This window comes from Streptomyces sp. NPDC040432 (assembly GCF_055595445.1).
In genome coordinates this window covers 619,577-824,353 of record NZ_JBVIVP010000001.1, presented here as the reverse complement: position 1 = coordinate 824,353, position 204,777 = coordinate 619,577, and the positions used below count along the sequence as shown (strand labels likewise).

Below are 204,777 nucleotides of genomic sequence, written 5' to 3'. Positions count from 1 at the left end.
CAGATGTGGAAGCCCGGTAACGGGTGGAGCTGACTGGTACTAATAGGCCGAGGGCTTGTCCTCAGTTGCTCGCGTCCACTGTGTTAGTTCTGAAGTAACGAACCGTGTCCATGCCGGTTGGTTCAACTTCATAGTGTTTCGGTGGTCATAGCGTTAGGGAAACGCCCGGTTACATTCCGAACCCGGAAGCTAAGCCTTTCAGCGCCGATGGTACTGCAGGGGGGACCCTGTGGGAGAGTAGGACGCCGCCGAACAATCATTGTGGAAAGCCCCGTACCGGGATACCGGTACGGGGCTTTTCTGCGTTCAGGGCCTGGTCAGGGACTCCTGTAGGGTCAGGGGGCATCGATTCGACATTTTCTACAGTCACAGTGGAGGCCCCCGGGTGGAGGTCCAGGAGACTCGGGTCCAGACTGACCGAATTTTCACCATTCCGAACATCCTGAGCATGGCTCGCCTCGCCGGCGTACCGCTGTTCCTCTGGCTGATCCTGGCCGAGCACGACGGGTGGGCACTCGCGGTCCTCATGCTCAGCGGGATCAGTGACTACCTCGACGGAAAACTCGCGCGCCGCTGGAATCAGATCAGCAAACTGGGTCGGCTGTTGGACCCGGCCGCGGACCGCCTCTACATCCTGACCACGCTGTTCGGCCTGACGTGGCGCGAGATCCTGCCCCTGTGGCTCACCGCCGCGCTCCTGGCCCGTGAGGCAATGCTGCTGGTCATGGTGTGGATCCTGCGCCGGCACGGCTATCCGCCGCCCCAGGTGAACTTCCTCGGCAAGGCCGCGACCTTCAACCTGATGTACGCGTTCCCCCTGCTGTTGCTCAGTGACGGCACCGGCTGGTTGGCCTGGATGGCGTCCGTTTTCGGATGGGCGTTCGCGGGATGGGGTACAACGCTCTATTGGTGGGCAGGAATCCTTTACGTGGTGCAAGTCCGTCGTCTCGTGAAGGCGGATGCCACGGCCGATTGAGCTCGCTCGGCGCCGGTAACTGACGCGGAGGAGTAGCGGAGTCACCGTCCGGGGCGGGTGAGGTCGGCCAGACCGTCATCTCTCTAGGAGGACTCTTCCGACATGAAGGCCGTCGTGATGGCCGGTGGCGAAGGTACGCGGCTTCGCCCCATGACCTCAAGCATGCCCAAGCCGCTCCTGCCGGTGGCGAACCGGCCGATCATGGAGCACGTGCTCAGGTTGCTCAAGCGGCATGGGCTCAGCGAGACCGTGGTCACCGTGCAGTTCCTGGCGTCGCTCGTCAAGAACTACTTCGGGGACGGCGAGGAGCTCGGAATGGAGCTCACCTATGCCAACGAGGAGAAGCCACTCGGCACCGCCGGCAGCGTGAAGAACGCCGAGGAGGCGCTGAAGGACGACACCTTCCTCGTCATCTCCGGCGACGCGCTCACCGACTTCGACCTCACGGACCTCATCAACTTCCACAAGGAGAAGGGCGCACTGGTCACGGTGTGCCTGACGAGGGTGCCGAATCCGCTGGAATTCGGCATCACCATCGTGGACGAGGAAGGGAAGGTCGAACGCTTCCTGGAGAAGCCCACGTGGGGCCAGGTGTTCTCGGACACCATCAACACCGGCATCTACGTGATGGAACCCGAGATCTTCGACTACGTCGACGCCGACGTCTCCGTCGACTGGTCCGGCGACGTCTTCCCCCAGCTCATGAAGGAAGGCCGGCCGATCTACGGCTACGTGGCCGAGGGCTACTGGGAGGACGTGGGCACCCACGAAAGCTACGTCAAGGCGCAGGCCGACGTGCTGGAGGGCAAGGTCCAGGTCGACATGGAGGGCTTCGAGATCTCCCCCGGAGTGTGGATCGCCGAAGGCGCCGAGGTCAGCCCCGACGCCGTCCTGCGCGGCCCCCTCTACATCGGGGACTACGCCAAGGTCGAAGCCGGGGTCGAGATCCGGGAACACACGGTCATCGGCTCGAACGTCGTCGTCAAGAGCGGCGCCTTCCTGCACAAGGCCGTCGTCCACGACAACGTGTACATCGGCCCCCACAGCAACCTGCGCGGCTGCGTCATCGGCAAGAACACCGACATCATGCGGGCCGCGCGCATCGAGGACGGCGCAGTCATCGGTGACGAGTGCCTCGTCGGCGAGGAATCCATCGTCCAGGGCAACGTCCGCGTCTACCCGTTCAAGACGATCGAGGCCGGCGCCTTCGTCAACACGTCGGTGATCTGGGAGTCGCGCGGGCAGGCACACCTGTTCGGTGCCCGCGGCGTCTCCGGGATCCTGAACGTGGAGATCACCCCCGAGCTGGTCGTCAAACTGGCGGGCGCCTACGCCACCACCCTGAAGAAGGGTGCGATCGTCACCACCGCCCGTGACCACTCCCGAGGCGCGCGAGCGCTCAAGCGGGCCGTGATCTCGGCGCTGCAGGCCAGTGCCATCAACGTGCGCGACCTGGAGAACGTACCGCTGCCGGTGGCCCGGCAGCAGACGGCCCGCGGCGCCGCCGGCGGCATCGTGATCAGAACCTCGCCCGGCGTACCGGACTCCGTGGACATCATGTTCCTGGACGAGCGCGGGGCGGACCTCTCACAGGCGGGCCAGCGCAAGCTGGACCGGGTCTACGCACGCCAGGAATACCGGCGTGCCTTCCCGGGCGAGATCGGTGACCTGCAGTTCCCGTCGAGCGTCTTCGACTCGTACACGGGCTCCCTGCTGCGGCGCGTCGACATCACCGGGATCGCCGACTCCGGCCTCAAGGTCGTCGTCGACGCTTCGAACGGAAGTGCCGGTCTGGTGCTCCCCAGCCTGCTGGGCAGGCTCGGGGTCGACGCGCTGACGATCAATCCCGGTCTGGACGAGTCCCGGCCGACGGAGACCGCCGAGTCCCGGCGGGCCGGGCTGGTACGGCTCGGGGAGATCGTGGCCTCGGCGCGGGCCGCGTTCGGCATCCGCTTCGACCCGGTGGGCGAGCGGATCTCGCTCGTCGACGAACGAGGACGGATCATCGAGGACGACCGGGCGCTGCTCGTGCTCCTCGACCTGGTCGCCGCGGAGAAGCGCAGCGGCAAGGTGGCACTGCCCGTGACCACCACCCGCGTCGCCGAGCAGGTGGCGGCCTACCACGGCACTCAGGTGGAATGGACGACGACCTCGCCCGACGACCTGACCCGGGTGGGACGCGCCGAGAGCACCATCTTCGGCGGCGACGGCCGGGGCGGCTTCATCATCCCCGAGTTCGGCAGTGTCTTCGACGGCTCGGCGGCGTTCGTGCAGCTCATCGGGTTGGTCGCGCGGACACAGCTCACGCTGAGCCAGATCGACGCCCGGATCCCGCGGGCGCACGTCCTCAAGCGGGACGTGCCGACGCCGTGGGCCGTCAAGGGCCTCGTCATGCGACGGGTCGTCGAGGTGGCCGGAGAGCGACAGGTGGACACCACCGACGGAGTGCGCGTGGTCGAGGCCGACGGGCGGTGGGCGCTCGTCCTGCCGGACCCGGCGGAAGCGGTCACCCACCTGTGGGCCGAAGGGCCCGACGACGCGTCCGCGCAGGCACTCCTCGACGAGTGGGCGGAGGTCGTGGAGGGCGCGGGACAGCACTGAGCGGCGTCGCGTAACCGCGAGTGGAGCGGGCCGGAACGGGCAATTGCCCGTCCCGGCCCGCCGTGCGACCGCATTCGGTCGGAGCGGGGGCGACATGCGACGATGTGGTGCATGTCGCAGCCGCCCAACAACCGGAGTTCGGCCACACCGCCCGCGCGCCCGGACGCCTCCATGTCGCTGCTGACCCACGTGATGGACCACAGCCTCGACGAGGGCTATGCGGAAGCGACGGCCCGGAACCGGGCCGACGGAACGGCAGGGCTGCCGCGGACCCTCAAGGCGAAGCTGGCGCTCGCGGCCGGGCTCGTCATCACCGCCATGGTCGTCACGCTCGGCGCCGCCCAGGCGCGCATAGCGGCGCCGGTGCTGGCCAAGGAGCGGCAGGAACTGATCGACCGCGTGGAGCGTGCCGACGCCGGGGCGGACGGCCTGGAACGAGACATCGAACGGCTGCGGACCGAAGTCGCCGACCGGCAGGGCGCGGCGCTCCAACAGCACGGCGGGGACCAGGGCCGGCTCGTCGCCCTGCTGTCGGGGGCGACCGAAGTCCGCGGTCCCGGCGTCAAGCTGGTGGTGGACGACGCCAAGGGCGCCGCGGCAGGAGGCGGCGGACCGCGCGAGAGCGCCGGTTTCTCCGATACCGGCCGGGTCCGTGACCGGGACATGCAGCGCATCGTGAACGGACTGTGGCAGGCCGGCGCGGAGGCCGTCTCGATCAACGGACAGCGGCTGACGGCGCTGTCGGCGATCAGGGCGGCCGGTGACGCGATACTGGTCGACAACAAGCCGCTGGTGCCGCCGTACGAGGTCCTCGCGGTCGGGGACAAGAAACGGCTCGGCACCAACTTCCAGGACTCCGTGGACGGCCAGTACCTGCGTGTGTTGCAGGAGAGCTACGGGATCCGCTACACCCTGTCCGCCGTGGACGAGGTGAAGGTGCCGGCCGCATCGAGCCTGACCGTGCGTACAGCCACGGCGGAAGAGCCGAAGAAGGGTGCATCGTGATCGCGGTACTTGGCCTGGTGGCCGGAGTGGTGGTCGGGCTGCTGGTCCGGCCCGAAGTGCCGGCCGTCGTCGAGCCGTATCTGCCGATCGCGGTGGTGGCCGCGCTGGACGCGGTGTTCGGTGGCCTGCGCGCGATGTTGGACGGCATCTTCGTCGACAAGGTCTTCGTGGTGTCGTTCCTGTCGAACGTGGTCGTGGCCGCCCTGATCGTCTTCCTCGGCGACAAGCTGGGCGTCGGCGCGCAGCTGTCGACGGGCGTGGTCGTCGTCCTCGGCATCCGGATCTTCTCCAACGCCGCGGCCATCCGTCGGCACGTCTTCCGGGCGTGAGGCCGATGAGCAGCGACAACACCCCGCTGGGGGAGCCCGGGGAGCCCGCGCGGCTCCGGAAGGAGGAACCGGCGGCGCAGGCGGTGCCAGAGCCCTCCGAGGGACCCTCCGGGGGCCCCGGGAGCGCCGAGGAGGAACAGACCGGCAGGCAGCGCCTCGCGGCCGGGCTGTGGCCGCCACGTGTGAGCCGGGCCCAACTGATCGTCGCGCTGCTGCTGTTCGTCCTCGGGCTGGGTCTGGCGATCCAGGTACGGTCGAACAGCGACTCCAGTGCCCCGCTGCGCGGTGCCCGTCAGGAGGACCTCGTTCGGATCCTCGACGAGCTCGACGGGCGGACCACGCGCCTGGAGGACGAGAAGCAGCGGCTCGACGACCAGCGCAAGGAGCTGGAGAGCAGCTCCAACCAGGCCGAGGAGGCCCGCCGGCAGACCGTGGAGAAGGAACGCCAACTGGGCATCCTGGCCGGTACGGTGGCTGCGCAGGGACCCGGCATCACCCTGAGGATCACCGATCCGCAGGGGCACGTGCAGTCCGACCAGCTCCTGGACACGTTGCAGGAGCTGCGGGCGGCCGGGGCCGAGGCGATCCAGATCAACGGTGTGCGCGTCGTCGCGAGCTCGTTCTTCTCGGACGAGGGCGGCGGTGTGGCGATCGACGGTAAGAAGATCACACAGCCCTACGAGTTCAAGGTGATCGGCAGGCCGCAGGATCTGGAGCCGGCGCTCAACATCCCCGGTGGTGTGGTGCAGACGCTGGAGAAAGAGCAGGCGACGGTCGCCGTCACGCGGTCGGCGAAGATCGTTGTGGATGCCTTGCGGGCTGCGAAGCAGCCTGACTACGCTCGGTCGTCATCGCCGTGATGTCGGGCGTGATGTGGACCGGCTCACGCGGGCGGACGCCTGCGGGGGGTCGACGCACCGAAGTCGCGGTGCGTGGTGGAAACTGTCTGGTGGTTACGGACGTTGTGAGAATGTCCGGGTCGGCAGGTGTGTGCATGCAGAGTTCGTCCTGCCCCACGGGCGGGTCTGTTTCGGTCAAGGGGAATCGCCCGTGAAGTTGTTTGAGAAGTTGTTCGGAAAGAAGAACCGCGAGGAGAGCGGCGCCGCGCGGCACCGCGCGGGGCACGGAGACGGGGAAGCGCAGGGCGACCGGCCGCTCTTCCGCGACGAGGTGGCCGGCCAGGGTGACAATTCGGGCGCGCAGGGCGCGTCGGGTGTTGACCCTGCCGGTTCCGGACGCATAGGTTTCGGTGAACCATCAACCTCAAGTGCGGGTGGAGGGTTTGCGCCCGACCCGTATGCCACCAATGCCTCCGCGGGGCAGCCGCGGCGCGAGGAGCCGTCCATGTCGGCCGAGCAGGTTTGCAGCAGGTGTGGGCACCGCAGTGATGCGGCCAGCCGCTTCTGCTCCAACTGCGGCGCGCCGCTGCGGGCGGGCCTGACGCCGGAGCGTGCCTCGGAGACCACGTCCACGATCTCGATCTCGGGCCTTGAGGCCTACGAGGCCGAGGTGTCGGGACAGCCGCACGCGTCGTCGTCGCTCTCTCCCGAGGCCCAGGCCGCGGTGGAGGCGCTGCCGCCGGGTTCCGCTCTGCTGATCGTCCGGCGCGGCCCCAACTCGGGCAGCCGCTTCCTCCTCGACGGTGAGCTGACCACGGCGGGCCGGCACCCGCAGAGCGACATCTTCCTGGACGACGTCACCGTCTCCCGGCGGCATGTCGAGTTCCGCAGGGGCCAGGAGGGCGGCTTCACCGTCTCCGACGTGGGCAGCCTCAACGGCACGTACGTGAACCGCGAGCCGATCGACGCGGTCGCCCTGCACAACGGCGACGAGGTGCAGATCGGCAAGTACCGGCTGGTCTTCTACGCGAGCCTGCGGGGCATCTGACCCTTCCCCCGGACCCGGTCCGGGGGAACCACAGGGAAGGTTCCATGCTGCGTACCCCCACCGGCGGTGCCCCCAAGAGCGGCACCGCCGGCACTGTCGGCCAGGCCGGGCGGCTGGTGAGCATCGGTACGGTGCTCACCACGTTGCGCGACGAGTTCCCCGAAGTCACGATCTCGAAGATCCGCTTCCTGGAGGCGGAGGGGCTCGTCGAGCCCCGGCGCACGCCTTCCGGATACCGCAAGTTCAGCACCGGCGACGTGGAACGGCTCGGGCACATCCTGCGCCTCCAGCGGGACCACTACCTGCCGCTGAAGGTCATCCGGGAGCAGCTCGACGCGCTCGACCGGGGTGAGCAGATCCGCATCCCCGGGCCGACCGCCCACGGTGAGTCCGTCGATCCCGCGAGCCCGTCCGCCGTGTACGGCGAGGTGGGCCGGGAACGGCCGACCGTGCCGCGGGTGGGCCGGGCCGAGTTGATCGCCGCCGCGGAGGCGGACGAGGAGCGGCTCGCGGAGTGGGAGTCGTACGGCCTCATCTGTGAGGCCCCGGGCGGCGGGTTCGACGCGGAGACGGTCACCGTCGCCCGTCTGATCGCCGATCTCGGCCGGTTCGGCCTGGAGCCGCGCCACCTGCGCGCCATGAAGGCGTCGGCGGACCGCGAGGCCGGTCTGGTGGAACAGGTCGTGGCGCCGCTGCGCAGACACCGCAACCCCCAGACCAGGGCGCACGCGGAGGCGACGCTGAAGGAGCTCGCGGGCCTGTCCGTGCGGCTCCACGAGGCCCTCGTGCAGACCGCTCTCGGCGTCCGGTTGCGCTGACGGCGCTGGTCGGCGTGGGGCCCCGACTACCCAAACCGGCCGGGCAGGTCCTAGGGTTGCTGTGTGAACGAGCTCGACGTTGTGGGTGTCCGGGTGGAAATGCCCTCCAACCAGCCGATCGTGCTCCTACGTGAAGTGGGAGGCGATCGGTACCTCCCCATCTGGATCGGTCCTGGGGAGGCTACCGCCATTGCCTTCGCCCAGCAGGGAATGGCCCCTGCCCGGCCGCTGACGCACGACCTGTTCAAGGACGTGTTGGAAGCGGTCGGTGAGGAACTCACCGAGGTCCGGATCACGGATCTGCGGGAGGGTGTCTTCTACGCGGAGCTGGTCTTCGCCAGCGGGGTCGAGGTGAGCGCGAGGCCTTCCGACGCGATAGCGCTGGCCCTGCGGACGGGGACGCCGATCTACGGCAGTGACGGTGTGCTCGATGACGCCGGAATCGCCATTCCCGACGAACAGGAGGACGAGGTGGAGAAGTTCCGCGAGTTCCTCGACCAGATCTCACCGGAGGACTTCGGCACCGGCCCACAGTGAGGCTCGCGGAGGAACGCGCCGTGAAACGCGGCCGCGTCATCCACCGGGAACCTCCAGCCCATTCGAGTAGCCTTTCCCCGCAACGGGGTACGGGAAACCACTCTCAGGGTGATTATCACTCGGCGTGCCGAGTGTGGCGATCGTTGACGCACCCCTGGTCACTGCCTACCTTCAAGGTGGGCAGGTCAAGGACGGAGGGTCGGCGTGAGGATCACGGGCGACGGTACGACCGGGGGCACCCCCGCACGGAGTGATGGTGGGCCGTACCCGCTGTACGGCGGCGCGGCCGGGCCCGCGCACCGTCAGCCGGCGTCCACGCCGGTCGGACCGGTGGGCGACGCCCCGGTGCCCGAGCAGGTCGGCTACCGCGGGCCCACGGCGTGTGCCGCGGCGGGCATCACGTACCGGCAGCTCGACTACTGGGCGCGGACGGGGCTGGTGGAGCCGAGCGTCCGACCCGCGTACGGATCCGGCACACAGCGGCTGTACAGCTTCCGCGACGTCGTGGTCCTCAAGATCGTCAAGCGTTTCCTGGACACCGGGGTGGCGTTGCAGAGCATCCGCACCGCCGTGCAGCACCTGCGGGACCGGGAATTCCAGGACCTGGAGAGCATGACGCTGATGAGCGACGGCGCGACCGTGTACGAGTGCACCTCGCCGGACCAGGTGGTGAGCCTGCTCCAGGGCGGGCAGGGAGTCTTCGGCATCGCGGTGGGTGTCGTCCGGCGCGACGTGGAGAACGCCCTGTCGCAGTTGCACGGGGAGCGCGTGGACACGGGCGAGACCCTCGTCGGCCACAACCCCACCGACGAGCTGGCCGCGCGCCGGAACCGGGCCGGCTGACCGGTCGTACCGGACGGCCGGCCCGAGGGGGCGGACGCCGCCCCGCACCGGTCGCGGGGACGGCCGGCGCCGCGTTGGCCACCGCGATGTCAGTGCCGTAGGGCAGCATCGGGCTGTGAGATCCGCGCCGACCATCCTGCACCTGGACATGGACGCCTTCTACGCCTCCGTGGAGCAGGCGTCGAAACCCAGCCTGCGCGGGAAGGCCGTGATCGTCGGGGGGCTCGGACCGCGCGGTGTGGTGGCCACCGCCTCCTACGAGGCCCGGCGGTTCGGCGTCCATTCGGCGATGCCGATGGCGCAGGCCCGCCGGCTCTGCCCTAACGGGGCCTGCCTCGTTCCCCGCTTCAGCCTCTACCGTGAGGTCAGCGAACTGGTCATGGGGCTGCTCAGGGAGCTGTCCCCGCTGGTCGAGCCGCTCAGCCTGGACGAGGCCTTCGTGGACCTGGAGGCGGGCTCCGCCGCCTTCGACGCGGCCGGGGCCAGGGCCGTGGGGGAGCGGCTGCGGGCCGAGATCACGGCCGCGACGGGCCTCAGCGGCTCCGTGGGGCTCGCGGGGTCGAAGATGCTCGCCAAGGTGGCCTCCGAGGAGGCGAAGCCGGACGGACTGCTGCTCATCGAACCCGGCACCGAACGGGAACTGCTCGCGCCGATGTCGGTGCGGACCCTGCCCGGGGTGGGGCCGGCGACCGGGGAGCACCTGCGCCGGGCCGGGATCACCACCGTCGGGGAGCTCGCCGAAGCCGGTGAGGACGAGCTGGTGCGGATGGTGGGCAAGGCGCACGGGGCGGGGCTGTACCGGATGGCGCTGGGGCTGGACGACCGGCCCGTGGTCGCGGAGCGCGACGCGAAGTCCGTATCGGTGGAGGACACCTTCGACGTGGACCTGCACGACCGGGTACGGATCCGGCACGAGGTGCAGCGGCTCGCGGACCGGTGCGTGGGCCGACTGCGGGCCTCCGGGCACTCGGGTCGCACCATCGTCCTCAAGGTACGGCGCTACGACTTCTCGACGCTGACCCGCTCCGAAACCCTGCGGGGCCCGACGGACGACCCCGCCGTGGTGCGGGAGGCCGCCGCGCGGCTGCTGGAGGGGGTGGACACCACGGGCGGCGTCCGGCTGCTCGGGGTCGGGGTGACGGGCCTCGCGGACTACACCCAGGAGGACCTCTTCGCCCAGGTGCGCGCCGCCGAGGCGGACGGGGAGCCGGACGGAGCGGAGGAGCACGGGGCCGTTGCGCCGGACGGGGCGGACGGGCCCTCCGGGGGCGCGGACGCCGGGGAGGACGGCGTGGCCGAAGGGGCCGGCGGAGTCACGGGTTCGGACGGTGCGAGCGGTGCGGGTGGCGCCGGCGGGGCCGTGGCGGCGTCCGCCGGCTCCGAGGGCGGCGCGGTGCGGCACTGGGCGGCAGGGAGTGACGTACGGCACGCCGTCCACGGGCCCGGCTGGGTCCAGGGGAGCGGTGTGGGGCGTGTGACCGTACGGTTCGAACAGCCCGGTGCCCCACCCGGCCGGGTCCGTACCTTCCGGGTGGACGACCCCGAACTGCAGCCGTCCGATCCGCTGCCGCTGGTGGGTACCGCCCGGGTGCGGTGACCGCGCGGGTCACTGCACCTGGCTCCCTCCGGTCCGTCGGCCGGTGTCGCGACGGCGCTTCTTGGCGGGCGGGGGCGGCTGGTGCCGGAACTCCGAGGGGAGGACCACGTCGAGCCCGTAGTGGTGGTAGAGCTGGAGCTCCTGCTCGGGGGAGAGGTGCCGGCCGACCCCGAAATCGGGGGCGTCCTTGATGAGGGAGCGTTCGAACGGCACGCGCAGGGCGTCGTCCACCACCTCGCTGGGCTCCAGCGGGACGAAGGCGTCCCGGCCGAAGAGGCCGGTCCGCACGGCGGCCCACTCCGGTACGCCCGTGGCGTCGTCGAGGTAGACCTCGTCCACGGTGCCGATCTTGGCGCCGTTGCGGTCGAATGCCTTGCGGCCGATCAGGCTGCGCGGATCGATGTCGGTCTGCACGGTCCCTCCACTTGGTCGCAACTCCATCCGTAATCACTACAAAAGTGCATAACCGCAGACGGGGCCACTCGACGGAGGCTCCAGATCCTCGCTGGTAGGCTGGGTGACGGCTGTTGACCCTGTGCGGGAGAGTCCTCTGAGTGAGTTGGACGGAGGCGCCGAAGGAGCAAATCCTCCCCGGAATCTCTCAGGCATACGTACCGCACGTGAAGAGGCCACTCTGGAAAGCAGGGGCGGTGCCGGGACGCAGTACCGGCTCCTCTCCTCACCGACGGTGAAAGCCGGACCCCGTGGGCGATCCCCGCGTGGCCCGGTGAAGCTCTCAGGTTGAGATGACAGAGGGGGAGGCCGTCCGGGTGCCCGCGCCGTGGTGCCCCTCGCAGGTCATACGACCAGGAGGCCTCCGTCATGACCGCCAACCGCATTCCGCTCTCCCAGCTGGAGCGAGGCATCCCCTTCGAGCAGCGCCACATCGGCCCGGACGCCGAGGCGCAGGCGAAGATGCTCGCCCACGTGGGCTACGGCTCCCTGGACGAACTCACCGCCGCCGCCGTACCGGATGTGATCAAGACCGCCGACGCGCTGAACCTGCCCGAGGCGCGGACCGAGGCGGAGGTGCTCGCCGAGCTCCGATCGCTCGCCGACCGCAACCAGGTCCTGTCCCCGATGATCGGCCTCGGTTACTACGGCACCTTCACCCCGCCGGTGATCCTGCGCAACGTCATGGAGAACCCGGCCTGGTACACGGCGTACACGCCCTACCAGCCGGAGATCTCGCAGGGTCGCCTGGAAGCCCTGCTGAACTTCCAGACCGTCGTCGCCGACCTGACCGGTCTGCCGACCTCCGGCGCCTCCCTCCTGGACGAGGGCACCGCCGCCGCCGAGGCCATGTCCCTCGCCCGTCGCGTCGGCAAGGTCAAGGGCGGCGTCTTCCTGATCGACGCCGACGCGCTCCCGCAGACCATCGCGGTGATCGAGACCCGCGCCGAGCCCACGGGCGTCGAGGTCGTCGTCGCCGACCTGTCGGACGGCATCCCCGCCGAGATCGCCGAGCGCGGCGTCTTCGGCGTGCTGCTCCAGTACCCCGGCGCCTCCGGCGCCGTGCGCGAGATCAAGCCGGTCATCGACCAGGCGCACGAGCTCGGTGCCGTCGTCACCGTCTCCGCCGACCTGCTCGCCCTGACCCTGCTGACCTCGCCGGGCGAGCTGGGTGCGGACATCGCCGTCGGCACCACCCAGCGCTTCGGCGTCCCGATGGGCTTCGGCGGACCGCACGCCGGCTACATGGCCGTCCAGGCCAAGCACGCCCGCTCCCTGCCGGGCCGCCTCGTCGGCGTCTCCGTGGACGCGGACGGCAACAAGGCGTACCGGCTGGCGCTGCAGACCCGTGAGCAGCACATCCGCCGTGAGAAGGCCACCAGCAACATCTGTACCGCGCAGGTGCTGCTCGCCGTCATGGCGGGCATGTACGCCGTCTACCACGGGCCGGACGGCCTGCGGACGATCGCCCGCCGCACCCACCGGTACGCCACGCTGCTCGCCGCGGGTCTGACGGCCGGCGGCGTCGAGGTCGTGCACGGCTCGTACTTCGACACGATCACCGCCCGGGTGCCCGGCAAGGCCGCCGAGGTCGTCGCCGCCGCCCGTGAGGCCGGCGTCAACCTCTTCCAGGTCGACGCCGACCTGGTCTCCGTCGCCTGCGACGAGACCACCCTGCGCGCCGACATCGAGGCCGTCTGGGGCGCCTTCGGGGTCGACGCCGACCTGGAGGCCCTGGACGGGACCACGGCCGAGACCCTCCCCGAGGGCCTGCTGCGCTCGGACGAGGTCCTGACCCACCCGGTCTTCCACCAGCACCGCTCCGAGACCGCGATGCTGCGCTACCTGCGCAAGCTCTCGGACAAGGACTACGCGCTGGACCGCGGCATGATCCCGCTGGGCTCCTGCACGATGAAGCTCAACGCGACCACCGAGATGGAGCCGGTGACCTGGCCCGAGTTCGGCCAGCTGCACCCGTTCGCCCCGGTCGAGCAGGCGGAGGGCTACCTCACGCTCATCACCGAGCTGGAGGAACGACTCTGCGAGGTCACCGGCTACGACAAGGTCTCCATCCAGCCGAACGCCGGCTCCCAGGGTGAGCTCGCCGGTCTGCTGGCCGTCCGCGCCTACCACCGGGCGAACGGCGACGAGCAGCGCACCATCTGCCTCATCCCGTCCTCGGCGCACGGCACCAACGCCGCGAGCGCCGTGATGGCCGGCATGAAGGTCGTCGTCGTCAGGACGGCGGACGACGGCGAGGTGGACGCGGCCGACCTGCGCGCCAAGATCGAGCAGTACCGCGACGAGCTCGCCGTGCTGATGATCACCTACCCGTCGACGCACGGTGTGTTCGAGGAGCACGTCGCCGACATCTGCGCCCAGGTCCACGAGGCCGGTGGTCAGGTGTACGTCGACGGCGCCAACCTGAACGCCCTGGTGGGCCTGGCCAAGCCGGGTCACTTCGGCGGCGACGTCTCGCACCTGAACCTGCACAAGACCTTCTGCATCCCGCACGGCGGCGGCGGCCCCGGCGTGGGCCCGGTCGGCGTCCGGGCGCACCTCGCCCCGTACCTGCCGAACCACCCGCTCCAGCCGACGGCCGGTCCCGAGACGGGCGTCGGCCCGATCTCGGCCGCTCCGTGGGGCTCGGCCGGCATCCTGCCGATCTCCTGGTCGTACGTACGCCTGATGGGTGGTGAGGGTCTCAAGCGAGCCACCCAGGTGGCGGTACTGGGCGCGAACTACATCGCCAAGCGTCTGGAGCCGCACTACCCGGTGCTGTACACCGGCCCGGGCAACCTGGTCGCGCACGAGTGCATCATCGACCTGCGTCCGCTGTCGAAGGCGACGGGTGTGAGCGTCGACGACATCGCCAAGCGTCTGATCGACTACGGCTTCCACGCGCCGACGATGTCCTTCCCGGTCGCCGGCACGCTGATGATCGAGCCGACGGAGTCCGAGGACCTCGCGGAGATCGACCGTTTCTGCGACGCGATGATCGCGATCCGCGGCGAGATCGACCGGGTCGCGGGCGGCGAGTGGCCGGCGGACGACAACCCCCTCGCCAACTCCCCGCACACCGCGGCGTCGCTGGGCGGCGAGTGGAACCACCCGTACACCCGCGACGAGGCCGTCTTCCCGGCCGGTGTCTCGCCCGCGGAGAAGTACTGGCCGCCGGTGCGCCGGATCGACGGCGCCTTCGGCGACCGGAACCTGGTGTGCTCCTGCCCGCCGCTGGACGAGTACGACAACTGATCCCGCGCGAGCGGTGACGGCCCGCCGAACCGTACGGTCGGCGCGCCGGAAGGGGCCGTTCCCGGAGCACATGCTCCGGGAACGGCCCCTTCTTCGTCGGGTCCGGTCAGGCCGCCGCGAGCGGGCGGTGTGGCGCGATGATCTGGCCGTCCGGCAGGAGTTCACCGGTGTCCTCGAAGAGGAGGACGCCGTTGCACAGCAGGCTCCAGCCCTGCTCCGGGTGGTTGGCCACCGGGCGCGCGGCCTCCCGGTCGGCGGATTCTGATGACGGGCAGGCAGGCTGGTGCTGGCACATGGATGCGTTCTTTCGCTGCGGTGTGGTCTGTTCGCTACGGCTCGATGCGTGATTCATGGCCGTCCCCCTGGGTCGTCCCCGCACCTGCGGGGAGGATGGGCTCAGTCTTCCCCCAGGACGGCTGCTTCGCAGGTATTTCCCGGCAGCTGTCCTCATGGATTGAGGACGCATCACCCGTGCGGGCGGTTCAGGCCAACTCCCCTGTCATTTCGGATGGTTCGCGAGTGGCCCGAGCGGACTAGGCCGAATGGGTCGTCCGGGTGGCTGTGGTCAGGCCGCCGGAGCGGCTACGGGAGGCGGCACGGGAGGGGCCTGGCGGGTCAGCCGGTGCGTCAGTACGGGCAGTAGTTCGGACACGGTGTGCGGCCTGAAGGCGGCGATGCCGGGAGGTGCCGGGGCGAGCGGAACCAGCAGGTCGGCGGCGGCGGGCAGGCCGGCCGCCGCGTCGGCGCCGACCGCGCCGTGCAGCCACAGGGTCAGCATGTACAGCTCCGGTACGGACAGTAGGCGCGGCTGGTAGCCCGTCGCCATCGACTCCGCCTGGCGCAGGGCGCGTTCGGTGGCGGTGACGTAGGGGCCCTCGAAGAAGTGGGAGAAGGCCCAGCCGTCCGCCGTGAGGCGGGTGTCGGCCGCGGCGACGAACCGGTCCCCGCTGCGGATCAGGAACCGCCACGCGGTGAGCCGGGTGCGCGGGGGCCTTCCGCCGGCAGCGAGGTTGGACGTGTGGAGCCGGTCGATCACGTGCACGGGAAGGGGAAGCTCGGCGGTCAACGGGCCCTGGACCGTGCGCAGGGCCGGAGTGTGCGCCTCGTGGACGGCGGTGGGGGAACCGAGTGCCGCGAGGACGCTGCGCAGGGCGGGCGCGGGAGCCGGAGGGACATGCAGCGGCATGGTGGGTCGCCTCTCACTTGGGAGACCTGTGGTGCGGGGGAAGGAACGGGACGGCGCTGTCGCATTCTGGGGTCAGAGGGGGGCTGAGGGGCAATGACCGCGCGCCAACTCTCTGCCTCGATTGCGGAGTTTATACGACACGTGTTCACGCAGTGTTTCGGCTAGCTGTCCCTGCTATTGCCGACAAGTCGCTTACCGGTCCCGCTGCGATGCCATTCGTGCCGCCTGAGCGCAGACCTGACGCGCTGACCTCGGAGGCTACCTGAAGGGGGCTCGGCTGGAAAGCATCGGTTATCCGAAACCGGCAAAGTCGACGCGGAATTTGCATAGGGCGAGTTGCCAGGTGAATGTGCCGAAGCGCCCATCCGGCCATACCGGCGCGCGCTGCTGTCCGAGGGGCGGTCACCCGCGTTATCGATCACGGCCCTTGGGCATCATCGACCGTACATGCGCGCCCGGGTGCACTCGGCCGGGCCTGGAGGAGGGACGCCTCGATGGGGGAGAAGGTCGTGGCAGGCGGATTCGACCTGTCCGATCGGCAACGGTATCGGAGGAAGCTTCACGAGTGCCTGGAGGGACTGGAGCGGCTTCTGGCGGAGAAGAGGTTCGATCGCCCCAAGAACATGATGGGGCTGGAGATCGAATTGAATCTCGCGGGTGCCGACGGTTTGCCGCGAATGGTGAATGCCCAGGTCTTGGAGCGGATTGCCAGCCCCGATTTCCAGACCGAACTCGGATTGTTCAACCTTGAGGTCAACGTACTTCCCCACCGGCTCGACGGCCGGGTATTCGACCAGCTCGCGGAGGAGCTGAGCGCGGGGCTCCACTACGCCCACCGGCAGGCCGCGGAGATCGACGCGGGGGTGGTGATGATCGGGATCCTGCCGACCCTCTCCCGCGCGGACCTGGCGCCGGCCAACCTCTCGGCGGTGGACCGCTACTCGCTGCTGAACGAGCAGATCCTGATGATGCGGGGTGAGGACTTCACCCTCGACATCGACGGTGTGGAGCGGCTGACCTGGAGCACCGGGTCGATCGTGCCGGAGGCCGCCTGCACCTCCGTACAGCTCCACCTCCAGGTGACTCCGGCGAGGTTCGCGGACGTGTGGAACGCGGCGCAGGCGGTGACCGCCGTACAGATAGCGGTCGGCGCCAACTCGCCCTTCCTGTTCGGGCGAGAGCTGTGGCGCGAGTCCCGGCCGCCGCTCTTCACGCAGGCCACCGACACCCGGCCGCCCGAGCTCCAGGCCCAGGGCGTACGGCCGCGGACCTGGTTCGGGGAGCGGTGGGTGGATTCGGCGTACGAGCTGTTCGCCGAGAACCTCCGCTACTTCCCCGCGCTGCTGCCGATCTGCGACGAGGAGGAGCCGCTGCGGGTCCTGGCCGACGGAGGCGTGCCGAACCTTCAGGAACTGGTCCTGCACAACGGCACGGTCTACCGCTGGAACCGGCCCGTCTACGGGGTCGCCGACGGGGTGCCGCACCTGCGCGTGGAGAACCGGGTGCTGCCGGCCGGGCCGACCGTCGCCGACGTCGTCGCCAACGCGGCCTTCTACTACGGGCTCGTACGCACCCTCGCCGACGAACCTCGCCCGGTGTGGACCCGGATGCCGTTCGCCGAGGCGGAGGCCAACTTCGACGCGGCCTGCCGGTACGGGATCGACGCCCGACTGCGCTGGCCCCGCCGCGGGCGGGCCGGCGGGCTGGTGAGCGTACCCGCGGTGAGGCTGGTGCTGGACGAGCTGCTGCCGATGGCCGCGGCCGGCCTGGACGCGTGGGGGATCGAGGCCGCGGACCGGGACCACTACCTGGGGATCATCGAGGAACGTTGCCGGCGGCGGGTGAACGGGGCGACCTGGCAGGTGGACACCTACCACCGGGCCCGCGCCGGCGGGCTCGACCGGGACGCGGCGCTCGCCGCGACCACCCGCCGGTACAGCGAGCTGATGCACCTGGGCGACCCCGTGCACACCTGGCCCGTCGGAATCGCGGAACGGGAGGTGGACGCCGCGACGGTGGCCGGCCGCTGACCGGACCGTCCTTCCGGGCGGGCCCCCGCGGTCCTCGTCCGTCGCTCCCGCACCCCCCGATTCCGCCGCGATCATCCCCTCCCGTCGCCGAGGAGGCAGTATGGGGTGATCGGAACAGGACGTCGCGGCGGGATGGCTCGCAGCGGGACGGCGGGACGGGAGTCGGGCGTGCGCGCGGAGCCGGTGGTGGTGGAGCTCGACGAGGACGAGCGGCGTCGGGGTGTCCTGCGCACCGAGACGCTGCTCGTGCTCGCGCTGTCGTTGGGCGCGAGCGGGGTCTCCGCGCTGATCAGTTTCATCGGCTCGCTCACCAAGCCGGGCGGCCTGAAGGACCAGGCCGCCACGCTCAACGGCTCGTACGCGCCCGGCCGGCCCTGGCTGGACCTGGCCTGGCAGCTGTTCGGCATCGCGTCGGCGCTCGTCCCCGTGCTGCTGGTGGCGCACCTGCTGACCCGCGAGGGGGCACCCGGGCTGCGGGTCCTGGGCTTCGACCTGACCCGGCCCTGGCAGGACCTGGGGCGCGGGGCGCTCGTGGCCGCCGGCATCGGGAGCGCCGGGCTCGCCTTCTACCTGGCCGCCCGCGCGACCGGCTTCAACCTGACGGTCGTGCCCGAGGCACTGCCCGACGTCTGGTGGAAGTTCCCCGTACTGATCCTCTCCGCGGTGCAGAACTCCGTGGTGGAGGAGGTCATCGTGCTGGCCTACCTGCTGCGCCGGCTCGACCAGCTCGGCTGGTCGCCGATGGCGGCGCTGCTGGCCAGCTCCGTGCTGCGGGGCTCGTACCACCTGTACCAGGGCATCGGCGGGTTCATCGGCAACATGGTGATGGGCGTGGTCTTCGTGCTGGCCTACCGTCGCTGGGGCCGGGTGGGGCCGCTCGTCGTCGCGCACGCGCTGCTCGACATCGTCGCCTTCGGCGGGTACGCGCTGCTCGCCGGCAAGGTGGGCTGGCTGCCCACCCCGTAGCCGGGGTCCGGGGGCGCTTCAGGGAGCCGTGAGCAGTTCGCCGTCGAGGACGGTGACGGCGTGCCCGGTCAGGAGGGTGCGCTCGCCGGCCAGCGTGACGCGGACCAGCCCGGTACGGGCTCCGCCCTGCAGGCCGGTCATCTCGGTGCGGCCCAGGCGCTCGCCCCAGAAGGGCGCGAGCGCGGTGTGCGCGCTCCCGGTGACCGGGTCCTCGTCGATGCCGACGGCGGGGAAGAAGCCGCGCGAGACGAAGTCGTAGCCGAGGGCCGGGTCCTCGGCGGCCGCGGTGACGATCACCCCGCGGCGGGAGTGGGCGCGCAGGGCCGCGTGGTCGGGGGTGAGCTCGCGCACGGCCCGCTCGTCGGCCAGCTCCACCACCAGGTCGCCGATGTGGGCGGACGTGTCGTGCACCGACTTGATCGCGGCGCCCAACGCGCGGGCCACCGCGGGGTCCGGGTCCACCGGCGTCAGCGACGACGTGGGGAAGTCCATCGTGATCGAGCCGTCGTCGGTGGCGCGGGCGGTGAGGACGCCGCAGCGCGCGTCGAAGCGGATCAGGCCCTCCGCGAGGCCGTTCGAGGCGAGGACGTGGGCGGTCGCGAGGGTGGCGTGCCCGCACATGTCGACCTCGGCGGCCGGGGTGAACCAACGCAGCGCCCAGTCGGCGTCCCCGCCGGGCGGCAGGGGGCGGGCGAAGGCGGTCTCGGAGAGGTTCACCTCGGCGGCGACCCGCTGGAGCCAGGCGTCCGGCGGGAAGGGGCCGTCGAGGAGTAGGACTCCGGCGGGGTTCCCGTGGAAGGGGCGGTCGGTGAAGGCGTCGACGATTCGGATGCGCATGCATCCGACGGTAGGACGGTGCGCCGGACCCGGACAAAGGCCAATCGGCGCCGACTGGCCTGGTCGCGGCCGGGGCCGTGGCGCGCCCCGGCGGCGACGCGGCCACGGCAGGTCGTTCACGTGGAGGAGTGCGTCCTGCGCGGCAGCAGCATCCCACCCGGCTCGAACACCCCGGCATCTCGTCCGGGCACCGAGCGGGCATGCCCGAGGAGACACCCGCTCGGGCCCACGAGGTCAGCGTGGGGATTCGACCAGGCCGGTCGCGACGAGTTCCTTGGTCCGGGCGATCGCTTCCGCAATCCCGGGATGCCGGCCCGCAGGCGGGAAGAAGTCGACCGCGCCGACCGCGCCGTGGTTCGCCCACAGGCAGGTGGTCATGGGGAAGGTCTGCCAGACGTTGTGCCGGCAGGTGATCGCGGTGGTCCTGGTGGTGACCGTCTCCGCGTCGCCGACCAGGGTGCGTTCGTCGTCCTCGGCCAAGGACTGCCTGTACACGGTCTTGACGGTCCTGAGCGGGTCCGGAACGGCTCCGTAGAGGTCGTACTCGGCCGCGATGTGCGGTACCGCCACCGTCCGTCCTTCGATGGCGAGACTGATCCGGTCCGGTCCGTGGCAGACGTAGTCCTTGGAGTCGGTCTCCCCCTCGTGCTCGGGCAGGGAATCGTCCGTGTGGGCATTGAGCCCGTACCGGACCGAGCCGCGCTTGCGGTCACAGGTCATGTCCTTGACCGTCGGCACCCGGGACGCGCCGTACCGGATCCCGGTGTCCTTGCCGAGCAGCTCCGACTCCGGCTCCGAAGCGTCGCTGCCACACCCCGCGAGCAGCAGAACGAGTCCTGCGGCCCCCGCGGCGCCCCTTGCTCCCCGCACGTTCGCGCCCCCTCGTTACTCATGCCGTCTGATGATCGACTTCGAATGATAGGTGAGCGACGCCGGTCGTCCGGCTTCCGGAAGAGGGAGTGGCCGGAGCGCCTGCTCGGGGTCGGGGCCGCCCGCACCCACACCGACCTGACGGCACGTGCTGAAGCATCGCCGCAGCTCATCGGCCGTTTCATCAAAAGGACCCGACTTCGATGGCCACCGGTTCACGGTCGGGGACGCAGGGCATGGCGCTTCCGTTCACGGGCGAGTGTCGGCGATAGTTTCCGATATATCGTTGACGTATCGCGATGGATCAACGATAGTGAAGGAGTCGGAAACGGCGACCGCAATGACAAGCGATGACGAAAGGAGCGCAGTGATGCGTTCACGTGGACAGCACGACCATGGACAAGGGCATGAGCACGGGCGGGGTCACGGCCACTGCGGGCCCGACCGTCGGGAGGAGTTCCGGGAGCGGCGCGCCGCGTTCGGGCCGTTCGGCCCGCCCTTCGGTGGCGGCCCCTTCGGGGGGCGCGGCGGCCGCGGTGGACCGCGGGGTCGGGCGAGGCGCGGCGACGTGCGCGCCTCGATCCTGGCGCTGCTCACCGACCGGCCGATGCACGGCTACGAGATGATCCAGGAGATCGGCGAGCGCAGCGGCGGGGCGTGGAAGCCGAGCCCCGGCTCGGTCTACCCGACCCTCCAGCTCCTGGAGGACGAGGGCCTCATCGTCAGTGAGAGCGAGGGCGGCAAGAAGCTGTTCACCCTCACCGACGGAGGTCGCGCCGAGGCCGCGTCCGGTCCGGACGCCCCCTGGGCGGACGCCGGGAGGGGCTTCGACTTCGAGGCCATGCACGAGGTCCGCACGGCCGGGGTCGGCCTGATGGAAGCCTTCGGGCAGGTCTTCAAGACCGGCTCGCCCGAGCAGCGGGAAAAGGCCCTCGCCGTGATCAACGACGCTCGCAAGAAGCTCTACCTGATCCTGGCGGACGAGCACTGAGCCGCCGGGCGGCCCTCGGACTCCGTCCGGCGGCCGCCCCCCGGTCGGAACGGCGGCGCGCCCCGCGAGAAGCCTCGCGGGGCGCGCCGTCACGTCGCCGTCCTGATGGATCGAACCGGACCCGTACGGATCGGGCCGGCTCCGGTGTTCGGGGTCAGACGACCAGGCCGGCCAGCTTGCGCAGCGACTCGTTCAGCGCCGCCGTGGCCGAGTCCTTGAGCTTGCCCGCCATCAGGGACACGGCCGCGCCCGTGAACTCGCCGTCGATGCGGACGGTGGTGGCGTCCCCGTCCTCGGTCAGCGTGTAGCGGGTCAGGACGGCCACGCCCATGGGGCCCTTGCCGGTGATGGCGAAGAGGCGTTCGTCCTCCAGTTCCGAAACGGTCCACAGGACCTCGGCGGGGAAGCCCATCATCTTCATGTTCTCGGCGAAGGTGGCGCCGAGCGCGAGGGTCTCGGGGCCGCCCTTCGGGAAGTTCGTGTGGGTCATGCTCCACTGCCCGTACGCGTCCCAGTCCGTCAGCTGGGCCCACAGCTGCGCGGCGGGCGCCTCGATGCGTGATTCCGCGGTGACTTCAGCCATGCGTCCACCCCTTCTCGTCGGGTACGTGCGGCGGAAGGTAGTCCCGGTACCCCCAACATTCAATACTGACGACCTGTCAGATCCGGAGGATCGCGGGAGCCCCGGTCTCGGCTACGTCTCAACAGGCGTCACCGGCGTGACGGTGCTGACCCGCCCTGCCATGATGGCCGGATGCAAGCGTCAGGGAAGAACGCCGGACTGGGCCTCGCCCTCGTCTCGGCGTGCGCGTTCGGTGGTTCGGGGGTCGCGGCGAAGCCGCTGATCGAGGCGGGACTGGACCCGCTCCACGTGGTGTGGCTCAGGGTGGCCGGGGCGGCGCTGGTGCTGTCCCCCCTCGCCTGGCGACACCGTGATCTCGCCCGGCGCAAGCCGCTGCTCCTCGCCGGCTTCGGGCTCATCGCCGTCGCCGGTGTCCAGGCGTTCTACTTCGCCTCCCTGTCCCGGATCCCGGTCGGCGTGGCCCTGCTCCTGGAGTACCTGGGGCCCGCCCTGCTGCTCGGGTGGATCCGCTTCGTCCAGCGCAAGCCCGTGACCCGCGCCGCCGCCGCCGGGGCCGCGGTGGCCGTCGTCGGCCTGGCCTGCGTGGTCGAGATCTGGGCGGGTCTGAGCCTGGATCCGCTCGGCGTGCTGCTCGGTCTCGCCGCGGCCTGTTGCCAGGCCTTCTACTTCGTCTTCGCGGACCAGGGGGCCGACGGGGACGACGTGCCCGACCCGATGGGCGTGATCGCGTACGGAATGATCATCGGTGCCCTGGTGATGACCGTGATCGCCCGGCCGTGGAACATGGACTGGCACGTACTGGGCGGGGACGCGGCCCTGGGCGACCTGGCGGTGCCCGCGCTCGCCCTGCTCGGCTGGGTGGTGCTGGTCGCCACCGTGTTCGCGTACGTCACCGGGGTGGTCTCGGTGCGCAAGCTCTCCCCGCAGGTGGCCGGCGTGGTGGCGTGCCTGGAGGCCGTCATCGCCACCGTCCTCGCGTGGATCCTGCTCGGCGAACACCTGTCCCTCCCGCAGATCGTCGGCGGGGCGCTGGTCCTGGGCGGTGCCTTCATCGCCCAGTCCGCCCGGCCGACGCCGCCGGCCGCGGTCGACCCCGCCGTGCTCGCCCCGGAGCACACCCGCGTGTGACGCGGACGCCGGGCGAGCGGCCTGGTCAGGTCGGTGGAGGAGCCCGTAGGGTACGGACCATGCCTTCGACCGTGCTTCCGCCTCCCGCCGCCTAGGTCCTGATCGGACGCCCCGCGGTGCCCGCCCGTCGTGCGGGTGCCCGCGGGGATTCCCGCGCAGGACCGGGCGCGGGTGGCTGATCCCTTGAGGACCCACCCGTCCCGGCCGCCCTCCGGCGGCCCGGGGCGGGTTCGTGCTGCCCGCGAAGTGATGACCCGCTTTCCTCATCCTTCACGCATGCGCGGAGAACCACGTGTCGAACCATTCGCCCGCCACCGGGCGCGATCTGCTGTACCTCGTCGTCGCCGGAGTCGCCTGGGGCACCGCCGGGGCCGCCGCCTCCCTCCTCTTCCTGGCCAGTGACCTCGGTCCGCTCGCCCTGTCCTTCTGGCGGTGCGCCGGTGGGCTCCTCGTACTGCTGGGGGTGCTCGCCGTACACCGCTCCCGAGCCCTGCGCCGCCCCGCGACCGTCCGTGGTCGGGGCCGGACGCACCGGCCCTCGGTCGCCTCGCTCATCGGGACGGGCCTGATGTTCACCGTGTTCCAGGCCGCGTACTTCGGCGCCGTGCGGGAGACCGGCCTGGCCGTCGGCACCGTCGTGACCCTGGGTGCGGGGCCGGTGCTGATCGCCGTCGGCGGCCGGTACTGGATGGGCGAGCGGCTGGGCCGGGGCGGAACGGCCGCCGTCTGCGGCGCCCTCGCCGGGCTCGCCGTGCTCGTCCTGGGTTCGGGCGGCGGGGAGGTCCGGCCGCTCGGGGTGTTCTGGGCGCTGCTCTCGGCCGCCGGCTACGCGGCGATGACCCTGCGGGCGCGCCGGCTCGGACGGCGCGGGGAAGGCGGTGATCCGCTCGTCACCACCGCGTGGTCGGTCGGGGTGGGCACGGTGTGCCTGCTGCCGCTCGCCGTGCTGGAGGGGCTGGTGCCGCACACCGCCGACACGGTGCGCGTGCTGTGGCTGCTGCTGTACGTCGCCACCGTGCCGACGGCGTTGGCGTACACGCTCTACTTCACGGGGGCCGCGTCCGTACGCGCCGCGACCGTGTCGGTGATCATGCTGATCGAACCGGTGAGCGCCGCGGCGATCGCGGTCGTGCTGCTCGGGGAGCAGCTGACGGGGGCCGTGGTGCTGGGCACCGTACTGCTCCTCGCGGCCGTCGGCGCGCTCATCGGTGCCGAGGCGCGCAGGCCCGCGGACGAGCCGGTGGGCGAGCCGGAGGGGGCCCGACCCGCCCCCGAGGTTCAGAGCGCGGCGATGTAGTCCGGAGTGGCGATGCCCGGGGCGAGGTCGGCGGCCGGGACCGGCGTTCCGTACGCCGGGGCCACCGGGACCACGCCCGACCAGAACGGCAGGTCCAGGTCCTCGGCGTCGTCGTTCGGCCCGCCGGTGCGCAGCTTCGCCGAGACCTCTTCCAGGTCCAGCCGGATCACGGCCGTCGCGGCGAGTTCCCGGGCGTTCGCGGGGCGGGAGTCGGCGGAGCGGCCGGGTACGACGTGGTCGACCAGGGCGTCCAGCGCCATCCGGCACTCCGCCTCGTCGGTGACCTGCCGGGCGACGCCGTGGACGACCACCGAGCGGTAGTTGAGGGAGTGGTGGAAGGCCGAGCGGGCCAGCACCAGGCCGTCGACGTGGGTCACGGTGAGGCAGACCGGCAGGCCCGGGTCGGTCCTGCCCGCGGCCAGCAGCGGGCGGGAGCCGGTGGAGCCGTGGACGTAGAGCGTGTCGCCGACGCGCCCGAAGAGGGTCGGGAGGACCACCGGCGCGCCGTCCCGGACGAAGCCGAGGTGGCACACGTAGGCCTGGTCGAGTATCGAGTACACGGTCTCCCGGTCGTAGCGCGCCCGGTCGCGGGAGCGGCTGGGGACGGTGCGGTCGGTGGGCTCGTAGGCGGCGGGCGTGGTGGCCATGGTGCGAACTCCGTTGTACTAGTGCATAATGTTGTTTGTGCTAGGAGAGTATCGGATCAGTGGGCGTCGCGCATCGGAAATCGCGGCCAGTGTCGAAGCGGGCGTCGGATCGGGCGCCCTGGAACCGGGAGCGCTGTTGCCGGCGATGCGGGAACTGGCCGGTGAGTTGGGGGTGAACCCCAACACGGTGGCCGCCGCGTACCGGACGCTGCGCGAGCGCGGAGTCATCGAAACGGACGGCCGGCGCGGCAGCCGGGTGCGGCACCGGCCCGCGACCGCACCGCGGAGCTCACTGCGGACGGGCGTGCCCGAGGGGGTGCGCGACGTCGCGCAGGGCAACCCGGACCTGTCCCTGCTGCCCTCCTTGGACGGGCCGCTCGCGGCGGCCGCCCGGAGGTACGCGCAGGCCCCGACCCTGTACGGGCAGGACCCCGTGGTCCCCGAACTCGCCGCCCTCGCCCGGGCCGGCTTCGCGGCGGACGGCGTTCCGGCAGGAGCCCTCGCCGTGACCTCGGGCGCGCTGGACGGCATCGAACGGGTGCTGGCCGCCCACCTGCGGCCCGGCGACGCGGTCGCCGTCGAGGACCCGGGCTGGGGCAGCGTGCTCGACCTCGCCCCCGCGCTGGGCCTGAGGGTGCTCCCGGTCGCCGTCGACGACGACGGCCCGCTGCCGGACGCGGTGGCCCGGGCGCTCGCCGAAGGGGCCAGGGCCCTGGTGGTGACGGCCCGCGCGCAGAACCCGACGGGCGCGGTGGTCGGCGCGGAGCGCGCCGAGCTCCTGCGGGGGCTGCTGGCGGCCCACCCCGATGTCCTGGTCATCGACGACGACCACGGTCACGGGATCGTGGACCTCCCGCTGTGCGCGCTCGGCGGCGCCACCCGGCACTGGGCGCTGATCCGCTCGACCGCGAAGGCGTACGGTCCTGACCTGCGACTGGCCGTACTGACCGGCGACGCGGTGACGATGGACCGGGTCCGCGGGCGGCAGGGGCTGGGCCCGGGGTGGGTGAGCCGGCTGCTCCAGTACGCGGTGGTGGAGCTGTGGACCACCGGCGCCGTCGACCCGGCGGCGGTGGCCCGCTCGTACGGGTCGCGGCGGGACGCGTTGGTCGCCGCGCTCGCCGAACGGGGGGTGCGGGCGCACGGGCGCAGCGGAATGAACGTGTGGGTGCCGGTGTCCGACGAGACGGCCGTGGTGACCCGGCTGTTGACGGCCGGCTGGGCGGTGACGGCGGGAGCCCGGTTCCGGGTGGACTCCGGGCCGGCGGTGCGGATCACCGTCTCCGGGCTCGCGGCGGCCGAGGTTCCCGTACTCGCCGACGCGGTGGCCTCGGCGGTGCGTCCCGTACTCGGCGGGCGCCGGGACTGAGACGAGGGGTCGGCCCCGTGCGGGGCCGACCCCTCAGCTCGCGTATTCGACCAGGGACACCAGGAGGAGGACGAAGCCCGCGGAGCCGATGACCCCGCCGAGGAACCGGTAGACCCCGGCGGACATGATCTGCCGGGGCGGGCCGAGGTCGCCGCGGGCGTGCGCCGTCAGCTCACCGGCGGCCGCCGCGCGTCGCTCCAGGACGTCGGCGGAACCGCACAGGTTGGTGGCCACCCAGGCCCCGCAGACGAGTGCGACGGAGCCGATGGCGAACAGGGCGAGGGCTGGGCTCAAGGTGTCCCCCCGAAGAGGCGTGCGGTGATCATCGCCGCCAGGGTAGGGCCGCCCGACGGACCCGCTCCGGGCGGGGGGTCCTCGGGGCGCGGGTCCTCGGGCGGGCCTGGGTGAGGGCGGCGCCGGCCAGGACGACGGCCGCGCCGACCGGGGTGTTCCAGTGGAGCTGTTCGCCGAGGACCAGGACGCCCGCCGTGGTCGCGATCACCGGGATGAAGTAGGTCACCATCTGGGCGGTGGTCGGGCCGACCTCCGTCACCAGCTGGTACTGCATCTGGAGGGCCATGCCCGTGCCCAGCGCGCCCAGGGCGATCACCGAGAGGGTCGGCCACAGCGGGAACGAGACGGGTACCGAGGTGAACGCCGCGCTCACGGCGCCCAATTGGAGGGTCGAGATCAGCAGCTGGGCCCCGGTGAGCGCCACCGGGGAACCGGGGGCGCCGGCCAGCGTCCGACGCACGTAGATCCAGCCGATCGGATAGCAGAGCGCGGCCAGCAGGGCGAGCGCGGTGCCCTTGGCGTCGACCCCGGCGAAGCCCTGCCAGGCGCCCAACACGGTCAGGACACCGAGGAAGCCCAACCCGAGCCCGGCGGAACGGCGCCGCGTCGGACGGTCCTCGGAGAGCGCCACCAGGGACAGGGCCATGCCCCACAGCGGGGAAGTGGCGTTGCAGATCCCGGCCAGGCTCGACGGGATGCTGAGCTCCGCGTAGGCGAAGAGCGAGAAGGGGGCGGAGTTGAGCAGCAGCGCCGCCACCGTCAGGTGGCCCCAGGTGCGCGCGGTGCGGGGCAGCGGCTCGCGGCGCACCAGCAGGACCGCGAGCAGGGCCAGCGCTCCGAAGAACACCCTGCCCAGGGCGACTTGGAACGGGGCGTACGCCTCGGTGCCCACCTTGATCAGGAGGAAGCTGAAGCCCCAGACCACCGAAAGGAGGGTGAAGCGCAGCCGCCAGTCCAACCGGGAGCCGGTGGTGCGGGTCCGGCCGGGAGGGGGTGCGGCCGGCGCTGCGGCGGGGGAGGGCTGCGGGGCGGGGCGGGAGGGGGCGGGTGCGCTCATGCGCTTTACTCTCCTGCGCGCAACCTCGTAGGACAAGCGAGACTTCTTGTGGGTGACGCCGTAGCATCGCTTACATGTTGAACCTGGAGCGCCTGCGCACCCTCGACGCCCTCGCCCGCCACGGTTCGGTCAGCGGGGCCGCCGGCGGTCTCCACGTGACCACCTCCGCCGTCTCCCAGCAAATGGCCAAACTGGAACGGGAGGTCGGGCAGCCCCTGCTGACCAAGAACGGGCGGGGGGTCCGGCTCACGGACGCGGGGCGGCTGCTCGCGGACCACGCGGCCCGGATCATCTCCCAGGTGGAGCTCGCCCAGGCCGACGTGGAAGCCCAAAGAGGTTGCGCTGTCGGAGAGTTGCGGGTCGGCGCCTTCCCGACGGCCATGCGCGGCCTGCTGCCGGGCGCCCTGACCTCACTGCGCGAGGGGCACCCCGAACTGCGGGTGCTCGTACGGGAGCGGGAACCCGAGGACAGCATGGCCGCCGTCGTGCGCGGTGACCTCGACATGGCCCTCGCCATCGACTGGCACAACAAGCGCATGCCGGTACCGGGCGAGCTGACCCGTACCCACCTCCTGGACGACGGCGTCGACATCGCGGTCCCCGCCGGACACCCGCTGGCCGGCCGCACCGGGATCTCCCTCGCCGACTTCGCCGACGACGACTGGATCTCCTGGAACGAAGGGCAGTTCTGCCACGAGTGGCTCGTCTTCACGCTGCGGGGTACCGGCATCGAGCCGCGCATCCGCCACATCGCCGAGGAGCACCACACGCAGCTGGCCTTCGTGGAAGCCGGCCTGGGCGTTTGCGTGACGCCCAGGCTGGGCCGGGGGCCCGTACCGCCCGGCGTTCGACTGCTCCCCGTCTGCGACACCGTACGTCGACACGTGTACGCCGTCTGGCGGGCCGACGCCGGCCGCAGGCCCTCGATCCGGGCCGCCGTCGAGGCACTGCGCGAGGCGGCCGCGCGGGTGCGGGAGGCGCCGCCGGGTCCGGGGCTGCCGGTGGGGGCCCGGCCCTGAGGGGCGCCGGCGGCCCCGGGCTTCCGAGCCCCCGAGCCCGGCCGGCGCCTTCGGTCGCGCTCGGGGGCTCGGGGCCGTGTGACGTACGACGTGTGCCGTGTTCCGCGTGCCGTCAGATCTTGCGGAAGTCCCAGGACACCACCGAGTCCGGGGTGAGCCGGATCCAGGCGTGCCGACCGTCGTGCGGCATCTCCTCGATCCCGAAGTTCTTCACCGGGAAGAGCCGCTCCACCTCGGACAGTTCCGGGCAGGGCTCCCCGGTCCGGGGCGCCTCGCCCACGAAGGCGACGCTGCCGGACAGCTCCACCCCGCGCAGTTCGTCGTACGCCTCCCCGGAATCGACGACCACCGAGATCCGGGGATCCGCGCGCAGGTCGGACCAGCGCCGGCTGCGCGTGATCGAGTACAGCCACAGCGACTTGCCGTCCCAGACGAACCACAGCGCGCCCACGTGCGGGCGCCCGTCGGGGGAGACCGTGGCCACCCGGCAGGTCCGCTGTTCGCGCAGGAAGGCGTCCACCTCCCCGTCGGTCATCATGATGCGGCGTCCCCGCCGTTGGGTGCCGTCCATCCGCCCACGTCCCTTCACATCTGACTATGTGTCAGGAATCATGGAGGCTCTTCCGTCGCCGCACCAGGGGGAGCCATGCCGGATCTCGATCCCGCCACCACCGCGCTGCTCACCGTCGAATGCCAGAACGGCGTCGTCGGCGAGGAGAGCGCCCTGCCCGAGCTGGCCAAGGAGGCCCGGGACTCCGGGATGCTGGGCCGGGTCGCCGCCCTGGCCGACGCCGCGCGCGCGGCCGGCGTGCAGGTGGTGCACGCCGTCGCCGAACGGCGGCCCGACGGGCGCGGGGCCAATGCCAACGCCCGACTGTTCCGGGCCGCCGGGAAACTCCCGGTGCGCCAGCTGACCGGAACCGGGGCGGTGGAGATCGCGGCCCCGATCGTCGTGGCGGAGCAGGACCTGGTGGTGCGCCGGCTCCACGGGCTCTCCCCGATGGCGGGCACCGACCTCGACGCGCTGCTGCGCAACCTCGGCGTTCGCACCCTCGTCGTCACCGGGGTCTCCTCGAACATCGCGATCCCGAACACCGTCTTCGACGCCGTGAACCTCGGCTACCGGGTGGTCGTGCCCGCCGACGCCATCGCCGGGGTGCCCGCCTCCTGCACCGCCGAGGTGATCCGCAACTCGCTCGTCCTGGTCGCCTCCGTCGTCACCACCGACGACCTGCTGGAGCGGTGGGCCGCGGACGCGCCCTGACCGCGCGCCCGCGACCGTCCTCGAACCGGCTGCCGCCGGCGCTGCCGCTGTGGCTCCGGCCGGTCGCTGCTCACGTGCGGCGGGCCGAGTCCCAGGAGTGCCACAGCGCGGCGTAGGCGCCGTCGGCCGACAGGAGTTCGTCGTGGCTGCCCAGCTCGACGATCCTTCCGCCGTCCATGACCGCGATGCGATCGGCGTCGCGCACGGATTCCAGTCGGTGCACGATCGAGATGACCGTACGTCCCTCGATCAGCGCGGCGAGCGAGCGCTCCACCCGACGCGACGCCGTGGAGTCCAGCAGCGCGGTGGCCTCATCGAGGACCAGGGCGTGCGGGTCCGACAACAACAGTCTGGCGAGCGCCAGTTGTTGGGCGTGGGACGGGGACACCAGGGCCGCGCCCGGCCCGATCTCGCTGTCCGGTCCGTCGGGGAGGGCGCGCACCCAGTCCGCGAGGAGGACGGCTTCCAGCGCCTGCCACAGCCGCGCGTCCGCAGCCCCGTCGCCGTCCCCGGCTCCGTCGTGGGCCAGCAGCAGGTTGTCCCGTACCGTCCCGGTGAACACGTGCTGTTCCTGGGTGACGAGGACGATCTCCCGCCGGAGCTGCTCCACCGGCAGGGTGGTGACGTCGGCGCCGCCGATCCGCACGGTCCCGCGCGTGGCGTGGTGCACGCCCGCGAGCACCTTGCCGAGGGTGGACTTCCCCGCCCCGGAAGCACCCACGACCACCAGACGCTCGCCGGCCGCGATGTCGAGGTCGATGCCGGTGAGGACCTGACGGCCCGAACCGTAGTCGAAGTCCACCCCCCGCAGACTGATGGTGTGGCCGTCGGTTGCCGCCGGCGGCCGCGCTGCCTCGCGGGGCAGCCGCTCGACCCCGAGGATGCGGCGGAGCGCGGCGTTGCCGATCTGGAGTTCGTCGGTCCAGGTCAGCAGGTCGTTCAGGGGCTCGCCGAGGGCCTGGACGTAGAGCACGACGGCCGTCAGCTCCGCCAGCCCCACCTCGCCCCGCTGGTAGGCGAGTCCGCCGATCAGGAGGGTGAGCGCCATCGGAACCATCGTGGCCAGGTCCAGGCTCGGGAACCAGATGGTCTGCAGCCAGGTGGTGCGCTGCCGGGTGCGCACCACCCGGTCCACGGCCGCGCCATGGCGCCGGATCTGTCGCCCGCCGAGCCCGAGGGCCTCGACGGTGGCGGCGCCGCGCGCGGTCTCGTGGGTGACGGCCAGGACGTCGGCCTCCTGCGCGAGGAGCCGCTCGTAGGCCCGGGTGGCGCGCGGCCGGTACCACCACGTCGACAGGGCGGCGAACGGTACGCCTGCCAACAGGCCCAGGGCGAGCAGCGGCGAGGTGAGCAGGATGGCCGCGAAGGTGAAGACCAGGGTCACCGCGGCGAGTGCGATGCGGGGGACGGCCTGCCGGATGCTCTCGTTCAGCCGATCGGCATCGGTGGTGGCCCGGCTGAGCAGGTCACCGGTTCCGACCGCCTCCACCTCGGACAGCGGCAGGCCGAGGATCCGGCGGACGAAGTTCTCGCGGGTGCGCGCGAGGACGCGTTCGCCGAGCAGGGTGGCCCGGGTACGGGCGGCGCGGGCGAGGAGGGCGTGCCCGACGAGGACGGCGACGAAGGCCAGCGCCAGCACGTCCACCCGGCCGGTGGTGGTGCCGTCCTTGACCGACTCGACCAGGTGCCCGAGGAGTCGGGGGCCGACCAGGCCGGCCACCAGGGCGGCGGCGAACAGCCCGAAGGTCAGGGCGAGTCGGCGGGCCTCCCCGCGGAGGAAGACGCCGACCCAGGCCCGGACGTCGGCCCGGTCGGCGAGCGGCAGCCGGCCGCCACCGGGCGCGCCGGTGGGTTCCGGGTCGGTGCCGGTACCCGGGGCGGGTGCCTGGACGGGGGTGGTGGTCATGAGGGCACTCCCGCGGAGCGGTCGGGGCCGTCGCCGGCGGGTTCGGCGTCGAGACGGAGCACGTGATCGGCGGCGCCGCGCCACAGCGGGCTGTCGCTGAACACGACCGTGGTGCGGCCGGCGCGCAGGGCGGCGACCCGGCCGACGATCCGGGCCTCGGTGTGAGCGTCGACGGAGGCGGTCGGGTCCTCCAGGACCAGCAGGTCGGTATCCGCGAGCAGGGCGCGGGCGAGGACCAACCGCTGGCGCTGCCCGCCGGAAAGGGTGCGGCCCCCCTCGTCCAACCAGGCGTCCAGACCTCCGGGAAGCAGGTCGACGACATCGGTGGCGTCGGCGGCGAACAGGGCCCGGGCCAAGGCCTCCCGGGACCGGGCGGAACCGGCGGTCAGCTCGTCCCGGACGGTGCCGCTGAAGAGGACGTCGGCCGGCCCCGAACGCAGCAGCCGCGCTGACAGTTCGTCGGGGTCCGCGTGCTCCAGGGGTACGCCGCCCAGCAGGACGGCCGGGGCCTCGGCGGCGCCGGGCCGGCTCAGCCGCTCCGCCAGCTCACCGGTGCGGTCGGCGGGCGCGGTGACCACGGTGAGCCGGCCGGCGGCCGCGCTGATGCCGGTGGCCGCGTCGGTCAGCGCGAGGGCGCCCGCCGGCAACGGCTCGGGCCGCTCGGGACGGACGGAACCGGGCTCCTGCCGCAGCAGGACACAGACGCGGCCGGCGGCGACCTTGGCGAGGCTGAGGGTCTCGGCGGCCTCGGTGGCCGTGCTCACGGGCAGCGTGAGGAAGGCGGAGGCACCGTAGAACGCGACGAGTTCACCGGCGGTGATGGTGCCGTCCAGTGCGAGGCGGGCACCGAGCCAGACGATGCCGACGGTGACCAGGCCGGGAAGCAGGACCCCGGCGGCCTGGAGCCACGCCTCCATCCGACCGGCCGACTCGCCCGCCCGCCTGACCTGCTGGCTCGTGCGACGGAAACCCTCCGCGAACCCGGCCTCGCCACCGATGCCGCGCAGGATGCGCAGGCCTGCCACGATGTCCCCGGCCTGCGAGGTGGCGATGCCCATCTGCTCGCGCTGGGCCTCGTCGCGCTCCTGGAGCGGCCGCAGCAGCGGCCCGATCCCGAGGACGGCGGCCGGGACGCCGATGAGCACGGCCAGCCCGAGGACCGGTGAGGTGACCGTGAGGGCGACCGCCACCAGGACGGCGGCGACGACCGCACCGATGGTCCGGCCGACGACCTCGAAGGTGTTGCCGATGCTCTCCACGTCGGCGGCGGCGGAGGCGGCCACGTCCCCCGAGCGGGCCTTGTCGCGCAGGGTGGCGCCGAGCCGTACGACCTGGCGTACCAGCACGCGGTGCGTGACCGAGAGGGCGTGTGCCTCGGCGCCGACGGCGGCCTGGATGAGGCCCGCGCCCGCGACGGCCTGGAGGACGCCGAGGCCGAGGGTGAGCAGCGCCCACAGGTACAGGCCGGCCTGCCCGCCCGACTCGCCCGCTTCGTCGATGGCCCGTCCGATGACCAGCGGGATCAGCGCGAGGGGGACCATCCAGAGGGCGCCGAGCACGGCGGCGAGGACGAGCGGCCACGGGCGGATCCGGGCCAGCCACCACAGGTACGCCCAGGGGCCGCGGACGTCCGCCTCGGGCAGGTCCGCGGGGTCGACGGAGGCGTCGAAGAGACGGTTGCTCACAGGTACCGGTCCCGGGTGCGCGCCCGGTCGACCTTGCCGGTGCGGGTGTGCACCAGCTCGGGCACCGCGAGGATCCGGTCGGGTACGAAGGGGCCCGGAAGGGTGGCCCGCAGCCGCTCGCGCAGCGTCGCGGCGGCGGCCTCCGGGCCCGCCCCGACGACGTCCCGTCCGTCGGGCTCCGGGGCGGCCAGGACCACGAAGGCGACCAGGGCCGTGTGGTCGCCCTTGGTGTGCGCGGCGGCGGCGACGGCCGTCACCCCCGGGAGCCCGCCCACGGCCCCTTCGACGTCCAGCAGGTCCACCCGGTGCCCGCGGATCTTGACCTGGTGATCGATGCGGCCGTGGAAGACGAGCGAGCCGTCGGCCGTCTCGGTGACGAGGTCGCCGGTGCGGTACCAACGCTCGGTGCCGGTGCCGGCGCCCGTATCCGACTCGACGAACCGGGCGGCGGTGCGCTCCGGATCGTCGACGTACCCGGTAGCCAACTGGGGTCCCGCCACGAGGAGTTCACCCGGGCCGTGCGGAGCGTCCGGCCGGGGCTCGACGGTCTGCCGCACGGAGGGCAACGGGCGGCCGATCGGCAGTCCGTCGGGGAACGCCGCGGGCGCGCCCGGCCCGGCGAGGACGGCGCTGTGGGTGACCAGGGCCGTCTCGGTGGACCCGTAGGTGTTGAGCAGGACGACGTGGTCGGCGCCGAGCCGCCGCCAACGGTCCAGCATGTCGGGGCGGACGGCCTCGCCGCCGATCACGACGGTCTCGACCGAGCGGGGCAGCGGGCGGCCGGTGTCCAGCAGGTGGCGGGTGTAGAGGTGCCAGTAGTCGACGGGCAGGTTGACGAGGGTGACCTCGTGATCGGTGAGGACCCGGTCGAGGTCCGCCTCGCTGTCCTCGTCGAGGACGACGAGGCCGCCGGACAGCAGGACCGGCAGGATCTCCTCCAGGCTCGTGTCGCCGTCCACCCGGTGGAAGTTGAGAGCGACCGTGCCGGGGCCGACGCCGTACTGCCCGTGCAGGTGCGGCAGGACGGCGTGCAGTGCGCCGTGCGGGACCACGGCCGCCTTGGGGGCGCCGGTGGACCCCGAGGTGAACAGGACGTACGCGGGATCCAGCGGCCGGACCGGCTCGCCGGCCGCCCGCAGCGGGTCCTGCGAGCGGCCCCAGTTGGGGCGTAGGACGCGGTCGAGGGCCGGCAGCCGGTCGGTCCCGGCGGTGGCGACGATCTCCCGGCAGCCGAGGGCCCGCAGGGCCCGGTCGGCGTGCCCGGCCGGGCCGTCACCGACCGGGACGTACCCCCGGCCGGCGGCGAGCGTGCCGAGGACCGCCGCGATGTCGCGGACGCTGTGGTGCGTGTGGATGGCCACCGGCGGCGCTCCGGCCGGGCCGCGGGTGGTCACCAGATCGGCCACCGCCCCCGCCCAACGCGCCAGTTGGGCGTATCCGACGGTCACTCCGTTGTCGACCACCGCGGGCCGGTCCGGGTCCGCGTGGGCGATGGCGAAGAAGGGGTCCAGCACACTGGGCAGGATCATGGCAGGCGTCTTCCGGTCCGTCCGTGGGGTGTTTCAGCGGGTGCCCGGGTCGAAGGGGCGACCCGGCGGGATCCGAGGGCGCCGACCTACGCGGCCTCGTCGGACCCGGCCAGGGCGTGCAGGAGGGCGGCGAGGGCCTCCCGGTGCCGGGCGGCGAGAGCGCGCACGGTCGTCTCCCCGTACAGGGCGGTGGAGTACCACCACTCGACGCGCAGCGCCCCGTCCTCGGTGGTGGCGATGACCTCGACCGGGTGCGGGCGCGTCCAGTGCGGGGCCGTGATGTCGCCGACCGGCTCCGGGGCCACGTCCGGCAGCAGGGTGCCCAGGGGCAGCGCGTCGGCGTCGTCGCCCTCGAAGTCGAACGAGACGTTGCTGGGCGGGGCGGCCCGCAGGACCGCCGCGATGCGCGGCCGGCCGTGTCGGGCGAGGGCGCCGTGGCCCACACCGCCGCCGGGGAGGGCCGCGAGGTGGCCCACGGTCCGGGCCAGGCGCTCGGCGGGAGTGCCGGGCGCCAGGTCCAGGCGGACGGGCACCGTGGTGGTGAACCAGCCCGTCGTGCGGGCCAGTTGCGTGTCGCCGACGGTCTCCTCGCGGCCGTGCCGCAGTACGTCCACCCGGACCGCCGGCTCGTCGAGCCCTTCGGCCAGCACCTCGCCCAAGGCGTGCAGGACGAGGTCGCCCGGGTGGGCGCGGTGGACGCGGGCCGCGCTGTGGAGCCGGGCGGTGAGCTCCGCGGGGAACTCCTCGCGGTGGGTCGCCGCGGTGGCGGCGGTGTTCACGGCCCGAGGGTCGGCCACGGGGCGGTCCGGGGGCAGGGCGGCGGGGGTGCGGGCCACATCCGTCCACCACTGCGCCTGCTCCTCCGCCTCGGGGGTGCGGGCGTGGGCCGCGAGGGCCTGCGCCCACTCCGGGTAGGAGGTGCCCTCGACCGGCCACACGTCGGACCGGCCGGTCTCCAGCGCCGCGTACACCTCCTCCAGGTCGGCGAGCAGCACCGACCACGAGACCATGTCGATCGCGATCTGGTGGACGACGATCAGCAGCCGGCCGGGCCGGGCGGGGCCGGCGTCGAAGCGGACGAAGCGGGCCACGCGGCCGGCGTACGGGTCCGGGGAGCGCTGCTCGACCGCGCACCGCAGGGTGATCGCGGCGGGCAGGTCCGCGTCGGGGACCTCCCGTACGTCGACGGTGTCGAGCGCCGGGCCGAGCGCCGCGTCCGCGGGGCCGTCGACGGGCAGCGCCACCGTCCGCTGACGGGGCCGCCGGGCCGGGCGTTCCTCGACGGCGAGGCGTAGCGAGGCGTGACCGGCCACCAGACGGCGGACGGCCTCGGCGAAGAGGTCGGGGTCGACGTCCGGCCGGGTGGTGAGCAGCAGGGCCTGGTTCCACTGCCCGCGCTCGCCGGTCTGCTCCTCCCAGGCCTGCTCCTGGGAGGGCGTGAGGACGACCGGGGCGTGGGCGGCGCCGGGCGGCGCGGCCTCGGTCGCACCGCGCAGGGCGGCCCGTTCGGCGACCATCGCGGCGAGGCGGGCGGTGGTCAGCTCCGGGGCGAACAGCTCGCGCAGCTGCACCCGCACGCCGAACGCCGACTCGACGCGACGGGCGGTGCGGATCAGGTCGAGGGAGTCGACTCCGAGGTCGCGCAGGGGCGCGGTGAGGTCGGCGTCGGGGGTCAGGACGGCCTCGGCGAGCCAGGTCACGAGCCTGGCGCGGACCTCCTCCGCGGACGGGGCGGCCGGGTCGGCGGCCGGGGTCCGCGACCCCGCCGACTCGGCTGCCGGTGCCGGTCCGGTGCCGTGCGGACGTACGGGGGCGGTCACGCGCCGGCCTCCCCGAGGGCATCGGGGGAGCGGCGTATGAGGAACGGCCCGAGGGCGAGGGCGTCCAGGGGCAGCCGGTGGAAGGTGGCCAGGGCGTCGCGCGGGCTGCACACCACCGGCTCGTCACGCCCGTTGAACGAGGTGTTCATGATGACGGCGGCCCCGGTGTGCCGGCCGACCTCGCCGATGAGGCGGTGGTAGAGCGGGTCGACCGCGGCGGAGACGGTCTGCGGCCTGGTGGTGCGGTCGCTGTGGACGACGGCGGGCATGGCCGCGGCCCCGGCCTCGGTCACCGGGGTGGTGACGATCATGTACGGCAGCGGGGTGGAGGTGCCGATGAGGACCTCGGCGGCCTCCTCCTGCATGCTGGGCGCGAACGGGCGCCACGCCTCGCGGTCCTTGATGCGGACGTTGACCCGGTCACGGGTGGACTCGGGGGCGGGCACGGCGACCATGCTGCGGTGCCCCAGCGCACGGGGACCGCCCTCGGCGCGGCCCTGGAACCAACCGGAGACCCCGCCGGCGGCCAGTACGTCGGCGGTGGCGGCGGCGATGTCGGCGGGCTCGGAGTAGGCGGTGCCGGACGCGTCCAGGACACGGCGCATCTCGTCGGGCGACCACTGCGGACCCCAGGCGACCGAACCCGTCATCGGGAGGATCCGGTCGCCCTCCTGGGCGGCGACCCAGACCGCGGCGCCGAGGGAGACGCCCTGGTCGCCGGCGAGGGGCTGGACGAAGAGGTCCCGGACCTCCGGCATCCGCATGATCTTGCCGTTCAGGGTGGCGTTGAACCCGACGCCACCGGCGATCAGGAGCGTGGACTCACCGGTCTCCCGCAGGAGACCGCGGACCAGGCCCATGACGGCCCGCTCCAGGGCGGCCTGGGCGGTGGCGGCGACGTCGCGGTACTCGAACGGGTCCCGATCGGTGACCTTGACGTAGTGCCCGGCGCGGGCGTCGAAGCGGCGGGCGACGCGGTTGGGCGCGTCGGGGAGGGTCTTCTCCAGGTGCTCCAGCCAGTACCGGATGGTGGCCGTCTCCTCGTCCGTCGTGCCCGTGGAGCGCAGGTCGGGCGGGACGACGCCGATGGTGAAGTCCTCGTCGGAGAAACCGAGGGCGCCGGCGAAGGTGAGGTCCCCGGGGGTGCCGTAGGAGGCCAGCCCCATCATCTTGCCGGCGGCGTCCGCGCCGAGCCCGGCGTACTCGCAGACGGCGGCGTAGAAGTAGCCGAGCGACCAGCCGGGGGAGTGGGCGCGCAGCGTCTTGATCGCGCCGTCGATGCCGACGGCCAGGGTGGTGCTCTCGTTCTCGCCCTGGCCGTCTAGGACGAGGATCGCGCCGCGTTCGCGTCCGGAGAGGTGGTAGGCGCTGGCGGCGTGGGCGATGTGGTGGCCGACGAAGGTCAGCCGCGGGTCGCGGGAGCGCGGGAACAGCGCCTTGGGCAGCAGGTGTTCCAGGCAGTCGGCGTCGGTGTCGAACCAGTCCAGACCACGGTCCGCGAAGAGGGTGGGCAGGTCCCACCCGTGGGCGACCACGTCGACGTCGTCCAGGGTGAGACCGCCCTCCGCGAGGCAGTAGGCGGCGGCGTTGAGCGGGGCTTCCCCGTAGGCGTGCTTGTGGCGGGTGAAGCGTTCCTCCTCGGCCAGGGCGATGACTTCGCCGTCCACGACGAGGCAGGCCGCACCGTCGTGGCTGGCGCCGGGCCAGCCGTTGACTCCGAGCACACGCATGTCAGTCCCCAAAGGTCGGTCGGGATCCGCCGGTTCCGCCCAGGGCCCGCAGGGCGCTCGGCGTCCGGTCTCGCCTACGGATCTTGTCGCCCGTCCGGGTTGTACACGACCTGAGAGTTTGTGCGGAGATCCGCCGCGAAGATCGCTGATGCCGCCTTCAACACCGCGTTGGCGTGCCTCAGTTGCTCCACCTCGCTGCGCAGCCGTCGCAGTTCCGCCCGCTCGCCGGCGGTCAACGCGTCCCCGGCGGGACGGCGCGCGGCGGCGACGGGCGGGGCGACGGCCCGGGCGGCGGCGCGCGGCTCGGCCCGACGGGCCGTCGTGGGGGCTCCTCCCGGCCCGGGGCGGCGGCCGGGGGCCGGCGGGGAGGGAGCCGGCCGGCCGGCGCCGCGCGGCTGGCCCCGGGCGGGGTTGTCGCGAGCCTCCAGTTCGCTGCTGAGACGGTGCCAACGCCGGGTCCACGGCTCCGGATCACCCCCGCAGGCGGCCACGTAGGCAAGGGTCACCTTCAACGAGGGCTTGTGCAGTCCGCGAGCCGCCTCCGAGAGGGTGGCCACGGAGTAGTGGGCACGTTTCGCCATGGTCCGGTAGGAGGGGTTGCCGGCCTGTCTCCGCAGACCGCGCAAGGTGTGGGCGAACTCCTCCAGCGGTCCGGCTGTGGGGTCTAACAACCGCTCTGGCCTGGGCATGCTTCTCCCCTGGTGATGAATGGTGTCGAGCGAGGCGCATGTGCTGTGGTGCCGTACAACCCGGTCGGTGGCGCACGGGCCCGCGAGCAGGACCGGTTCGAGGGCCCGGAGACGACCGAAAGACACCGCACCGGACCTCTCGGACATTGGTACATGCCACTGACATTTCCATCAATCGGCAGTCGATGGATCCGGCCACTCGGAGAGCGGGTTCGTCCTAATCGGGCCGGGCCGACCCGCCGTACCGGACAGCCCGTCCCGGGGCGTTCCCCGAACGTTCCGCTTCATGTCGCGGCACGTTGTGCCGTACCGGATCGTCGCCGTTCATTGGCCGTACAACCATCCGCCTTCGGCGCCCTGTTGTACAGGGGCGATCGACCCCAGTGCCCCGTACAACACGCCCTCGTGTACAACGCCGGGGCTCTGCAAGATCGGTTCCCGTAAGCCGATACGGCCGAAACCGACGGGAATGGGTGGCGGGCTGGTGGACACAGCACACGGCCAGACGGAGCCGGCGAGGCTCGAAGGGGTCTACGAGTACCGGAGCATTCCGCTCGCGGAGCCGGACTGGCGGCGGCTGCCCGGATGGCGGACGGTCACCGAGGCCGAGTGGGCGGACCCGCAGTGGCAGCGCGCCCACTGCGTCAAGGACGCGAAGGGACTGCGCGCCGTCGTCGGCGACCTGCTCGACGAGCGGTTCTACGAGGACTGGGAACAGGACCGGCTGCACCGGGCCACCATGTCGGTGCTGCTGCCGCCCCAGATGCTCAACACCATCGCCCCCGACGCCGCGGCGGCCCGTCCCGGCGAGCTGACCAAGGCCTTCTACGACGACCCCGTACGCCGGTACATGCTGCCGGTGTTCTCCGACCGGCATCCCCAATGGCCCTCGCACCCGATGGCCGACCGGGACTCGTTGCACGAGCAGGACATGTGGGTCGTGGAGGGGCTCACCCACCGCTACCCCACCAAGGTGCTGGCGGAACTCCTGTCGACCTGCCCCCAGTACTGCGGGCACTGCACCCGCATGGACCTGGTGGGGACCTCCACCCCTCAGGTCACCAAGAACAAACTCCAACTCAAGCCGGTCGACCGGGCCGACCGGATCCTGGAGCACCTGCGTTCCTCGCCCGGCATCCGGGACGTGGTGGTGTCAGGGGGCGACCTGGCCAACCTGCCCTGGCCGCGACTCGAACGCTTCGTGGACAGCCTGCTCGGCATCGACTCGATCCGCGACATCCGGCTCGCCAGCAAGGGGCTGATCGGCCTGCCCCAGTACTGGAACTCCGCTCCGGTGCTGGACGGCGTCGAGCGGCTGGCCCACAAGGCCCGCGCCCGCGGGGTCCGCATCGCCCTGCACACCCACGCCAACGCCGCACAGCAGGTGACGCCCGCCGTGGCGCGGGCCGCCTGGGCCCTCCTCGGCGCCGGCCTGCACGACGTGCGCAACCAGGGCGTCCTGATGCGCGGCATCAACGACAACGCCCACGACCTGCTCGACCTGTGCTTCGCACTCGTCGACCACGCCGGCATCACTCCGTACTACTTCTACATGTGCGACATGATCCCGAACGCCGAGCACTGGCGGGTGCCGCTGCACCGGGCCCAACTGATCCAACGTCAGATCATGGGCTACCTCCCGGGATTCTCCACCCCGCGCCTCGTGTGCGACGTACCGATGGCCGGCAAGCGGTGGGTCGACCAGGTCGACGCCTACGACCGCGACCTCGGGGTGTCGCACTGGAGCAAGAGCTACCTCACCCCGCTGGAGGCGGCCGACCCGGACGCACACAGCGGCTCCTACCACTACTACGACCCCATCGACACGCTCCCGCTCTCCGGGCAGCGCTGGTGGCGGGAAGCCCGTCAGGGGTAGAGAAGGGACAGTTGCACAGCCATGAGCAGTCTGCTTCCGCGGCGTGAAGAACCCCCGGTGCTGGAGGAGTGGTACCGCCGCCACCTCGGCCCCGACATCCACGACATCAGCTCCAGCGGCGTCCATCCCTACACCTTCGCCGAGATACGCGACCTGTGCCGGATCCCGGTCGACGACCTCGACGCGATCGTCATGGACGACAGCGTCTCCCAGGGCGGCGCCGGCATCCGCCGGGCCGTCGCCGACCGGTACGCGGGCGGCGACGCCGACCGGGTGCTGATCACCCACGGGTCCAGCGAGGCCATCGCACTGACCCTGAGCTCACTGCTGGGACCCGGCGACCGGGTCGTCGTCCAGGAGGGCATCTACCACTCCCTGGGCCACTACCCCCGGGCGGCGGGCTGCGACGTGGTCGAACTGCCGGCCCGCGCGGTGCGCGACGGCGGGATCGACCCCGGTGTGCTGGCCGACGTCATCACCCCCGGTACCACGGCCGTGATCGTCAACTTCCCGCACAACCCCACCGGCGTGACCCTGTCCGCCCAGGGCCTCAAGGCCCTGACGGAACGGACCGCCGAGACCGGCGCGGTGCTCGTGTGGGACGCCGCCACCGCCGAGATCGCCCACCGCTGGGAGGTGCTCCCCGACCCCGGAGCGGACGGCGGGGACACGGTGTCCTACGGCACCTTCTCCAAGACGTTCGGGCTGCCCGGCCTGCGCGTGGGCTGGGCCGTCGCGCCGAAGGAGCTGATCACCGCAACCTTCCCGCTGCGCGACCGGACCACCCTGTTCCTCTCGCCGCTGGTCGAACTGGTCGCCGAGCGGGCCATGCGCCACGCCGACGAGCTCATCGGCGCCCGGGCGGACGGCGCCCGGCGCAACCTCGCGCACCTCACGGACTGGATGGCCCGGCACGCGGACCAGGTCCGCTGGACCCCGCCCGAAGGCGGTGTCTGCGCGCTGCCCGTCTTCCGCGAACTGGAACGCGCCCAGGCCGGACCGCAGGCGGTGGAGCGCTTCTGCCTGGAGCTGCTCGCCCGGTACCGGACCCTGCTGGTGCCCGGTACCGCGTTCGGCATGCCGCACGGCGCCCGGCTCGGCTTCGGTGGCCCGGAGGAGGACTTCCGGGCCGGTCTCGCCGGACTGTCGGACTTCCTGCGGACCCGGGGGGCCGGACGGTGACGGCCGTGACCGGGCCCGACGTGCTCGACCTGTGGGACCTCGCGGTCCGCGACCACGCCGACGGCCCCGCCCTCGTCACCCCGCGACGGGTGCTGTCCTACCGGGACGCGGACCGGCTCACCGACACCTGGGCAGCCTCCCTCGCCGGGCGCGGCGCAGCTCCGGGGAAGCTGGTGGGCCTGGCCTTCGGCGACCCCGCGCGCACCGTGCTCGGCATGCTGGCCGCCCTGAAGGCCGGAGCCGGATTCACCGTCCTCGACGACCGCCTGCCTCCAGCGGCCCGTGCGGAGCTGGTCGTCCGTACCGCCGCGGCCGTGTGGCTCGGCGACGGGCGCCACGCGCCGGAGGGGGCGTACGTCCCGGGCGGCGACGGCGACGGCGACGGTTCCGGGGCGGGCCCCGAGACGGGGACGCGGCCGGCGCGGCACGCCACCGGATCGGACGTGGCGTACGTACTGTTCACCTCCGGCTCCACCGGCCGCCCCAAGGGCACCGTCATCGAGCGGGACGCGCTGAGCCGGTTCGCGCACGCGGTCGCGGAACGGCTCGGGCTGACACCCGGCGACCGCTGGCTCCAGGTGGCCTCACTGGGCTTCGACGTCCTGATCGAGGAGGTGTTCCCCGCCTTCACCGCCGGCGCGGCCGTCGTGTGCCGCGACGACACCCGCGCCCTCGACGCCGAGGAACTGCACCTCACCCTGGACCGGACCGGGACCACCGTGGTGGAACTGTCCACCCAGTACTGGCTGGAGTACGCCCGCTGGCTCGACACCGGCGGCGTCACCACACCCGGGACGCTGCGCACGGTCGTGGTCGGCGGCGAACGGATGGACCCCCGCCCCTACCGGGACTGGCAGGCACGGCAGCCCGCCGCCCTCGCCCACGTCTACGGGCTCACGGAATGCACCGTCAGCTCCACCTTCTACACCGACCAGCTGCCCGCCGACGCCGAGGAGGTGCCGCTCGGCACGCCCCTGCGCGACGTCGACATCAGCATCCGCCGGGACGGCCGACCCGTGCCGGACGGCGAGAGCGGCGAGATCCACATCGGTGGCCCGCTGTTGGCCCGCGGCTTCCTCGACGACGAGGAGGCCACCGCCCGCCGCTTCGTACCCGACCCGTACGCCGCCGATCCCGGCGCCCGCCTCCACGTGACGGGGGACCTGGGCCGGATCGACGCCGACGGCCGGCTGGTCTTCCTCGGTCGGGTCGACGACCGGATCAAGATCCGCGGACACCGGTTGGAGCCGGCGCGGGTGGAACGCGCCCTGTGCGAACTGCCCGGCGTCGACCAAGCGGTGGTCTTCCCCGATCCACGGACCGGCACCGTCCTGTGGGCGTTCACCGTGCCGGCCGATCCGACGACGGCGCCGCTGCCGGGCGAGGCCGTACGCCTCACCGGCACCGGCCGGGACGTGCTGCTGGCGCCGCTGGAGGCCCAACTGCCGGACTGGGCCGTGCCCCGAGTGCTGTACCGGGTGGCCGTCCTGCCGAAGAACCCGCACGGCAAGGTCGACAAGCGGCGGCTGGCCACCTGGGCGGCCACGGTCGCCCGCACCGACGCACCCACGCCGGCGGCACCGCCCGGACCAGGGCCGGGACACGGACCTGATGCGGGACCCGGACCTGGAGACGGGCGCGGAGCGGGGACCGGGGCGGACCAACCGGCGGCCCGCACACCGGGCGGCGCCGCCGAATCCGGTGCGGGGGAGCCCCTGGACACCGTACTGACGCTGTTCCGCGAGGTCCTGGACGTGCCCGGACTCGGCCCCGACGACGACTTCTTCGACCACGGCGGGCAGTCCCTGCTCGCCATGCGGCTGCTCACCCGCCTGCGGGAGGTCCGTCCCACCGCCGGCGGGCTACGGGCGAGCGCCCTCTTCAGCCACCCGACCCCCCGCCGGCTCGCCGGCGCACTCGCCGACCGGGAGACCGCCCTGCCCTGATCGCCGCGTCACCCGACCACCCCGCGATCGGCCACCCACGCCACGGCGCGCCCACGCCACGGGCCACCCGCACCACCTGCCGTCCGCGTCGCGGGCCACCCGCGTCACCGGACGGCACCCACCACCCGACGGCCCCACCCGAGAGCCCCGTTCGGGGGCCGCACGTGAGGGCCCGCACCACCCCGAGGGCCCGCGAACCCGGCTCCGGCCGCCCGCGGGCAGCACCCCATCCCGACCACTCAGCGAGAGTTGGCATGTCGAACCTCACCGACCAGTCCACGCCCGGCTACACCCTGACGCCCGACGAGGCCTCCGCCATCGCGGAACTCAGCCTCGAACTGGCCGCCCGCTACCCGTCCTTCGGTGATCCCGTGCTGCTGCGCGACCTGCCGGGACTCGCAGCCCGCCTGCCCGAAGGCGTGCAGCACTTCCTGCGCGAGTTCAAGCTCGCCGACCGCCAGGGCCACACCGTGATCCGCGGGCACGACTTCGACCAGCAGCGGATCGGCCCCACCCCCGACCACTGGCGGGGCCGCGGCCGCCCCGGCCCCGAGTTCCCCGAGGAGCTGCTGCTGATGATCTACTCGGCGCTGCTCGGCGAACCCTTCGGCTGGGCCACCCAGCAGGACGGCCACCTCGTCCACGACATCTTCCCGATCCGCCGGCACGAGAACGACCAGCTCGGGATGGGCAGCAAGGAACTGCTCACCTGGCACACCGAGGACGCCTTCCATCCCTACCGGAGCGACTACCTGATCCTCGGCGCGTTGCGCAACCCCGACCACGTCCCCACCACGGTCGGTGAGCTCGACCTGTCCTCGCTGTCCGCCGAGGACATCGACATCCTCTTCGAACCCCGCTTCCACATCGCCCCCGACGAATCGCACCTGCCGAAGAACAACACGATCACCTCCGCCGAGGAGGCCGCCCGGTTCGCCACCATCCAACGGATGATCGACGAGCGGCCGCTCGCCCCCTTGCTCTACGGCTCCCGCCTGGACCCGTACATGCGCCTGGACCCGTACTTCACCTCCGTGCCCGAGGAGGACACCGAGGCGCGGCGCGCCTACGACGCGCTGTTCAAGGTGGTGGACGCCGGGATGCGGGAGGTCGTCGCGGACCGGGGCGACGTCCTCTTCATCGACAACCACCGCGCGGTGCACGGCCGGCTGCCGTTCCAGGCCCGCTACGACGGCACCGACCGCTGGCTCAAGCGCGTGTGCGTCACGGCCGACCTGCGGCGTTCCCGCGAGATGCGGGCCACGGCCGACACCCGGTTGCTGGGCTGACGCGCGGGTGCCCACCACCCTGACCGACCTGTCCCGCGACCCGTGGCTGCTGCCCGAGGTCGACGCCCTCATCGGTGCCAACATGCCGGCCTTCATGAGCTGGGAGTCCCCCGGCAACTGGCGTTGGCACGGCATGTACGACCGCTACCCCGCCCATCAGCTCTGCCTGGTGGACGAGGACGGGCGCCTGGTCGCGGCCGCCAACGGGCTGCCGGTCCGCTGGGACGGCAGCACCTCCACGCTGCCGTCCGGCAGTGACGGAGCCCTGGTGGAGGGCGTCGACCACGCCCCGCCGGACCGGCCCGACGCCGTGTGCATGCTGTCCGTGTCCGTGGACCCCGGCCACCGGGCCGAGGGGCACGCGGAACGACTGCTCACCGAGGTCCGGCGGCGGGCCGCGACCGACGCCCCCCGCGGGGTGATCATCCCGGTGCGACCCACCCGCAAGCCGCGCTACCCACTGATCCCGATCGGCGAGTACGCGGCTTGGCGCGGTCCGGACGGGCGCTGCTTCGATCCCTGGCTGCGCACCCACTTCGACCTCGGTGCCCGACAGCTGGGCATCGCTGAGGAGTCCCTGGTGATCCGTCAGCCGGTGCGCCGATGGGCGGAGTTCCTAGGGCATCCGCTGCCCGGCCCGGGGGACCACCTCCTGCCCGGCGCCCTGGCGCCGCTGCGCGTCACCGAGGACGGCCACGGCACGTACGTCGAACCCAACGTATGGGTCCACCACCCCGCGGGCGCCGACACCCGCTGACGCGGCCGGGGCCCGGGCCCCGGCCCGCAACCGCCGTCCGGCCCCACCGCGTCACGTCGTACCGGGCCACGTCGCACCACGTCACGTAACACGCGACGGACCCCTCCCCGACACACCCTCCCCGAGAAGCCCCTTCGACGAATCCAGGAGAGACCCATGCCTCCCGTACGCCTCGCGATCATCGGGTGCGGCGCCGCCGCCCGTGGCTGCCACCTGCCCGCCCTGCCCCCGCTCAAGGGCGACGTGCAGCTGACCGCGCTCATCGACCACGACCCCCGCCAGGCCGAGGCGGCCCTCGCCCTGTACCGCGAACTCGGCGGCACCGACGCCGACGGGGTGGTCCTCGCCACCGACCCGGCCGGGATCGCCGACGCCTTCGACGCCGCCGTTGTCGTGGCCCCGCACACCCTGCACGCGCCGATCGTGCGGGCGCTGCTGGCGGCCGGCAAACACGTCCTGCTGGAGAAGCCGATGACCACCACCGTCGAGGACGCCGAGGGCTTGGCAGCCGCAGCCGCCGCCGAGGGCGCTCCGGTGCTGGCCATGGCCCACCCGAGGCGGCTCTTCCCCGCCTACGCCTGGGTCAAGCGGCTCATCGACGGTGGTGAGCTCGGCGAGGTGGTCCGCGTCGACTGGTCCGAGGGCCACCCCTACGCCCACGAACCCGTCTCCTGGTCGATGTTCGACCGGCGGCTCGCGGGCGGCGGCGTACTCACCGACACCGCCTCCCACGTCTTCGACACCCTGCTGTGGTGGTTCGGCCCCGAGGTCGAGGTGGTCCGCTACGAGGACGACTCCCTCGGTGGGGTGGAGACGGACGCCTCCGCCCACCTGCGCTTCGGCACCGTCGACGCCCACTGCGACTTCAGCCGACTGCGTGACCTCGGCATCAGCTGCAAGGTCACCGGAACCAGGGCGACCGTCACCATCGGCACCGACTTCCCGGCGGGGGAGTGCACCCTGATCACCGCCGACGGCGAAGAGCTCCACCGGGGCGACGTGGAGGCCGTCGCCCCGGCGCAGGACGAGTGGGAGCTGCTCTTCACCGAGCAGCTCGCCAACTTCGCCGCCGCCGTGCGCGGCGCCGCTCCCGTCCACTCCACCGCACAGGACGGCGTGCGCGTCGTCCGGCTGATCCAGGACTGCTACGGCGCCGCCGCCCGCACCCCGTCCGCGCAGCCCTGGACCACGCGCGACGACGACGCCGGGAGCCCCGCACTCACCGGGCGCACGGTGGCGGTCACCGGCGCGAGCGGGTTCATCGGCGGCAGGCTCGTCGAGCGGCTGGTCCTCGGCACCGAGGCCCGCGTCCGTCCCGTGGTCCGCGGCTTCGGCCGGGCCGCGCGGCTGTCCGTCCTGCCGCAGGACCGGCTGGAGTTCCGCCGCGGGGACCTGTTGGACCCCGACACGCTCCGGTCCGCCTTCGAAGGCTGCGACACCGTCGTCCATTGCGCGTTCGGCAGCTCCGGCGACGAGTCCGACCGCTGGGACGCCTCCGTCCAGGGCACCGCCAACGTCCTGGCGGCCGCCCGGGCCGCCGGCGTCCGCCGCGTCGTGCACCTCAGCACCATCGACGTCTACGACCCGGCCGTCACCGGCGCCCTGACCGAGGAGTCCCCGGCACGCCCGACCGACGCCGCCGACAGGGAGTACGAACAGCAGAAGCTCGCGGCGGAGCGCCTCGTCGTCGACGCCCACGGCGACGGCCTGGAAACGGTGGTGCTCCAACCGGGAGTCGTCCACGGCCCGTGGGGCGGTCAGTGGACCACGGCCCAACTGGCGCGCGCGGAAGGTGACTTCACGCAGCTCCCGACGGGCGACGGCGGAGGCGTGTGCAACGCCGTGTACGTCGACGACCTCGCCGAGGCCGTACTCCTGGCGGTGGACACCGAGGCGGCCGCCGGTGAACGCTTCCTCGTCGGCCACCCGGAGGAGCTCCGCTGGGGCACCTTCTTCGACGCCGTCCGCACGCTGCGCGGCCTCGGCGACCCGTCGGCGCCCGCCGGGGAACCGGTGGCCGAATGGGAGTTGGAGCTGTACCGCTCGACCGCCCGCGCCGACCACGACAAGGCCCGACGGATCCTCGGATTCACGGCGCGCACCCCCTTCGCCGAGGGGACCCTGCTCACCGGCCGCTGGGCGCGCTGGGCGGGCGAACTGCCGGGAGCCGGCGCATGACGGGCGTCACCGACGTCCTCGTGGTCGCGCCGCACCCCGACGACGACGTGATCGGCTGCGGCGGGTCCATCGCCAAGCACGTGCGGGACGGCGCCCGGGTGACGGTCGTCATCGTCATCGGCCGCGAGCGCAGCGCCCTCGACGACGCGGTCGGTGACGCCGAGTTCGCGGCCGAGACCGAGGCCGCCGCCAAGGCGCTGGGCGTGCACCGCTGCATCCGCTTCGACGAACCCTCGCGGGACTTCGTCCTCTCCCGCCGGGTCCACCTGGACCTCGTGCGGGTCCTGCGGGAGGTACGGCCCCAGGTGGTGTACCTGCCGCACGACAACGACGACGACGTCGAGCACCGCATGGTCCACCAACTCGCCCTCGAAGCACTGTGGATGGCGCAGTCCGAGTTCTTCCACGAGGCGGGCGGCCCGCCCAGCCCCGCACCCCGGCTGGTGCTCGGCTACGAGGTGTGGGCGCCGATGGCGCGCTTCCAGTACGTCGAGGAGATCGACGGGCAGATCGAGACCAAGGTCGAGGCGATGCGAGCGTACGTCTCCCAGCTGCGGCACGCCGCGTGGGACGAGGGCATTCGCGGACTGGCCCGCTACCGGGGCGCGGTCACGGCCGGGTCGGGGCACGCGGAGGTGTTCCAGGTGCTCGGCCTGGGCGCCGCGCCCGCCGCGGGCCCGTCCGAGGCGGGCCCGGTGGGCGGTGGTCATGACTGACCGCCTGCTGGTCTGCGGGCTCGGCCAGGGCATGGACCGTTCCCTGATCGAGCTGCGTTCCCCCCGCCGGGAACTGGTCGTGGTCACCGACCATCCGACGGACCGGGCCCGGGCCGCCGCGGACCTCCTCCTCGTGTGCGACCCGAACGACGCCGTGGCGGTCCTCGCGGAGCTGTCCGCGGCCGGCATCGACCGTCTCGACGGGGTGTTCTCGCTGGGCGCGGACAACCCACCGGTGATCAGCGTGCTCGCCCGGCGGTTCGGCTGCCCGGGGCTGCCCCTGGAGACGGCCCTCGACTGCACGCTCAAGGACCGGCGGCTGAGGATCCTGCGCGCCGCGGGGCTCGACCTGCCCCGGTTCGCCACCGCCGAGAGCGTCGGCGAGGCGGTCCGGGCCGCCGACGACATCGGTCTGCCGGTCGTCATCAAGCCCAGCGACCAGACCGGCTCGCTGGGCGTGCTGAAGGTGGAGGGCGCCGGGCAGGTCCGCGCCCTCGCCGAGGAGGCGCTGCGGCTCAGCCCCGGCGGCCGGATCGTCATCGAGGAATTCCTGGAGGGCACCGAACACACCCTCGCCGCCTTCATGGTCGACGGGGAACTGCACCGCTTCGGCTTCGCGGACCGGGAGTACGGCCGCAAGGAGGAGTTCGCCCCCCACTTCTTCGAGGGCGGCGACACCCTGCCCAGCAGGCTGACCCCGGAGCAGATCGAGGAGGTGACCGACACCGTCCGGCGGGGGGCGCGCGCGCTGCGCCTGGACCCGGCGGTGATCAACACCGACATCCTGCGCACCCACGACGGACGGGTGATCCTCCTGGAGATCACCTGCCGGCTGACCGGTGCCCGGATCGCCACCGAGGTGATGCGGCTGGCCACCGGGGTGGACCCGCTGCCCAACGTGGTCCGGCTGGCCCTGGGGCAACCCCTGCGACCGGCCGAACTGGCCCCCCGGCAGCTGCGGGCGGTCGTCCAGCGGTTCGTCCCGGCGGACGGCGGCGTCGTCGAGTGGGTCGGCGACCCCCGGGACGTCACCCGCCGCACCGGAGTGCACGACGTGTTCTGGGGCCTCGACCTGACCCCCGGCACGGTGGTTCCGCCCTACCGCGGCGGAGCCGAGGCGCTGGCCGGGGTGATCGCCCACGCCGAACGGCCGGCGGAGGCCGAGGCCATCGCCGAACGAGCCCTGCGCGCCCTGCCCCTGCGGTTCAGGGCGGCGTCCCCGTGACCGCGCCCGCGCGCCGGGAAACCCGTACGCACACGAGTCGACGAGGGAGAACAGCAATGGCCACCGACATGGTGGACGAGGCGGCGGTCGACCAGGGCATCGCCCGGACCGCCGTGGTCATCGCCCTGCGGGACGACCTGCGGATCGCCGACTGCATCGCGTCGATCGAGGAGGACGTGGAGATCGTCCTGGCGCTCAACGGGCCCAGCGACGCGGTACTGAAACTGATCGCCGATCACCCCCGCCCGCTGACCGTCACCGAGATCGAGGACGTCGGCAACCTGGGCGCCGCCTACAACGCCGGGGCGGCGGCCACGGACCGGCAGTACCTGCTGCTGATGGACTCCGACTGCACCTTCGCCCCGGGGGTGGTCCGCGCCATGGTGCGCGCGGTGCTCACCGAACCGGTGGTCAAGGGACAGGTGGTGTACGGCGAGTCGGACGGTCTGCTCAGCAAACTCACCGCGCGGGTAAGAGAGTTCGACGAGGGGGACTACGTCAGCGCGCTGTCCCCGCCGCTGATCTACAACCGTGACATCGTCGACCACATCGGCGGCTACCACTTCGACGAGCTGATCCACTGGTGCGAGGACCGGGAGTTCGACTTCCGGCTCCAGCTCGCGGGGATTCCCGTCGTGTACCTGCCGCAGGCGCGGATCTTCCACGACGCCCAGCACGGCTTCGCCAACATGCGCAGCTACTTCCGGTACGGCGTCGGCGAGGGCATCGCCCAGGAGACCGGCGTGTTCACCACACCGGCGGTACCCGTCGTGTGGCGGGTGTTCGAGGCCTCGCGCACGCTGGTGCACTGCGCCCGCGACAAGGGGGTGGCCGCGGCGGCCTACTACGCCCTGCTCAAGGCCGCGTTCCACACCGGCACCGCCCACCACCTGCTCAACGACCCCTACCGGGTCCGGGACCGCTACCCGGGCCCGGCCAAACGGGCCCGGATGGTCCGGTCGATCCCGCAGCACAGCACCCGGCTGACCGGTGCCCAACTGCGCCGGCTGCGCCGGGCGCACTGGGAGGCGGGCCGGCGGATCGACAAGGTGGCCGACCTCTCGGTCTTCCACCCGGACGCCGCCGGCCCGGGCCGCTCCTCAGGCGCCGGGCAGCCGCCGCAGCAGCAGGCGTGACGGATGGTCGCCGCCGTGGTGGACGGTGTGGTGGGCGAGGACCGACGGATGGACGTCGAAGCGCGGGGTGTTGCTCGCCGCGACCTCCAGGCGTATCCGGTGGCCCGCCCGGAACACGTGGCCGACCGCACCCAGCTCGACGGTGACCTCGACCGGCCCTCCGGGAGCGGACGCCGCGTCCGCTCCCGGCTCCAGGCGGCGCACGCCGTCGCACAGCAGCTCGGCCCGGCCGTCGGGGTGGACGTCGACCAGCTTGCCCGTCACGTCGGCGCCCGCGGGATCCGGGGTCACGTACACCGTCAGGACGGTGTTGCCGATGACGGTCAGCGGCGCGGTGAGTGTCCCGCCGGTGAAGCACAGGACGTCGGCACGCCGCTCCACCTCGCGTTGGTCGAGCGGCCCGCAGTCACCGCCGGTGAACTGGCCGGGCAGGGCGGTGGCCCCGCCGGTCGTGGGCACGGGGTCGGCCGGGTCGTGCCGGAGCCGGTCGGACCCCGGGGTTCGCGGGGCCGGACCGGGGATCAGGTCGCGGCCCCGGAGGTGCAGGACCAGCTCAAGGGCGCCGGGCACGGGCCAGTCGGGGAAGGTGCGCCACTCGTCGGCGCCGGTCACGAACAGGCGCACCCGCTCGGGTTCCGGACCGCTGCCCCCGAGCCCCCGCAGATGGCGGTCGAAATGGTCCAGGTGGAGGCCGGTGACGTCGATGCTGCGTTCGTCGGCGGCCGTCCCGTAGCGGCGCTGCGGAAATATTCCACCGGTGACGCAATGGGACCACGGTCCGACCACGAGCCGGGACGGAACTCCGCTCTCTCGAATTCCCCGGTAATTCTCCAGGGCGCCGGCCAGGAATATGTCGTACCAGCCGGTGAGGTGGAGCGCCGGGACCTCGATCGCCGGATAGCAGGCGCGGGGCGCCGCGCGCCACCAGTACGGGTGGCCGCTCGGGTGCTCGCGCCACTGCCGGTGGTACGGGGCCAGCCGGTCCAGCAGCTCCGAGGCGGCGTCGGGGTCACGGTAGAGCTCGTCGATCCCGTCGACGGCACGGGTCACCTCGGCCAGTTCGGACCCGGTCAGCCCGGCCCCCTCCAGCAGCAGGTCGTACAGCACCCAGTACAGGACGAAGCCCAGTTGGAAGGCGCCGCCCTGGCGGGTCCAACCCTCGTCGAAGCCCGAGCCGGCCACGTGCGGGGCGATGGCCCCCAGGCCGGGCGGCCGTTCGGCCGCGGCGAGCAGCGCGGCCATCGCCTCGTACGAACGGCCGAACAGGCCCGCCGAACCGTCGCACCAGGGCTGGCCCACGGCCCACGCGACCGTGTCCGCACCGTCCGCGGCCTCGTGCCAGTACGGCTCGAAGGTCCCGCCGGAGTCGAACCGGCCGCGCACGTCCTGCACCAGCAGGGCGTACCCGGAGCGGACCAGGCGCAGCCCGTCGACGGAGGCGCCCCCCGGGCTGCCGGATTTCCCGTACGGAGTTCGGCGCACCAGGACCGGCACCGGATCGGTGATATCCGGCCGGTACAGATCGGCGTTCAATAAGGCGCCGTCGCGCATGGGTATTTTCAGATCGTGTTCCACAACAATTCGCACCCGCCCATATTCCATCAGGACGAGGTAATTCACAATGCAGTCCTCCGGAATCCATTTCCTGGAACCGTTCTTCGGGACGGCGCGTACGGATCCGGGCCGCCCGGCCGTGATCGACAACGGACTCGTGATCGGCTACGGCACCCTCGCCGCCTGGGTGCTGGACGTGGCCCGCTCCGTCGCCCCCCGCACCGGGGGCCCGCAGCCACCGGTCGGGGTCGTCGTACACCACTCGGCCCGCGACGTGGCGGCCCTGCTGGGCGTCCTCGCGGCGGGCCGCGCCTACGTGCCGCTGGAGGCCGAACACCCCGCACCCCGGCTGGAGTCGATCCTGGACCGGCTCGGGGTCCACGAGGCCGTGGCGACCGCGGACGGCGGCTGGCAGCCGCCCGTCGCTGAGGTGATCCGGCCCGGCTGGGCCCCCGGCCCGACGCCCCTCACGGTCGACCCGTTCCCCGACCCCGGAGTGCGGCCCGAGGATCCGGCGTACGTCCTGTTCACCTCGGGATCCACCGGCGTGCCCAAGGGGGTCGTGGTGCCCCACGGAGCCCTGGCCGCGGTGGTGCCCCCGCTGCGCACCCTGTACGGCATCGGCCCGGACTCCACCGTGCTCCACTTCCACGCAGCCGGCGGCGACACCAGCCTGGAGGAGATCCTCCCCACCCTGACGGCCGGCGCCACCCTCGTCGTCGACGACGAGGCGCGCGAGGGCTTCGCGCAGGTCGCCGAGGACCAGGAGGTCACCGTCGCGGTGCTGCCGACCGGCTTCTGGCACGGGCTGACCGGCGACCTGCTGCACCAGGGCACCGGCCTGCCCCCGTCACTGCGCACGGTGGTGATCGGAGGGGAGGCGGTGCGCCGCGACATGCTGGAGCGCTGGTGGCGCCTCGGCGCCGTGGGGGTGCGCCTGCTCAACACGTACGGGTCCACCGAGACGGCGCTGGTCACCCACGCCGTGCAGTTGGCCGGGCCGGACGCCCCCGAACTGCCCGGGTCCGGCGGCGACCTGCCCATCGGACTGCCCCTGCCGCACGTCGGCCAGCGCGTCGACGACGCGGGCGAACTGTACGTGTCCGGCCCCGGGCTGGCCCTCGGCTACCACGACGCCCCCGGCGCGACGGCGGCCCGGTTCGCCGAGCACGCGGGCACCCGTTGGTACCGCACCGGGGACCTGGTGTCCGTGGCACCCGGAGGCGCCCTGGTGTTCCGGGGCCGCTCCGACCACCAGGTCAAGATCCGCGGCCACCGGGTGGACCTGGTCGAGGTGGAGGCCCTCGTCGGGAGCTGCGAGGGAGTGCGGGAGGTGGCGGCCGCCCGGGTGGACCGGACGGAACACACCACGCTGGCGGCCTTCTTCGTGCCGCTGCCCGACCACGACCCCGGCGCGGTGGCGAACGACGTCCGCACGCGGCTGGCCGCGACCGCGGCCCCGCACCTGGTGCCCAGCCTGCTCGTGCCGGTCGCGGAGCTGGAGCGCACCCACACCGGCAAGGTGGACCGCACCGCCACCAGGGACCGCCACCTGCCCACCACCGGGAACGGCCTCCCCGCCACCGCGGACGGGCCCCTTCCCACTCCTGCGGACGGTCCGCCACCCTCTGCGGACGGCCGCCTCCCCGCCACCGGGGACGGCCACCTCCCCGCCACCGGGGCGGGTCGATGAGCGCCCCGGCGGGCGCCCCGGAGGTCGCCGACCCGACCGGCCTCGCCGCGTACGCCTCCCGGAGCCTGGGTCTGAGCCTCGACCCCGCCACCGCCCGCGCCGACGACAGCGGTTGGGACTTCCGGGTCACCCACATCCGCGCGGCCGACGGCGCCTGGTGGATCCTGCGGCAGCCCCGCCGACCCGAAGCCGCCGAGCGGCTCGCCTTCGAGGGGGCCGTGCTGGCCGCCGTCCGCGACCGGATGCCCGTGCCGGTCCCGCACTGGCGCCTGCACACGCCCGACCTGGTCGCCTACCCCCGGCTGCCCGGCGAACCGGCGGGCACCGAGGACCCGGACACCCTCGTCTACGACTGGTCCACGGACCCGCTGGCCCACCCCGCCCACTACCTGGAGCCGCTCGCCCGGGCCCTCGTCGCCGTGCACACCACCCCGCCGGACCCCGCCCTCCTGCCTCGCGGGGCGCGGCCGGACCGGGACGCCGACGCCGTCCGTTCCCGCATCGCCGACCGGCTCGCCCGGGCCCGTGCCGAACTGCCCCTCCCGGCGGGTGGCCTGCGCCGCTGGCGGGCCTGGCTGGACGACGACCGTCTGTGGCCCGACAGGCTGACGCTCGTCCACGGTGACGTGCACCCCGGCCACACCCTCGTGGTGCGTCCCGCGTCCGGCCCGCCGTCCTTGTCCGGCCTCCTGGACTGGGCCAACGCCGATGTCGGCGATCCCGCGGTCGACTTCGTCGACATGCTGTACGCGGGTGGCACCGACGTCCTCGACCGGCTCCTGGAGGCCTACCGGGCGGCGGGCGGCGAGGTCCGCGACGGCATGCGGGCCCACGTCCTGGCGCGGGCCGACTTCCTGTGGGTCCACGTCGCACTGCGCGGCCTCGACACCGGCCGCCCGGCCTGGGTCGAGACGGCGCTGCGCAGGATGGCGGCGTGAGCGGCCGCCGACCGGGCGCGGGAAGCCCGGAACGCTCCGCGCGGACGACGGGACGCACGCCCGCGGGCACGGCCTACACCCTGCACGGGACGGACGGACCCCCCGTGGTGCTGGTCGCCGGCGCGGGGGGCGGCGGACGGATCTGGGAGCACCACCAGGTGCCCGCACTGACCGCGTCGGGCCACCGTCCGGTCACCTTCGACCACGGACCCGCGACCACCAGTGCGCACGAACTCGCTTTCATCATCGGTGAGTTGATGGAACACCTGGCCCTGCCCGCCTGCCCCCTGGTCGGCCACTCCCTGGGCGCCCTCGCCATCCAGGAACTGCTCCTGACCGCACCCTGCCCGGCGAGCGGGGCGCTGCTCACGGCGACGCGCGGCCGACCCGACGCGATGGGGGAGGCCCTGGCCCGGGCGGAGGCCGCGTTGCTCGTGGCGGGCGTCCGGCCGCCGCCGGAGTACGAGGCCTTCGTCGGCCTGGTGCACAACCTCTCGCCCCGCACCCTGGCCGACGAGGCGGCGACCGCACAATGGCTCGACTTGTTCGAGATCGCCGCGCTGACCGGCGGATCCGCCGCCCTCCGGCCCGGCGCACCCGTCCGTGACCGACTGACCGACTACGGCCGGATCCGCCTGCCCGTGCACGTCGTCGGATTCGCCGATGACGTCCTGGCGCCCGCGCCGCTGGCCCGCGAGGTCGCCCGCGCGATCCCCGGGGCCCGCTACACGGAACTACCGGACGCCGGACACCTCGGTTTCCTGGAACGCCCCGAGGCCTTCAACGCCGTACTGCTGGACTTCCTCGCCGCCCTGTCCCCGTACCCGAACGCCCCCGGAGCGCCCCGTGTCCCATGAGCCCGCCGCACCTGCTTCCGTCGCCGCACCCACCTCCGTCCACGCGCCCGGGCGGCCGGAGGTGAGGGTCGTCCACGTCGGCCAGGAGCCGCCGGAGTCCTGGGCGGCCGCCGTGTACCTGTGCGGTCCCACCCCCACCGATCCCGCGGCGCCGTCGTGGCGCCCGGACGCCGTCGAGGCGCTCCGGTCCGGCTGGTCCGGCGCAGGGTGCCTGGTGGTGTTCCTGCCCGAGCCGGCGGCCGGCGACGGCTACCCGGCCTACCCCGACCAGGTGGCCTGGGAGGAGGACGCCATGCGCCGCTGCGACGTGATCCTCTTCTGGATCCCCCGGGACATGGCCCGGCTGCCCGGACTGGTCTCCAACATCAAATGGGGTGCCTGGTGCGACTCGGGCCGCGCGGTCCTCGGCACGCCGCCGGAGGCCGAACGCATGGACTACCTGCTCCACTTCGCCGAGTCCCTGGGAGTGCCGGTCGAGCGGACGCTGTCCGGCGCGGTCCGGGCCGCCCTGCGGGAGGTCGGGGCGGGAGCCGTGCGCACCGGCGGCGAGCGGGCGGTGCCGTTGGCCGTGTGGCGCACCGAACCGTTCCGGAGCTGGTACGCCGAACGCGCGCGGGCCGGGGACGGGCTGCTGGACGCCCGAGTGGAGTGGTACGCGCCGCAGGCCGGGCCGGACGGGGCCGCGGCCTGGCTGCTGACGGCCACGGTCGTGGAGCGCGCCGGCGCCGGTCCCGTCCCCTCGGTCGTCCGTGTCCTGGCCGCTCAGGGGCAGGGCATGCTCATGTAGAGGGCGTGCTCGCCCTCCGATTCGGTCCCCTGGTAGAGGCTGGTGTCCAGTCCGCAGAAGGCGAAGCCGAGGCGCCGGTACGCGTGGATGGCCGGGGCGTTGATGTTGGTCACCTCCAACCAGACGTGCCCGGCGCCCCGTTCGCGGGCGAAGTCCACCGCGTGTCCCATCAACGCCCGCCCGAGGCCCCGGCCCCGGTGCTCCGGGGCGACCTCGATGTCCTCGATGGTCAGCCGCCGGTTCCACGGGGAGTACGAGACCTCGGCGAAGCCGGCGAGCCCGCCGTCGGCGGCGACGGCCACGAACGTCCGGCTGTCACCGTCGGCGGCGTCCTCCCCGGCCTCGTCGCCCGCCGCCGGGTCACTGCCGTCGTCCTCCGGGAACACCTTGACCAGCGGCGGATCCACCGGCACCTCGCGCAGGGCGAAGCCCTCGCCGGTCACGGCCACGGAGAAGACGGTGGCGGTGGTGAAGGAGCCGTCGATGCCTTCGATGGCCCCGGTGTCCGCGGGCCCGGCGATCCGGAACTCGTACGTCGTGTCACTGGTCGTGGTCATGTTCCGAGGCTATGGCCGCTCTGCCCGGGGGAGAGCTGATTTCAGCCGAATTGCATCCGTCGGTCGCCGCCGGCGCGACCCGAGGGGCGCCCGTTCGCCGGCCAGGGCGGGGACGCCGGCAAAAAACCTCGGATCGTGAATCCGTCCCGCCGGATAGCCTGGGAAAATGCTCACAGAAGTGATTGCGACCCGCTACGTCACGCCCTTGCGTGAGGGCGGCTCGCTCCCGGGAATCGTCGAGGCCGACGACCTCGGTACCTACGTCATGAAGTTCACCGGTGCCGGTCAGGGGCGCAAGACCCTGGTGGCCGAGGTCATCTGCGGGCGCCTCGCCCAGCGGCTCGGTCTGCGCGTCCCCCGCCTGGTGCAGATGCAGTTGGACCCCGTCATCGGGCTCGGCGAGCCGGACCAGGAGGTCCAGGAACTGCTGAAGGCCAGCGGCGGCCTGAACCTCGGCATGGACTACCTCCCCGGCTCGATCGGCTTCGACCCGCTCGCCTACCGGGCGGATCCGGTCGAGGCGGGACGCGTGGTCTGGTTCGACGCCCTGATCAACAACGTCGACCGGTCCTGGCGCAACCCCAACCTGCTGGTCTGGCACGGGGACCTGTGGCTCATCGACCACGGCGCCACCATGATCTGGCAGCACAACTGGCCCACCGCCCGGGCCGCGGCGGCCAAGCCCTACAACGCTTCCGACCACGTCCTGGCCCCCGTCGGCCCGGACATCGCCGCGGCCGCCGCCGAGCTCGCCCCGCGGGTGACCGAGGAACTGCTCACCGAGGTGGCCGCCGACGTCCCGGACGAGTGGCTCGTCGACGAGCCGGGCTTCGACACCGCCGACGCGGTTCGGCGCGCCTACGTGGAGGCGCTGCTGCCGCGCGCCGCCACGATCCACGAGAGGATCTCGTTGGAGGCGGAGGTGAAGGCCCCGACGGGTCCGCCCGGCTGGCTCACCGACCACCTTCCCGAATGGCCCCACAAGATCAACAAGAAGACGAGCGACGACGAGTGACCGAGCGGGACGTGTTCGAGTACGCGCTGGTGCGCGTGGTGCCCAGGATGGAGCGCGGCGAGTGTTTCAACGCCGGCGTCATCGTCTACTGCCGGGCGCGTTCGTACGTGGCCGCCCGCATCCACCTCGACGAGGCGAAGCTCCTCGCGCTCGACCCGGAGGCCGACCTGGCCGGCGTCCGGGCGGCCCTGTACGGGGTCGAGGGGATCTGCGCGGGCGGGGAGCGGGCCGGGCAGGCGGCGGACGACGACGCGGGCAGGCGGTTCCGCTGGCTGATCGCGCCCCGCAGCACGGTGGTCCAGCCCGGGCCGGTGCACACCGGCCTGACGGCGGACCCGGAGGCCGAGGTGGAACGCCTCCTGGACCTGCTGGTCCGCTGACCGGCCCGCCCGGCGCGCGCCGCGCGCCGGGAGGGCCCCCGTTGACACCGGGTGCCATGGCTCCTAGCGTCTCCTCAGCTGAAGCTACTAAGCGGTTGCTCACCTCCGGGCGGCCGTTTTCTCGACGGCGAGGAGATCCAGCATGTCCACCACCGAGCAGCGCGTGGCGATCGTGACCGGGGCGGCCCGGGGCATCGGCGCCGCCACCGCCCTGCGTCTGGCGGCCGAGGGCCGCGCGGTCGCCGTACTCGACCTCGACGAGGCGGCCTGCAAGGACACCGTGGAGGCGATCACGGCGGCCGGCGGCAAGGCCCTCGCGGTCGGCTGCGACGTGTCCGACAGCGCCCAGGTGGATGCGGCGGTCGAGCGCGTCGCGAGCACCCTCGGCGCCCCGACCGTCCTGGTGAACAACGCGGGCGTGCTCCGCGACAACCTCCTCTTCAAGATGAGCGACACCGACTGGGACACGGTCATGAACGTGCACCTGCGCGGCGCGTTCCTGATGGCGAGGGCCTGTCAGAAGTACATGGTGGAGGCCAAATTCGGCCGCATCGTGAACCTCTCCAGCAGCTCCGCCCTCGGAAACCGGGGCCAGGCCAACTACGCGGCCGCCAAGGCCGGTCTCCAGGGCTTCACGAAGACCCTGGCCTTCGAGCTCGGCAAGTTCGGCGTGACCGCCAACGCCGTCGCCCCCGGCTTCATCGTGACCGAGATGACCGCCCAGACGGCCGCCCGCATCGGCATGGGCTTCGAGGAGTTCCAGACCGCCGCCGCCGGACAGATCCCGGTGCAGCGCGTCGGCCGCCCGGACGACATCGCCAACGCCATCGCCTTCTTCACGGGCGAGGCCGCCGGCTTCGTCTCCGGCCAGGTCCTGTACGTGGCCGGCGGCCCCCTCAACTGACCGGCTCACGAGAAGACAGGGCGTACGTCATGACCTACAACGGCATCGACAGCGGCAAGGCCGCGCTGGTCACCGGCGCGAGCCGGGGCATCGGATACGGCATCGCCGAGGCGCTGGTCGCCCGCGGCGACCGGGTCTGCATCACGGGACGCAACGAGGACGCGCTCAAGGAGGCCGTCGAGCGGCTCGGCGCGGACCGGGTGATCGGAGTGGCGGGCAAGGCTCACGACGAGGCCCACCAGGCCATCGCCGTGGAGCGCGCCATGGAGGCCTTCGGTCGCTGCGACTTCCTGATCAACAACGCCGGCACCAATCCGGTCTTCGGGCCGATCGCGGACCTGGACCTCGGCGTCGCGCGCAAGGTGTTCGAAACCAATGTGATCTCCGCCCTCGGCTTCGCCCAGCGCACCTGGCACGCCTGGCAGAAGGACAACGGCGGCGCGATCGTGAACATCGCCTCCATCGCGGGCGTCTCCGCCTCGCCCTTCATCGGGGCCTACGGCATGAGCAAGGCCGCCATGGTCAACCTCACCCTGCAACTCGCGCACGAGATGGCACCGCAGGTCAGGGTGAACTCGATCGCCCCGGCCGTCGTGAAGACGAAGTTCGCGCAGGCGCTCTACGAGGGTCGGGAACAGGAGGCCGCGGCCTCCTATCCGCTCGGTCGGCTCGGCGTGCCGGAGGACATCGGAGGGGCCGCCGCATTCCTCACATCTGCACAAGCGGAATGGATCACAGGACAAACTCTCGTCGTTGACGGAGGAATCTTCCTCAATGCCGGAGTCGGCTGACCGGTATTCGGACGCATTTGCCTCCCTCGGGGAGGCAAATGCGTACCGAATGTGCATGTAATCGGTCAAGTGCCTCACGAAACCTACCCCTTGGATTTGTGATGCACTGCGGTAGGGTCTGCCGCATCCCTGGCTGATCGAGGAGCGTGCACGTGTTCAACCGGACCAGATGCCTGCGGATCACTGCGGCCCTTGCGTCCATATCCCTGCTCGCCGGGTGCGGTCTGTTCTCGGACGAGGGCGGTGGCGACGCGAAGAGGATCGTCGTCGGCACGACGAGCGCCCCGAGCCACCTCGACCCCGCCGCGGCCTGGGACGGTTCCTGGGAGCTGTACCGGAACATCTACCAGACCCTTCTGGCGTTCCCCACGGGCAGCACCAGACCCCAACCGGACGCCGCCCAGAACTGCGAGTTCACCGACTCGGCGAACCAGTCCTACCGCTGCACCCTGCGCAAGGGACTCAAGTTCTCCAACGGCGAGACGCTCGACGCCAAGGCCGTCAAGCACTCCCTCGACCGCATCCGGAAGATCAACCACAAGTTCGGGCCCAGCGGGCTCTTCAACAGCCTGGACAAGATCGAGACCCCGGACGCCCTCACCGTCGTCTTCCACCTGAAGGCCTCCGACGCGACGTTCCCGTACGTGCTCGGCTCCCCGGCCGCCTCGCTCGTCGCGCCCGGCGAGTACCCCGCCGACAAGGTGCGGGACGACGGAAAGATCACCGGCTCCGGCCCCTACGTCCTCGACTCGTACAAGGAGGGCGGCGAGGCCGTCCTCGGCCGCAACGAGACCTACACGGGCTTCGCCGACCGCCAGAACGACGGCGTGACGATCCGCTACTTCTCCGACTCCAAGAAGATGGTCGCCGCGCTCAAGGGCAAGGAGATCGACGCGACCTACCGAGGCCTGTCCGCCGCGGAGATCAAGGACCTCCAGACCCCCGAGTCCCACAACGCGGGCGTCCAGGTCGTCGAGAACGTCGGCGCCGAGATCCGCTACCTGGTCTTCAACCCCCAGGACCCGCAGATCAACAAGCTGCCGGTGCGCCAGGCCATCGCCCAGGTCCTCGACCGCGGCGCGATCGTCTCCAAGGTCTACCAGGGCACCGCCGAACCGCTGTACTCGATGGTCCCCAAGGGCGTCGTCGGCCACAAGACGCCGTTCTACGACCTGTACGGCCAGCCGGACGTAGCCAAGGCCAAGAAGATCCTCAAGGACGGCGGGATCACCCAGCCGGTCGACCTGACGTTCTGGTACACCACGGACCGCTACGGCGCCTCGACCGCGGACGAGTTCACCGAGATCAAGCGCCAGCTGGACGAGACCAACCTCTTCCGGGTCACCCTGCGCGGCAAGCCCTGGAAGGAGTTCCAGGAGGGCTACAAGAACCGCGAGTACCCGGTCTTCGGCCGCGGTTGGTTCCCCGACTTCCCGGACCCGGACAACTTCATCGCGCCGTTCGTCGGCAAGGAGAACGCGGTCGGCACCCCGTACGAGCCGGCCGACGTGCTCAACGAGGTCCTGCCCAAGTCCCGCCGCGAGGGCGACCGCTCGGCCGGCGTCAAGGAGTTCGAGCGCGCCCAGCAGATCTTCGCCCAGGACGTCCGCCTGCTGCCCCTGTGGCAGGGCAAGCTGTACGTCGGTGCCCGCGAGGACATCGCCGGCGCGGAGCGGGCCCTCGACCCGCAGACCGCCATGCAGATGTGGGAGCTGTACCGCAAGACCAGCTGGTAGCGGACGGGACGGGCATCCGGATCACGTCGATGTCAGTGGCCCCCGGTAGGTTCTTGAGCAGTTGCACGAACTTGTACCGGAGGTTGTCGACGTGACCCAGATGCTGCCCGAGTCCTGGCTCCCCCCTCTCGGCGGGGAGCTGGAGCAGCCCTACTTCAAGGAACTCACCGAGTTCGTCGAGAAGGAAAGGGCGAACGGGCCGGTCTACCCGCCCCGCGAGCAGGTCTTCGCGGCCCTGGAGGCCACGCCGTTCGACAAGGTGAAGGTCCTGGTGCTCGGCCAGGACCCCTACCACGGCGCCGGTCAGGGCCACGGCCTGTGCTTCTCCGTGCAGCCCGGGGTCAGGACCCCGCCGTCGCTGCGCAACATCTACAAGGAGATGAAGGAGGAGCTCGGCCTCCCCGTCCCCGACAACGGGTACCTGATGCCGTGGGCCCGGCAGGGCGTCCTGCTGCTCAACGCGGTCCTCACCGTCCGTGAGGCCGAGCCCAACTCGCACAAGGGCAAGGGCTGGGAGAAGTTCACCGACGCCGTGATCCGCGCGGTGTCCGAGCGCCCCGACCCCGTCGTCTTCGTCCTCTGGGGTGCCTACGCCCAGAAGAAGATCCCGCTCATCGACGAGGAGCGGCACGTCATCGTCAAGGGCGCGCACCCCTCGCCGCTGTCCGCGAAGAAGTTCTTCGGCTCGCGCCCCTTCACGCAGATCAACGAGGCCGTCTCCGCCCAGGGTCATGAGCCGATCGACTGGCGCATCCCCGACGTGGGCTGACGCCACCCCGCGCCTCGGCGCCAGAGGGGGGTGCCTCCGGTTAGCTTCTTGTGATCAGGCCGTACCAGGTCTGCGGAGCAAGCCGGAGGCCGCGTTGACGGAGCAGCAGGAGGCGTCGGAGGACGCCGTCATGACGAGGATCGGCCAAGCGGTCATCCTGCTGCACGCCGGCGACCGCGAGGAGGCCCGCAACAGGCTCGGGGAGATCTGGTCCGAGATCGGCGATGACGGTGACTCCCTCCACCGGTGCACGCTGGCGCACTACATGGCCGACGCCCAGGACGACCCCGCCGACGAACTGGCCTGGGACCTGCGCGCCCTGACCGCCGCCGACGGACTCACCGCCGACGGACCCGCGCCCGACGGGCCGACGGGCCGGGCGGGCGAGGCACTCCCCGCCCGGCGTTCCGCGGACGGCCCCGGGCGCCGCGAGCCGCAGCGCGCCGTTCGCGTCTTCTACCCCTCGCTGCACCTGAGCCTGGCGGTCGACTACGTCAAGCTCCGGCGCCCCGAGGCGGCCCGGGTGCACCTGGCACGGGCCCGCGCGGCCACCGGCGCCCTGTCCGACGACGGCTACGGCAACGGGGTGCGGGCGGCCATCGCCCGGCTGGAGCGCCGGCTGGCCGCGGAGCCGGGCACACCCCACCTGCCCTTCCCCGAGCAGTCCCCGTAGCCCCCGCTCGCGGGGGACCCCGTACACGGGCCGCACCGGCCACGCCTCCGTGCGGCGGCGGGCCCGGTCGTCGCGGTCAGCCGCCCTGGACGCCCGCGCAGATGCGGGCCTCGGGACTGTCCGGATGCCAGCGTCCGTGCCGACGTCCCAGCGCGCACACGTCCGCCGGGCGCACCGGCAGCTCCCGCACCAGTTCGCGCGGCACCCGCGCGCCGGGGCCCACCGGGTGCCGGCCGGCCTCGGGGAGCTCCTCGGCGTGCCGCACGGGCTTCGGCGGCTCCGGGATGTCGGGGACCGGCGGCGCCTCCCGCCGCGCGGCCGGCGCCGCCGACCCGCTGTGCGACGTCGTCGCCCGGTGGGGGGCGGTCGGGGAGGAGGGGTGTGCGGCGCTCTGCCCCGGCACCGTCCCCAACGCCTCCAGGGCGGGCGCCTGGACGACCACCGGCAGGGTCCCCGGCCCGCCGCGCGGCCCGTGCTGCGGCGGCGCTCCGGTCGAGGGCGCCGACGCCGGGAGCACGGGCGCCGGCGTCACATTCACACAACCGGAGACGGCCGAGACGGCACAGGCCACTCCCAGCAGCAGTTTCGTGGAGGTTCGGGTTGGATGCACCCGCGCAACTCTGCTGTGCGAGCACCCCGTTGCGAAAACCCTGGACGCATAATGCCCCCGCACGGGTGACGGCCGGCCGGACCGGCCCGGGTCCCGGGCGCCGACGCCGGCGATTAAGCTCGGGCCTCCCACAAGGAACACACCTGGAGGCTGCCGGTGAAGGTCGGCGTCATCGGACTCGGAGACATCGCCCAGAAGGCGTACCTGCCGGTCCTCACCACCCGCCCCGGGATCGAACTGCACCTGCAGACCCGAACCCCCGCGACGCTGGAGCGGATCGGCGAGATCCACCACATCCCCGCCGAGCGGCGGCACACCACGCTCGACTCCCTGCTCGCGCAGGGCCTCGACGCCGCCTTCGTCCACGCACCGACGGCCGCCCACCCGGAGATCGTCGAGCGGCTCCTGGAGGCGGGCGTTCCGACGTACGTCGACAAGCCGCTGGCCTACGAGTTCGACGCGTCACGGCGGCTGGTGGAACGGGCAGAGGAACGCGGGGTCACCCTCTTCGTCGGCTTCAACCGCCGGCACGCGCCCGGCTACGCGCAGTGCGTCGACCACCCGCGCGAGCTGATCGTCCTCCAGAAGAACCGGGTCGGGCTCCCCGAGGACCCGCGCACCCTGGTCCTCGACGACTTCATCCACGTCGTCGACACCCTGCGCTTCCTGCTGCCCGGCGAGGCCGACCACATCGACGTACGGGCCGTGGTGCGCGACGGGCTGATGCACCAGGTCGTCCTCCAGATGTCGGGCGACGGATTCACCGCCCTCGGCATCATGAACCGGCTCTCCGGCTCCACCGAGGAAGTCCTGGAGGTGTCCGGACAGGATTCCAAGCGCCAGGTCGTCAACCTCGCCGAAATCATCGACCACAAGGGCCAGCCGACGGTCCGGCGGCGCGGCGACTGGGTGTCCGTGGCCCGCCAGCGCGGGATCGAACAGGTCGTCGACACCTTCCTGGAGGCGGTGGAGAGCGGCAGGACGTTCAGCGCCCGGGACGCCCTGCTCACCCACGAGCTGTGCGAGCGGGTGGTCCTGACGGCTCTGGAGCAGGCCTCCCGGACCTGACCGCCCGGGCCGTCCGCGCCGCGCCGTACACCAGCAGCACGGCCAGGGCCGCCCCGGCGGGCCAGTTGCCGAAGCGGGCGTAGACCGTCGTGCCGGAGGCGAGCGGCACCTCGTACACCGCCGCCGCACCGGCCGCCGACGCGGGCAGGGCCGGGCCGATCCGGCCGCCCGACGGGCCGTGCACCACGCTGACACCGGTCAGGGTCGCGTGCACCACCGGCCGGCCGGTCTCGGCCGCCCGCAGGGCCGCGAGCGAGGCGTGCTGGGCCGGGGCCCAGCTCTCCTGGAACGTCGAGGTCGCCGACTGCGCCACGATAAGCGAGGCCCCCTCGCGGGCCAGGTGCCGACTCATGTCGGGGAAGGCCGACTCGAAGCACACCAACGGACCGAGGCGCAGCCCCCCGGGCAGGTCCATGACCACCGGGGCGGCGCCGCGCATCCGGTCCTCACCCGCCGCCTTGCCGACCGAGGTGGCCCAACCCAACACCGACCGGGCCGGTACGTACTCCCCGAAGGGGACCAGCCGCATCTTGTCGTACCGCTCCCCGGTGGGCCCCTCGGGCCCGATCAGCAACGAGCTCTTGTAGATCCCCGGCCGGTCCGAGCGGCGGGCGTCCACGTTGACGAGCAGCGGCGCCCCGACCCGCGCCGACAGGTCCGCCAGTCGGCGCGACAGGTCGGGCCGGGCCGCCAGGTCCGCGCCGACGCTGCTCTCCCCCCACACCACCAGGTCCGGGCGGGCGCCGACCACGCCCAGCGTCAATCGTTCCTCCGCGTCGAACCGCCGCTCCGCGCCGTCCGCCCCGCCCACCGGGCCGGGCTGTACGACCGCCACCCGCAGCACGCCCGTCACCTCCGGGCGCGGCAGCCACAGCCACACGGCCCCCGTCAGCACCGCGCAGCCCGCAACCCCGGCGACCGCCGGAGCCCGCGCACCCGGCACCGCGATCAACAACACCAACGCACAGTTGACGGCCACCACCAGCAGGCTCACCAGCCACACGCCGCCCACCGAGGCCAGCAGCAGCGCCGGCGGCACCTGCCACTGGCTGGCCCCCAGCAGCCCCCAGGGCCCGCCCAGCCCCTGCCAGGACCGCACCAGCTCCGACAGCAGCCAGCCCGCCGGTACGACGACCAGCGCGGCCGCGGCCCGCCCCCGCGCCGGCGCACCGCCGAGCAGCTCCCGCACCAGCAGGGCCCAGGGGATCCAGAGCACGCCGAGCAGCGCCGCCACCGGGATCAGGAACACGTGCAGGCTCGGCAGCAGCCAGTGGTGCACCGCCACGATGAACCCCGCGCCCCCCAGCCAGCCCTCCAGGGCCGCCCGCCTCCCGGAGGGGGCCGACCGCAGCAGCATCATCCACGGCACGAGGGCGAGGTACGCGAACCACCACAGCGCCGGGGCCGGGAAGGCGAGAGCGGGCAGCGCACCTGCGGCCACCGCGGCCGCCGCGCGCTCCCACCGGGTCCGCTTCGTGAGCATCGGGCGCCTCCGGTTCCAGTGTGGGACGGCATCGGGCAGGGCGCGGCTCAGGCCGACATGTGGCGCCACTTCTCGTGCACGGTGACCCCGGTCAGCCGCCAGCCGTCCCCGGTACGGACCAGGGTGAAGGTGTAGCGGCCCGCGGCGACGAAGTTGGGGGCCGTGACGGTGCCGTCGAAGTCCGCGCCCGCGAGCCGCATCGGATTGAGGAAGTCCGCCCGGACCTGCGCCGCGTTCCCGGGAGCCCCGCCCTCGTCCTCCAGCCGCACCAGCCGGTTCACGATGAGGTGCTGGCGCACCGGGAACAGCTTCATCGTTTCGGCGAGCCAGTCGGCGACCTCCGCGGCCGGGCCCGCCACCCCGCCGGCCGCGCTGTAGTCGGCCCGGCCACCGGGCGCGAACAGGGCCCGGTAGGCCTCCCAGTCGCCGTCGTCGACGGCGACCGCGTACCCCGAGACCACCTCGTCGATGGCCAGCCGGTCCATTACCGTCGCGAGGTCCACACGCTGCGTCATCGGGTCAGTCTGGGGCTGCCCGCCCCCGAGGCCAAGGGGCGTGCGCCGACCGGGTCATCCGCGGACGATCAGTGACCGGAAAGAACCTCCCGTTGGCGGACCACGACGAGGAAGGCATCGCTGTCGAGATCCATCACCACCTCCGCCGCGACGCCCTCGCGCTTGCGCTGCGCCGCGTACTCCTCGGCCGGCCAGCTACCCCTCGGACTTCCCGCCGGAAAACGCTCCAGTACCACGCGTCGCATGGGACACCCCCTCCGCCTGCCGGGTCCCTCCCGGCACACCTCTCTACGGGGACAACGACGCGGAGGCCGCCCGGGAACGTTCCCGAGCGGCCTCCGGTTCACGCGAAGTGGTGAGCGTACGGCCCGCTAGGAGCCGGACTCGCCCGCGTGCGGGCTGAGCACGTCCGTGCCGATCAGCACGAACAGCGCGATGCCCAGCACGATCCGGTAGATCACGAACGGCATGAAGCTCTTCGTGGAGATGAACTTCATGAACCACGCGATGACGGCGTACCCGACGAAGAAGGCGATCACCGTCGCGAAGACCGTCGGACCCCAGGAGATGTGGGTCGGGTTCTCCATCACGTCCTTGATCTCGAACGCGCCCGAGGCCAGCACGGCCGGGATCGCGAGGAGGAAGGAGTAGCGGGCCGCCGCCTCACGGGTGAAGCCGAGCAGCAGACCGCCGGAGATCGTCGCACCCGAACGGGAGACGCCGGGGATCAGCGCCATCGCCTGGCAGAGACCGAAGATCAGACCGTCCTTGACGCCCAGTTCCTTCAGCGTCTTGCGCTGGACGACCACCCGGTGCCGGCCGCCCTCCTCGTCGCGCGAGGCCTGCCAGTCGGCGAAGCCGAGCACCAGACCCATCACGATCAAGGTGGTGGCCGTCAGCCGCAGGTCACGCGCCGGACCGGTGATCTGGTCCTTGAAGAGCAGGCCCAGGATGCCGATCGGCAGCGAGCCGACGATCACCAGCCAGCCCATCTTGGCGTCCTGCTCGGAACGCAGGGCCTTCGTGTACAGGGAACGGAACCAGGTGGAGACGATCCGCGCGATGTCCTTGCGGAAGTAGATCAGGACGGCGGCCTCGGTGCCGATCTGGGTGATGGCCGTGAAGGCCGCACCGGGGTCGTGCCAGCCGGCGAACGCCGCGGTCAGGCGCAGGTGGGCACTGGAGGAGATCGGGAGGAACTCCGTAAGCCCCTGGACGAGACCGAGGATTAGGGATTCGAACCAGCTCATGTCGGGGTGCGCTCGTCCTTGTGATCGTCGGGCAGTTCGGGTCCGATGCTAGGGCCCGTGGGAAGCGGCCGTGACCACAGGGGGGTGTTGGGGCAGGGGCTCGTACGCGACGACCGGCGCCAAGCGGTGCCGCTTGCGCCACGCGACGACCGCGGCGATCATCCCGGACACCGCGATGAACCCGAACGAGGCCAGGAACGCGGGCGATCCGGGCGAGGAGGCACTCGCCCCCGCGATCACGTAGGCGGCGGTGTTCGGGACCGTGCCGAGCGCCGTCGCGCACAGGAACGGCGCCCAGCCGCACCGCGACACCGCCGCGATGTAGTTGGCCGCCGCGAACGGCACCCCGGGGAAGATCCGCACCGCGAGCATCGACCGGAAGCCGTGCCGGCTCAACTGTGCGTCGGCCGCCTTCAACCAACGGCCGCGAAGGTACGGGCGCAACGCCTCCTGACCCATCGCCCGGCCCAGACCGAAGGCGATGCCGGCCCCCACCACCGTCCCCGCGACGGCCGCCACCAGCCCGAACTGGGTTCCGAAGACCGCCCCCGCCGCCAGGTTCAGCAACGGCCTCGGCACGAACGCCGCCGTGCACAGCCCGTACGCTCCCGCGAACACCAGCACCGCCACGCCCACCGGCAGTTCCGGCGGCCAACCCTGGGAGAGCAGCCGCTGCGGCTCGTACAACACCACGCACGCGCCGGCCGCCAGCAGCAGCACGACGAGCAGCGACAGCCGGGTCCGCGGCGCGAGGAGGAGGGACATTCCGGGAGACTAACCGACCTGTGCGACGCACCGCCGTAATCTGGGCCTCATGCGGCCGGACACCCGACGACCCCCGGAGATCCCGCCCAGCGCACTCGCCGACGTCCTCATGGAACGGCTCACGGCCGCGTACGGGTCCGCCGCCGATCCGGCGCAGGCCGGACCCATGACCGCCTACATGAAGGACGTCGCCCCCTTCCTCGGCATCCGCACCCCGCAGCGCCGCGCCCTCTCCCGGACAGTGACGAAGGACACTCCGCCCCCCTCCGAGGCGGACTGCGCGGCCCTCGCGCTGCGCTGCTGGTCACTCGCGGAACGTGAGTACCACTACTTCGCCGTGGACTACCTGCGCCGGCACGTGCGGCGCTGCTCCTCGGCCTTCCTGCCTGTGGTCCGCCACCTGATCGTCACCACCTCCTGGTGGGACACCGTCGACCTGCTCGCCGCCCACACCGTCGGACCGCTCGTGGCGGCCGACCCGCGGCTCGGGGCCGTCATGGACGAATGGACGGACGGGGAGGACCTCTGGCTCGCCCGCGCGGGGCTGCTGCACCAGCTCACCTACAAGTCCGCCACCGACAGCGGTCGGCTCTTCGCCCACTGCCGCAGGCTTGCCGGGCACCCCGACTTCTTCATCCGCAAGGCCGTCGGCTGGGCCCTGCGCGAGTACGCGAAGACGGACCCGGACGCCGTGCGCGCCTTCGTCACCGCCGAACGGGACCGCCTCGCACCGCTGTCGGTGCGCGAGGCGCTCAAGTCCCTCCGGAACACCTGACCGGCCGGCACCCGACGCCACCGGTGTCCGGTCGACCCCGCCCCGGAGGGTCACGGGGGAGCGCTGACAGGTTTCCCCGGGGCGGTGACCGGGATCGGCCGCCCCCGGCCGTGGTGGCGGCGGCCGTGCTGCGTCAGACTGCCGTCACCACACGGCGGGACACGACGGGCAGGACGGGGACGGGCCATGAGCGGCGACACGGCGCTGGTACTGGGCGGCGGAGGACTCACCGGCATCGGCTGGGAGACCGGCATCCTGTACGGACTCGCCCGCGAGGGCGTCGACCTGAGCGGCGCCGACCTCGTCGTCGGCACCTCCGCCGGCTCGGTGGTGGGAGCCCAGCTGACCTCCGGGCTGCTCACCCCGCAGGAGCTGTACGAACGCCAGCTCGGCGACGCCGCAGGGGAGGCGCCGGCCAGGTTCGGACCGGGCCTGCTCGCCCGGTACGCCGTCGCGATGGCCCGCTCGCGCGACGCCGCGCAGTACCGCCGACGGATCGGCGCCATGGCCCTCGCCGCCGACACCGGCCCGGAGGCCGTGCGCCGCGAGGTGTTGAAGGCCCGCCTCGTCTCCCACGAATGGCCCGAGCGCCGCCTCGTGGTGACCGCCGTGGACGCGCTGACCGGCGAGCTGACGGCCTTCGACCGCGCCGGCGGCGCCGCCCTCGTCGACGCGGTCACGGCCAGCTGCGCGGTGCCCGGGGTGTGGCCCCCGGTGACGGTCGCGGGCCGCCGGTTCATCGACGGCGGGGTCCGCTCGGCGACCAACGCGGACGTCGCCGCCGGCTACCGACGGGTGGTGATCATCGCGCCGATGGCGCTCGGCGCCGGAAAGATCCCCTCACCCGCCGCCCAGGCGGAGCGGCTGCGCGCGGCCGGCGCGCGGGTCCTGCTGATCACCCCCTCCGCACAGGCGCGCAAGGCCTTCGGACGCAACGTCCTGGACCCGGCGCGCCGTGACCCCGCCGCCCGCGCGGGACTGGCGCAGGCCCCCGCGCACGTGGCCGGCGCGAAGGCGGTCTGGAGCGGCTGACCCGCGCCCGACAATGGACGGGTGAGCGACGAACAGATCCCGGTGATCCGGGACGTGGGCCAGGGCACCGCCAAACTGATGCCGGACGTGGACCGGGACCGGGCCTGGTTGCTGACGGTCGACGGGGCGCCGCAGTCGTACGTCGACCTCGACGATCCCGAGCACCTGGAATTCGAGTACGTACGCCGCCTCGCGCACGTCCTGGACTGCGCGGGCGAGCCCGGCGCCGCCCTCGACGTGCTGCACCTGGGCGGCGGCGCGCTGACCCTGCCGCGCTACGCCGCCGCGGCCCGCCCCGGGTCCCGGCAGACGGTGGTGGAGTTCGACGCCGCCCTGGTGGCCCTGGTCACGGAGCACCTGCCACTGGCCGCCGGGGCGGAGGTGACGGTGCACGCCGCCGACGCGCGGGCCTGGCTGGCGTCCGCTCCGGCGGCGAGCGCGGACGTACTGGTCGCCGACGTGTTCGGTGGCTCGCGGGTGCCGGCGCAGCTGACCTCGGTGGAGTACGCGAGGGAGACCGCCCGGGTCCTGAGGCCCGGCGGCCTGTACGCCGCCAACCTGGCGGACGGGGCGCCGTTCGACTTCCTGAGGGGGCAACTGGCGAACTTCGCGGCCGCCTTCGGGGCGGTGGCGCTGATCGCCGAACCGGCGGTGCTGCGCGGGCGGCGCTTCGGGAACGCGGTGCTGCTGGCCTGCGACTCCCCCCTGCCGGTGGCGGCCCTGGCCCGGCGCTGCGCCGGTGACGCGTTCCCGGCCCGGGTGGAGTCCGGCCCGGGGCTGGCCCGTCTCATGCGGGGTGCCCGGACCGTGCCGGACGCGGAGGCGGTGGCCTCGCCGGAGCCACCGCAGGGAGCCTTCGAGCTGGGCTGAGACGGCGGGCCCGGCCGCGGAGCCGGGCCCGTCTCACACCGCGGCGGGGCTGGGGCTCTCCGTCGGGGCCGGCAGCCGCGGGGACTTCGCCGGAGGGGGCTTGCGGGTCATGTTCCGCACGTCCGGGACGAAGAGCACCGCGGCCGTACCGACCACCACCAGCGCGGCGCAGCCCCACAGCGAAGGGGCCCGGCCGAAGGCCGACTCGGCGGGCCCGGCCAGGGCGGTGGCGAGGGGCAGCATCGACACCGAGCCGAACCAGTCGTAGGCGGATACCCGGGAGAACTTCTCCTCGGGGATCTCCTGGTGCATCGTGGTCATCCAGTTGACGCCGAACACCTCGATCGCGGCGCCACTGACGAACATCACCGCGCACAGCGCCCACACGGGCAGCGGCACCGCCAGCCCCGCCGACGGAAGCGCCAGCGGGAACACGCACAGCGTGCCGACCAGCAGCAGCCTGCGGGGTTTCCACACCATCATCAGGACGGCGCCGGCGATGGTCCCCACCCCGAAGAAGGCCAGGGCCACGCCCCACGGCGCGGGGCCGCCCAGCTCGTCGCGCGCGACGAGGGGTCCGTACACCGCTTCCGCGGCGCCGACGACGGCGACGACCACGGAGAACTGGAGCACGATGGTCCACAGCCAGGGTCGGGTCCGGACCTCCACCCAGCCTTCGCGCAGGTCGGCCAGCAGGCCGCCGCCGGGAGCCCGGTCGGCGACGTGACCGACGTCCAGGAACGCCCGTAGGGCGCCCGCGAGCGCGAAGGCCAGGGCGTCGACGGCCAGCACCCAGCCCGGTCCCATGGCGGCGATCATGGCCCCGCCGAGGGCGGCGCCGCCGATGCCGGCGCCGTTCATGGCCATCCGGAAGAGCGCGAAGGCGCGGTTGGCGTGTTCGCCCGAGACGCTGGAGAGCAGCATGCCCTCGGCGGCCGGGTTGAAGAAGGCCGTTCCGGTGCCGCACAGCGCGGTGAGCAGCATCATCTGCCACAACTGGGGGTCCCCGGTGAGGACGAGGACGGCGAAGGCGCCCTGTGAGACGCAGTTGAGGGCATTGGCGGAGACCATCACGCGGTGGCGCGGCAGCCGGTCGGCGAGCGCGCCGCCGATGAGCAGGAAGAGGACGAGGGGCAGCGTACGGGCGGCCGCGACGAGGCCGACGTCCCCGCCGGAACCACCCGACTCCAGGACGGCGAAGGCGGCTGCGATGAGCGCGCCGTGGCTGCCCAGGTTGGTGATGACCGCGGCACCCGTCAACAGGGTGTAGTTGCGGCCGGCCCACGCGGGCCGACGGGGCGCGCGGGTGGGGGAGGGGAGGTCAGGGGGTGGACTCACCCGTGGACTCTCCCCGCTCCGGGCCGGAAATCCAACCGAATTATCGGAAAGCGGATGACCGGCCCGGAGGTGGGAGCGGGGCTCAGTTCGGCGGCGTGGCCTCGGTCAGCCGGACCGTGCTGAGGATCTTCTCGTACGTCGCCTGGTCGACCTCGCCCGGGACGCCCGCTGCGCCGTAGAGGACCCAGGTGGAGAAGTCACCGTTGGCGGTCTTGAAGCTGAACGCGATGCTCTTGCCGTCGGAGTCGCACTTGTTCTCCTTCGGGACGCCGGTCACCGTCGCCGAGGTGACGTGGCCCTTGAGGCCGGAGGTGGAGGTGTACTCCTTCGGCTCGGTGAACTTGACGATCTCCTTGGGCTGCTTCTGGGCGTAGCCGCCGTAGACCCAGGTGCCGGCCTCGCTGCGCGAGGCGGAGGCGGTGTCCTTGGCGCCCTGGCCGCCCTTGGTGCCGGTGCCGGCGAGCGAGGTGCTCTCCTCACTGCCGTTCTTGTCGGAGTCGACCTTGCACCAGTCCTCCTTGAGGTAGGCCGGCGCGGACATCATGACGAACGGGCCGCCGTCGGTCTTGGTCGCGTCCTCGAACCCGATGGACGTGCCCGAGCCGAGCACGTCCCACTCCGGCGGGACGTCGAAGGCGGTGCCGTACTTCGGATTGATGACCACCTTCCAGCCGGCGATCAGCGGCTTGAGGTCCCCGCCGGAACGCGGGTTCCCGCTCGGGGCGGGCGGCGCCGCCGGGGAACTGGCGGGGGCGGAGGGGGAGGCGGCCGGCTTGTCGTTGGCCTCGGTCTTCTTGTCGTCGTCCCGGGTCAGCACGAAGGCACCGGTGACGGCCGCGGTCACGATGACCGCCGAGGCCGCGACGATGGCCACGGTCCGCGTGGCGAAGGGGCTGCCACCGCCGCCCGGCGCCGGGGCCGACGGCTGCTGGGGCGCGCCCCAGGGCTGGACCGGAGGAGGCGTCTGATGGCCCGCCTGCGGGTATCCGTAGCCGGGCTGCTGCTCGCCGAACCCCGGCTGCGGTTGCTGCTGGTACGGGTTCGGCTGCTGCCCGGGCTGCTGCTGGTACGGGTTCTGTCGCGGGTCCTGGGGGTTCTGCTCGCCCCCGGGCTGCTGCTGCTGTCCTGGCCACATGGCCGGTAACGATAGTGGGCGCGACCTCCGGGAGCCACGGCCGCCCCCGGGTAGGTATGGCCAAGGCCTTCTACTCGTGGGTAACATCGCGTGGCATGAGCGCAGAACAGATGAACGTGGGCGAACTGCTCGCCCGGACCGTGCCGATGGCAGGCACCCTGAACCTTGAGTTCCTGGAGACCACCCCCGAGCGTGCGGTCGTCCGCCTGCCGGACCAGCCCGCCTTCCACAACCACGTCGGTGGCCCGCACGCCGGTGCGATGTTCACCCTCGCCGAGTCCGCCAGCGGCGCGATCGTCCTGGCCGCCTTCGGCGACCAGCTCTCGCGCGCGGTGCCCCTCGCCGTCAAGGCCGAGATCGGTTACAAGAAGCTCGCCAAGGGCGTCGTCACCGCCACCGCCACCCTCGGCCGCCCCGCCGCCGAGGTCGTCGCCGAGCTCGACGCGGGCGGGCGCCCCGAGTTCCCCGTCACCGTCGCCATCCGGCGCGAGGACGAGGCCGTGACGGGCGAGATGACGATCCTGTGGACCCTGCGGCCGATCGCCGCCGGCTGACGGGCACACACGCATTCGGGGTCGGGTCGACCCGACCCCGCGACGCAGGGGGTCACCGCCACGAGGATCGGCGGTGACCCCCTGCGCGCGTCGTGGAGCCGGCGCTCGGGGCCGGAGGCGCCCGCCGGGCCGCCGCAGGACTGAACCCGGGACGCCGCGGGGCGCGTCCGGCCCGGCCCCGGGGTCCCGGCGCGCACAGTGGGCCTCGGGAGCGGTCCGGCGCGGGCCGCTCCCGCCCACCGATGCCGAGGCCGGCGCCCGGGCGCCGCCGCAGGGGAGCGCCCATGAGCGAGGCCGTGTCCAGACGTTCCGCGATCCGGCTGCTCGGCGCGGTGGGCGCCACCGGCTGCGCCGCGGGTGCGGCGGGCTGCGTGGCCGGCGTGCCTCCCGGTGCCCTGCCCCGCAAGGCGTCACCGGCTCCGGCCGCCGCCGGGAAACCGGCCGTCGGGGCCCGCGTCGACGCCCTGCTGGAGCGGCTCACCCTCGACGAGAAGACAGCCCTGCTGCACGGTGGCAAGGACCCGGACCCGGACCCGGACCCGGACGCGAATCCGGATCCGCGGGGCCGCGCCGGATACGTGGCGGGCGTGCCGCGCCTGGGCATCCCCGCGCTGCGGCTCGCCGACGGGCCCCTCGGCGTCGGGGGCGCCGCCGGTGGGACGGCCACCGTGCTGCCCGCCCCCGTCATGCTCGCCTCCGCCTTCGACCCCGCGCTGGCCCGCGAGTACGGGCAGGTCCTCGGCCGCGAGGGCCGCGCGTACGGCCGGGACGTGTTGCTCGGGCCGCGGGCCAACCTGATCCGCACCCCGTACGGGGGACGCAACTTCGAGACCTTCGCCGAGGACCCGCGGCTGACCGCCGACATCGTCGGCCAGGTCGTCCGGGGCATCCAGGACGAGGGGCTGATCGCCGCCGTCACGCACTTCGCGCTCGACGACCAGGAACAGGGCCGCGACACCGTCGACGTGAGCGTCGGCGAGCAGACCCTCCACGAGACCGCCCTGCGGGGCTTCGAAGCGGCCGTGGCCGCCGGGGCGGGTGCCGTGACCGCGGCCCGCCACAAGATCAACGGCGTCCACGCCTGCGAGAGCGGTCCCCTGCTCGACGAAGTGCTGCGCGGCCGCTGGGGGTTCGACGGATGGGTGCTGTCCGACCCGGACGCCCTCCACAGCACCGTCGCCTCGATCACCGCCGGCCTCGACATGGAGATGCCCGGCGGCACCCACTTCGGCGGCCCCCTGCGCGAAGCCGTGCACGGCGGCTCCGTCCCGCAGGAGGCCGTGGACCTGGCCGTACGCCGCGTCCTGACCACCCTGGACCGGTTCGGCCTGCTCACCGACACCCCTCCGGCCCGCCCCGCCCCGCAGCCGGCCGCCGGAACCCGCACGGCGCGGAAGGTGGCCACCGCCGGGGCGGTGCTGCTGCGCAACGAACGCGGCACCCTGCCCCTGACCGGCGTGGCGGCCCGCTCCATCGCGGTCATCGGCCCCACCGGCGGGGTCCCCCTCGTCGCGGGGGCCGGCAGCGCGCGGCCGGCGCCCGCGACGAGCGGAACCCTCTCCCCGCTCGCCGCCCTCACGCGACGCGCGGGCAAGGGCGCCGCCGTACGCCACGCCCTCGGGGAGGACCCGTACGGCAGGGCGATGCCGCCCGGGCTGCTGACCCCGAACGCCGCGCTCGACGACCGGCGGGTGGAGGCCGGCCGTTCCTGGAGCCACGAGGGGACGTTCACGCTGGCCGCCGACGACGAGTGGACCCTGCTCGTCCACCACACCGGGGAACGGCCGTCCGTCCGGCTCGACGGTGAGGAGCTGTTCCCCTCCCGGCCGGGGTCGGCCGAGCAGCCGGGCGGGGCCCTGCTGGGCCACGCCCCCGACGGGCTGCGCGTCGGTCGGCGCACGCTCGCGCTGAAGGCGGGCGTCCACCGACTCGCCGTCACCGCCGAGGGCGGCGCCGACGGGCAGCGGTTCCGGCTGCGGCACACGACCCGGGCCACGCGGGCCGCGGACGTCGCCGAGGCGGTGAGGGTCGCCCGGGCCGCGCACAGCGTGGTGCTGTTCGCGTTCGAGGAGGCCGTCGAGGGGCACGACCGGACCTCACTGGGGCTGCCCGGCGGACAGGAGGCGCTGATCGAAGCGGTGACCGCGGCCAATCCCCGGACGACCGTGGTGCTCAACACCTCCTCGTGCACGACCATGCCCTGGCTCGCCCGTACGGGTGGGGTCCTCCAGATGTACTACCCGGGCCAGGAGGGCGCCGGAGCGACGGCCGACATCCTCTTCGGGGACGTGGACCCGGGGGGCCGACTGACCCAGACCTTTCCCGCCGACGAACGGACCACCCCCGTCGCCGGGGACCTCCTGCGCTACCCGGGGGTGGGAGGCCGGCAGGAGTACGGCGAGGGCGTCCACGTCGGCCACCGCTGGTACGACGAGCGCGGGGCGGCCCCGCTGTTCCCCTTCGGACACGGGCTCTCGTACACGACGTGGGCCTACGAGAAGCTGACCGTACGGCCCGAACGCAGCGGCCTCCGCGCGGAGTTCACCGTACGCAACACCGGCCGCCGCAAGGGCACCGAGGTCGCACAGGTCTACCTCGGGCCGTCGGAGCGACTCGCGCTCGACCAGCCGGTGCGGGTGCTGGCCGGATACCGGCGGCTCGTCCTGGCGCCGGGGGAGTCCCGACGGGTCACCGTGGACATCGACGCGCGGACGCTGTCGTCGTGGGACGCGGAGCGGCGGGCCTGGGTGCCCGGTACCGGTCGCCGGGAAGTCTTCGTCGGCCGGTCGTCACGCGAGTTGACCTTGCGGGCGAAGGCGGTCGTGAGGAGCCGATAGGCTGCCCCGTCCGGCGCGCCACGGGAGCCCGCCGGCGAGAACTCGGGAGGACCCACCGGTGCACATCCAGGAATGGCTGGAGACGATTCCGCCGATCAGCGTCTATCTCCTGGTGGGTCTCGTCATCGGGCTGGAGAGCCTGGGCATTCCCCTGCCCGGGGAGATCATCCTGGTCAGTTCGGCCCTGCTGGCGTCCCAGCACGGGGAGATCGACCCGGTGGTCCTGGGCCTGTGCGCCATCGCCGGCGCGATCATCGGCGACTCGATCGGCTACGCGATCGGTCGGCGCGGGGGCAAGCCGCTGTTGGAGAAGCTGGGGCGGCGCTTCCCCAAGCACTTCGGGCCCGAGCACGTGGCCCTCGCGGAGCGCTCCTTCGACAAGTGGGGCATGTGGGCCGTCTTCTTCGGCCGGTTCGTGGCCCTGTTGAGGATCTTCGCCGGGCCGTTGGCCGGCGTCCTGCGCATGCCCTACTGGCGGTTCCTCGTCGCGAACATCCTCGGCGGGATCCTCTGGGCCGGCGGTACCACCGCCGTCATCTACTCGGTCGGCATCGTCGCCGAACCCTGGCTGAAGCGGTTCTCCTGGCTGGCGCTCGCCCTGGCCGTGGCGGGCGGCCTCATCGTGACCCTCGTGATCCGCAGCCGCATGAAGAAGGCCGCGGCGCAGATCCGCGAGAGCGCGGACGCGGACACGGATGTGGATCCGGCCCCGGCGCCCGTGACGGCGGGCGTCGCGGACTGACGGCACGGTTCTACGTCGCGGGCCCGCGACGCGCCCGCCGCCACGGCCCCGGGCCCGGTACGTGCCGGGCCCGCGCCGTCGGGTGCCTCAGGCCGGCGTCACCGACGCGCGGTGCTGCTCGGCGAGCGCGGTGTACATCGCGGCGTTGACCTTGATGCCCTCGCGCTCCTCCTCGGTCAGCTCCCGCCGCACCTTCGCGGGCACGCCCGCGACCAGGGAGCCGGGCGGGACCACCATGCCCTGGGGGACGAGGGCCTGCGCGGCGACCAGCGAACCGGCGCCGATCACGGCGCCGTTCAGCACGGTCGCGCCCATGCCGATGAGGCAGTCGTCCTCCACGGTGCAGCCGTGGACGACGGCGTTGTGGCCGATCGAGACGCGTTCGCCGATGGACACCGGGAAGCCGGGGTCGACGTGCACGGTGCAGTTGTCCTGCACGTTGCTGTCCGCGCCGAGCGTGATCGGGCCGCAGTCGGCGCGCAGCACCGCCGAGTACCAGATGCTCGCGCCGGCGCCGAGCGTGACGTCGCCGACGACCACCGAGGTGGGCGCGGTGAAGGCCGTCGGGTCGACGGTCGGCTGCTTCCCGCCGACGCCCGCGATGAGTGCCTGGCCCGCCTGAAACGTCATGATCTCTTCCTCTGCTTCCGGATGCCGCGCTACCGGCACCGTAGGGCACGCGTCCGGCCGGTCCGGCGATGGGGTGAAGATCACAGGTCGGGGGTCCCGACGCCCGGCGCGCGGACCACTACCGTGGCCGGGTGCCGAAGAACCAGAACACGTTCTCATCCCTGACCGCCCTGCGCCGCCGCGTCGCGGGCCGGGTGGCGCACGCGGGATGGCGCTGGATGCAGCAGGCGGGCGCGATCACCGCACAGAACCCGGGGCGCCTGCGCTTCGACGCCATCGGCGACGGCACCCGGCTCGCCTTCCCCCAGGGCACCGTCTTCGGTGAGCGGTGGATCCGGCTCGGCGCGCACTGCATCATCGCCGAGCAGGTGACCCTGACCGCCGGGATGATGCCCGACCTCGACCTCGGCCGGGAGCCGGTCCTCGTCCTGGGCAACGGAGTGGTCCTGGGTCGGGGCAGCCACGTCATCGCCGACACCCGCATCACCATCGGGGACGACACCTTCTGCGGTCCCGGCGTGTACATCACCTCCACCAACCACAGCTACGACGACCCGAACGAGCCCGTCGGCCGGCAGTGGCCCCGCAGCGCGCCGGTGGAGATCGGGCCCGGCTGCTGGCTCGGCACGGGCGCGGTGATCCTCCCCGGGGCCCGGCTGGGCCGCAACGTGGTGGTGGCCGCCGGATCCGTCGTCCGGGGCGAGGTGCCCGACCACGCGGTCGTGGCGGGGGCGCCGGCCCGGATCGTACGCCGCTGGGAGCCCGCGACGGGCTGGCAGCCGCCGCTGCGGACCCCGGCGCCGGTGCCGATCCCCGACGGGATGACACCGGAGCAACTGCGCGGGCTGGCGCAACTGGCGGAGGCCGAGGCGGGCGGGGCCTGAGGGCCTCCCGGCGGCCGGCCCGGCCGGCCCCGAGGGTCTCGGCCCCCGGCCCGGCCGCCCCGGTGCCTCAGCCCGCCGCGAGCAGCACCGTTCCGGCCAGGGCCAGACCGGCACCCGCCGCCTGGATGCCGCGCAGTCGCTCCTTGAGCACCGCGAAGGCGGCCAGCGCGGTGATCACGGGATACAGCGAGGAGAGCACGGCCGCCACGGTGACGGGGCCGTTCTGCGCGGCGACGGAGTACGTGCCGTTCGCGGCGACGTCGGCGAGGCCGACGAAGGCCAGGGCGGGCAGCATGCCCCACAGGACGCGCGGCCCGGTGCCCTCCGGCAGCGCGGGCACGCCCCGCCGGGTCTGCGCCCACAGGGCGGCGCCGCCGACCGTGACGTTGGTGACCCGCTGGACGAAGAGGGCGAGGAACAGGCCGGTCACGGTCGTGGAGGCCTCCGCGATGAGGGCCATCACCGCGCCGAATCCGAACGCGGCGACGAGGGTGAGCACCACGGCCCTGCGCTGTACGGGCGCTCCCCGCAGTTCGGGTCCGCCCGCGAGGACGATGCCGACCACGGCCACCGCGATGCCCGCGAACTGCCCGGGGCCGGGCCGCTCGCCCAGCAACAGCCCGGCTCCGACCGGCACGACCACTCCGACGGATCCCAGCGGCGAGACCACGCCCATCGGGCCGAGGGCCAGCGCCTTGTAGAAGCTCAGCATCGCGACGGGGCCGACGAGGCCGGCACCCACGGCGAACCACAGCTGGGGGCCGGCCTCCCGCCAGGCGCCCGTGCCGATCACCACCGCGCCGAGCACGACGACCGCGACGACCTGGGAGACGACCACCACGGTGAGCGCCGGAATCCGGCGGGTCAGCAGTCCTCCGCCGAAGTCGGCGAGTCCCCACAGGACGGCTGTGGCCAGGGCGAAGAGGGCGGTCATGGCAGGGGCCTCGCAGTACAGTGCGGTGAACGGTGGGGTGCAGGATCGAGTACGCCGTAGGTTAGTTCACTTTGTTGTACTGCGTCATTCAAAATATTGGACGGAATGGTGTCGGACCTCGAACAGCTCACCCAGGCGCTCGCCCGGAACCTCAAGCGGTGGCGCGGCGAGCGCGGATTCACCCTCGACGCGCTGGCGGCCCGCGCGGGGGTGAGTCGCGGCATGATCATCCAGATCGAGCAGGCGCGGACCAACCCCAGCGTCGGCACGACCGTCAAACTCGCGGACGCCCTCGGCGTCAGCATCACCACCCTCCTGGACCACGAGCGCGGCCCCCAGGTACGCGTGGTGCCGCCGGGGCAGGGGGTACGCATGTGGACCGGGGACGCCGGCAGCGAGGCGCACATGCTGCTCGGCGACGACCGGCGCGGACCGGTCGAGATGTGGACCTACCGGCTGGAGGCGGGGGACGGGACCGCCTCGGATCCGCACCCCGCCGGAACCTTCGAGATGCTGCACGTCACGGCGGGCGAGCTGACCCTGGTCATCTCGGAGGAGCGCCACACCGTGCCCGCGGGCGGAGCAGTCTCCTTCGAGGCGAACGTCCCGCACGCGTACCGCAACGACGGCGCCGTGCCCATGGAGATGACCATGGCCGTGTCGATCCCGCCGGTCCACGGCGTCAACGGGCACCACTAGGACCTGTCGTCGAACTCCCGTCTGCCTCGCGGTCCGGGCGACGACGGGACTTCGACGACAGGCCCTGGGCAGCCCGGCCCCCCGACCCCTCCCCACCCGGGGAGGGGTCGGTCACAGGGCCGGGATCTCGATCGCGGGGCAGCGGTCCATGACCATCTCCAGGCCCGCCGCGCGGGTCCGGGCGAAGGCCGCCTCGTCGATCACGCCCAGCTGGAACCAGACCGCCCGGGCACCGGCCGCCACCGCCTCGTCCGCCACCGCCCCGGCCAGGGCGCTGTTCACGAAGACGTCCACCACGTCCACCTCGAAGGGGATCGCCTCCAGCGAGGCGTACCCCGGCTCGCCGTGCACGGTCTCCGCCTTCGGGTGCACGGGAACCACGCGCTTGCCGTGCCGCCGCAGGACGCGGGCCACGCCGTAGGCCGCCCGGTCCTCGTTGTTGGACAACCCCACCACGGCCCAGGTGTCGCCGAGTTCGGTGAGGATCCTGCGGATGGTCTCCTGGTCGCCGTACACGCGCGCCGCCTCCTGTTGTATTGGCCCGTCGCCGGGTCGGGTCTCTCCGCCCGATCAACGAAAAGGACACCTGTCCGATTCCCCGTAGGGTGGAGCGGTGAAGGCAGACCAGTACGTGACGGTGGCCCGGGAGGGCGTGCACGAGTCGGAGATCAACCGCTCGCGGTTCCTGTGCTCGCTCGCGCCCGCCGCGACGGAGCGGGAGGCGCAGGAGTTCATCGCGCGGATCCGCAAGGAACACCCCACCGCCTCGCACAACTGCTTCGCCTACGTGATCGGCGCGGACGCCTCGATCCAGAAGGCGAGCGACGACGGGGAGCCCGGCGGCACCGCCGGGGTCCCCATGCTCCAGATGCTGACCCGGCGCGACATCCGCTACGCCGTCGCCGTCGTCACCCGCTACTACGGCGGGGTGAAGCTCGGCGCGGGCGGCCTCATCCGGGCCTACGGCGGAGTCGTCGGCGAGGCCCTCGACGCGCTCGGGACCGTCACCCGCCACCGCTACCGACTGGCCACCGTCACCGTCGACCACCAGCGGGCCGGCAGGGCCCAGAACGACCTGCGCTCCAGTGGCCGCGCCGTGCTGGACGTGCGCTACGGCGAGGCGGTCGCCATCGACATCGGGCTCCCCGAGGCGGACATCGAGGCCTTCCGTGCCTGGCTGGCCGACATCACCGCCGGGACCGCCGGCTTCGAGCTCGGCGGCGAGGCCTACGGCGAGGGCTGAGCCCCACGCCGACGCCCCCCGGTGTCCGGCCCGGCACCCCGGCCCCCGTCACTCCTGAGGTCCGAGGAGCGGAAGGACGCGGTGGTGGAACCGGGGAACGGGTTAGCCTGGAGGGTCGGAGCAGGGCCACGAAGGAGATCAAGCGTGCGGGTCGGAGCGAGCGAGTGAAGTTCCTGCACACCTCGGACTGGCACCTCGGCAGATCGTTCCACCGGGTCAACATGCTCGGAGCCCAGGCCGACTTCGTCGACCACCTCGTCGCGACCGTCCGGGAACACGAGGTCGACGCCGTCCTCGTCGCCGGGGACGTCTACGACCGGGCCGTGCCCCCACTGCCCGCCGTCGAGCTGTTCGACCGGGCCCTGCACCGGCTCGCCGAACTCGGCGTGCCGACCGTGATGATCTCCGGGAACCACGACTCGGCCCGCCGCCTCGGCGTCGGGGCCGGGCTCATCGGCCGGGCCGGCATCCACCTCAGGACCGACCCCGCGGGCTGCGCCGACCCCGTGGTGCTGGCCGACGTACACGGCGAGGTGGCCCTCTACGGGCTGCCCTACCTGGAACCGGCCCTCGTCAAGGAGGAGTTCGGCGCCGAGAAGGTCAGCCACGAGGCGGTGCTGGGCGCCGCCATGGACCGGATCCGGGCCGACCTGGCCGGCCGGATGCCCGGAACCCGCTCCGTCGTCCTCGCCCACGCCTTCGTCACCGGCGGGCAGGCCAGCGACAGCGAACGCGACATCACCGTCGGCGGGGTCGAGGCCGTGCCCGCCTCGGTCTTCGACGGGGTCGACTACGCCGCCCTGGGCCACCTCCACGGCTGCCAGACGATCAACGAACGGGTCCGCTACTCCGGTTCCCCGCTCGCCTACTCCTTCTCCGAAGCCGACCACCGCAAGACGATGTGGTTGATCGAACTCGACGCCGACGGCGCGATCACCACCGCCGAACGGATCGACACCCCCGTACCCAAGGACCTCTCCCGGCTCCGCGGGCGCCTGGAGGAGCTCCTCGACGACCCGACCCTCACCCCCCGCGAGGACCACTGGATCGAGGCGACCCTCACCGACCCGGTCCGCCCCGCCGACCCCATGGCCCGCCTCGCCGCCCGCTTCCCGCACACCCTCAGCCTCGCCTTCGAACCCGAGGGCCGCGAGGAACACGAGGCGGCCTCCTACGCCCAACGACTCAAGGGGCGCAGCGACCAGGAGATCGCCGAGGACTTCGTCGCGCACGTCCGCGGCGGCGGCACCCCCGACGACGCCGAACGGGACGTGCTGCGGGGCGCCTTCGACGACGTGCGCGCCCAGGACAGCCGTCAGGAGACCGCCCGATGAGGCTGCACCGGCTCCGGATCACCGCCTTCGGGCCCTTCGCAGAACCCCAGGAGATCGACTTCGACGCCCTGTCCGGCGCCGGGATCTTCCTGCTCCACGGACCCACCGGCGCGGGCAAGACCTCCGTCCTCGACGCCGTCTGCTACGCCCTCTACGGATCCGTGCCCGGCTCCCGACAGGCACCCGGCACCAGCCTGCGCAGCGACCACGCCGGCCCCGACGTGCCGACCGAGATCACCCTCGAACTCACCGCGGGCGACCGCCGCCTGGAGATCACCCGCCGCCCCGAACAGGACCGGCCCAAGAAACGCGGCACCGGCACCACCAAGGACAAACCGCAGAGCCTGCTGCGCGAGCACACCGGCGACGGCTGGACCGCGCTCAGCCGCTCCCACCAGGAGATCGGCGAGGAGATCGAACAGCTCCTCGGCATGAGCCGCGAGCAGTTCTGCCAGGTCGTCCTGCTCCCTCAGGGCGAGTTCGCCCAGTTCCTGCGCGCGGGAGCCGAGGCCCGCGGCCGGCTCCTCGGCCGGCTCTTCGACACCCGCCGCTTCGCCGCCGTCGAGGCACTGCTCGCCGAACGCCGCCGGGCCGCCGAGGCCAAGGTGCGCGCCGGCGACGAGAAGGTCCTCGCCGCCGCCCAGCGACTCGCCCAGGCCGCAGGGGACAGCGCCGACCTGCGCGCCTGGCCCCTGCCCCGCCACCAGCCGGGCGATCCCGGCCTCGCCGAGGCCGTCCGGGCGTGGGCGGCCGTGGCCCGCTGCTCGGCGCGGGAACGGCTCACCGTCGCCGAGTACGCGCTGGCCGCCGTCGAGGGCCGGCACGCGGCCGCCCGGCGCGATTCCGAGGACGCCCGCGAACTCGACCGGCTCCAGCAGCGGCACGCCGAGACCACCCGACGGGCGGAGCGGCTGGCCCAGGACGCCCCGGAACGCGAACGCGTACGGAACCTCCTGGACCGGGCCCGCCGCGGCGCCCTCGTGGCTCCCGCGCTGGAAATGCGCGGAGCCGCGGCGGCTGCCCACCTCACCGCCGCACACGCCGAGACCGTCGCCCGCTCCGTGCTCCCGCCCGCCCTCGCCGAAGCGGGCACCGAACAGCTCGCCGCCGTCGAACAGGGGCTGCGCGAGGAACTCGGAGCGGTCGGCGCCGCCCGCCGGGCCGAGCAGCGCAGCGCCGAGATCGGCCGCGAGCGGGCCACCCTGGAGCGGGAGACCCGGGACGCCGACGAACAACACCAGGAGTCCCTCGACTGGCTCGCCCGCTGGGACGGAACCCGGGCCGCCCTCCAAGGACGGGTGGACGCCGCCCAGCAGGCCGCGACCCTGGCCGAGCAACTCGCCGGCCGGCTGGAGCCCGTCCGGATGCAGCTCACCGCCGCCGGCCGCCGGGACGCCCTGGCCGCCGACGCCGAGGCCGCCGCGGCCGAACTGCTCCTGGCCCGCGAGGGGTCCGCCGCCGCACGCGAGAGCTGGCTCGAACTCAAGGAGGCCCGGCTGCGCGGCATCGCCGCCGAACTGGCCGAGGCCCTCACCGCCGGGGAACCCTGCACGGTGTGCGGGTCGGAGCAGCACCCCGCCCCGGCCCGCCCCGCCGCCGGGCACGTCGACCGGGCCGCCGAGGACTCCGCCCACGCCCGCTTCGAACAGGCCGAGGAGCGCAGGGCCACCGTCGAGCGCAGGCTCGCGGCCGTCCGGGAGGCCGAGTCCGAGGCCGCTTCCGCCGCCGGGAAGTCGACCACCGCCGAACTGCGGGCGCTCACCGCGGACCTGGGTGCCCGGCACGCCGCCGCCCACGCGGACGCCGCCGCCCTGCACACCGCCCGCGAACGGCTGGCCCGCGCCGAGCGCGAGCACGCCGCGCGCAGCGCCGACCGGCTCGACTCCGAACGCCGGGCCGCCGCCCGCTCCGAGCGGCGCGAGGCCCTCGACCGGGAACAGGCCTCCCTGGAGGCGGAATTGGTCCTCGTACGGGGCGACGCCCCCAGCGTCGCCGCCCGCGCCCGTGTCCTGGAGGACCGGATCCGGATGGTCACCACGGCCGCCGACGCGCTGCGCCGGGCAGAAGTCACCACCGCTCGGCTGAAGGAGGCCGACGGCCAGCTCGCCGACGCCGCCTTCAAGGCCGGCTTCGACACCACCGAGGCGGCCTCCGACGCCGTGCTCCCCGAGTACGAGCGCACCGCCCTCCAGCACCGCACCGACGCCTGGCAGGCGGAGGAGGCCATGCTGGCCGAGCGGCACGCCGAACAGGACACCGCCCGCGCGGCGGCCCTGCCCGCCGCCGATCCGTACACCGCCGAGGCCCGCGCGGAACGCGCCGCCGCCCGACTGCGCACCGCCGGCTCCGCCGTCGACGCGGCCCGGGTGCGCTGCACCGAGCTCGACCGGCTCTCCCGGCAGGCGGAACACGAACTGCGCGCCCTGGGCCCGCTGCGCGCCGCGTACGAGCGGGTGGCCCGACTGGCCGGGCTCACCGCGGGCACCTCCTCCGACAACGAGCGCAGGATGCGGCTGGAGTCGTACGTCCTGGCCGCGCGCCTGGAGCAGGTCGCGGCCGCCGCGACCGTCCGGTTGCTGCGGATGTCCGGCGGCCGCTACACCCTGGTCCACTCCGACGCCAGAGCCGGGGGCCGCGGGCGCTCCGGGCTCGGACTGCACGTCGTCGACGCCTGGACCGGCAGCGAGCGGGACACGGCCACGCTGTCGGGCGGCGAAACCTTCTTCGCCTCCCTCGCGCTGGCCCTGGGACTGGCGGACGTGGTCACGGACGAGGCCGGAGGCATGCGCCTCGACACCCTGTTCATCGACGAGGGCTTCGGCAGCCTCGACGACCAGGCCCTGGACGAGGTCCTCGACGTCCTCGACTCCCTGCGCGAGCGGGACCGCAGCGTCGGCATCGTGAGCCACGTCGGCGACCTGCGCTCCCGCGTGCAGGCCCAGTTGGAGATCGTCAAGCAGCGCGGCGGTTCGGTGGTCCGCCACCGCACGGCGGCGGTCACGGACTGAGCGGTCGCCGGGACAGCGGGGACGAGTAGACGACGCTCGTGGTGACCGGGCCGAGGCCCGAGATCCGGCCCGTGACCTCCTCCAGGTGACCCATCGAGCGGGCGGTGACCTTCAGGACGAAGCAGTCGTCGCCCGTGACGTGGTGGGCCTCCAGGATCTCCGGGGTGGCTTCGAGGAAGTCGTGGAAGGGCTTGTAGTTGCCGTGCGGGTAGCGCAGCCGCACCAGGGCCAGGATGGCCTTGCCCAGCTTCTCGTGGTCGACGACGGCCGTGTAGCCGGTGATGATCCCCGCCTCCTCCAGCCGGCGGACCCGTTCCGTGACGGCGCTCGCGGACATGGACACGGCGCGGGCGAGCTCGGTGAAACTGGCGCGGCCGTCCTCCTGGAGGACGCCCAGGATGCGCCAGTCGGTGGCATCGGGGGAATAGTCGGTCATCCCGCAGGTCTAGCAGGGGAATCCCCGGGGGAACAAGCCGAAGGCCGGGGAATCTCGCTTCCCCGGGGGTTCGGCAGTTCGTAGATTCGTGTCCATGACGACGACAACGAACACCGCGGTCCCGACCGGCACCGGCGTGAACCCCGTGCTCCGGGTCCCCCCGGCCACCCCGGCCGCGGCCGCCGCGTACTTCGCCGCGAGCCTGGCCTTCCACGCGGACGTGTCGGACGTCGCCGCCGCCTTCAAGGCCCACCGCGAACAGGGCGCCGAGCTCGGATTCCAACTGGTCGACTCCCGCTCCACCCCTTCGTGGGACCAGGCCCACGTACCCGGCGCCGTCCACCTCCCCACAGCCCTGGTCCCCGAGCAGGCGGAGCGGCTCCTCGACCGGAACGTGCCCGTCGTGACCTACTGCTGGGGCCCCGGCTGCAACGGGGCCACCCGCTCCGCCCTCGCCCTGGCCGAACTCGGATTCCAGGTCAAGGAGATGCTCGGCGGCATCGAGTACTGGATCCGCGAGGGCTTCGAGGTCGAGACCTGGCAGGGCACCGAGCGGCGCGCCGAGGCCGACCCGCTGACCGCGCCCACCGACTCGGACGACTGCGGCTGCTGACCCGCCGCCCCACGCCGACGGGCCGCCCCCGTCCCGTCCGGGGAGGGGGCGGCCCGACGGGCGGAGCGGTCAGAGCTTGGAGAGCTCGTCCACCAGATCGTCCAGTCCCAGCGAACCCTGCGACAGCGCCGCCATGTGCCAGGCCTTCAGGTCGAAGGACTCGCCGTGCGCGGCGCGGGCGTTGTCCCGGCCCAGCAGCCAGGCGCGCTCGCCCAGTTTGTAACCGATCGCCTGGCCCGGCATCGACAGGTAGCGGGTGAGCTCGCTCTCGATGTAGTCCGCCGGACGGCCGCTGTGCAGCCCGAAGAACTCCTGCGCCAGGTCGACCGTCCAGCGCTCGCCCGGGTGGAAGGGCGAGTCCGCCGGGATCTCCAGCCCCAGGTGCATGCCGATGTCCACGATCACCCGGGCGGCCCGCATCATCTGGCAGTCCAGATAGCCCAGCCGCTGCTCGGCGTCCTTGAGGTAGCCCAGCTCGTCCATCAGACGCTCCGCGTACAGCGCCCATCCCTCGACGTTCGCGCTGACCAGGCCCACGGTCGCCTGGTAGCGGGACAGCCGGTCCGCCACGTGCTGCCACTGCGCGAGCTGGAGGTGGTGACCGGGAACGCCCTCGTGGTACCAGGTGGACACCAGGTCGTACACCGGGAAACGGGTCTGCCCCATGGTCGGCAGCCAGGTGCGCCCGGGACGGGAGAAGTCCTCGGAGGGGTTGGTGTAGTACGGCGCCGCCGCGCCGCCCGCCGGGGCGATCATCGACTCCACCCGCTTGACCCGCTCGGCGAGTTCGAAGTGGGTGCCGTCCAGGTTCTCGATGGCCTCGTCCATCAGGCCCTGCAACCAGGACCGGACCTCGTCGACCCCCTCGATGTGGGTGCCGTGCTCGTCCAGGTGCCGCAGCGCCTCCCAGGGGCCGGCGCCCGGCAGGATCCTGGCCGCCTCGGTCTTCATCTCCGCGAGCAGCCGGTGGTACTCGGCCCAGCCGTAGGCGTACGCCTCGTCCAGGTCCAGGTCGGAACCGTTGAAGTAGCGGGCCCAGCGGGCGTAGCGCTCGCGCCCCACCGGGTCCGGCGCGCCCGCGATGGCCGGGGCGTACACGTCCCGCATCCAGTCGCGCAGTTCGGCCACAGCCGCCGTCGCACCGGCGGCCGCCGCGTCCAGTTCGGCGCGCAGGGCCTGCGGGCCCGCGGACGCGAACTCCCCGAAGAAGTCCCGGGAGCCGTCCTCGCCCTCGCCGGCCCAGACGCCGAGCTGCTCGACGAAGGTGGCGGCGGGGCGCGGACTTCCGTACAGCCCGCGTTCCAGACCGAGCGCGAGGCTCTCCCGGTACCCGGCGAGGGCGTCCGGCACGGCGCGCAGCCGCTCGGCGATCGCCGCCCAGTCCTCCTCGGTGTCGGCCGGGGTCAGGCTGAAGGCCTCACGGACCGAGTGGGCGGGGGAGTGGATGTTGCTGACGGCGCGCAGGTCCTCGTCGGCCTCGTGGACGGCGAGTTCGGCGTCGAGCCGCTCGCGCAGCAGACGGGCGCAGCGCCGCTCGGCCTCGGTGTCGGCGCCGGGCAACCGCTCGGCGGCGTCGAGCGCGGCCAGGGTGGTGCGCAACAGGTCGGCGGCGGCGGCGCGGCCGGCCGGGGAGAAGTCCGGCAGCTTGCCGGAGCTGGCCGCGACGCCGAGGTAGGTGCCCGTGATCGGGTCGATGGCGATGAGGTCGTCGACGTACGCGTCGGCGACCTGACGGGGCAGACGGGCTGCGCTGTCACTGTGGAGGGTCTCTGACATGCGGCCATCTTCGTATGCGGAACCGTCCCGCGTCATCACCGTGACGGCCCGGAGACCTGACGCGGGGGCATCGGCGGGTGGCGCGCGGGCCGTCCGCGAGGCCGCCGCCCGCCGTCCGTACGGAACTTCGCACGAGGTGGCGGACCCGGCAGCCACCGGAAGCCGGACCGTGCGGTTCCCGCTGGGCGGCAACCCGCCCGGACCGTGCTCCGCCCGCACCCCATCCGGCCTCCACCGGCCCCCGAGATCCCACTGCCATACCGCTCCCGGCCGGGACGCCGTCGGCCCCGGCGGTACGCGCCGGGGCCCGTCGGCAAGGTCCCGTCGTCGCACGCGAGGGGGTCAGGAGCGTGACGATCAGTAGCGGTGGCCGTGTTCGGACGGGGCTTGGGCGTGTTGCGGGTCCCCGGAGGCGTGGCGCGTGTTGACGGGGGTCGCGTCCAGTCGGGCGGTGATCACCAGTGTGCCCTCCTCGATCTGGTAGTCCAGGGGAAGCCCGAGGCCGCGCATCGCGGCGACCATGCCGGTGTTGGAGGCCTGGGTGACGGCGTACACGCTGTCGCACCCGGCCTCGACGGCCATCGCCAGGAGCCGCCTCAGCAACTCCGATCCGATGCCCCGGCGTTGCCACTCGTCCTCGATGAGCAGCGCCACCTCGGTCTCGTCGCCGTCCCACAGCAGGTGTCCGAGGGCGACGAGCTTGCCGGAGGCGGTGGTCGCGGCGACCGTCCGGCCGAAGCGGGGGCTCAGCAGGTGTCCGAGGTAGCGGTCGGCGTCCGCGACGGGGCCGTGGTAGCGCAGGCCGAGGGTGCGCTCGGAGCAGCGGTCGTGCATGGCGCGGGCCGCCGGCAGGTCGGAGCCGTCGGCGCGGCGCACGGTGATCTCGTTGCCCTCGGGCAGGGTCAGGACGTGCCGGCCGCGCGGAACGCGCGGACCGAGGCGGGCGTCGAGCTCGACGAGGGCGCGGGCCCGGGCGAACTCCGTCGGGGTGAAGGGAAGATAGGGCCGTTCCACGCTGATGGCGCCGCCGGAGGGGTCGCGCAGCCGCATCGTCGTGGCCTCCAGGACCCCTTCCACGGGGGCGTCGGCGCCCGCGTTGGGGCGGCCCGACAGGGTGGTCGCCGGAATCGAGTGAATGGTGCAGCGGCCGAGCAGCTGACGCAGTGCGAGAGGCAGTTCGGCGGCGTCCAGTGCGGTTCGGGTGGCCAGACCGAGGACCCGGGTGGGGGTGTCGACCAGGTCGTGGGCGTCGGCGCGCTCGATCCAGGTGCTGTGGCCGCCGGCCCGGGCCACGGTCCGCGTCAGCTCGGCGGAGGGCAAGTGCTGCGGGGCGCGCAGCAGGAACTCGTCGACCGTGCCGCCCTCGGGGAGCGGGTGGGTCTGCAGGGTCAGGATGTCCACGCCGTTGCGGGCGAGCGCGGTGCAGAGGGATGCCAGGCTGCCGGGCTCGTCCCGCACCGTCGTCCGCATCCGCCACAGCGCGGCGGTCGTACCCGTGCCGTCCGTACCGCCCGTGCCCGTGCCCGTCGTGGCGGACGGCACGGGCACCGGATCGGAGGGTGTGCCCGCAGGCGGCGGGGCATGGCTGTGGCGCCGGGCCCACCAGGTGTGGAAGGCCGCGGTGACGAGGAGCGCCACGGCGGAGGCGACCAGCAGGATCGGGCCCCGCGGGCCGTGCACGACCAGATTGGCGATGCCGTCGGCCACGGCCACGGCGCAGAAGAGGGCCGCGAGTTCGACGAGGTCACGGCGCCAGTGGTGACGGTGCGGACGGGGGGCGGAGGCGGGGTTACGGTCAGTCATGCACACCACTGTGGCGCAGGGGTGTTGCGTGATCGCGAACGATCTGTGACCGACTGGTTAAGTATCGATCTGGCCGGTTTCTCCCGGTTTTCCATCCGGTTTCCGATGCCGCACCCGCAGCGGAGCCCGCGACGCCGTTCTGCACGCCCGTCCGACGGGCGGGCGGGTCGCGCCGGGTTTCACGCCTGCCCCACGAGACCCGGCCGGAGCACCTTCGTGAACAGTACGCCACCGCCCTGGCGACGCAGCCGGACGGTGAGTTCCCCGCTGCCCCCGTCGATCTCCACCTCGCCGTAGTACGGGGGGTGCTCGGCCGGGGACATGTTGGCGACCGGCGCCGATCGGACGTAGGCCGTCCGCGGCCCGAACGTCGCGTCGAGCCGCCCGGCGGGGAACCCGCCCGCGCCGACCGGACCGGACACGAACTCCCAGAACGGCTCGAAGTCGGAGAAGGCCGCGCGCTCGGGCGCGTAGTGGTTGGCGGCCGTGTGGTGGACGTCGGCGGTGAGCCAGACGGTTCCCGTGACGTGCTGGTGCTTGATGTGTCGCAGCAGGTCGGCGATCTGCAGCTCCCGTCCGAGCGGGGCTCCCGGGTCACCCTGCGCGACGGCCTCGAAGTTCGTGGTGCCGTCGGGGACGACGATGCCGAGCGGCATGTCGGAGGCGATCACCTTCCAGGTGGCCCGCGAACGCGACAGCTCCCGCTTCAACCATGCCAGTTGTTCCGTGCCGAGGATGCCGACCGGGTCCTCGGTCTGCCGGTTCGGGGAGTTGGCGTTGCGGTGGGTCCGCATGTCCAGGACGAACACGTCGAGCAGCGGGCCGTGCCGCACCACCCGGTACATCCGGCCCTCGTCCCGGCCGCCGCGCAGGTCGGTGACGGGGAAGTACTCCCCGAAGGCCCGGCGGGCCCGGGAGGCCAGCACGTCGGCCTCCCGGACGGTGTAGCGGGGGTCGTCGATCAACTGGCCCGGATACCAGTTGTTGCGTACCTCGTGGTCGTCCCACTGGGCGATCACGGGGACCTGCCCGTAGAATTCCCGCAGATTCCGATCGAGCAGGTTGTAGCGGAAGTTCCCGCGGAACTCGGCGAGAGTCTCGGCGACCTTCGCCTTCTCCTCGGTCGTCACGTTCCGCCAGATCCGGCCGTCGGGCAGCGGAACGGTGGCCTGGATCGGGCCGTCGGCGTAGATCGCGTCGCCGCTGAAGAGGAAGAAGTCGGGATCGCGCAGTCGCATCTCCTCGAAGACCCGGTATCCGCCGATGTCGGGGTTGATGCCCCAGCCCTGCCCGGCCAGATCACCCGACCATACGAAGCGCACGTCGTGGCCGCGGGAGACGGGCGTGGTGCGGAACGAACCGCGCAGCGGCTCGCTCGTCCGGCGGGGGTCGTCGGGGTCGGCGAGGGTGATCCGGTAGTGGATCCGCCGGCCGGGCGGCAGGTCGCGCAGGGTGGTCGTGCCGGTGAAGTCGGTGGCCGGACCGAGGAACGGGCCGCCGTGGCGGCGCACCCCGTAGCGGAACGACTCGCTCGGCGAGGTTTCCACGGACATCAGCGCCGGACGGTCGGAGCGCGTCCAGACGGTGGCCGAGTGTGCGGTGACCTCGCCGGTCTGCGTACCCCACCGCGCGGCAGGGCGGCCGGACCGGGTGAAGGCCGGAGCGCCCACGGGGGAGGCCAGGGCGGGCGCGGCGAAGGCCGCGGACAGGGCGAGACCCAGGGGCAGGGCGAGCGACCCGCCGAGCAGGGACCGTCGGGTGTGCGGCATGGGTGCCATCGGTGCGTCTCCAGGGGGCGGCGGGGACGGGCCGGACCAGTGTGCCGCCGCACACCGGCCCGGCCGCGTCGCCCACGCGAACCGTGGATGAACACCCGTGACCGGGCGATCGGGTGTGGGGGCGTGCGGGCGTGCGCGGGGCCGCACTGCCCGGACCGGCGCCGTCGCGGCGGGCGGACCGCCGCCGTCGCACTGCCCGGACCAGCGCCGGTGGGCTGTCCGTCGCGGCGGCGGCTTCGGGTGCCGGTGGGCTGTTCGTTCCGCCCGCGCCCCACGGTGGCGTGTTGCCCACCATGCCGCGTCGCCCCGCGGGTCCACGGGCCCGCGGGGCCACGCGTCGCGGCCCAACGCCCCGGGTCAGGCCGCGAGTGGCGCGGTGCCCCGTCCCGCCGCGCGGGCGGTGTCGAGGATGACCCGGGCCACGAGCGCCGGATCGTCGTTCATCGGCACGTGACCGCAGCCCCGGAGGCGCACCAGTCGGGCTCCGGGCAGCGTCTCCTTGGCGCGCACCCCTTGGCGGCGGAGCAGCAGCCGGTCCCGGGTGCCCCAGGCGATCGTCACGGGCAGCCCCGGCACGTCGTGGAGGAACCGTACGGAGCCGCCCGCCGCGAGCGTCTCCTCGAAACCGGTGGCCCCGCGCAGCGCCAGCGTCTCGGCGACCACGGCCTCCGGAGCGCGCCGCGCCGGGCGGGCGTAGATCGTGCCCGTCAGCGCGGCCCGACCGGCGCCGCTGCGGGAGAGCCGCTCCAGGGCCGGCAGCGGCAGCGCCGCCGCGCCGGCCCGCATCGCGCGGAGCGCGGTGAACGCGTACCGCCGCTCGGGCTCGGACCAGAACCCGGCGGGGGAGAGGGCGGTCACCGACCGGGCGAGGCCCCGCCGCCCCATGTCCAGCGCCAGCAGCCCGCCGAGCGAGTTCCCCGCGACGTGCGGGCGCTCCACACCCAGTGCGGCGCACAGCGCCCCGAGCGCGGGCGTGACGGTGTCCAGGTCGTAGGTGACACCCGCGGGCAGCGCCGGCGAGGCGCCGAAGCCCGGCAGGTCGACGGCGATGACGTCGTACTCGGCGGCCAGCACGTGGGCCACCGGGTGCCAGGCCTGGAGATGGTGGCCGATGCCGTGCAGGAGAAGGAGCGGCTCGCCCGCGCCCTCACGTTCGTAGGAGACGGTGGCGGTCAGAGGACCCGGCTGTGAATCGATCGTGAACGAGACCGTGGCGGTCATGCTGCTCCTCGTCGGGTGGACGCGTGTGAGACAGGCCGTCAGTAACGACTGCCCCCATGATTACCGCCCGGTAGCACCCGGCTACAAGCTTTCCCGTCAAGAGGGGTAGGGGCGAGAACATCCTGTGAACGGCTTGCTACATATGCCCGATCTGCCCGGCAAAGCGGCGAGGATTGGTCTTGACCAAGGGGTGGCGCCGTCCTATCGTCGCAGGGATAGTGCAGGAACCTTTAATAAACAAAGGCACGGAACTGCGGCGCGGAACCGCCGCTGGAACACGGCGAAGCGGCGAACGCAGGAGGAGTCAGGGTGGGGACCACGCAGCTCGAATCAGTGCCGGAGCCGAAGTACTGGCACCTGAAGAACGTCCTCAGTGAGGCGCTCGACCAGGACTTCGCCGTGGGCGAGGTCCTCCCGAACGAGCGCGAGCTCGCCGCACGCTTCGGAGTCGCCCGGGCCACCCTGCGCCAGGCGCTGGAACAGCTCGAACTCGAAGGACGCCTCCAGCGCCGCCGCGGCGTCGGCACGACCGTCGCCCCGCCGCGCGTGGGCGTCGCCGTCGGCAGCCCCCAGCACAGCTGGCCCGGGGAGAGCGCCGACGGCTGGGAGCCGGTCGACGCCGTCGACTGCATCCCGACCGCCGCTGTCCTGAAGCTCCTCGGCACCCCCGCCGACCAGCCCGTGCACACCGTCCGCCGGACCCGCGTCACCCAGGGCCAGGCCGTCGCCGCAGAACTGCTCCATGTGCCCGCCGCGTCCGTACCCGGGCTCTCCGCCATCGACGCCCCCGCCGGACCCGCCCGGGCGCGCGCAGTCCTGCGGGAACTCCAGCGCCTCGCGCTCGACGGGCAGGACCGCTCGGTGGAGCTGGGCTCGGCCCGCGCCGACGACGCCAAGGAACTGGACCGGCTGCCCGGAGCACCCGTGCTCCTCGTGACCACCCGGTACTTCACCGCCGCCGGTACCGCCGCCGTGTCGGTGGCCACGTACCGCGCCGACACCTGCCGGCTGACCTTCGGCGACTCCGGGGTCGAGATCACCGAAACCCGCGCCGCTTCCTGACCTGACGCCGCACCCCGACGCCGCACCTCGGATCCGGGGTGCGGCGGTACCCGCGGGGCTGTGACGCCGCGGACGATACGGCCGCCGTCCGCACCCCGGCCCGCCTGCCCCCAAGGGCTGTCCCGTAGTCCCCGGTGGATCGGCGCACGGCGTCGGACGCGGTGCCTCGCAAGGCGGAGGAAGCGCCCTCATACCGGGGGTATTCGGGCTTTCCGACAACGCGGCGAGGTGCCGTGGCCGGCGTCGTGCGCCCGCCGGGGACTACGGGACAGCCCTTAGGCCTTGTTCCCTCTCGACCCGTCTGCTGATCGGGGCCGGAACGCCAGGTGGGATCGCTGCTTACAGCGACCGCGAGGCCGGCCACCGGGTTGCCAACGCCCGATCACGCTCCCGGCGGCGGAGCGATCCGCGGACCACGGCAACCACGGCATGGAGTCCTTCCGATCGTGGTCCGAAGGGGGGATCACGTCGTCGGCGGCACGTCATTCCCCTTCGGGCCGGCCCCAGTTCGGCGGCAGCAATCGCCACGAGCCGTGGCGGAGCCACTCGCCGAAGGTGACGGGCCGGGCTCCGCCCGGATGGTCGAGGGACAGCGGGACGATCAGATCGCATGAGGCGCGGCCGTCCCACCACACCGTGCCCGAGAGGGGACCCGCGACCGCCAGCAACGTCCGGAAGCCGCAGCCGTTCTCCTGCAACACCACGGCCCCGGCGGTCTTGGCGTCCTGGAAGACCTCGTACTCCTGGTCCCACGCGTCGTAGGCCGCGATGTGTGCCCGCACGTCCGGGAAGTCCTCCGGAAGCGGCTCGCGTGCGGCCAGGTCCGCTTCCGCGGCGGCGTAGGAGTCGGGGTGCGGGAACGGCAGCCGCACCAGCTCCGCGGGCCGGTGCCAACCGAAGCCCCAGTCCCAACCGAGCTCCACCCGAGGCGGCCGGAACACCTCCTGGGCCGGCGCCTCATCCTGCAAACACGCCCGGTATTCGGCCGGGAGGGACACCCCGAGGTCACGCTCGACGAGGTCGACCTCGGAGTCGGTCAGGGGTTGTGGTCTCGACGGTTGACGCATACCCCCGACGCTAACCCCGCCCGAAACGTTCGATGCCCGGGCCCCCGGGCCCGCGCCGCTCGACTCCGTACCGGTGGCCCCCCGCGCGCCGTGGCGTCGAGGTGAGCAGCGCTCCGCTGTTCCGTACCCGTACCCGTACCCGTACCCCTTCTCGCTCCCGTCCCCGGTCGTGGACACGGGCGGACCGCACGCGCGCGGCTCGTGGCGACCGGCCACCGTCCGCTTCCGCGTTCACGCGCCGACTCCGCCGGTTCCGCTCCCGAACGGGCTCCGTGGGCCGACTCCCGGGGCCCGGGGGCCATTGCCACGGCCTTCGGCCCCGACCGCCGGGTTCAGCGGCGGGCGGTGACCGTCTTCTCCACCGCGAAGAGCTCTTCCTCCACGTGATCCAGAGCCAGTCGCAGCGCCCCGGTGGCCACCGCGGCCTCACCGAGCATGGAGAGCACCACCCGTGGAGGACGCAGGCAGTACCGCTCCAGTTCCCGGCGCAGCGGTTCCAGGACCCCGTCCAGACCGGCGGCCCAGCCACCGAGGACCACCAACTCCGGATCCATGGCCAGCACGAGCGCGGCCACATCGTGGACCAGCCGCTGCAGGAACCGCTCCACGGCGGCCACCGCACGCTCATCGCCCCGCTTGGCCATCGCGAAGACCTCGGCGACCGCGGGCTCGTCCAGGGGGTGCAACGGTTCGCCGGTCGTCGACAGGAGCCGCTCCGGCGTGGCCTCGCGTCCCAGCAGGTGCAGGGCGCCGATCTCACCGGCCGCGCCGCCGAAGCCGCGGTGCAGTCGCCCGCCGATCAGAGAGCCCGCGCCCGGGCTGAGGCCCGCCATCACGAACACCATGTCATCGGTATCGCGCGCGGCCCCCTTCCAGTGCTCGGCGACCGCCGCCGCGTTGGCGTCGTTCTCCACCTGCACCGGACAGCGGAACGAACGCCGTAGGCGTTCCCCCAGAGGCAACCCCGTCCAGCCGGGCAGCGCCGTGCCGAGGCGGACCGTCCCGTCCGCCTCCACGATCCCGGGACTGCCGACGCCGACCGCCCGCAGCGAGTCGCGGGGGATGCCGGCGCGGCGCAGGAGGTCGGCCACGGCCGCTCTGACGCGCTCCAACCGTTCATCGGCCGACGCGTTCTCGGCAACGTCCTTGGTTCCGGCGCCGATCACCCTTCCGTCCAGCCCGGACAGCAACACCGCGACCCGGTGCGAACCGATCTCGATGCCCAGCAGATGCCCGGCCTCGGCGCGGAAGCGGTAGCGCCGTGCAGGCCGGCCCTGCCGGCGCGCGCCTTCCTCCGCCTCTGCCTCCACGACGAGCCCGGTGCCGATCAAGCCCTCCACGACGCCCTCGACCGTGGGACGGGACAGCCCGGTGACCCGGGTGAGGTCGGTGAGGGTCGGCGATTCGGCCGCGCGCAGTGCCCGGAGCACCACGGCCGAATTGATTCGCCGGAGCAGAGAAGGATCCCCGCCGGTCAGCTGCCCCAACGTGTGTCCTCCCAGCTAGCGGCCCTGTCAGCCGGATCGTACTGCGTGCCCGGCGCGGCGGCGAGAAGCAGCCCCCCAAGTTCGGAACCAGGGCCTCCCCTCAGGCCGGCGCGACGAATCCGGACTCGTACGCGGTGATCACCGCCTGGGTGCGGTCCCGAGCCCCCAGCTTGCCCAAAATGGCGCTCACATGTGACTTCACGGTCTCGGTGCCGACGATCAGTTCACCGGCGATCTCCACGTTCGTCAGACCGCGAGCCATCAGCCGCAGGACCGCCTCCTCGCGCTCGGTCAGCGCGGCCCGCTTGAGGATGCTGCGCGCCTCCCGATTGCCGTACTCGGCGGCCAGGGCCCGGACGGCCGAGGGAAACAGGAGCGTGTCGCCCTCGGCCACCAGCCTGACCGCGTGCACGATCTCCGCGGGGCGGGCCCGCTTCAACAGGAACCCGTCCGCACCGGCGCGCAGTGCCTGGTACACGTACTCGTCGTTCTCGAAGGTCGTGACGACCAGGATCTTCGGCGGCGAGTCCACCGATTTCAGAACCGCCCGTGTCGCCTCGATCCCGTCGAGCAGCGGCATCCGCACATCCATGGCCACCACGTCCGGGCGCAACCGGCGGACGAGGGGGATGACGGCGGCGCCGTCCGCCGCTTCCCCCACCACCTCGATGTCGGGCTGGGACTCCAGTACGGCGCGCAGACCCGCGCGCACCAGGGGTTCGTCGTCGACGAGCAGTACGGTAACCGGCATCCGGTCAGGGTATTCGCTCCAGCGGAAGCCGGGCGTGCACCCTCCAACCGCCCTCGTACGGACCGGTCTCGGCCTCGCCCCCGAGCAGCGCCGCGCGCTCCCGCATCCCTCGGAGCCCGCTCCCGGACCGGCTCGTCACCACCGGCCGCTCGGGAAGGGGGTTCGTCACCTCCAGGTCCAGCCGGCCGGTCGCCACTTCCACCCGCACCCGAACGGGCACCGGACCGCAGTGCCGCAACACGTTGGTGAGCGCCTCCTGCAGGATTCGGTACCCCTCCTGGGTGACAGGGCCGGGCAACTCCGCCAACGCGCCCGACAGTTCTGCCTCCACCTGCGCGCCCGACGCGCGGGCCGACTCCAGGAGGCGGTCGGCCTCCGCCAGAGTGGGTCGTTGCGACGGCGGTCGCGCGGACTCGCGAAGGACGAGCAGTACCCGCTCCAGGTCCTCCAGTGCCGCCCGCCCCGTCTCCTCGATCGCGTTCAGTGCCCGGTCGGTGAATTCCGGGTCCTTGGCCGCTCGCGCCGCCCCGGCCTGGACGACGGCCACGGTCAGCGCGTGCCCGATGGAGTCGTGGAGTTCCCGAGCCATCCGGGTCCGTTCCAACAGTTGCTCGGTGCGGGCTTCCAGCGCGGTCAGCCGCTCGGCAGCCGAGGGCCCCAGCAACCGGTGGGCGATCCCGGTGATCAGCTCGCCGAGCAGGATCACCAGCACGATGAGGACGACGAGCGGCACCGGTACGAGGAGGGCCGCGGCCCAACGCGGCGGGGTGAACGGGAGCGCCAGGTCGGGGCTCAGGGGGTGCCCGAGAGCGGTCGCGATGAACTCCACCGACAGCAGAGGCAGCCAGACCGTCGCGAACATGGCCGCTCCGGCCACCACCAGCCGTACCTCCAGCCACAGCAAGGTCCGCCACCGATCGCTCCAGCCCGCCGACGGGGTGGTGCTGATCCGGCCGAGTCCCGGGTCGTCGCCGTCGCCCCGGCCGCCCCTGCGATCGGCCTCCCGGTCCTGTGGGGTCAGGAGGAACTGGGCCTGGAGTCCCTCGGCCAGCCGTACCCACGGCACGAAGCCGAACGGGATGACGATCAGCAAGGGCATCCAGGGCCAACGCGGGTTGATGAACATCCATATGGCCAACAGCAGCAGGGGAACGCACAAGTGCAGCCAGCGCGAGTACGTCACCGGCCGGAACGGCGCACGGAGCAGTTTGTACATGCCCCCATCCTGGCAGCGCGCCGGCCACGACCGTCTCCCCCACGTGGGGGAGACGGCACCCTCGCTCGGGGGAGGGAACAGGTGCTGCCCCAGGGCGAATCTTGAGTCATGAACCGCATCGAGATCAGCGAACTGACCAAGGACCACGGCAGCCACCGGGTCGTGGACCACCTCACCTTCGACGTCATGCCTGGCCGTGTCACAGGCTTTCTGGGCCCCAACGGCGCCGGTAAATCCACCACCATGCGGCTCCTGCTCGGGCTGACCCGGCCGACCGCCGGCACCGCCACCATCGGCGGACGCATGTTCACGGAACTGCGCCATCCGCTGCGCGAGGTGGGCGCCCTGCTCGACCCGCAGGCCGCACACGGAGGCCGCCGGGCCCGGGACCATCTGCTCGCCCTGGCGGTGAGCAACAGGATCCCCGTTCCACGCGTGGACGCGGTCCTGGAGGAGGTCGGCCTGACAGCGGTCGCCCGGAAACGGGTGGGGGTGTTCTCGCTCGGGATGCGGCAACGCCTCGGAATAGCGGCCGCTCTCCTGGGCGATCCGGCGGTGCTCCTGCTGGACGAGCCGACCAACGGCCTCGACCCGGAGGGCATCATCTGGATCCGTGAGCTGATGCGCCGACTCGCGGCCGAGGGTCGTACCGTCCTCGTCTCCAGTCACCTCATGGGCGAGTCCGCCTCGTTCGTCGACCACCTGGTCGTCCTGGGGCAGGGAAAGCTCCTGGCGGACAGCTCCCTGAAGGACTTCATCGAGGGCCGCAGCACGCCCCGGGTGAGGCTGCGCACCACGGAACCGGACCGGCTGCGGGCCGCGCTCGAACGCGACCGTTTCACCATGATCCCCGGGGTGGAAGGGCGCTGGACCGTCGAAGGCATATCCGCGGAACGGCTCGGGACGCTCGCGGCCCGGGAAGGCATCCCCCTGCTGGAACTCGCCGACGAGCGGGCCTCGCTGGAACGGGCCTACCTCGACCTGACAGCCGACCGCACCCCTTTCACCGCCCACACCGCCTGACGTCACGACGGGAGTCACCGACATGATCACCACCACCCGACCCGCCCCCGCGGGGGCCGCGACCGCCCTGCCGACCCTGCCCGTGCTGCGCTCGGAATGGATCAGGATACGTTCGGCCCGGGCGGTCCTCGGGTCACTCGTGGCCGTCTTCGCCGCGACGGTCGGCATCACGGTCCTCACCGCCGCCGCGAGCGGAACGTCCGAGGCGGACGCCCTCGGGGAGGACCGCCTGCTCGCCGCCTTCTTCGGAATCAACTTCGGTCAGGTGGCAGCCGTTGCCTTCGGTGCCACCGCGTTCGCGAGCGAGTTCCGCAACGGCGCGCTGCGGGTCTCCCTCACCGCTGTACCTAACCGGACCGCGCTCTACCTTTCCAAGGTCGCCGTCATCGCCGGACTCGCCTTCGCCGTAGGGCAGGTCACCGGCCTCGTCACCTTCCTCGGCGGCCAGGCCTTCAGGGGCGACCACGCCCTGTCCTTGGACGACCCCGGTGCGCTGCGCGCCGTGTTCGGGAGCGGGATCCACCTGATGTTGATAGCCCTCCTGGCAGCCGGGCTGACGGCCCTGCTGCGCAGCGGCACCCTGGTGATGGGGCTGCTCATACCCCTGCTCCTGCTCGTGCCCTTCGTCGTCGGTCAGGTCGTCGGAGGAGGCATGGACTTCATGCCGGACAGGGCCGGTCAGTTCGTGATGAGGTCGGAGGCAGGTGGATCCCTCGGTCCCTGGACGGGGCTCGGAGTGGCCGCGATATGGAGCGTGACGGCCTTGGCCACCGGTTGGTTCGCGATGCGACGCCGCGACGCGTGACGCAGGGCCAGATGTCAGTGGCCCCCGGAATACTGACGATATGACCACGGGAGAGCAGCTCGACCTGATCGACCGCCTACGGGCACAAGCCTTCGTGGACACGCCGGTCCGGCTCGGCCGGCACGCCAGCGGCCACGGGTACCACCTGGTCCGGCTCGGTGGGACCCGGGACTTCTGGGAGGACGACGGTGCGTACCGCGGCGAGGCGATCGACCAGATCGGAGCCGAATACGGCGCGCTCACCCAGGCACTGAGCGACCGGTGGGGGGAGCCGCAGGTCTTCTCCCCGGACTCCCTGACGGTCCGCGCCCTCCAGGGAGAGGAGATCCCGCAGCCGTGGCGGGAGCTCAGCCACACCACCGACCACCTGTACCTCTGGCGCGCCGACGACAGTTGGCTGGTGGTGTGCGTGGCCCGGTGGGGCGAAGACGACCCTTACCTGTTGATGGCGGCGGTCACGGTGGTGGACCCGCCGTAGGCCGGCCGAGCACCGGGGCGCCTGGCCATCCAACGGCGCCGTCCAACGACCGTGCCGCCGGCCCCGCGCCCCGCCCCGCGATGGCCTGCCGTGACGGTGGGCGCCGGCACGGCAGGGGCCTCCCGGGGCCAACCGGCTCCGGGTGCGCGACCGCTTGGGGCATGCGCCGACGGGATGGATGGGTCGGGCCCGAGGTCAGGCGGCGGGCGGGGTATCGGCGGCCGCGCGGAGGCGGGCGTACTCCTGGGCCATGGACTCCGCCGTCCAGTGGGCGTTGAGGCCACTGGGATTCGGGAGGGCCCAGATCCGGGTGGCTCCGATGGTGCGTTCCTGGGGGCCGATGACGGCTTTCCTGTCGCCGAAAGCCGTGCGGTAGGCCGTGACACCGACCACGGCCAGCCACTGGGGGCGCAGGGCCTCCACCTTGGCCGTCAGGATCCGACCGCCCTCGATGAACTCATCGGCACCGAGCTCGTCGGCGCGGGCGGTGGCCCGGGCCACGACATTGGTGAGGCCGAGACGGTAGGAGAGCAGCTCCTGCTGTTCCTCCGGGGCCAGCCGGCGGGGCGTGAACCCCGACAGGTGCAGGACCGGCCAGAAACGGTTGCCGGGGCGGGCGAAGTGGTGGCCCGTCGCGGCGGACAGGAGACCAGGATTGATCCCGCAGAACAGCACACGCAGACCGCCCGCGACCACGTCCGGGAGGACGCGGTCACGGGCGGCATCGAGCTCGTCGGAGGTCAGAGGATCGACCCCGGCGCGTACCCAGCGGCCTCCGGGTGCTGCTTCGCGATGGCCTCGATGCGGGACACCACGGTCGCCACCTGGTCACCGGCAGCGCCGGTGAAGGACAGCTTGTCGGCCATGAGGGCGTCGAGCTGGGCCCGGTCCAGGGGCATCCGCTCGTCGGCGGCCAGCTTCTCCAGGAGCTCGTTGCGCTCTGCGCCCTGCTCGCGCATGGCGAGGGCGGAAGCCACGGCGTGCTCCTTGATGACCTCGTGTGCGGCCTCGCGGCCCACCCCGGCCCGGACGGCGCCCATCAGCACCTTGGTGGTGGCGAGGAACGGCAGGTAGCGGTCCAGTTCGCGGGCCACGACGGCCGGGAAGGCGCCGAACTCGTCGAGGACCGTCAGGAAGGTCTCCAGCAGGCCGTCGAAGGCGAAGAACGCGTCGGGCAGGGCCACCCGGCGGACCACGGAGCAGGACACGTCGCCCTCGTTCCACTGGTCACCGGCCAGCTCGCCGGTCATTGAGGCGTAGCCCCGCAGGATGACCATGAGGCCGTTCACGCGCTCGCAGGAGCGGGTGTTCATCTTGTGCGGCATCGCGGAGGAACCGACCTGGCCGGGCTTGAAGCCCTCGGTGACCAGCTCGTGGCCGGCCATCAGGCGGATCGTCTTGGCGATCGAGGAGGGGGCGCCGGCCAGCTGCACCAGCGCGGTGACCACGTCGTAGTCCAGCGAGCGCGGGTAGACCTGACCCACCGAGGTGAAGGCCTGTGCGAAGCCCAGGTGGGTCGCGATGCGCTGCTCCAGGTCGGCGAGCTTGGCGGCGTCGCCGCCCAGCAGGTCGAGCATGTCCTGTGCGGTACCGACCGGGCCCTTGATGCCGCGCAGCGGGTAGCGCTCCAGCAGGTCCTCAAGGCGGGCGTAGGCGACCAGCAGCTCGTCGGCGGCGGTCGCGAAGCGCTTGCCCAGGGTGGTCGCCTGAGCGGCCACGTTGTGCGAGCGGCCCGCCATGACCAGCTCGGCGTGCTCACCGGCCAGCCTCCCCAAACGGGCCAGGACGGCGACGGTACGGTCCCGGGCGAGCTCCAGCGAGAGCCGGATCTGGAGCTGCTCGACGTTCTCGGTGAGGTCGCGGGAGGTCATGCCCTTGTGGACGTGCTCATGTCCGGCGAGGGCGTTGAACTCCTCGATCCGGGCCTTCACGTCGTGCCGGGTGACCTTCTCGCGTTCGGCGATGGAGGCGAGGTCGACGGTCTCCAGGACGCGCTCGTAGTCGGCGAGGGCGGCGTCCGGGACGTCGATGCCGAGGTCCTTCTGGGCGCGCAGCACGGCGAGCCACAGCCGCCGCTCCAGCGTCACCTTGTACTCGGGGGACCACAGGACGGCGAGCTCCGCAGAGGCGTAGCGGCCGGCCAGGACATTGGGGATGCGGGGCTTGGCTGTCACGTGGAGGAATTCTACTTGGGCCGCGGCTGTGCGTTTACGCAGGTCCGGACACCGCCCGGGATTGTGCCTTGCTACGAAGGCCGCGAAGATTCGAAGGGCAGCAGCTGCGCGCGCTTCGGGGGGAGGCCGTCACCCGAGGAGCGGCCCGTCAGGCGGCGGCCGATCCAGGGGAGCAGGTGTCGGCGGGCGAAGCGCAGGTCCTCGGTACGACGGGCCGGCCAGCGCATGGGGACCGCGGTGGGCAGCGGCAGCCGCCAGTCCTCCTCGGGCGGCAGCCCCAGGGCCTGCCAGACGGCCTCCGCCACCCGCCGGTGGCCCTCGGCCGTCAGGTGCAGCCGGTCGACGTCCCACATGCGGGGCTCCGCGAGCACGGGAGCCCCGTAGAGGTCCACCAGCAGGGCGCCGTGCCGCTCGGCGAGCTCGTCGAGGATGACGAAGAGCTCCTCCATGCGAGGGCGGAAGCGGTCCATGACGGGTCCGTTGCGGCCCGGGGAACGCATCAGCACCAACTGCCCGCAGGAGGGGGCGAGCAGCGCCACGGCCTCCTCCAGGTGGCCGCGGACCCGGCCCATGTCCACCTTCGGCCGCAGGGCGTCGTTCAGCCCGCCGACCAGGGTCACCACGTCCGCGCCCATCGTCGCGGCCACCGGGGCCTGCTCACCGGCGATCTGCCCGATGAGCTTCCCGCGCACGGCGAGGTTCGCGTACCGGAAACCGGGCTCGCGGCGTGCGAGGCGGGCGGCGAGCAGATCGGCCCAGCCCCGGTAGGAGCCGTCCGGGAGCAGGTCGGACATGCCCTCGGTGAAGGAGTCGCCGACCGCGACAAAACTGGTGTAAGACGCATTCATCTCCATGGCGGGAGCGATGCTACCGCGCGGTACCCGGCGTCCGCAGCGCCGGGTACCGCCCGCCCCGGACCCGGCTCAGGCGGAGGTCGGCCTGCCGAACAGCTCGCGCAGGACGTCCTCCATCGTCACCAGCCCCGTCATCACACCGTCGGCCCCCAGTACCGCGGCCAGGTGCGTGCGGCTGCGACGCATGGCGGTCAGGACGTCGTCCAGCGGGGTCTCCGCCCGGACCTGCGCGATCGGGCGCAGGGCGGACACCGGGAACGGATCGTCCCGCTCCGTGACGTCCAGCGCGTCCTTGACGTGGAGGTATCCAAGGATCCGGTGTTTCGGGTCGATCACGGGGAAGCGGGAGTACCCCGATGCGGCGGACAACTGCTCCAACCCGGCCGCGGTGATGCCGAACCGGGCCGGAACCACCTGGTCCGAGGGCAGCACCACATCGGTCACCGGCCGGCGGCCCAGCTCCAGGGCGTCGTGGAGCCGCTCGCTCGCCCGGTCGTCGATCAACCCGGCGTCGCTGGAGTCCTTGACCATCCGGGCCAGCTCGTCGTCGGAGAAGGTCGCCGCGACCTCGTCCTTCACCTCCACGCGCAGAAGACGCAGCAGGACGTTGGCGAACGCGTTGATCGCGAAGATCACCGGCCGCAGTGCCCGGGTCAGGGTCACCAGCGGCGGACCGAGAGCCAGCGCGGTGCGCACGGGCTCGGCGAGCGCCACGTTCTTCGGCACCATCTCGCCGAACAACATGTGCAGGTACGTCGCCAGTGCCAGTGCCACCACGAAGGAGATCGCGTGGGTCAGTCCGGACGGCACCCCGACGAGGTCGAACACCGGGGTCAGCAGGTGCGCGATGGCAGGTTCGGCCACGATGCCCAGGACCAGGGTGCACAAGGTGATGCCCAGTTGCGCGGCGGCCATCAGCGCGGAGACGTGCTCCAGGCCCCACAGGACCGCGCGCGCCCGCCGGTCGCCCTCCTCGGCGTACGGCTCGATCTGACTGCGCCGGACGGAGATCAGCGCGAACTCCGCGCCGACGAAGAACGCGTTGACGACGAGGGTCGCCAGACCGATCAGCAGTTGGATGACGGTCATCGCACCTCCTCCGGTCCGCCACCGTCCACGACGCCGACGGGCAGGCGCAGCAGGACTCGGGCGGCCCGTCGCCCTCCGGCGTCGACCACGTCCAACTGCCAGCCGTCCAGCTCCACCCGATCGCCGACCGCCGGGATCCGCCCCAGTTCGGTGGCGATCAGCCCGGCCAGGGTCTCGTAGGGCCCGTCCGGCACGTGCAGGCCGATCTGCCGGAGTTGGTCCATGCGGGCGGCTCCGTCGGCGGAGTAGAGGGGCCGACCGGACTCGTCCGTACCCGCCGGGGCCAGGTCCGAGGTCTCGTGCGGATCGTGCTCGTCGCGCACCTCGCCGACGACCTCCTCGACGATGTCCTCCAGCGTGGCCACCCCGGCCGTGCCCCCGTACTCGTCGATGACGACGGCCATCGTCCGCCTGCCGGACAGCCGGTCCAGCAGGCGGTCCACGGTCAGCGACTCGGGGACGAGGAGCGGTTCGCGCAGCAGCTGGGAGACGGGGCGGCGGTGGCGTTCCTCGGCCGGCAGCGCCAGCACGTCCTTGATGTGGACGATGCCGACGACGGTGTCGAGGCTGCCCCGATAGACCGGGAAGCGGGACAGGCCGGTCGCCATGGTCGCGTTCGCCACGTCCTCCGCGGTGGTCTGCACGTCCAGGGCGGTCACCTGGACGCGCGGGGTCATCACGTTCTCGGCGGTCAGGTCGGCCAGGTTCAGGGTCCGCACGAACAACTCGGCCGTGTCCTCCTCCAGCGCCCCCGCCTTCGCGGAGTGCCGGGCCAGGGCCACGAGCTCCTGCGGGCTGCGGGCGGACGCCAGCTCCTCGGCGGGCTCCATGCCGAAACGCCGGACCAGATGGTTCGCCGTGGTGTTCAGATGGCTGATCAACGGCTTGAACGCCCGGCTGAACACCCGCTGTGCGGTCGCCACGCGTTTGGCGATCGCCAGCGGCGAGGAGATCGCCCAGTTCTTCGGCACGAGTTCACCGACGACCATCAGGACGACCGTCGACAACGCCGTACCGAGGGCCAGGGCCGTCGAGGACGCGACCGACGCCGACATGCCCATGGCCCTGAAGGGACCCTGGAGCAGCGCCGCGATCGACGGCTTGGCGAGCATGCCGATGACCAGACCGGTCACGGTGATGCCGAGCTGTGCGCCGGACAGTTGGAACGTCAGGCTGCGGACGGCGGTCAGGGCGCTGTCCGCGCCCCGCTCGCCGCGTTCCACGGCGCGTTCGAGTTCGCTGCGCTCGACGGTGGTCAGCGAGAACTCGGCCGCGACGAAGACCCCGCAGGCGAGGCACAGCAGCAGCGCCAGGACGAGCAGGAGCACTTCGGTCATCGGCGTTTCACCTCCGTCCCATGATCGGGCAGACGGAGGAGCGGCGCGCGGCGTCGCCTCGACGCGCACGGGGGCCGGGTATCGCGGGGCTCGCCCATGGGCGGACGCTCACACCCCTTCGGTCGGGGGCGATCGGACGCGCCCGGGGCGACGGGCCCGTCACCCGGGCGGGAAGGACACACCCCAGGAGAATGGCCGCGCTTCCGGCCGAGCATGCGCGGTTGGCGCGACGAGCACATGAGCGATCTTCATATCGCCGCCGCCACGGCGTGGACCCGGCCGCCGTGCCGGACACCCGGAAGGACGCCGCCGAGGGGCCCGGGGCCACGACATGCCCACACGACGCGGGCGCAGCGGCGCACGGGCGGGGCACGCGGCCGGCTGCCACCGGCCGCGGGACATCCGGACGCCCCGGGTCGCGCCGCTGACGGACGACGTCGGAAATGGTCGGTCCGCCGCACGGGTGAACGGTCAGGGGACGCGGCGCGCGGAACCGATCACGCAGTACGAGGTGGGAAGGGCCGGCCCGCGCTCGGGCAGCCGGAAGGCGCGCTGCGAGACGATCCGGAACCCGGCGGCCTCGATCGCGGCGAGCGGGTCGCGGGCGGTGTGACAGCCGCCGAACAGGCGGGGCCAGACGGTCCGGTCCAGCGCCCGCTGGACACCGGCCATCCCGGGACCGGGCGCGAGCCCGTGTTCGAGGAACCGGAGCTCGGCCTCGGGGCGCAGCACCCGGTGGATCTCGGCGAGGGCCTGCGGCAGGTTGCGTACGGTGCACAGGACCAGTGAGGCGACGGCGGCGTCGAAGGCCTCGCTCTTGACGGGCAGGGCCTCGGCCACCCCGGGTACGAGGTCCACGGGCACCTCGGCGCGCAGCGCGGCGGTGGCCGCCAGGTGGCGCAGCGTGCGCTCCGGTTCGACGGCGACGACCTCGGAGACGGCGCGGGGGTAGTGGGCGAAGTTCAGCCCGTTGCCCGCGCCGATCTCGATCACGCGGCCGGACACGCCGTGCAGCAGTTCGCGGCGCAGGGCCGCCATGCCGGCCCGGGTTTCGGCGGCTGTGCTCGCGCGGGCGTAGAACCGCGCGAAGTGGGGGTGGTGGACCGGATCGGGGGGAGGTGCGGGCATGGCGGCCTCCGGGCGCGGGTCGGTGCGGGCGGCTGACACGGGTGCGCCTGCGCTGCCGGGCTGTTCCCCACCAGGGCAGGCCGCGAAACCGCTCCGCGACCAAAGCGGCCGGGACGCGCCCACCCACGCCGCCGCTGTCGTCAGCCTCGGGACGGGTCCGGTGGGGCCGGGGCCCAGCGGGTCATGAACGGGGCGGCGTCCCACGTTCCGTGCAGGGGCGGGGCCAGCCAGGTGGGGGCCGCTTCGCGGAAACGGGCCGGGGCCAGCGTGCCGGACGAGCCGGGCACGGCACCGAGGAGCGGGATCCCGGCGGACGCGGGGAGGTCGGCGAGGTTGCAGCGGGACGCCAGGTCGGGGTCGGCGGGCCAGCTGCCGACGACCACACCGAGCGGTGTCAGGGCCCGGGCGTGCAGGGCCTCGACGGTCAGGGTGGTGGCGTTGAGCGTGCCGAGTCCGGCGGGTGCCACCACGAGCACCGGCGCCGACAGCAGCCGGGCCGTGTCGGCCAGGGTGTGGCCGTCGGGATCGAAGCGTACGAGCAGCCCGCCCGCGCCCTCCACCAGGACGAGGTCGTGGTGGGAGGCGAGGCGCTCCGCCGCTCCGGCGATCTCGGCGGGGGAGAGGGCCGGCAGGCCGGACCGGCGTGCGGCGGTGTCCGGAGCCAACGGTTCCGGGTAGCGGGCGAGTTCGAGGGCGGTCACCGACGGTCCGGCGAGGCGTACGGCCTCGGCGGCGTCCCCGGGTTCGTCCGGGCCGACCCCGGTCTGCGCCGGCTTGAGCACCGCCACGGAGAGGCCGGCGGTCACCGCGGCCGCGGCGATCGCGGAGGTGACCACCGTCTTGCCGATCTCGGTGCCCGTGCCGGACACGATGAGGATGGACATGTCGTCCTCAGCCTTCCCGTGCGGCCGCGACGACCGCACGGCAGATGCGGGCCACGTCCGCGTCGTCGGTCACGAACGGCGGCATCGTGTAGATCAGGTCGCGGAAGGGGCGCAGCCAGGCGCCTTCCCGGACCGCGGCCCGGGTGGCGGCGGCGATGTCGACGTCGTGCGTGAGTTGGACCACGCCGATCGCGCCCAGCACCCGTACGTCCCGGACACCGGGCAGGTCGGCGGCCGGGGCCAGGCCCTCGCGCAGACCGGCCTCGATGCGTTTGACCTCGGTCGTCCAGTCCTGCGCGAGCAGGAGGTCGATCGAGGCCAGCGCGACCGCGGTGGCCAGGGGGTTGCCCATGAAGGTCGGTCCGTGCGCGAGCACCGGGACCTCCCCGCGCGAGATGCCGTCGGCGACGCGGGAGGTGCACAGCGTCGCCGCGAGGGTGAGGTAGCCGCCGGTCAGCGACTTGCCGAGGCACATGACGTCCGGGGTGATCCCCGCGTGGTCGGCGGCGAACAGGGCGCCCGTGCGGCCGAAGCCGGTGGCGATCTCGTCCAGGATCAGCAGGACGTCGTACTCGTCGCAGAGTTCGCGCAGTACCCGCAGGTGGTCCGGATGGTGGAAGCGCATGCCGCCCGCGCCCTGCACGACCGGTTCCACGATGACGGCCGCCAGCTGATCGGCGTGTTCGGCGATGAGGGCCCGCAGGTGGGCGGCGTACGCCGGGTCCACGGGGGTGTCGAAGTCCCCGGGTGGGGCGTCCGCGAAGACCTGTCGCGGCAGGTGTCCCTGCCACAGCTCGTGCATCCCGCCCTCGGGATCGCAGACGGCCATGGGTTGCCAGGTGTCGCCGTGGTAGCCGCCGCGCCAGGTCAGCAGCCTGGTCTTGCCGGTGTGCCCGAGGGAACGCCAGTACTGGAGGCACATCTTGACGGCGACCTCGACGGACACCGAGCCGGAGTCCGAGAGAAAGACGTGCTCCAGTCCCGCCGGGGTGATCTCGACCAGCTTGGCCGCGAGCCGGACGGCGGGCTCGTGGGTGAGCCCACCGAACATCACGTGTGACATCTTGCCGAGTTGGGCCGTCGCGGCCTCGTTCAGCACCGGGTGGTTGTAGCCGTGGATGGCCGACCACCAGGAGGACATGCCGTCCACGAGCTCGTCCCGGCCCTCCGCCGGGGCGCCCAGCCGCAGCCGGACGCCCGAGGCCGAGGCGACGACGAGGGGTTCCTGTCGCCCCGGCATCGGACCGTACGGGTGCCAGACGTGCTGCCGGTCGAGCGCAAGGAGCTCGGAGGCCGGCAGCGGGTCGGGCCGGTGGTGCGGGTGGTTCGCCTCAGGCATTGGGGGCGATATCCGTTCCCGTGCCACGCCGGCGGACGGTCACCAGGCCCGGACGCACCTCACCGGCCGCCGCCTGCGCGGGCGCCGCGTCAACGGTGTCGACGGCCGCGGCGGGCTCGGCGTGCCCCGAGCAGCCACCGCAGGCGGAACCGCAGCCGGCCTCGGCCGCACCGGAAGCGGACGCCGGGGCGGACCCGGACCCGCAGACGGACCCGCCGCCGGAGCCGCAGGGGCTGCCCGAGGAGACCGCGGCAGCCGCGCCGGCGACGTCGGAGCGGTGCTTCGGGAGGGTCGTCGTCCCGGCGCCCTCCACCTCGAAACCGGCGTCCGCGATCATGTCGAGGTCGGCCTGGCCCGCCTGGCCCTCACTGGTGAGGTAGTCGCCGAGGAAGATCGAGTTGACCAGGTGCAGCGCCAGCGGCTGCATGGTCCGCAGGTGGACCTCGCGTCCGCCCGCCAGCCGGACCTCGACGTCGGGGCAGACGAAGCGCACCATCGCCAGGATCCGCAGGGCGCGCTGCGGGGTGAGGTTCCACTCCTTGGCCAGCGGGGTGCCCTCGAACGGGATCAGGAAGTTGACCGGCACCGAGTCGGGGTCGAGCTCGCGCAACGAGTAGACGACGTCGACGAGGTCCTCGTCGCTCTCGCCCATGCCCGCGATCAGGCCCGAGCAGGCCGACAGGCCCGCCGCGTGGGCCTTCTGCACGGTGTCGACGCGGTCCGCGTACGTGTGGGTCTTGGTGATCTGGCCGTAGGTGGCCTCGGAGGTGTTGAGGTTGTGGTTGTAGGCGTCGGCACCCGCGTCGCGCAGCCGCTCGGCCTGACCGTCGGAGAGCAGACCGAGGCAGGCGCAGACCTCGACGCCCTCGTTCTGCTCCTTGATGGCGGCGATCGTCCTGCCGACGCGGTCCACGTCGCGGTCGGTCGGGCCGCGGCCGCTGGCCACCAGGCAGACCCGCTTGGCGCCGCCGGCGACGCCCGCCGCCGCGGCCTCCGAGGCCTCCTCCGGCTTCAGCCACGTGTACTTGAGGATCTCGGCCTTCGATCCCAGCCGCTGGGAACAGTACGAGCAGTCCTCGGGACAGAGGCCGGACTTCAGGTTGACCAGGTAGTTCAGCTTGACCCGACGGCCGAACCACTGGCGGCGCACCTTGCCGGCCGCGGCCACCACGTCGAGCAGGTCGTCGTCAGAGGTCGCCAGCACGGCGAGTGCCTCTTCGCGGGTCGGCAGCTCGCGCCGCAGTCCCTTTTCCACCAAGGTGTTCAGCAGGTCCATGAGGCTGATCCTGAACCACGCGACCACTCCCGGCCAAGGAGAGAATGAACAACATGGCCGGAACGGAGTGTGTGTATCGCCACACCTGGCGCACGGGGTGCTGCGGCTAGGGTCTTTCTGATCTGTGGACTGCCGACAAAAATCGAGGACCCGCCGATGCCTGAGCACGCTTCCGAGCGCCCGGACGTCTTCACCTGGATCGACGAAGCCGAACGGGCCCGTGAGCGGGCCGGGCTGGTCCGGACCCTGCGGCCGCGTCCGGCCTCCTCCCCGCTGCTCGACCTGGCGAGCAACGACTATCTGGGCCTGTCCCGGCATCCCGAGACCGTCCGGGGCGCGCGCGAGGCGGCGGAGCGTTGGGGAGCGGGAGCGACCGGGTCCCGTCTCGTCACGGGCACGACCGAGCTCCATGCTGAGCTTGAGCGGGAACTGGCGGCGTTCTGCGGCTTCGAGGCGGCTCTGGTCCTTTCGTCCGGTTATGCTGCGAACCTGGCCGCCGTGACGGCGCTCAGCGACCGCGGCACCCTCGTCGTCTCCGACGCCGGCAACCACGCCTCGATCGTCGACGGCTGCCGCCTCTCGCGCGCCGAGGTCGCGGTCATCCCGCACGGGGAGCCGGATGCCGCGCTCAAGACCCTCGCCGCGCACGCCGGGCGGGCGCTGCTGGTCAGCGACTCGGTGTTCTCCGTCGACGGCGACGCCGCCCCGCTCGCCGCGTACGCCGCGGTCTGCCGGGCCGAGGGCGCGGCGTTGGTCGTGGACGACGCCCACGGGCTCGGGGTGTTGGGCGAGGGCGGCCGCGGCGCGCTGCACGCGGCGGGCCTCGCGGGTGCGTCGGACGTGGTCGCGACGGTCACCCTCTCGAAGTCCCTGGGCAGCCAGGGCGGCGCCGTGCTGGGGCCGGCCAAGGTGATCCGGCACCTGATCAACACCGCGAGGACGTTCATCTTCGACACCGGGCTGGCCCCGGCCGCCACGGGCGCGGCACTGGCGGGCCTGCGGCTGCTCCGGCGGGAGCCGCAGCGCGCGGATCGGGCCCGGGAGGTGGCCGCCCTGCTGTACGAGCGGCTCACCGCGTCCGGCCTGACCGCGGCCCGGCCGGACGCGGCCGTGGTGTCGGTACGGTCCCCGTCGGCCTCGGAGGCACTGCGCTGGGCCGCCGATTGCCGCGAGGCAGGTCTGTCCGTGGGGTGCTTCCGGCCGCCGTCCGTGCCGGACGGCATTTCCCGGCTGCGGCTGACGGCGCGCGCCGATCTCACGGGGGACGAGATCGGTCGGGCCGTGGAGACGATCCTGCGGACCGCTCCGGCGGGGGCCACCGACCTGCGGGTGACCCGGGACCAGGGCGTGTTGTGAATGTGGCGTCGGGCTAGCCGAGCCCGTCCGACCGTACGGACGCGAGGAAGCCGTCCCAGGCCGGTCCGGTGAAGAGCACGGCCGGGCCGTCCGTCCGTTTGGAGTCGCGGACGGCCAGCAGGCCGCTACTGAGGGCGGCCGCCTCCACACAGTTGTTCATTCCGGTGCTGCGGCTGCTCCGCCGCCACCGCGCGCTGTTCAGAAGTCCGCCGGTGGATAAGGGGGTTGCGGACACGGGAGTGCCTCCTTACGCGTCGTCAGCGATAGAGCTGATGAGATCCGACGAGTCACGGGGCGGGAGGGCGTGCGCCTGGATGGTGCGGAACGCGGCGCTGTACGCGTCCAGGTCTTCCTTCCGCTCCAGATAGAGGCTACTCGTCAAATGGTCGAGTACCACCACATCGAGATCGGCGATGCTCGGAAATGAGAAAATTACGAACGGTCCGGTGAGGCCGAGATGTCCCCCCACGCTGAACGGCAGCACCTGTAGCCGCACTTGGGGCAGTCGCGCCACCTCCACCAGGTGCCCCAACTGTTCCTCCATCACCCCCGGCCCCCCGATCTGTCGGCGCAGCACCGCCTCGTCCAGCACCGCGCTCAGCTCCAGCGGCGGATCCGCCCGCAGGACCGTCTGCCGTGCCAGCCGTACGTCGACCAGCGCGTCCACCTTGGGCTCCGGCAACCCCCCGAGCGCGGCCCGGGTCACGGCCCGCGCGTAGTCCGGCGTCTGCAACAGGCCCGGGACCACGGAGAGTTCCACGGTCCGGGCGGCGCGCGCCCCCGCCTCCAGGCTGATGAAGTCCCGGTACTCCTGCGGCAGCAGGCCCCGGTAGTCGTGCCACCACTGGCGGCCCCGCCCGGTGTCCGTGCCCGCGGCGGGACCGGCCGCCGAGGCTCCCAGCGCCTCCAGCAGCGCCCGCTGCTGCACGCTCACCACCTCGCCGTAGGCGTCCAGGAGCAGCCGGATGTCCTCCGCCTTCACGCCGCTGCGACCGGTTTCGATGCGGCTGATTTTTGACTGGTGCCATCCCACGATCCGGGCAACCTCACCGCTGGTGAGCCCGGACCGGTCGCGTAGGGCACGCAGTTCCTCGCCGAGCTTGCGCCGACGCACTGCCGGACCGTGCTGCATACCCGCTCTCCTTCCACCGGCACAGCTCGCACCAGTCTGCCGTCCAAATACGCTCTTCCGTAGCCGAGTTCACCGCATCGAGCGACAGATATATGCATATCTTGGGGGATCTCCGGATTCGACGGCACGATGGGTGGCACTCTGGCGCTCAGCGTAGATCCGGGGCGGCTCCGTCCCGGTGGGAAAGGGACGTCGCCATGGCAGATCACCAGGAAGCATCCGTCACTCTGCCGAGCGATCCGGTATCGGTCGCCACCGCCCGCCGCTACGTGGGGGAGGTGCTGAGCGGATGGGGCCTGCCCGCGGACGCCGTCATCGCGGACACCGTCCGGCTGATCGTCTCCGAACTCGCCACCAACTCCGTCCAACACACCTTCGGCCAGTCACCCACCTTCACGGTCGACGTCCGCCTGGAGCGCGAGGAATGGCTGCGCATCGGTGTGACGGACAGTCATCCCCGCTGGCCCAAGCGGCTCCCGGCCGCCGTCCAGCAGGACAACGGCCGCGGCATGGTCATCATCCGCTGGCTGGCCGCCGAGGCGGGCGGCCGGCTGTCGGTCAGCCCGACCGAGGACGGCGGGAAGACCGTGTGGATCGCGCTGCCCTGGCAACCCGTCGGCGCTCCGGCGGCCGGCGCGGCCCGGGGGTGCTGACCGGATCCACCGCGCCCCGCCATGGGTTGGGACGTCCGTTGCGATGCGCCGGACCGGGTCGAGGAACACCCCTCCCCGCTCCCGGCGCCCCGGCCGTATACGGAAGCCGGTCCGTCGGGTCTCCCGGTCGCCATCGGTTGCCTCGTCGAAACGTGGGTTAACGCGGCCGAAAAGCGCGAGCCCTACCGTGGGGCCCTCGGTCTTCCGTCAATGATCACCCATGGCCCGGCAAAGCGACGGTGATGGGGACGGAAAGCCTCTCCCCGCGTTGGGCAAGACCTGCTTGGCACGGATATGCACAGGTCAACAAAGCGTTGAAGACGACTACGGTCGTCCCGGCGCGATGTTGATCATGTCCTGGAAGCTTGGTGATACGTGTGCGACTGACACCACATGAACAAGAGCGGCTTCTCATCCACGTCGCCGCCGACGTGGCCGAGAAGCGGAGGGGGCGCGGGCTCCTGCTGAACCACCCCGAAGCCATCGCCCTCATCACCTCGCACCTCCTCGAAGGGGCCCGTGACGGACGGACCGTGGCCGAGCTGATGAGCTCCGGCCGGACCGTCCTGCGGCGCGACGAGGTCATGGAGGGGATCCCCGAGATGATCCACGACGTCCAGGTGGAGGCGACCTTCCCGGACGGCACCAAGCTCGTCACCGTCCACGACCCGATCGTCTGAGAGGGAGTGCCCGCATGATCCCGGGGGAAATCGCCTACGGGGACGGTCCGGTGCGCCTCAACGAAGGCCGGCCCGTCACCCGCGTCACCGTGCTCAACGCCGCCGACCGACCCGTCCAGGTCGGCTCGCACTACCACTTCGCCGAGGCCAACCCCGGCCTCGACTTCGACCGGCGGGCCGCGCACGGACTGCGCCTCAACGTCGCTGCCGGAACCGCCGTCCGCTTCGAGCCGGGCATCCCGATCGCCGTGGAACTCGTACCGCTCGGTGGCCTCAGGCAGGTGCCCGGACTGCGCGGCGAGACCGGGGGGCCGCTCGATGGCTGAGCTGTCGCGCCAGGTGTACGCCCGACTGTTCGGGCCGACGGTCGGCGACCGGATCCGGCTCGCCGACACCGACCTCATCGTGGAGATCGAACAGGACCTCAGCGCCGGTCCCGCCGGTTCCGGCGACGAGGCCGTCTTCGGCGGTGGGAAGGTCATCCGCGAATCCATGGGCCAGTCCCGCGCCACCCGCGCGGAGGGAGCCGCCGACACGGTGATCACGGGGGCGCTGATCCTCGACCACTGGGGCATCGTCAAGGCCGACATCGGCATCCGGGACGGCCGTGTCAGCGCCCTCGGCAAGGCGGGCAACCCCGACACCATGGACGGGGTGGACCCGGCCCTGGTCATCGGACCCGAGACCGAGATCATCGCGGGCAACGGGAAGATCGTCACCGCCGGCGCCATCGACGCGCACGTGCACTTCATCTCCCCGACCGTCATCGACGAGGCCCTCGCCTCGGGGATCACCACCCTCGTCGGCGGCGGTACCGGCCCCGCCGAGGGCTCCAAGGCCACGACCGTCACCCCCGGACCCTGGCACCTCGCCCGGATGTTCGCCGCGCTGGAGGGCTACCCCGTCAACATCGGGCTGCTCGGCAAGGGCAACACCATGTCCCGCGAGGGCATGTACTCCCAACTGCGCGGCGGAGCACTCGGTTTCAAGCTCCACGAGGACTGGGGATCCACGCCCGCCGTGATCGACGCCTGCCTGACCGTCTGCGAGGAGACCGGCGCCCAGGTCGCGATCCACACGGACACCCTCAACGAGGCCGGATTCGTCGCCGACACGCTCGCCGCCATCGCCGGTCGGTCCATCCACTCGTACCACACCGAGGGCGCGGGCGGCGGGCACGCCCCCGACATCATCACCGTAGTCTCCGAGCCCAACATCCTGCCCAGCTCCACCAACCCGACCCGGCCGCACACCGTCAACACCGTCGAGGAACACCTCGACATGCTGATGGTCTGCCACCACCTCAACCCGGCCGTTCCCGAGGACCTCGCCTTCGCCGAATCGCGGATCAGACCGTCGACCATCGCCGCCGAGGACGTCCTGCACGACCTCGGGGCCATCTCCATCATCTCCTCCGACTCCCAGGCCATGGGGCGGGTCGGCGAAGTGGTCATGCGCACCTGGCAGACCGCCCACGTGATGAAGAAGCGCCGCGGCTTCCTGCCCGGCGACGGCCCCGCCGACAACCACCGGGCCCGCCGCTACGTCGCCAAGTACACGATCAACCCGGCCGTCGCCCAGGGGATCGCCCGCGACGTCGGCTCGGTCGAACCCGGCAAACTCGCCGACCTGGTGCTGTGGGACCCCGCCTTCTTCGGGGTGAAGCCCGACGTCGTCATCAAGGGCGGCCAGATCGCCCACGCCCAGATGGGCGACGCGAACGCCTCGATCCCCACCCCCCAGCCCGTACTGCCCCGGCCCATGTTCGGCGGCCGGGGAAGGGCGCCCGCACTGAACTCCCTCAACTTCACCTCGCAGGCCGCGCTCGACGACGGACTCCCCGAACGGCTCGGCCTCGTCAAGGAGTTCGTGGCGATCGAGAGCACCCGCAAGGTGGGCAAGGCGGACATGCGCAACAACGACGCCATGCCGAGGGTCGAGGTCGACGCCGACACCTTCACCGTCACCATCGACGGCGAGGCCGTGGAACCCGCACCGGCCCGGGAACTCCCCATGGCCCAGCGCTACTTCCTGTTCTGATGGGACGCCACACGACGACGCGGGAGCTCCCGAGGTGAGTCTCGCCGCACTGCTGGTCCTCGCCGACGGCCGCTTCCCCGCCGGAGGGCACGCGCACTCCGGCGGGGCGGAGGCGGCCTGCAAGGCCGGCCGCATCCACGACGCCACCACCCTGGCCGCGTTCTGCCGGGGCCGGCTGCACACCACCGGCCTCACGGGTGCCGGGCTGGCCGCAGCCGCGGCCCTCGGACTCGACCCCGCAGCGCTCGACGAGGCCGCCGACGCCCGCACCCCCTCGCCCGCACTGCGCACCGCGGCGCGGCGCCTGGGGCGGCAACTCCTGCGGGCCGCCCGCGCCACCTGGCCCGACCCCGCGCTGGACGCGCTGGCCGCAGCCTTCCCGCGCGGGGCGCACCAGCCGGTGGTACTGGGGGTCGCCGCCGGGGCGGCCGGGCTCGGACCGCTGGAGGCCGCGCACGTGGCGGCGTACGAGAGCGTCAGCGGGCCCGCCACCGCGACCGTACGGCTGCTGGGATTGGACCCCTTCGAGGCGAGCGGGGTGTTGGCCCGGCTGGCCCCCGAGTTGGACGCGGTGGCCGCGCGGGCGGCCGAAGCCGCCCTGCTGGCCCGCACCCGGGGCCCGGGGGCACTGCCCGCCGCCTCCTCGATCCTGCTGGACATCACCGCCGAGGCCCATGCCGCCTGGCCCGTACGCCTCTTCGCTTCCTGACCACTTCCGAAGGAGCCCCCATGCACCTCGACCACGACGTGATCCCGAACCACCGGCACACCCACAGCGCCGACCCGCTACGGGCCGACGGCAGCAGGCGCGCCCTGCGGATCGGCCTCGGCGGGCCCGTCGGCTCCGGGAAGACCGCCACCGTCGCCGCCCTCTGCCGCAGCCTGCGCACCGAACTGTCCATGGCCGTCGTCACCAACGACATCTACACGCGGGAGGACGCCGAGTTCCTGCTCCGCGAGGCGGTACTGCCGCCCGAGCGGATCGCCGCCGTCGAAACGGGGGCCTGCCCGCACACCGCGATCCGCGACGACATCTCCGCCAACCTGGAGGCCGTGGAGGAACTGGAGGAGGCCTTCCTGCACAGCGGTCCCCTCGACCTGATCCTCGTCGAGTCCGGCGGGGACAACCTGACCGCCACTTTCTCCCGGGGTCTGGTCGACGCCCAGATCTTCGTCATCGACGTGGCCGGGGGCGACGACATCCCCCGCAAGGGAGGGCCCGGGGTCACCACCGCCGACCTGCTGGTCGTGAACAAGACCGACCTCGCGCCGCACGTCGGCTCCGACCTCGGCCGGATGGCCCGCGACGCGGCCGAGCAGCGCGGCGACCTGCCCGTCACCTTCCAGTCCCTGCGCGGCCCCGAGGGCGTGGCCCCCGTGGCGGCCTGGGTGCGCGAGCGGATCGCGGCCTGGATCGTACGGTGACCCCCGCGCCCGCCGTCACCCCGCCCCCGGCGCCCCCGACCGCCCCACCCGCCGCGGGCCTGTCGGCCACCGCCCGGATCGAGGCCGTCGCCGACGGCAGGGGCGGCACCGCCCTGCCGCTCCTCTCGGGGGAGGGGCCGCTCGCGCTGCGCCGCATCCGGGGCGCCGGGGACGAGGCCGAGGTGATGCTGGTCGGGGCGATGAGCGCCCCCCTCGGCGGTGATCACCTCACGGTCGAGGCGGCGGCGGGACCCGGCGCGCGCCTCGCCGTGCGTTCGGCGGCCGCCACCCTGGCCCTGCCCGGCCGGGGCGGCGAGCCCGCGCGGTACGACGTACGGCTGACCCTCGCCGGGGACGCCGCGGTGCGCTGGCTCCCGGAGCAGCTGGTCTCCGTGCGCGGCAGCGACCTGCGCGTGCGCACCCGTGCCGAACTGGCGCCGGCCGCCCGGCTGGTGCTGCGGGAGGAACAGGTGCTGGGCCGGAGCGGCGAGGATCCCGGCCTGCTGCGCAGCCGGCTCACCGTCACCCGGGACGGCCGTCCGCTGCTGGATCAGGACACCGCCTGCGGCCCCGGTGCGCCCGGCGGCTGGGACGGGCCGGCGGGACTCGCCGGTCACCGGACGCTCGGCCAGCTGCTGGTCGTCGACCCGGCGTTCGCCGCGGCTCCGCCTGCGGCCGCGGTCCTGGGGGAGTTCGCCGTGGTCACCCCGCTGGCCGGCCCGGCCGTACTGGTGTCGGCGCTGGCCCCCGACGCGCTGCGGCTGCGCGAGGTCCTGGACGCCGCCTGCCGCACGTACGGTTGGTGACGGCAGGTCACCTTCGAGGATCGTCGACACCCGGCACCGGTCAGCGGTACAGGCCTCTCCGGTTATCGGGTTGGCAAAGAACGGGCCCGGGCACTGTCGCCGGGTAGGAGCCAGGCAGCAGGATCCCCTTGCACCCCAAGATCGAGGCAGACCGACCGGCCGCCCATGGCGGCACCTACGCAAGGGGAACCACCACGTGATACGTACCGCGGCGCTGGGGAGCGCCGCCACTCTCGTCACCGGCGCACTGGCCGCAGGCCTGTTGCTCGCGACGCCCGCCACGGCGGCTCCGGCCGGCCGTGACAACGGATCCGCCGAGGCGGCCGGGGTACGGATCGCCGCCGCGCGCGCCGCGCGGACCGGCATCGACTGGAAGGACTGTCCCGCCGACTGGGGCTTCGAGAAGCCGATCCAGTGCGGCTGGGTCAAGGTTCCGCTCGACTACACGAAGCCCTTCGGCAAGACCATCGACCTGGCCGTCGACCGTGCCGTCAGCACCGGGACCAAGGAGGAGCGTCAGGGCGCCCTCGTCTACAACCCGGGCGGCCCCGGCGGCTCCGGCATGCGCTTCCCGCGTCGGGTCACCACCAAGAGCCCGCTGTGGGTGAACACCTCGAAGGCCTACGACTTCGTCGGCTTCGACCCCCGCGGCGTCGGGCACTCCGCGCCGATCTCGTGCGTCGACCCCCAGGAGTTCGTGAAGGCTCCGAAGGCCGACCCGGTCCCCTCCAACGAGGCCGACAAGCGCGCCCAGCGCAAGCTCGCCGCCGAGTACGCGGACGGCTGCAAGGAGCGCAGCGGCGAGATGCTGCCGCACATGACCACCCCCAACACCGCGCGCGACCTGGACGTCATCCGGGCTGCCCTCGGCGAGCAGAAGCTGAACTTCCTCGGCGTCTCCTACGGCACCTACCTGGGTGGGGTCTACGCCACCCTGTTCCCCACCCACGTGCGCCGCATGATCGTCGACAGCGTGGTCGACCCCGACCGGGACAACATCTGGTACGAGGCCAACCTGGGCCAGGACGTCGCCTTCCAGATGCGTTGGAACGACTGGCAGGACTGGGTCGCCAAGAACGACAGCGTCTTCCACATCGGTGACACCCGCGCCAAGGTCGAGGCGAAGTACCAGGAACTGCGCGCCGCCGCGAAGGCCAACCCCATCGGCGGTGTCGTCGGCCCGGCCGAGCTGATCGGCTTCTTCCAGGGCGCCCCGTACTACGACTCCTCCTGGGTGCCCGTCGCCCAGACCTGGAGCGCGTACCTCGCGGGTGACACGCAGGCGCTGGTCGACGCGATCGCCCCGGACATGTCCGACACGGTGGGCAACGCGGCGTCGGAGAACGGCAACGCCGTCTACACCGCCGTGGAGTGCGCCGACGCCAAGTGGCCCACCAGCTGGGCCAAGTGGGACCGCGACAACACCAAGCTGCACCAGAAGTACCCGTTCCTGACCTGGTCCAACGCATGGATGAACCTGCCCTGCGCGACCTGGAAGTCCAAGCAGAGCACCCCGATCGAGGTCGGTGCCAAGCGCGGTCTGCCGCCGGTGCTGATCGTCCAGTCCGAGCGGGACGCCGCCACCCCGTACAAGGGTGCGGTCTCGCTGCACAAGCGGCTGGCGGGCTCGCGCCTGATCACCGAGAAGAACGCCGGTTCGCACGGCGTCACCAGCCTGGTGAACCCCTGCATCAACACGCGGGTCGACACCTACCTGCTGACCGGCAAGGTCGACGCCAAGGACGTGACGTGCGCCCCGCACGCCACGCCGGTGCCGCCGGCCCCGGCCGCCGCGAAGTCGGCCGACCGGACGACCGGCTCCGACCTGCCGGCGCGCGAGGAGCTCCCGGCGGTCCGTTGAGACCCCGGAAGCACTGACGCGAGGTGAGGGAGAAGGCTCAGCGCCCCGGGCGCCGGGCCTTCTTCCGCTTCTCCTCCTCCTCGGCCTTGACGTCGGCCGCGTACCGGTCGACGTACTCCTGCCCGGAGAGCCCGAGGATCGCGTACATGATCTCGTCGGTGACGGCCCGCAGGACCGCCCTCTCGCCCTCCATCCCGGCGTACCGGGAGAAGTCCAGCGGGGCCCCGAAGCGGATCGTGACCCGCCGGACCTTCGGAAGTTTCTGACCGGGAGGCTGGATCTCGAAGGTTCCCACCATCGCACAGGGAACCACCGGCACCCCGGCGCCGAGCGCCATCGCCGCGACCCCGACCTTGCCCTTGTACAGGCGTCCGTCGTGGGAGCGCGTGCCCTCGGGATAGATGCCGAGCAGCTCGCCCTTCTCCAGCACCCCGAGCCCCTCGCGCAGCGCGGCCTTGCCCGCGTCCTTGCCGGAGCGGTCCACCGGGATCTGCCCGGCGCTGCGGAAGAAGGCGGCGGTCAGCCGGCCCTTGACCCCCGGACCGGTGAAGTACTCGGCCTTCGCCAAGAAAGTGATCCTCCGCTTGAGGATCGCGGGCATGAGGAAATGGTCCGAGAAGGAGAGGTGGTTGCCCGCGACGATCGCGGCGCCCTCCGGGGGGATGTTCTCCAGTCCTTCGATCCGCGGCCGGAACAGCAGCCGCAGCAGCGGGCCGAGCAGGACGTGCTTGAGCAAGTGGTAGAACACCGGGCAGCTCCCGTCGATGCCTCAAGGTCACGACCATCCTACGGACAGTCAGGCACGGAGCAGGAGGGGTGGGTACGGTCCGCGGCGCGACGGGGCACGGACCCGCGCCGGGCGGGCCCGCAGGGCGGGCGGGTCAGACGCTGCGGGAGGCGGCCAGCCCGAGGGTCAACAGCCCCAGCACGATCCAGCCGAACCACAGCCAGCCGTTGCTGCCGATCACCACGGAATACGCCGAGACGGCCACCAGGGCTGCGAAGGTCGTGACGGCCATCGCCTTAACGGATCCGGTCATGCCCCATGGTGGCGCGGGAGGGTGCCCCCGCGCTACTGGCCGCGCCCTTGGAGCGACGCGAGATACGAGTTGTACGCCGCGAGCTCCTGGTCGCCGTCCCGGTCCGCCGCCCGGTCGGACCGTTTCGCGGCCCGCTGTTCCGAGTGGTACCACTGGTAGACCAGCGCGATCAGGACCAGTACGGAGGGGATCTCGCTGAAGGCCCAGGCGATGCCGCCGCCCCACTGCTGGTCGAGCAGGGGGTCGATGCCGAGCGAGGCGGGCGGGCTCGCGTACGTCCCGATCATCGGCTCACTGGCCATCATCAGGGCGATGCCGAAGAAGGCGTGGAAGGGCATGCCCGCGAACAGCTCCAGCATCCGCATCACGTATCCGGGGCGGTGCGGTCCCGGGTCCACGCCCATGATCGGCCAGAAGAAGATGAGACCGACCGTGAGGAAGTGGACCATCATCGCGATGTGCCCGGTCCGGCTCTCCATGAGGAAGTCGAAGAGCGGGGTGAAGTACAGCCCGTAGAGGCTCGCGATGAACATCGGAATGGTGAAGGCCGGGTGGGTGACGATCCGCATGTACCGGCTGTGCAGCAGCTTCAGCAGCAGCTCGCGCGGGCCCTTGCGGCCACGACCGGCGGGCGGCAGCGCGCGCAGCGCCAGCGTGACCGGGGCCCCGAGCAGCAGCAGGATCGGGGTGATCATGCTGATCACCATGTGCTGGACCATGTGCACGCTAAACATGACCATGCCGTAGTCGTTCAGCTTGGTGCACATCACCAGGATCACCGTCAGCACACCGAGGGTGAAGGCGACCGTCCGACCGACCGGCCAGGCGTCACCGCGCCGACGAAGTCGCAGCACGCCCCACGCGTAGAGGGCGAGCCCGGCCAGCGACGCGAACAGGAAGAAGGCGTCGAAGGAGAACTCCAGCCCGCGCCCGAGAGTGAACGGCGGCATGTCCATGGGCATGTCCATGCCGTGCCCGCTGTGATCCATCTGTTCACTCCCTTGACCGTGGTGCTCCACCACAGTAATGGGGGCCCCGGAGGCGAACGCGTCCGGGGCCGCCGTCAGAAGGGGGGAAACATCACAGAACGGTCTGGGCCTCGTCGTACCGCTCGGCCGGCACCGTCTTGAGGGTCTCCACGGCTCCCGCGAGCGGGACCATCTCGATGTCCGTGCCGCGCAGGGCGGTCATCATGCCGAACTCGCCGCGGTGCGCCGCCTCGACCGCGTGCCAGCCGAAGCGCGTCGCGAGCACCCGGTCGTACGCGGTGGGCGTGCCCCCGCGCTGGACGTGGCCCAGGATCACCGGACGGGCCTCCTTGCCGAGGCGCTCCTCCAGTTCGACGGCGAGCCGGTTGCCGATCCCGGCGAACCGCTCGTGACCGTAGATGTCCGTACCGCCCTGCTCCAGGGCCATCGAGCCCTCGGCCGGCTTGGCGCCCTCGGCGACGACGACGATCGCGAACCGCTTGCCCGCCTCGAACCGCTCGCCGACGATCGCCGTCAGCTCCTCGATGTCGAAGGGCCGCTCCGGCACGACGATGGCGTGCGCGCCGGCCGCCATGCCCGAGTGCAGCGCGATCCAGCCGGTGTGGCGACCCATGACCTCGACGACCATCACGCGCTGGTGCGATTCGGCGGTGGTCTTCAGTCGGTCCAGGGCCTCGGTGGCGACGCCCACGGCCGTGTCGAAGCCGAAGGTCACATCGGTCGAGGCGATGTCGTTGTCGATCGTCTTGGGCACGCCCACGATCGGGAGCCCGCCCTGCGACAGCAGGTGGGCCGCCTTCAGGGTGCCCTCGCCGCCGATCGGGATGATGGCGTCGAGCCCGAGGTCCGCGACGTGTCCGCGAGCCCGCTCCACACCGTCGCGCAGGTGCGCGGGCTGGACGCGGGAGGAGCCGAGGATGGTGCCGCCGCGGGCCAGGATGCCGCTGACGGCGTCCAGGTCGAGCTTGCGGTAGTCGCACTCCAGCAGGCCGCGCCAGCCGTCGTGGAAGCCGATCACCTCGTCGCCGTGGTCGACGACGGCGCGGTGCACGACGGAACGGATGACGGCATTGAGGCCGGGGCAGTCGCCTCCGGAAGTGAGCACACCAATGCGCATGGCAGGAAGAACCTTTGCAACGTGGGCCGACGACCGGACCACGTCGTCCGGTTGGAACTAACCGTCACCCTACAAGCGGATCCGTGATGGACTGAACCATCCTCCACATGCTGGTCCGATCAATCGTACGAACGAACGCACGCCGGGCCCGGATCCCCGCGGGGGGATCCGGGCCCGGCGTGCGGTACGGCGTGGCCGCGCGTTACGCGGGCTGCGTGGCCGCAGCGATGCGCTCGGCGCGCAGCGCGTCGTACCAACGGTCGTCTATGGCCGGCAGCGCGTTCACGTCGAGGGCCAGCTTCAGCAGCAGGTCCGCGATCAGCGGGTTGCGGGCCATCACGGGGCCGTGCATGTACGTACCGAAGACGGTGTCGTTGTACGCGCCCTCGGTGCCGTCGCCGCTGCCGTTGCCCCGACCCATGCTGACCCGGGCGAACGGACGGGCCGTCGGGCCGAGGTGGGTCACGCCCTGGTGGTTCTCGAAGCCCGTCAGCTGCGGCAGGCCCAGGCGCGGGTCGATGTCGGCGAGGACGTCGCCAACGCACCGCTCGCCCTCGCCGCGCACGGTGACGACGTCCAGCAGGCCGAGGCCCTGCTGACGCTGGCCGACGTCGTTGACGAACTCCTGGCCCAGGATCTGGTACCCGGCGCACACGGAGAAGACGATCGCCCCGTTCGAGACGGCCCGCTCCAGACCGCCGTCGCGCAGCAGGCGCTCCGCGGCCAGTCGCTGCGGACGGTCCTCACCGCCGCCGATCAGGTAGATGTCGCCCGACGTGGGGATGGGCTGGTCGCTGCGCACGTCCACGCGCTGCACGTCCAGGCCGCGCTGGCGCGCCCGGCGCTCCACGACGAGGGCGTTGCCCTGGTCTCCGTACGTGCTGAGCAGGTCGGGGTAGACCCACACCAGACGCAGGCTGTTGTCGCTCATGCTCTTGTCCTCTGCGTTTCTGACGGGGGCTAGTTGCCGACGCGGCGGCGCACGTCCTGGAAGGCGGTGTAGTTCGCGATCAGCTCGATCTGTCCGGGCGGCGCCAGCTGCACGGCCTCGTCGAGCGTCTCGCACACCCGGAAGTCCAGTCCCGCGACCTCCAGGCGGACCGCCAGGTCCAGCTTGCGGTCGCCGATCACGAAGATCGGGTGACCGGCCAGGCGCGGGTAGTCGACGTCCCACAGCCAGGAGGTGTCGGTGCCGTCGGCGCCGCGCGCGTTCACCGAAAGGATCACCGGGGTCGGCGGCGGGTCGATCAGCGAAAACGTTTCGAGCCAGCCCGCGGGGTTCTTCGCCAGCAGCAGCCGCAGCTCGCGCCCCATGAAGTTGACGACGTCGTACCGGCCGGCCACCGCCTGCACCTGGTACATGCGCTCCAGCGCGACCTGGGGCGGCACGCCGAACACGGCGGCCACGGCGGCGGACTGCGCGGCGTTGGCCTTGTTGGCACGGCCCGGCAGCTGGAGGTGGATCGGCCAGGCCGAGCCGTGCGGGTCCAGGACGTGGTCGCCGGAGAGGACCCAGCTCGGGGTCGGGCGGCGGAAACCGCACTCGGCGCAGAACCAGTCGTCACCCGGACGCTGCATCACGCCACCGCAGGAGGGGCACGACCAGGCGTCGTCCTTCCACTCCTGGCCGGCGGCGACCCACACCACGTTCTGCGAGGACGAGGCCGACCACACGATCAGCGGGTCGTCGCAGTTCGCGATGATGACGGCCTTCGAGCCCTCCAGGCCCTCGCGCCACTTCTCGGCGAGCATGCGGGTCTCCGCCGCGCGGTCGAGCTGGTCGCGGGAGAGGTTGAGCAGGGCGATCACCTTGGGGGTGACGTCCCGGGCCACTCCGGCCAGGTACTTCTCGTCGACCTCGATGACGCCGTACTTGGCGTCCGAGCCGCCGGCCAGGGCCGAGGTGATGCCCGCCGGCATGTTGGCGCCCAGCGCGTTGGAGACGACCGGACCGGCGGCGCGCAGGGCCTCCGCGATCAGGCGGGTCGTCGTGGTCTTGCCGTTCGTCGCGGACACGAGGACGACATCGAGGTGCTGCGCCAGCGCGCCGAGAAGATCGGGGTCCAGCCTGAGTGCGACCTTGCCACCGATTACCGATCCGCTTCCGCGTCCCGCGGCCCGCGACACCGCCGCCGCGGCCTTGCCCGCCGTCACGGCCAGCTTGGCCCGCGGCGAAAGCGGCTCCGTGTTGCCTGCCATCGTCCCTTGTCCTCCTAGCGTCGGTCGGCCCCAGCCTATCCAGTACCTGCCGCGGCCTTGACCGCGGCGCCCCCGGGCCGCCGCGGATCTCCTCATATATTCGCCCGTCGTACCCTTACGGCCATGCGACAGCGCCCCCTCCCCGGTACCACCGGACTCGTCCGCACCATGAGCCTGCTGGGCGATCCGGTGCTCCATTCCGCCTGTGCGGAGGTCACCGCCTTCGGCCCGGAGCTCGACCGGCTCATCGAGGACATGTTCGCGACGATGTACGCGGCCCAGGGAGTCGGCCTCGCCGCGAACCAGGTCGGCGTCGGGCAGCGCGTCTTCGTCTACGACTGCCCGGACGACGAGGACGTGCGCCACGTCGGGCACGTCGTCAACCCGCGTCTGGTGGCGGCCGACGGGGGCGAGTACCGCGGCCCCGAGGGCTGTCTGTCCCTGCCCGGGTTGGAGGCGGGGACCGTGCGCCACGACCACGCGGTCGTCGAGGGCGTGACCTCCGACGGGTCGCCCGTGCGCATCGAGGGCACCGGGTTCTTCGCCCGCTGCCTCCAGCACGAGTGCGACCACCTCGACGGCACGGTCTACGCGGACCGGGTCACCGGGCTGCGGGCCGGGCGGCTGCGGCGGGCGATCCGCAAGGCCCCGTGGGGCGCACGGGAACCGCGCGACTGATCCGGGGCCGCCGACCGGGGGCCGGCACCGGTGTGGCGGTCCGTCAGAAGCCGGGTCCGTCGGCGCGGTTGCCCGCGGTGGCCAGCCGGCCCCACAGCAGGTCGGTGAGGCCCTCGACCAGTTCCGCCCGGTCGCAGGGACGCTCGCCGAGCCACCAGTCCCCGGCCGCGTGCATCATGCCGACGATGCCGTGGCCCCAGATCCGGGCCAGGCGTTCGCCGCCGGGGCCGAGGTCGACCCGTTCGCCGACGACCTGGGCCAGTTCCTCGCCGAGGCGGCGCAGCAGCGGGGCCGAGTGCAGGCCGACGTCGAAGCCGCGCTCGGGGCTCTGCGAGTCCTCGGCGGGGTGCATCAGGAAGCGGTAGACCTGGGGGCGGGCCTCGATGGCGGCGAGGTAGGTGTCGAGCGTGGCCTCGACCCGCCGGCGCCGTTCGGCGGGCGCGTCCAGTGCGGCCCGCAGCGAGTCCAGGAGCGCGTCGGTGTGCCGGACGGCGAGGGCCTGGTAGAGGCCCGCCTTGTCGCCGAAGTGTCGGTAGAGGATCGGCTTCGTGATGCCGGCCTCGGCCGCGATGGCGTTCATGGAGGCCTTCGGGCCGTCCCGGAGTACGACGCGGTCGGCCGCTTCCAGCAGCTCCCGACGGCGGCGGTCCGCCGCTCCCGGCTCGCCGGCCTGCTGAGTGGTCTGCATGACGTGTTTCTCTCCCCGCCCTTGCGATGTGCGTGACGCCCACGCAACGTAACACCCCGCACACCCTGGTGATCGAACCGGCGGCGCTTGACAGTGCTTACCGGCCGGTAACAGACTGTGGTCATTGTTCAGGTTACCGGCAGTAACTTGGTTGGTGGCCACGTGAGACAGCTGGAGGGGACATGGCGGAGTTCACCATGGAGCTCAACGACGACCAGAAGCAGGTGCGCGATTGGATCCATGGCTTCGCGGCCGACGTGATCCGCCCCGCCGCCGCCGAATGGGACGAGCGCGAAGAGACTCCGTGGCCCGTCATCCAGGAGGCGGCCAAGGTCGGCATCTACTCCCTGGACTTCTACGCCCAACAGTTCTTCGACCCCACCGGCCTCGGCATCCCGATGGCGATGGAGGAGCTGTTCTGGGGCGACGCGGGCATCGCCCTGTCGATCGTCGGTACCGGCCTCGCGGCCATCGGCGTCGTCGCCAACGGCACCGAGGAGCAGATCGGCACCTGGATACCCCAGATGTACGGCACTCCCGACGACGTCAAGGTCGCCGCCTTCTGCTCCTCCGAACCGGACGCGGGCTCGGACGTCGGCGCGATGCGCACCCGCGCGGTGTACGACGAGGCCAAGGACGAGTGGGTGCTGAACGGCACCAAGACCTGGGCGACCAACGGCGGCATCGCCAACGTCCACATCGTGGTGGCGGTGGTCGACCCCGAACTCGGCACCAAGGGGCACGCCTCCTTCATCGTGCCGCCCGGCACCCCGGGCCTCTCGCAGGGGCAGAAGTTCAAGAAGCACGGCATCCGGGCCTCGCACACCGCGGAGGTCGTCCTGGAGGACTGTCGGATCCCGGGCTCCTGCCTGCTCGGCGGCAAGGACAAGCTGGACGAGCGGCTCGCGCGGGCCCGCGAACGGGCGGCGGCGGGCGGTGGCGAGCGGGTGAAGAACGCCGCGATGGCCACCTTCGAGGCCTCCCGGCCCGCGGTCGGCGCGATGGCCGTCGGCACGGCCCGCGCGGCGTACGAGGTGGCCCTGGACTACGCGAAGACCCGCACCCAGTTCGGCCGCCCGATCATCGACAACCAGGGCGTCGCCTTCCAGCTCGCCGACATGCGCACCCGGATCGACGCGGCCCGGCTGCTGGTGTGGCGGGCGTCCTGGATGGCGGTCGCGGGCAAGCCGTTCACCTCGGCGGAGGGCTCGATGTCCAAGCTGTTCGCGAGCGAGGCGTGCAAGGAGGTCACCGCCCAGGCCGTCCAGATCCTCGGCGGCAACGGGTTCACGCGCGAGTACCCGGTGGAGCGGATGCACCGGGACAGCGCCATCTACACGATCTTCGAGGGGACCAGCGAGATCCAGCGGCTGGTCATCGCGAGGACGCTCTCCGGGATGCCCATCCGCTAGGACCCGCCGTCTAGGTCCGTCGAGGTCCGTCGGCGCCCGCGAGGCGGATGGGAGTGCGGCGGCAGGTCCTGCCCGCCGCCGGGCTCCGGCGGCCGGGTCAGGGGGAGAGGATCCGGGTCAGGGCGCGGGTGAACACGAGGCGGCCCGCCGCCGCCGTCAGCGGATCGAACAGGCGGGGGAGGCCGCGCACCCGCAGATCCTCGCGCCAGTGCGCCTCCGTGTCCCCGGTGGGCAGGGGGCGAACTTCGATCTCCGCCCAGCCGGTCACCGTCCGCCCGCGCTTCTCCAACCGGACGATTCCGGCGGAAGGGGGCGCGGGCGGCTGCCAGCGCACCACTTCCATGGTGTCGTCGAACGTGATCCTGCCCACCCCCGTGCGAGCGGTGAATCGCGTTCCGACGTGCGTCGGGGGCTCCGTTTCGATGATCGTCCTCGTGAGCGGAACCTGTGCGCCGTGCCGTTCCCAGTCCGTGAGCCGGCGCCAGGCCTCGGCCGGTGGAAGCGGAGTGCGATGAATGATCCGGATGGCTGGCATGAGCGCATGGTAAGCGGGCATACACACCCTGAACTGGACCGCGAATATGGGTTCCGTCCTGGGGTGGCGATCAGTAATACTCACCGCCACCGTGGATCGCGGATTCGACCGGGTGACCACCGGCCCTCCCGCCCCACTCTGCGAGGAGGTGCGCCGATGTGCTCCCACCAGCCCCCCTGCCCGCCCGCCGACAGCGCCGATCACGACGCTGCCCGCACTGTGGCCGCCCACCCCGAGCAGGGCTGGAACCTGCTCTGCAACGGTGTGGTGGTCTTCGACGACACAGGTGAACTGCTCCCCGAAGGCCGGACGGTGGAACCCCGTCGACCGGCCCTGGTCTGAGCGAGGAGGCAGCATGCGCCAGCAGCTGATCCGCAAGCCCGTCCCCAAGCCCGCCCCCCGAGACCTGGATCTGCGTACCCCGTCGGGCAGACCCCTCCCGTACTGACGGGAGCCCCCGAGTTACGCCGTCCACCGGCTGCCCGTCAGCCGGTGGACGCCGCCGTGCCGCCGAGGAACGCGCTCTCGTACGCCGCGTCCCCGATCGCCGCCCGGGCCTGCCGTTCGCCCCGGTCCCGCAGGGCCGTGAGCGAGGGGGACCCGCCCATCTGCGGCCTGCCCACCGTGCTCCACCAGGCGTGCCCGGTGCCCAGCAGGCGGGCGGCCAGCTCCCCGTCGCCCAGGGCCGCCACCGAGGCCGCCAGCACGTCCAGGCCCAGCGCGATGCCGAGGCGGTCGCCCAGCAGCCGCTTGCCCGACAGCATGGACCGTACGTAACGGGCGGCCTCGCCGTGATGGCCCAGTCCGAGCGCCGACACGGCCAGGATGTAGTCCGCGTAGGCCCGGAGCCACCGCTCGCCGAGCTCCGCGCAGGCCTCCCGCAGCTCGCGGGCCTCTTCGGCGGCCTCCTCGAAGCGCCCGAGATCCCACAGGGCGTAGCCGGTGGCCAGCCGGCACAGCAGCCAACCCGTCCCGGCGGGGCGCCCGCCGTGGCCCGCCCGTGCCCGGGGGCCGGCGAGGAGCAGCGCCGTCCCCGGGTCGCCCGGCATCAGGACCGACACCGCCCGCAGGTAGGCGGCGCGCAGCTCCCGCTCCGGGTCCGCCAACGCGTCCGCCTCCCGGGTGCACCGCGCGCCGAGGTCCTGGGCGACCGCCATGTCGCCCTGGAGCAGGGCCGTCAGCCCGAGCGCCCACAGGGCCTGGACGTGACCGGGCCCGCCCGGGGGACTCCCGTCCAGGGCCCTTTCGAGGAATCCCCGGCCCTCGTGCACGTGACCGCACGCGAACCAGAAGAACCACAGGGCCCCGGCCATCTCCAGGGCGGCTCCCGGATCCGTGCCGAGGAGGTGGTCCAGGGAGGCGCGCAGCTGGGCGTGCTCGGCGGTCATCCTGCGGTACCAGTCGACCTGGCCGGGCCCCATCCAGCCCCGATCGGCGGCGTGGGAGAGGGCCGCGTACCAGTGGGCGTGCCGGTCCGAGACGGTCCGTACCTCGCCCAGTTCGGCCAGCCAGTCGTGGCCGAACTCGCGGATGGTGTCCAGCATCCGGTAGCGGGCACCGGCGCCGCGTTCGTCGGAGCGCCGGACGACGGACTTCGCCACGAGGCCGTGCAGGACCCGCTCCACCCGGGACGCGGTCAGCGGGCCGCCGGAGCACACGGCCCGGGCGGCGGCCACGTCGAAGTCCCCGGTGAACACCGACAGTCGGGCCCACAGCAGTCGTTCCACGGGCTCGCACAGTTCGTGGCTCCAGCCGATGGCGGTGCGCATGGTCCGGTGCCGGGGCAGCCGCACGGCGCGCGTGTCGGTGAGCAGGTCGAACCGTGCCCCGAGCCGCTGCGCCACTTGTTCCAGCGACCACAGCCGCATCCGGGCCCCGGCGAGCTCCAGGGCGAGCGGGATCCCGTCCAGGCGGCGGCACAGCTCGGCGGCGATCGCGGTCCGCTCGGGGTCCGCGAAGATCTCCGCGGCCCGCGCGGTGGCGGCCGTGGCGCGGGCCCGGAAGAGGGCCAGGGCATCGCTGTCGGGACCCTCGCAGGGCAGCGGTCGTACGTCGAGGACGGTCTCGCCGGGGGAGTCCAGCCGCTCCCGCGAGGTGGTCATGACGGTCAACCCGGGTGCCGACTGGAGGAGTTCGGCCACCAGGTGACGGACCGCGGGGACCAGGTGTTCGCAGGTGTCGAGGACGAGCAGGAGTTCCTTGTCGGCCATCCAGGCGCACAGTTCCTCGTCGAGGGAGTGCGCGGAGTGGTCGGCTAGGCCGATGGCGTGGGCGACGGTGGTGGTGAGCAGTCCCGGGTCGCGCAGGGGGGACAGTTCCACCCACCAGACGCCGTCGGGTCGGGCGCGGCGCCGATCGGAGGCGGCCCGTAGGGCGAGGCGGGACTTGCCGACGCCGCCCACCCCGGTCAGGGTGATCAGCCTTCGACCGTCCAACATGACTCCGAGAGCGGTGAGTTCACCGTCCCGGCCGACGAAGTCCGCCGATTCGGGCGGCAGGTTTCCCGGCACGGCGCCAGAGTCTGGCGCAGGGCCCCCGCCTGCGGAGTCTGCCTGATTGTCGTTGACCGAGTACTCACCGAACACGGTTGTATTGTGCGCGATCCTCTTTCGCGGCAGTGCCGTTCAGGTCGGACGGGCGGCCGGAAACGGTGGGCGGCGTCAGCCCGCGAGGACGACCTGCCGCTCAGCGGAGAAGGCGCCCCAGTTGCCGTCGGGCAGCCGGGCCCGGAGTTTCAGGGTCCAGGCGGTGCCGGCCGGATCGGTGGCCGTGAGGCGGTGCGCGGCCGGTCCGCCGGGTTCGGCGCCGGCGCCGAACTGGATGACGGTGACGGGCCGGCCGTTGACGTAGAGCTGGTACTCGGTGGTCGCCCGGCCGGTGTCCGGCGCGGTCCAGGACAGGTCCACGGCGCCGGGTGCGGCGGTCGCGCTGAACGCGGCGGGGGCGGTGCCGGGGCCCTGGGCGGGGTCGGCCGGGGTGGTCACGGCGACGGGCGGGCCGTCGGGGGAGGAGTTGTCGGCGCCGTCCCGGGCGCGGACGGTGAAAGTGTACGAGGTGCCGGGCTGGAGCCCGTCGAGGGTGGTGGAGGTCTCGCCGGGCCCGACCGTGTGGATCCGGACGCCGCCCTGGTGGACGTCGTAGGCGGTGACGCCGGTGTCGTCGGTGGCCGCCGCCCAGGTGAGCCGGACCGTACGGGGCCCCTGGGCGCTGCCGGAACCGGAGGCCGGGGCGGTGGGCGGCTGCCGGTCCTCGGCGCGGGCGGCCGGAGTGACGGCGCGCGCGGGGGCGCTGAGGGAGGAGCGGTTCCCGGCGGCGTCGCGGGCCCGGACGGTGAAGTCGTAGGGCGTCTGCGGGGTGAGGCCGGTGATGTCGACCATGGTCTTGTCGGCGGGGAGGTCGCGGACCAGTTGACCGGCCTGGAACACCTGGTAGCCGGTCACGCCGTCGGCGGGCTCCGCGGCCCCCCACATGACGTGCACGGAGGTGGCGCTGCCGGCCTGGGCGGTGAGCCCGGACGGCGCGCGCGGGGGCTCGGTGTCGCCGCCGGCGCACGCCGTCAGGGTGGCGAGCGCCAGGCAGAGGCTCAGGCGGCGGGCATGGCGGAGGGCGAGCGCCGGCGGGAGGGCGCGCGGCGGGGCGGTGCGTCGCACGGGCCTCCTTCGCGTGTGCGTCGTCCTCGTAAAGGTCTAGACATATATGGCACGTGCGGCGCCGACCGGGCAAGCCCCCGGCGGCCGGAAATCGCCCGCGACGCAAGGGATTTGCCCGGGTCGAGGGGGTCCGGGCCGCTGTGTCGGCCGTGGGTTGATTCGGTTTCCTCCGTCCACGTCTGGCATTATTGCCATTTCTTTGCAATAACGGATGATCGTGAACAAGGATGTGCGCAGCATGACGGCCCGGACAGCACGGGGAGCGGCCGCGGTGACGCTGGCCGCCGTACTCATCACGGGCGTGGCGGCCTGCTCGAACCCGGCGGGCGGTTCCGGGGGGTCCGCCGCGGCGGCCGACTCCGCAGTGGTCGGCATCGCGACCGAGCCGGAGACCCTCAGCCCGCTGCTGGGCTACGGCAAGGACGGGAACTCCAAGGTCTTCGACGGGCTGCTCGCCCACGACGCCGACATGAAGCTCAAGCCCGCGCTGGCCGAAGCCCTGCCGGAGGTCTCCGCCGACGGCCGCACGTACACCTTCAAGCTCCGCCAGGGCGTGAAGTTCAGCGACGGGGCGCCCTTCGGCGCCAAGGACGTCGTCTTCACCTACCGGACCATCCTCGACCCGGCGACGAACAACGCGTCGCGGACCGAGTTGGACGCCGTGGAGAGCGTCACCGCACAGGGCGAGGACCGGGTCGTCTTCACCCTGAAGTACCCCTACGCGCCGTTCGCCGAGCGCACCGTCCTGCCCATCGCGCCCGAGCACATCGCGGGCAAGCAGGACGTCAACAGCGGCGAATTCACCACCAAACCCGTCGGCACCGGCCCGTACCTCCTCACCGGCTGGTCCCGCGGCGAGAAGATCAGCTTCAAGGCCAACCCCTCGTACTGGGGCGGCGAGCCCGCGGTGAAGAAGTTCACCATGGCCGTCATCAAGGACGACGACGTCCGCGCCACGCGCCTTCGCTCCGGCGAACTGGACGCGGCGGTGCTGCCCCCGAACCTCGCCCGCGGCTTCGAGAAGGACCCGGCGCGCACCACCTACGCCGCCAAGTCCTTCGACTACCGCAACGTGACCCTCCCGACGGACCACAAGGTCACCGGTGACGTGGCTGTCCGGCAGGCGCTGGACATCGCCGTCGACCGGAAGACCATGGTCGACAAGCTCCTGGAGGGCGCGGGCAAGGCCGCCTACGGCCCGGTCCCGGTCGGCAGTCCCTGGTTCACCGCGGGTACCGAGCGCCCGTACGACCTCGACAGGGCGAAGAAGATCCTCGACGACGCCGGCTGGAAGGCCGGTGAGGACGGCATCCGCGTCAAGGACGGGGTCCGCGCCGCCTTCCCGCTCTGGTACCCGTCCGGCGACAAGCTCCGCCAGGACCACGCCCTCGCCTTCGCCTCCGACGCCAAGAAGGCCGGCATCGAGGTCAGGACCGAGGCCGGGACCTGGGAGGTCATCGAACCCCGCATGAAGACGGACGCCGTCCTCGCCGGCGGCGGCTCCCCGGCGGACCCCGACTTCGACCAGTACCTCCTGCTGACCTCCTCCCTCGGCGGCGACGGATTCAACAACATGGCCCGGTACGACAACCCCGTCGTCGACCAGGCCCTCGTCGACGGCCGCAGGAGCGGCGACCGGGCCGTGCGGCAGAACGCCTACGACACGGTGCAGCGCGAACTCGTGAAGAACCCGGGCTACGTCTTCCTCACCCACATCGACCACCTGTACGTCGTGAACGACAAGTGGGACGGCCCCGGCACCCAGGTCGAGCCGCACGACCACGGCCTCGGTACGGGCCCGTGGTGGAACGTGGAGACCTGGAAGCCGAAGCAGAAGTGAGCCGACCCGCGTGACCAGCCCCTCCCGCGGCCTCCCCTGGGGGCCGATGGCGCGCATGGCCGGGCGGCGGATCCTGTTCGCCGCCCCGGTCCTGCTCGTCGTCACCTTCGGCGTCTTCGCCATCGCCGCGATGTCCCCGTTCGACCCCGTCAAGGCGTACGCCGGCACGGCCGGCCTCACCGCCTCGCAGGCCGAACTCGACCAACTGCGCGTCAACCTCGGCGTCGACCGGCCGATGCCGGCCCGCTGGTGGGAGTGGCTCACCTCGGCCGTCACCGGCGACCTCGGTACCTCCTCCGTGATGCGCCGCCCCGTCGTCGACGTGATCGTCGAACGGGTGGGCTGGTCCGCGCTGCTGGCCTCCTGCGCCTTCGCCGTGGCCGTGCTGCTGGGTACGGGACTCGGCGTGCTGGCCGCCCGCCGCCAAGGAGGCCTCCTCGACCGGGGCGTGTCCGCCCTCGCGTACACCCTGGAGGCCGCACCCGCGTTCTGGCTCGGACTGCTCGCCATCTGGTTCTTCGCCGTGCGCCTGGGCGTCCTGCCCTCCGGAGGGCTCACGGACGCCGCCGACGACACGGTCACCTTCGGGCAGGTCGCCTCCCACCTGGTGCTGCCCGCGCTGGTCCTCGGCATCTCCCAACTGCCCTGGTTCTTCCTCTACGTCCGCCAGGGCGTGGCCGACGCGCTGGAGGAGGACCCCGTCCGCGGAGCCCGGGCGCGGGGCGTCGCCGAACGGCGGATCCTGCTGGGCCACGGCCTGCGCTCCGGCATGCTGCCGATGCTCACGCTCATCGGCTCGCGCGTCCCGGAACTGATCACCGGAGCCCTCCTGGTGGAGACCGTGTTCAGCTGGCCCGGCATCGCCGCCGCCACCGTCGAGGCCGCCACCTCGGTCGACTTCCCGCTGCTGGCCGCGCTGACCGTGCTGGCCACGGCCGCCGTCCTCGCCGGGAACCTGCTGTCGGACCTGCTCTACGGGCTGGCCGACCCGAGAGTGGGCTTCGATGGCTGAGTCGGCGATCATCTGGAAGTCCCGCGGCGGCGCCCGCCGCTCCCACCGCACGCTGCGCGTACGGGTCTGCGCGGCCCTCGTGGCCGTCATCGTCCTCGCCGTCCTGCTGGTGCCCCCGCTGGCGCAGCTGGACCAGCAGGCCGTGGACCTCACGGCGAAGCTGCTGCCGCCGTCCTGGGACCACCCCTTCGGCACCGACGACGTCGGCCGGGACCTGCTCCTGCGCTGTGTCTACGGACTGCGGGTCTCCCTGCTCGTCGGCCTGGTGGCGGCCCTGGTCGCCACCGTCATCGGCACCGCGGTCGGAGCCGCGGCCGGGGCGCTGGGCGGCTGGACCGACCGCCTCGTCATGCGGGCCGTCGACACCCTCTCCGCCATCCCGCACCTGCTGCTCGGCATCTTCATCGTGGCCATGTTCCGGCCCGGGGTGTGGCCCGTCATCGTCTCGGTGGCCCTGACCCACTGGCTGTCCACCGCCCGGATCGTGCGCGCAGAGGTCCTCTCGCTCCGGAGCCGCCCCTACGTGGACGCCGCCGTCTCCGGCGGTGCCTCCCGGTGGCGCGTCACCGTACGGCACCTGGTCCCGGGCGTGCTCCCGCAGGCCGGCCTCGCCGCGGTGCTCATGATCCCGCACGCCATGTGGCACGAGTCCGCCCTGTCCTTCCTCGGCCTCGGCCTGCCGTCCCACCAGGCCAGCCTCGGGAACCTGGTCCAGACGGCCCGGGGTTCGCTGCTCGCCGGGGACTGGTGGCCCACGCTCTTCCCCGGCCTGCTGCTGATCATCCCGACGCTCGCCATCGCCGGCCTCGCGGGCGCCTGGCGCGACCGGCTGAACCCCCGACGCCGCTCGGAGCTGACCCTGTGACCACACCCCCGCCCGTCCCCGCGGGAAGCCACGCCCCCGCCGGAAGCCGCCCCGCCGGAACCGTGCGTGCCGCGGCCGTTCCCGCGGCCACCGTCCTCGACGTGGACCGGCTCTCGGTCCGCTTCCGGATGCGCGGCGGCCACCACGTCGAGGCCGTCACCGGAGCCACCTTCCGGTTGGGCCCCGGCGAATGCCTCGCCCTCGTCGGCGAGAGCGGCTGCGGCAAGTCCGTCCTCGCCTCCGCCCTCCTCGGCCTGCTCCCCGGCAACGCCGAGACCGCCGGCTCCGCCCGGCTCGCAGACGGCCTCGACCTGCTCGCCGCCGACGAGGCGACGCTCGCCCGCACCGTACGGGGCCGCCGGATCGGGCTGGTCCCGCAGAGCCCGGCCGCCCACCTCACCCCCGTCCGCACCGTCCGGTCCCACCTGGAGGAGACCGTCCGGGAACTCGCCGGCAAGGCCCTGGGGGGCCGGCGCGGGAGCGGACCGCGCCTGCGCGCCGCCGCCGAGGAGGCCGCCACGCGCGCCCACTTCCCCGCGAGCCACCTCGACCGCCACCCGCACGAACTCTCCGGCGGCCTCGCCCAGCGCGCCGCCACCGCACTCGCCCTCGTCGGCGACGCCCCGCTGCTCCTCGCCGACGAGCCGACCACCGGCCTCGACCGGGACCTCGTCCACCGCACCGTCGACGAACTCAGGGCCCACACCCGGGACGCCGACCGGGCCCTGCTGATGATCACCCATGACCTCGCGGCCGCCGAGCGGACGGCCGACACCGTCGCCGTCATGTACGCCGGCCGGATCGTCGAGATCGCCCCGGCCGAAGCCTTCTTCGGCGCGCCCGGGCCCCGCCACCCCTACGCCCGCGGACTGCTCGACGCCCTGCCCGAGCGGGCCTTCACCCCCATCCCCGGAGCCCCGCCCGAACTGGGCGACCTGCCGGCCGGCTGCGCCTTCGCCGCCCGCTGCGCACTGGCCGACGCCTCCTGCCGGACCGACCGGCCCCCGCTCACCGAAGGGGTGGCCTGCCACCATGCTTGAGCTCGCCGGGATCACCGCCGGATACGACCGACGCGACCCCGTCGTGCGGGACGCGCACCTCACCCTGCGCCCCGGTGAGGCCCTCGGCCTGCTCGGGCCCAGCGGCTGCGGCAAGTCCACCCTGGCCCGGGTGGCCGCCCTGCTGCACCGCCCCGACCGCGGGACCGTGACCCTCGGGGGCCACCGGGTGACGGGCTTCCGGCACCGGGCCCCGCGCTCCCTGCGCACCGAGGTCGGCGTCGTCTTCCAGCAGCCCCGCCTGTCGGCCGACCCCCGCCTGCGGCTGCGCGACCTCGTCGCCGAACCGCTGCGCGCCACGGGCCGGCGTGAGGAGGTGGACGCACGGGTGGCCGAGCTCGCCGACCGGGTCGGCCTCGGCGCGGACCTGCTCGTCCGGCGCCCCCACGAGGTCAGCGACGGCCAGCTTCAACGTGCCTGCGTGGCAAGGGCTTTGGTGCTGCGGCCGCGCTGGCTGGTGTGCGACGAGATGACCGCGATGCTGGACGCCTCCACCACGGCCGCGCTGGTCGCCGTCGTCGAGGAGTACCGCGCCGACACGGGCGCCGGGCTCCTCGCTGTGGGCCACGATCCGGTCCTCCTCGGCCGCTGGTGCGACCGCACGACGCAGTGGAGCGACATCACGGCCCCTTGATCGACTGTTGCGCCTTCATGAATCATCCGGCTCTTCCATGGACTCCTCGGGCAGTGCGACCTAGCGTCTGGCGGCGGCGCGATGTCAGACGCGATGTCAACAAAACTGAAGACGAAGGAGGACGCCCGGATGTTCCGAAGAGCGCTGAACTGCGCCGTGGTCCCCGCCCTCGCCGCCATGACGGTGATGTACGGGGTGGCGCCGGCCCAGGCGGAGGAGATACCCAAGGCACCCGGCCACCGCCTGATCAGCCAGTACGACGGCGGTCCCGCCACCGCCGCCCCGCTGCCCGGGCAGGCCCCGCCGCAGCACCCCCACCTCGCGCCCAACGGCCGCAACGGCATGCACTCCGACGCCGCCGGCAGTGCCACGTCCCCGTGGTCCGGCCCCCTCGGCCGCGACCCGCAGGTCAAGAGCGAGAAGATCGCCGCCCTCGGCGGCGAGTGCGCCACCGCCACCTTCGACACGGGCGGCCGACTGGTCACCGTGTGCGGCACCTTCACCGGCTTCAAGGTCAAGCTCCTGGAGCCCCGCACGCTCGCCACGCTCGCGGAGTACCAGCTCCCGCAGCGTTCTTCGACTGTCGAGGCGATCACCTCGCTCGACTTCGCGAAGATCTTCAAGGACACCTCGGGCGGCGCCTACTTCTACCTGGACGACCAGGACCGGGCCGTGCTGGCCGATTCCCGCCAGCACGTCCTGCGCCTCTCCCACTCGCAGAACGCGGACGGGAGCTGGAAGTTCACCGTCGACAACGACTGGGACCTCACCGGCCACGTCCCGCACGACTGCGTCACGTGGACCAACCTGTGGCCCACCGGGACCTGTGACCCCATCACCTCCGTGATGCCCGACTGGAACGGCCGCATCTGGTGGGTCACCCGCCAGGGTCGGGTCGGCACCGTGGACCCGGTGACCGCACGGATCCGTTCGCTCCGGCTCGCCGGTGAGGAGATCCAGAACTCCTTCTCGGTCGCCGAGGACGGGGTCTCCATCGTCACCGACCACGCCCTGTACAGCTTCCGCGCCGGCGCCGACGGCACCCCCGAGGTGCAGTGGCGCCAGACGTACGACCGCGGAACCGGGACCAAGCCCGGTTCCGTGAACCAGGGTTCGGGCACCACCCCGGACCTCTTCGGCGACAACGGTGAGAAGTACGTCGCCATCACCGACAACGCCGACGACCGGATGAACGTCCTGGTCTACCGGCGCGGCGTCGACGTCGCCGCCGACCGGCGCCTCGTCTGCAAGGTACCCGTCTTCGGCTCCGGCGCCTCGACCACCGACAACTCGCTCATCACCTGGGGCAACAGCATCGTCGTCGAGAACAACTACGGCTACGAGAACCCCACCTCGTTGCTCCTCGGCAAGTCCGTCGTCGGCGGTGTCAGCCGCATCGACGTCCGCGCCGACGGCAGCGGCTGCGACACGGTCTGGGAGAGCGCGATCCGCGCTCCCTCCGTGGTCCCCAAGCTTTCCACCGCCAACGGGCTGCTCTACTTCTACGAGAAGGAGCCCAACTTCTGGGGGATCGACGCCTGGTACCTCACCGCGGTGGACTTCCGCACCGGTGAGCGCCGCTGGCGCCAACTGACCGGCACCGGCCCGCTGTACGACAACAACTGGGCGCCGATCACCCTCGGCCCCGACGGCACCGCGTACGTCGGCGTGTTCAACGGCATCGTCTCCGTTCGCGACCGCGGCTGACCCGCCGCAGGGCCCCCGTCCGACGGGCGGGGGCTCAGCGGGGTCCGTCCCCGGGCCGCCACAACGGGTGCTCGTGCTCGGCCCACCACCGGGCGACGGAACCGGTGCGCAGGCCGCGCCGGGCCTCCGGGTCGCCCAGCGCCTTGCCGATGTGCCCGGCGAGCACGATCCCCACGGCCAGGGCCAGCCAGTCGTGGACGAACGTGGCGCCGGTGCGCACGGCCAGCGGCGCGAGCCCCGTGAACCACATCAGCAGTCCGGTCCCGAGCATCACGAGGACCGCCCCGGCCAGCCAGGCCGCGTACAGCTTCTGCCCCGCGTTGAACTTGCCCGCCGGCCTCGGCCCGCGACGGCGCAACGCCGAACGCAACCAGATTCGGTCGTGCGGCCCGAACCGGTTGAGGAACCGCAGGTCGGTCCGGAAGGCCCGGGAGGCCAGGCCCGCCAGGAGGGGCACCGGCAGGAGCAGCCCCGACCACTCGTGGACGGTGACGACCAGGTGGCGGCGTCCGACGAGCTCCGCGAGCGGCGGCAGGTACAGGCAGCCGGCGGAGGCCACGCACACGCCCATCAGGGCGGCCGTGACCCGGTGGATCCAGCGCTCGGCGGGGCTGAACCGGCCCACGCGGGGCGGGAGGTCAGGCGGTGGGTGCATCGTCGCGTCCGTTCGACTTGCCGACCCAGGCGTCGACGTCATAGCCGAGCCTCTCCCAGTAGCCGGGTTCCACGTCACGGGTCACGGTGATTCCCGAGAGCCATTTCGCGGACTTGTAGAAGTACATCGGTGCCACGTACAGGCGGACCGGTCCGCCGTGGCGGTGGCTCAGCGGCCGGTCCTGCATCCGCAGGGCCACCATGACGTCCTCGCGGCGGGCCTGCGGGAGGGTGAGGCTCTCGGTGTAGGTCCCGTCGAAGCAGTCGAAGCGGATGGCCCGCCCCTCGGGCAGGACCCCTGCGGCGTCCAGGAGCCGCCACACCGGCACCCCCTCGAAGGGGGTGGCCGGCACCCGCCAGCCGGTGACGCACTGGACGTCGCGCACCACCCGGGTCTGCGGCATCCCGAGCAGCTCGTCGAGCCGGTACGAGACCGGCCGCTCGACCAGGCCCCCGATCGTGAGGCGGTAGTCCGCCGGGCCGCGTTCGGGTACGGAGGATGCCACCGAGTAGTAGCGGAAACCGCCCCCGTTGGGGAGCATCCCGGTCAGGCCCGTGGGGTCCTTGCCCGCGACGGCCCCGAGCCCCGCCTCGGCCGCCCGGCGCAGCCAGGGCGAGGCCGCCAGCCCCAGGGCGCCGAGGCCGGCCATCCCCAGCACCAGCCGGCGGCCGACCGGGCTGCCGTGGCCGTCGGGCCCCTCGGCGGCCCGCCCGGTGCCGGTCCCCGGGTCCTCCTGCGGTCCGGTGCCCGTCCCGGTGTCCTCGTGCGTGCTCACCCCTCGATTCGACCACCGGGGCCGCCCCGGGCGCCAGGGTGACCGGCCGTACGTCAGACTTCCGTCACATCCCGCCCCGGGAACCCCGTACCGCTTCCACCCCGGTCAAGGGGGATCGGGCCGTCCTACAGGGCCGATTCCAGTTCCCTCTCGCGTTCCTTCCCGCTTCCGGCGGCGGCAGCGGAGGGCGGTACGTCGGCGAGACTCGCCTCCAGGTCGTCCAGGGCCAGCCGGGCCGCCACGATCCGCTCCCGCACCTCCCCGGCGGGATCGTTCGCACCCTCGGCGCGATCCCGTGCCCGCTTGTCCTCCGCCTCCATCTCGCGCGCCTCGTCGAGGGAATTGAGCACCACTCCGATCAGGACGTTGACCAGGACGAACGAGGCGAGCAGCGCGTACGAGGCGTAGTAGACGATGCTGAACCGGGAGATCTGCAGCCCGGCCCGGACGGCGTCGGTCAGGCCGTCCAGTGTGGTGAGCAGGAACAGGGTGAGGGAGGCCCGTCCGATCGAGCCGTAGTGCTGCGGGTCCGATTCCGCGAAGCAGACCCAGCCGACCATCGCGTACACGTACAGCACCAGCGCGCCGACGAACAGGAAGCTGGCGGTGCCGGGCAGGCTGCGCCCGACCGCGACCAGCAGGATGCGCAGGTGGGGCAGGAACCGGGCGGTGCGCAGCACGCGGGCCAGCCGCAGCAGCCGCAGCACGGTGGTGTTCTCGCGCAGCAGCGGTACGAACGCAGAGGCGACGATCACCAGGTCGAAGACGTTCCATGGGTCCCGGAAGAATGCTTTCGGCCGGTCGACGAACGAGCCGATGCGCAGCAGCATCTCCAGGGTGAACAGGGCGAGGCAGCACTCCTCGGCGACGCCCAGCGCGTCCCGGTGCGTCCGGGCGAGCCCGCTGTACGTCTCCGCTCCCATCAGGGCCGCGTTGAGCAGGATCACGACGAAGACGGCCATCCCGAACGAGCTGTCCTCGGTGATCCGCCGGCATCGGGTTGCCAGTCTCCTGCGACCGGGACCGGCGGGCATCGGGTCCGTCATTTCGCTCCTCGTACTTCCGTCGGCATCAGACCGGACCGCCGGTCGCGCTGGCGCGCGCGCCGGTCCGAACCGTCTAACGCCGTACGGACGAACGGGTTTCAGACGCCACTCGCCCGGCCATGGGGCCGGGGTCGCCCCGCGGAGCGGGCGGGGCGGTTCGCGGGGTCCATGGCGGCGCACCCGGTCGCACGGGTCGGGCGCCACGGACCCCGGTGTGGAGGAACGATTCCTCAGGCGATGGCGGCTTCCCGTCGGGCTTCCGCCCGGCCCCGGCCGGCGCGGTCCGCGAACAGCCCGTCCAGGGCGAGGGCGCCGGGCCCGGTGAAGATCAGCAGGGCGAAGGCCCAGCAGAACATCGCCGAGGCCTCGCCGCCGTTCTGCAGGGGCATCAGGGACTGCGGCTGGTGGACGGTGAAGTACGCGTAGGCCATCGAGCCCGACGCCGCGAACGCCGCCGAGCGGGTACCGAGCCCCAGCAGGACGAGGGTGCCGGCGACGAGCTGGATGACGGCCGCGTACCAGCCGGGCCAGTCGCCGACGGGCACCGTGCCGCCGCCGCGGGCGCCGCCCAGGACGCCGAAGAGGGAGGCCGCGCCGTGGCAGGCGAAGAGGAGGCCGGTGACGATCCGGAAGAGCGAGACGGCGTACGGACGTGCCGCGTCGAGGCGTTCGGACATGGGGGGAGGCTCCTTCGGTGGGGACGGTGGCCGAAGTGTGGCCGGCCGATGGCCGGGCGAGCACAGGTTAGGTATGCCTCACCTGGCGCGGCAAGTTCAGTTTCCGGCCACCCGTGACGAGGCTTCCGCCATGATGCGGAGGCCGCGCCGGCCGCCCCTGTCGACCCGCCGAATCCGGTACGCATCCCCCTCCGACCGGCCTCGTGCCCTTGACCCGGGTTCGACGGGGTCGAGTCCTGCCGCCGCCACCCGTCCTCGGTGGCCGGCACCACCGGGCGGCTCCGCCCGTCCGGACGGGACGCCAACGCCGTCGAAGGGGTCGGCCGCAAGGACCCGAGCTGCCGGGTGGTGGCGGAGGTCGGGGTTCCGGGCCCGCGCTTCGATGTCGGCGACGCCCTCGCGCGCGGTGCGGGATCGGCCGCGAGCCGGTCGTCGAACCCGTGGAGCCCGTGCGCCGGGATTCCGGGCGGGAGGTGGGTGCCGAGCGGGAACCGGAGCCCACGGGCCGCTCCCCGCGGCGGGGTGGGAGCACGGTCGCCCCGGCCTGCTCCTGGTCTGCCGGGACCTCGCGGACGCCGCCGCCCTCGCGGACCGCATCGCGGTGCAGGGCGAGGGACGCGTCATGGAGAGGGACCCGGCGCACCCTCTGCTCGGGGCGGCCCCGGCACGCCTTCCCCCGGGGGTTCACCGGACAGGACCCCGGCCACGGTCCCCGCGGCGGTACGCCGGCCGGGACCGGTCCCCGGCGACGATCGCCGGCCGGGACCGGGGGAGCGGCGGGGGCGGGAACGCCGCCCGGCCGCCTCCTGCCGCTACTGCTGGGCGCGCTGCGCCTTCTCGGCGTTCTTCTCCTTGATGCGGACGGTCTCCTTGCGGACCTCCGCCTGGGTGGCGCGCTCCTTCTGCAGCCACTCGGGGTTCTCCTGCTTCACGGCGTCGATCTGCTCCGTGGTGAGGGCCTCGGTGACTCCGCCGCGCGCGAGACCGGCGATGGAGACGCCGAGCTTCGCCGCGACCACGGGGCGGGGGTGCGGACCGTTCTGCCGCAGCTCGACCAGCCACGCGGGCGGGTCGGTCTGGAGGGCGTTCAGCTCGGTGCGCGAAACCACACCCTCCTGGAACTCGGCGGGGGTGGCTTCGAGGTACACACCCAGCTTCTTCGCCGCGGTGGCGGGCTTCATCGTCTGGGTGCTCTGGTGCGACGTCATGGGGTCAAGGGTATCGAGCGTGTGCGCCACCTCCGACCACGACCGGTAACCTGGCGGGGTGACAGGCTCGGAAACTTCCCCTTCGTTCCGGCTCGCCTATGTCCCGGGAGTGACGCCCACCAAGTGGGTGCGGATCTGGAACGAGCGGCTGCCCGACGTCCCCCTGACCCTCGTCGGAGTGCCCGCCGCCGAAGCGTTCGACCTGCTGCGCGGCAGCGGTGCCGACGCGGGCTTCGTGCGGCTGCCCGTCGACCGGACCGACCTCAGCGCCATCCCGCTGTACACCGAGACGACCGTGGTCGTCATCCCCAAGGACCATCTGGTGGCCTCGGCGGAAGAGGTGTCGACGGGGGACCTCGCCGACGAGATCGTGCTGCACCCCCTGGACGACGTCCTTCCCTGGGAGACCCTCCCGGGCAAGCCCGCCTTCGAACGGCCCGAGACCACGGGGGACGCCATCGAGCTGGTGGCGGCCGGCATCGGCGTCCTCGTCGTCCCCCAGTCCCTGGCACGTCTGCACCACCGCAAGGACCTCACCTACCGGACCGTGTCGGACGCCCCGGAATCACGGATCGCCCTGTCCTGGCCGGAGGAGAGGACCACCGACCTGGTCGAGGAGTTCATCGGAATCGTCCGCGGCCGGACGGTGAACAGCACGCGCGGGCGTCCGCCGACGCCGCCGCAGCCCAAGCAGCGCAAGCGCCCCGAGACGGGCGGCGGCAAGGGCAAGAACCCGGCGGCGCGGGCCGGCGGCAAGTCGGGCGCCAAGTCGGGCGGCGGCAAGCAGGCCGGGAAGAACCCGCGCGGTGGTTCCGCCGCGCCCAAGGCCGCCAAGCGCGGCAAGCCGCGCGGCCGACCGTAGTCCGGTCCCGCCGCGACGCGCCCCTGACGTCGCCCCCCTGACGGGCGGGCTCCTCACGCAGGTGACCGGCGTCCCCGTGCGGGGGCGCCGGTCACCGGGGGCACTTCGTCAGTGCCGGCCCCCGGGCTTCTTCATCGCGTCCGTCGCCTTCGCGACCATCTCCTCGGCTTTGCCGCTCATTCGCTCGGCACTGCCCTCCGCCTGCATGCGGTGGTCGTCCATCGCGCTGCCCGCGGTTTCCTTCATCTTGCCCTTGACCTGCTTGGCCTTGGCCTTTGCCTTGCCCATGACGGGGTCGTTCCTTCCTGGGGGGACGTTGCATCCTCACCATGCGGCCGCCCCCCACGGCCCGCAATCCGTGGCGCCGCCGCGCCCGCAGGAACACCCGGGTACCGGCCCTCGCGTTGCGCCGCGGTGACCCGGCGGGCAGGGTCTATGGGGCGGTTCCCTCCGAGGAAGGGCGGACCATGAGCATCGCCACCGTGAATCCCACGAACGGCAGGACGCTGCGGACCTTCGACCCGCTCGACGCCGACGGCATCGAGGAACGCCTGGCCGAGGCGGCACGCACGGCCGCCACCCACCGGCTCACCACCTTCGCCGAACGGTCCGCGTTGCTGTCCCGGGCGGCGGACCTCCTGGAGGAGGACGCGGAGGCCGTCGCCCGCACCATGACCACGGAGATGGGCAAGCCGCTGGCGGCGGCCCGGGCCGAGGCCGCCAAATGCGTCAAGGCGATGCGCTGGTACGCCGCGCACGCCGAGGGCCTCCTCGGCGACGAGCACCCCGCGGACGCCGATGTGCGCGACGCGGGAGCCTCGTCGGTACGGGTCGTGTACCGGCCCGTCGGTGTGGTCCTCGCCGTCATGCCCTGGAACTTCCCCCTGTGGCAGGTCGTACGGTTCGCCGCGCCCGCCCTGATGGCGGGCAACGTGGGCCTGCTCAAACACGCCTCGAACGTCCCGCAGACCGCCCTCTACCTGGGCGAACTCTTCCACCGGGCGGGCTTCCCGCGCGGCTGCTTCCAGACCCTGCTCATCGGTTCGGGAGCCGTGGAGGCCGTCCTGCGCGACCCGCGGGTCGCCGCGGCCACCCTGACCGGCAGCGAACCCGCGGGGCGCGCCGTCGCCGCCGCGGCCGGCGACGAGGTCAAGAAGACCGTCCTGGAACTCGGCGGCAGCGACCCGTACGTCGTGATGCCCTCCGCCGACGTGGCCCGCGCCGCCCGCACGGCCGTCACCGCCCGCGTCCAGAACAACGGCCAGTCCTGCATCGCCGCCAAACGGTTCATCGTCCACACCGACGTCTACGAAGCCTTCGCCCGGCACTTCACGGACGGCATGAAGGCCCTGACGGTGGGCGACCCGATGCTCGACACCACCGACGTCGGCCCGCTGGCCACCGAGAGCGGTCGCCGGGACGTGGAGGAACTCGTCGACGACGCCGTCAGCCGCGGCGCCACCGTCCTGTGCGGCGGGCGCCGCCCGCCGGCGCACGAGGAGGGCTGGTTCTACGAGCCGACGGTCCTCGCCGACATCACCGACGGGATGCGGATCGACCTGGAGGAGACCTTCGGGCCCGTCGCCACCCTCTACCGGGTCGGCAGCCTCGACGAGGCGATCGAGCGGGCCAACCACACCCCCTTCGGGCTCAGCTCGAACGTCTGGACCCGCGACGACGCCGAGCTGGAGCGCTTCGTGCGCGATCTGGAGGCGGGCGGCGTGTTCGTCAACGGCATGACCGCCTCCCATCCCGCGCTGCCCTTCGGCGGCGTCAAGCGCTCCGGTTACGGGCGGGAACTGTCCGGGCACGGCATCCGCGAGTTCTGCAACATCACCACCGTCTGGCGGGCGGCGGAACCCGACGGAGGGTGACCCGAGGTACGGGGGGTGCGGGGGCGCCGAGGGGGTAGGCGCCGTCCGAGTCCGGTCCTTCGGCGCAGTCGGCAAGGAGATCCCGTGGACGTTCCGACCGTGGGAATCGAGGAGGAGTACCTCCTCGTGGACCGGGGCACCAGGGCCCCCGTCAACCGGGGTCCGCAGGTGATCGCCACAGCGGCCCGCGAGCTCGGTGAACTGGTCCAGAGCGAGTTCTACGACGCCCAGGTGGAGGTCTGTACGCGGCCCACCCACGACCTCGCGGACCTGCGCGGACAACTGTCGCTGCTGCGGGAGACCACCACGCGCGCGGCCCGCACCGCGGGCTGCCTGCCGGTGGCGTCGGGCGTCCCCGTGATCGCGCCGCTGGAACCCCTCACGGTGACGGACGACGAACGGTACCTGCGCATGGCCCGGGCCTCCGCGCACCTCATCGACCGGTTCACCGCCGTCTGCGGCTGCCACATCCACGTCGGCACCCTGGACCGGCCGCGGGCCCTCGCCCTGGCGAGCCACATGCGGCCCTGGCTGCCGGTGCTCCAGTCCCTGACCGGGAACTCGCCCTTCATGGCGGGTCGGGACACCGGTCACGACAGCTGGCGTTCGGTCGCCTTCTCCTGCTGGCCGACGGTGGGACCCCCGCCCGTGGTCGACGAGGCGCACTACCTCGCCCACGTCGACGGCCTGGTCGCCGCCGGGGTGCTGCTCGACCGCCGGATGCTGTACTGGTACGCCCGCCCATCGGAACACGTGCCGACGCTGGAGATCCGGGTCTCCGACGTCAACGCCGACCTGGACACCGTCATCCTGACCGCCGCCCTGGTACGGGGCCTCGCGGCCGTCCTCCTGCGGGACGTGGACGCCGGGGTACCGCCCCCGGCGGCGCCTCCGCACCGCCTGTGGGGCGCGCACGCCCTCGCGGCGCGGGGAGGCCTCGAAGGTCCGGGCGCCGACCCGTGCAGCGGCCGGCAGTTGCCCGCCGAACTGCTCGTGGACCGGCTGGTGGACCGCGCCGCACCCGGGCTCGCGGCCGCCGGAGACCTGGACACGGCACGGACCCTGTGGGAGGGGTTGCGCCGTCGGGGCACCGGCGCGAGCAGGCAGCGGGCCGTCCTGGCCCGCACCGGCAGCCTCACCGCCGTGGTCGACCGGCTCGCCGTGACCCCCGTGGACGTCCCACTGCCGTGCTGAGCCGCCCCTACCGGCCGCACCGTGCCATCCTCGAAACATGAAGAGCGATCCCGCGCCTCCCGGCGACGGCTCCGCTTCCGAGGTCCTGGCCCTGGCCCGGATCGTGGCGAAGCTGCGGGCCGAGGCCGAGGGCATGGAAGCGGTCGCCTCGACGACGGCCGTGCTGGAGCGGGCCAAGGGCGTGCTCATGGCGCAGGCCGGCGTGACCGCGGACGCGGCGCACGCCCTGCTGATGCGGCGCGCGGACCGGCGCGGCCGGACCCTGATGGAGGAATGCTGGATCACCCTCGGCGGTCTGCGCACCCGCCCGAGGACCCCCGCCGAACCGCCCGCGGCAGCCGGCGCGGGAGGACCCGGCACGGCGCCGGACCCGTCGCCGTTCGACCCCGGGCGCTACCTCGCCCGGCCGGGACGCGCCGCCCGGGAACGGCGACCGCTGCTCGCCCGGCTCGCCGAGGGCCTCGCCGGGGTGCGCGACGCGAACGAGGTCGCGGGACTGCTGGTGACAGTCCTGGGCGGCGCCGAGAACATCGACGCCGTGATGATCTACACCGCGGCGCCCGCCGGAGGCCTGGAACTGGCCGGAGCCGCCGGAATCAGCGAGGCCCTGGCCGCGCAGTGGCGGCACGTCCCCCCGCTGAGCGGGGTCGCCGCCATGGTCGCCCTCGCCGGCCGGGAACCGGTCTGGCTGGAGGACCCGCCGCACGACGCCCTGCGCTACCAGCTCATCGGTGACCCGCCCGAACGCTGGCAGTCCCGCGCCTGGGTACCGGTCTTCGCGGAGGGCCCCGCGACCGCCGCCGTCGGCTTCTTCCGGACGCACCGGGCCCCCTTCACCCCCGACACCCGGCTCCTGCTGCGGCGGGCCGCCCGGATGTGCGCGGGCCCGCTGCGCGACCTGCGCCGACCCGGTACGACCGACCCGGTGGGAGAGGCGGAGGTGGCCGCCGTGCAGCGGATCCTCGACGCGCTCTCCGGCGCGGCGATCCTCCTCACGCCGCTGCGCTCCGGGACGGGCGAGGTCGAGGACTACCGGATCGACGCGGCCGCACCCGCGTCGGTGGACGTGGCCGGCCGCCGCGGCAAGGAACTCGTGGGCCGCAGCGTCCTGGAGACGTACCCCACCGTCGCGGGCACCGACCTGTGGGAGGGGTACCTGGACACGCTGACCACGGGAAGCGACTACCACGGCCCGTCCTTCACCTACCACGAGGTGACCGCCGGGCTGCCGCGCGAATCCTCCTACGCGGTCCGGGCGACCCGGTTGGGCGGCCGGCTGATCGTGTCCTGGATCCGTCTCGACACCAGCGACCGCGAGGCCCGCAGACTGGCCGACATGCAGCGGTTGGGAAACCTCGGTTGGGCGGACTGGGACCTCGTCACGAACGTCATCAACTGGTCCGACCAGGTGTTCGTCATCTTCGGCCGTGATCCCGCCGCCGGGCCCATGCCGTTGGAGGAACTCCCGCTGCACCTCCTGCCGGAGGACCTGCCGCGCCTCGGCGACGCCGTCCGCCGGTTGCTGGGGGAGGGCCGCGCGGTCGACCAGCAGTTCCGCATCACCACCGCCGACGGGATACGCCACCTTCGCATCGTCGCCGAGGCCGGCACCGACGAGGCCGGTACCCCGGTCGAGGTCCACGGCTTCTTCCAGGACCTCTCGGCACAGCGGGACACCGAACTCGCCCTGGTGGAGAGCGAGCGCGCCGTCCTGGTGCAGCGCGGCATGCTCCAGGCCGAACGGATCCTCGCCGCCCGGCTCCAGCACGCGCTGCTGCCCCTGCAGGAGCAGTCCCTGGAACTGGCCGGGCTGTGCGTGGACGTCGCCTACCTGCCCTCCGACAGCGGGGTGAACGTCGGCGGCGACTGGTACAGCGCCATCGGACTGCCCGACGACAGCGCCCTGTTCGTCCTCGGGGACGTCGCCGGCCACGGCCTGGACGCGGTCGGAACCATGGCGCAACTCAGGTTCACCGCCAAGGGCATGATCGTCACCGGGTCGGAACTGCCCGACGCCCTGAGCCGGCTCAACAGCCTCCTCCTGCACACGGCCACCGACACGCACGGGGCCACCGCCACCATGATCATGGGCCGCTACCGGCCCTGGGACCGTCGACTGACCTGGGTGCGGGCCGGCCACCTGCCCCCGCTGCTGATCCGCGACGGCGAGGCATCGTTCCTGCCCCAGCCCACGGGCGCCCTCCTGGGAGCCGACTTCGGCTCCGTCTACGAGCAGAGCGCCGTCGACCTGCGGCCCGACGACCACCTGCTGCTCTACACCGACGGGCTCGTCGAGGAACCGGGGGAGGACATGGACCTCGGCCTGGCCCGGCTCGCCGGCACGGCCCGCCGGATCGTCGCGGAGGGCGGCGGAGCGAGCCTGGCGCGCAGTCTCGCCGCGCTGCGACCGGAGCGCCGCGACGACATCTGCGTGATGGACATCCACGTCCCCGCCGCGGCGGACCCGGAGGACCCCTGCGACGACGAGGAGGACCCGCATGGGCCCGCCCCCTGCGGGTAGGCGGCCCCCGACCCGGAGCGATGGAGGAGCCATGAGAAGAGCCGCCCCCGACGACGGCCGGAGCGAGAGCCCCGCGGAGCGCGCGGACCGTCAATGGGAGGAACTGGTCCAGGAGATACGGGTCACCCAGACCGGGGTACAGATCCTCTTCGGCTTCCTGTTGACCGTCGTGTTCACCCCGCACTTCCAGGGCCTGCCGCAGACCGACAAGACGCTCTACATCGTCACCGTCGTCCTCGGTTCCCTCGCCACCGGAGCCCTCATCGCGCCGGTCGTCTTCCACCGCATCGTCACGGGCCGCCACATGAAGCCGCAGGCGGTCGCATGGGCCTCCCGCCTCTGTGCCGTCGGGCTCGTGCTGCTGTTCGCGACACTGGTCGCCGCGCTCTTCCTGATCCTGCGGGTCGCCACCCACGACGCCTTCGTGCCCTGGCTGGTGGGCGGAGTGGTGGCCTGGTACCTGCTGTGCTGGTTCGTCCTGCCCATGTGGGCGCGCCTGCACCACACCAAGGACGACTGACCGCCGACGGCGGGTCAAGGACCGCCCGGCGGTCGGGGGACCACGAGCCCCGCGACGTGGTCGGTGATCATGTCGAGGATCTCCTTGGTCGCCGTCTCGTCGCAGAGGACGAGGACGTTGAGGGTCAGCCCATCGGTCATGGCGGCCAGGTAGCGGGCCAACACCGGTACCGGTACCAGTAGTTCGAGGTCCATGCTGTCGCACAGCTGCCCGATGAGCTCCTCGTAGGTGACGCAGTACAGCTCGTACTGTCGGCGCGCCAGATGCTCGAACCCGGGTTGACGCAGGGCGTACTGGGTGAGTTCGTAGGTGAGCATGTGCTCGCCGGGCTGCTCCGTCACGTGGTCCCAGTAGGCCTGGAAGCCCGCCCGGACCGTCTCGCGCAGGGTGGAGCGGGGTCGGATCGCCTCCTTGACCACGCTCACGTAGTGCGCGGTGATCGCCTCGATCACCGATTCCAGCAGGGCCTGCTTGGAGTCGAAGCAGTAGTGGAAGACGCTCAGCGACACGCCCGCCTCCGCCGCGATCGACCGGGTCGTGGTCCGGGCGACCCCGTCCCGGGTCATCGCGCGGATCGCCGCCTCGGTCAGTTGGCGGCGCCGATCGGCCGACGGCATCCGGGCCATGGTGCTTCCCCTCGTCTCGTTCGCAGGACGCACGGGCCGGCCGGAAGGGATCCGGCCGGCCCGTGTCCTGGGCGGTACTCCGTGCCATCAGCTGCTGTAGACGCCCAATTCGCGTACTGAGTAACCCCATTGGGTTGCGCGTTGGAGTCCCTGGACGCGGACGTGGCGGGCCGTCACGCCGGAGAAGCGGGCCGTGTCCAGGCCGCCGTCACCGGCGTTCGTCGACCAGACCTGCTGCCAGTTCGTCCCGTCCGTGGAGACCTCGATGCGGTAGGCCTTGCCGTAGGCGCGCTCCCAGTCGAGGGTGACGCGGCCCACCCGGCTGGTGGAGCCGAGGTCGACGCGCAGCCACTGGTCGTCGTTCCATTCGCTCGCCCAGCGCGTGCCCGTGTTGCCGTCCACGGCTTGGCCCGCCGAGTAGTTGACGAACGGGTTCCACCACTCCGCGGACGAGGCGCCGGCGGCGGAGCCCGCGGCGAGGTTCACCCCGGCCTTGTGCTTCTCGGAGTTGCCCCAGGTGGTCAGGTAGGACTCGGCGCCCTTGAACAGGTCGTCCACCACGTCCTGCCCGCCGACGATGCGGACGTCCTCGATCCAGTCGGGGACCAGGCCGTAGTGCGCGGCGCCGTCCTTGTTCAGGTCCCAGGTCCGCTGTCCGGTGGTCTGCTTTTCGATGACGGAGCCGCCGTCGGTGCTGCGGAACGGATAGCGAACGGGGTTGGGGGTGTCCGCGCCGCGCGGGCCCGGCCAGCCGCCCACGCCGTTCATGTCGGTGCCGTACCCGTAGCCGACGCCGTACTTGTCGCGCAGCGCCTTCGTCCGGTCGGCCTCGGCGCTGAACGCCTCGGAGCCGTTCATGTACTGGGCCACGAAACCGCCGAGCCGGTAGACGCGCTCGGTCCAGTCGAGGTCCATCCAGCTGTGCGAGGAGATGACTCCGGAGTACGACTCGGACTCCAGGACGTCGAAGGCCCGGCCCGCGGCCTTGACACTCATGTGGTCGATCTCCAACATCATCTTGCGTTTCATCATCCCGCGCAGCGCGTACTCACCGAGATCGGTGAGCCCGCGCGTATTGCACTGTGCGTCGGCCGCGTACGAGGGGACGGCGACGCCCGCGGGCAGTTCCTTCTGCGCGGCGGGAGCCGCCGCCAGGCCGATGGGGTTGTCGTGCTGCGGGCCGGCGCACTTCTCCGTCTGCCAGAACGTGCCGGTGGACAGGAACTGGCCGACGTTGATCGCGGTGCCGAGGGCGCCCTGGTCGAAGCGGACCCCGCACAGCGCGTTGTCGAACTTGTGGCACAGGAACATGCTGCGCACGCCGAGGCGGTGCAACTCGTCCAGGCCGCGGTCGATGTCCTCCTTGCTGCACTGGGCGATGTCCAGGACCTGCTTGCAGCCGAACGGTTCGGAGGTCTCCACGCCCAGGACCACGGCGAGTTTGCCCTGCTCGACGACGTCGCGGGCCTGCGCGGAGTCGGTGACGATGCGGAACCAGCCCTTGCCCGGGCCGCCGTACATCCTGTCGACGAAGGCCTGCATGTCGTAGGTCTTCTGCGCCTCCAGCCGGATGGCGGTCATCTCGTCGCAGCCGCGGTCCTTGAAGAAGTAGACCGAGCAGATGACACCATTGGTGACGAGGTCGTTGACCAGCACCCGCTGGCCGCCGCGCCAGGCGCGTTCCACCCAGGCGTAGTAGTTCTGCTGGTGGGTCAGGGAGTCGTGGGCCGGCCAGTCCTTGAAGGTGGGCCAGCCGTTGGGGTCGTGCTTGCCGTCCCCGCCGTTGGTGATGTAGTCGAAGATCGCCAGCGAGCCGTCGGGGTAGTGCTCGGGGCAGTCCTTGAGCGCGTCGGCGACCCCCAGGTCGGAGAACGGCTTGCCGCAGATGAGTCGGCCGCCGAAGCCCTCGTTGGACATCAGGTGGTCGTGCGCGTCGACGAAGCCGCGGACCTTGCCCTGGGCGTCGGTGCCCTTGAAGGGTTCGCCGGTGACGTTGATCTCGGAGTCCGGCGCGGGCCGGGCCGTCGGGTTCCACCAGCCGGCGTCGGCCGAGGAGCTGGGCACGGGCCCGAGCACCATGGCCATGACGGCGAGCAGCAGCGACAGGACCGTGAGGGGGCTGCGCCTGCGGTGTGGCTGTCGGGTCAAGGTCATCACTCATGTCTTCGGTCGGCGGAGGGGCGCGGTCGGATCCCGGCATGAATTGTCATGCCCCGCACAATCGTCGCGACGAGAATCGGCCCTGGTGCAAGCGGAGTCAAGGGTCCGGGACGGATGACCTGATGGGTCGTCGGAAACGATTCGGAAACGTCCGAACGTGACCGGCGACGGTCGCGGGGCGACCCACCGGCGTTTCGTCCGCGTTCCGACCGGACGGCGGCCGGAACGCGCCGGAGGGGGTGGCGGATGCCCGCGGGCTCCTGGTCCGCCCGGATGTGTCCACGGGCGGAGCGGCGGGGAGCCGGGGGAGCGGGGCGAGGAGGCCCCGCACCCGGAGGGGCCGGCGGGCCTCGCCCGTCACGCCGGGAAGCAGGCAGCGCAGGGCGGGGTCAGGATGCGTCGGGAGGGCCCGCACTCCGACGTGTCCGACCCGGAGGTCATCGACCACGATGCCTTCGCGCGGGCCGAGGGCGCCGGAGGGCGCGACGGCCCCGGGCCCCTTCGGGCCGGGGGATGCGGCCGCGCCGCCGCGCGGACGTCCGGTCCGCGCGACGGCGCCGCTTCCGGCCGGCCCCGGGGCCACGGGCGGGACCGGCAGGACTGTGGCGACGTGCCCTACGGGGCCGGGCGGAGCTCCAGGGTGCAGCACTTCACGCTGCCGCCGGCCTTGAGCAGTTCGGACAGGTCGACGCCGATCGGGTTGAAGCCGCGCTCGCGCAGTCGCTCCGCGAGGCCGGAGGCGTTCTGGGGCAGGACGACGTTGTACCCGTCCGAGGTCGCGTTGAGGCCGAAGGCGGCGGCGTCCTCGGCGTCGGCGACGATCGCGTCGGGGAAGAGGCGCCGCAGGACGGCCAGGCTGCCGGGGGAGAAGGCCCCCGGGTAGTAGGCGATCGTCCGCTCGTCCAGAACGGTGAGCGCGGTGTCCAGGTGGTAGTAGTCCGGGTCGACGAGCGTCAGCCCGATCACCGGACGACCGAAGAACTCCTGAGCCTCGTCGTGGGAACGGGGGTCGCTGCGGAAGCCGGTGCCGGCCAGCAGCCATGCGCCGGTGAGCAGGTAGTCGCCCTCGCCCTCGTTGACCACGTCGGCCGTGCGCAGGTCCGGGAAGCCGTTGTCGCGCAGCCAGTCGTGGTACGCGGGGCCCTCCGCGATGCGTTCGGCGTCCCGGAAGCGGGCGACGAGCGCGCGGCCGTCGATGACGGTGGCCCCGTTCGCCGCGAACACCATGTCGGGGAGGCCGGGCAGCGGTTCGATCGTGTCGACGGTGTGGCCGAGGCTCAGGTAGACCTCGCGCAGCTGCTCCCACTGGGCGATGGCCAGCCGGGTGTCGACGGGCTTCTTCGGGTCCATCCAGGGGTTTATGGAATAGACCACGTCGAAGTGCGTGGGTCGGCACATGAGGTAGTGCCGAGGTCGTGCTGTGCGCATGGGCGATGTTCCCTTGGGGTCAAGGGCGGCCGGGGTGCCGGCCGCCCATCGAGGGCGAGTGGGCGGTCGCGGGCACCTCGTCGCCGTCCGGGGTGCGTTGTGCGCGGGGAGGGCGAGTTCGGGCAGGGACGCGAGCCTGCGTCAGTAAAGCAAGGCTTACCTAAGCCTCGCAATAGGGCTTCTTTCGGAGGGAGTTCGGCATGTCGAGCCGGGGGTCGATCTGATTTGCCCATCGACAATCACTCGAAGATCAGGTTAGCCTTGCCTAAGTTCTGCTCGGCCGCCGCTCCTTCGGTGTGCCTTGCCCCCGGTTCCCCAATGCCCGGCAAGCGACTGCCCCGCACGATTGGGAGTGACATGTCAGAGGCTCATCCTGACGACGCGCCAGTGATCCACGACCTCATCGGAATCGGCTTCGGGCCGTCCAACGTGGCCATGGCCCTAGCGCTCAGCGAGCACAACGCAGGCGTCGGACGGCAGGAGGCGGTCACGGCTCACTTCTTCGAGCGGCAGCCGCACTTCGGCTGGCACCGGGGCATGTTGATCGACGACGCGACCATGCAGGTGTCCTTCCTCAAGGACCTGGTGACACTCCGCAACCCGACCAGCGAATACAGCTTCCTCTGCTACCTCAAGAGCAAGGGACGGCTGATCGACTTCGTCAACCACAAGAACCTCTTCCCGCTGCGCGTCGAGTTCCACGACTACTTCGAGTGGGCGGCGGAGAAGGTCGACGACATGGTGTCCTACGGGCACGAAGTGGTCGCCGTGCAGCCCGTCGTGCGGGACGGCGTCATCGAGTACGTGGACGTCACGGCCCGGTCCGGAACCGAACGCGTCGTCCACCGCGCCCGCAACCTCGTCATCGGCACCGGCCTGCGGCCCCACCTCCCGGAAGGCGTCGAGCGCACGGAGCGGGTCTGGCACAACTCGGACCTGCTGACCCGGGTGGACGGGCTCAAGGACGCCGACCCGAGCCGCTTCATCGTGGTCGGAGCCGGCCAGAGCGCCGCCGAGAACGTTGCCTTCCTGCACCGTGCTTTCCCCCGCGCCGAGGTCTGCGCCGTCTTCTCCCGTTACGGGTACAGCCCCGCCGACGACAGCAGCTTCGCCAACCGGATCTTCGACCCGGCCGCGGTGGACGAGTACTTCACCGCCCCCGAGGCGATCAAGCGCAAGCTGATCGAATACCACGGGAACACCAACTACTCCGTCGTGGACGTCGATCTGATCGACGAGCTCTACCGCCAGGAGTACCAGGAGAAGGTCCTGGGCACCGAGCGGCTGCGCTTCCTCAAGGTGTCCCGGATCGCCGACGTCGTGGAGACGCCCGAAAAGGTCCGCACCACCGTCGAATCGCTGGTGACCGGCGACAGGACGCCGCTCGACGCCGACGTACTGGTCTACGCGACCGGATACCGGTCCGCCGACGGACTCGGACTCCTCGGCGAGGCCGAGGCCCACTGCCTCCGCGACGACCAGGGCCGCGTCCGGGTGGAGCGGGACTACCGGGTGACCACCGATCCCGCGCTGCGGTGCGGCATCTACCTTCAGGGCGGTACCGAGCACACCCACGGCATCACCTCCGCGCTGCTGTCGAACACGGCCGTGCGGGTCGGGGAGATCCTCGACTCGATCGTCGCCCGGTCCGGCGCACGAGGCCCGGCGGTGCCCGGTCCCCGTCGCGCCGCCGACGGCCTCGGCACGGCGTTCCAGGTCGCTTCCGCGGACCCCGGCCGGGATCCGGGGTGACGGTCGGGTTCCCGCGGCCCGGGAACCACGGTGCGGTCGGGTCGGTCACCACCGCGACCTCGCCGTAGGCCCCGCCGCCCGGGCCGCCGAGCCTGCGGAGCGGATGCCAGGGGGCCGGCGCGGCGACGGGTGCGGCGCCGATACTGCGACCGGCGGGCCGGCCCGCCGACGACGGAGGGAATCCCGATGAGGTCGACCGGCACGGTCCGCACCGCCTCCCGGTTGCTGCGCGGGCTGCGCCGCCGCGCGCGACCCGCACTCGTACCGGTGGTGGCCCTGATCGCGGCGGCGGGCGTGCTCGCGCCGGGCCCGGCGCACGCGGCTCCCCCGTGCGCCGCGCCCGTCGACGCGGGCCCACCCGTCGAGGTGGCACGCCTGCCCGACTGGGTCGAGTCGATCGCCGTCGACGCGCGGGGTCGGATGTTCGCCACCGCCTACTTCACGGGCCGCGTCCACCGCATCGACGCGCCCGGCAACGCCCCCGTCGCCCTCACCGGGAGCATCGGCGCCAACGGCGGAATCGTGGTCCGGCCCGACGGGAAGCTCCTCGTCGGCACCGGCAACGATCTCGCGCACTCCCTCACCGGTGACCTCTTCCCCCGCTCGGAGCTGCTGTTGGTGGACCCGGAGTCCGGCGCCGTCAGCACGTACGCCTCGGGCCTCGGCGGCATCGACGGAGTGGCCCTCGCCCCCGACGGAACCGTGTACACCACCACCCTGGGCGGTCGGAACATCGGCCGCGTCACCCCGGACGGACGCGTGGACCCCGCCTGGGCACGCGTTCCACAACCCAACGGGATCGCCGTCTCCCCGGACGGCTCACAGGTCCACGTCGTCCAGACCACGCTCGCGCCCGGCCTGTACCGGATCCCCGTGTCCGACCCGGGCCACCCCCGGCGCTGGATCTCCACCGCCCCCTCCGACGCCCTGGCCCTGCCCGACGGCCTCACACTCGACGGCGGCGGACGCCCGCTGATCTCCACCCACGCCTCGGGCCAGATCTGGCGGGCGGAGGGCGGCAGCCTGTGCGCCGTGGCCTCGGGGCTGCACCTCTCCGCCCAACTCACCTACGGGCGCGGCGACACCGGATTCGCGGCGGGCCGGCTCTACCGTGCGGGCGTCGACGGCAGGATCCTGGAGGTCCCGGCGGGCGCCGAACCACCCGCCGCGCGACCCGCCCCGTAGGCCGGTCCGCGCCACCGGTACGGGCACTTCGTCGGAGATCCACTCGGGATCCGCCGGCGCGCCGCTGGGGGCGGGCCCGGGGGAGGGGCACCCCCCTGGGTGATCAAATGAACAAGGGGTTAGCATATGAGCGCCGCCTAGCTCGAAAGATAAACCTGTGACTGTCAAAGATGACTCGTTCACCAACTGGAAAAACCGCGAGGAGATCGCGGAATCGATGATCCCGATCATCGGGAAGCTGCACCGGGAACGGGACGTAACGATCCTGCTCCACAGCCGCTCCTTGGTGAACAAGTCGGTCGTCAGCATTCTGAAGACCCACCGGTTCGCCCGGCAGATCGCCGGTGAGGAGCTCTCGGTCACCGAGACCCTGCCGTTCCTCCACGCCCTCGCCGCCCTCGATCTCGGCCCGTCCCAGATCGACCTCGGCATGCTCGCCGCGACGTACAAGACCGACGGCCGCGGCCTCTCGGTCGAGGCGTTCACCGCCGAGGCCGTCGCCGGCGCCACGGGTGCCAACAAGATCGAGCGCCGCGAGGGTCGCGACGTCGTCCTCTACGGCTTCGGCCGCATCGGCCGCCTCGTCGCCCGCCTCCTCATCGAGAAGGCCGGTTCGGGCAACGGGCTGCGCCTGCGCGCCATCGTCGTCCGCCAGGGCGGCGAGCAGGACATCGTCAAGCGGGCCTCGTTGCTGCGCCGCGACTCCATCCACGGCCAGTTCCAGGGCACCATCACCGTGGACGAGGCGACGAGCACGATCTTCGCCAACGGCAACGCGATCAAGGTGATCTACGCCAACGACCCCTCCGAGGTCGACTACACGGCGTACGGCATCAAGGACGCCATCCTCATCGACAACACGGGCAAGTGGCGCGACCGCGAGGGTCTGTCGAAGCACCTGCGCCCCGGTATCGACAAGGTCGTCCTGACCGCCCCGGGCAAGGGCGACGTCCCGAACATCGTGCACGGCGTCAACCACGACACGATCAAGCCGGACGAGCAGATCCTGTCCTGCGCGTCCTGCACCACGAACGCGATCGTGCCGCCGCTGAAGGCCATGGACGACGAGTACGGCGTCCTGCGCGGTCACGTGGAGACCGTCCACTCGTTCACGAACGACCAGAACCTGCTGGACAACTACCACAAGGCCGACCGCCGCGGTCGTTCCGCGCCGCTGAACATGGTCATCACCGAGACCGGTGCCGCCTCCGCCGTCGCGAAGGCCCTGCCCGACCTCAAGGCGCCCATCACCGGCAGCTCGATCCGCGTCCCCGTCCCGGACGTCTCGATCGCCATCCTGAGCCTGCGCCTGGGCCGCGAGACCACCCGCGAGGAAGTCCTCGACCACCTCCGTGACGTCTCGCTGCACTCGCCGCTGAAGCGTCAGATCGACTTCACCACGGCTCCCGACGCCGTCTCGATGGACTTCGTCGGCTCGCGCCACGCCTCGATCATCGACGCCGGCGCGACCAAGGTCGACGGCGACAACGCGATCCTCTACCTCTGGTACGACAACGAGTTCGGCTACTCGTGCCAGGTCATCCGCGTCGTCCAGCATGTCTCGGGCGTCGAGTACCCGACCTACCCGGTCCCGCAGGTCTGACCCGCAGGTCACCGACGAGCGCGGCTCCGCTGATGTGAGAAGGCGCCTGCCCCCGGCTTCCCTTCAGTTCTAGTGGTCGTCGCAACACCCCAGCTCAGGGGATGCGATGGAGTTCGAGATCCGGAAGAACCGGGGGCCTGGAGGCGGTCGCAACATGGCCCGCGAGCGGGCCGCATACTTCCTGCTCATGGAGCAGGGGTACAGCACGCGGGAAGCCGCCCGGATAGTCGGCATCAACCTGCGCACGGGCAAGCGGTGGCGCAACGGCTGGCACTCGCCGCCGCGTGGCCAGAAGGCAGTTCCTCCGATATACCCGGTGCCGGGACAGACCCCGGCACCGGCGGAGGAACTGCCTCGCATTCCCTCGCGGTACCTCCAGGAGTACGACCGCCTCTACATCGCCGACCGCCTCCGTGAGGGAGCCTCGATCCGGCAGATAGCCGTCGAGCTGGGACGCAGCCCGTCCACCGTCAGTCGCGAAATACGCCGCAACCGGCACACTCTGCACAACGGCGGCTCGTTCTACCGACCGAGCATCGCCCAGAACAAGGCCAGGGCCCGCCGGTCCCGTCCGAAACCCGGCAAGATCGGCCAGAACCCCGAACTGCGCGACTTCATCCAGGACCACCTGGCGATGCGCTGGAGCCCCGAGCAGATCTGCCACGCTCTGCGGGCACGCTTCCCCGACCGGCCGGAGATGCACGTGACCCACGAGACGATCTACCAGGCCCTCTACGTCCAGGGCCGCGGAGAACTCCGTCGCGAACTGACCCGCGCACTTCGCACCGGCCGGGCCCGCCGGCGCCCGCACCGCCAGGCCCACAAGCGCGCCTCCCGCGCCATCAAGGACATGGTCCTGATCAGCGAACGCCCTGCCGAAGCCGCCGACCGGGCCGTCCCCGGACACTGGGAGGGCGATCTCATCATCGGCAAGGACGGCCGTTCCGCCATCGGCACCCTCGTCGAGCGGTCCCCCCGCTACCTGATGCTCGTGCACCTGCCCATCGGCCACACCGCCATCGCCACCCGCAACGCGCTCACCGCGACCGTCCAGACCCTGCCACGACACCTCTGGCGATCCCTGACCTGGGACCAGGGCTCGGAGATGGCCGCCCACCGGGCGTTCACCGTCGCCACCGACATCCCGGTCTACTTCTGCGACCCGGCCAGCCCCTGGCAACGCGGCTCGAACGAGAACACGAACGGCCTGCTCCGGCAGTACTTCCCCAAGGGCACCGACCTGGCCCCTCGCACCCCCGAGGAGCTGGCGGCCGTCGCCGCCGAGCTGAACAGCCGACCACGTAAAACGCTCGGCTGGGAAACCCCAGCCGAGCGTCTCGCTAAGCTCCTGGCAACAGCCAGTTGACCTCTGTGTTGCAACGACCCCTGGAATTCGCCTCCGGCCGGGGGCAGGCGCCTTCCCGCGTACGCCGGAGGACCGGACCCGTCACCTCCGGGAGCCGGCCGACACCGGCCCCCGCCGGCGCGCCCCGTCAGCTCTCGGCGAGCACGATCAGCCAGTCGCCCTCCGCGAACCGGACGGCCTCCCTCTTGTCCGGGTTGAGCCGCACCCCGTGGTCGGGAGCGGTCGCGGCCCGCGCGCGCGACCGGTAGCCGACCGCGCACTCGCCCCGACGCCGGGCCGCCTCGACCACGGTGGCGAAGGCGACCTCACGGCCGGTCCGCACGTAGTCCGCGACCGGCTTCAGGTACAGCTCGTTCCCCTCGGCGTCGAAGAGCTGCTCGAAGACCCCCGCGAGGTGACGGTTCTCCGAGATCTGCGTCATCAGCAGACTGATCAGCCGCCCGCTCACGATGAAGTCGGCGCCCTCCCGAGCCGGGGCCAGGAGCCGGTTCCCGTCGTCGGACATCTCGGTGGTCAGGGCGAGCTCCCGACCCGAGGCCTCCGCGATGGCCCGCAGGTGCAACAACGTGACCAGCGTCCGGTCATCCGTAAGGGAATCCGAGCCGGCCGGCTCCTCCGGCGCGTGCGAGGACCACGCCGGGCCCTGAGCGCCCTCCTCACCGACGACGATCACGCTGTCGTACGCGGGCACGTCCAATTTGGCCAACACCAGCGGATCGGTGATGTCACCGCTGTGGAAGGTCACGTCGAGGCGCCGCCGAAGCGCCGTGACGCCGAGGACGCCGACCGTCGCGGGGTCCTCGCCCAGGGCCACGACGTCGAGGGTGGTCCCCGCGCCGACGTACTGGTCGAGCTGGTCCACGACCAGCGGGGCCCGGCGGTTCCAGCCGAGCAGGAGCAGCCGCTCGGTGGCCCGCGGGGCCCGCCGGGGCATCACGATGGCCTCCTCGTCGACGTACGCGGACACGTCCGACTCCACCGCCGTGTCGTCGTCCCGCGTGACCACGATGAGCAGGTCGTCCGCCCGGATCTGCCTCCCGCACTCCGGATTGAGGACCACTCTCCCGTCGGCGCGCAGCAGACCCACCACCGACGACGTCGCGAACCCGAGCAGGGCCTCGCCGAAGCTCCGCCCGGCCAGACCCCCTGCGGGGACGGTGTAGAACTCGTCGCCCGCGAAGTCCAGGAGCTCCTGGTAGACGAGGGAGAGCCCCGGTTGGCGGGCGGTCTGGACGAGGAGCCGGGCGACGATGTCGTCCACGCACAGCACGTGCCCGCCGGGGCCCGCGGCCAGCCGGGCCGTGACGTGGTTGCGGGTGTCGCGCACCGCGGCGACGACCACCGCGCCGGCCGGATCCGGGACGGCGGCGCCCAGCGCGAGGAGGGTCTTCACCACGTGCGCGTCACCGGCCTCCCCTCCGGAGGGCAGCACCAGCACGGCCTTCGCCGTCCCCGGACTCACCCGGCACAGCTCCGTGGGATCCGTGGTGCTGCCGTTGCGGCAGATGATCCGCGTCCGGCCGCGTTCCGTGACCCGGGTGATGATCTCGTCCTCCATCTCCACCTTGTCCTTCGGGGCGAGGACCGCGACGGCGGATCGGCGCCGGTTGGAGTTCGCGGCCACCAGCTCCCCGATCACCGGGAACACCTGGTCCGACCAACCCAGCACGACGGTGTGCCCGTGTTCCAGCACGGTGGAATGACCGCGACGCAGCGCCAGGAGGCGCTCGTTGATGCCCGTGGTGATCAGACCGACCAGTGTCGACACGAAGAGCAGCGCGACCAGCGCGAGCGTGAGGGACGCCAGCACGTACGGCGGGGAGCCGACGGCGCCCCCGATCTTCAGCGTCTGTCCGACGCTCACCCACACGGCCGTGAGCCGCTCGGACAGCCCGGCCGGGGGAGTGCGGTCGGACCAGACGAGCAACGCGCTGGCGGGGACCACCACGGCGAGACAGGCCAGGGCGAACCAGCCGATCAGCCGGGCCGTACCTCCCGCGACCAGATCGTCGAACCGGTAGCGGAGCCACCGGCGCAGTGACATCGTGTGCTGCTGCGCCACGCGGACTCCCGGAGCGTGAGACGTGCCGTTCGGGCGGCTGCCCACCACCCCGGCCCAGGGTAGGGATTCCCCGCGTCCTTCCCGCCGAAAGGGCTCCGACCTCACCCGGAGGTATGAAAACGGGGCGCGGCCCCGAAGGGCACGGGCCCGCGGAGGAGGGTTTTCCACAGGTCCCGGGGGAGTGGACCGGGGTGTCGGCGGGTGCCGATAGGCTTCTCGGATGGCCCCTTCGGACCCTTCCCCCGACACCTCGGACGCCCTGCAGGTACTGCACCGCGTCTTCGGATACAGCTCCTTCCGCGGCGAACAGCAGGAGATCATCGACCAGGTCGTCGGCGGCGGCGACGCCCTCGTGCTGATGCCGACCGGCGGCGGCAAGTCGCTCTGCTACCAGATCCCCGCGCTCGTCAGAGAAGGCACGGGCGTCGTGATCTCGCCGCTCATCGCGCTGATGCAGGACCAGGTGAACGCGCTCACCGCCCTCGGGGTCCGGGCCGGATTCCTGAACTCGACGCAGGACCCGTACGAGCGGCAGGCCGTCGAGCAGGCCTTCCTCGCCGACGAACTGGACCTGCTCTACCTGGCTCCCGAACGGCTTCGCTCCGAAGGCACGCAGCGCCTCCTCGACCGGGGCAAGGTGTCGCTCTTCGCGATCGACGAGGCCCACTGCGTGGCCCAGTGGGGCCACGACTTCCGGCCCGACTACCTCGCCCTGTCCATGCTGCACGCCCGCTGGCCCAAGGTGCCGCGGATCGCGCTGACCGCCACGGCCACGGAAGCCACCCACGCCGAGATCGTGGCGCGGCTCGGGCTGGAGGAGGCCCGGCACTTCGTCGCCAGCTTCGACCGGCCGAACATCCAGTACCGGATCGTCGGCAAGGACAACCCGCTCAAGCAACTGCTGGAGCTGATCCGGGCCGAGCACGACGGCGACGCCGGTGTCGTCTACTGCCTCTCGCGCGCCTCGGTCGAGAAGACCGCCGCGTACCTGGTGGAGCAGGGCATCGACGCGGTGGCCTACCACGCGGGCATGGACGCCCGCACGCGCGCGGAGAACCAGGCGCGCTTCCTGCGGGACGAGGGCGTCGTGGTGGTGGCCACCATCGCCTTCGGCATGGGCATCGACAAGCCGGACGTACGCTTCGTGGCCCACCTCGACCTGCCGAAATCGGTGGAGGGCTACTACCAGGAGACCGGCCGAGCGGGCCGTGACGGCGAGCCGGCGACGGCGTGGCTGGCGTACGGCCTGCAGGACGTGGTCCAGCAGCGCAAGCTCATCGAGGGCTCCGAGGGGGACGAGGCGCACCGCCGGTCGCTCGGCATGCACCTCGACGCGATGCTCGCGTTGTGCGAGACCGTCGACTGCCGTCGGACGCGGCTGCTCGCGTACTTCGGGCAGACGGGCGAGGCGTGCGGCAACTGCGACACGTGCCTGACGCCCGCCGAGTCCTGGGACGGGACGGTCGCCGCGCAGAAGCTCTTGTCCACGGTGTGGCGGCTGGCGAAGGAACGCCGCCAGAAGTTCGGCGCGGGCCAGATCATCGACATCCTGCAGGGCAAGAAGACGGCCAAGGTCATCCAGTTCGACCACGACGGGCTCTCCGTCTTCGGCGTCGGATCCGACCTGGGCACCGCCGAGTGGCGTGGCGTCGTCCGCCAACTGCTGGCGCAGCGGCTGCTCGCGGTGGAGGGCGACTACGGCACGCTCGTCCTGACGGACGAGAGCGGCGAGGTCCTCGGCGGGCGCCGCACCGTCTCCATGCGCAAGGAGAAGGCGGTCACCGGACCGTCCCGGAAGCAGTCCGGCTCCCGCTCGGGCAAGGGCGCCCGCGTGCCGGTCGACCTGCCGGCCGAGGCCGAGCCGGTCTTCCTGGCCCTGCGCGCCTGGCGGGCCGAGACGGCCCGCGAGCAGGGCGTACCGGCGTACGTCGTCTTCCACGACGCGACGCTGCGGGAGATCGCGACGAGGCTCCCCGCCACGGTGGAGGAACTGTCCACCATCGGTGGCGTCGGCGAGGCCAAGCTCACCAAGTACGCGCAGGGCGTCCTCGACACCCTGGCGGAATCCGCCGGCGGCGCGTCCGCCGTTGCGGCACCGGCCCCCACCGGTACGGCCTCGAAGGCGGGCACGGTCCCGGCCGGCGCCGCGACGGCCGGCGCCGCGGCCCCCGCGGCGTTCCTCGCGGCGGAGGAACCCCCTCCGTACGCCGACGAACCGCCCTTCGACCAGGAGGAGACCGACCCGCCCTGGGACGACTGGGAGTAACGGCTCCGGCCCGCGCCGGGGCCGCAGGACGCGAAAACGGGTGCGTACCGGCCGGGGAAGGCCGGTACGCACCCGTTCTCGTGTGCGCGGGGTCAGGAGCGGGTGCGCTCCGGCTCACGCTGGGTCGGGACGTTGGCCCGCGCCGCGACCTGCGGGTTGCGGGCCTTGAGCACGGCCCAGCCGATCGACAGGCAGACCGCCCAGCCGGCGCCCACGTACAGGGAGACGCGGCTGTCGGGGTCGATGGCGATCAGCACGGTGACCATCAGCAGGAAGGCGACGGCGATCCAGCTGCACAGGGTGCCGCCGGGCGCGGGGAAGGAGGAGGCGGGCAGTCGGCCGGCGACCACCTCGCGGCGGTAGCGGATGTGGCTGACCAGGATCATCATCCAGGTCCAGATGCCCGCCGCGGTCGCGACCGACATGACGTACCCGAACGCCTTCTCCGGTACCACGTAGTTCAGGACCACGCCGATGCCCATCAGGGCCGCGGAGAGGGTGATGGCGACGGCCGGGGTCTTGGTGGAACTCAGCCTGCCGAGCAGCTTGGGGGCCTCGGAGTTGGCGGCGAGGTCGCGCAGCATGCGCCCGGTGGAGTACATGCCGGAGTTGCAGGACGACAGGGCCGCTGTGAGGACCACGAAGTTGACGATCGCCGCGCCGGCCGGGATGCCGATCTTCGCGAAGGCCGCCACGAAGGGGCTGACGCCCGGTTCGAACTCGGTCCACTTGACGACCATCAGGATCACGCTGAGGGCACCGACGTAGAAGACGATGATGCGCCACGGCAGGGTGTTGATCGCCTTGGGGAGGGTCTTCTCCGGGTTCTCGGACTCGCCCGCGGTGACGCCGACGAGCTCGACGGCCAGGTAGGCGAACATGACGCCCTGGAGGGTCATCAGGCTGGAACCGACGCCCTTGGGGAAGATGCCGTCGAACGCCCAGAGGTTGGAGACGGCGGCGGTGTCACCGGCCGCGCTGAACCCGAAGGTCACGACGCCGATGCCGATCACGATCATGCCGATCAGGGCGGTGACCTTGACCATCGAGAACCAGAACTCGATCTCGCCGAAGATCTTCACCGAGATCAGGTTGGCCACGTACAGGACCACCAGGAAGACCAGGGCCGTCACCCATTGCGGGACGTCCGGGAACCAGTAGTGCACGTATATCGCCGCGGCCGTCAGCTCGGCCATGCCGGTGACCACCCACATGAGCCAGTACGTCCAGCCGGTCACGAACCCGAAGAACGGGCCGAGGAACTCACGGGCGTACTCCGCGAACGAACCCGAGACGGGCCGGTACAGGAGCAGTTCGCCGAGCGCCCTCATGATGAAGAAGACGATGACGCCGGCTAGGGCGTACATGAGGATGAGGCTGGGTCCGGCCTTCGCGATGTTCGCGCCGGCTCCGAGGAAGAGGCCGACGCCGATGGCGCCGCCGATGGCGATCATCTGGACCTGGCGGCTGCCGAGTCCGCGCTCGTAGCCCTCCTCGGGCGTACTGCCCGCGGTCGCGTTGTCGTCGTCTCCGCGGTGCTGTTCAACCTGCGTCGAGGTCATGCTGTGGTGCGCCTTTCCGCTCCATGCCGAACCGCGCCGTCATCGGCTGCGGATCGGGTTCCGATCCCCCGGATGGTGATGGAGTTGCTGCCGGCGGTCGGCCGGCTCCAGCGCCTCTGCGCGGACGTGGGTGGTCCGGCAGACGGTCGTGAAGATGTACCACGGTGCCCGGCCGGAAACCGTGGCGCACATCACCGGCAAAACGCCCAGACGGCTGTGATCAGGCCGAAAGGCCCTGGCGCGGTCACGGGATCGTTATCCGGATCTGAGGATCTACTGAGCGAACACGCGATGACATCGAGGCAATGCGTGTCACGTGCCGCGGCGGTACGGAACCGGACGGGTACGCGGCGTGCTCGGGAGGTCAGGGAGCGGTGTCCGTCGACGGTCGCGACGGCGGCGTCAGGAGCAGCCACAGCGGGATCGCGGCCAGCGCGAGGACGCCGAGCCAGAACATCACGGACGCGAAGCCGTCCGCGAGACCGGCGGCCGTGGCCCGGTGGAGGGCCTCACGGACCGCCGGCCCCGCCGGCTGCGCCGAGGGGAGGGCCGCGCCCGACAGCAGACGGTCGGCGCCCGCCGCGCCCGGTCCCGGGACACCCGCGTCCCTCAGCACCCCGGTCAGCCGGTCGGAGCCCCGCGCGAGGAACACGAGCGTGCCCGCGGAGACGGCCAGGGCGGCCGTCACGTACCGGACGACGTTGATGATGCCCGAGGCCTCCCCGGAATGGGCGGCGTCCAATGCCCGGAGCCCCGCGGCGGACGGCGCGGACAGGGTGATCCCCACGCCGGCCCCCAGCACCAGCGAGCCCGGCAGGACCGCCCCGTACCCGCTGTCACCGCTCACGCCGGACAGCCACAGCGCGCCCGCTCCGCTCAACGCGATCCCCGCGGCCACGGGCCACCGGTATCCGACCCGGTCGCACAGCGGACCGACACCCATCGACACCGCGAACACGCACACCCCGTACGGCAACAGGGCCAGGCTCGCCGCCACCGCCGAATAGCCCAGGGTGTCCGGGGACAGCGCGTACAGGTTGAAGAAGTACAGGAAGCCGATGAGGAACAGGGTGTTCACGGCCGTCCCGACGCACGCGGCCACCAGCGGCGGCTTCCGCAGCAGGCCCAGGTGCAGCAGCGGGGCGGCCCGCCGGGACTCGACCCGGACGAGCGCGCCCAAACCCAGCACCGCCACCACCAGGCAGCCCACGGTGGCCGGCGACGCCGCGCCCCACGAGGGGATCTGCTGCAGTGCCACGAGCAGGCCGGTCAGCCCCACCGACAGCAGCAGCATCCCGGGCACGTCGTGGCCGCGCTCACCCGAGCCGCGCGGCAGCGACCGCAGCGCGAACACCGCGGCCAGGGCGACCAGCAGCGCCCAACCGGCACCGGTCCACCACAGCCACCTCCACGACGGGCCGTCCGTGAACACACCCCCGATGAGCGGACCGACGGCGAAGGCCAACCCGGCGACCGCGCCCCACAGACCCAGCGCGGCACCCTGCCGCTCCCGCGGCCAGGCCAGCCGCAGCACCGCCATCGTCGACGGCATCAACGTGGCCGCGCCCACGCCCTGCAGGATCCGGCCGGCGATCAGCGCGCCCTCGGAGCCGCTCGCGGCCACGACCGCCGCGCCGGCGGCGAACACCAGGCTCCCCGCCACGACGGTGACCCGCTGGCCCAGCGTGTCGCCGAGCCGGCCGCCCGGTACGACCACCGCGGCGACGGCCAGCATGTAGGCGCCGACGGCCCAGCCGAGGGAGGCGGTGCCCACTCCCAGGTCGGCGGCCATCGCCCGCAGCGCGGTGTTGATGCCGGTGGTGTTCACGCCGAGGAGGAACAGGGCCGCGCCGGACACCGCGGTCACCGCCACGGGGTGCGCGCGGGGCGCGTCGGGCGCGGTGGCCGTACCGGGTGCGCCACGGCCGTCCGGCCCGGTTACCGGTGCCGGATCCGGATGCGGTACGTGGAACAGGGCGCCGCCCAGGACACGTCTGATCGTGCTCACCCCGGGGACCGTACGCCACCGGCGCCGGGGCGCGGCGGCGGCCGGGCCGTGTCAGCTCCGGACGATGCGGGCGAGCCAGGGGGTGAGGTTGATCCCGGCCGGTTCCCGGTACGTCGTGTCGCCGGGAAGGGGCACGACGAGCCACTGGCCAGGGGGGAAGAACCGCCCCTTCACCCACGCCAGGCCGCCGTGGACCGAACGCAGGAACGCCGGTACCGCGTCCCGGGGCACGTCGAGGAACTCGATGCCGTCGACGGTGATGTGCGCGTCGTCGTCCGGGAACAGATGGATGCTCACCCACGGGACTCCGGCCAGTTCCACGTAGGCCTCGTGCGGCAGGGAGCCATCGGGATCGAGGACGGCGAACATGTCGGCCGACGTACGACGTGACGTCGCGTCGGCACCGATGTCCTCGCTGACCGACATCGTCAGACCGTACTCGGCCGCGATCTCGCCGATGGCGCCGATGGCGGCCTGGGTGGTGGGGAGGGAGGGGTGGCTCATCGTTCCGCTCCTGGTGAAGGGGGACCTCGACGCGTTCGCACGCGTGGTGGTCCTTGAGTCCATGAAGATCTTATTATCGGTGGAATCGTTCCTGGGTCGCGCGCTCGTCGACGGCGGGTATCCGCGGCCCACGTACCTTCAGGGGACGACCCCCGTCGGCCTGGACAGGGACAAGCACGACGCGGTCCTCGCCGCGTGGGACGCGCGCGGGTCGCGGCCCTGAGCCCCACCGCGGGCCCGGGCGCCCCGGCAACGGTGCGGCAGGGCCGCGCGCGAGGGGGCTGGGTGCGGCAGGGCCGGGCGCGATGGGGTCGCGGTCAGCGGGAGCGCGCCACCCGTCGTTCGTCCCAGACCGGCTCCGAGGTCTCGCGGACCACGCCGTCCGCGCCGAACACCAGGAAGCGGTCGAAGCTCCTCGCGAACCAGCGGTCGTGGGTGACCGCGAGTACCGTGCCCTCGTAGGCGTCCAGGCCTTCCTGGAGGGCCTGCGCCGACTCCAGGTCGAGGTTGTCGGTCGGCTCGTCCAGGAGCAGGGCGGTCGTACCGGCCAGCTCCAGCAACAGGATCTGGAAGCGCGCCTGCTGCCCGCCCGACAGCCTCTCGAAGGGCTGGTCGCCCTGGCGTTCCAACTCGTACCGGCGCAGTACCGACATGGCTCCGCCCCGGTCCCTGGCGTGCTCCGTCCAGAGGATGTCGACGAGGGCGCGCCCGAGCAGCTCGGGGTGGGCGTGGGTCTGCGCGAAGTGGCCCGGCACGACCCGGGCGCCCAGTTTCCACCGACCGGAGTGCGCCACCGAGGAGTCCCCCGCGAGCAGCCGCAGGAAATGCGACTTCCCGGAACCGTTGGACCCGAGGACCGCGACCCGCTCACCGTGGAAGACCTCCAGTGAGAACGGCTTCATCAGCCCGGTCAACTCGACGTCCTCGCAGGTCACCGCCCGTACGCCGGTGCGCCCACCACGCAGCCGCATCGTGATCTCCTGCTCCCGCGGCGGTTCCGGCGGCGGGCCTGCCTCCTCGAACTTCCGCAGCCGCGTCTGGGCCGCGTGGTACCGGGAGGCCATCACGTCGCTGCGCGACGCGTACTGCTGCATGTCCGCCACCAGCTTCTTCAGCTGGACGTGCTTCTCGTCCCAGCGGCGCTTCAACTCCTCGAAGCGGGCGAAGCGTTCGCGGCGACCCTCGTGGAAGGTGGCGAAGCCACCGCCGTGCACCCACACGTCCGAGCCGGCGGGTCCCGGCTCCACCGCGACGATCTTCTGCGCGACCCGGGCGAGCAGCTCCCGGTCGTGCGAGACGAACAACACGGTCTTGCGGGTCTCCTTCAGCCTCTCCTCCAGCCAGCGCTTGCCGGGCACGTCCAGGTAGTTGTCCGGCTCGTCCAGCAGGAGCACCTCGTCGGGGCCGCGCAGCAGCGCCTCCAGGACGAGGCGCTTCTGCTCACCGCCGGACAGGGTCCGCACCTGCCGGAACCGGGCCTTGTCGTACGGCACGCCCAGCGCCGCCATCGTGCACATGTCCCAGACGGTCTCCGCCTCGTACCCGCGTGCCTCCGCCCAGTCGCTGAGCGCCTGCGCGTACCCCATCTGCGCGTCCTCGTCGTCCACCGTCATGATCAGATGCTCGGCGGCGTCCACCCGGGCCGCCGCCTCCCTGATCCGCGGCTGTGCGACGGAGGCCAGCAGGTCGCGCACCGTCCGCTCGTCCCGTACGGATCCGACGAACTGCCGCATCACCCCGAGCCCACCGCTCACGACGACCGTGCCGCCGTGCGGCTGGAGTTCACCGGCGATCAGCCGCAGCAACGTCGTCTTGCCCGCGCCGTTGGCGCCGACCAGGGCGACCACCGCGCCCTCGCCCACGCGGAACGACACGTCGCCGAGCAGCACCCGTCCGTCCGGCAAGTAGTACTGGAGCCGGCCCACCTCGACATGTCCCATGCGGCAGCATTCTTCGCGCCGCTCGAACGATCGGCAACGCAATTCACGGCCACCCCGATCCCCGTCACGCCGCGTCCGCCCCGTCGTCGGACGCCGGCTCCGGTTCCGCCGCGGTACGGTCGCGCCTGACCTCCCGCAAGTAGGCGAGGGCCTGCCGCCGGGGCACCTGGCCCAACAGGCGGTGCTCGTGGCGCCCGCGACGGGCCTCGTTACGGGCGTTCACCAGCGCCTCGGCCCGCAGGACCAGCAGGCCGGCGAAGGCCAGCCCCGCGACCACCCACCAGGGGGCGCGGGCCGACAGGCCCACGACGGCCGTCAACAGGCCGCCGAAGGAGGCGAGAAGGCGTGAGGGGGACGTCATGAAGAACTCCTCGTGCGACACGGCGCGGACGATGACCCACGGGCGTTCGGGTTCGGCTGATCCACCAACAAATGCTTCGAACCTGGCGGTTGGCCGTACACGCGATGTCCCGATGGCCAAGATGAATGCTTCGGGGTGGGCCCGCCGGGCCCCGCCGCCGACTGCGGCGAACACGGCCGGCGGCACCGACGAGTACGGTTCTACGCCCGCCGCACCCCGCCCGACCAGGGACATTCAGCAGCCGTGAACGAGTGAACGACGATGAACGGCTCGTGAACGAGGAGAACGGATGACGTCATCTGCGGGCTTCCGACCGCGGGGCCCCCAGCGTCCCGACCCGGCTGCCGTTCCACCGGAAATGCGGCCCTGGGCGACGCTCATGGGCCGCGTCCACGACGAGCTGTACGAGGGACTCGACCCGGCGGACCGGCCCACCGTGACGGCGCTCGCCGAGGCGGCCCACCTCAGCCGCTCGTACGTCTCGGAGGCCTTCTCCGGCAAGCGGCGGCCGCAGCTGACCCCGTTCCTGTCGATGGTGACGGCGCTGCGCGGGGACCCCGCCGCATGGGAACCGCGCTGGCACCGGGCGGCGGGCGAACAGGAGTCGACGGCGGGCGAGGGGGCCTCCGAGCCGGTTCCGCCGCTGCCCGGCGTCGAGGACACCACGCCGGACGAAGCCGCGGGCGGGCACCGGGACGGGGACGGGAGCCGGCCGGGTGACCCCGCGAGGCGGATCCCGCATCCGCGGTCCGAGGGGACGGAGCCGACGCGCTCCACGGGTACGGACAACGACCCCGGGTCGGGTCTGCGGCGCTACCCGGTCCGCCGGTTCGTGCGGGCCCTCCTGACCGGAGTCCTCCTCGCGTTCACCTGGCCCGGCCGGGCCCGCCGGGACCGGGCGGCGACACGCCTGCGCCGCCGTCTGGTCAAGCAGGTCCGCGACCGTACGGCCGTCGAGTGGGGACGCGCCGAGGTCCACCTCTACCTCCGGCCGAGGTTCTCGATCCTCACCGTCGACCGGCAGTCCGAGCACGTGCGCGGCCGCAGGGGGAGGAGGGCCCGCAGGGTCGAGCCGGTGGCGGTCGCGACCCGGGTGACCGACATCCGCACCCTCTTCGAGGACACCGACGACCTGGTGCTGCTCGGCCGGCCCGGCATGGGGAAGACCACACAACTCGCACGGCTCGCACACCGGTTGGCAGTGGAGGCACTGGAGGGGCCCGACGCGTCGGAGCCCCTCCATGTACCCGTCTACCTGCGGTTGGACACCTACCGCGGTGAGCCCTTCGAGGAATGGCTGGTCACCGCGATGGGACGGCAGTACACCGGGATCTCCGGGGTTCTGGTGCGGACCTGGCTGAGCGAGCACCGCCTGCTCCCCGTACTGGACGGCCTGGACGAGGTCCCGGAGGCGGACCGTTCCAAGTGCGTCGGGGAACTGCGGCGCCTGCGCCGGGCCTGCCCCGGCATGGCCGTCGGCTGCCGTACGGACGAGGCCGATCTGCGCCGCCTCGCCCTCGACCTCAGGGCCCTGCGCTACGTGGAGATCCAGCCGCCGAGCCGGCAGGACGTCCAGGAGTTCCTCACCGCCGACCGTCAGGCCCTCGCGGACGTCCACGTCGCGCTGGAGGAGGACCCGGACCTGTGGGAGCTGCTCCGGTCACCGATGATGCTCGGGTTCATCCGGGTCACGTACCGCAACAGGCCGGCCGACGACCTCCGCCGTCCGGGCAGCCCGGCCGAGCGCCGCGGCCGGATCTTCGACGCGTACGTCCGCGAATGCCTGCTGCGCGAGCGGCCCGGACCGGACGAGTCCCCGGAGCGGACGCTGACCTGGCTGACCTGGCTCGCCCGGACCCTCACCGAGCGGCAGGAACACGTGCTCTACCTGGACCGGCTCGACCTCGGCTGGTTGCCCCGCGGGGAGCAGCGGGGCCCGAGGATGCTGCCGAACCTGGCCATGTCGTTCTCCGCGCTCGGGCTGCCCGTCCTGTGGGTGGCGGCGGCCGTGCACGCCGGGGTGTTGGAGGCCGGCGTCACCGACGCCGCCATCCTCGCCGGTGTCATGGCCGTCACCTGCGCGGTGACCTCCTACCACTCGGAGACGCGGTTCCTCAGGGCCGACGAAGCCGAGCGGGAGGGCAGGGGCGACGCCGACGGCGCCCGGAACCGGAACGCCGGCCGCGGCCGGAACGCCGGCCGGGAACGGAACCCCGACCGGGGCGCGATCATCGAACCCGTCGCCGCGACCGGCCCCTTGATGGTCGTCATGGTGTTCCTGATGGTCAACGTGGCGCACGTCGACCTCCTGGCGCCCGGTCCGCTGGTGGTGGCGCTCGCGTACTTCTGGGTCGCGGCCACCCAGATGGAGGGTTCCTTCACGGACGTCTTCCAGCCGGTGGAGCAGCTGCGGTGGACCTGGCTGCTTCGGGAGCGAACGCACTATTCCAAGGTCAAGTTCCACCTCGTGCGCGGAGCGTTCAGCCTGATCATGTGGCTCAGCATCGAGGCACTGATCGGCTACGTCGTCCACCAGCTGTGCCCCGACCCCTGGTGGCTCGGCCCGGCCGCGGCCGGGCTGCTCGGCGTCGTCTACATCGTCGGCAACCAGTTCGAGCCCTCGCTCCAGGACCGCCGGCCCCGGCCCAACGAGGGGATGCGCCGTACGGTCCGGTTCTCCGTGGTCCACGGCTTCGCCGGGCTGGTCGTGGCCGGCGTCGGTCTGATGGTGTTGGTCGGCCTGGCCACGCCGGGCCACGACCTGCGCCGTGCCGCATTCCTTGCCGTCCTGCTGGGCGTCCTGTTCGCGGTGGTACGGGGATTCCGGTTCGGTGGCCTGGCCGTGGTGCGGCACTGGACGATCCGTGCGATCCTCGCCCGCCGGGGCCGCACCCCGTACCGCTACCGGAGGTTCCTGTACGGCGCGGAGGAACGGGTGCTGCTGCTCCGTACGGACAGCGGGTACTTCTTCCCGCACCGCCTGCTCCAGCACCACCTGAACACGCCGGTGGAGCAGCTGCTCGCCCGTGTCACCCCGGGTCCGTGAGGACGGGAAGGGCGACCCTGCGGCCGGCCGGGGCGGGCCGCGTCACGTGCCGCACCGCCTCAAGGGCGTATGTGACGGGCCACGAAACGGCCCTCGCCGAGCTCGATGGTGAAGGACACCTGCTGGTCCACCGACAGGCTGCCGCATCCGCCCTCGATGTCGTCGCGGTAGGCGCGGACGGGGGTCGTGCGTCCCAGGGGGACGATCCATCCCGTGCCCGTGGCCCTGTCGTACCACTCGACGAAGCCGATGCACCGTTCGTCCATGGCGGCGGTCCCTTCACCCTGAGGTGAGCCGGGTCGTGCCCCGCCCGGCCGATCTCCACTATCGGTCGGGCAGGGCGACGGCGCATCCCGGACGGTGTCACCGTCCCGCCCGTCCACGGCCGTGCGTACCCCCGGGCCCCGTACGTACCGCAGGTGGCCGGGGGTGGCCGGTGTCAGTGCTCGCAGAGGGAGAATTCGCGCTCGTAGAGCTGTTCGTTGTGCTCGGCGACGAAGAACTTGCGTTCCCGCATGAGGTGTTCGCGGTAGTCCTTCGCCTGTTCGAGCGTCATGGTCGAGGTGTCGGACCACGGCTGCTGCGGCGGCACGTCGGCGGTCGAGACGATCCTTCGCGACGGATCGACCAGGAAGAACGCGAGGATCTTGCGGTGCCCCGGACGGGTGGTGTCCGCGAGGCGGAACGGGCTGACCCGGTGCTGCAGGACGTTCGGGAACGCCAGGCAGCGGCCCGCCGGGGTCGACGTCGATCCCAGTTCCTGGTTCAGCGCGTCCTCGTCCTCCAGACCGTAGACCTCGCGCAGGCCGTTCTCGTCGTTCTGCTCGTAGTGCGGGTCGTCGAGTGCCGCCCGGAAACCGAGCCGGCTCTCGGTGACGTTCTCGCTGTCCCAGTAGTGGATGGCGGTCGAGACGATCCGCTCGTTCAACATTCCCTCGACGTGCCAGGACCCGCCCGCGTACTCGGGCTTCTCCGGGGTGAGGTGAATGGTGGCGAGCTTGACGATGACCTGGAGCCGGCGGCCGCGCAGGTCGACCCGGGCGTCCGCGTCGGGCAACTCGGGCGCGGTGAAGGCCGGGGCGTCCGGGACGACCGGGCTGCGGTTCTCCCACCACTCGTCCTGGGCCCGTTCCCACGCCTGAAGTGCTTCCTCGTAGGCGGCGTCATCGCCATAGGCGGACTTGCTCGGACGTTCCGGTTCCGAGTCGTACCACCCGTAGGGATCGGCCTCGATCCGCAGGGGCCTCGGATGACGCAGATCGGTGAGCACGTTCTCCAACAGGGGGCGCATGCGGGCGAACAAGTCCGGGAGCACGGAGGCCAGTTCGTGGTGAACCTCGGGATGGACGTTGTTGACGTACGAACGGAAGGCGACATCGCCGTCGTCACTGACGTCGACCTCGGTGGGCAGCCACTGGAACTGCTCCGAGAACTCGTGCTTCGCATAGCGGTCCGTCGGGTTCTGCCAAGCCTGCTCGGGCGCGCCACTGGCCTCCCTCACCAGGCAGAACAGGGAGGGATGGACCAGATCGAGCACCTGGCCGTCCGAGCCGGGATGCCAGTCCTTCTCCTCCTCGGGGACCTGCTCCAGGACCTGAACCGCCCGACGCAGCCGGGATCCGAGCTCTGCGTCGATCAGGGTGTCCGAATGCCACACCCCGTCGACGGCGGAGACCTCGATGCCGGTTTCGACGTCCCGCAGCGCCGCGTAGTGCACGAGTTCGGCGAGAACGTAACGCACCTGCGCCTCGGTGAGGCCCTGGGCGAGCGCTTCCCGCGTCCACCTCGCGACGATGTCGGCGTCGTTCATCTTGTCGAACCATCCCGGCTTCGCCCGAATGTGGGAGCTGAACTCCATCATTTCGACTTCCCGCAGCGTTCGGGGTTGCGCGAACGCTATGGAACGGGCCGTTTGGAAGGGCAGCGGGAAAGCAGGCAGGCCGGACAATTCTCTTGGTCCTTCGAGTCGGTGTGCGGTGCCGGGAAGGATACGTCAGCGGACCGACACCACTGCCGAAGCGCCCGCGACGAGGCCCGGCCGCCCGCTTCGCCGAGCGCCACCTGCCGGAGGAGGACGGTTCAGACCACGGACAGCAGGTCCACCACGAAGACGAGAGTGGAACCCGCCGGGATCAACGGCGAGGGGGACTGCTTGCCGTAGCCGAGGCGCGGGGGAACGATGATCTCGCGCCGGCCGCCGACCTTCATCCCCCTGATTCCCCGGTCCCAGCCCTTGATGGCCCTGCCGCCGCCCACGGCGAACTTGAACGGTCGGTCCAGCTCCCAGGAGGAGTCGAACTCCTTCCCGGTCTCGAAGGTGACCCCGACGTAGTGGACCCGGACGACCCTGCCCGGCTTCGCCTCGGGTCCGTCCCCGACGACGAGGTCCCGGATGGTCAGCTCCTGGGGAGCGTCACCCTGCGGCACTTCGATCTCGGGCTTCGTCGGTTCACTCATCGCAGCCTCATTGCTCACCGCCGGGATCCCTCGTGCGGATCAGCCGGGCGCACGGTCCTTCCGCGCGGGCGACGATCCGGCCATCCGGAACACGATCGCCCGGGGTACATCAAACCCCACCGAGCCCGTCACGGAGCGGGCGGGCGGGCCGTCCGGCCGAGCGATCACCGAGCGATCACCGGTCGTGGGCCTCTTGGGGCTCGTGGTTCTCGTCGATCAGTTGGATCTCGTGGAACCTACGGGCCGCCGCGGTGAGGCGGGCATCGCGCACGAACGGGTAGTCGGTCCCGAAGCAGATGCGTCCGGGGCCCACGTGGCGGACGGCCAGTTCCAGCGCCTCGCGGTTGTCCTGGGCGTGGCTGTCGAAGCGCAGGGTGGATCCGCCGACGCGGCGCACGACTTCGGGTTCGAGCAGGAAGCAGGCGCCGCCGGCCCTGCCGACGATCGGCCGGATGTGCGGGAACCGCTCCGACATGTTCCCGGCCAGCCAGTCGAGGACGACCCCGGTCTGTTCCGCGATCGCTCCCAGGGACCACGTCACGGTGCCGGGGGCACACGACGCGGGCCCGGTACCGGTGCCCGTCGGGTGGTGGAGCAGGGTGGCCCGGCTGTCGTCCAGCGCCGCGTGGAGGGGAGCGTACCGGGCGTCGAGGGTCGACGTGCCATGGACGGCCGGGGGCAGGACGACACCCAGCCCTCCCAACTGGTTGACGAGGTGGTCCAGCTCGCGCAGCGACGCCGGGACGGAGGGGAGGGGCAGGACGCCCAGGAACGCGAAGCGGTTGGGCGCGGTGCGGACGGCCTCCGCCATCGCCTCGTTGGCCACCCGCGCCGCCCGGACGTTCTCCTCGGTGGAGGAGAGGTCGGGAAAGAGCGTTGCCGCGTTGAGGACCTGCCGGTCGATGCCGCCGGCGTCCATCTGCTCCAGCCGCAGGCGCATCATCGTGGCGCCGTCCTGACCGGGCGGGGTGTCCCGCTGGGTGCGGACCGCCTGGCCGTGCTCGTCGAGGAAGTCGAGGTAGGCGCGGGGCCACAGGTGACCGTGCCAGTCGGTGAGTCTCATGGAGCCGGGTCCTTTCCGTGCGGTCCGCGAGGGTGGTCGCGCCGGCCGGGGGCCGGGGAGGGACGGTCCCGGGTGGTACCCGGTCCGCCCTGCGGACCTTCGCGGCGGACGCGCCGACGCGGCGGGTGATCTCCCGCATCCCTGTCGTGCGACATCGAGGGCCTTCCGTCATCGATGACGACCAGCCTCGCCGCCGGACCGCCCGCGCCGCGTCGTTCGATGGGTCACGCGACGGATGAAACGGGTCGGGGGCGGGGCGACGGGCGGGTCGGGCGTCAGCGTTCGACCGGGTGTGTCGGGCGTCGGCGTTCGCCGGGGTGTGCGGCCAGGTGGGACAGGAGCAGCGGTTCGATGTCCGCGGCATTGGCGTCGGGCAGCCAGTGGCCCGCGCCTGGGAGTGCCTCGAAGCGGTACGGGGCGTCGACCCACGCGCCGGTCCCCTCGGCCGCGGTCCGGCCGAGGGCCAGGTCCTGATCACCCCAGACGTACAGGGTGGGGACCCCGATCCGGTCGGCGGGCACGGCGAGGGCCTCGGGCAGGGCCCGGTACCAGTTGAGCGCGGCCGTCAGCACGCCCGGCGCTGCGAAGCGGGCCACGTAGTCGTCGATGCGCGCCGGCGGCAGGGCGCCCTCGTACAGGGAGCGCAGGCGGGCCGCCCCGTCATTCAGCAGGTCCGCCTCCGCGAGGTGCCCAGGCGCTCTGAAGCGCTGGACGTAGGCGCTCCGGCGGGCCTGGTCGGGGTCGGACCGCAGGGCGGACCTCAACGCGCGGGGGTGCGGCGTGGACACGACGGTGAGGGAGGCGAGCACCTCGGGGTGCGCGGTGGCGAAGGCCCAGGCGACGACGCCGCCCCAGTCGTGGCCCACGAGGTGGACCCGCTCACGGCCGGCCAAGGCGTGGCAGAAGGCCAGGACGTCGGCGACGAGGTGCTCGACGGCGTACGCGTCGATCTCATCGGGTCGCGCGCCGTCCGCGTAGCCGCGCTGGTCGACCGCCAGGGCGCGGTAACCGGCCGCGCCCAGCGCGATGAGCTGGTCGGACCAGGAGTCGGCGAACTGCGGGAACCCGTGCAGGAGCAGGACGCGCTCGCCGTCCCGCGGACCGGCGGTCAGGGCCGTGTGGACGTGGGTGCCGGCGGCGACGTCCGTCCGCTCCGGCGTGGTCGGGGACGAGGGGGTGTTCCGCTCGTTGGTCATCGTCGTCACCTTTCGCTCCCGGGGCTCGACGGCCCGGCTGGTTGACCCACCAGCACATCAGGTGGTCGCTCCCCCGCCCTCCTCCGATCGGTCGGCCCCGGGGAGGACGGCGGGGGCCCGGACGGTCCCGGAAGGACGTCCCCCGGCGTGTCACCGCTTCGACCCCGCCCCCGGCGCGTGCCGGCTCGGCCGCATCGCGTTCCACCCGCCCGTCGTCCGATCGTGCCCTGCGTCCCCCACCCCTCGTGTCGTTGGCTGGAAGGGGTCCGGGGCCGGCACACCGGTGCCACGCCGGCCCCGTTCCGGGCCGGGGCGCTCGTGGTGGTCCCGCTCGGAACGCCACCACGCACGGACGGAAGGTGGGATCGGGGATGGCTGACGGACAGGTGACGGTCGAACCGGTGGCGACCTCCGGGCCGGTGCGGTCCGACGCCGGCGACGAGGGGTACAGCAAGAAGCTGAAGCCCCGGCACATATCCATGATCGCCATCGGTGGTGCGATCGGCACGGGCCTCTTCCTGGGCTCCGGCGGGCGGTTGGCCGAGAGCGGGCCGTCGCTCGCGATCGCGTACGCGGTGTGCGGGATCTTCGCCGTCCTGGTGGTGCGGGCGCTGGGCGAACTGGTCGTGCACCGGCCGTCATCGGGTGCCTTCGTCTCGTACGCCCGCGAGTTCATGGGGGAGAAGGGCGCCTACACGGCCGGCTGGCTGTACTTCCTGAACTGGGCCGTCACCGGCATCGCCGACATCACCGCCGCCGCCACCTACGCCCACTTCTGGTCGGCGTTCACCACGGTGCCCCAATGGGCCCTCGCCCTCATCGCCCTGTGCGTGGTACTGACCGCGAACCTGATCTCGGTGCGCTATTTCGGCGAGATGGAGTTCTGGTTCTCCATCATCAAGGTCGCCGCCCTGGTCGTCTTCATGGGCGTCGCCGTCCTCCTGATCGTGACGGGCCACCCCATCGACGGGCACGTTCCGGGAATCTCCATGATCACCGCGAACGGCGGCGTCTTCCCGGCCGGGGTCCTGCCGATGATGCTCGTCATGCAGGGCGTCGTCTTCGCCTACGCCGGCCTGGAACTCTCCGGGATCGCCGCGGGCGAGACCGTCGACGCCCGCAAGGTGGTGCCCAGGGCGCTCAACTCGATCATGTGGCGCATCGGCCTCTTCTACGTCGGCTCCGTCGTCCTCCTCTCCCTCCTCCTGCCCCACACCGCCTATTCGGCCGACCGGAGCCCCTTCGTCACGGTCTTCACCGAACTCGGCGTACCCGGAGCCGCCGGGGTCATGAACCTGGTCGTCCTGACCGCCGCCCTGTCCTCGTTGAACTCCGGGCTGTACTCGACCGGTCGCATCCTGCGTTCCATGGCCGTGGCGGGCTCCGCCCCGGCCTTCACCGCCCGCATGAGCAAGGGCCACGTCCCGTACGGCGGGATCATCCTCACCGCCGCGTTCGGAGTGCTGGGCGTGGTCATGAACTTCTTCGTCCCCGAGGAGTCCTTCGAGATCGTCATCAACTTCGCCTCGTTCTGCATCCTCGCCACCTGGGCCATGATCATGATCTGCTCGCTGCTGTTCTGGCGCCGGGCCCGCCGGGGACAGGCCACCAGACCCGCCTACCGGCTGCCCTGGGCCCCGTACACCCAGATCGTCACCCTCCTCTTCCTGCTCGTGGTCCTCGTGCTGGTGTGCGCGGACGGGGACGTCGGCTCCAGGACGGCCCTGGCCATGCCGGCCGTGGCCGCCGTACTGGTGGGAGGTTGGTTCCTGGTGCGCCGCCGGGTCGCCTCGATCGCGGCCGGTGACGCGGACGCAGGCGACGCCGGGGCGGCCGAGCCCCCGGGGGATGGAGCCGCACGTCCGTGAGTCCACGGCCCGGCGGGCCCCTGGGCCCCCGGGGGCCCTACGGGCCGTGTCGTGGGAGCCGCTGGAGGCGACGCACGTCGGCAGGGCGCCCCCCGTCAAATCGCCGGCATGCGATCCGGGGGCCTGCCCAGGGTGGCGTCGCGACCGCGCCCCCGATGCGCTCGGCTGCGGCTACTTCCTTCCGAAACCAAGTCCGCCGCGGCCACTTCTGATCTCGGGTGGCGCGGGCGCTCACGCCTGCGCCCGCGCTCCGCCGTCGTCCCGCCGGACGCCCCGGCCGGGGCCGACCCACCTTCCTTCGGATCCTGGGGGATTCCCTGCCTCGTCACACCCCTCGCGTGTCGAAAATCTGGTCCGAGATGCTCGTGGCCCCGCACGTCTCGCAGGCGGCCGCCCGGACGGCGTCCGCACCGTGGGCACACCACCGCCCCACCGCCGAAAATCCGCCCGCGCTCACCCACCAGGGCGGCCCCGCCTTCGTCCGGGAGCCGCGCGAGGAGCTCTACCTCCTGGCCGTCGGGAACTTCGTCTCCCAGCGGACCTTCTACGAGAGCGGCATCGACCGCGACGGGCGCTACACCCGCCTCGTCGGCGAACTCGCCCTCCACGACCCGGAATGGACGGCCGGACTGCTGCGCCGGCTCCGTGGCGAGGGCAACATGCGCACGGCGTCCCTCGTCGGCGCGGCCGCGTACGTCAGGGCCCGGCTCACCGCCGGGGCCCACGGGGGGCCGTCCAACCGGAGCGTCATCGACTCGGTGCTCCAGCGCGCCGACGAACCCGGCGAACTGCTCGCCCACTGGACCTCGGAGTACGGACGCAACGTCCCGCAGCCCGTGAAGAGGGGGATCGCCGACGCCGTGCGCCGGCTGTACTCCTCCCGCTCGCTGCTCAAGTACGACACCGCCTCCAAGGCCTTCCGCTTCGGCGACGTCCTCAACCTCGTGCACGCCACCCCCGACCCGGCCAAGCCCTGGCAGGGCGATCTCTTCCGGTACGCCCTGGACCGCCGCCACCACCCCGACGACGCGGCGCCGCCGCCCTCCGACCGGCTGCTCACCGCACACCGGGCGCTGCTGGAACTGCCCGTGGAGCAGCGGCGACCGGTCGTCACCGGACCGGACGGCGCCGAGCGGCCGGCCGCGGCGGGCATGACCTGGGAGGCACTGGCGGGCCGGCTCCGGGGGCCGATGGACGCCGCCGTCCGGGAAGCGGTGATCCCCTCGATGGGACCGATGGCGCTGCTGCGCAACCTGCGCAACTTCGACGACGCCAAGGTCTCGGACGAGGCGGCCGCAGCGGTCGCCGAACGGATCGCGGACCCCGAAGAAGTGGCCCGGTCCCGGCAGTTCCCGTTCCGCTACCTGGCCGCCCTCCGGCACGCGCGCTCGTCGCGCCGGCGGGAGCCCCTGGAGCGGGCACTGGGCCACTCGCCGGCCAACGTACCGGCCCTGCCCGGCCGGACGCTGATCCTGGTGGACCGGTCCGGCTCGATGTTCCACGACACCGTCTCGGAGCGGTCGAAGCTGACCCGCGCGGACGCCGCCGCCGTCTTCGGCACGGCGCCGGCGCAGCGCGCCGAGGCGGCGGAGCCGGTGGAGTTCGGGTGGTCGAGCAAGGAGGTCGCGTTCGCGCCCGAAGAGCCGGAGCTCGACGTGCTGAAACGATTCGGAGACCTCGGGGGCACCGACACGACCAAGGCGGTGCGCGCCCACTACCGGGGGCACGACCGGGTCCTGATCGTCACCGACGAGCAGACGGGCCCGTACGCGGGCCGCAGCGGCCCGGCCGAACCGGTACCGGCGGACATCCCCGTCCACACCTGGAACCTGGCGGGGTACCAGCCCGCCCACGGCCCCTCGGGCCCGAACCGGCACACCTTCGGAGGCCTGACGGACGCCGGGTTCGAAATGATCGGCCTCGTCGAGGCCGGCCGCGCCGCCCGATGGCCCTGGACCTCCTCCAACACCTCCTCCAACAACTGCTCGTCACCCGGACCGGTCGCGGCCCCACCTGCCGACGACCCACACCATGGCGGACCTCCGACGCCCTGGACGAATGAGTCCGATGTATTCAGTCGCATGTGGCGGCCGATTGCATGGTGGGCGTGTATGAAGATCCGAGGGGCAAGGCAACGTCGGGGGTGTGGGGGCGTGGCGCGTGCGCGTGGGCGATCGCCTTCGCCGTGCTGCATTTCTACTGGGCGTTGGGTGGCGAGTGGGGCCTGAGTGTCTCGGCAGGGCCACTGGCCGAGGAACGTCCCGGGTGGTTCGTGGCGGTCGGCTTGTGGGGTACGGGAACGCTATGCCTTGTCGGCGGCGTGCTGGGATGGCTTCTCGCTGGGTTACGGCCTCGTGGCCCGGCCGGACGGGCGATCAAGGCTCTGGGCTGGTCCGCCTGCGCTGTGCTGCTGATGCGTGGTATCGCCGTCGAGTCGCTGCTCTTGACCGACGGGGCGGGCCGGCGGATGGACGTGAGCCCGGAACAGCGGCTATGGACGCTGGTGCTGTGGAATCCCTGGTTCTTGGTCGGTGGCCTCGTCTTCGGCCTGGCCACAAGGGAGTTCGGAAAGCGAAGGGGCCGGGGCGACACCGCCGGACGTGTAGGGCAATGCGGACAGGGTGTCCGAGATCGTTGTGTGACCGACGAACTGAACACCCTGCTGACCGCACTGTCTGTGAAGATCGATGACGGGCTGGAGACAGAGCGATGGATGGGCTGTCCGACGCAGTTGAGCGATGCCGAACCGGTCACGCTCGCGGTCGCAGGCGCTGCCGGGTTTCCACTCCGAGGCGAGGTGGCTGCGGTACGCGAAGCAGCATCCGGCCTCGATGTTTCCGTATCTGCCGCAGCAGTCCGGGTACAACAAGCGGCTCAAGGCCGCGTTGTCGCTGGTGAAGAAGGCGATACGGATGCTCGCCGTCGATACGGACTTCTGGTTCGACAACCACTGGATCGTCGACTCGACGCCGTTGCCGTGCGGGATGTCGCGGCCGACGGTGAAGCGCTCGGAGATGGCCGGCTGGGCCGGATACGGGTACTGCGCCTCGCACTCCCGCTTCTTCTGGGGCCTGCGTCTGTATCCGGTGTGCTCCTGCCGGCATGCCGATCCTGTGGGCGCTCGCGCACCCGAAGACGGACGAGCGCGAGGTCCTGCAGGCCATTCTCGACGTCGAGGCAGGTCCGGTGGCCCAACGGCCCGGCCTGCTGCTGATCGCCGACAAGGGCTTCGCCTCCAAGGAGTTCGAGAACGACCTGGCCCTTCAGGGGATCGAGTTGTTGCGGCCCTCGTTCAAGCGGGAGGAGAAACGCAAGGGCGAGGGCCTGCTCAAGTCCGTGCGGCAGCTGATCGAGTCCGTGAACGACACCCTCAAGGGGCAGTTGGACCTCGAACAGCACGGGGGACGCACCTTCGAGGGCGTCGCCGTCCGCGTCGCCCAGCGCGTCCTCGCCATGGGCGCGGCCATCTGGCGCAACCACCAAACCGGAGCACCCACCATGCGCTCCCACATCGCCTTCGATCACTGAACACATCGGACTCATTCGTCTAGAAGAACCCGAGCCTCTTCGGGGAGTAGGAGACGAGCAGGTTCTTCGTCTGCTGGTAGTGCTCCAGCATCATCTTGTGGGTCTCCCGGCCGATGCCGGACTGCTTGTATCCGCCGAAGGCGGCGTGCGCCGGGTAGGCGTGGTAGCAGTTCGTCCAGACGCGGCCGGCCTGGATCGCGCGTCCCGCGCGGTAGGCCGTGTTGACGTCACGGGTCCACACGCCCGCGCCCAGCCCGTAGGCCGTGTCGTTGGCGATGCGGACGGCGTCGTCGAAGTCCTGGAACGAGGTCACGGAGACCACCGGGCCGAAGATCTCCTCCTGGAAGATCCGCATGCGGTTGTCACCCTCGAAGATGGTCGGTTGGACGTAGAAACCGCCCGCCAGTTCGCCCTCCAACTCCTGCTTGCGGCCGCCGGTCAGGAGCTTGGCGCCCTCCCGCTCGCCGATCTCCACGTACGCGAGGACCTTCTTCAGCTGTTCCTCGGAGGCCTGCGCCCCGATCATCGTGTCCGTGTCCAACGGGTGCCCGGGCACGATCAGTTCGGTGCGGGCCACCGCGGCCTCCAGGAAGTCCCCGTACCGGCCGCGCTCGATCAGCGCACGGGACGGGCTCGTACACACCTCGCCCTGGTTCAGGGCGAACATGGTGAAGCCCTCCAGGGCCTTGTCGCGCAGGTCGTCGTCCGTGGTCCAGATGTCGTCGAAGAACAGGTTCGGGCTCTTCCCCCCGAGTTCCAAGGTGACCGGAGTGAGGTGTTCCGCCGCGTACTGCATGATCAGGCGGCCGGTGGAGGTCTCCCCGGTGAAGGCGACCTTCGCGACGCGCGGGCTGGACGCGAGGGGTTTGCCCGCCTCCTCACCGAAGCCGTTGACGATGTTCACCACACCGGGCGGGAACAGGTCCGCCACCAGACTCAGCCAGTAGTGCACCGAGACCGGTGTCTGCTCGGCCGGTTTGAGGACGACGGTGTTGCCCGCGGCGAGCGCCGGAGCGAGCTTCCACACCGCCATCAGGATCGGGAAGTTTCACGGAATGATCTGGCCGACCACGCCCAGCGGCTCGTGGAAGTGGTAGGCCACCGTGTCGTCGTCCAACTGGCTGAGCGCGCCCTCCTGGGCGCGCAGCGCGCCGGCGAAGTAGCGGAACTGGTCGACGGCCAGCGGCAGGTCGGCGGCCAGGGTCTCGCGGACCGGCTTGCCGTTCTCCCAGGTCTCCGCGACGGCGAGGGCCTCCAGGTTCTGCTCCATCCGGTCCGCCACGCGCAGCAGGATCGTGGACCGGTCACCCGCCGAGGTCCGCCCCCAGCCGGGGGCCGCCGCGTGGGCCGCGTCCAGGGCGCGCTCGACGTCCTCGACCGTGCCCCGAGCGACCTCGGTGAACGGCACCCCGGTGATGGGAGAAGGGTTGTCGAAGTACCGGCCCCGGGCGGGCGGGACGTACTCCCCGCCGATGAAGTGGTCGTAGCGCGCCGCGTACGACATCAGCGCGCCCTCGGTACCGGGCGCAGCGAAACGGGCCATGGAGGTCCTCCCCTTGCCGGGCGCCGGCCGCCGTCGGACAGCGCTCGGGCAGGAGGCTAGGAGCGGGCAGGTTGCGGGTACGTTGCACGCCCGCCCGCCCGCGTGCCGCTCCCGGCTCCCGGGGACGCCTCCCGGCCGCGTCCCACCCCGGGGCCGGCGCCGAGTTCCGCGTCCAGGGCGCGTACGCGGGCCAGCGCCGCCGCCCGACCCTCCGGCGGGAGGGCTCCGGCCAGGGCCCGCCACACCGCCGGGTCGTCCGCGCCCCACGGGGCGCACACCCAGTCCGTGAGGAGCCCCCGGTCCGCCCGGGCGATCACCGCTGCCCGAGCCTGGTCCTCGATGCGGCGGCGCAGCCGGACGATGCCGGGCGCCGTCGACGCGGGCAGCAGCGGTCCCGTATACCGGGCGAGGGCGGCCGAGACGGCGCCCGCCGCCAAATGCCGGACCACCGCCGCGGAGTCGGCCTCCAGCGGGGCGGCCGCGCGGTAGGGACGCGACAACAGGTGCCGTGCCCCCACCAACGCCCGCAGCCGGGACATCTCCGCCCTCAACGTCACCGCCGGCACTGATTCGTCCTCGTACAGGGCGTGGGCCAGTTCCTCCCCGGAAAGGCCCTCCGGATGGTGCGCCAGCAGCGTGAGGATCTCGCTGTGCCGTCGCCCCAGCACGTGCCGCCGGCCCCCGAGGAGCAGCTGCGCCTCGTCACGGCCCAGTGCCGTCAGCCGGTCCTGTCCGGCGGTCGCCGGTTCCGGTGCGAGCAGCGCCAGTTGGGCCTCCGCCGCGCGGGCCACCGCCTGGACGAAGGCGAGCGAATGGGGGTGGGCCAGCCCGTCGCCGCCGGTGATGTCGACCGCACCGAGCACCCGGCCGGTGCCGGGATCACGGACCGGTGCGGCCGCGCACGTCCACGGGTGGACCCGCCTGCTGAAGTGCTCCGCCCCGAAGACCTGGACGGGCTCCCCGACGGCGACCGCCGTACCCGGCGCGTTGGTTCCCATCGCCGACTCCGCCCAACGCGCACCTGGGACGAAGCCGAGCCGCTCCGCCCGGCGCAGCGTGGCCGCCTCGCCCTCCACCCACAACAGGCCGCCCCGCGCGTCGCACACCGCGAGCAGGTGCGCCCCCTGCGCCGCGAACGCCCCGACGAGGTCCCGGAACAGCGGCATCACCCGGGCCAGCGGATGCTGCGCCCGGTAGGCCCGCAACTCCGGCTCGGCCAGCTCCAGCCGGGGTGCGCACTCCGGGCTGATCCGAGCCCGGGCGCACCGCCGCCAGGACTTCGCGATCACCGCACGGACGGGGGCATCGACCCGCCCGTCCTCGGTGAACGCGGCGTGCGCGCGCCGCAGGACGCGCGTGCGCTCGGCGGGATCCGCCCCGCCCGGCAGCGCCAACGACGGATCGCCCATGTCGCCCTCCCGAGGGACCGTGGCACCGCGGTACGCGGAGAGCCCCCATCGTCGTGCGGGTCCGCGGCCCCGACAAGCGCCGCGTCGGCCACTCCGCGACCGATCCCCCTCAGCGGTCCGGTGGGCACCGGGGGGCGCGCGCCCATCTCACGCCGGGGCGTCGCCCCCGTCCGCTTCCGCTTCCAGGCAGGCCAGGGCCGACGCGGGATCCGGGGCGCCCGGCCCCGCCAGGCTCCAGCGGGTCCCTTCACGGCGCAGCGGCCACCAGCGGCCGTCGCGGCCCAGCCGCAGCTGGTGCCGGGCGCCCGGTGCCGTCCAGCGGGCCCGCACCCGGCGCAGCTCCGGGGCGTCCTCGTCCGGCCAGGCCGCCGCCAGGGCGGAGCGGGCCCGGGCCAGGGCGGCCCGGTCGGGCGACCAGTCGTCCTCCAGCGCCGCGAGGGCCGGCGCCCCGCCGAAGCCCCAGGCCCGTACGGCCAGGTCCATGGCGGGCCCGTCGCGGCCGGAAGCCGCCGCCAAGCGGTAGCGGAGCCGGAAGTGGCGAGCCTCGGCGGTGAGTCGTACGGCGTCCTCCGCGGCGGTCGGCGGGGCCGTCGGCGCGAGATCCGCGCCGTCCGCCGCCAGCGCCCGCGCGAGCAGCCGGTGCGCCTGCGACGCGGCCGCCTGCGCGAGGAACTCCACGGCGTCCACGTCCAGCCCGTCCGGCTGTGTCTCGGTGTCCAGGGTCGGGGGCTGCCCCGGAGCCTGCGGCAGCTCCGGCGGCGGGGGCAGCGGCCTCAGCTCCGCGCGCGCCGCGAACACCTCGGCCGCCGGAACGCCGACCATCCCGGGCGGGGCGTCCGGTTCCTGTTCCGCGCCGGCGGCGCTGCGGTCCTCCAACTGGATCAGCAGGTCCCGTTCGGGGCGCCCGCGCAACAGCAGCAGCAGGAACGGGTCCCGGTCCAGCAGCCGTGCCATCTGGTAGCAGAGCGCGGCGGTATGCGGACAGTGGTCCCACTCGCCGCAGTCGCAGCGCGGGTCGAGCTCACCCATGCCGGGCAGCAGGTCGACCCCGGCCGCCGCCGCGTCCTCGGCGAGTTCCGGCGGCACCTCACGGTCCAACAGGGCGGCGATGTGGCCCGATTCGGCGACCGCCAGACCCAGCAGCCGGTCCCATTCCGCTGCGGTGAACTCCTGGACCAGCACGTCCGTCCGGCGCGCCGTTCCGTCCGGGTCGCGCACCACCGCCGTCAGCCCGCCCGGACGCACCGACACGGCGCCGACCGCGCCGGTGCGCGCGTACCGGCGACCCAGTTTGACCTGCTCGCCGTCGAGCGCTCCGTCCTCCAGGGCCCGTAGCCAGGCATGACCCCACCAGGTGGTGGCGAAGGCCCGTCCACCGTGCGGCGGGAGCGCGGGGAAGGTCTCCTCGTACGGGTCGTGGGTGCTGTTCATCCGTTGCCCCCCGGGGCCGGGCGCAGGGCCACCAGCTCGGCCAGCTCGGCATCGGTCAGTTCGGTGAGGGCCGATTCCCCGGAGCCGAGGACGGCGTCGGCGAGGGCGCGTTTGGCTTCGAGGAGTTCGGCGATGCGGTCCTCGACGGTGCCCTCGGCGATGATCCGGTGGACCTGGACGGGTTGGGTCTGGCCGATGCGGTAGGCACGGTCGGTGGCCTGTTCCTCGACGGCCGGGTTCCACCAGCGGTCGAAGTGCACGACGTGCCCGGCGCGGGTCAGGTTGAGTCCGGTGCCGGCCGCCTTCAGGGACAGCAGGAAGACGGGCACCTCCCCGGACTGGAAGCGGTCGACGAGCTCCTCGCGGCGCGGTACGGGCGTCCCCCCGTGCAGCAGCTCGGAAACGATGCCGCGCGATGTCAGGTGGCGTTCCAGGATCCGGGCCATGGCCACGTACTGGGTGAACACCAGCACCGAGCCGCCCTCCGCGAGGATGGTGTCGAGGAGTTCGTCCAGCAGCTCCAGTTTCCCGGAGCGGGCGGCGTCCCGCGGATCGGACGGGCCGGGACCACCCGGGTCCTTCAGGTACTGCGCGGGGTGGTTGCAGATCTGCTTGAGGGAGGTCAACAGCTTGACGACCAGTCCGCGGCGCTCCATTCCGTCGGCGTCCGCGATCGCGGCGAGGGTCTCGCGCACGACCGCCTCGTACAGACCGGCCTGTTCGCGGGTGAGGGACACCGGGTGGTCGGTCTCGGTCTTCGGCGGCAGTTCGGGGGCGATGCCGGGGTCGGACTTCTTGCGGCGCAGCAGGAACGGCCGCACCAGCGCGGCCAACCGGGCCGCGGCCTGCGGATCGCGACCGCTCTCCACGGGCTCGGCCCAGCGGGTACGGAAGGTGCCGAGCCGACCGAGGAGTCCGGGGGTGGTCCAGTCGAGCAGGGCCCACAACTCGGACAGGTTGTTCTCCACCGGCGTGCCCGTGAGAGCCACCCGGGCCGGAGCGTTGATGGTGCGCAGCGCCTTGGCGGTGGCCGAGTGGGGGTTCTTGACGTGCTGTGCCTCGTCGGCGACGACCATGCCCCAGGGTGCGGCGGCGAGTTCGGACGCGTCCAGGCGCATGGTCGCGTAGGTGGTGAGGACGAAGCCGCCGTCGAGGCCGTCGAGGGTGCGGCTGCCGCCGTGGAAGCGGCGGACGGGCGTGCCCGGTGCGAACCTTTCGATCTCGCGCTGCCAGTTGCCGAGCAGTGAGGCCGGGCAGACCACGAGGGTGGGCTCGGGACGGTCCCGGTGCAGGTGCAGGGCGATGAGCGTGACCGTCTTGCCCAGACCCATGTCGTCGGCGAGGCAGGCGCCGAGACCGAGCGAGGTCATCAGGTCGAGCCAGGCCAGGCCCCGCAGCTGGTAGTCCCGCAGCGTCGCGTCGAGCCCTTTCGGCGCCGCGGGGAGGGCGGCCCGCTCCGGATCGGCGGTCAGCCGGGACCGTAGCTCGGCGAGCGCTCCCGCGGCCGTCACCTCGACCCGCGCTCCGTCGATCTCGGCCGATCCGGTGAGTACGGCGGCCAGCGCGTCGGCGGCGGAGACCGTGACGGGCCGCTCGACGCGGGCGCGGGCGCGGCGCACAGCGGCCCGGTCGACCAGGACCCACTGGTCGCGCAGCCGGACCAGGGGGCGCTTCGCCTCGGCCAGCCGGTCGAGTTCGGCCGGGGTCAGGTCCTCGGCGCGACCGTCGAGGGAGTGGCGCCAGTCGAAGGAGAGCAGCGCGCCTGCGGAGAGACCGGGCAGGTCCGAGCCGGTGGCGTGGGAGGCGGGGGAGTCGACGACGGCGCGGGAGGTGAGGGTACGGGCGAGGCCCCGCGGCCAATGCACCTGTACCCCGTCGGCGGCGAGGGCCGGGGCGGCGTCGGCGAGCAGCTCCGCGACCTCCTCGTCGGCGAGGTCGACCGCGTCCGGAACGGCGGCCCCGAGCAGCGGCGACAGCGCGGGCCAGAGCCGGGCCGCACGGCGCAGTGCCCGCAGGGCGTCGAGCCGGGCGCGGGGCGGAAAGGTGGCCGCGGCGGGTCCCGGGGCGGCGCCGCCGGGGGTGCCGGCCGGGGCGGCCCACACTTCGGCGGCGTCGGCGACGAGGCCGGCGTCGGCGAGGCTGTGCAGCTGGAGCACGGCACGCAGGGCGGGCGGGGCGTCGGGACGGTCGGCGGGGTCGTCGCCGGCGCCGGGGACGCCTGCTCCGCCGTCGGGGACACTGCCGCCGGGGCGGGCCGCAGCCGGGGCGCGGAACTCTATGCGCAGGGAGATCCGCACCCCCGCGTCGTGGCCCACGGCCACCTCGTCGGCCCACGCGCGCAGTGAGGGCGACGGCCGGGCGGGACCGGCGGGCGCCGCGTAGGCGGGGCCGCCCGCGGCGGCGAGCGCGGCGGGGGACCGGGGCAGGGTGTCGGCGACGGCGTCGAGGAAGGCCCGCAGCAACCGTTCGGGGGCGGGCAGCCGGGGCGGCCCGTCGGCCTCCAGGGGGACGCAGTGGGCTTCGGGCGGCATGGCGGCCGCCAGCTCACGCACCGCTTCGAGGTCGGCGGCCAACAGCGGACCGGTACGCCAGGCGTCGTACCCGGCGGGGCTCAGCCCGGGCAGCAGCAGCCCGCGGGCGGCGAAACGGAGGGCGAGCAGCGCCGCCGCTCCCCAGAACGCCGTCGGGGCGCTCGCGCCGGGGGCGGTCCGGGCCCGGGTGAGCAACGGCAGGGCGGCGCCGATGGGCAGCATCAGGGCGGGCACCGCGGCCGGCAGCAGCGCGGGGGTGATCACGGTGAGTTCCTCCACGACCCCGGCCGGGGCCTCGGCGCCGCCGGGGGGTGTGGGGCCGGGGCCGGCCTGCGCGGGGGTCCGTGTGCCGGGGGCTCCGTCCGCCGGGGGGCGGACGGGCGCGGCGGAGTCGGAGTCGGTGCGCCAGAAGGCGACGCGGCCGTTGCGCGGCGGGTCGGCGGGCAGGAAGACGGCGGAGCAGCGGAGGAGGCCGGAGATCTCGGAGAGCACGCATTCCTCAAACTTGACTACCGGGTACGGGCGGCCGAGAGTACCTCATGCGCGGACCCCGGGGGGCGCTCGCGCCTCGGTGACCCGGCTCACCGAGGTGGAACGAGGGCGCGGCGCGGGGGAACGCACGGTGGGGGCGGAGCGTTGAGAGGTCAATGGCCGAAGCAGTAGGAGGAGGTGTCCGTAGATGTCGAGGAGCGGAAAGGTCGCGGTTGCCGCGGTCGCGGCAGCCATCGTGTTGTTCTACGTGTTCGGCGTCTGGGGTCTGGTGGCCCTCGTCGCGGTCCCGGCCGTCGCGTACCTCCTGCTGGATCCGTCCCAGCGGCGTCGTCTGCGGGGCGTCTCCAGAAAGCAACTGGACCGCTGAAAGCGGCAAGGGGGACGCAGGTGGTGAACACCGCACAGGTATCGGCGGTCAGCAGCAACGGCGTGTACTCGTTCACCAAACCGAACCGGGAGAGCATCACCCTGCTCCCGGGCCTCGGCGTCGAGGGTGACGTGCACGCGGGCGTCACGGTCAAGCACCGCTCACGCGTGGCGCAGGACCCGACCCAACCGAATCTCCGACAGGTGCACCTCATCCACCGTGAGCTCTTCGACGAGGTGGCAGGTCGGGGCTTCGAGGTCGCGCCGGGCCAGCTCGGGGAGAACGTGACGACGGAGGGCATCGACCTGCTCGCGCTGCCGACGGGAACGCTGCTGGGTCTGGGTGAGGAAGCGGTGGTGGAGGTGACCGGGCTGCGCAACCCGTGCCGCCAGATCGACGAGTTCCGCGGCGGGCTCCTCAAGCAGGTCGTCGGCCGGGACGACGCGGGCAACCTGGTCCGCAAGGCGGGAATCATGGGCGTGGTCCACCGGGGCGGCACGATCCGCCCCGGCGACACGATCACGGTCACCCTGCCGGCGCTCCCGCACGTCCCGCTCGACCGGGTCTGACCGCTCGGCGCCCGCCCCGCCCGTCCGATCGTGCAGGGCCCGCCCGCGTCCGGTCCGTCCGCGTCCGGTCCGTCAGTCCGCGTCCGGTGCGTCCGGACGCGGCGGGGCCGGCGGGCTCAGTAGTAGTCCCGCATCAGGGCCGTGGCCCAGTGCGGCTGGTGGGTTTCGTCGCGCGGGCCGAACTCCTCGACGTAGGGCTTCAGGTCGAGCACCGGAGTGCCGTCCACCGCGTCCAGGCCCTGCACGTGCACGTCCAGGCCGTGCACCCTCAGGACCCGGCACCGGGAGACCCCGAGCCGGTTCGGACGGTTCTTGCCACGTTGGGCGAAGATGCCGACCAGGGGCCAGTCCGTGTTGCCGCGGGGGTGTCGGGCACCCGTCTCGATCCTTTCGACCGGTACGCGGTCGAAGTGGAAGACGACCTCGACGTGGGAAAAGTCCTCCAGTCCGTACAGGGCCTCCGGTCCGAAGCGGCGCGCGTCGAGCCGGATGACCGCCGTCTCGTGCCCCCAGTGGTCGTCGACCACCTCCTCGCGACCGCCCACGACCACACCCACCGGTACCGACTCCACCGAATCCATCCGCTTCTCCTCCGAATCCTCAGACGGGCCGCGCGGCCACCCGGTCCAGGGCCGCCAACAGTTCGTCCAGGTCGAACTCGCCCTCGCGGGGGACGGTCAACACCTCGCCCGGCTCCTCGTCCAGCAGGACGAACGCCGCGTCGTCGGTCCGCGCCACCAGCGACCAACCGGGGCCGTCGGCCCGGACGGTTCGGGCGCCTTCCCCGGCGAAGGACGAACGCACCCGGCCCGGAGGCGGCGCCGCGACCGTGTACTGCTTCGCCTCCGCGAGCGCCCGGGCCAACCCGGGGTGCGCGGCGGCCGCCGCACCGCCGTCCGTGGCGACGCGCTCGCTCCAGTCCGCCCATTCCCGGGCGATCTGGTCCGCGCCCATCCGTCGCTGCACGGGGCCCCACGCGTCCGCCGAGGGCGGTGCCAACGGCACCCGGCCGGTGCCGTCCGCACCCTGCTCCGGATCGTGCGGTTCCGCGACGCCGGGCGCCGACACGGTCAGCTCCAGCGGCCAACCAGCCAGCGAGACCACGATCGTCCGCTCGTCGGGCGACAGGTCGTACTCCATCCCGCAGTCCCAGGACGCGATGGCGGCGGCCACGAGCGAGACGTCGTCCACGACGACCGTCCAGCGCGCCCCCTCCTCGTCCTGCCCGAGCACCAGCCCGTACCCGTCCGTGACGGGTCGAACGCCCAGCAGTGCGCAGGCCTCCGGGAAGTCGTCGCCCAGGACGGCCGGAAACTGCGTGGGGGTCAGCAGTACGGCGGTCAGCACGTACAGCGAGCCCCCGTCCTCCTCGTCGGACACGTGGCCTCCCGATCGCTCTCTCGTCGGCGCACCTTAACCAGCGGGTAACACGCACGTCGAGAGCAGGAGGAGGCCGATTTCCGAGCCCGTCACCTGTGCGTACGTCCGGGCACCCTCCACGGAACGCGATACCGGGGTGGCGGGAGGACCGGCCGGGGGACCTCCTCCGGTACGGGGCCTCGCGCCGTCCCCGCCCGGGTCAGGCGCGGCGCTCGGCCAGGACGAGGAAGCGGTGGTCCTCGTCCGCGTAGCGGGTCATGTCCCAGCCGGACCCGGACAGCAGCGGTCCCAGGTTGTGTTCGGCCCGCAGGTCGTCGGGGGTCGGTGAACGGCCGTGGCGCGCCGCCAGCGCGGCGCGGCCGATCGGGTGGAAGAGGGCGAGCCGGCCACCGGGGCGGACCACGCGGGCGAGCTCGCGCAGGTTGGCCTCCGGGTCGGGAAGGTGGGCGATCAGCCCGGCCGCGAACACCGCGTCGAGGGCGTCGTCCCGCAGCGGCAGCCGGGCCACGTCGGCCCGCAGGAGCGTGCCGGCGCTCCCGCGTCCGGCCTCCTGCGCGGCGGCCAGCATCTCCTCGGTGACATCGGCCCCGAGCACCGTCCCGGAGGGCCCCACGGCGTCGCGCAGCGGGAGCAGGGCCCGTCCGGTGCCGCAGCCCGCGTCGAGCACCCGGTCCCCGGGGCGCAGCCCGCACGCGGCCACGGCGTCCACGAAGGCGGGTCCGTCGTCGGGAAACTTCCGGTCCCACGCGCCGGCGCGCGGCCCGAAGAACTCCTGCACGTGCGTGTGGTCTTCGCTCATGCGGCCCATGATCCCGCACGGGGCCGTGCGCGCGGTGCCCCGGCTCTTCCGCTTCGTCGGCGCGCGCCCGCCTTGCCTGCGCTGTGTGCGCAAGGTGGCACGTGGTGTGATCGGACACGAACGTAGCTCTGTCATATTCCAGCAGTTCCAGCGGCTTTCGAAATGCTCCCCGTGTTCGTGCCCTCACCCGGACTAGCGTCCCGTGGCCATGGGACACCTGGACCACGCCGCCTATGGCTGGCTGACACCCGTACTGTCGTACGTGATGGCTTCGATCGGCGCCGCCCTCGGGCTGCGCTGCACCGTCCGTGCGCTCGCCGCGACGGGAACCTCCCGCCGCAACTGGCTGCTCACCGCGGCCTCGGCCATCGGCACCGGCATCTGGACGATGCACTTCGTCGCGATGCTCGGTTTCCACGTCACCGGCACCGAGATCCGCTATCACGTGCCGCTGACCATCCTCAGCCTCCTCGTCGCCGTGCTCGTCGTCGGCGCCGGGGTGTTCGCCGTCGGCTACGGCAGGAACCGCGGCAGGGCCCTGGTGCTCGGCGGCCTGACCACCGGCCTCGGCGTCGCGAGCATGCACTACCTCGGGATGGCGGCGCTGCGCCTGCACGGGCAGGTCACCTACCGGCCGCTGATCGTCGGGCTCTCCGTCGCCATCGCCGTGATCGCCGCCACCGCGGCGCTCTGGGCGGCGCTCAACATCAAGTCGCCGGTGGCCGTGGCAGGGGCCTCGCTGGTCATGGGGGCGGCCGTGAGCAGCATGCACTACACGGGAATGGCCGCCGTCGCCGTCCGCGTCGCCCCTTCGGAGGCCGCGCTGTCCGGCGCCACGGCCATGCAGTTCATCTTCCCCCTCGCGGTCGGCCTGGGCTCGTACCTCTTCATCACCGCCGCCTTCGTCGCGCTCTCCCCGACCGCCGACGAGCGTGCCGCCTCCGCCTCCGCCCGCAACCTCGGTGACGCGCCGCTCCCGGCCCGCTGATCCTCCCCACCCCCCGCCCGGTCCCCCCACACCGACCTCCCCACCCCGCCCCCCCCGCGACCTCCGTAAGCACCGCCCGGAACGAGGAGCCCATGCGCAGACCCCGCAGCAGACCGGAAGCAGCGGCCCCGCGCCCGCCCGCGCCCCCCGCGCGAGGCCGCCGGGCGCACGCGGGGCCCCCGGCCGAGGAACCCGAGCCGGAGCGGGCCCTCCGCCCCGGCGCGGACCCGGCCCGGGCCGGTGGCGGGGCAGGACCCCGGATCCGGCTGCGGCCCGCCACCGTCCGAGCGAAGATCGTCTCGCTGCTGATGGTCCCGGTGGTCTCGCTGCTCGCCCTCTGGGCCTTCGCCACCGTCAGCACCGCCCAGGACGTCGCCGCGATCAGCAGGATCCGCCAGGTCGACGCCGAGATCCGCACCCCCGTCGCCGCCGCGCTCGCCGAACTCCAGGCCGAACGCCGGGCGGCAGTCCGGTACCTGGCCGACCCCGCCGCCGACCAGGGCGCCGCCCTGGCGCAGCAGGCTCGGCGGACCGACGACGCCGTCCGGAGCCTGCGGCTCGGCGACCGCCACACCGTCGCCGACTCCGGGGACTACGGCCCCGACATCGTCACCCGGCTCGGGGAGTTCGTGACCACCGCCGAGGCCCTCGCAACCGCCCGCAAGGACATCACCGACCGCCGGGCGACCCCCGAAGCGGCCTACGCGACGTACACGCGCCTGACCGACTCCGCCCTCGCCGTCGAAGGATCCCTCTCCGCCGGCCGGAACCCCGAACTCGGTTCCGACGCCCGGGTCCTGCTGGAGTTCGCCCGGGCCGGGGAACTGCTGGCCCGGGAGGACGTCCTGCTCGCCCTGCCGGGCCAGCGAAGCGCCGAAACGCTTCGCCGCCTGGCCGGGACCGTCGAGTCCCGGCGCGCGTCGACCACGGCCGCGGCCCGGGACCTGCCCGCCACCCAGCGGGAGGTCTGGGACGCCGCCTCCCGGAGCGCCGCCTACGCCGACCTCACCGGGGCCGAGGACCGGGTCCTGGCGGCAGCCGCCCCGGCCCCGGCGGCCGGCGGCCCGGCGAACACCGGCAACGCGGCCTCCGCGGGCAACGCCGCCGCGGCGGTGCGCGACGCGTCGGGCGTCCCCGCCGGCTGGGAGGCCGCCTACACCGGGATCAGCGCCTCCATGCAGGAGATCCGCGAAGCCGCCCGCGCCGAAGCCGCCGACCGCGCGGATCCGTTCACCGAAGGGGCGCTGAGTCCCGCCGGGACCGCCGTGCTGTTGGGCCTGGCGGCCGTCGCCGCCTCCCTCGTCATCTCCGTCCGTATCGGTCGGGCCCTCGTCGTCGAGCTGGTCTCGTTGCGCAACACCGCCCTGCACATCGCCCACCGCGAACTCCCGCACGCCATGGACCGGCTGCGCGCCGGCCAGACCATCGACGTGGACGCCGAGACCCCGCCCGGGCCGCCCGCCGACGACGAGATCACCCAGGTCGGGGAGGCCCTGTCCACCGTCCACCGGGCGGCCCTCAGCGCCGCGGTCGAACGCGCCGAACTCGCCGGCGGGGTCAGCGGGGTCTTCGTCAACCTCGCCCGCCGCAGCCAGGTCCTCGTCCACAAGCAGCTGACCCTCCTCGACTCCATGGAGCGCCGCGCGGACGACCCGGGCGAACTCGGGGACCTCTTCCGGCTCGACCACCTCACCACGCGGATGCGCAGGCACGCCGAAAGCTTGATCATCCTCTCGGGCGCCGCCCCCGGACGTGCGTGGCGGATGCCGGTCCCGTTGACGAACGTGGTCCGCGCGGCCGTCTCCGAGATCGAGGACTACCAGCGCGTCGAGGTGCGCGGACTCGCAGAGGCGGCCGTGTCCGGCGGAGCCGTCGCGGACCTCACCCACCTGCTCGCCGAACTCATCGAGAACGCCACCCAGTTCTCGCCCCCGCACACCAAGGTCCGGGTCAGCGGGGAGCCGGTCGGCACCGGATACGTCCTGGAGGTCGAGGACCGCGGTCTCGGCATGGGGCGCGAGGTGATGGCGGAGGCCAACCGGCGGATCGAGCACTCCGAGGACCTCGACCTCTTCGACAGCGACCGCCTCGGGCTCTTCGTGGTCAGCCGGCTATCGACCCGCCACGCGATCCAGGTCCACCTGCGCACCTCGCCCTACGGGGGCACGACCGCGGTGGTCCTGCTGCCGAACTCCCTCCTCCAGGGGGCGATTGCCGGAGCGCCCGCCACCGCCGCCGCGCCGCAGGCACCCGCCGAGCCGCCCGTCGAGGCCGCCCGGGTGCCGTCGCACGCCCCGGCCATGAGCGTCGTACGGGAGTCCGTGCGCGGCCTGCCCGCCCCGGAACGGGACCGGGCCGCCGCCCCCGCTTCCGGCCCCGCGATCACGCGGCAACGGCCCGCCCCGGTGGCCTCGCTGCGACCGCGCGGCGCCGCCGACGCGGTCACCCGCACCCACCCGGCACCGGTCACCGGGCCCTCCGGACCGCTGCGGTCCCCGACCCCGGAGCCCGCGGCCGGCTCCGCCCCGGGCGGGGGCCGGGGGCCGGCCGGCGCCGACCGCGCGGCCCACGGCGCCGCTCCGGGGCCCGGTCCGGCGTCCGCGTCCGGCGCCTCGGTGACGGAACTGCCCCGTCGGGTCCGTCAGGCCAGTCTGGTCCCGCAGTTGCGCGAGGCCCCCGAACCGAAGGCGCCCCCGGGTTCGACGCGGCCCGAGGAGCCGCCGGGGCGCAGCCCCGAGGAGGCCCGGGACCGGATGGCCGCCTACCGGGACGGCTGGGCGCGCGGCGCCCGGGAGAACTCCCCCCACGCAGGCAGCGAAGGAGAAGTGTGATGAGCGAACACCACGGGATCGACCTCGACGGCGTCCGCCGGTCCGGGGAACTGGACTGGCTGCTCGACGACCTGGTGATGAGGGTCCGGGAGGTCCGGCACGCGGTCGTCCTGTCCAACGACGGGCTGGCGGTGGGCTCTTCCAGCGCGCTCAGTCGGGAGGACGCGGAACACCTGGCCGCCGTCGCCTCCGGGTTCCACAGCCTCGCCAAGGGCGCGGGCCGGCACTTCCACGCCGGGGGAGTGCGCCAGACGATGGTGGAGATGGAAGAGGGCTACCTGTTCGTCGCGGCGGCCGGCGACGGATCCTGCCTGTCCGTGCTCAGCGCTGCCGGCGCCGACATCGGTCTGATCGCCTACGAGATGGCCCGGCTGGTCAAGCGGGTCGGCGAACACCTCTACACGCCCGCCCGGTTCGCGGCGCAACCGCCGTCCGCCGGGTGAAGGCGGCGGTCCGACACGTGGACGGCCAGTGGTACGACGCCGAGGCGGGTCCTCTCGTACGCCCCTACGCCATGACGGGCGGGCGCACCAAGCCGGGCCCCCACGGCGTCCGCTTCGACCTGATCGCGCTGGTCGTGGTGGACCCGGACGCCTCCGGGGACGCGGACGAGGCGCTGCTCGGCCCGGAACACCGGGCCCTGCTCGGGCTGTGCCGCTCCGAGACCCAGTCGGTGGCGGAACTCGCCGCGGACGCGGATCTCCCGGTGGGTGTGGTGCGGGTGCTGCTGGGTGACCTGTTGGAGGCGGGGCACGTCAAGGTGAGCCGGCCCGTACCGCCCGCCCAGCTGCCGGACGAGCGGATTCTGCGTGAAGTCATCGAGGGATTGCGAGCGCTGTGATGGGACTGCACGACGACGGGCCCGCGCGGGCCGCGGCTTCGGGGGCGGACGGGGACCTGGCCGCGCTGGCGCTGAAGATCCTCGTGGCCGGCGGGTTCGGGGTGGGCAAGACCACCCTGGTGGGCGCGGTCAGCGAGATCCGACCGCTGCGGACCGAGGAGCTGTTGAGCGAGGCGGGGGAACTGGTCGACGACACCGGAGGGGTCGACCAGAAGACCACCACGACCGTGGCCATGGACTTCGGCCGGATCACCATCCGGTCGGGGCTGTCGCTGTACCTCTTCGGGACGCCCGGCCAGGACCGGTTCTGGTTCCTCTGGGACGAGTTGTCGCAGGGTGCGCTGGGGGCGGTCGTACTGGCGGACACCCGGCGGCTGGAGGACTGCTTCCCGGCGGTCGACTACTTCGAGCACCGGCGGATCCCTTTCGTCGTCGCCGTCAACTGCTTCACCAACGCCCGGCGTTACGGGTCGAACGAGGTGGCGCGGGCGTTGGACCTGGACCAGGGGACGCCTGTGGTGTTGTGCGACGCGCGGGACAAGGACTCGGGGAAGGAGGTGCTGATCCGGCTGGTCGAGTACGCCGGGCGGATGCACACCGCCCGGCTGCTCGACTCGGTGGGACCGTAGGCAGGCCCCTCGGTAGGTCAGTCCGCGACACCGGCCGTCGCGATCACCTTGTCGATGGACACCCGGACCAGCAGTTCGCCGGGGACGGCGTTGCGCCGGCCGAAGGCTTCGCCGCGTTCCTCGCCCATGTACCGGGCGGCGATCCGGGTGGCCCAGCGCAGGGTCTCCCGCGGGTCGTCGGCGTACTCGGCGATCGTGGCGCGGCCCTGGAGGACCACGTAGGAGAACGGCGGACGGTCGTCGTCCACGCACAGGGAGACGCGGCCGTCACGGGCCAGATTCCGCCCCTTGACGGTGTCCTCACCGGTGTTGAACAGGAAGGAATCACCGTCGAGTACGAACCAGATGGGAGCGATGTGCGGGCTTCCGTCCGCGCGGACCGTCGCCAGCTTCCCGGTGCGGGTGCCGTGCGAGACGAACGCCCGCCATTCCTCTTGAGTCATCTTCTGTGCCATGGGCCCATCCTCCTTGCCGGAAAGCCGCTGGTGGGGAAGGCTGGCGGAACGACTACGCGGGGTGGGGCGCGGCCGTGTCGGCCGCGTCGACGGGGAGGGGCTGGAAATGGCACTGGACAAGCAACTGGACTGGTTGCTGGACGACCTGACGCGCAGGGTTCAGCAGGTCCGGCACGCCGTGGTGCTGTCGAACGACGGACTGGTGACGGCGGCCACCGCGGGACTCGCGCGGGAGGACGCGGAACACCTGGCGGCCGTCGCGGCGGGCCTGCAGAGCCTGGCCAAGGGCTCGGGGCGGCACTTCCGGGCGGGTGAGGTGCGACAGACGATGGTGGAGTACGACGAGGGGTTCCTCTTCGTCG

180 protein-coding genes, 1 rRNA gene, 4 pseudogenes and 2 riboswitches (1 of these 187 running past the window's edge) are annotated in these 204,777 nt (G+C 72.6%); of the genes and pseudogenes, 98 read left to right on the top strand and 87 right to left on the bottom strand.

The genetic code is table 11. The features are described from left to right. Positions 1-137: 137 nt before the first annotated feature. From rrf to ACZ58N_RS03690, 11 genes are all read left to right on the top strand, one after another. Positions 138-254 (top strand): 5S ribosomal RNA (rrf, locus tag ACZ58N_RS03740). A 131-nt stretch (positions 255-385) separates the two neighbouring features. Further along, entirely contained in the window at positions 386-976 is a 591-nt protein-coding gene (locus tag ACZ58N_RS03735; protein WP_471155161.1) for a CDP-alcohol phosphatidyltransferase family protein, read from the top strand. 102 nt (positions 977-1,078) lie between these two features. Beyond that, positions 1,079-3,577, top strand: coding sequence for a sugar phosphate nucleotidyltransferase (locus ACZ58N_RS03730; RefSeq protein ID WP_471155158.1), 2,499 nt, complete (start codon positions 1,079-1,081; stop codon positions 3,575-3,577). A 111-nt stretch (positions 3,578-3,688) separates the two neighbouring features. Beyond that, positions 3,689-4,582 (top strand): DUF881 domain-containing protein, encoded by an 894-nt coding sequence (locus ACZ58N_RS03725; RefSeq protein WP_471155156.1) that lies wholly within the window; start codon positions 3,689-3,691, stop codon positions 4,580-4,582. Then, positions 4,579-4,911 (top strand): small basic family protein, encoded by a 333-nt coding sequence (locus tag ACZ58N_RS03720; protein ID WP_281207173.1) that lies wholly within the window; start codon positions 4,579-4,581, stop codon positions 4,909-4,911. Before ACZ58N_RS03725 ends, ACZ58N_RS03720 begins: the two co-directional genes overlap by 4 nt. 5 nt (positions 4,912-4,916) lie before the next feature. Continuing rightward, positions 4,917-5,771 carry a DUF881 domain-containing protein gene (locus ACZ58N_RS03715; RefSeq protein WP_471155153.1) on the top strand — a complete coding sequence of 285 codons (855 nt, stop codon included), beginning with the start codon at positions 4,917-4,919 and terminating at the stop codon, positions 5,769-5,771. 82 nt (positions 5,772-5,853) lie between these two features. Next, positions 5,854-6,798, top strand: a complete 945-nt coding sequence (locus ACZ58N_RS03710) for an FHA domain-containing protein (protein ID WP_471155227.1) — start codon at positions 5,854-5,856, stop codon at positions 6,796-6,798. A gap of 44 nt (positions 6,799-6,842) precedes the next feature. Beyond that, on the top strand, positions 6,843-7,616 hold the full coding sequence (gene ftsR / locus ACZ58N_RS03705; RefSeq protein ID WP_471155151.1) for a transcriptional regulator FtsR: 774 nt from the start codon (positions 6,843-6,845) through the stop codon (positions 7,614-7,616). 63 nt (positions 7,617-7,679) lie between these two features. Continuing rightward, on the top strand, positions 7,680-8,153 hold the full coding sequence (locus tag ACZ58N_RS03700) for a bifunctional nuclease family protein (protein ID WP_007262890.1): 474 nt from the start codon (positions 7,680-7,682) through the stop codon (positions 8,151-8,153). A 204-nt stretch (positions 8,154-8,357) separates the two neighbouring features. Then, a complete protein-coding gene (locus ACZ58N_RS03695; protein ID WP_471155149.1) occupies positions 8,358-8,996 on the top strand; it encodes a MerR family transcriptional regulator in 639 nt (212 codons plus the stop codon). 115 nt (positions 8,997-9,111) lie between these two features. Beyond that, the gene (locus ACZ58N_RS03690) at positions 9,112-10,593 is read left to right on the top strand and encodes a DNA polymerase IV (protein ID WP_471155147.1); all 1,482 of its coding nucleotides are present in this window, start codon (positions 9,112-9,114) and stop codon (positions 10,591-10,593) included. A gap of 9 nt (positions 10,594-10,602) precedes the next feature. Here ACZ58N_RS03690 and ACZ58N_RS03685 read toward each other — a convergent pair whose 3' ends face one another. Continuing rightward, positions 10,603-11,007: a PRC-barrel domain-containing protein gene (locus ACZ58N_RS03685; RefSeq protein WP_471155145.1), complete on the bottom strand. Its 405-nt coding sequence runs from the start codon at positions 11,005-11,007 to the stop codon at positions 10,603-10,605. 114 nt (positions 11,008-11,121) lie between these two features. After that, a riboswitch (glycine riboswitch) is annotated at positions 11,122-11,220 on the top strand. Next, positions 11,221-11,356: riboswitch (glycine riboswitch) on the top strand. It begins immediately after the preceding riboswitch. Between the two features lie 59 nt (positions 11,357-11,415). Between ACZ58N_RS03685 and gcvP the strand changes: the two genes are divergently transcribed. Beyond that, entirely contained in the window at positions 11,416-14,301 is a 2,886-nt protein-coding gene (gene gcvP, locus ACZ58N_RS03680; RefSeq protein WP_471155144.1) for an aminomethyl-transferring glycine dehydrogenase, read from the top strand. A 106-nt stretch (positions 14,302-14,407) separates the two neighbouring features. Here gcvP and ACZ58N_RS03675 read toward each other — a convergent pair whose 3' ends face one another. Further along, entirely contained in the window at positions 14,408-14,596 is a 189-nt protein-coding gene (locus ACZ58N_RS03675) for a DUF5999 family protein (RefSeq protein WP_007262885.1), read from the bottom strand. 270 nt (positions 14,597-14,866) lie between these two features. Next, positions 14,867-15,487 (bottom strand): hypothetical protein, encoded by a 621-nt coding sequence (locus tag ACZ58N_RS03670; RefSeq protein WP_471155142.1) that lies wholly within the window; start codon positions 15,485-15,487, stop codon positions 14,867-14,869. Between the two features lie 494 nt (positions 15,488-15,981). Here ACZ58N_RS03670 and ACZ58N_RS03665 point away from each other — a divergent pair, with 494 nt between their 5' ends. Next, the gene (locus tag ACZ58N_RS03665) at positions 15,982-17,517 is read left to right on the top strand and encodes a glutamate-cysteine ligase family protein (RefSeq protein WP_471155140.1); all 1,536 of its coding nucleotides are present in this window, start codon (positions 15,982-15,984) and stop codon (positions 17,515-17,517) included. A 132-nt stretch (positions 17,518-17,649) separates the two neighbouring features. Then, on the top strand, positions 17,650-18,483 hold the full coding sequence (locus tag ACZ58N_RS03660) for a CPBP family intramembrane glutamic endopeptidase (RefSeq protein WP_471155137.1): 834 nt from the start codon (positions 17,650-17,652) through the stop codon (positions 18,481-18,483). A gap of 18 nt (positions 18,484-18,501) precedes the next feature. Here the strand turns inward: ACZ58N_RS03660 and ACZ58N_RS03655 are convergent, their stop codons facing one another. Together ACZ58N_RS03655 and ACZ58N_RS03650 are read right to left on the bottom strand one after the other, a co-directional pair. After that, positions 18,502-19,320: a PhzF family phenazine biosynthesis protein gene (locus ACZ58N_RS03655; RefSeq protein ID WP_471155135.1), complete on the bottom strand. Its 819-nt coding sequence runs from the start codon at positions 19,318-19,320 to the stop codon at positions 18,502-18,504. Positions 19,321-19,554: 234 nt separating this feature from the next. Beyond that, positions 19,555-20,190, bottom strand: coding sequence for a hypothetical protein (locus ACZ58N_RS03650; RefSeq protein ID WP_471155132.1), 636 nt, complete (start codon positions 20,188-20,190; stop codon positions 19,555-19,557). A 370-nt stretch (positions 20,191-20,560) separates the two neighbouring features. On the opposite strand from ACZ58N_RS03650, the gene ACZ58N_RS03645 reads away from it, so the two are divergent. Then, entirely contained in the window at positions 20,561-21,181 is a 621-nt protein-coding gene (locus ACZ58N_RS03645; protein WP_471155130.1) for a PadR family transcriptional regulator, read from the top strand. A gap of 154 nt (positions 21,182-21,335) precedes the next feature. Here the strand turns inward: ACZ58N_RS03645 and ACZ58N_RS03640 are convergent, their stop codons facing one another. Further along, positions 21,336-21,764: a type II toxin-antitoxin system Rv0910 family toxin gene (locus tag ACZ58N_RS03640; protein WP_389704739.1), complete on the bottom strand. Its 429-nt coding sequence runs from the start codon at positions 21,762-21,764 to the stop codon at positions 21,336-21,338. Between the two features lie 171 nt (positions 21,765-21,935). Here ACZ58N_RS03640 and ACZ58N_RS03635 point away from each other — a divergent pair, with 171 nt between their 5' ends. Both ACZ58N_RS03635 and ACZ58N_RS03630 read left to right on the top strand, forming a co-directional pair. Next, entirely contained in the window at positions 21,936-22,892 is a 957-nt protein-coding gene (locus ACZ58N_RS03635) for an EamA family transporter (protein WP_471155127.1), read from the top strand. A 292-nt stretch (positions 22,893-23,184) separates the two neighbouring features. Next, on the top strand, positions 23,185-24,189 hold the full coding sequence (locus tag ACZ58N_RS03630) for a DMT family transporter (protein WP_471155125.1): 1,005 nt from the start codon (positions 23,185-23,187) through the stop codon (positions 24,187-24,189). On the opposite strand, the gene ACZ58N_RS03625 is transcribed toward ACZ58N_RS03630, so the two are convergent. Then, complete coding sequence (locus ACZ58N_RS03625; RefSeq protein WP_471155122.1) at positions 24,171-24,836, bottom strand: pyridoxamine 5'-phosphate oxidase family protein; 666 nt, start codon at positions 24,834-24,836, stop codon at positions 24,171-24,173. The two genes, ACZ58N_RS03630 and ACZ58N_RS03625, sit on opposite strands and share 19 nt — an antisense overlap. Positions 24,837-24,873: 37 nt before the next feature. On the opposite strand from ACZ58N_RS03625, the gene ACZ58N_RS03620 reads away from it, so the two are divergent. Then, the gene (locus tag ACZ58N_RS03620) at positions 24,874-26,205 is read left to right on the top strand and encodes an aminotransferase class I/II-fold pyridoxal phosphate-dependent enzyme (protein WP_471155120.1); all 1,332 of its coding nucleotides are present in this window, start codon (positions 24,874-24,876) and stop codon (positions 26,203-26,205) included. Positions 26,206-26,238: 33 nt separating this feature from the next. Here ACZ58N_RS03620 and ACZ58N_RS03615 read toward each other — a convergent pair whose 3' ends face one another. Together ACZ58N_RS03615 and ACZ58N_RS03610 are read right to left on the bottom strand one after the other, a co-directional pair. Beyond that, positions 26,239-26,499, bottom strand: a complete 261-nt coding sequence (locus ACZ58N_RS03615) for a hypothetical protein (protein WP_471155118.1) — start codon at positions 26,497-26,499, stop codon at positions 26,239-26,241. Positions 26,500-26,527: 28 nt separating this feature from the next. Next, positions 26,528-27,556, bottom strand: a complete 1,029-nt coding sequence (locus ACZ58N_RS03610; protein ID WP_471155117.1) for a DMT family transporter — start codon at positions 27,554-27,556, stop codon at positions 26,528-26,530. Positions 27,557-27,630: 74 nt separating this feature from the next. On the opposite strand from ACZ58N_RS03610, the gene ACZ58N_RS03605 reads away from it, so the two are divergent. Continuing rightward, positions 27,631-28,575, top strand: coding sequence for a LysR family transcriptional regulator (locus ACZ58N_RS03605; protein ID WP_471155114.1), 945 nt, complete (start codon positions 27,631-27,633; stop codon positions 28,573-28,575). A 112-nt stretch (positions 28,576-28,687) separates the two neighbouring features. Here ACZ58N_RS03605 and ACZ58N_RS03600 read toward each other — a convergent pair whose 3' ends face one another. Then, complete coding sequence (locus ACZ58N_RS03600; RefSeq protein WP_471155111.1) at positions 28,688-29,146, bottom strand: pyridoxamine 5'-phosphate oxidase family protein; 459 nt, start codon at positions 29,144-29,146, stop codon at positions 28,688-28,690. A 75-nt stretch (positions 29,147-29,221) separates the two neighbouring features. Here ACZ58N_RS03600 and ACZ58N_RS03595 point away from each other — a divergent pair, with 75 nt between their 5' ends. Then, on the top strand, positions 29,222-29,839 hold the full coding sequence (locus ACZ58N_RS03595) for a cysteine hydrolase family protein (RefSeq protein ID WP_471155108.1): 618 nt from the start codon (positions 29,222-29,224) through the stop codon (positions 29,837-29,839). Between the two features lie 70 nt (positions 29,840-29,909). Here ACZ58N_RS03595 and ACZ58N_RS03590 read toward each other — a convergent pair whose 3' ends face one another. The 6 genes from ACZ58N_RS03590 to ACZ58N_RS03565 form a co-directional block, all read right to left on the bottom strand. Next, positions 29,910-31,745, bottom strand: coding sequence for an ABC transporter ATP-binding protein (locus ACZ58N_RS03590; protein ID WP_471155105.1), 1,836 nt, complete (start codon positions 31,743-31,745; stop codon positions 29,910-29,912). Further along, positions 31,742-33,430, bottom strand: coding sequence for an ABC transporter transmembrane domain-containing protein (locus ACZ58N_RS03585; RefSeq protein ID WP_471155102.1), 1,689 nt, complete (start codon positions 33,428-33,430; stop codon positions 31,742-31,744). The genes ACZ58N_RS03590 and ACZ58N_RS03585 overlap by 4 nt, the downstream gene beginning before the upstream one ends. Then, a complete protein-coding gene (locus tag ACZ58N_RS03580) occupies positions 33,427-34,959 on the bottom strand; it encodes an AMP-binding protein (RefSeq protein ID WP_471155100.1) in 1,533 nt (510 codons plus the stop codon). The genes ACZ58N_RS03585 and ACZ58N_RS03580 overlap by 4 nt, the downstream gene beginning before the upstream one ends. 86 nt (positions 34,960-35,045) lie before the next feature. Next, the gene (locus tag ACZ58N_RS03575) at positions 35,046-36,779 is read right to left on the bottom strand and encodes a condensation domain-containing protein (RefSeq protein ID WP_471155098.1); all 1,734 of its coding nucleotides are present in this window, start codon (positions 36,777-36,779) and stop codon (positions 35,046-35,048) included. Beyond that, positions 36,776-38,509, bottom strand: coding sequence for a carbamoyltransferase family protein (locus ACZ58N_RS03570; RefSeq protein ID WP_471155095.1), 1,734 nt, complete (start codon positions 38,507-38,509; stop codon positions 36,776-36,778). Before ACZ58N_RS03570 ends, ACZ58N_RS03575 begins: the two co-directional genes overlap by 4 nt. 74 nt (positions 38,510-38,583) lie before the next feature. Then, positions 38,584-39,198, bottom strand: a complete 615-nt coding sequence (locus ACZ58N_RS03565) for a helix-turn-helix domain-containing protein (RefSeq protein WP_471155093.1) — start codon at positions 39,196-39,198, stop codon at positions 38,584-38,586. Positions 39,199-39,682: 484 nt separating this feature from the next. On the opposite strand from ACZ58N_RS03565, the gene ACZ58N_RS03560 reads away from it, so the two are divergent. The 9 genes from ACZ58N_RS03560 to ACZ58N_RS03520 all read left to right on the top strand — a co-directional run bounded on the left by ACZ58N_RS03560 (position 39,683) and on the right by ACZ58N_RS03520 (position 51,503). Next, positions 39,683-41,074 carry a KamA family radical SAM protein gene (locus tag ACZ58N_RS03560; protein ID WP_471155091.1) on the top strand — a complete coding sequence of 464 codons (1,392 nt, stop codon included), beginning with the start codon at positions 39,683-39,685 and terminating at the stop codon, positions 41,072-41,074. A gap of 21 nt (positions 41,075-41,095) precedes the next feature. Further along, complete coding sequence (gene vioD / locus ACZ58N_RS03555) at positions 41,096-42,256, top strand: capreomycidine synthase (protein ID WP_471155088.1); 1,161 nt, start codon at positions 41,096-41,098, stop codon at positions 42,254-42,256. A gap of 5 nt (positions 42,257-42,261) precedes the next feature. Then, complete coding sequence (locus ACZ58N_RS03550; RefSeq protein ID WP_471155086.1) at positions 42,262-44,202, top strand: non-ribosomal peptide synthetase; 1,941 nt, start codon at positions 42,262-42,264, stop codon at positions 44,200-44,202. Positions 44,203-44,456: 254 nt separating this feature from the next. After that, positions 44,457-45,491 carry an arginine beta-hydroxylase, Fe(II)/alpha-ketoglutarate-dependent gene (gene vioC, locus ACZ58N_RS03545; protein ID WP_471155083.1) on the top strand — a complete coding sequence of 345 codons (1,035 nt, stop codon included), beginning with the start codon at positions 44,457-44,459 and terminating at the stop codon, positions 45,489-45,491. Positions 45,492-45,498: 7 nt separating this feature from the next. Next, positions 45,499-46,248, top strand: coding sequence for a hypothetical protein (locus ACZ58N_RS03540; protein WP_471155080.1), 750 nt, complete (start codon positions 45,499-45,501; stop codon positions 46,246-46,248). 156 nt (positions 46,249-46,404) lie between these two features. After that, positions 46,405-48,426, top strand: coding sequence for an NAD-dependent epimerase/dehydratase family protein (locus ACZ58N_RS03535; RefSeq protein ID WP_471155078.1), 2,022 nt, complete (start codon positions 46,405-46,407; stop codon positions 48,424-48,426). Continuing rightward, on the top strand, positions 48,423-49,142 hold the full coding sequence (locus ACZ58N_RS03530; protein ID WP_471155076.1) for a PIG-L deacetylase family protein: 720 nt from the start codon (positions 48,423-48,425) through the stop codon (positions 49,140-49,142). The genes ACZ58N_RS03535 and ACZ58N_RS03530 overlap by 4 nt, the downstream gene beginning before the upstream one ends. Further along, positions 49,135-50,367: an ATP-grasp domain-containing protein gene (locus ACZ58N_RS03525; RefSeq protein ID WP_471155075.1), complete on the top strand. Its 1,233-nt coding sequence runs from the start codon at positions 49,135-49,137 to the stop codon at positions 50,365-50,367. Before ACZ58N_RS03530 ends, ACZ58N_RS03525 begins: the two co-directional genes overlap by 8 nt. Before the next feature lie 56 nt (positions 50,368-50,423). Continuing rightward, the gene (locus ACZ58N_RS03520) at positions 50,424-51,503 is read left to right on the top strand and encodes a glycosyltransferase family 2 protein (RefSeq protein ID WP_471155073.1); all 1,080 of its coding nucleotides are present in this window, start codon (positions 50,424-50,426) and stop codon (positions 51,501-51,503) included. On the opposite strand, the gene ACZ58N_RS03515 is transcribed toward ACZ58N_RS03520, so the two are convergent. After that, the gene (locus ACZ58N_RS03515; protein ID WP_471155071.1) at positions 51,468-53,054 is read right to left on the bottom strand and encodes a CocE/NonD family hydrolase; all 1,587 of its coding nucleotides are present in this window, start codon (positions 53,052-53,054) and stop codon (positions 51,468-51,470) included. The genes ACZ58N_RS03520 and ACZ58N_RS03515 overlap by 36 nt on opposite strands. 70 nt (positions 53,055-53,124) lie before the next feature. Here ACZ58N_RS03515 and ACZ58N_RS03510 point away from each other — a divergent pair, with 70 nt between their 5' ends. Genes ACZ58N_RS03510 through ACZ58N_RS03495 form a run of 4 tightly spaced genes read left to right on the top strand, consistent with a single transcriptional unit; the run spans position 53,125 to position 57,332 of the window. After that, positions 53,125-54,750 (top strand): AMP-binding protein, encoded by a 1,626-nt coding sequence (locus tag ACZ58N_RS03510; protein ID WP_471155068.1) that lies wholly within the window; start codon positions 53,125-53,127, stop codon positions 54,748-54,750. Continuing rightward, positions 54,747-55,688, top strand: coding sequence for a macrolide 2'-phosphotransferase (locus ACZ58N_RS03505; RefSeq protein WP_471155065.1), 942 nt, complete (start codon positions 54,747-54,749; stop codon positions 55,686-55,688). The genes ACZ58N_RS03510 and ACZ58N_RS03505 overlap by 4 nt, the downstream gene beginning before the upstream one ends. After that, positions 55,685-56,545, top strand: a complete 861-nt coding sequence (locus tag ACZ58N_RS03500) for an alpha/beta fold hydrolase (protein ID WP_471155062.1) — start codon at positions 55,685-55,687, stop codon at positions 56,543-56,545. Before ACZ58N_RS03505 ends, ACZ58N_RS03500 begins: the two co-directional genes overlap by 4 nt. After that, positions 56,535-57,332 (top strand): nucleoside 2-deoxyribosyltransferase domain-containing protein, encoded by a 798-nt coding sequence (locus tag ACZ58N_RS03495; RefSeq protein WP_471155060.1) that lies wholly within the window; start codon positions 56,535-56,537, stop codon positions 57,330-57,332. Before ACZ58N_RS03500 ends, ACZ58N_RS03495 begins: the two co-directional genes overlap by 11 nt. On the opposite strand, the gene ACZ58N_RS03490 is transcribed toward ACZ58N_RS03495, so the two are convergent. Continuing rightward, positions 57,308-57,889, bottom strand: a complete 582-nt coding sequence (locus ACZ58N_RS03490; RefSeq protein ID WP_471155058.1) for a GNAT family N-acetyltransferase — start codon at positions 57,887-57,889, stop codon at positions 57,308-57,310. The genes ACZ58N_RS03495 and ACZ58N_RS03490 overlap by 25 nt on opposite strands. 166 nt (positions 57,890-58,055) lie before the next feature. On the opposite strand from ACZ58N_RS03490, the gene ACZ58N_RS03485 reads away from it, so the two are divergent. The 7 genes from ACZ58N_RS03485 (at position 58,056) to ACZ58N_RS03455 (ending at position 64,157) form a co-directional block, all read left to right on the top strand. Beyond that, on the top strand, positions 58,056-58,904 hold the full coding sequence (locus tag ACZ58N_RS03485; protein ID WP_471155055.1) for a HipA family kinase: 849 nt from the start codon (positions 58,056-58,058) through the stop codon (positions 58,902-58,904). Continuing rightward, positions 58,901-59,284, top strand: coding sequence for a DUF3037 domain-containing protein (locus ACZ58N_RS03480; RefSeq protein ID WP_471155052.1), 384 nt, complete (start codon positions 58,901-58,903; stop codon positions 59,282-59,284). Before ACZ58N_RS03485 ends, ACZ58N_RS03480 begins: the two co-directional genes overlap by 4 nt. A gap of 142 nt (positions 59,285-59,426) precedes the next feature. Then, positions 59,427-60,188 carry a 3-oxoacyl-ACP reductase FabG gene (gene fabG, locus ACZ58N_RS03475; RefSeq protein WP_471155049.1) on the top strand — a complete coding sequence of 254 codons (762 nt, stop codon included), beginning with the start codon at positions 59,427-59,429 and terminating at the stop codon, positions 60,186-60,188. Between the two features lie 29 nt (positions 60,189-60,217). Continuing rightward, positions 60,218-60,979 (top strand): SDR family oxidoreductase, encoded by a 762-nt coding sequence (locus ACZ58N_RS03470; protein ID WP_471155047.1) that lies wholly within the window; start codon positions 60,218-60,220, stop codon positions 60,977-60,979. A 152-nt stretch (positions 60,980-61,131) separates the two neighbouring features. Next, the gene (locus ACZ58N_RS03465) at positions 61,132-62,715 is read left to right on the top strand and encodes an ABC transporter substrate-binding protein (protein WP_471155044.1); all 1,584 of its coding nucleotides are present in this window, start codon (positions 61,132-61,134) and stop codon (positions 62,713-62,715) included. A gap of 100 nt (positions 62,716-62,815) precedes the next feature. Further along, positions 62,816-63,484 carry a uracil-DNA glycosylase gene (locus ACZ58N_RS03460; protein WP_471155226.1) on the top strand — a complete coding sequence of 223 codons (669 nt, stop codon included), beginning with the start codon at positions 62,816-62,818 and terminating at the stop codon, positions 63,482-63,484. Between the two features lie 94 nt (positions 63,485-63,578). Beyond that, on the top strand, positions 63,579-64,157 hold the full coding sequence (locus tag ACZ58N_RS03455; protein ID WP_471155041.1) for a hypothetical protein: 579 nt from the start codon (positions 63,579-63,581) through the stop codon (positions 64,155-64,157). 76 nt (positions 64,158-64,233) lie between these two features. Here ACZ58N_RS03455 and ACZ58N_RS03450 read toward each other — a convergent pair whose 3' ends face one another. Beyond that, positions 64,234-64,767, bottom strand: coding sequence for a hypothetical protein (locus tag ACZ58N_RS03450; RefSeq protein WP_471155039.1), 534 nt, complete (start codon positions 64,765-64,767; stop codon positions 64,234-64,236). Positions 64,768-64,923: 156 nt separating this feature from the next. On the opposite strand from ACZ58N_RS03450, the gene ACZ58N_RS03445 reads away from it, so the two are divergent. Beyond that, positions 64,924-65,835: a Gfo/Idh/MocA family protein gene (locus ACZ58N_RS03445; protein ID WP_471155036.1), complete on the top strand. Its 912-nt coding sequence runs from the start codon at positions 64,924-64,926 to the stop codon at positions 65,833-65,835. Here the strand turns inward: ACZ58N_RS03445 and lnt are convergent. The 5 genes from lnt to ACZ58N_RS03420 form a co-directional block, all read right to left on the bottom strand. Next, complete coding sequence (gene lnt, locus ACZ58N_RS03440; RefSeq protein WP_471155033.1) at positions 65,774-67,318, bottom strand: apolipoprotein N-acyltransferase; 1,545 nt, start codon at positions 67,316-67,318, stop codon at positions 65,774-65,776. The two genes, ACZ58N_RS03445 and lnt, sit on opposite strands and share 62 nt — an antisense overlap. 47 nt (positions 67,319-67,365) lie before the next feature. Continuing rightward, entirely contained in the window at positions 67,366-67,833 is a 468-nt protein-coding gene (locus ACZ58N_RS03435) for a nuclear transport factor 2 family protein (RefSeq protein WP_471155031.1), read from the bottom strand. A gap of 68 nt (positions 67,834-67,901) precedes the next feature. After that, positions 67,902-68,078 carry a hypothetical protein gene (locus tag ACZ58N_RS03430; RefSeq protein WP_281207139.1) on the bottom strand — a complete coding sequence of 59 codons (177 nt, stop codon included), beginning with the start codon at positions 68,076-68,078 and terminating at the stop codon, positions 67,902-67,904. A gap of 126 nt (positions 68,079-68,204) precedes the next feature. Beyond that, complete coding sequence (locus ACZ58N_RS03425; RefSeq protein WP_385571672.1) at positions 68,205-69,083, bottom strand: undecaprenyl-diphosphate phosphatase; 879 nt, start codon at positions 69,081-69,083, stop codon at positions 68,205-68,207. A gap of 48 nt (positions 69,084-69,131) precedes the next feature. Continuing rightward, positions 69,132-69,848, bottom strand: coding sequence for a TVP38/TMEM64 family protein (locus tag ACZ58N_RS03420; RefSeq protein ID WP_471155028.1), 717 nt, complete (start codon positions 69,846-69,848; stop codon positions 69,132-69,134). A gap of 49 nt (positions 69,849-69,897) precedes the next feature. On the opposite strand from ACZ58N_RS03420, the gene ACZ58N_RS03415 reads away from it, so the two are divergent. The 3 genes from ACZ58N_RS03415 (at position 69,898) to ACZ58N_RS03405 (ending at position 72,525) form a co-directional block, all read left to right on the top strand. Next, positions 69,898-70,623, top strand: coding sequence for a DNA alkylation repair protein (locus ACZ58N_RS03415; RefSeq protein WP_471155025.1), 726 nt, complete (start codon positions 69,898-69,900; stop codon positions 70,621-70,623). A 186-nt stretch (positions 70,624-70,809) separates the two neighbouring features. Then, positions 70,810-71,655, top strand: a complete 846-nt coding sequence (locus tag ACZ58N_RS03410) for a patatin-like phospholipase family protein (RefSeq protein ID WP_471155023.1) — start codon at positions 70,810-70,812, stop codon at positions 71,653-71,655. Between the two features lie 78 nt (positions 71,656-71,733). Then, a complete protein-coding gene (locus ACZ58N_RS03405) occupies positions 71,734-72,525 on the top strand; it encodes a spermidine synthase (protein ID WP_471155224.1) in 792 nt (263 codons plus the stop codon). Between the two features lie 33 nt (positions 72,526-72,558). Here ACZ58N_RS03405 and ACZ58N_RS03400 read toward each other — a convergent pair whose 3' ends face one another. After that, positions 72,559-73,863 carry an MFS transporter gene (locus ACZ58N_RS03400; RefSeq protein WP_471155020.1) on the bottom strand — a complete coding sequence of 435 codons (1,305 nt, stop codon included), beginning with the start codon at positions 73,861-73,863 and terminating at the stop codon, positions 72,559-72,561. A gap of 82 nt (positions 73,864-73,945) precedes the next feature. Continuing rightward, positions 73,946-74,998 (bottom strand): DUF8017 domain-containing protein, encoded by a 1,053-nt coding sequence (locus ACZ58N_RS03395; protein ID WP_471155017.1) that lies wholly within the window; start codon positions 74,996-74,998, stop codon positions 73,946-73,948. A 95-nt stretch (positions 74,999-75,093) separates the two neighbouring features. Between ACZ58N_RS03395 and ACZ58N_RS03390 the strand changes: the two genes are divergently transcribed. The 3 genes from ACZ58N_RS03390 (at position 75,094) to ACZ58N_RS03380 (ending at position 79,131) form a co-directional block, all read left to right on the top strand. Then, complete coding sequence (locus ACZ58N_RS03390; RefSeq protein ID WP_471155016.1) at positions 75,094-75,552, top strand: DUF4442 domain-containing protein; 459 nt, start codon at positions 75,094-75,096, stop codon at positions 75,550-75,552. 284 nt (positions 75,553-75,836) lie between these two features. Next, the gene (locus ACZ58N_RS03385) at positions 75,837-78,389 is read left to right on the top strand and encodes a beta-glucosidase (protein WP_471155014.1); all 2,553 of its coding nucleotides are present in this window, start codon (positions 75,837-75,839) and stop codon (positions 78,387-78,389) included. A 58-nt stretch (positions 78,390-78,447) separates the two neighbouring features. Beyond that, a complete protein-coding gene (locus tag ACZ58N_RS03380; RefSeq protein WP_471155011.1) occupies positions 78,448-79,131 on the top strand; it encodes a DedA family protein in 684 nt (227 codons plus the stop codon). 87 nt (positions 79,132-79,218) lie between these two features. Here ACZ58N_RS03380 and ACZ58N_RS03375 read toward each other — a convergent pair whose 3' ends face one another. Next, positions 79,219-79,761 (bottom strand): gamma carbonic anhydrase family protein, encoded by a 543-nt coding sequence (locus ACZ58N_RS03375; protein WP_471155009.1) that lies wholly within the window; start codon positions 79,759-79,761, stop codon positions 79,219-79,221. Positions 79,762-79,892: 131 nt separating this feature from the next. Here ACZ58N_RS03375 and ACZ58N_RS03370 point away from each other — a divergent pair, with 131 nt between their 5' ends. Further along, positions 79,893-80,645, top strand: a complete 753-nt coding sequence (locus ACZ58N_RS03370; RefSeq protein WP_471155006.1) for an acyltransferase — start codon at positions 79,893-79,895, stop codon at positions 80,643-80,645. A gap of 67 nt (positions 80,646-80,712) precedes the next feature. On the opposite strand, the gene ACZ58N_RS03365 is transcribed toward ACZ58N_RS03370, so the two are convergent. Further along, entirely contained in the window at positions 80,713-81,579 is an 867-nt protein-coding gene (locus ACZ58N_RS03365; protein ID WP_281209845.1) for an EamA family transporter, read from the bottom strand. Between the two features lie 108 nt (positions 81,580-81,687). Here ACZ58N_RS03365 and ACZ58N_RS03360 point away from each other — a divergent pair, with 108 nt between their 5' ends. After that, positions 81,688-82,278, top strand: a complete 591-nt coding sequence (locus ACZ58N_RS03360; RefSeq protein WP_471155223.1) for a helix-turn-helix domain-containing protein — start codon at positions 81,688-81,690, stop codon at positions 82,276-82,278. Positions 82,279-82,389: 111 nt separating this feature from the next. Here the strand turns inward: ACZ58N_RS03360 and ACZ58N_RS03355 are convergent, their stop codons facing one another. After that, positions 82,390-82,794, bottom strand: coding sequence for a CoA-binding protein (locus ACZ58N_RS03355; RefSeq protein ID WP_471155003.1), 405 nt, complete (start codon positions 82,792-82,794; stop codon positions 82,390-82,392). 97 nt (positions 82,795-82,891) lie between these two features. On the opposite strand from ACZ58N_RS03355, the gene ACZ58N_RS03350 reads away from it, so the two are divergent. The 3 genes from ACZ58N_RS03350 to ACZ58N_RS03340 all read left to right on the top strand — a co-directional run bounded on the left by ACZ58N_RS03350 (position 82,892) and on the right by ACZ58N_RS03340 (position 87,863). Next, positions 82,892-83,521 (top strand): YigZ family protein, encoded by a 630-nt coding sequence (locus tag ACZ58N_RS03350; RefSeq protein ID WP_471155001.1) that lies wholly within the window; start codon positions 82,892-82,894, stop codon positions 83,519-83,521. A 164-nt stretch (positions 83,522-83,685) separates the two neighbouring features. Further along, a complete protein-coding gene (locus ACZ58N_RS03345; protein WP_471154999.1) occupies positions 83,686-84,855 on the top strand; it encodes an exonuclease SbcCD subunit D in 1,170 nt (389 codons plus the stop codon). Next, on the top strand, positions 84,852-87,863 hold the full coding sequence (locus ACZ58N_RS03340; RefSeq protein ID WP_471154997.1) for an AAA family ATPase: 3,012 nt from the start codon (positions 84,852-84,854) through the stop codon (positions 87,861-87,863). Before ACZ58N_RS03345 ends, ACZ58N_RS03340 begins: the two co-directional genes overlap by 4 nt. On the opposite strand, the gene ACZ58N_RS03335 is transcribed toward ACZ58N_RS03340, so the two are convergent. After that, the gene (locus ACZ58N_RS03335; protein ID WP_471154995.1) at positions 87,853-88,299 is read right to left on the bottom strand and encodes an Lrp/AsnC family transcriptional regulator; all 447 of its coding nucleotides are present in this window, start codon (positions 88,297-88,299) and stop codon (positions 87,853-87,855) included. The genes ACZ58N_RS03340 and ACZ58N_RS03335 overlap by 11 nt on opposite strands. Positions 88,300-88,393: 94 nt before the next feature. On the opposite strand from ACZ58N_RS03335, the gene ACZ58N_RS03330 reads away from it, so the two are divergent. After that, positions 88,394-88,912 carry a rhodanese-like domain-containing protein gene (locus ACZ58N_RS03330; RefSeq protein WP_471154992.1) on the top strand — a complete coding sequence of 173 codons (519 nt, stop codon included), beginning with the start codon at positions 88,394-88,396 and terminating at the stop codon, positions 88,910-88,912. Between the two features lie 69 nt (positions 88,913-88,981). Here ACZ58N_RS03330 and ACZ58N_RS03325 read toward each other — a convergent pair whose 3' ends face one another. The 4 genes from ACZ58N_RS03325 to ACZ58N_RS03310 form a co-directional block, all read right to left on the bottom strand. Further along, positions 88,982-90,688 (bottom strand): DUF885 domain-containing protein, encoded by a 1,707-nt coding sequence (locus ACZ58N_RS03325; RefSeq protein WP_471154989.1) that lies wholly within the window; start codon positions 90,686-90,688, stop codon positions 88,982-88,984. A 357-nt stretch (positions 90,689-91,045) separates the two neighbouring features. Next, positions 91,046-92,491: a GNAT family N-acetyltransferase gene (locus tag ACZ58N_RS03320; RefSeq protein ID WP_471154986.1), complete on the bottom strand. Its 1,446-nt coding sequence runs from the start codon at positions 92,489-92,491 to the stop codon at positions 91,046-91,048. 179 nt (positions 92,492-92,670) lie between these two features. Beyond that, positions 92,671-94,260 (bottom strand): alkaline phosphatase D family protein, encoded by a 1,590-nt coding sequence (locus tag ACZ58N_RS03315; RefSeq protein WP_471155221.1) that lies wholly within the window; start codon positions 94,258-94,260, stop codon positions 92,671-92,673. A gap of 366 nt (positions 94,261-94,626) precedes the next feature. Continuing rightward, on the bottom strand, positions 94,627-95,490 hold the full coding sequence (locus ACZ58N_RS03310; RefSeq protein ID WP_471154984.1) for an alpha/beta fold hydrolase: 864 nt from the start codon (positions 95,488-95,490) through the stop codon (positions 94,627-94,629). Between the two features lie 309 nt (positions 95,491-95,799). On the opposite strand from ACZ58N_RS03310, the gene ACZ58N_RS03305 reads away from it, so the two are divergent. Next, complete coding sequence (locus tag ACZ58N_RS03305; protein WP_471154982.1) at positions 95,800-96,552, top strand: GntR family transcriptional regulator; 753 nt, start codon at positions 95,800-95,802, stop codon at positions 96,550-96,552. A gap of 482 nt (positions 96,553-97,034) precedes the next feature. Here the strand turns inward: ACZ58N_RS03305 and ACZ58N_RS03300 are convergent, their stop codons facing one another. The 4 genes from ACZ58N_RS03300 to ACZ58N_RS03285 form a co-directional block, all read right to left on the bottom strand. Continuing rightward, on the bottom strand, positions 97,035-97,619 hold the full coding sequence (locus ACZ58N_RS03300) for an SMI1/KNR4 family protein (RefSeq protein ID WP_471154981.1): 585 nt from the start codon (positions 97,617-97,619) through the stop codon (positions 97,035-97,037). Positions 97,620-97,951: 332 nt separating this feature from the next. Next, complete coding sequence (locus ACZ58N_RS03295; protein WP_281205222.1) at positions 97,952-99,106, bottom strand: ROK family transcriptional regulator; 1,155 nt, start codon at positions 99,104-99,106, stop codon at positions 97,952-97,954. A gap of 100 nt (positions 99,107-99,206) precedes the next feature. Then, positions 99,207-99,857 carry a response regulator transcription factor gene (locus ACZ58N_RS03290; protein WP_471154979.1) on the bottom strand — a complete coding sequence of 217 codons (651 nt, stop codon included), beginning with the start codon at positions 99,855-99,857 and terminating at the stop codon, positions 99,207-99,209. A 4-nt stretch (positions 99,858-99,861) separates the two neighbouring features. Beyond that, positions 99,862-101,073, bottom strand: a complete 1,212-nt coding sequence (locus ACZ58N_RS03285; RefSeq protein ID WP_471154977.1) for a sensor histidine kinase — start codon at positions 101,071-101,073, stop codon at positions 99,862-99,864. Between the two features lie 108 nt (positions 101,074-101,181). Here ACZ58N_RS03285 and ACZ58N_RS03280 point away from each other — a divergent pair, with 108 nt between their 5' ends. The 3 genes from ACZ58N_RS03280 to ACZ58N_RS03270 are packed head-to-tail and all read left to right on the top strand — an operon-like array spanning position 101,182 to position 103,379. Next, positions 101,182-102,096 (top strand): ATP-binding cassette domain-containing protein, encoded by a 915-nt coding sequence (locus tag ACZ58N_RS03280; RefSeq protein ID WP_471154974.1) that lies wholly within the window; start codon positions 101,182-101,184, stop codon positions 102,094-102,096. 22 nt (positions 102,097-102,118) lie between these two features. After that, complete coding sequence (locus ACZ58N_RS03275; protein WP_471154971.1) at positions 102,119-102,901, top strand: ABC transporter permease; 783 nt, start codon at positions 102,119-102,121, stop codon at positions 102,899-102,901. A gap of 40 nt (positions 102,902-102,941) precedes the next feature. Further along, positions 102,942-103,379, top strand: a complete 438-nt coding sequence (locus ACZ58N_RS03270) for a hypothetical protein (protein ID WP_471154969.1) — start codon at positions 102,942-102,944, stop codon at positions 103,377-103,379. 195 nt (positions 103,380-103,574) lie between these two features. Here ACZ58N_RS03270 and mug read toward each other — a convergent pair whose 3' ends face one another. The 9 genes from mug to bioB form a co-directional block, all read right to left on the bottom strand. Beyond that, positions 103,575-104,123: a G/U mismatch-specific DNA glycosylase gene (mug, locus tag ACZ58N_RS03265; RefSeq protein ID WP_471155219.1), complete on the bottom strand. Its 549-nt coding sequence runs from the start codon at positions 104,121-104,123 to the stop codon at positions 103,575-103,577. Further along, complete coding sequence (gene purB, locus ACZ58N_RS03260; protein ID WP_471154967.1) at positions 104,120-105,553, bottom strand: adenylosuccinate lyase; 1,434 nt, start codon at positions 105,551-105,553, stop codon at positions 104,120-104,122. Before purB ends, mug begins: the two co-directional genes overlap by 4 nt. Positions 105,554-105,624: 71 nt before the next feature. After that, positions 105,625-106,407, bottom strand: coding sequence for an SGNH/GDSL hydrolase family protein (locus tag ACZ58N_RS03255; protein WP_471154965.1), 783 nt, complete (start codon positions 106,405-106,407; stop codon positions 105,625-105,627). Positions 106,408-106,476: 69 nt separating this feature from the next. Beyond that, on the bottom strand, positions 106,477-107,496 hold the full coding sequence (locus ACZ58N_RS03250) for a hemolysin family protein (RefSeq protein ID WP_471154963.1): 1,020 nt from the start codon (positions 107,494-107,496) through the stop codon (positions 106,477-106,479). Continuing rightward, complete coding sequence (locus tag ACZ58N_RS03245; RefSeq protein ID WP_471154960.1) at positions 107,493-108,833, bottom strand: hemolysin family protein; 1,341 nt, start codon at positions 108,831-108,833, stop codon at positions 107,493-107,495. Before ACZ58N_RS03245 ends, ACZ58N_RS03250 begins: the two co-directional genes overlap by 4 nt. Positions 108,834-109,304: 471 nt before the next feature. Then, complete coding sequence (locus tag ACZ58N_RS03240; protein ID WP_471154958.1) at positions 109,305-109,961, bottom strand: class I SAM-dependent methyltransferase; 657 nt, start codon at positions 109,959-109,961, stop codon at positions 109,305-109,307. Positions 109,962-110,101: 140 nt separating this feature from the next. Then, positions 110,102-110,845: a dethiobiotin synthase gene (gene bioD / locus ACZ58N_RS03235; RefSeq protein ID WP_471154956.1), complete on the bottom strand. Its 744-nt coding sequence runs from the start codon at positions 110,843-110,845 to the stop codon at positions 110,102-110,104. A 7-nt stretch (positions 110,846-110,852) separates the two neighbouring features. Continuing rightward, entirely contained in the window at positions 110,853-112,184 is a 1,332-nt protein-coding gene (locus tag ACZ58N_RS03230) for an adenosylmethionine--8-amino-7-oxononanoate transaminase (protein WP_471154954.1), read from the bottom strand. Continuing rightward, positions 112,177-113,460 (bottom strand): biotin synthase BioB, encoded by a 1,284-nt coding sequence (gene bioB / locus ACZ58N_RS03225; protein WP_471154952.1) that lies wholly within the window; start codon positions 113,458-113,460, stop codon positions 112,177-112,179. Before bioB ends, ACZ58N_RS03230 begins: the two co-directional genes overlap by 8 nt. 156 nt (positions 113,461-113,616) lie before the next feature. Between bioB and ACZ58N_RS03220 the strand changes: the two genes are divergently transcribed. Then, positions 113,617-114,816 carry an 8-amino-7-oxononanoate synthase gene (locus ACZ58N_RS03220; protein ID WP_471154949.1) on the top strand — a complete coding sequence of 400 codons (1,200 nt, stop codon included), beginning with the start codon at positions 113,617-113,619 and terminating at the stop codon, positions 114,814-114,816. 13 nt (positions 114,817-114,829) lie between these two features. Here the strand turns inward: ACZ58N_RS03220 and ACZ58N_RS03215 are convergent, their stop codons facing one another. Continuing rightward, complete coding sequence (locus ACZ58N_RS03215) at positions 114,830-115,051, bottom strand: DUF397 domain-containing protein (RefSeq protein ID WP_471154947.1); 222 nt, start codon at positions 115,049-115,051, stop codon at positions 114,830-114,832. Positions 115,052-115,063: 12 nt separating this feature from the next. Continuing rightward, on the bottom strand, positions 115,064-115,948 hold the full coding sequence (locus tag ACZ58N_RS03210; protein WP_471154945.1) for a helix-turn-helix domain-containing protein: 885 nt from the start codon (positions 115,946-115,948) through the stop codon (positions 115,064-115,066). Positions 115,949-116,145: 197 nt separating this feature from the next. Between ACZ58N_RS03210 and ACZ58N_RS03205 the strand changes: the two genes are divergently transcribed. The 8 genes from ACZ58N_RS03205 (at position 116,146) to ACZ58N_RS03170 (ending at position 123,413) form a co-directional block, all read left to right on the top strand. Beyond that, positions 116,146-116,601 (top strand): ATP-binding protein, encoded by a 456-nt coding sequence (locus ACZ58N_RS03205; RefSeq protein WP_471154942.1) that lies wholly within the window; start codon positions 116,146-116,148, stop codon positions 116,599-116,601. Between the two features lie 377 nt (positions 116,602-116,978). Next, positions 116,979-117,281, top strand: coding sequence for an urease subunit gamma (locus tag ACZ58N_RS03200; RefSeq protein ID WP_471154940.1), 303 nt, complete (start codon positions 116,979-116,981; stop codon positions 117,279-117,281). A gap of 14 nt (positions 117,282-117,295) precedes the next feature. Further along, the gene (locus ACZ58N_RS03195) at positions 117,296-117,607 is read left to right on the top strand and encodes an urease subunit beta (protein ID WP_471154938.1); all 312 of its coding nucleotides are present in this window, start codon (positions 117,296-117,298) and stop codon (positions 117,605-117,607) included. Continuing rightward, the gene (locus tag ACZ58N_RS03190; protein ID WP_471154935.1) at positions 117,600-119,321 is read left to right on the top strand and encodes an urease subunit alpha; all 1,722 of its coding nucleotides are present in this window, start codon (positions 117,600-117,602) and stop codon (positions 119,319-119,321) included. Before ACZ58N_RS03195 ends, ACZ58N_RS03190 begins: the two co-directional genes overlap by 8 nt. A 34-nt stretch (positions 119,322-119,355) precedes the next feature. Next, on the top strand, positions 119,356-120,030 hold the full coding sequence (locus ACZ58N_RS03185) for an urease accessory protein UreF (RefSeq protein WP_471154933.1): 675 nt from the start codon (positions 119,356-119,358) through the stop codon (positions 120,028-120,030). A 20-nt stretch (positions 120,031-120,050) separates the two neighbouring features. Further along, complete coding sequence (gene ureG / locus ACZ58N_RS03180) at positions 120,051-120,746, top strand: urease accessory protein UreG (RefSeq protein WP_471154930.1); 696 nt, start codon at positions 120,051-120,053, stop codon at positions 120,744-120,746. After that, positions 120,743-121,552, top strand: coding sequence for an urease accessory protein UreD (locus ACZ58N_RS03175; RefSeq protein WP_471154928.1), 810 nt, complete (start codon positions 120,743-120,745; stop codon positions 121,550-121,552). Before ureG ends, ACZ58N_RS03175 begins: the two co-directional genes overlap by 4 nt. A gap of 196 nt (positions 121,553-121,748) precedes the next feature. Next, positions 121,749-123,413 carry an alpha/beta hydrolase gene (locus ACZ58N_RS03170; protein ID WP_471154926.1) on the top strand — a complete coding sequence of 555 codons (1,665 nt, stop codon included), beginning with the start codon at positions 121,749-121,751 and terminating at the stop codon, positions 123,411-123,413. Between the two features lie 37 nt (positions 123,414-123,450). Here ACZ58N_RS03170 and ACZ58N_RS03165 read toward each other — a convergent pair whose 3' ends face one another. The 6 genes from ACZ58N_RS03165 to ACZ58N_RS03140 form a co-directional block, all read right to left on the bottom strand. Next, positions 123,451-124,161 carry a lysophospholipid acyltransferase family protein gene (locus tag ACZ58N_RS03165; protein ID WP_471154925.1) on the bottom strand — a complete coding sequence of 237 codons (711 nt, stop codon included), beginning with the start codon at positions 124,159-124,161 and terminating at the stop codon, positions 123,451-123,453. Between the two features lie 133 nt (positions 124,162-124,294). Continuing rightward, the gene (locus ACZ58N_RS03160; protein WP_471154923.1) at positions 124,295-124,453 is read right to left on the bottom strand and encodes a hypothetical protein; all 159 of its coding nucleotides are present in this window, start codon (positions 124,451-124,453) and stop codon (positions 124,295-124,297) included. Between the two features lie 32 nt (positions 124,454-124,485). Beyond that, positions 124,486-125,442 (bottom strand): cytochrome c oxidase assembly protein, encoded by a 957-nt coding sequence (locus tag ACZ58N_RS03155; RefSeq protein WP_471154921.1) that lies wholly within the window; start codon positions 125,440-125,442, stop codon positions 124,486-124,488. 91 nt (positions 125,443-125,533) lie between these two features. After that, positions 125,534-126,559 carry a 6-phosphofructokinase gene (locus tag ACZ58N_RS03150; protein ID WP_471154919.1) on the bottom strand — a complete coding sequence of 342 codons (1,026 nt, stop codon included), beginning with the start codon at positions 126,557-126,559 and terminating at the stop codon, positions 125,534-125,536. Positions 126,560-126,761: 202 nt separating this feature from the next. Continuing rightward, entirely contained in the window at positions 126,762-127,490 is a 729-nt protein-coding gene (locus ACZ58N_RS03145; protein WP_471154916.1) for a type 1 glutamine amidotransferase, read from the bottom strand. Between the two features lie 29 nt (positions 127,491-127,519). Next, positions 127,520-128,758, bottom strand: coding sequence for a Mur ligase family protein (locus ACZ58N_RS03140; protein WP_385571607.1), 1,239 nt, complete (start codon positions 128,756-128,758; stop codon positions 127,520-127,522). A 123-nt stretch (positions 128,759-128,881) separates the two neighbouring features. On the opposite strand from ACZ58N_RS03140, the gene def reads away from it, so the two are divergent. After that, entirely contained in the window at positions 128,882-129,436 is a 555-nt protein-coding gene (gene def, locus ACZ58N_RS03135) for a peptide deformylase (protein WP_471154913.1), read from the top strand. Positions 129,437-129,479: 43 nt separating this feature from the next. Here def and ACZ58N_RS03130 read toward each other — a convergent pair whose 3' ends face one another. Continuing rightward, positions 129,480-130,124, bottom strand: coding sequence for a TetR/AcrR family transcriptional regulator (locus tag ACZ58N_RS03130; RefSeq protein WP_471154911.1), 645 nt, complete (start codon positions 130,122-130,124; stop codon positions 129,480-129,482). Positions 130,125-130,306: 182 nt separating this feature from the next. Between ACZ58N_RS03130 and ACZ58N_RS03125 the strand changes: the two genes are divergently transcribed. Further along, the gene (locus ACZ58N_RS03125) at positions 130,307-131,536 is read left to right on the top strand and encodes an acyl-CoA dehydrogenase family protein (protein WP_471154910.1); all 1,230 of its coding nucleotides are present in this window, start codon (positions 130,307-130,309) and stop codon (positions 131,534-131,536) included. 97 nt (positions 131,537-131,633) lie between these two features. Here ACZ58N_RS03125 and ACZ58N_RS03120 read toward each other — a convergent pair whose 3' ends face one another. Continuing rightward, positions 131,634-132,071 carry an SRPBCC family protein gene (locus tag ACZ58N_RS03120; protein WP_471154905.1) on the bottom strand — a complete coding sequence of 146 codons (438 nt, stop codon included), beginning with the start codon at positions 132,069-132,071 and terminating at the stop codon, positions 131,634-131,636. Between the two features lie 156 nt (positions 132,072-132,227). Here ACZ58N_RS03120 and ACZ58N_RS03115 point away from each other — a divergent pair, with 156 nt between their 5' ends. Next, positions 132,228-132,413: a DUF5999 family protein gene (locus tag ACZ58N_RS03115; RefSeq protein ID WP_471154903.1), complete on the top strand. Its 186-nt coding sequence runs from the start codon at positions 132,228-132,230 to the stop codon at positions 132,411-132,413. Between the two features lie 143 nt (positions 132,414-132,556). Here the strand turns inward: ACZ58N_RS03115 and ACZ58N_RS03110 are convergent, their stop codons facing one another. Continuing rightward, on the bottom strand, positions 132,557-134,581 hold the full coding sequence (locus ACZ58N_RS03110) for an ATP-binding protein (RefSeq protein ID WP_471154901.1): 2,025 nt from the start codon (positions 134,579-134,581) through the stop codon (positions 132,557-132,559). A 150-nt stretch (positions 134,582-134,731) separates the two neighbouring features. Further along, complete coding sequence (locus tag ACZ58N_RS03105; protein WP_471154899.1) at positions 134,732-135,721, bottom strand: fibronectin type III domain-containing protein; 990 nt, start codon at positions 135,719-135,721, stop codon at positions 134,732-134,734. A gap of 238 nt (positions 135,722-135,959) precedes the next feature. Between ACZ58N_RS03105 and ACZ58N_RS03100 the strand changes: the two genes are divergently transcribed. The 6 genes from ACZ58N_RS03100 to ACZ58N_RS03075 all read left to right on the top strand — a co-directional run bounded on the left by ACZ58N_RS03100 (position 135,960) and on the right by ACZ58N_RS03075 (position 142,837). Next, positions 135,960-137,561: an ABC transporter substrate-binding protein gene (locus ACZ58N_RS03100; protein WP_471154897.1), complete on the top strand. Its 1,602-nt coding sequence runs from the start codon at positions 135,960-135,962 to the stop codon at positions 137,559-137,561. Between the two features lie 46 nt (positions 137,562-137,607). Further along, positions 137,608-138,573, top strand: coding sequence for an ABC transporter permease (locus ACZ58N_RS03095; RefSeq protein WP_471155217.1), 966 nt, complete (start codon positions 137,608-137,610; stop codon positions 138,571-138,573). Further along, positions 138,566-139,438 carry an ABC transporter permease gene (locus ACZ58N_RS03090; RefSeq protein ID WP_471154895.1) on the top strand — a complete coding sequence of 291 codons (873 nt, stop codon included), beginning with the start codon at positions 138,566-138,568 and terminating at the stop codon, positions 139,436-139,438. The genes ACZ58N_RS03095 and ACZ58N_RS03090 overlap by 8 nt, the downstream gene beginning before the upstream one ends. Before the next feature lie 128 nt (positions 139,439-139,566). Next, positions 139,567-140,478 (top strand): ABC transporter ATP-binding protein, encoded by a 912-nt coding sequence (locus ACZ58N_RS03085; RefSeq protein ID WP_471155215.1) that lies wholly within the window; start codon positions 139,567-139,569, stop codon positions 140,476-140,478. Further along, positions 140,471-141,130, top strand: a complete 660-nt coding sequence (locus tag ACZ58N_RS03080) for an ABC transporter ATP-binding protein (RefSeq protein ID WP_471154892.1) — start codon at positions 140,471-140,473, stop codon at positions 141,128-141,130. Before ACZ58N_RS03085 ends, ACZ58N_RS03080 begins: the two co-directional genes overlap by 8 nt. Positions 141,131-141,259: 129 nt before the next feature. Next, positions 141,260-142,837 carry a hypothetical protein gene (locus ACZ58N_RS03075; RefSeq protein ID WP_471154890.1) on the top strand — a complete coding sequence of 526 codons (1,578 nt, stop codon included), beginning with the start codon at positions 141,260-141,262 and terminating at the stop codon, positions 142,835-142,837. A gap of 34 nt (positions 142,838-142,871) precedes the next feature. Here ACZ58N_RS03075 and ACZ58N_RS03070 read toward each other — a convergent pair whose 3' ends face one another. The 5 genes from ACZ58N_RS03070 to ACZ58N_RS03050 all read right to left on the bottom strand — a co-directional run bounded on the left by ACZ58N_RS03070 (position 142,872) and on the right by ACZ58N_RS03050 (position 147,198). Continuing rightward, complete coding sequence (locus ACZ58N_RS03070) at positions 142,872-143,492, bottom strand: cytochrome b/b6 domain-containing protein (RefSeq protein ID WP_471154887.1); 621 nt, start codon at positions 143,490-143,492, stop codon at positions 142,872-142,874. Then, positions 143,476-144,267, bottom strand: coding sequence for a molybdopterin-dependent oxidoreductase (locus ACZ58N_RS03065; protein ID WP_471154885.1), 792 nt, complete (start codon positions 144,265-144,267; stop codon positions 143,476-143,478). The genes ACZ58N_RS03070 and ACZ58N_RS03065 overlap by 17 nt, the downstream gene beginning before the upstream one ends. A gap of 125 nt (positions 144,268-144,392) precedes the next feature. Further along, positions 144,393-145,313, bottom strand: coding sequence for an ion transporter (locus ACZ58N_RS03060; protein ID WP_471154882.1), 921 nt, complete (start codon positions 145,311-145,313; stop codon positions 144,393-144,395). Between the two features lie 230 nt (positions 145,314-145,543). Further along, positions 145,544-145,990: a DoxX family protein gene (locus tag ACZ58N_RS03055; protein ID WP_471154880.1), complete on the bottom strand. Its 447-nt coding sequence runs from the start codon at positions 145,988-145,990 to the stop codon at positions 145,544-145,546. A gap of 812 nt (positions 145,991-146,802) precedes the next feature. Further along, positions 146,803-147,198, bottom strand: a complete 396-nt coding sequence (locus tag ACZ58N_RS03050) for a DUF5997 family protein (protein ID WP_471154877.1) — start codon at positions 147,196-147,198, stop codon at positions 146,803-146,805. 58 nt (positions 147,199-147,256) lie between these two features. On the opposite strand from ACZ58N_RS03050, the gene ACZ58N_RS03045 reads away from it, so the two are divergent. Continuing rightward, positions 147,257-148,060, top strand: a complete 804-nt coding sequence (locus ACZ58N_RS03045; RefSeq protein ID WP_471154875.1) for a LysR family substrate-binding domain-containing protein — start codon at positions 147,257-147,259, stop codon at positions 148,058-148,060. Between the two features lie 108 nt (positions 148,061-148,168). On the opposite strand, the gene ACZ58N_RS03040 is transcribed toward ACZ58N_RS03045, so the two are convergent. Further along, a complete protein-coding gene (locus ACZ58N_RS03040; RefSeq protein WP_471154872.1) occupies positions 148,169-148,348 on the bottom strand; it encodes a CsbD family protein in 180 nt (59 codons plus the stop codon). Between the two features lie 179 nt (positions 148,349-148,527). On the opposite strand from ACZ58N_RS03040, the gene ACZ58N_RS03035 reads away from it, so the two are divergent. The 4 genes from ACZ58N_RS03035 to ACZ58N_RS03020 all read left to right on the top strand — a co-directional run bounded on the left by ACZ58N_RS03035 (position 148,528) and on the right by ACZ58N_RS03020 (position 154,169). After that, a complete protein-coding gene (locus tag ACZ58N_RS03035) occupies positions 148,528-149,934 on the top strand; it encodes an NADP-dependent succinic semialdehyde dehydrogenase (protein WP_471154870.1) in 1,407 nt (468 codons plus the stop codon). Between the two features lie 84 nt (positions 149,935-150,018). Next, positions 150,019-151,128 carry a carboxylate-amine ligase gene (locus ACZ58N_RS03030; protein WP_471154867.1) on the top strand — a complete coding sequence of 370 codons (1,110 nt, stop codon included), beginning with the start codon at positions 150,019-150,021 and terminating at the stop codon, positions 151,126-151,128. 37 nt (positions 151,129-151,165) lie between these two features. After that, positions 151,166-153,649 (top strand): SpoIIE family protein phosphatase, encoded by a 2,484-nt coding sequence (locus tag ACZ58N_RS03025; protein WP_471154865.1) that lies wholly within the window; start codon positions 151,166-151,168, stop codon positions 153,647-153,649. A 31-nt stretch (positions 153,650-153,680) separates the two neighbouring features. Continuing rightward, on the top strand, positions 153,681-154,169 hold the full coding sequence (locus tag ACZ58N_RS03020) for a DUF6328 family protein (protein ID WP_389704912.1): 489 nt from the start codon (positions 153,681-153,683) through the stop codon (positions 154,167-154,169). Positions 154,170-154,183: 14 nt separating this feature from the next. On the opposite strand, the gene ACZ58N_RS03015 is transcribed toward ACZ58N_RS03020, so the two are convergent. The 3 genes from ACZ58N_RS03015 to ddaH all read right to left on the bottom strand — a co-directional run bounded on the left by ACZ58N_RS03015 (position 154,184) and on the right by ddaH (position 158,383). Beyond that, a complete protein-coding gene (locus ACZ58N_RS03015) occupies positions 154,184-154,795 on the bottom strand; it encodes a TetR/AcrR family transcriptional regulator (protein WP_471154861.1) in 612 nt (203 codons plus the stop codon). 87 nt (positions 154,796-154,882) lie between these two features. Beyond that, positions 154,883-156,949, bottom strand: coding sequence for a galactose-binding domain-containing protein (locus ACZ58N_RS03010; RefSeq protein ID WP_471154858.1), 2,067 nt, complete (start codon positions 156,947-156,949; stop codon positions 154,883-154,885). Between the two features lie 621 nt (positions 156,950-157,570). Continuing rightward, the gene (gene ddaH, locus ACZ58N_RS03005; RefSeq protein ID WP_471154855.1) at positions 157,571-158,383 is read right to left on the bottom strand and encodes a dimethylargininase; all 813 of its coding nucleotides are present in this window, start codon (positions 158,381-158,383) and stop codon (positions 157,571-157,573) included. A 357-nt stretch (positions 158,384-158,740) separates the two neighbouring features. On the opposite strand from ddaH, the gene ACZ58N_RS03000 reads away from it, so the two are divergent. The 4 genes from ACZ58N_RS03000 to ACZ58N_RS02985 all read left to right on the top strand — a co-directional run bounded on the left by ACZ58N_RS03000 (position 158,741) and on the right by ACZ58N_RS02985 (position 164,289). Then, on the top strand, positions 158,741-160,135 hold the full coding sequence (locus tag ACZ58N_RS03000; RefSeq protein ID WP_471154853.1) for a lysine N(6)-hydroxylase/L-ornithine N(5)-oxygenase family protein: 1,395 nt from the start codon (positions 158,741-158,743) through the stop codon (positions 160,133-160,135). Between the two features lie 186 nt (positions 160,136-160,321). Continuing rightward, positions 160,322-161,320, top strand: coding sequence for an SMP-30/gluconolactonase/LRE family protein (locus ACZ58N_RS02995; RefSeq protein ID WP_471154851.1), 999 nt, complete (start codon positions 160,322-160,324; stop codon positions 161,318-161,320). Positions 161,321-161,477: 157 nt separating this feature from the next. Further along, positions 161,478-162,923, top strand: coding sequence for a glyceraldehyde-3-phosphate dehydrogenase (locus tag ACZ58N_RS02990; protein ID WP_471154848.1), 1,446 nt, complete (start codon positions 161,478-161,480; stop codon positions 162,921-162,923). 106 nt (positions 162,924-163,029) lie between these two features. After that, positions 163,030-164,289: an IS30 family transposase gene (locus tag ACZ58N_RS02985; RefSeq protein WP_471154845.1), complete on the top strand. Its 1,260-nt coding sequence runs from the start codon at positions 163,030-163,032 to the stop codon at positions 164,287-164,289. Positions 164,290-164,416: 127 nt separating this feature from the next. On the opposite strand, the gene ACZ58N_RS02980 is transcribed toward ACZ58N_RS02985, so the two are convergent. Next, on the bottom strand, positions 164,417-166,351 hold the full coding sequence (locus tag ACZ58N_RS02980) for a CASTOR/POLLUX-related putative ion channel (RefSeq protein ID WP_471154843.1): 1,935 nt from the start codon (positions 166,349-166,351) through the stop codon (positions 164,417-164,419). 220 nt (positions 166,352-166,571) lie between these two features. On the opposite strand from ACZ58N_RS02980, the gene recQ reads away from it, so the two are divergent. Next, the gene (gene recQ / locus ACZ58N_RS02975; protein WP_471154840.1) at positions 166,572-168,617 is read left to right on the top strand and encodes a DNA helicase RecQ; all 2,046 of its coding nucleotides are present in this window, start codon (positions 166,572-166,574) and stop codon (positions 168,615-168,617) included. Between the two features lie 92 nt (positions 168,618-168,709). On the opposite strand, the gene ACZ58N_RS02970 is transcribed toward recQ, so the two are convergent. From ACZ58N_RS02970 to ACZ58N_RS02950, 5 genes are all read right to left on the bottom strand, one after another. Further along, positions 168,710-170,179 carry an amino acid permease gene (locus tag ACZ58N_RS02970; protein ID WP_389705996.1) on the bottom strand — a complete coding sequence of 490 codons (1,470 nt, stop codon included), beginning with the start codon at positions 170,177-170,179 and terminating at the stop codon, positions 168,710-168,712. Positions 170,180-170,543: 364 nt separating this feature from the next. Next, positions 170,544-172,187, bottom strand: a complete 1,644-nt coding sequence (locus ACZ58N_RS02965) for an MFS transporter (RefSeq protein WP_471154836.1) — start codon at positions 172,185-172,187, stop codon at positions 170,544-170,546. Between the two features lie 51 nt (positions 172,188-172,238). Next, positions 172,239-172,691, bottom strand: a complete 453-nt coding sequence (locus ACZ58N_RS02960) for a hypothetical protein (RefSeq protein ID WP_471154834.1) — start codon at positions 172,689-172,691, stop codon at positions 172,239-172,241. A 317-nt stretch (positions 172,692-173,008) separates the two neighbouring features. After that, the gene (locus ACZ58N_RS02955) at positions 173,009-174,631 is read right to left on the bottom strand and encodes an ABC-F family ATP-binding cassette domain-containing protein (RefSeq protein WP_471154832.1); all 1,623 of its coding nucleotides are present in this window, start codon (positions 174,629-174,631) and stop codon (positions 173,009-173,011) included. A 64-nt stretch (positions 174,632-174,695) separates the two neighbouring features. Continuing rightward, positions 174,696-174,992 (bottom strand): hypothetical protein, encoded by a 297-nt coding sequence (locus ACZ58N_RS02950; RefSeq protein ID WP_471154830.1) that lies wholly within the window; start codon positions 174,990-174,992, stop codon positions 174,696-174,698. A 289-nt stretch (positions 174,993-175,281) separates the two neighbouring features. Here ACZ58N_RS02950 and ACZ58N_RS02945 point away from each other — a divergent pair, with 289 nt between their 5' ends. Further along, positions 175,282-178,038 carry an NACHT domain-containing protein gene (locus tag ACZ58N_RS02945; protein WP_471154827.1) on the top strand — a complete coding sequence of 919 codons (2,757 nt, stop codon included), beginning with the start codon at positions 175,282-175,284 and terminating at the stop codon, positions 178,036-178,038. Positions 178,039-178,097: 59 nt separating this feature from the next. Here the strand turns inward: ACZ58N_RS02945 and ACZ58N_RS02940 are convergent, their stop codons facing one another. The 5 genes from ACZ58N_RS02940 to ACZ58N_RS02920 all read right to left on the bottom strand — a co-directional run bounded on the left by ACZ58N_RS02940 (position 178,098) and on the right by ACZ58N_RS02920 (position 182,754). Further along, positions 178,098-178,304 (bottom strand): S1 domain-containing protein, encoded by a 207-nt coding sequence (locus ACZ58N_RS02940; RefSeq protein WP_471154824.1) that lies wholly within the window; start codon positions 178,302-178,304, stop codon positions 178,098-178,100. A gap of 173 nt (positions 178,305-178,477) precedes the next feature. Further along, complete coding sequence (locus tag ACZ58N_RS02935; RefSeq protein ID WP_471154822.1) at positions 178,478-179,986, bottom strand: DUF4246 domain-containing protein; 1,509 nt, start codon at positions 179,984-179,986, stop codon at positions 178,478-178,480. A 131-nt stretch (positions 179,987-180,117) separates the two neighbouring features. Further along, positions 180,118-180,495 carry an FKBP-type peptidyl-prolyl cis-trans isomerase gene (locus ACZ58N_RS02930; RefSeq protein ID WP_471154820.1) on the bottom strand — a complete coding sequence of 126 codons (378 nt, stop codon included), beginning with the start codon at positions 180,493-180,495 and terminating at the stop codon, positions 180,118-180,120. A gap of 175 nt (positions 180,496-180,670) precedes the next feature. Continuing rightward, on the bottom strand, positions 180,671-181,558 hold the full coding sequence (locus ACZ58N_RS02925) for an amidohydrolase family protein (protein ID WP_471154818.1): 888 nt from the start codon (positions 181,556-181,558) through the stop codon (positions 180,671-180,673). 275 nt (positions 181,559-181,833) lie between these two features. Beyond that, positions 181,834-182,754, bottom strand: a complete 921-nt coding sequence (locus tag ACZ58N_RS02920) for an alpha/beta fold hydrolase (protein ID WP_471154816.1) — start codon at positions 182,752-182,754, stop codon at positions 181,834-181,836. Between the two features lie 371 nt (positions 182,755-183,125). Here ACZ58N_RS02920 and ACZ58N_RS02915 point away from each other — a divergent pair, with 371 nt between their 5' ends. From ACZ58N_RS02915 to ACZ58N_RS02900, 4 genes and pseudogenes are all read left to right on the top strand, one after another. Continuing rightward, entirely contained in the window at positions 183,126-184,622 is a 1,497-nt protein-coding gene (locus tag ACZ58N_RS02915; protein ID WP_471154813.1) for an amino acid permease, read from the top strand. Positions 184,623-184,981: 359 nt separating this feature from the next. Further along, positions 184,982-186,580 (top strand): annotated as a pseudogene (locus ACZ58N_RS02910) (TROVE domain-containing protein); the annotation flags it as partial. 140 nt (positions 186,581-186,720) lie between these two features. Beyond that, positions 186,721-187,107 (top strand): annotated as a pseudogene (locus ACZ58N_RS02905) (DUF3995 domain-containing protein); the annotation flags it as partial. Positions 187,108-187,260: 153 nt separating this feature from the next. After that, a pseudogene (locus ACZ58N_RS02900) lies at positions 187,261-188,150 on the top strand (IS982 family transposase). A gap of 19 nt (positions 188,151-188,169) precedes the next feature. Here the strand turns inward: ACZ58N_RS02900 and exaC are convergent. From exaC to ACZ58N_RS02880, 4 genes and pseudogenes are all read right to left on the bottom strand, one after another. After that, positions 188,170-189,693 (bottom strand): annotated as a pseudogene (gene exaC, locus ACZ58N_RS02895) (acetaldehyde dehydrogenase ExaC). 56 nt (positions 189,694-189,749) lie between these two features. Then, positions 189,750-191,102, bottom strand: a complete 1,353-nt coding sequence (locus tag ACZ58N_RS02890; RefSeq protein WP_471154810.1) for a helix-turn-helix domain-containing protein — start codon at positions 191,100-191,102, stop codon at positions 189,750-189,752. A gap of 147 nt (positions 191,103-191,249) precedes the next feature. After that, positions 191,250-192,533 (bottom strand): SWIM zinc finger family protein, encoded by a 1,284-nt coding sequence (locus ACZ58N_RS02885; protein WP_471154807.1) that lies wholly within the window; start codon positions 192,531-192,533, stop codon positions 191,250-191,252. Beyond that, positions 192,530-195,556: a DEAD/DEAH box helicase gene (locus tag ACZ58N_RS02880; RefSeq protein ID WP_471154804.1), complete on the bottom strand. Its 3,027-nt coding sequence runs from the start codon at positions 195,554-195,556 to the stop codon at positions 192,530-192,532. Before ACZ58N_RS02880 ends, ACZ58N_RS02885 begins: the two co-directional genes overlap by 4 nt. A gap of 187 nt (positions 195,557-195,743) precedes the next feature. On the opposite strand from ACZ58N_RS02880, the gene ACZ58N_RS02875 reads away from it, so the two are divergent. After that, positions 195,744-195,923, top strand: a complete 180-nt coding sequence (locus ACZ58N_RS02875; RefSeq protein WP_471154802.1) for a hypothetical protein — start codon at positions 195,744-195,746, stop codon at positions 195,921-195,923. 23 nt (positions 195,924-195,946) lie between these two features. After that, positions 195,947-196,492: an MOSC domain-containing protein gene (locus tag ACZ58N_RS02870; protein ID WP_471154800.1), complete on the top strand. Its 546-nt coding sequence runs from the start codon at positions 195,947-195,949 to the stop codon at positions 196,490-196,492. Positions 196,493-196,608: 116 nt separating this feature from the next. On the opposite strand, the gene ACZ58N_RS02865 is transcribed toward ACZ58N_RS02870, so the two are convergent. From ACZ58N_RS02865 to ACZ58N_RS02855, 3 genes are all read right to left on the bottom strand, one after another. After that, positions 196,609-197,073 carry an SAM-dependent methyltransferase gene (locus tag ACZ58N_RS02865; RefSeq protein WP_471154798.1) on the bottom strand — a complete coding sequence of 155 codons (465 nt, stop codon included), beginning with the start codon at positions 197,071-197,073 and terminating at the stop codon, positions 196,609-196,611. Positions 197,074-197,092: 19 nt separating this feature from the next. Then, positions 197,093-197,872, bottom strand: coding sequence for a hypothetical protein (locus ACZ58N_RS02860; protein WP_471154795.1), 780 nt, complete (start codon positions 197,870-197,872; stop codon positions 197,093-197,095). Between the two features lie 199 nt (positions 197,873-198,071). Further along, positions 198,072-198,680 (bottom strand): class I SAM-dependent methyltransferase, encoded by a 609-nt coding sequence (locus ACZ58N_RS02855; RefSeq protein WP_471154793.1) that lies wholly within the window; start codon positions 198,678-198,680, stop codon positions 198,072-198,074. A gap of 199 nt (positions 198,681-198,879) precedes the next feature. On the opposite strand from ACZ58N_RS02855, the gene ACZ58N_RS02850 reads away from it, so the two are divergent. The 5 genes from ACZ58N_RS02850 to ACZ58N_RS02830 all read left to right on the top strand — a co-directional run bounded on the left by ACZ58N_RS02850 (position 198,880) and on the right by ACZ58N_RS02830 (position 203,960). Then, positions 198,880-199,659: an MHYT domain-containing protein gene (locus tag ACZ58N_RS02850; protein WP_471154790.1), complete on the top strand. Its 780-nt coding sequence runs from the start codon at positions 198,880-198,882 to the stop codon at positions 199,657-199,659. A gap of 92 nt (positions 199,660-199,751) precedes the next feature. Beyond that, positions 199,752-202,490, top strand: coding sequence for a sensor histidine kinase (locus ACZ58N_RS02845; protein WP_471154787.1), 2,739 nt, complete (start codon positions 199,752-199,754; stop codon positions 202,488-202,490). Continuing rightward, positions 202,490-202,933 (top strand): roadblock/LC7 domain-containing protein, encoded by a 444-nt coding sequence (locus ACZ58N_RS02840; protein WP_471154785.1) that lies wholly within the window; start codon positions 202,490-202,492, stop codon positions 202,931-202,933. The genes ACZ58N_RS02845 and ACZ58N_RS02840 overlap by 1 nt, the downstream gene beginning before the upstream one ends. Then, positions 202,930-203,331 carry a DUF742 domain-containing protein gene (locus tag ACZ58N_RS02835; RefSeq protein ID WP_471154783.1) on the top strand — a complete coding sequence of 134 codons (402 nt, stop codon included), beginning with the start codon at positions 202,930-202,932 and terminating at the stop codon, positions 203,329-203,331. Before ACZ58N_RS02840 ends, ACZ58N_RS02835 begins: the two co-directional genes overlap by 4 nt. Next, positions 203,331-203,960 (top strand): GTP-binding protein, encoded by a 630-nt coding sequence (locus ACZ58N_RS02830; RefSeq protein ID WP_471154781.1) that lies wholly within the window; start codon positions 203,331-203,333, stop codon positions 203,958-203,960. Before ACZ58N_RS02835 ends, ACZ58N_RS02830 begins: the two co-directional genes overlap by 1 nt. 17 nt (positions 203,961-203,977) lie before the next feature. On the opposite strand, the gene ACZ58N_RS02825 is transcribed toward ACZ58N_RS02830, so the two are convergent. Then, complete coding sequence (locus ACZ58N_RS02825; protein WP_471154779.1) at positions 203,978-204,415, bottom strand: PPOX class F420-dependent oxidoreductase; 438 nt, start codon at positions 204,413-204,415, stop codon at positions 203,978-203,980. Between the two features lie 106 nt (positions 204,416-204,521). Between ACZ58N_RS02825 and ACZ58N_RS02820 the strand changes: the two genes are divergently transcribed. Continuing rightward, positions 204,522-204,777, top strand: partial view of a roadblock/LC7 domain-containing protein gene (locus tag ACZ58N_RS02820; protein WP_281209658.1) — the 5' portion only. It continues 143 nt past the right edge of the window; the window shows 256 of its 399 coding nt (coding positions 1-256); the start codon lies at positions 204,522-204,524; its stop codon lies beyond the right edge, outside the window.

What these genes read in the sequence shown, in the direction of transcription:
- ACZ58N_RS03730 (WP_471155158.1), top strand. Translation starts at nt 1,079, where the DNA reads ATGAAGGCCGTCGTGATGGCCGGTGGCGAAGGTACGCGGCTTCGCCCC.
- ACZ58N_RS03725 (WP_471155156.1), top strand. Translation starts at nt 3,689, where the DNA reads ATGTCGCAGCCGCCCAACAACCGGAGTTCGGCCACACCGCCCGCGCGC.
- ACZ58N_RS03715 (WP_471155153.1), top strand. Translation starts at nt 4,917, where the DNA reads ATGAGCAGCGACAACACCCCGCTGGGGGAGCCCGGGGAGCCCGCGCGG.
- ftsR (WP_471155151.1), top strand. Translation starts at nt 6,843, where the DNA reads ATGCTGCGTACCCCCACCGGCGGTGCCCCCAAGAGCGGCACCGCCGGC.
- gcvP (WP_471155144.1), top strand. Translation starts at nt 11,416, where the DNA reads ATGACCGCCAACCGCATTCCGCTCTCCCAGCTGGAGCGAGGCATCCCC.
- ACZ58N_RS03675 (WP_007262885.1), bottom strand. Translation starts at nt 14,596, where the DNA reads ATGTGCCAGCACCAGCCTGCCTGCCCGTCATCAGAATCCGCCGACCGG.
- ACZ58N_RS03670 (WP_471155142.1), bottom strand. Translation starts at nt 15,487, where the DNA reads ATGCCGCTGCATGTCCCTCCGGCTCCCGCGCCCGCCCTGCGCAGCGTC.
- ACZ58N_RS03665 (WP_471155140.1), top strand. Translation starts at nt 15,982, where the DNA reads ATGGGGGAGAAGGTCGTGGCAGGCGGATTCGACCTGTCCGATCGGCAA.
- ACZ58N_RS03660 (WP_471155137.1), top strand. Translation starts at nt 17,650, where the DNA reads ATGGCTCGCAGCGGGACGGCGGGACGGGAGTCGGGCGTGCGCGCGGAG.
- ACZ58N_RS03655 (WP_471155135.1), bottom strand. Translation starts at nt 19,320, where the DNA reads ATGCGCATCCGAATCGTCGACGCCTTCACCGACCGCCCCTTCCACGGG.
- ACZ58N_RS03645 (WP_471155130.1), top strand. Translation starts at nt 20,561, where the DNA reads ATGCGTTCACGTGGACAGCACGACCATGGACAAGGGCATGAGCACGGG.
- ACZ58N_RS03640 (WP_389704739.1), bottom strand. Translation starts at nt 21,764, where the DNA reads ATGGCTGAAGTCACCGCGGAATCACGCATCGAGGCGCCCGCCGCGCAG.
- ACZ58N_RS03635 (WP_471155127.1), top strand. Translation starts at nt 21,936, where the DNA reads ATGCAAGCGTCAGGGAAGAACGCCGGACTGGGCCTCGCCCTCGTCTCG.
- ACZ58N_RS03625 (WP_471155122.1), bottom strand. Translation starts at nt 24,836, where the DNA reads ATGGCCACCACGCCCGCCGCCTACGAGCCCACCGACCGCACCGTCCCC.
- ACZ58N_RS03610 (WP_471155117.1), bottom strand. Translation starts at nt 27,556, where the DNA reads ATGAGCGCACCCGCCCCCTCCCGCCCCGCCCCGCAGCCCTCCCCCGCC.
- ACZ58N_RS03605 (WP_471155114.1), top strand. Translation starts at nt 27,631, where the DNA reads ATGTTGAACCTGGAGCGCCTGCGCACCCTCGACGCCCTCGCCCGCCAC.
- ACZ58N_RS03600 (WP_471155111.1), bottom strand. Translation starts at nt 29,146, where the DNA reads ATGGACGGCACCCAACGGCGGGGACGCCGCATCATGATGACCGACGGG.
- ACZ58N_RS03595 (WP_471155108.1), top strand. Translation starts at nt 29,222, where the DNA reads ATGCCGGATCTCGATCCCGCCACCACCGCGCTGCTCACCGTCGAATGC.
- ACZ58N_RS03590 (WP_471155105.1), bottom strand. Translation starts at nt 31,745, where the DNA reads ATGACCACCACCCCCGTCCAGGCACCCGCCCCGGGTACCGGCACCGAC.
- ACZ58N_RS03580 (WP_471155100.1), bottom strand. Translation starts at nt 34,959, where the DNA reads ATGATCCTGCCCAGTGTGCTGGACCCCTTCTTCGCCATCGCCCACGCG.
- ACZ58N_RS03570 (WP_471155095.1), bottom strand. Translation starts at nt 38,509, where the DNA reads ATGCGTGTGCTCGGAGTCAACGGCTGGCCCGGCGCCAGCCACGACGGT.
- ACZ58N_RS03565 (WP_471155093.1), bottom strand. Translation starts at nt 39,198, where the DNA reads ATGCCCAGGCCAGAGCGGTTGTTAGACCCCACAGCCGGACCGCTGGAG.
- vioD (WP_471155088.1), top strand. Translation starts at nt 41,096, where the DNA reads ATGAGCAGTCTGCTTCCGCGGCGTGAAGAACCCCCGGTGCTGGAGGAG.
- vioC (WP_471155083.1), top strand. Translation starts at nt 44,457, where the DNA reads ATGTCGAACCTCACCGACCAGTCCACGCCCGGCTACACCCTGACGCCC.
- ACZ58N_RS03535 (WP_471155078.1), top strand. Translation starts at nt 46,405, where the DNA reads ATGCCTCCCGTACGCCTCGCGATCATCGGGTGCGGCGCCGCCGCCCGT.
- ACZ58N_RS03530 (WP_471155076.1), top strand. Translation starts at nt 48,423, where the DNA reads ATGACGGGCGTCACCGACGTCCTCGTGGTCGCGCCGCACCCCGACGAC.
- ACZ58N_RS03525 (WP_471155075.1), top strand. Translation starts at nt 49,135, where the DNA reads ATGACTGACCGCCTGCTGGTCTGCGGGCTCGGCCAGGGCATGGACCGT.
- ACZ58N_RS03520 (WP_471155073.1), top strand. Translation starts at nt 50,424, where the DNA reads ATGGCCACCGACATGGTGGACGAGGCGGCGGTCGACCAGGGCATCGCC.
- ACZ58N_RS03515 (WP_471155071.1), bottom strand. Translation starts at nt 53,054, where the DNA reads ATGCGCGACGGCGCCTTATTGAACGCCGATCTGTACCGGCCGGATATC.
- ACZ58N_RS03510 (WP_471155068.1), top strand. Translation starts at nt 53,125, where the DNA reads ATGCAGTCCTCCGGAATCCATTTCCTGGAACCGTTCTTCGGGACGGCG.
- ACZ58N_RS03505 (WP_471155065.1), top strand. Translation starts at nt 54,747, where the DNA reads ATGAGCGCCCCGGCGGGCGCCCCGGAGGTCGCCGACCCGACCGGCCTC.
- ACZ58N_RS03490 (WP_471155058.1), bottom strand. Translation starts at nt 57,889, where the DNA reads ATGACCACGACCAGTGACACGACGTACGAGTTCCGGATCGCCGGGCCC.
- ACZ58N_RS03485 (WP_471155055.1), top strand. Translation starts at nt 58,056, where the DNA reads ATGCTCACAGAAGTGATTGCGACCCGCTACGTCACGCCCTTGCGTGAG.
- fabG (WP_471155049.1), top strand. Translation starts at nt 59,427, where the DNA reads ATGTCCACCACCGAGCAGCGCGTGGCGATCGTGACCGGGGCGGCCCGG.
- ACZ58N_RS03470 (WP_471155047.1), top strand. Translation starts at nt 60,218, where the DNA reads ATGACCTACAACGGCATCGACAGCGGCAAGGCCGCGCTGGTCACCGGC.
- ACZ58N_RS03460 (WP_471155226.1), top strand. Translation starts at nt 62,816, where the DNA reads ATGCTGCCCGAGTCCTGGCTCCCCCCTCTCGGCGGGGAGCTGGAGCAG.
- lnt (WP_471155033.1), bottom strand. Translation starts at nt 67,318, where the DNA reads ATGCTCACGAAGCGGACCCGGTGGGAGCGCGCGGCGGCCGCGGTGGCC.
- ACZ58N_RS03435 (WP_471155031.1), bottom strand. Translation starts at nt 67,833, where the DNA reads ATGACGCAGCGTGTGGACCTCGCGACGGTAATGGACCGGCTGGCCATC.
- ACZ58N_RS03430 (WP_281207139.1), bottom strand. Translation starts at nt 68,078, where the DNA reads ATGCGACGCGTGGTACTGGAGCGTTTTCCGGCGGGAAGTCCGAGGGGT.
- ACZ58N_RS03425 (WP_385571672.1), bottom strand. Translation starts at nt 69,083, where the DNA reads ATGAGCTGGTTCGAATCCCTAATCCTCGGTCTCGTCCAGGGGCTTACG.
- ACZ58N_RS03420 (WP_471155028.1), bottom strand. Translation starts at nt 69,848, where the DNA reads ATGTCCCTCCTCCTCGCGCCGCGGACCCGGCTGTCGCTGCTCGTCGTG.
- ACZ58N_RS03415 (WP_471155025.1), top strand. Translation starts at nt 69,898, where the DNA reads ATGCGGCCGGACACCCGACGACCCCCGGAGATCCCGCCCAGCGCACTC.
- ACZ58N_RS03410 (WP_471155023.1), top strand. Translation starts at nt 70,810, where the DNA reads ATGAGCGGCGACACGGCGCTGGTACTGGGCGGCGGAGGACTCACCGGC.
- ACZ58N_RS03405 (WP_471155224.1), top strand. Translation starts at nt 71,734, where the DNA reads ATGCCGGACGTGGACCGGGACCGGGCCTGGTTGCTGACGGTCGACGGG.
- ACZ58N_RS03395 (WP_471155017.1), bottom strand. Translation starts at nt 74,998, where the DNA reads ATGTGGCCAGGACAGCAGCAGCAGCCCGGGGGCGAGCAGAACCCCCAG.
- ACZ58N_RS03390 (WP_471155016.1), top strand. Translation starts at nt 75,094, where the DNA reads ATGAGCGCAGAACAGATGAACGTGGGCGAACTGCTCGCCCGGACCGTG.
- ACZ58N_RS03385 (WP_471155014.1), top strand. Translation starts at nt 75,837, where the DNA reads ATGAGCGAGGCCGTGTCCAGACGTTCCGCGATCCGGCTGCTCGGCGCG.
- ACZ58N_RS03375 (WP_471155009.1), bottom strand. Translation starts at nt 79,761, where the DNA reads ATGACGTTTCAGGCGGGCCAGGCACTCATCGCGGGCGTCGGCGGGAAG.
- ACZ58N_RS03365 (WP_281209845.1), bottom strand. Translation starts at nt 81,579, where the DNA reads ATGACCGCCCTCTTCGCCCTGGCCACAGCCGTCCTGTGGGGACTCGCC.
- ACZ58N_RS03340 (WP_471154997.1), top strand. Translation starts at nt 84,852, where the DNA reads ATGAGGCTGCACCGGCTCCGGATCACCGCCTTCGGGCCCTTCGCAGAA.
- ACZ58N_RS03335 (WP_471154995.1), bottom strand. Translation starts at nt 88,299, where the DNA reads ATGACCGACTATTCCCCCGATGCCACCGACTGGCGCATCCTGGGCGTC.
- ACZ58N_RS03330 (WP_471154992.1), top strand. Translation starts at nt 88,394, where the DNA reads ATGACGACGACAACGAACACCGCGGTCCCGACCGGCACCGGCGTGAAC.
- ACZ58N_RS03325 (WP_471154989.1), bottom strand. Translation starts at nt 90,688, where the DNA reads ATGTCAGAGACCCTCCACAGTGACAGCGCAGCCCGTCTGCCCCGTCAG.
- ACZ58N_RS03320 (WP_471154986.1), bottom strand. Translation starts at nt 92,491, where the DNA reads ATGACTGACCGTAACCCCGCCTCCGCCCCCCGTCCGCACCGTCACCAC.
- ACZ58N_RS03315 (WP_471155221.1), bottom strand. Translation starts at nt 94,260, where the DNA reads ATGCCGCACACCCGACGGTCCCTGCTCGGCGGGTCGCTCGCCCTGCCC.
- ACZ58N_RS03310 (WP_471154984.1), bottom strand. Translation starts at nt 95,490, where the DNA reads ATGACCGCCACGGTCTCGTTCACGATCGATTCACAGCCGGGTCCTCTG.
- ACZ58N_RS03300 (WP_471154981.1), bottom strand. Translation starts at nt 97,619, where the DNA reads ATGCGTCAACCGTCGAGACCACAACCCCTGACCGACTCCGAGGTCGAC.
- ACZ58N_RS03290 (WP_471154979.1), bottom strand. Translation starts at nt 99,857, where the DNA reads ATGCCGGTTACCGTACTGCTCGTCGACGACGAACCCCTGGTGCGCGCG.
- ACZ58N_RS03285 (WP_471154977.1), bottom strand. Translation starts at nt 101,073, where the DNA reads ATGTACAAACTGCTCCGTGCGCCGTTCCGGCCGGTGACGTACTCGCGC.
- ACZ58N_RS03280 (WP_471154974.1), top strand. Translation starts at nt 101,182, where the DNA reads ATGAACCGCATCGAGATCAGCGAACTGACCAAGGACCACGGCAGCCAC.
- ACZ58N_RS03275 (WP_471154971.1), top strand. Translation starts at nt 102,119, where the DNA reads ATGATCACCACCACCCGACCCGCCCCCGCGGGGGCCGCGACCGCCCTG.
- ACZ58N_RS03270 (WP_471154969.1), top strand. Translation starts at nt 102,942, where the DNA reads ATGACCACGGGAGAGCAGCTCGACCTGATCGACCGCCTACGGGCACAA.
- ACZ58N_RS03255 (WP_471154965.1), bottom strand. Translation starts at nt 106,407, where the DNA reads ATGGAGATGAATGCGTCTTACACCAGTTTTGTCGCGGTCGGCGACTCC.
- ACZ58N_RS03250 (WP_471154963.1), bottom strand. Translation starts at nt 107,496, where the DNA reads ATGACCGTCATCCAACTGCTGATCGGTCTGGCGACCCTCGTCGTCAAC.
- ACZ58N_RS03245 (WP_471154960.1), bottom strand. Translation starts at nt 108,833, where the DNA reads ATGACCGAAGTGCTCCTGCTCGTCCTGGCGCTGCTGCTGTGCCTCGCC.
- ACZ58N_RS03240 (WP_471154958.1), bottom strand. Translation starts at nt 109,961, where the DNA reads ATGCCCGCACCTCCCCCCGATCCGGTCCACCACCCCCACTTCGCGCGG.
- bioD (WP_471154956.1), bottom strand. Translation starts at nt 110,845, where the DNA reads ATGTCCATCCTCATCGTGTCCGGCACGGGCACCGAGATCGGCAAGACG.
- ACZ58N_RS03230 (WP_471154954.1), bottom strand. Translation starts at nt 112,184, where the DNA reads ATGCCTGAGGCGAACCACCCGCACCACCGGCCCGACCCGCTGCCGGCC.
- bioB (WP_471154952.1), bottom strand. Translation starts at nt 113,460, where the DNA reads ATGGACCTGCTGAACACCTTGGTGGAAAAGGGACTGCGGCGCGAGCTG.
- ACZ58N_RS03220 (WP_471154949.1), top strand. Translation starts at nt 113,617, where the DNA reads ATGCCTGAGCACGCTTCCGAGCGCCCGGACGTCTTCACCTGGATCGAC.
- ACZ58N_RS03210 (WP_471154945.1), bottom strand. Translation starts at nt 115,948, where the DNA reads ATGCAGCACGGTCCGGCAGTGCGTCGGCGCAAGCTCGGCGAGGAACTG.
- ACZ58N_RS03205 (WP_471154942.1), top strand. Translation starts at nt 116,146, where the DNA reads ATGGCAGATCACCAGGAAGCATCCGTCACTCTGCCGAGCGATCCGGTA.
- ACZ58N_RS03195 (WP_471154938.1), top strand. Translation starts at nt 117,296, where the DNA reads ATGATCCCGGGGGAAATCGCCTACGGGGACGGTCCGGTGCGCCTCAAC.
- ACZ58N_RS03190 (WP_471154935.1), top strand. Translation starts at nt 117,600, where the DNA reads ATGGCTGAGCTGTCGCGCCAGGTGTACGCCCGACTGTTCGGGCCGACG.
- ureG (WP_471154930.1), top strand. Translation starts at nt 120,051, where the DNA reads ATGCACCTCGACCACGACGTGATCCCGAACCACCGGCACACCCACAGC.
- ACZ58N_RS03160 (WP_471154923.1), bottom strand. Translation starts at nt 124,453, where the DNA reads ATGACCGGATCCGTTAAGGCGATGGCCGTCACGACCTTCGCAGCCCTG.
- ACZ58N_RS03155 (WP_471154921.1), bottom strand. Translation starts at nt 125,442, where the DNA reads ATGGATCACAGCGGGCACGGCATGGACATGCCCATGGACATGCCGCCG.
- ACZ58N_RS03150 (WP_471154919.1), bottom strand. Translation starts at nt 126,559, where the DNA reads ATGCGCATTGGTGTGCTCACTTCCGGAGGCGACTGCCCCGGCCTCAAT.
- ACZ58N_RS03145 (WP_471154916.1), bottom strand. Translation starts at nt 127,490, where the DNA reads ATGAGCGACAACAGCCTGCGTCTGGTGTGGGTCTACCCCGACCTGCTC.
- ACZ58N_RS03140 (WP_385571607.1), bottom strand. Translation starts at nt 128,758, where the DNA reads ATGGCAGGCAACACGGAGCCGCTTTCGCCGCGGGCCAAGCTGGCCGTG.
- def (WP_471154913.1), top strand. Translation starts at nt 128,882, where the DNA reads ATGCGACAGCGCCCCCTCCCCGGTACCACCGGACTCGTCCGCACCATG.
- ACZ58N_RS03130 (WP_471154911.1), bottom strand. Translation starts at nt 130,124, where the DNA reads ATGCAGACCACTCAGCAGGCCGGCGAGCCGGGAGCGGCGGACCGCCGC.
- ACZ58N_RS03125 (WP_471154910.1), top strand. Translation starts at nt 130,307, where the DNA reads ATGGCGGAGTTCACCATGGAGCTCAACGACGACCAGAAGCAGGTGCGC.
- ACZ58N_RS03120 (WP_471154905.1), bottom strand. Translation starts at nt 132,071, where the DNA reads ATGCCAGCCATCCGGATCATTCATCGCACTCCGCTTCCACCGGCCGAG.
- ACZ58N_RS03115 (WP_471154903.1), top strand. Translation starts at nt 132,228, where the DNA reads ATGTGCTCCCACCAGCCCCCCTGCCCGCCCGCCGACAGCGCCGATCAC.
- ACZ58N_RS03100 (WP_471154897.1), top strand. Translation starts at nt 135,960, where the DNA reads ATGACGGCCCGGACAGCACGGGGAGCGGCCGCGGTGACGCTGGCCGCC.
- ACZ58N_RS03095 (WP_471155217.1), top strand. Translation starts at nt 137,608, where the DNA reads ATGGCGCGCATGGCCGGGCGGCGGATCCTGTTCGCCGCCCCGGTCCTG.
- ACZ58N_RS03090 (WP_471154895.1), top strand. Translation starts at nt 138,566, where the DNA reads ATGGCTGAGTCGGCGATCATCTGGAAGTCCCGCGGCGGCGCCCGCCGC.
- ACZ58N_RS03085 (WP_471155215.1), top strand. Translation starts at nt 139,567, where the DNA reads ATGCGCGGCGGCCACCACGTCGAGGCCGTCACCGGAGCCACCTTCCGG.
- ACZ58N_RS03080 (WP_471154892.1), top strand. Translation starts at nt 140,471, where the DNA reads ATGCTTGAGCTCGCCGGGATCACCGCCGGATACGACCGACGCGACCCC.
- ACZ58N_RS03075 (WP_471154890.1), top strand. Translation starts at nt 141,260, where the DNA reads ATGTTCCGAAGAGCGCTGAACTGCGCCGTGGTCCCCGCCCTCGCCGCC.
- ACZ58N_RS03070 (WP_471154887.1), bottom strand. Translation starts at nt 143,492, where the DNA reads ATGCACCCACCGCCTGACCTCCCGCCCCGCGTGGGCCGGTTCAGCCCC.
- ACZ58N_RS03060 (WP_471154882.1), bottom strand. Translation starts at nt 145,313, where the DNA reads ATGACGGACCCGATGCCCGCCGGTCCCGGTCGCAGGAGACTGGCAACC.
- ACZ58N_RS03055 (WP_471154880.1), bottom strand. Translation starts at nt 145,990, where the DNA reads ATGTCCGAACGCCTCGACGCGGCACGTCCGTACGCCGTCTCGCTCTTC.
- ACZ58N_RS03050 (WP_471154877.1), bottom strand. Translation starts at nt 147,198, where the DNA reads ATGACGTCGCACCAGAGCACCCAGACGATGAAGCCCGCCACCGCGGCG.
- ACZ58N_RS03040 (WP_471154872.1), bottom strand. Translation starts at nt 148,348, where the DNA reads ATGGGCAAGGCAAAGGCCAAGGCCAAGCAGGTCAAGGGCAAGATGAAG.
- ACZ58N_RS03035 (WP_471154870.1), top strand. Translation starts at nt 148,528, where the DNA reads ATGAGCATCGCCACCGTGAATCCCACGAACGGCAGGACGCTGCGGACC.
- ACZ58N_RS03025 (WP_471154865.1), top strand. Translation starts at nt 151,166, where the DNA reads ATGAAGAGCGATCCCGCGCCTCCCGGCGACGGCTCCGCTTCCGAGGTC.
- ACZ58N_RS03020 (WP_389704912.1), top strand. Translation starts at nt 153,681, where the DNA reads ATGAGAAGAGCCGCCCCCGACGACGGCCGGAGCGAGAGCCCCGCGGAG.
- ACZ58N_RS03015 (WP_471154861.1), bottom strand. Translation starts at nt 154,795, where the DNA reads ATGGCCCGGATGCCGTCGGCCGATCGGCGCCGCCAACTGACCGAGGCG.
- ACZ58N_RS03010 (WP_471154858.1), bottom strand. Translation starts at nt 156,949, where the DNA reads ATGACCTTGACCCGACAGCCACACCGCAGGCGCAGCCCCCTCACGGTC.
- ddaH (WP_471154855.1), bottom strand. Translation starts at nt 158,383, where the DNA reads ATGCGCACAGCACGACCTCGGCACTACCTCATGTGCCGACCCACGCAC.
- ACZ58N_RS03000 (WP_471154853.1), top strand. Translation starts at nt 158,741, where the DNA reads ATGTCAGAGGCTCATCCTGACGACGCGCCAGTGATCCACGACCTCATC.
- ACZ58N_RS02995 (WP_471154851.1), top strand. Translation starts at nt 160,322, where the DNA reads ATGAGGTCGACCGGCACGGTCCGCACCGCCTCCCGGTTGCTGCGCGGG.
- ACZ58N_RS02985 (WP_471154845.1), top strand. Translation starts at nt 163,030, where the DNA reads ATGGAGTTCGAGATCCGGAAGAACCGGGGGCCTGGAGGCGGTCGCAAC.
- recQ (WP_471154840.1), top strand. Translation starts at nt 166,572, where the DNA reads ATGGCCCCTTCGGACCCTTCCCCCGACACCTCGGACGCCCTGCAGGTA.
- ACZ58N_RS02970 (WP_389705996.1), bottom strand. Translation starts at nt 170,179, where the DNA reads ATGACCTCGACGCAGGTTGAACAGCACCGCGGAGACGACGACAACGCG.
- ACZ58N_RS02960 (WP_471154834.1), bottom strand. Translation starts at nt 172,691, where the DNA reads ATGAGCCACCCCTCCCTCCCCACCACCCAGGCCGCCATCGGCGCCATC.
- ACZ58N_RS02955 (WP_471154832.1), bottom strand. Translation starts at nt 174,631, where the DNA reads ATGGGACATGTCGAGGTGGGCCGGCTCCAGTACTACTTGCCGGACGGA.
- ACZ58N_RS02950 (WP_471154830.1), bottom strand. Translation starts at nt 174,992, where the DNA reads ATGACGTCCCCCTCACGCCTTCTCGCCTCCTTCGGCGGCCTGTTGACG.
- ACZ58N_RS02945 (WP_471154827.1), top strand. Translation starts at nt 175,282, where the DNA reads ATGACGTCATCTGCGGGCTTCCGACCGCGGGGCCCCCAGCGTCCCGAC.
- ACZ58N_RS02940 (WP_471154824.1), bottom strand. Translation starts at nt 178,304, where the DNA reads ATGGACGAACGGTGCATCGGCTTCGTCGAGTGGTACGACAGGGCCACG.
- ACZ58N_RS02930 (WP_471154820.1), bottom strand. Translation starts at nt 180,495, where the DNA reads ATGAGTGAACCGACGAAGCCCGAGATCGAAGTGCCGCAGGGTGACGCT.
- ACZ58N_RS02925 (WP_471154818.1), bottom strand. Translation starts at nt 181,558, where the DNA reads ATGAGACTCACCGACTGGCACGGTCACCTGTGGCCCCGCGCCTACCTC.
- ACZ58N_RS02920 (WP_471154816.1), bottom strand. Translation starts at nt 182,754, where the DNA reads ATGACCAACGAGCGGAACACCCCCTCGTCCCCGACCACGCCGGAGCGG.
- ACZ58N_RS02915 (WP_471154813.1), top strand. Translation starts at nt 183,126, where the DNA reads ATGGCTGACGGACAGGTGACGGTCGAACCGGTGGCGACCTCCGGGCCG.
- ACZ58N_RS02890 (WP_471154810.1), bottom strand. Translation starts at nt 191,102, where the DNA reads ATGGGCGATCCGTCGTTGGCGCTGCCGGGCGGGGCGGATCCCGCCGAG.
- ACZ58N_RS02885 (WP_471154807.1), bottom strand. Translation starts at nt 192,533, where the DNA reads ATGAACAGCACCCACGACCCGTACGAGGAGACCTTCCCCGCGCTCCCG.
- ACZ58N_RS02875 (WP_471154802.1), top strand. Translation starts at nt 195,744, where the DNA reads ATGTCGAGGAGCGGAAAGGTCGCGGTTGCCGCGGTCGCGGCAGCCATC.
- ACZ58N_RS02865 (WP_471154798.1), bottom strand. Translation starts at nt 197,073, where the DNA reads ATGGATTCGGTGGAGTCGGTACCGGTGGGTGTGGTCGTGGGCGGTCGC.
- ACZ58N_RS02855 (WP_471154793.1), bottom strand. Translation starts at nt 198,680, where the DNA reads ATGGGCCGCATGAGCGAAGACCACACGCACGTGCAGGAGTTCTTCGGG.
- ACZ58N_RS02850 (WP_471154790.1), top strand. Translation starts at nt 198,880, where the DNA reads ATGGGACACCTGGACCACGCCGCCTATGGCTGGCTGACACCCGTACTG.
- ACZ58N_RS02845 (WP_471154787.1), top strand. Translation starts at nt 199,752, where the DNA reads ATGCGCAGACCCCGCAGCAGACCGGAAGCAGCGGCCCCGCGCCCGCCC.
- ACZ58N_RS02840 (WP_471154785.1), top strand. Translation starts at nt 202,490, where the DNA reads ATGAGCGAACACCACGGGATCGACCTCGACGGCGTCCGCCGGTCCGGG.
- ACZ58N_RS02830 (WP_471154781.1), top strand. Translation starts at nt 203,331, where the DNA reads ATGGGACTGCACGACGACGGGCCCGCGCGGGCCGCGGCTTCGGGGGCG.
- ACZ58N_RS02825 (WP_471154779.1), bottom strand. Translation starts at nt 204,415, where the DNA reads ATGGCACAGAAGATGACTCAAGAGGAATGGCGGGCGTTCGTCTCGCAC.